Genomic DNA, 229,960 nt, shown 5'->3' with positions numbered 1-229,960 from the left:
TCCTTACTCGACTCTTTCCTGCCGTTGATCCCGAGCGAACCCGTCGTGATCCTCGCAGGAATCGCCGGCGCAACCGGGCAGACGAATATCATGCTGGTCATCGCCGCTACGACGGCCGGCGCCTTTCTCGGCGACCTCGTCCCCTACTCCATCGGCCGGTTGATGGGGGAACGCGTAGTGAAGCGCCTGCCAGTCGGCACCAAGCGCCGGAAGGCGTATGACTGGTTCGAGCGCGAACTGGAACTACGCGGCGGTTTCGTACTCGTCTCCACGCGATTCATTCCGGTCGGACGCCATCTCGTGACGGGCACGGCGGGAGTGGTGAGATATCCGATGCGGCGGTTCGTGCCGTACGTGGCGATCTCCACCTTCACCTGGAGTGCCCATACCGCACTGTCGGGATACCTCGGTGGTGTCTTCTTCCAGGAGAACACGCTCCTCGCCGTCGCCGTCGGCGTTGGCCTCGCGTTCGCGGTAACCGGTGCGGTGGAGCTCTCACGATATGTTCGACGCCGCAAGAATGCGGTCAAGCCGGATGACATCGTTGCCGGACTTCATTGAGGCACGGCCTCCCTGCCGAAAGTTCCCCGGAGAGTGGGACGTCCCGGCACAGGCCCTAGTCGAGGATCCGGGAGCCTCCCACCGGCAGGTCCCACAGGTTCTCGCGGTCCAGGCCCGCCTGCTCCCAGGCCGCCCGGACCCGGGTGAGCGGCTCAAGCACGGGCTCCGCGGACAGGACGAACGTCGCCCAGTGCATGGGGGCCATACGGCGTGCCCCGAGGTCCCGCGCGGCGCGCACCGCCTCCTCCGGGTCGCAGTGGACGTCGCTGAGCCACCAGCGGGGGTCGTAGGCGCCGATGGGCAGCAGGGCGAGGTCGATGCCGGGGTAGCGCTGCCCGATGCGGGAGAACCAGTGGCCGTATCCCGTGTCGCCCGCGAAGTAGACGCGCTGGCCGTCGGGGTCGGTGAGCACCCAGCCGCCCCACAGGGTGCGGCAGGTGTCGGTGAGGGAGCGCTTGGACCAGTGGTGGGCGGGCACGAAGTCGAGGCGGACGCCGTCCAGTTCGGCCGCCTCCCACCAGTCCAGCTCCGTGACGTTGGTGAAGCGGCGGCGGTGGAACCAGCGGGCGAGCCCGGCCGGCGCGAACACCGGTGTCTCGCGCGGGAGTCGGCGCAGGGTGGGGGCGTCCAGGTGGTCGTAGTGGTTGTGGCTGATGACGACGGCGTCGATGCGCGGCAGGTCGCTCCAGGCGATGCCGACGGGGGTGACGCGGGCGGGGGTGCCGAGGATGCGGCGGGACCAGACCGGGTCGGTGAGGACGGTCAGCCCGCCGATCCGCACGACCCAACTGGCGTGCCCCGCCCAGGAGACGGCGATCGTGCGCGCGTCGACGCGGGGCAGCGGGGCCGGTTCGAAGGGCAGGCGGGGGATGTCCGCGAGGCCTTCGCGGCCGGGGCGGATGGAACCCTCGCGGGCGAAGCGGGCCATGGACTTCAGGTCGGGCAGCGGGGAGGTCAGCCGGTCGTGGAAGGAACGCGGCCACACCCGGCGTTCGCCGAGCGGCCTCGGGGCTGTGAGGGGCGTGAAGGAGGAGGCAGGCGTGCGGGAGGACGGGGCCGCCTGAGCGTGGGTGTCGGGGCCGGGTGTGCTCGTGGTCGACTCGGACTGCTGCGTCATCGAGGAGGCTCCCATCGCTGAGCGTCGTCGCGGAGATCGTCGAAGACCGATCCCAGGAGGGTCAACGCGCGTTGCGCGTGTGGCAGTTCCAACGGCGAGGGTGAACCGAGGCATTGCGCGTTCTCCTCGTCCGTGCCGCCCAGCAGAGGGCCCGTGGACAGCCGCACGCGCAGCGCCCCGAGGTCGTCGCCGAAGCGGTGGCCGCCGGGCGCGGGCATGCCGAGCCGGGCGGTGAGGAAGTCCTCCAGTTCCTGGGCGTCGCCGACCCCGTGCCCACTGAGCGCGGTCCGCAGCGGATCGAGGTCGACGTAGAGGTGCCGGCCGGCCTGCGGGGGCGGGGCCAGGGCGCCCGCCGTGGCGACGGCCGTGTGCGCGGCGGCGGCCACGCGCGCGTGCAGGCGTACGGCGGCTTCGACGCGGGCGGTCACCGGCTCGGGTTCCGTCAGGGCGTACGTGGCGGCGGCGGCGACCGGGGCGGCGACACGGGCGCCGAGCGCGGTGAGCACGTCGAGGACGCGGGCGCGGAGGGCGTCGCCGGCCTCGCCCCCGGGGAAGCGGGCGACGGCGGCCGGCCAGCCGGTGGGCAGCAGGGCGCCGGCCAGGTCGGTGACGACGGTGACCTTCCCGGGAAGCATCTCGGCCGGGCTGACCAGGACGGTGTCGTGCGGGACGTGCAGGGTGTCGCGCCAGGTCTCGTCGCTGACCAGGTGCAGCCCCTCCCCCACGGCGGCCTCCAGCGCCTCGTGCAGCAGTTCGGGCGGGGCCACGGTGGCGGTCGGGTCGTCGGCGACGGACAGCACGAGCAGCCGTGGGTCCCCGCCCTCCTCACGGACCCGGCGGACGGTCTCCAGGAGGGCGTACGAGTCCGGGATCCCGCCGCACTCCGCCGGTGTCGCGACATGGAAGGCGGGTCTTCCCAGCAGGCGTGCGTACGGCGCCCACCAGGCGGCGCAGGGCCGCGGCACGAGGACGTCGCCGCCGAGGGCGGCGGTCAGCGCGAGGAGCAGGGACGGGGAGCCGGGGGCGGCGACCACGCGGTCGGGCTCGGTGGGCAGACCGCGCCGGTCCCAGTAGCCGCACGCCGCCTCCAGGAGGGCCCTTCCGCCGCCTACCGGTTCGCTGCCGGCGCGGCCCGCGGCCGCGGCCAGTACGGCGGACAGCTCGGGCAGCACGGGCAGCCCGTCCTCGGGAAGCGGCGGCCCGAAACGGACGGGGCCGTGGCCTTCCGGGTCCGTCCGCTCCATGCGTACCTCCGGGGTGGTGGCTTCTCTCTTCTGCAGTGGTCGTCGCCCGGGTGTGCCGGGTGGCTCGTGCGATGCGGGTGGTGCCCTCGGCCTCTGCCTACCCCGACAGGCGCCGTGCCATGGGCGCCGATCCGGGTTGCGCCGGTCACAGGGCGGCTACGGCGGCTACGGCGGTGTCAGTCCTCGGTGGCGGGCCCCTTCCGGCGCAGCCGGTACACGGCGCCGCCGAACGCCCCCGCGATCAGCAGGCCGCCGGCGACCAGGGCGGGCACCGAGTCGGTGAAGGTGCCGCCCTCGCCGGCCCGCACCCCGCGCGGGACGACCGCGCCGCCGCAGGCGTCGGTGTGCGGCTCGACGCAGGCGGGGGTCGGGGCGCAGGGGCCGGTGTGCGAGTCGGCGCAGGGTGTGGTGGGGGCGCAGGTGCCACCGTGGGATCCGGTGCCGCACGGCGTGCCGCTCCCGTGGGACACCGTGAACGTGACGCTCCACTGGGCGCCCTTCCCGCCGGGCGCCGTGGGGCAGGTGCCGTCGACGGTCCACGCGGTGTCCTGGCCGGCCCCGTCGGCGCCGCCCTCGAGGCTTTCCGCGGGGGCGATCCTGGCGGTGGCGCTGTAGGCGAGGCCGGAGAGTTCGTCCTCGTCGCCGGCGACCAGCCGCAGCGGGACGGTGCCCTCCTCGAAGGCCTCGGAGGTGGCGTCGATCGTGTCGGGCGGTGAGCCGCCGGTCGGGTCGCAGGTGACGGAGACGGTGACGCTGCCGCCCGGGGAGACACTGCTCGGTGCGACCTCGGCGGCCGGCTCCGCGAGAGCGGCCGGTACGGCGATGCCGAGGACGGCACCGGCCAGGGCGGCGGCGGACAGGGCGCGGGCGCTGCGGCGCATGGGGAGGGCTCCTTCGGCCGACGGCTGCGGGGGCACGACCGCCGTGCCCCCGCCCCCATCACAGCCCGCCCTCGGCGGGGCCGCGCGCGGCCGGACACCATTCGCGGGACGGGAACCGCCGAGCGGGTGACACCGCGAGGCCCCCTCGCCCTCGCAGTGTCAGGCGGCGCTGTCCCGCATGATCTGTTCCCTCATCCGCCCGCAGCAGCGGCTGATCAGCCGGGACACGTGCATCTGCGAGATGCCCAGCTGTTCCGCGATCCGGCTCTGTGTCATGTCCCCGAAGAACCGCATGTACAGGATCGCCCGTTCGCGCTCGGGCAGGGCGGCGAGCCGGGGCTTGACCGCCTCGCGGTCCACGACCGTGTCCAGGGCGGGGTCGGCCGAGCCCAGCGCGTCGCTGAGCGAGTAGCCGTCCTCGCTGCCGGGCAGCTCCGCGTCCAGGGACAGCGCGGTGAAGCTCTCCAGGGCCTCCAGGCCGGCCCGGACGTCCTCCTCGCTGAGGTCGGCGTACTCGGCGATCTCCGCGACGGTGGGCCGGCGGCCCGGGATGGTCTGGGACAGGTCCTGGCTGGCGAAGCGGACCCGGTTGCGCAGGTCCTGAACGCGGCGCGGCACGTGCAGGGTCCACATGTGGTCGCGGAAGTGCCGCTTGATCTCGCCGGTGATGGTGGGCACGGCGTAGCTCTCGAAGGCGTTGCCGCGCTCGGGGTCGTACCGGTCGACGGCCTTGACCAGTCCGAGGGCCGCGACCTGGCGCAGGTCGTCGAGGCTTTCGCCGCGGCTGCGGAAGCGGCTGGCGAGCCGGTCGGCCATGGGCAGCCAGGCCTCGACGATCTGTCCGCGGAGAGTGTCGCGCCGCGGGCCGGGGGCAAGCCCGGCGAGCGTGCGGAACGCCTCCGCCGTGTCGGGTGCGTCGTCGTGCGGGTGCTTCGTGCTCACTTTGGTCGCCATGGTGCGTCGCAACTCCCTGGGAGGGGTGCTCTGGGATGGACGGTCACCGTGGGGAGGGGGCGTCTGCGGTGCGGACAGACGCGGCCGTGGCGGCGCCTGGCCGCTCCCACGGACGTGCCTCCGGTCCGAAGCACTGGAAGTGCGCCTGCCCCCGGCCCCCGGACGCAAACCCGGGCAGGTTTTCCGCAGGCGCGCGGGGTGACTCGTAGGGCTGCTGCCTGCGTCGCCTATGCCGGGAGGTCCGTACATGAGCACCAAGGTCTCCGACCACGTCCTGGAGCGCTTGCGGGAGTGGGGGGTGAAGCACGTCTTCGGCTATCCCGGCGACGGCATCAACGGCCTGCTCGCCGCCTGGGGGCGGGCCGACAACCAGCCACGTTTCATCCAGTCCCGGCACGAGGAGATGTCCGCGTTCCAGGCGGTCGGCTACGCCAAGTTCAGCGGTCGCGTCGGGGTGTGCGCGGCGACTTCGGGGCCCGGCGCGATCCACCTGCTGAACGGTCTGTACGACGCCAAGCTCGACCACGTGCCGGTGCTGGCGATCGTGGGCCAGACGCACCGCACCGCGATGGGCGGCTCCTACCAGCAGGAGGTGGACCTGCACTCCCTGTTCAAGGACGTCGCCTCCGAGTTCGTGGAGACGGTGACGGTCCCCGAGCAGCTGCCCAACGTGCTGGACCGGGCGATCCGTACCGCGTACGCCCGCCGCTGTCCGACGGCGGTCATCATCCCGGGCGATGTGCAGGAGCTGGACTACTCGCCGCCCACGCACGAGTTCAAGATGGTGCCCTCCAGCCTGGACCTCAGTTCCTGGACGTCGGTTCCGTCCGACGAGTCCCTGCGGCGGGCGGCGGACATCCTCAACGCCGGTGACAAGCCGGCGATCCTGGTCGGTCAGGGCGCGGCCGGTGCGCGGGCCGAGGTGGAGCGGATCGCGGAACTGCTCGGCGCGGGCGTCGCGAAGGCGCTGCTCGGCAAGGACGCGTTGAGCGACGAACTGCCGTACGTCACCGGCTCGATCGGGCTGCTCGGGACGCGTCCCTCCTATGAGCTGATGCGGGACTGCGACACCCTGCTGACCATCGGGTCGTCCTTCCCGTACACGCAGTTCCTGCCGGACTTCGGCAAGGCGCGGGGCGTGCAGATCGACATCGACCCGCACATGGTCGGGATGCGGTATCCGTACGAGGTGAATCTCGTCGGCGACGCGAAGTCCACGCTTCAGCGGCTGATCCCGATGCTGGACGCGGACCGTGGCGGGCGCGAGTGGTCCGACACGGTGCGTGACAACGTGGCGCGATGGCGCGAGGTGATGGAGCGGCGGGCCCAGCTGTCGGCCGACCCGATCAACCCCGAGTACGTGGCCCGCACCCTGGATCCGCTGCTGCCGTCCGACGCGATCGTCACCTCCGACTCCGGGTCGACCGCGAACTGGTACGCGCGGCACCTGACGATGCGGTCCGGGATGCGCGGCTCGCTGTCCGGGACGCTCGCGACGATGGGCTGCGGTGTGCCGTACGCGATCGGCGCGAAGTTCGCGCACCCTGACCGGCCGGTGATCGCACTGGTCGGGGACGGGGCGATGCAGATGAACGGCCTGGCCGAGATGATCACCGCGGCGAAGTACCGCGACCTGTGGGAGGACCCGCGGCTGGTCGTCGCCGTCTGGAACAACCACGACCTCAATCAGGTCACGTGGGAGATGCGGGCCATGGAGGGCGCCCCGTCCTTCCTGCCCTCGCAGCAGCTGCCGGACGTGCAGTACGCGTCGTTCGCCCGCTCGCTCGGCCTGACCGGGATCCGCGTGGAGAAGCCGGAGGACGTCGAGGCGGGCTGGCGGGCCGGCCTGGACGCGGACGGCCCCGCGGTGATCGAGTTCCTGACCGACCCGGCCGTGCCGCCGATCCCGCCGCACGCCACGTGGGAGCAGATGGAGGCCACGGCCGCGTCGATCCTCAAGGGGGACGCGGACCGCGGGTCCGTGGTCAAGCGGGGGTTCAAGGCAAAGATGCAGGAGTTCCTGCCGGGCCGCGAGAAGAAGTAGCGGCAGCAACGGCCGGGGAGGGGGCGCCGACGGGTTCGTACCGGTCGGCGCCCTCCTCGGGCAGCAGCAGTTCCTCGTAGCGGCCCAGCGCCAGCACCACGCCGAGCATGAGGAACGGGATGATCACAGCGAGCAGCGCCATGGCCTGTCCTTTTCCAGGAATGTGCGCGGGGGGTGCGGGACCGGGTCTCCCGCCATCGGCGGGGCAAACCCTGTGTCGGTGTCCGGTCCTCGGGTACGCGGGTGCCCACCCCGAAGTTCTTGGAGGGAGACATGCAACGAGGCAGCGACCGGCTGAGCCGTCACCGCGATGACGAGATGAAGCACGAACTGCAGGGTCTGCTCAGGTCCGGCCACCCCACGCGCAGCGAGGAGTGGCACGACCCGGAGCCGACCGCCGACGACGATCCGGCGGTCTGGGGCGGGCCCGTGGCACCGGGCCGGGCCGGGGCTTCGCTGGAGACGGTCCGGCTGGAACTGGCCAGGATCCTGGGCCGCAGTTCCTTCCCGGCCACTTCCCTGGAACTGGCAGGCACCCTGCGCCGCAAGAACGCTCCCGACGTCCTCGTCGAGGCCGTGGAGCGACTGCCCCGCAACGAGTCCTACGCCACCGTGCAGGAACTGGCGCGGACGCTGACCAGGAGGGAGGGCGCCTAGTGGCGGCCGACTTCGTGAAGGACGTCATGACCCCGGGCGTGGTCGCCGTACGCCCGGACGCCTCGCTGGTCGAGGCGGCGCAGCTGATGCGCACGCAGGACATCGGCGACGTCCTGGTGGCCGACGGACAGCACGTCGTCGGCATGCTCACCGACCGGGACATCACCGTGCGTGCCGTGGCCGACGGCACCGACCCGATGACGGTGAGCGCCCAAACGGTGTGCACGCCGGACCCCGTGGTCGTCGCCCCGGGCGACACGGTGTCGACGGCGGCCGCGCTCATGCGTGAGCACGCCGTACGCCGTCTGCCGGTCATCGAGGACGGGCTGCCGGTGGGCATGGTGACCCTCGGGGACCTCGCCGAGGCCGAGGACCCGGAGTCGGCGCTCGCCGACATCAGCCGGGCCCTGCCGGACGACGCACGGAACGCCGGCGGCCTCGGCACCCTGTGAGTCCGGGCCGCCAACGGGCCGCGCCGACCGCGCCGCGGGACGTGCGGACGGCCGCCGTCGCCGCGATCGGCGCCCGCGTGCTCCTGCCGTCCGGCGAAGAGCCGCTGAACGGCCGGCGCGGCCGGAGCCCGGAGCAAGGAAGAAGCGCGCGGGGAGCGGCGAGGCCCACGGGCCCCGCCCTCACCGCGTGCCAGGAAGCTTTCCAGGAAAGGTCGTTGAACCATCATGCGCATCGCGTTTCTGACCGCGCCCGAGGGCGTGGAGCAGGTCGAACTCACCGACCCGTGGCAGGCGACGAAGGACGCCGGGCACGAACCCGTCCTCGTGTCGACGAAGTCCGGGCAGATCCAGGCGTTCAACCACCTCGACAAGGCGGACACGTTCCCCGTGGACGAGGTCGTGGGCGAGACGTCGGCCGACTCCTTCGGCGGGCTGGTCCTGCCGGGCGGCGTGGCCAACCCGGACTTCCTGCGCATGGACGAGAAGGCCGTGGCGTTCGTACGGGACTTCTTCGATCAGGGCCGTCCGGTCGCCGCGATCTGCCACGCCCCGTGGACGCTCGTCGAGGCGGACGTCGTACGCGGCCGGGTGCTGACCTCCTGGCCGAGCCTGCGGAGCGACATCCGCAACGCGGGCGGCACCTGGGTGGACGAGCAGGTGAAGGTCTGCGACCACGGAAACAACAAGCTGGTCACCAGCCGCAAGCCGGACGACCTGAAGGCGTTCAGCGAGACGTACCTCGACGTGTTCGCCCAGGAGGCCGCGTGACGGCCGTGGTGACGGACACCTCGCCGGGCGCCGCGAGCGAGGGGTTCACCCGGGCGCCGGGGGAGACGGTCGGCGCGCACCGGCACCGGGACCGGCCGTCTGCGCGCCACTGACGGCCGGAGCGTTCAGGAGCGGGGAGTCGCCGACTCCCCGCTTCCGCGTTCCCGTGCTCCCTCGCGCGTGCGGCCGGCGGCGACCGGACGGTTCGGGTTGCGGCGCAGGAACTCGCCCTCGAGCTGAGCCATGCGGTCGTTGTGGGCCCGCAGCGCGTCGTTCGAGGCGTACAGCAGTGTGTCGTGGCGCGTGCGGTGGATGGTCTCCAGCTCTTTCATGAGCTGCTGGTCGTCCAGCCGGTCGGCGTCGACTCCAGTCATGGTCATGTCCCGCTCGTCGTGTTCGTTCATGCCCTTCGGGTACCCGCCCGGAGAGCACTACCCCCAAGCGGCACCCGGGAGGGAGCCATGGATCTCGCCTTTCTGCATCCACTCTACGAACAATCGGGCCCCTGGGCCTCCGTCTACGTCGACACCTCCCGCCACACGGAGGACACGCCTCACGAGCGGCATCTGACCGCGATAGCGCTGTCCCGGGAACTGGCCGGGCAGGGCGCCGACGAGGAGACGTGCCGGGCCGTGCTGGACGCGGTGGAGGAGCTGCGGCACTCCTCCGAGCCCCACGGGCGGGCCCTGTTCGCGCGGGCCGGCGAGGTGGTCCTGGATCCGCCGCTGGCCAGGGCGCCGGCCGGCAACAGCGCGCACTGGGCGCCGCTGCCGCACGCCGCGCCGCTGCTGGAGCTGGCCGGTGAGGACCCCGTGTGCATCGTGGCGTACGTCGACCGCAAGGGCGCCGACTTCGAACTGCGCAGCGGTCTCGGCCGACGGGACGCGGGTACGGTCACCGGTCGGCAGTATCCGATACACCGTACGCGGACGACCGACTGGTCGGAGCGGCACTTCCAGCTCAGGGTGGAGAACACCTGGGAGCACAACGCGGCCGAGATCGCGGACGCGCTCGCGGTCTGCCAGGAGGAGACCCAGGCCGATCTGCTGATCCTCGTCGGTGACGACCGGGAGCGGCGGACCGTGCGCGAGCGGCTGCCGAAGCGGCTGCACGAGCTGGCGGTGGAGGCTCCGCACGGCACCGGCAGCAGGCTGCTCGACGAGGACGTGGAGCAGGCGCGTGCCGCGCATGTGCGGCAGCGGGCCGAGCGGGAGCTGGAACGGTTCCTCGCGGCCCGCAGTCCGGGCGACGACGGGCGTGCCGGGGCGGTCGAGGGCGTGCCGGCGCTGGTCGAGGCGGCGCGCGAGCACCGTATCGACGAGCTGCTGATCCGTCCGGACGGTCCCGACGCGCACCGTGAGGTGTGGATCGGTGAGGATCCCGACCAGCTGGCGGTACGCCGTACGGACCTCAAGATCCTCGGCGAGCAGAACTCCTGGTCTGCCCGCGCGGACGACGCGCTGATCCGCTCGGCGGTCGCGACGGGCGCCCCGGCGATCTCGGTGACACCGGTGACGGGGCAGACCGTCCAGGCCGGTCCCGGCCAGGCCGAGGAGGCCGAGCGGGAGGTCCCGGTGGGCGGCCTGGGGGCGCTGTTGCGCTGGACGTGAGCGGGCCGGGCGGCCGAGAGCCGCCGTGTGACTGAGCCGTGTGAAATGCGGGCCCGGTGACCCTGTGGGTCACCGGGCCCTTTCACGCCGTCCGGGTGCCTGCAAGAGCTGGCCCCGGGCCGTCTCAGCGGGCGCGCTCCACCCTCCGCTCGTCCCACACCGGCTCCGTCGTCTCCCGCACCCGGCCGTCGCTGCCGAAGACGAGGTAGCGGTCGAAGGAGCGGGCGAACCAGCGGTCGTGGGTGACCGCGAGGACCGTGCCGTCGAAGGCCTCCAGCCCCTCCTGAAGGGCTTCGGCGGACTCCAGGTCGAGGTTGTCGGTCGGCTCGTCCAGGAGCAGGGCCGTGACGCCCTGGAGCTCCAGCAGGAGGATCTGGAAGCGGGCCTGCTGGCCGCCGGAGAGCCGTTCGAAGCGCTGTTCGGCCTGGCCGGTGAGCTCGTAGCGGCGCAGCCGGGACATGGCGGCGCCCCGGTCCTGGGCGTGCTCCTTCCACAGGATGTCCAGGAGCGTGCGGCCCTCCAGTTCGGGGTGGGCGTGCGTCTGGGCGAAGTGCCCGGGCACCACGCGGGCCCCGAGCTTCCACTCGCCCGAGTGCGCCACCTCCTCACCGGCCAGCAGCCGCAGGAAGTGCGACTTGCCGGAGCCGTTGGAGCCGAGGACGGCGACCCGTTGGCCGTAGAAGACCTCCAGGTCGAAGGGCTTCATCAGGCCGGTGAGTTCAAGTCCCTTGCAGGTGACGGCCCTGACGCCGGTACGACCGCCCTTGAGCCGCATCCTGATGTCCTGCTCGCGCGGCGGCTCCGGCGGCGGTCCCGCCTCCTCGAACTTGCGCAGCCGGGTCTGGGCGGCCTGGTAGCGGGAGGCCAGCTCGTGGCTGATGGACGCCGCCTGACGGAGGTTCAGGACCAGCTTCTTCAGCTGGGCGTGCTTCTCGTCCCAGCGCCTGCGCAGTTCCTCGAAGCGGGCGAAGCGCTCGCGCCGGGCCTCGTGGTAGGTGGCGAAGCCGCCGCCGTGCACCCAGGCGTCCGCGCCCGCGGGCGAGGGCTCGACGGAGACGATCTTCTGCGCGGCGCGGGCCAGCAGCTCGCGGTCGTGGGAGACGAACAGGACCGTCTTGCGGGTCTCCTTCAGGCGCTCCTCGAGCCAGCGCTTGCCGGGCACGTCGAGGTAGTTGTCGGGCTCGTCGAGCAGCAGCACCTCGTCGGTGCCGCGCAGCAGCGCCTCCAGAACCAGCCGCTTCTGCTCGCCGCCGGAGAGCGTGCGTACCTCCCGGAACTGCGCCTTCTCGTAGGGCACGCCGAGCGCGGCCATGGTGCACATGTCCCACAGCGTCTCGGACTCGTAGCCGCGCGCCTCCGCCCAGTCGGACAGGGCCTGCGCGTACTGGAGCTGGGCGGCCTCGTCGTCGACGGTCATCATGGCGTGCTCGGCCTTGTCGACGGCCTGGGCGGCCTCCCGGATACGAGGCGGTGCCACCGACGCGAGCAGGTCCCGTACGGTCGTCTCGTCCCGTACCGAGCCGACGAACTGGCGCATCACCCCCAGGCCGCCGCTGACGGTGACGGTCCCGCCGTGTGGTTTGAGCTCGCCGGAGATCAGCCGGAGCAGGGTGGTCTTGCCGGCGCCGTTGGGCCCGACGAGGGCCACGACGGCCCCTTCGCCCACCCGGAAGGACACGTCGCCGAGCAGGGCCCTCCCGTCGGGGAGGTAGTACTCGAGGTGTGCTGCTTCCAGATGTCCCATGAGGCCGCATTGTGCGGGCCACCGGTCAGGACGGGCAAACCGATAAACGCTCAGACCGGGTCGACCGGCCGGCCCGCGGGACCGCCCTCGCCCGCGGGAGTGACGACCGCGCCCGCCCACGACAGGGCCTTCCAGCCGTCGGACGGCGATCCCTCCAGGATCACCACGCCGGTGTTGTCCAGCGGGCGGGCGGCCGCGAAGGCCACGTCGACGTTGTCCGCGCGGGCCGCGGTCCACATCCTGATCGCCGCACCGTGACTGACCATGGCGACCGCCGAGGCCCCGCTCGCGGCGGCCTCGGCGACCACGGCGTCGTACCGCGCCAGTGCCTCGGCTCCGCTCTCCCCGCCCGGCATCCGCAGCTCCGTGTCACCGGCCGCCCAGGCGAACACGGTCTCCATGTACTTCCGGCCGTGCTCCGAGTGTCCCGGCAGCATCTCCAGGTCTCCCGCGGACAGCTCCCGGATGCCGTCCCGTACCCGCACGTCGAGGCCGCGGGCGGCGGCCAGGGGGGCGGCGGTGAGCTGCGTGCGGACGAGGGTGGAGGCGTACAGGGCCTCGATGTCCTCGTCGGCGAGGGCCTGAGGCAGTGCGGCGGCCTGGCGCTCGCCGAGTTCGGTCAGGCCGGGGCCCGGGACGGCGGTGTCCATCAGGAAGCGCACATTGGTGGGGGTCTGGCTGTGACGGATGAGCAGCAGACGCATGCGGGGTCCCTCCAGGTACACGGCCCGCCGGACAAGAAACGGCCCCCTCAGGGTATCCGGGAGTGCATGAGCCCAGACGTCGACCTCACCGTCCCGAAGCCCGGCCCCCATGCCCTGCGTGACCGGCTGCTGTCCTTGGACTGCCGGTTGTTCGAGTTCGCCGCCGGGCGGGACTGGCCCGCCGCCGAACCGGTCCTGCCGCGGCTGAGCCGAAGCGCGAACCACGGAGTGCTGTGGTTCGCGACGGCGGCCGCGATGGCCGCGAGCCGCACCCCCCGCGCCCGCCGGGCGGCCGTGCGGGGTCTCGCCTCGCTCAGCCTGGCCTCCCTGACCATCAACACCCTCGGCAAGCGCTCGGTGCGCCGCCCGCGGCCCGTCCTGGACCCGGTTCCGCTGGTGCGGCAGCTGAAGCGGCAGCCGATCACCACGTCCTTCCCGTCCGGCCACTCGGCATCGGCGGCGGCGTTCGCGGCCGGGGTGGCCCTGGAGTCGCCGTCCTGGGGCGCGGTCGTGGCGCCGGTCGCCTTCTCGGTGGCCATGTCCCGCGTCTACACCGGCGTGCACTTCCCGAGCGACGTGCTGGCGGGCGCGGCGCTGGGCGCGGGCGCCGCGTTCGTCGTACGGAGCCTGGTGCCGACCCGCGCCCAGGGCGTGCCGCCGGCCCGGACCCGCGCGGACGTTCCCGCGTTGCCGGACGGCGAGGGCCTGGTCGTGGTCGCCAACACCGCCTCGGGCACCGCCGACCGGGTGCGCGCCCTGCGGGACGCGCTGCCCGCGGCCGAGGTCGTCGAGTGCGAACCGGCCGATGTCCCGGCCGAGCTGGAGAAGGCGGCGGCCCGCGCCCGGGTGCTCGGTGTGTGCGGCGGCGACGGCACGGTCAACACCGCCGCCGGGATCGCCCTGCGGCACGGCCTGCCGCTCGCGGTGCTGCCCGGCGGCACACTGAACCACTTCGCGTACGACCTGGGCGTGGAGGGGGTCCGCGACCTGAGCCGGGCCGTCCAGCAGGGCGAGGGTGTACTGGCGGACGTGGGCAGCTTCAGCTGCGGCGAGCGGCAGGGCATCTTCGTCAACACGTGCAGCCTGGGCGTGTATCCGGAGCTGGTGCGCGAGCGGGAGCGCTGGTCGCCCCGGATCGGCGGCTGGCCGGCCGGAGTCCTCGCGGCGCTGCGCGTGGCGCGGGCGGGCGGGCACCCGCTGGAGGCCGGGTTCCGCGGCGAGGCACGGCCGCTGTGGCTGCTGTTCGCCGGCAACGGCACCTACCACCGGATGGGTCTCACGCCCGGTCGGCGCCGCGACCTCGCGGACGGGCGGCTCGACGTACGGGTGGTGCACGGCGGGCGCCGGCCCGCGCTGCGCCTGCTGGCGGCCGCCGTCGCCGGGCCGCTGACCCGCTCCCCCGCACACGCGGCGGTCCAGGTGGGCCGGCTGCACCTGTCCGGAGTCGCCCCGGGCACGCTCCTCGCCTACGACGGTGAGGTCACCGAGGTGGAGGGCGAGGTGACGCTGGAGAAGCTGCCCAGGGCGCTCACGGTGTACCGCCCACTGCCCGCCGCCTGACCTTCCGTCAGTCCATATGGCAAAACGCATATCTCATTATTCGACATGCGCGCGTACCGTGAGGCGTACCGAGGAGACGCCGAACAGGGAGCCGTCCATGTCGAAGTCGCAGGAGACCGCCGTCTACACGCACGGACACCACGAGTCGGTGCTGCGTTCGCACACCTGGCGCACCGCCGCCAACTCGGCGGCCTACCTCCTCGGTTCACTGAAGCCGCACATGAAGGTTTTGGACATCGGCTGCGGGCCCGGCACGATCACCGCCGACCTGGCCTCGCTGGTCCCCGTCGGACACGTCACCGGCGTCGACCACGCGCCGGGCATCCTGGACCAGGCCCGGGCCACCGCCGCCGGACGGGGCCTCACCAACGTCGACTTCGCGGTCGCGGACGTGCACGCCCTGGACTTCCCGGACGACACGTTCTGCGTGGTCCACGCCCACCAGGTGCTGCAGCACGTCGGCGATCCGGTGCAGGCGCTCCGCGAGATGAGGCGGGTCACCGCCCCGGGCGGGTTGATCGCCGTCCGGGACTCGGACTACGCGGCGATGACCTGGTACCCAGAGACGCCCGGCATGGACGCCTGGCTGGACCTGTACCGGCGGGTCGCCCGCGCCAACGGCGGCGAGCCGGATGCCGGGCGCCGGCTGAAGTCCTGGGCGCTGCGCGCGGGCCTGACGGACATCACGGCGACCTCCGGCACCTGGACCTTCGCCACCGCCGAGGAGCGGGCGTGGTGGAGCGGCCTGTGGGCCGACCGCACCCTGGCCTCGGCGTATGCCGACCGGGCCGTGGAGGGCGGGCACGCGAGTCACGAGCAGCTGCGGGCGGTCGCCGCGGCCTGGCGGGAGTGGGGACAGCAGGAGGACGGCTGGTTCGGTGTGCTGCACGCAGAGATTCTGTGCCGAAAGGAAGTCTGAATCCCCATTTCCGGGAAACACGGAATGCAGGAGGTTCACACTATGGTTCCCATCCTGCTGGTACTGCTTCTGGTACTGATCCTTTTCGGTGCCGGATTCGCAGTAAAGATTCTCTGGTGGATTGCGCTGGCTGTTCTGGTGCTATGGCTTCTGGGCTTCCTGATGCGGAGCACAACCGCGGGTGGAGGCAGGGGCCGCTGGTACAGGTGGTGAGCTGACCCCGGGATTCGTTCCCGGGGAAAAACCCGGGATTCACTCCCGGGGCAGAAGAGGTCCGAGCGGCCCGAGGTCCAGATTGAGGTCCTCGGGCCGCAGTCCGTACCGCTCGCGCAGTTCGGTCATGCGGTCGTCGAGCAGCATCAGGGTGAGCCCGATGCGCTCCTCCTGCTCCTCGCTCAGGCCGCCTTCGTCGAAGCGGCGCAGCGCCTGGCGTTCCATGAGCTGCCGCAGCAGTTCCACCACGGTCAGGACGAGCTTCACCAGGTCCTTCTCGACCGTGTCGGGGTCGAGGTCCATCCGGTTGTGCCGCTCGGTCCGGTTGGGCGGCCGGCTCCCGCTGCGCGGCTCGCTCCCGGCGTGCGGCTCGCTCCCGTTGTGCCGCTCGGTCACGACAACTCCCCCCAGGGTGACGGCACCTTCTCGTTCACCGAGCTGATCAGCGCGTTCAGGTCGATGCGGACCAGGTCGACGTCCGCGATGCGCAGGGTGATGTCGCCCGTGATGACGACCCCGCCGGCGAGCAGCCGGTCGAGGAGGTCCACCAACGCGACCTCACGGCGCTCGATCACCGTCACCGGCCCTCCTCCCCCGGGGACTCACCCGCGAAGGAATAGGCGGCCCAGGGGCCGGTGAGTTCCACGCGCATTCCCGGTACCTCGCCTTTCGTACGGTCCACGAGTTCCACGAATTCCTCGGATGCGGTGCGCGACACGAGATAGGCCGCATTGAGCACGTTCTGTCCGGAGACACCGGAAAGGGCGGGATTCTGCGGGGCGTGCAGCCGAGAATCCTCGGCATGCGCGGAAAGCGTTTCGTGCAGCCGGTTCGCGAAAGCCTCCGCCTGCTGCCAGCGGGTCTCGTTCGTGCGCACCGCCGTGCGCCGCTGACGCAGATAGTCCCGTCCCGATACGGGCTTTTCCGGCGGAGTCCCATGGTCCCCGCTTTCCGCCTTGTCCGCGGTGTCCGCCTCGACGTACACCTTGACGCCCCACTCCACCCGCCCCTGCAGCCGGTCGAGGGTGCGCCGGAACCCGTCCTCGCGCTCCTCCATCATCACGCGGACGCCGCTGTCGTCCCGGAAGACGGTGCCCAGGCGCAGCGGCAGCGGGGTGGTGACGACGGTGAGCGCGTCGATCACGCCCTGGTGGGCGCGGGCGGTCGCGGTCAGCCAGTCCAGGTCCTCGAGATGCCGGTGGAGCGGTCCTTCGGCGAAGTCCCGCTCCGGCACATGGCTGACCACGGCGACCAGACCGTGGTGATGCAGCAGTCTGGGCGGATCTCCGGCCACGCCCGTCAGCTGGGCCTGCAGCGGCGTACCGAAGGGACGGCAGACGGCGTAGACGTACCGCAGTCCGGTCATGGTGCCTCCCGGCCGTCGGCGGACTCGAGTTCGGCCAGTCGCTCGCGCAACTCGGCGTTCTCCCGGGCGAGTTCCTTGCGACGGGCGCCGGAGGACAACGCGGGGTCGTCCTCCCACCAGTCGATGCCCATCTCCTTGGCCTTGTCGACGGAGGCGACGATGAGGCGCAGCTTGATGGTGAGGAGTTCGATGTCGAGCAGGTTGATGCGGATGTCACCCGCGATGACGATGCCCTTGTCGAGGACGCGTTCCAGGATGTCCGCGAGATTGGCGCCGCTGCCCTGGCCGTAGGGTTCGGGCAGCCGGCTGGGCGTCGTCATCGTCGCTTCCCACCGTCCGCGTCCGCGTACTCGTCGTCGTCCTCTTCCTCGACCTCGCCATCCGCCTCGGCAGCCGGCTCCTCATCCTCCTCCGGCTCCTCCTCCTCGTCGTACTCGCCCTTCTCCTCTTCTTCGCCTTCCTCGGGCTCGTCCTCGGTCTCCTCCTCGGCGTACGGGCCTTCTTCCTCGTCCTCGTACGCCTCCTCGCCCTCTTCCTCGGGGGCGTCCTTGGCCGACTCCTCCTCGGAGGCTTCCTCGGCCGACTCTTCCTCCTCCTCGGCCACGGCGTCCTCGTGGCTCTTCACGACCTCGCCGTCGCGTATCTCGCCGCGCCAGCTGTCCTCCGCCTCGCCCTTGAGGGTGATGTGGCGGGCGAAGTTCTTCAGGTCGAGCCGGGCCCGTCGGCCCTGGGCGCGCCAGATGTTGCCGGTCTTCTCGAAGAGACCCGAGGGGTAGTACTCGATGACCAGCAGGACACGGGTGAGGTTGTCGGCGAGGCGGTGGAAGGAGACGACGCCCCTGGTGGTGCCCTTGGCGCCCTCCGAGTTCCAGGAGATCCGGTCGTCGGGCAGCTGCTCGGTGGTGTGGGCCTTCCAGCTGCGGTTGGACCAGAAGACCTTCAGCTGCCAGTCGGAGTGCGTGTCGTCCGCGCGGTTCGCGCTCTTGACGCCCTTGGCGAAGGTGCTGAAGTCCTTGTACTGGGTCCACTGGTCGTAGGCGGTGCGCAGCGGGACACCGACGTCGATGAACTCGATGATGACGATCGGCTTCTGGCCGCCCCCGCCCTTCTTCTTGCCCTTGCCCTTGCCGCCGAGGTTCTTGAAGGCGCTGACCACGCTGTCCTTGGCGCGCGAGGCGCCGAGCTCCAGCGCGGACCGCATCGGCCCCTTGCCCTCGGCGAGCTTGCGGCCCCCGTCGAGGGCGAGCTTGGCGAAGCCGGGGCTGTTGCCCTCGGCGATGTCGTTCAGCTTGCCGGTGGTCTCGCCGAGTTTGCGGCCGGCGCCGACCAGCAGGCGCTGAGCCTGGGCGGCGAGGTACTCCTGCACCTCGGCCTTGAGCCGGTCCACGGCCTCGCTCTTGGCCACGTCGGTGAGCGGGTTGCCCGTCGCCTGGTCCTTCGCCTTGTCGGTGACGCCCCGCGCCGTTCCCAGAGTGTCGGTCATCGCTCAGCACCGCCCTTCGGCACGCGGGTCCGGGCGCCGCGGGCGGCATCCCTGGTCGCGGCCGTCTTCTTCGCACCCGTCTTCTTGGCGGGAGCCTTCTTCGCGGGCGCCTTCTCAGCCGCCTTCTTCGCCGGGGCCTTCTTCGCGGGCGCCTTCTTGGCGGCCTTCTTCGCCGCCGGGCGGCGGCGCGGCTCGGATTCCTCGTCGGAATCGTCAGCCTCCTCGGAGTCGTCGGCCGCTTCGGCTTCAGGCTCCTCGTCCGCCTCTTCGGTCTCGTCGTCTTCCGGCTCCTCGTACTCGTCCTCGGGCTCCTCGTCCTGCGAGTCGCCCTGGGAGCCGAGGTCCGAGGGATCCGGTACCACGCCCGCGAGCTGGTCGCGGACCTGGGAGGTACGGCCGTGCAGGCGGTCGGCGATCGAGTCGATCTGCCGTTCCACCATGGCCCCGGAGGCCGCCTTGCCGACGCCACGCAGATCCTCGCGCAGCTGGTCCCCGATCTCCTTGAACTGCGGGTTGTTCTTCAGCTGTTGGGACGCCAGGTCGGCGAGTGCCTTCGGGTTCAGATGCATGCGCTTGCCGGCCACGAGGGTGCCGACCGCGAACGCCATTTTCGCCTTCTTGGTACGTCCGAGGACGTAGCCGGCCCCTACCGCGAGGCCCAGTCCTACTCGGTTCATGGTGCCGTTCCATCCCCGGTCCCCGCGCCACCGCGCAGGCCGATCTCCAGTCGGTCGAGGAGTTCGTCCTCCCGACGGTCGAACTCCTCCTCGTCGATCTCGCCCGCCTCGAGTTGTCCTTCGAGTTGGCCGAGTTCGGCCCGGACCGTGGCCGGGTCGTAGTAGAGGCGTTCGGCTTCGTTCAACACCTGTCTCATGACCCAGGCGCTGCCGCGCACCGGTGCGAACGGCAGCAGCAGCACCTCTCCGATCAGTCCCACGGCCGCCTCACTCCTCCGCGTGTTCCGCGTGGTCCGCGCCCAGGGTGGTGCCCGCGGGCTCGGCGGGGCCGGGCTCGACGAAGCTGTACGGCGGCAGCGGGCCGTTGACGCGCAGTTCGAGGTGCGGGTGGCCCTTGCGGACCTGGTCCACCGCGGCCAGGAAGGACGCGGCCTCGTCGCGGGCCACCAGGAACGAGAGGTTGGCGAGCCAGCCGCTGGACTCGGGGCCCACGCTCACCGCCTCGGCGACCGGTTCCAGGGTGTGCCGTACGTCGGTCGCGTCCTCGCCCTCCCGGGCCTTGACCGCGGCCACCACCATCTCGCCGAGATGGAGCCGCTGCTCGTAGCTGCCGCCGCCCGCCTGCCGGTTGGCCTCGGTCAGGGCGCGCACCTCCGGGTTCTCGGACATCACCCGGTGCAGCACGGCCTCCTCGTTGTGGACGGCCTTCACGTTGTACTCGACCTTGCCGTCCAGGGCGCGCAGCCGTTCCAGGTAGTGGTCGGCGCGCTCGCTGAGCACTCCGGTGACGGAGTCGTCGTCGGGGGCGAGACTGCCGAACCGCATGGGCAGGACGCAGCCCTCCGCGCCGGACTCGCTCAGGACGGTCTGGTGGGCGAGCAGGTCCCTGCGCTTGGGGCGCAGTCCCTCGGGTGCGTCACTGACGACCGCCGCCAGCTCGCCCGCCTTCAGGATGCGCACGGGACGCGGCGGCTCGCCGACACCCCCCATGCCCTCGGGCAGCGAAGGATGAGACGCGGCCGTGATGCCGTAGACGTACGTGCTCACTCCTCTTCCTCCTTCCTGCGCGATGCCGTCGACTTGCGCGGACGCGGCCTGGACTCGGTCTGGCCTTCCTCACGGGCCTGCTTGAAGGCGCCGGAGACGGTCTCTGCCGCGCCGGACAGCGCTCCCTTTGACTTGCCGCGCGCGCCGGACTCGGTGATCTCGCCGACCATGTCGGGCAGGCCGGGGCTCTTGCGCGGGCCCGCCTCCAGGTCGAGGCGGTTGCACGCCTCGGCGAAGCGCAGGTAGGTGTCGACGCTGGCCACGACGACACGTATGTCGATCTTCAGGATCTCGATGCCGACCAGGGAGACCCGTACGAACGCGTCGATGACGAGACCCCTGTCGAGGACGAGCTCCAGAACGTCGTAGAGGCCGCTGCTGCCGCCTCCGCCGCCGCTCTGCTGGGCCGGGACAACGGTCATGTCGACCGCGCCTCCTTGTCTGTGACTGGTGAACGGGTACTGGGGTGGGTGGTCGCCTAGCGACCGCCCTGCCTGTGTGCGTCGGCCCGCCCGCGCTCGTAACGGCGCACGCGCCGGTAGCCGGTGAGCTGCCCCTGTGGGTCGAGTTCGACCTGGTAGCTCGCCATCAGGCTCATCGTGTCGGGCACGCGGGAGAGTTCGAGAACCTCGATCTCCAGCGACCAGCCCTCCTCCGTCTGCTCGAAGGACGAGACGTTCTCGGCGGCCATGCCGGTGAGCTCCGCCAGCTGGGTACGCGCCTGGCGCAGCACCTCCATGGGGTTCGGCCGGTCTTCCGCCATGTTGCGCTCCGTGTCCTTTTCTTCCGTTTTGCGGGAATCTTGTGAATTCTGTGATTCTGAAGTGCTCTTTGTGTTCGCCATGGCCACCTCTAACTCCGGGTGGCCGCTCGGCCGTTGGCCAAACCTGCGAGCGGGCATGCGTCCGAGAGCTGGGGCGTCATGCCTGCTCAGAGGTGGTACGTGCGTCAGCCACGCAATGCGTTCAGCCGACGTCTCGCAGGGCCGAGCGCCCTCCCCCGGGTCATCACACCGGCCCACGGGTTCGTGCGGGCCTGGTCGACGGCGTCGTCGATGGTCCAACGGCGGGCGTCGAGACCCGGGTCGTCCAGCTGGCTCCAGGAGAGGGGCGTCGCCACGGGCGCGCCCGGCTTGGCGCGGACTGTGTAGGGCGCGACCGCGGTCTGCGCGTAGGCGTTGCGCTGCACGTCGAGGTAGAGCCGCTCACCGCGCTCCTTCTTGCGGGCCGCGGTCGTCAGCCGGTCGGGGTGGCCGGCGACGAGGGTGTCGGCGACGTCCCGGGCGAAGGCCCGCACCCCGTCGAAGTCGTGCTGTCCGTCGACCGGCACGATCACGTGCAGTCCTCGCGAGCCGGTGGTCATCAGCGCCGAGGGCAGTTTCAGCTCGTCGAGGAGCTCCCCCAGCAGCACGGCCGCCTCGCGCACCGCCGCGAACGGGCCTCCGGCGTTCCCGGCACCCCCGGAATCTCCCGCGTCCCCGTACGGGTCCAGGTCGAAGACCATCCGGTCGGGCCGGTCGACACGCCCGACGCGGGACAGCCAGCGGTGCACGGTGAGGGCGGCCTGGTCGGCGAGGTAGAGCAGGGTGGCGGTGTCGTCGCACACGGTGTGGCAGACGGTGCCGCCCTCCTTGGCCAGCTCGGCCCGGGTGATCCACTCCGGGTAGTTCTCCGGGGTGTTCTTCTGCATGAACCGGGGTCCGTCGATGCCGTCCGGGTGCCGCTCCAGCATCAGCGGACGGCCACGCAGGTGCGGCAGCATGAAGGGGGCGACCGACCGGTAGTAGTCGACGAGATCGCTCTTGGTGTACTCCTTCGCGCCGCCGTCCCCGGGGAAGAGCACCTTGTCCGGGCGGTGCACCTCCACCGTGCGCCGCCCCGCCCGGACCGTGCGTGATCCGTCGCCGCTCACCGCACGACCGCCTCCTCCACCAGCAGCTTCCCGGCCGCCGCGATCGACTCGGCGTCGATGCCCGCCGCGTGCAGCTGCTCGTCGGGAGAGCCCGAGCCGGGCATCGTACGGACGGCGAGGCGCACCAGCCGCGGTACGGGCCGCCCGTCGAGGAAGGCGTCGAGCACGGCGTCGCCGAGACCGCCCTCCTCCCGGTGGTCCTCCACGGTCACCAGGCAGCCGGTCTCCTCGGCGGCCTGGCGCAGGGTGCGCCGGTCGACGGGCTTGACCGAGTACAGGTCGATCACCCGGACCCGGATGCCCTCCGCCTCCAGCGCGTCGGCGGCGGCCAGCGCCTCGGACACGGTGACGCCCGCCGCGACGATCGTCATCCGGTCCTGGCCGGAGGAGCGCAGCACCTTGCTGCCGCCGATCGGGAACTCCTCGTCGGGGCCGTAGATCACCGGGCTCTCACCGCGCGAGGTCCGCAGATAGCGGACGCCCTCCAGGTTCGCCATCTGGGCGACCAGGTGCGCTGTCTGGTTGGCGTCGCACGGGTACAACACGGTCGAGCCGTGGATCGCCCGCATCATCGCCAGGTCCTCCAGACCCATCTGGCTGGGCCCGTCCTGGCCGATCGCGACGCCCGCGTGCGAGCCGACCAGGTTGATGCCGGAGCCGCTGATGGACGCCATGCGGATGAAGTCGTACGCCCGGGTCAGGAAGGCGGCGAAGGTCGAGGCGTACGGCACCCAGCCACGCGCGGCGAGTCCGACGGCGGCGGCGACCATCTGCTGTTCGGCGATGTAGCACTCGAAGTAGCGGTCGGGATGCTCCTTGGCGAAGAACTCCGCGCGCGTGGAGTCGCCGACCTCACCGTCGAGGGCGACGACGTCACCGCGTCCCGTGCCGAGCGCCGCGAGGGCCTGCCCGAAGGCGTTGCGGGTGGCCACGTCGTCGCCGCCCCTGTCCCACCTCGGCAGTTCCAGGTGCCCGGCGTGTACGGCGTGCAGCATGCGGGCGGCCGGCGGCTCGTGCACCTCGACGCGGATGTCCCGCACCCCGCCGAGCTCGTCGACGGCCTCGTCGGCATTCTTCAGCGGCTTGCCGTGCAGACCCTCCCGGTCCTCGACGTCGGCGACACCCTTGCCCTTGAGGGTGCGGGCGAGGATCGCGGTCGGCTGCCCCGTGGTGGAGACCGCCTCGCCGTACGCCCGGTCCACCGCGTCGACGTCGTGGCCGTCCACCTCGACGGTGTGCCAGCCGAACGCCTGGAAGCGGCGCGCGTACGCGTCGAGGTCGTGTCCGTGCCGGGTCGGGCCGCGCTGGCCGAGCCGGTTGACGTCGACGATCGCGGTGAGGCTGTCGAGGTGCTCGTGCCCGGCGTGCTCGGCGGCCTCCCACACCGAGCCCTCGGCCATCTCGCTGTCCCCGCACAGCACCCACACCCGGTATCCGGTGCGGTCGAGGCGCTTGCCGGACAGCGCGATCCCCACGCCGACGGGCAGCCCCTGCCCGAGCGAGCCGGTGGCCGTCTCGACCCACGGCAGCTGCCGGGGCGTCGGATGCCCTTCGAGCCGGCTGCCGAGCTTGCGGAAGGTCAGCAGTTCCTCGTCGTCGACGACACCGGCCGCCTTGTAGGCGGAGTACAGCAGGGGCGAGGCGTGCCCCTTGGACAGGACGAAGCGGTCGTTGCCCGGGTGGGCGGGGCGGTCGAAGTCGTAGCGGAAGTGGTTGGCGAGGAGTACGGCCATCAGGTCCGCGGCGGACATCGACGAGGTCGGGTGCCCGGAGCCCGCGGCGGCCGAGGCACGCACGCTGTCGACGCGCAACTGCTGGGCCAGGTCGACGAGTTCACGGGTGTTCATGAGTCTCCTTCAGCGGGGGTTTCGTCGGTACGCCGGACGGGCCCGGGGGCGTCGCGGAGCTCATCGGCGGGGTGCTCCCCGGCGGGCGCGGGGCCGGGCTGGTTCTTCGCGGGCTCGGGACCCGGCTGATTCCTCGCGGGCTCCGGGCCCGGCTGATTCCTCGCGGGCTCCGGGCCCGGCCGATTCCTCGCCGGCTCCGGGCCCGGCCGATTCCTCGCCGGCTCCGGGCCCGGCTGATTCCTCGCGGGCTCCGGGCCCGGCTGATTCCTCGCGGGCTCCGGGCCCGGCTGATTCCTCGCCGGCTCCGGGCCCGGCCGATTCCTCGCGGGCTCCGGGCCCGGCTGATTCCTCGCGGGCTCGGGACCCGGCTGATACCTCGCCGGCTCCGGGCCCGGCCTGGTCTTCGCCGGATCGTCGCCGGGTCGGCTGCCCTCGGGCTCGGAGAGCGGTCCGGACGGGGCCTGGGTCGGCGTCGTGTCCTCCGCCGTCGCCGCGCCGGGCCCTGACCGGGCCTCCGCTTCCTGCCTGACCTGCCGGTCCTGCCGGTCCTGCCGCCGCTCCGGCCCGCCCGGCATCCGTGGCAGCTCCGGCGACGCCGTGTCCAGGGGCACCGACCAGGACCGTACGAGCCCCAACTGGACGGCCTGACGCGGCAGTACGGAGTCCAGCAGCCAGTCCGCGGCGACCCGGACCCGGTTGCCCGGCATCGCCGCGAGGTGGTAGCCACGGGTGACCGCACCGGCGGCCGGCCCGGACAGCGGGATGCCGAGCGGATTGGCGGCCGCCTTCGCGCCGCCCAGGTCCACCACGAACCCCAGGTCCTTGTGCCGGTAGGGCCGCTTCTCCCCGACGCCGAGCGAGGCGGCGACGTTGCGGGCCACCGTCCTGCCATGCCGCCAGGCGTGCTGCGCGGTCATCGGCGTGTACTTCCCGGGGTCGTTCAGATCCGGTACGGCGGCGGCGTCCCCGCACGCGAACACCTCGGGCCGACCGGGGAGTTGGAGGTACGGGTCGACGATGATCCGGCCACGCTCCAGGGGCTGCCCGGTGCTCTCGACGAGCGGATCCGGCCGTACGCCCACGCACCACACCAGCGTCCGCGTCTCGACGAACTCGCCGTCCGTCAGCAGCACTCCGTTCGGCGTGGCCTCCTTCACGGAGGTCCCCATGCGCACCTCCACGCCCCGCTCCCGCAGGGTGCGGTCGGCGGTGCGGGACAGGTGCTCGTCCAGCTCGGGCAGGACGCGCGGCGCGACGTCGAGGAGCAGCCAGCGGGGCCGTATGCCCTGGCGCAGGGGGTGCTTGCGCACCTGCGCGTCGGTGTACAGCTGCCCGTGCGCGGCGACCTCGGTGCCGGTGTAGCCGGCGCCGACCACCACGAAGGTGCAGCGTGCGGCGCAGCTCTCCGGGTCGTCGGCCGCGGCGGCGAGCTCCACCTGCCGGGTGACGTGGTCGCGCAGGTACAGCGCCTCGGGCAGACCGCGGAAACCGTGCGCGTGCTCGGCGACCCCGGGGATCGGAAGCAGCTTGTTGACACTGCCGACGGCGAGCACGAGCCGGTCGTACGGCAGAGTGCCCTCGCCGCCCTCGGGGCCGGTGTAGTGCACGGTCTGCCCGTCGAGGTCGATCCCGTCGGCCTCGCCGAGCACCAGGCGCACCCGCGGCAGGGTGCCCGACAGGGAGACGGTGACCCGGCGAGGCTCCAGGACCCCGGCGGCGACCTGGGGCAGAAGGGGCAGGTAAAGGAAGTAGTCGGTCGGGTTCAGCAGGGTGATGTCGGCCTTGCCACGGGACATCCGGGACAGTTCTCGGGCCGTCCGGTATCCCGCGAAGCCGGCGCCGACGATCACGATGCGGGGTCGACTCACGGTTCGCCTCCGGGGCTGGTCGCGTACCTCGGGAGCCTTCCGCGTCCCCCTGGCCGGGGCACCCAAACGTGCGCCGCCGGCCGCGCGGGCCCGGTTTCCGCCCGGACGGCCGGGTACTCGGGACGGCGAACCATCCGCCCACCTCGTGGAGGCACACCCCCCATGCCCGAGTACGGCTACTTCCTCTCGTGCGAGCAGTACGGTCCCGCGGAGCTCATCGAGCAGGCGCGGATGGCCGAACAGGCCGGGTTCCAGTCGCTGTGGATCTCCGACCACTACCACCCGTGGAACGACGCGCAGGGCCAGAGCCCCTTCGTCTGGTCGGTGATCGGCGCGCTGTCCGAGGCCGTGTCCCTGCCCATCGAGACGGCCGTGACCTGCCCGACCGTGCGCATCCACCCGGCGGTGGTGGCCCAGGCCGCGGCGACCAGCGCGGTGATGACCGAGGGCCGCTTCCGGCTGGGCGTCGGCAGCGGTGAGGCGCTCAACGAGCACGTCCTCGGCGACGCCTGGCCGCCCGCCCACGTACGCCTGGAGATGCTGGAGGAGTCCATCCAGATCATGCGCCGGCTGTTCACCGGCGAGGAGGTCAACCACCACGGCCCGCACTACACGGTGGAGAACGCCCGCCTGTACACCGTCCCGGACGAGCCCGTCCCGATCGACATCTCCGGCTTCGGCCCGGCGGCGACCAAACTGGCGGCCCGGGTCGGCGACGGCTACATCACGATGATGCCGGACGCGTCGATGGTGGAGCAGTACCGCAAGGGCGGCGGCGGCGGAAAGCGGGTCAGCGGCGGCACCAAGGTCTGCTACGACACCGACAAGGACGAGGCCGTACGCACCGTGCACCGGCTGTGGGCCAACGAGCAGCTGCCCGGTGAGCTGAGCCAGGTGCTGCCCTCGCCGAAGCACTTCGAGCAGGCGCAGACGCTGGTCACCGAGGACATGGTCCGGGAGAACCGGGTGTGCGGCGACGACGTGGACGAACACGTGGCGGAACTGGCGCAGTTCGCCGACGCCGGCTTCGACGCGGTCTACGTCAACCAGATCGGCCCGGACACGCGCGGCTTCTTCGACTTCTACCGCACCAAGGTGCTGCCGCAGCTCCAGCAGGCTTCCTGACCGAGGATCCGGCCCGGCGACAGGACTGCGGCGGCCCGTCCGTCGTGATCGCCCCGGGCCGGCCCACCTTCCTCAACGGCGCCCGGCGCCCCGGCGCAGCCCCGCGGTCACCACGGCCCCCAGCCCTCCGGCGACCAGCAGCCCCGCCCCCATCCGCCCACGGTTCCGGGACGCCCAGTCCTGGGGGCTGATGGACGCCGACTCCTCGTCGAAGCGGCCGTGCGCGCCGAAGTCGTGCCCGTGCGGCCCGTCCGCCGGCGCCCACAGGTTCCCGGGGCCACTGCCGTACTCCCCTTCGGCCCGCTCGTCCTGCTGCGCGTCGAACCCGGTCCGCGCCAGATAGCGGTCCAGCGCCCCGGGCACGACCGCGTTGGCGATCAGCGCGGCCACGGTCGGCCCGCCGACCCAGTACTCGCGCCGCCGCCCGTGCGAGGCCGCGTGCACGATCGCCCGTGCGGCGACCTCCGGCTGGAACACCGGCGCGACCGGCCGTGCCCGGCCCGGCATCCGGCTCAACACCCAGTCGAACTGCGGGGTGTTGACGGCGGGCAGCTGCACCATCGTGGTGCGGACCCCGCTGCCGGTGTGCAGCAGCTCGCAGCGCAGCGACTCGTTGAAGCCCTGGATGGCGTGCTTGGCACCGCAGTACGCGGACTGCAGCGGAACCCCGCGGTAGGCGAGGGTCGAGCCGACCTGCACGATCGTGCCCCGGTCGCGCGGCAGCATGTGGTGAAGCGCGGCCCGGGTGCCGGACACATAGCCCAGGTATGTCACCTCGGTCACCCGCCGGAACTCGTCCGCGGTGATCTCGGTGAACGGGGCGAACACCCCGGCGAAGGCGTTGTTGACCCAGACGTCGATGTGCCCGTAGGCGTCGACGACCTTCTGGGCGGCGTCGTCGACCGCCTTGGCGTCGGCCATGTCCACGGTGACGACGAGCGCCTCACCGCCGGCCCGCTGCACGTCGTCGGCCGCCGCGGCGAGGCCCTCGCGGCCGCGGGCCAGCAGGGCGACCCTGTCCCCTCGGGCGGCGAAGGCCTGGGCGGTCGCCCGGCCCACGCCGCCGCTGGCGCCGGTCACCACGACGACCTTGCCGTGCCTCGGCAGTGAGCCCTTGCCAAAGCCGCGCACGCTGCATCACACCCGGTGGTGCGGCTGCTCGGGGTCGACGTCGTCGCGGCGCGGCGCCTCGGTTCCGGTGCCGCCGGCCGCCGGGGTGCCCACGCCGGGCGCGGTGGGCGGCATCGGCGGGTACGGCATGCCGAGCCCGCTCGGCGGAACGCCCGGTGCGCTGCCGCCGGCGACCCGCTGCCCGCCGCCCTCGGGCAGATCCGCGTCGTGCCGGGGCGCGGGCCGTGACGTGTGGGGCCGGGCCGCGCCGCGCAGTACGTACGCCACGACGCCCAGGATCGCCGCGGTGACCAGGGCGGCGGCCCAGTCCGGCAGACCGATGGCGAGGGCCAGTCCCACGGCGAGCGCGAGGGCCGCGCCCGCGTACAGGGCGACGGCGCCCGACGCGCCGTACAGCATGGCCTTGCGGCGTTGCTTGCGGGTCTGCTCGCGCAGCTCGTCGCGCACGGTCTCGCGCGCCACCTGCGCCAGCTCGTCGACCAGGTGCCTGTCCAGATGCTCCAGATGCTCCAAGCGGTCCATGACCGCCGGGTACCCGCAGCCATCGGCGGGTAACGCTCCGGGCAGGGTCGCCCGCCGCCGCTCGCGCGCCTGGTCCCTCAGGGTGCGGCGACGACGGGCCGGGACGAGGGGATCATGTGAAACGATCTCGCTCTTCCCGCCGCCCCAACTAGGCTCTTCCCATGGACATTCTGGGAGCCACGCTGCGCGTATGCGTCGACGACCTGGAGACCGCGGTCCCCTTCTACGAGCGACTGGCGGGCGGCAGAGCCCTCCGTTTCGAACGCGGCGGCGTGCAGGTCGCCGCGGTGGGCTGCTTCCTGCTGATGAGCGGGCCGGAGGCCGAGCTGGAGGTGCTGCGCAAGGTCACCGCGACGATCGCCGTCAAGGACGTCGACGAGGCGAACCGGGTGCTGACGGAGCTGGGCGCCCGCGTCATCGCGGGCCCGGTTCCCACCCCGGCGGGCCGCAACCTGATCGCCATGCATCCGGACGGAGCGGTGTACGAGTACGTGGACCGCGGCGGCGTGTAGCCGTCCACGGCCGGCTGTCGGCCGGTGGCTCCCCCCGCTGCGCCTCACACGGCGTGGGTCATCCGCGTCGGCGCACAGGTCGCCCGGAAGCCCGCATCTCCGCGGTGACGGCCCACCGTTCGTGATCCCGCCAGGCCCCGTCGATGAAGATCATGTCCGGCGAGAAGCCCTCCAGCCGGAATCCGCAGCTGCGGGCCAGCGCGATCGACGCGGCGTTGCCGGGCTGCGCGTTGATCTCCAGCCGGTGCAGCCGCATCGGCCCGAAGGCGTACCCCACCACGAGGTCCAGCCCCTCCCGCATCAGCCCGCGCCCGGCGGCGTGCGCGAAGGCCCCGTATCCGAGCGCCCCGCACTGGAAGCCGCCCTCGACGATGTTGTTGACGTTGATGAACCCCGCGACGGCACCCCCCTGCTGTTTCTCACAGACCAGGAACCCCGCCTTGGTGGGATCCTCGATCAGCCGCCCGGCGTAGGCCGCGTAGGTACTCGCACTGTCCGGCGGGAAGAGCCACGGATGATGCAGCTCCTTGCTCTCGCGGACCCGGGCGGTGAACTCGGCACCGTCCTCGTAGGTGAAGTGCCGTATGCCCACGCGGGGGCCTTCGGTGAGATAGGGGGAGGCGTTGTGCGGCATCCCGCCACCCTACGACCCGCCGGGACTGGTGTTCCTGAGGAGTGCTGTTTCCTGAGGAGTGCCGGTGAGGGGGATCAGCGCAGTGCCGGTTCGTCGAGCGTCAACGTGCCCGCTTCGGCGTCGAGTGCGGCGGCCACCCCGAAGGGGATGGTCAGTGCTCCGCCGCAGTGCCCGAAGCCGAACTCCTCCAGCACGGGCACGCCGAGGGCGGAGAGCCGGTCGGCGAACATCGGACGCAGTTCCTCGTACGGGCCGCAGCGGTCCCACGAGCCGAGGGCGATGCCCCGCACTCCGTCGAGCCAGCCGGTGCGCAGGAGTTGCGTGAGGCTTCGGTCGAGGCTGTACGCGCGCTCTCCGACGTCCTCGATCAGCAGCAGACCGCCACCGGCGCCGGCCCGGGTGTGGGGCGTGCCGTAACCGGTCGCGAGCAGCCTCAGGCAGCCGCCCATCGTGACGCCCCGGGCCCGCCCCGGCACCAGGGGGACACCGAAGGAGGTGATCGCGCCGACGGTCTCGGGGGTGAAGAGCGTGGCCCTCAGATGTTCCTGCGCTCGGGAGTTCTTCACGAAGTCGACGCCGGCGGCAGCGGGCCCGTACAGCGTGACCAGGCCCAGGCGCACGGCGAACGCCTCGTGCAGCGCGGTGCTGTCGCTGAAGCCCACGAACACCTTCGGTCCCGCCGCCCGCATCGCCTCCCAGTCGAGGAGGTCGACCATCCGCTGGCCTCCGTATCCCCCGCGAGCGCACAGCACCGCGTCCACGGACGGGTCGCACCAGGCCTGCTGCAGGTCGGCGGCGCGGTCGGTGTCGGAGCCCGCCAGGTACCCCAGCTCGTCGTGCACGTCCAGCACGTGAGGGGCGACCACCGGATCCAGATCCCAGCCGCGCAGGATGTCGAGCCCCGCCTGCAACCGGTCCTCCGCCACCGGCCCGCTGGGCGCGACGACGGCCACCCGCGCACCGGGGGCGAGCCTGGACGGCCGTACGAGTTCCTTCACGTGCTGAGCTCCAGTGTCGGGATGCCGGGCGGATGCAGCCCGAAGACCTGTGCGTACAGGGAGAGTTCGGACTCCAGGGCCCGGACCGTCGTCTCGGCCCGCCGGAAGCCGTGCCCCTCCCCCTCGAACGCGATGTAGGCGTGCGGCACCCGGCGCCCCGCCATGCGGGCCAGGAAGCGCTCGCACTGTGCGGGCGGACAGATCACGTCGTCGAGCCCCTGGAGCAGCAGGAAGGGCACGCCGATCCGGTCGGCGTGCTCGGTGGGCGAGCGCTCCGCGTACCGGGCGGGCACCTCGGCGTACGGCCCGACCAGGCTCTCCAGGTACTGCGACTCGAAGTCGTGGGTCTCCCCCGTCGCCCAGCCGGCCAGATCGAGGATGGGGTAGAGGATCGTGCCGCAGGCGTAGACGTCGGTGGTGGCGAGCGAGACCGCCGCGGTCCAGCCGCCGGCGCTGCCGCCGCGCACGGCGAGCCGGTCGCGGTCGGCGGTGCCCTCGTCGGCGAGGGCGAGCGCGACGGCCGCGCAGTCCTCGACGTCGACCACGCCCCACTGCTCGCGCAGCCGGCCCCGGTACTCGCGGCCGTACCCGGACGAGCCGCCGTAGTCGACCTCGGCGACGCCGATGCCCCGCGAGGTGAAGTAGGCGATCTCCAGGTCGAGCACGAGCGGAGCCCGGCCGGTGGGTCCGCCGTGCGCCCGGACGACGTACGGCGGCGGCTGTTCGCCCGGTGCCACGCAGCCCGGGTGGTGGGGCGGGTAGATGTGGGCGTGGATGTCGCGCCCGGCGGGTCCGGTGAAGGTGCGGATCTGTGGCTCGGGGTAGTAGGCGGGGTCCACGGCGTCGTCGTGGGCGGCGCCGACCACCCGGGCCCGTCCGGTCCGGGCGTCCAGTTCCACCACCTCGTACGCGCTGCGCGGGCTGGCACCGACCGCGACGACCCGCTCGCCGTGCACCGCGAGGGTGGGCGCGAACTCGGTCCAGGGGCCCGCCGCGTCCACGACCTCGCCGGTCTCCGGGTCGAGGATCCCGAGGGTGGTGGCGCCACGGCCGTGCACGACGGCGATCAGGCCGCCCTCCAGCGGGACGAACCAGCGGTTTCCCAGCTTCCACAGGGGGCCGCCGAACTCCTCGTCGCGGGGGCACAGCGGTACACCGGCTCCCGCATGCGGTCCACCGTGTTGCGTGTGCGGTCCACCGTCGCCCGTATCCGGCACACCGTCCACCGCATACAGGTTCCACCAGCCCGTACGGTCGGCCGCATACAGCAGACGGCCTTCCGTCGACCACTCGACCTGGGCGACGGACTCCTCCGGCCCGCCGACCACCGTCCGTGCCCCGTGGAAGACGCCGTCCTCGCCGACCTCGGCGAGGACCAGTTCCGTCCCGTCCCACGGCATGCGCGGATGGTCCCAGGCGAGCCAGGCCACGTGCCGTCCGTCGGGCGAGAGGCGGGGCCCGGTGACGAACCGGTGCCGGTCGTCGGTGAGTTCGCGTACGCCGTCCCGGTCCTGGGCCGCCGAACCGTCCAGCGGGACGGCGGCGAGCACCCGGCGCACGTCGACGGGCCCGTCGCCGGTGAACTCCTCCAGCACGCACCACACTTCGCCGCGATCGGCCAGCACCTGCGGATCGGCCCATCGCAGCCCGCCGCCGACCGGGGACACCGGCGTCAGCGGGCTCGGAGTGCCGCCCGGCCGGTACCGGTACAGCCGCTGGTCGGCGAAGTGCACGAACACGACGAGCGGTTCGCCGTCGACGACAGCCCCGGCCCAGGGCTGTCCGCCGTACTCGATCACCCGGCTGCGCACGTTCCACGGCGCGGGGAGCACGGACTCCTCGGTACCGTCGGCGCCGCGCCGCACCAGCGCGCGCCGGCCGCCCTCGGCGGGGCGCGGCTCGGTCCACCACGCCTCGTCGCCGACGAAACCGACGTACTCGGGATGCCCGTCGTGCGCGGCGGCGAGTGCCGCGTCGATGGGCGAGGGCCAGGAACCGTAGGCCAGCGTCCGCACTTCGTCCCCCATGTGTGCCTAGGCCGTGCGCAGGAAGCGGTCGAGTACCCGGACGCCGAAGTGGAGCGCCTCGACGGGCACGCGTTCGTCGACCCCGTGGAAGAGGGCCTGGTAGTCGAAGCCCTCCGGGAGTTTGAGCGGCGTGAAGCCGTAGCCCGTGATCCCGAGGCGCGAGAACTGCTTGGCGTCCGTGCCTCCGGACATGCAGTACGGCACCACGTGCCCCTCCGGCGCGAACTCCTCGACGGCGGCCCTCATTCCGGCGTACGTCGCCGAGTTGACCGGCGCCTGCAGAGCCACTTCCCGGTGCTGGAACTCCCACTCCACGTCAGGTCCGGTGAGCCGGTCAAGAGTCGTGCGGAACTCGCCCTCGGCACCGGCGAGAAAGCGCCCGTCGACGTACGCCACGGCCTCCCCGGGGATCACGTTGATCTTGTAACCGGCGTCGAGCATGGTCGGGTTGACGCTGTTGCGCACGGTGGCCTCGACCAGCGCGGCCGCCGGGCCGAGCTTGTCGAGGAGCGCGTCCGCGTCGGCGAGGCCGGTCTCGATGCCGTACAGCGCGGCGAGTTCGGTGAGCGCGGCGCGCACGGTCGGGGTCAGCCGCAGCGGCCATTCGTGCTCGCCGATCCGGGTGATGGCGGCGGCGAGACGCGTGACGGCGTTCTCCCGGTTCACCTTGGAGCCGTGCCCGGCACGGCCGCGCGCGGTGAGCTTCAGCCAGGCCGTGCCCCGTTCACCGGCCGCGATCGGGTAGAGCTCCCGCCCGCTCCCGTCGTGGAAGGTGAACGCTCCCGACTCGCTGATGCCCTCCGTGCAGCCCTCGAACAGCGCGGGGTGCTCGTCGGCGAGGAATCCGGAGCCGTCCTCGGCACTGGCCTCCTCGTCGGCGGTGAACGCGATGACCAGGTCCCGCCGGGGCCGCACGCCCTGCCGGGCCCAGTCCCGCACCACGGCGAGGATCATCGCGTCCATGTTCTTCATGTCGACCGCGCCCCGCCCCCAGACGACCCCGTCGCGGATCTCCCCGGAGAAGGGGTGCACGCTCCAGTCCCGTGCCTCGGCGGGCACCACGTCGAGGTGACCGTGGACGAGCAGCGCGTCGGCGGACGGGTCGGTGCCCTCGATCCGCGCGACGACGTTGGTACGGCCCTTGGTGCGCTCGAGGAGGTTGGGCTCCAGGCCTGCCTCGGCGAGCCGCGCGGCGGCGTACTCGCCGGCGGGCCGCTCCTGGCAGTCGCCGCCGCCCCGGTTGGTGGTGTCGATGCGGATGAGGTCGGAGGTGAACTCGACGACCTCGTCCAGTGCCTGCCGCTCGGGCTGGTCAGCCATACTGCTCCTCCACCGCGGCCGAGACGATCGTGGTGACCGCCTTGAAGGCGCGGATCCCGTCGTACATGGTGCCGCTGGTGTACGCCACCTTCCGCTCCCCCACACGCGCCACGCCCGGCACGACGGTGGCGGCCATCGCCAGATGCTCCGCGTCGAATTCGAGGGCGACTGTATACGGTCCACCGTCGACCGGATTCTGTCGCACGGCCAGCCCGGCCGCCTCCTTCGCCGCGGCCCGGATGTCGGCGGCGGTCCTGGCCGGTGCACGGCACACGGCCGCGTACCGCGAGACGTGGTCCTTGACGGCGACCTTCAGCGCCTCGGGGGCGTAACCGAGGGCGTCCTCGCAGGCCACGTCGTCGCCGGTGACCAGGACGACGGGCACGCCGTACTCGGCGACGACGTGGGCGTTGAGGAGTCCCTCGCTCGCCCGTACGTCGTTCAGCCACACGCCGGTGATGGAGTTGGCGAGGTAGGTGTGGGCGAGGACGCCCTCCATGCCGGCGCCCGCGTGGTAGCCGACGAAGGCGATGCCGTCCACGTCGCCGTGCTGCACACCCTCGACCATGGACAGGGACTTGTGCCGCCCGGTGAGCATCTCCACCCGCTCGTCGAGCTGTTCGAGGAGGAGGTTGCGCATCGTCGAGTGGGCCTCGTTGACGAGGACCTCGTCCGCGCCGCCGTCGAAGAACCCCAGGACGGCGGCGTTGACGTCCGAGGTGAACATCGAGCGGCACCGTTCCCACTGCGGTGTGCCGGGCAGTACGTCGGCCGGCCAGGTCACCCCGGTGGCGCCCTCCATGTCGGCGCTGATCAGGATCTTCATGCCCCGTCACGTTACGCGCCGGGAGGGGAACCGGCCAGGAAGCCGGCGCTCCCGGGGCCGGTCGTGGCCGCAGCGACGTACCACGGGTCTCCCGGTGGGGCAGTCGGTCCGGACGACCGGCGCGTTCGCGCGTTCGTCCGGCTCGACGTCGTCACTTCGCGTGGATCCGGTCGACGAGGATGTCGATCACCAGGGGCGTCCGCGGCCCGAAGCTCAGCAGGACCCCGTCCTCCAGCGTGACGATCCGGCGGTTCGCGCCGGCCGGCGTCTCGCGGATGCCCGGGATGTCGACGAGTCCGTCCACGCCGCCGACCGACTCGAGGCCCTTGTCCATCATCAGGATCACCTCGGGTTGTGCGGAGACCAGGGCCTCGCTGGTGAGGGGCGTGAACGGCTTGTCCAGGCCGGCCTCGACGCCCGCGTCCACCGCGCCGGCCGCGTCGATCAGCGCGTCGGCGCCTGAGCCCTTGCCGCCCATGAGGTAGACGGCCGCGCTGCCGCGCATGTACAGGAAGGCCACTTTGGGCCTGCTGCCCTCGGGAACGGCCGCCTTCGCCGCCGCGAGTTCGGTCTCGATGCGGGCGTTGAGGGCCTTGCCCGCCGCGGGGACGCCGAGGGCCTCGGCGATGCGGGTGGTGCGGGTGGACACGTCGGCCGGCTCGGTGGCCGGGTCGAGGACGACGACCGGGACGCCGGCGTCCCGGATCTGGTCGACGGCCTCCCGGGGCCCGGTGTCGGTGTCGGCCAGCACCACGGTGGGCCGTAGCGACAGCACGCTCTCCGCGCTCACGTCGTGCGCCTTGGTGACCTGCGGAAGCCTCTCGGCCTCCGCGAAGGTGGCGGTGATGTCACGGCCGACGACCCGGTCGCCGAGTCCCAGCGTGAACACGATCTCCGCCACACCGCCGTTGAGCGGCAGGATGCGCGAGGCGTCCCGCACGGTGACCTCGCGTCCGTCGGACGAGTCGACGGTCACCGGCAGCTCGGGGGTGGGCACCTTGCCTTCGAGGGGCACGAGGGTGTTCTTCGCGAGCTGCTTCTCGGCCGCCGCGGCGCGCTCACTCGCGGACGCCGGGGACGCGTCCGCGCCCGGGGAGGACGCGCCGGACGCGCCGCCGCCGCAGGCGGCCGTCAGCAGTGCGAGGGCCAGGACGGCAGGGGCGAAACCCCGTCGCCGCCGGGATGGTTGGGGTCTTCCGGACATACGCATCGCTCGGCCTTTCGGTTCTCCTGTGCCCATGCAGTTGATCGGTAGCTTAGGTTAGGTTTACCTTAATAACTCTTGGTGGGGGTGTGACGTGAATGGGTCAAGTAGCCTGCGCGGCAGGCGAGTTGCGGGAGCGGCCGTCCTCGCGGCGATCGCTCTGACGCTTTCCACGGCTTCGCCCGCGATGGCCGCGGGCACGTCGGCGACCGGACCCGAGGGACAGAAACTCACCGTCTCCCAGGCCGTCGGCCTCGACCCGGCGGGCGAGACGGTGACGGTCTCCGGCACCGGCTACAACACCGAGAAGGGCATCTACGTCGCCTTCTGCGTGGACAACGGCGCCGGCAAAACGCCCACGCCGTGCGTCGGCGGCGTCGACATGTCCGGCGAGTCCGGGGCGTCCGCGTGGATCTCCTCCAACCCGCCGTCGTACGGCGAGGGCCTGGCCGAGCCGTACGGAGGCAGTGGACACCAGGGCACCTTCAGCGTGCGGCTCAAGGTGCGCGCGAAGGACGCGAACACCGACTGCACCAAGACCGGCGTGAGCTGCGCGGTGATCACCCGCAACGACCACACCCGCGGCGGCGACCAGACCCAGACGGTCCGCATCCCGGTGGCGTTCGGCGGCAGCGGCGGGAGCGCGTCCAGCGACCACACGGCCGCTTCGGCAACGCCCGGCGCGACGGCCGGTGCGGGCACGCCCGGCGGCGGCACGACCGGCGGCATCGGCGACAGCGGCGACACCGGCGACACGACATCAGGCAGGCCGCTGGCCAGTACCGGCTCCGCCGCCCTGACGACCGGGCTCACCGCGGCCGGACTGGTCGCGGCCGGCACCGGCACCTGGTTCTGGGCGCGCAGGCGCCGTGCCGGACAGGCGGGCGGTGCGAGCGCCGGCTGACGGCGGGCGTCCAGGGGCTCGCCGACAGCGACTCCACCTCACATCACCTCACTTCCCAGAGGGAGAACCGAAGATGGTGAAGAGACCCGGCGCCGCCGCTCTGGCGGGCGGCGCCCTGCTCGCGCTGCTCTGCTCCGGCCCGGCGGCCGCACAGGACGGCCAGGCGTTCCCCCGCGAGGTGTCCGGAGGATTCGTGAGCTGGTCCACGGCCGATGCGGAACTGGCCGACCGGGGCGTGTCGTTCCACGGCGCCGGGCCCGCCGTACGAGGATCCGCGGACCGCACGTGGTTCCCGGCCACCGGCGGCGGCGCGCATCCCGGAACCGGTGACGCCGAGGTCGAGTTGTCCGGTACGGCCCAGCTCGCGCAGTCGGCCGGAACCGTGCCGCCCCTCACGCTCGGCGGACTGCGGCTGGAACTGGGGAGCGACGCCGGCGCGCTCTACTCACGGACCGCCGCCGACGGCGGAACCGCCCGTGAACTCGCCCTGGCGAAGGTGGCGTTGGGCGAGGCCGCACCTGCCGTACGCACCGGCGGTGTGACATGGACGGGGCTGCGGGCCTCGCTCACCCCGGAGGGCGCGCGCCTGCTGTCGGAGTGGAGCGGACGGCAGTTCGCGGCGGGGGACGGCCTCGGCCTGCTCGACGTGACCGTGGGAACCGGGGCCGGCGGGACTCCCGAGGTGCCGGCGCGGCCGGACCCGACCCGGCAGCCGTCGCCGAGCGCCGCGCCGGAGAAACAGCAGCGGGCAACACCCTCGGCGGCACTGACCCGGCCCGGCGTGACGGCCGGGGCCGAACAGGAGGTCACCGGCGCGGGCTTCGAGCCGGGCGAGGTGGTGCTCGTAGCGATCGACGCGGACACCCGGTACCAGGCGGTCGCCGACCAGGAGGGCCGCGTCTCCCGCGTCTTCCCGGTGTACGCGACGGCCGCCGAGGGCGCGCACGGCGTCGAGCTGTACAGCGTCCTGGGGGAGCGCAGGGCCGCCGCCCGGTTCGAGGTCCTGGCCTCGGACTGATCCGGCGGTGGGCAGGAGCGCATCCGTAACGAGGAGCGGGCCGCTCGGTCCGCTCCTCGGCATGCCCAATTCCCTTGAGGACGGCGGGAGTTCGCAGCGTCTTCCCTCTGTTGACAAGCTCCGGGACGTCATACTTAGGTTTGCCTTACCTAACCCCCAGCGGGTTCCGAAGCACCGAGAAAGGTGGCTCGCCATGAGAGCCGTTCCCTCCCCCCGCACCGCCGCCCGGGCCGCCCTCGCCGTCGCCGCCTCCGCCGCCCTCACCCTGGGCCTGGCGACCTCGGCCTCCGCGGCCACCTCGACGCGCACGATCGTCGACGGAAGCACCACCTACAACCTGTCGGTGACCGCCTCGGACACAGCCGCGGCGGGAGGCCAGGTCATCACCGTCACCGGCTCCGGCTTCAACACCGGCCAGGGCGTCTACGTCGGCCTGTGCGTGGTCGACGGCGCACCGGGCGTGAACAAGCCCACCCCGTGCCTGGGCGGCCAGGACGAGGACGGCTCCACCGGCGCCTCCCACTGGATCAACAACACCTTCGGCGGCCTGTTCGCGAACAGCTCCCGGTTCGGCTCCGGCGGCACCTTCAGCGTGCAGATCTACGTCAAGGCCACCCTCGACAACGGCCAGGTCTGCGGCGACGACGTCACCTGCGCCGTCGTCACGCGTGCCGACCACTTCGACACCGACGACCGCAGGTACGACGTCCACGTCCCGATCAGCTTCCCGTAGGCGCCCGTCGGACCGGGCCCCTCACGCGGGGCCCGGCTCTCGCGCGACCGGAGTGCCGGGCGCACCGACAAGTGAGGAACTCCCCATGACAGACGACACGACGGCCCGGAGCGGGCCGGGCCGGGCGGCACGCCCCCGGCCCAGACGCCCGGCGGCGCTCCTCGGCGCCGCCGCCCTGGTGGCCGCCGCGGTGACGGCCGTCACCGTCGGCTCGGCGGCCCAGGCCGCCGACACCCCGAAAACGGCCCTCGGCAAGGACGGCCAGAAGCTCACCGTCTCCGCCTCGGCCGACCTGAACCCGGCCGGCGAGACCCTCCGTGTCAGCGGTGAGGGCTACGACGACACCAAGGGCATCTACGTCGCCGTGTGCAAGGACAACGGCGACAACCGCATCCCCACCCCCTGCCTCGGCGGCGCCGACCAGGAGGGAGACAGCGGCGCCTCGAAGTGGATCATCCCGGAGGGCGCCCCGGACGAAGGCGCCGGCACGGTCGCCATCCCGTGGGGCGAGGGCGGCACCTTCGACGTCGAGCTCGAGGTCAAGGCCGCGGACGGCGGCCTCGACTGCCTCCAGGTCGCCTGCTCGGTCGTCACCCGCGTCGACCACAACGGCACCGGCGACCGCTCCCAGGACGTCCGCATCCCCCTCACCTTCCAGGGCCAGGACCCCGGCGACGGAGACGACGGCGGGGACGGGGTGGACGTGCCGGCGGGCACGGTCGGCTACGTGAAGTCGGCCGAGTTCACCGCCGCGGGCCGACCGCTGGACCTCCTGCTGCACCCCGACTCCGGAAAGCTGTACGTCGGTTCGGACAACATCGTCGACACCGCGGACGTGGCCGAGCAGGGTCTGTACGCCCTCGACCCGAAGGACGGCAGGGTCCTCGGCCACATCGCCCAGGCTCCCGGCTCCACCGGCGCCCTGGCCGCCCGGGTGGTCCGCCAGGTCGTCGCCCCGCTGTCCGGCGACGGAGTCGTGTTCCACTACCCCCTGCGAGGCGTGGGCACCGCCAAGGACGGCGACACGGCGGCGAAGGGCGTGTGGCTGACCGGCGCCACGATCACCGGCACGGGTGAGGGCAGTGACGCCTCGACCGTCCTGGTCGCGCAGGGGCCCGCCCTCTCCGAGCTGGACATCGCCACCGGCACCGTCAAGCGCACCCTCACCCTCGACGGCGGCGCCCTGCTCGGCGTCGACACCGCCCACCGGGCCGCCTGGTCGGCCGGCGGCACGGGCGGGCAGCTGCGCCGCGTGGACACCGGCTCCTTCACGGTCACGGACACGGCCGAACTCCCGGCCGCGTCCGTGTTCTTCGTCGAACCGGACCCGGCGACCGGCAACGTCTGGGTGGGCAGCGGGGACGACGTGCTCGTCTTCGACCAGGACGCCAAGCTGCTCACCACCCTGAAGGGCAACGGCAACGACAGGCCCACGGCGGCCGGCTTCGACCGGGCCACCGGCGAGGCCTTCGTCCTGCGGGAGGACTACGGCAACGCCGACAACGGCGCGGACAACGTCGGCTTGCTGCAGGTGTTCGACGGCGCCACTTTCCAGCAGTCCGCCGAACCGGTCTCCCTGCCGGGCAGCCGGGCCGGCACCTTCGCGGGCCTCGCGGTCGCCCCGGGCGCCACGTCCGTCTACCTCACCCACCAGGCGGAGAGCAAGGTCGTCAAACTCGACCGCCGGGTCTCCCCCGAGGTCACCCAGTCCCCCACCGACCAGTCCGTCACCCCGGGCGACGAGGTGACGTTCGTCGCCGCCGCCGCGGGCACCCCGGAGCCGACCGTGCGCTGGCAGGTCAGCCACGACGGCGGCCAGACCTGGTCGGCGGTCGAAGGCGCGACGAAGAACGCGTACTCCTTCACGGCGAAGGCGACGCAGGACGGCTACCGCTACCGCGCCGAGTTCACCAACTCCGTCGGCACGACCCGCACGTCGCCGCTCACCCTCACCGTCACCGAGGCCGGCAACGGCGACACCGGCGGCGGTGACGACGGCGGCGACGAGGACTCCGTGCCGTCCGGCACGAAGACGGTCACCGGCCCCGAGGGCCAGAAGCTCACCGTCACCCCGGTCAACCACCTCGCCACCGAGAACCAGACCCTGAAGATCACCGGCTCCGGCTACGACGAGGAGAAGGGGATCTACGTCGCTCTGTGCGTCGACAACGGAGAAGGCGAGCTGCCCACACCCTGCATCGGCGGCGTCGACATGTCCGGCGAGTCCCACTCCTCGGCGTGGATCTCCTCCAACCCGCCCGACTACGGCGAGGAGTTGGCGGTCCCCTACGAGGAGGGCGGGTCCTTCGAGGTCGAGCTCACCGTGGACGCCAAGGACGAGTTCACCGACTGCTTCAAGGCCACCTGCGTGCTCGCCACCCGTGCCGACCACACCCTGTCCGGCGACCGCTCCCAGGACGTGAAGGTCCCGGTCTCCTTCGTCGGGCGGGACCCGGTGGACACCGATCCCGGCACCGGTGACACCGGCGGCACGGGCGGCTCCGGCTCCTCGGGTACGACCGGCGGCGCGACCGGAGGCACCTCGGGCTCGGCGACCGGCGGCACCGGCACGACGGGGACCTCGGCCGCGGGCGGCAGCCTCGCCTCCACCGGCGTCACCGTGCTCTCCGTGGCCGCGATCGCGGCCGCACTGCTGGCGGCGGGCTGGGTGGCGTACCGCCGCGGCCGCGCGGTGAGCTGACCGGGGCGGTTCGTCCTCCGGCGCCAAGCACCGGAGGACGGACCGCTTTCCGTACAGGCTCAGACGGAGACCGCGACGGCGTTGTACGTCGTCTCGGGCGTCGGCGTGGTCGTGAAGCGCGCGTTGACCAGATAGAGGCGGTCACCGAAGCGGGCGGCCGTGGTGGGCACGTCGAAGCGCGGGTCGGTGATCGTCTTCCGCAGGGTGGCGGTGGTGGCCTCGGCGTCGAGGTCCCAGACGCTGATCAGGTTCAGACGGTTCTGTACGACGTACAGCGTGCGCCCTGTGCGCCACAGGCCGTCGCCGTTGACGACGTCCGCCTGTCCGACCAGCGTGATCCTGGTGGCGGCACCCGTCTTCACGTTCACGTTGTACAGCTCGCCCGGCGTGCTCTTGACCACGATCAGGCCACGGCCGTCGGGGGTGCCGACGATGCCGTTGGCGTTGTTGACTGCTGGTAGCTGCGTCCAGTCGCCGGTGAGCGGCAGGGTACGGATGTCGCCCTTCCGGCCGCCGCGCGGGACCCCGTACAGGGCCGCGTCGCGAGAGTCGGTGAACCAGGCGCGGTCGCCGAGCAGCGTGACGTCGTTGATGAAGTGACCGGTGGCCTCGGTGAGCTGGTGCGTCGCGAGGAGCTCACCGGTGCGCGAGTCGTGGACCCGGGCGACGCCCGTGTTCCCGGCGACGTACAGCAGCCCGTCGTGGTCGACCTTGAGACCGACGGAGATCAGGCCGGTGCCGCCGGCGAAGAGGATCTTGCCCTCTCCGGTGCGCAGGTCGGTGCGGTGGATCGCGCCGTTGGCGCGGGAACCCATGTACGCGTACGGCTTGCTTCCGATGGCGATGCCCTCGGGAAGCCAGCCGTTCGGAAGGGGGAACTCCGTCGGCCAGGCGGCGTTCGGGGTGGCGCTCGCCGTGCCGGCGCCGGCCGTCACGGCCAGGGCCGCCAGGGCGGCGCCGCCGAGTACGGCACGCCGGGTCGGGCGGGGGTGGGTCGGGGTCATCGTGGGCGCCTCCATGATGTGGGTTTCGTTGACAACTGCCGCGACAACTACGTTGACAATCCCGCGAGTTGACAACGATTCCGCGCCGGTGGGAGTTCCCTGTGGCCCCGACCGCCGCGGGCGTCACACCGTGCGGCTCGCCACCAGCCACCTCGACGGAAGGGCGATCCGGGTGCCGTCGGGCCGGTACTCGGTGGTGGTGAGGGGCAGTTCACCGCTCGCCAGGACGCTCAGCCCGGCCACGTTCAGATAGACGGGGATCGCGTCGTCGGCGACCTGGCCGGGCGCGATGCCGTGCCGGAAGACGGGCGCCAGCTTGGGCGGCGGGCCCTCGGGGCGCTGCGCCAGGCCCATGAGGACGGGCTTGGCGGCCTCGGAGAGTTCCACCAGGAAGGCCCGGCCGCGCTCCCCGAGCAGCGCGGCGATCCCGTCCACGAGCGCCTGCCGGTCGTCGGGGTCGGCCTGGTGGAGGACGCCCCGCATGTAGACGTTGGCGTCGCCGAGTTCCGCGTGCAGCGTCTCCGCCTCGCCCTTGCCGGCCGCGTCCAGCACCCGGTACGACGCCTGGCCCGCCGGGTCGCCGCGCCGGGCGTGGTCGAGGGCGGCGGCGGACAGGTCGGCGCCGAGGACGTGCGGGAAACGGTCGGCGAGGAACCGGGTCTGGGTGCCGTTGCCGCAGCCGAGGTCCACCAGGGGCAGACCGGGGTCGACCAGATGGGGTTCGAAGAGGGCGAGATGGGCGCCGGCCGTGAGGATCGGCTCCGCGTCCCAGAACACGGCCCCGGGTTCACCGGAAGCCTCACGCCAGAAGCCCTCCCAGGCCTCCCGGTACCGACTCGTCACGCTCATGAGCAACTCCCCAGGGTGCGAAGGCCGCCCGCCCCCAAGTGACGGGTCAGTACGGTGTATCGCGCCCAGGTCAAGCCCACAAGCGCGCGGCGCATTCCTCCACGGGTCGTTCGTGACGAGTACGCCGTCGCGCGCCCCCTCACCCTTGGGACGGTCAGCGGCGCGGCAGCGTCAGCTCGAACCACACGGTCTTGCCGGCCTTCGTCCGGCTGGTTCCCCACTCGCGCGCGAGGGTGCTCACCACCCGCAGACCGCGCCCGGCCTCGTCGCCCGGCCCCGCGCTCAGCAGGGTCGGCAGCTCGTGGTCGTCGTCGTCCACTTCGCACAGCAGGGTGTCGCCGCGTACCAGCCGCAGGTCGACGGGGCGGCTGTGGGAGTGCCGGACGGCGTTGGTGACGAGCTCGCTGACCATGAGCTCGGCGGGACCGGCGAGCCCCGTGAGCCCCCAGGCGTGGAGCTGTTCGCGGACCACCGCGCGGGCCCGGCCCACCTCGGCCGGGTCGAGAGGGAGCCGCCACTCGGCGACGTCGTCGGGCTCGATGCCGTTCAGGCGGGCCATCAGCAGGGCCACGTCGTCCTTGCGGCCGCCGCGGGTGTTGAGGGCCCGGATGATCGTGTCGCAGGCGTCGTCCATGGAGGCGGCGGGGTGCGCGGCGGACTCGCACAGCGTGGCGAGGCCGACGCCGATGTCCTCGCCGCGCACCTCCACCAGGCCGTCGGTGCACATCACGAGCCGGTCGCCGGGCTGCACGCGCACGCGTACCGCCTCGAACGGCACCCCGCCGACGCCGATCGGCGCCCCCGTCGGCAGGTCGAGCAGCTCGCTGGCGCCGTCCCGGGCACGGACCACGACGGGCGGGATGTGACCGGCGTTGGCGAGGTGCAGTTCGCTCGCGATCGGGTCGTAGACGGCGTACAGGCAGGTCGCGAGGTAGGTGTCGCCGAGGCGCTGGGCGAGGTCGTCGAGGTTGCGCAGCAGCTGGGCGGGCGGCAGGTCGAGGGCGGCCATGGTCTGTACGGCCGTCCGCAACTGGCCCATCATGGCGGCCGAGTTGAGGCCGTGGCCCATGACGTCGCCGACGACCAGGGCGGTGCGGGCACCGGGCAGTTTCACGGAGTCGAACCAGTCGCCGCCGACGCGCCCGAGGAGGGTGCCGGGCAGATAGCGGGTGGCGATGTCGCAGCCCGCCATGCGCGGCGGGATGTGCGGCAGCATGCTGTCCTGGAGGGTCTCGGCGACGCTCTCCTGGTAGGTGTACATGCGCGCGTTGTCCAGTACGAGGCCCGCGCGGGCGGCGAGTTCGGCGCCGGTGACCCGGTCCATGTCGTTGAACTCGACGCGCTCGGGGTGCCGCAGCAGGATCATGAAGCCGAGGACCACGTTGCGTGCCTTGAGCGGCACGACCAGCATGGAGCGGCCCGTGATGAGGGGCCGGATGTCCCGTTTTTCGAACTGGGAGGCGATGGCGTGGCCCATCGGCTCGCTGATGCGCGGCACGAGGACGGGTTCGCCGCTGGTCATGCACTGGAAGAACGGGGTGTGCGCGGGGAACGGCATGGCCTCGCCGACCGGCACGACGTCGTCCCAGCGGCCGGGTTCGTCGGTGTGCTCCAGGGCGACCCGGTGCCACATGGTGGTGGTGTCCGGGACCCCCTCGGAGAACTCCTCGCCGGCGACGACCTGTTCACGCAGATAGGTGCCGGCGACGTCGGTGAAGCGCGGCACGACGGCCTTGCTGACCTCGATGATGGTCTTCGCCAGGTCCAGGGAGGTACCGATCCGGCCGCTGACCTCGTTCAGGAACTCCAGACGCTCACGTACGGCGGTGTACTCGAGGTCTTCCGCCTCGTCGGCCACGCCCTGCGGCAGGGGGCGCCCCTCGGCCAGGGCACGGGCCGCGCGTTCACGGCGGGCCTTGCGCTCGGTGCGCCGGGGCACGCCCCAGTCGGGGGTCACGGGCACCCGGTCGTTCTGACTGAACTCCAGGACGGGATAACCCAGTTCGAGGACCTGTCCGGCGATGCGCGCGCCCTCGTCGACGCTCATGCTGGGCAGGATCTCGGGGAGCCGGCGGGCCAGTTCGTCGGCGCCCGGGAAGTCGGTGTGCAGCGCGAAGCCGGGCGCGATCCGCTCGAAGGCCAGGTCCTGGGTGTCCTCGTCGGCGTGGTCGGGCCGCAGTCCGGCCGCGTCTGCGGCGAGGACCAGCAGGCGCTCCCGCCCGGGGCCGACCAGCGGGTAGGCCCACCACAGGACGTCGATGCGGTCGAGGTCCCCCACGGCGAGGCGGGCGCGGCCTGCGGCCGGGTAGGACAGCCTGCCGTCAAGGGACGTCTCCAGGTCGGGTCCGAGGCCGTCGTAGGCCGCGTACGCCCCGTAGGGCGCGACCTCGTCCTCCTCGGGCAGCGCTCCGGAGACGGGCAGCAGATCGACCGCGAACCGGCCGATCGCCTCCTCCTTGGTGGCGCCGAACAGGCGGCGCGCCCCCGTGCTCCAGTGCGAGACCAGGCCGCCGTGGTCCACCACGACCACGGCCAGCGGGATACGGCCGGACGGTGCTCGCTCCGCCGCACCGCTCCCAGCTCCGGGGCTGGGAGGTGCGTCCCTCTCGGTGCCACGGTTCATGGCCCAGGCCCTCTCTCCCCACGGCTCCGCGAGATCTGTGCCGCCTCGACCACCGTACGGCGCCGGTCGGTCACGATGTGCGGCAACGCGGGAATCGCTTCGCGGGATCACACCGGCGCACGCCCGCTCGTCCCTGCTCTGAGCAGGGACGGAATGCCCGGCAGCGCCAGGTTACTGACAGGTTTTCAGTCCTCGTGCCCCAGCTGCAGATCCCGTTCCGTGCGGCCTCCTCCGGCCACGCGGAGCGCGGTGGCGACCGGCGGGTAACCGGTGGCGATGACGGTGTACTCGCCGGAGGCCATGTCGACGAACGTGAACGTTCCGTCCGGGCCGGTGGTGAGGGTGTCCACGACGTTGCCCGCCGCGTCCAGCAGCGTCACGCGCGCGTCCTCCACGAGCCGTCCGCCGCCGGCCCGCACGGTGCCGCGCAGCACGGCCCCGCCGGCGAGTTCGACGTCCTGGCGGGTCTCCCGGGAGGCCCGGACGGTGACGGGGAGCGCCGCCGGCCGGTACGCGGGGGCGCCGACGGCGAGGGTGTACTCGCCGGCCACCAGCTCGGTGATGACATAACCTCCCTCGCGCCCGCTGCGGGTGGTGGCGACGACCTCGCCCCGCACGTCGGTGAGCGTGACGATGGCGTCCGGGACGGGACTGCCGTCCGCGGTGACCACGGTCCCGGCGAGGCGTCCCGCACCGCCGAGGACGACGTCCAGCTCGACGGGGCGGTCCCCGACGGTCACGGAGACGGCCTGCGGCTGATGGCCGTCCGCGGCGGCGATCAGGACGTACGCCCCCGAGCCCGGCGCCGACAGCGCGTACCGCCCGTCCTCGCCGCTCGCGCCCCGCCCGATCTGCTGCCCGGCGCTGTCGATCAGGGTGAGGGCCGCACGCGGCACGACCGTCCCGTCGGGACGCTGCACGGTGCCGCCCACGGGGATCTCGGCGGTGCCCGGCGAGCGAAGCGAGACGGGGGCACCCGCGCCCGGAGGGTGGGGGAGCACCTGCGGGACCGGGGCGTCGGCGCGGGCGGTCTCCGGCTCCTCGGCCGGGGCGTCGCAGGACACCAGGGGTTTCTCCTTGAGGAAGAAGGCGATGAGCAGGCCGAGCACGAGCACCGGCACGAGGTAGAGGAAGATCCGCGGCATGGCGTCGGCATAGGCCCGGACGTAGCCGTCGCGCAGCGCCGGGGGCAGCGTGTGGACGAGCTGCGGGGTGATGGACTCGGGGTCGGGGAGCGGGGCACCCGCGCGCGCGGGCAGGCGTTCCTCCAGTGAGCCGGCGAGCCGGCCGGCGAAGAGGGTCCCGAACACCGCGGCGCCGACGCTGCCGCCGATCTGCCGGAAGTAGTTGCCGGCGCTGGTGGCGGTGCCGAGGTCGGCGGGTCGTACGGAGTTCTGCACGGCGAGGATCAGGACCGGCATCACCATGCCGATGCCGGCACCGAGCACGGCCATCCAGATGCTGTAGTGCAGCCGGGGCGTGTCGGCTTCGAGGCGGGAGAGCAGCCACATGCCGGTCACGGAGAGCGCCCCGCCGATGATCGGGTGGATCTTGTAGCGCCCCGTGCGGCTGATGAGCTGCCCGGACATGATCGAGGCGCCGACGATGCCGGCCGTCATCGGCAGCATCAGCAGGCCCGACTCGGTGGCGGAGGCCCCGTCGACCATCTGCAGGAAGGTCGGCAGATAGCTGGCCGCGCCGAACAGGGCGACGCCGGTCACGACGCCCATCAGGCCGGTGACGTTGAAGACGGAGTCCCTGAACAGCCGTAGCGGGATGAGGGGTTCGACAGCGAAGTGCTCGGCGAGGAGGAACAGGAGGCTGGCGGCCACCGCGCCGGCGCCGAGTCCGAGGATGACCCGCGAGTCCCACGCGTACTCGGAGCCGCCCCAACTGGTCAGCAGCACCAGGCAGGTGGAGGCGGTGGCGAGCAGCAGCGCGCCGAGGACGTCGAGCCGGGGCCTGGCCGTCGGCTTGGGGAGCTTCAGGACGACGGCGACCACGGCCAGGGTGACGAGGCCGAAGGGGACGTTGATGTAGAAGCACCAGCGCCAGGAGAGATGGTCGGTGAAGTAACCGCCCAGCAACGGTCCGGCGACGGAGGCGAGACCGAACGCGGCGCCGATGAGGCCCATGAACCGGCCGCGCTCCCGGGCCGGCACGATGTCCGCGATGATCGCCTGCACACCGATCAGGAGGCCGCCGGCGCCGACGCCCTGGACCGCCCGGAAGGCGATCAGCTGGTCCATGGTCTGCGCGCGGCCGGCGAGTGCGGATCCGACGACGAAGACGACGATCGCGAACTGGAAGACGCCCTTGCGGCCGAGGAGGTCGCCGAGCTTGCCGTAGACCGGGAGTCCGATCGTGGCGGTGAGGAGGTAGGCGGTGATCGCCCAGGACATCCTGTCCAGGCCGTGCAGTTCGCCGACGATCTTCGGCAGCGCGGTGGCGACGATCATCTGCTCCAGCGCCGCCAGCAGCAGCGCGAGCATGAGTCCGAAGAAGACCCACCGCACCTGGCGTGGGCTCAGTCGGGCGCCGGTGGCCGACTCCGGAGGCGGGCCCTGCGACGGGGGTGCCGGGGCCGGTTCGTCCTGTACCAGAGTGACCCCGCCCACGTATCGCTCCCCTCGTCGCGCTTTCGCACAATTCCCGCGTAAGGCGACAACTGCGAGCAAGCGCGACGAGTTACGGCGCATGGCCGGGGCGCACGGAGATCCACTCGAACCGGTGGGGGGCAACGGCCGCTCACCGGTGTCCCGTTGGGGACTACTTCTCGACCTCGGCGGCGAGCTTGTCGAGCATGGCGTCGTAGATCCGGCCGAGACCCTTGGGGGCGAAGGTCTTCTCGAAGAAGCCGCCGATACCGCCGGCACCCTGCCAGACGGTGGTGACGACGACCCGGGACTTGCCCTCGCCGGCCGGGGTGACCCGCCAGGTGGTGACCATCGAGGAGTTGCGGTCCTTCTCGACGAGCTCGCCGTCGGTGGGCTCACTGACCTCCAGGAGGCAGTCGCGGACGCGCTTGCTGGTGGCCTGGAGCTTCCAGTGGACGAGGGTGCCCTCGCCGTCGCCGCCCTCGCGCACCTCGTACTCGCTGAAGTGCGCGGGCAGCACCTTCGCGCGCGTGCCGCTGTAGTCGGCGAGGGCGTCGAACACCTTCTCCGCGTCCGCCGCGACGATCCGCTCCGTAGTGGCCTCGACCTGCGCCATTGACTTCCTCCAGGACCTTGGTTCTCGGGGTTTGGGCAAGCCAACCACCCCGGGTCCCGGGCGCCCAAATCGGGGGTCGCACGATCAAGGGAACATATGTTCTATTCTTGGGTTCAGTGCTACCGAGGAGGCCTCATGCGCTGGGAGAACCTCACGGAGTCCGGCGATCACAGCCGGGCCGACGCCGGTCTGTTCGACGCGGACGCCGTGATCAGCCGTACGTTCGACACGCCCGAGTTCGCCGGGATCACCTTCCACGAGATCCGGGCCCGGTCGATCATCAACCGCGTGCCGGGCGCCTCCCGCATGCCGTTCGAATGGACGGTCAATCCCTATCGAGGCTGCTCGCACGCGTGCGTGTACTGCTTCGCCCGCAAGACGCACAGCTACCTGGACCTGGACACGGGCGTCGACTTCGACTCCCAGATCGTGGTCAAGACGAACGCGCCGGAGCTGCTGCGCCGCCAGCTGGGCTCACGCCGCTGGCAGGGCGAGCACATCGCGATGGGCACCAACGTCGACTGCTACCAGCGCGCCGAGGGCCGCTACCGCCTGATGCCGGGCATCATCACGGCCCTGACCGACCACGCCAACCCCTTCTCGATCCTGACGAAGGGCACGCTGATCCTGCGCGATCTCGACCTGCTGAAGCGGGCGGCGGAGGTGACGGACGTCGGCATCTCGGTCTCGGTCGGCTTCACCGAACCCGAGCTGTGGCGCACCGTCGAGCCGGGCACACCCGCGCCGGAGCGGCGCCTGGACGCCGTACGGACCCTCGGCGAGCACGGCATCGGGTGCGGTGTCCTGATGGCGCCGGTCATCCCGTTCCTGAGCGACCATCCGGCCCAACTGCGGGACACCGTACGGGCGATCGCGGAGTCCGGGGCCACTTCGGTCACCCCGCTGGTGCTGCATCTGCGCCCCGGCGCCCGGGAGTGGTTCATGGCCTGGCTGACCCGCCACCATCCGCATCTGGTGGGCCGTTACGAGCGGCTGTACGCGGACGGCGCCTACGCCCCGAAGTGGTACCAGCGCCGGATCACCCGTCAGGTCCACGAGCTGGCACAGGAGTACGGGATCGGCCCCACGCGCGCGGGGATGCCGCGGCGCGTCCGTGAGCCGGAGCCCGACCGGCCCGATCTGTCCGAACCGACTCAACTCACACTGATCTGAGCGCATACGAGCGCATACCGCGATCCAATTGGGTCAAGTATTGCCAGAATCCGTTCTTCCGGGGGTTCTTTCCGGGACGATGCGGCGGGGACCGTGACCTTCGCGGTCCGAAACCCTCCGTCCTGGGAGGACTCCATGAGAAAACGCGCAGCCGCGCTGTGCGGTGCCGCTGTCGTCGTGGCCGGGAGCTTCACGGCCGTCCCCGCCGGCGCGAGCACCTTACTGACCGCCCAGACCGCACAGACCTCCGGGGCCGCGAAACCCGCCTGGAAGAAGTGCGGCACCGCCGACTATCCGACGCTCCAGTGCGCGTCGCTCAAGGTGCCGCTGGACCACGCGAAGCCGAACGGCCGGCAGATCACCCTCGCACTGTCCCGCGTCCCGCACACCGCGAAGAAGTACCAGGGCCCGCTGCTGGTCAACCCCGGCGGCCCCGGCGGCAGCGGTCTGACGCTCGCCGGATTCGTGGCCTCCACGCTGCCCAAGGCGGTCGCGGCCCAGTACGATGTCATCGGCTTCGACCCGCGCGGAGTGGGCGCGAGCAAGCCCGCCCTCGACTGCAGGCCGGGCCACTTCGACCCGGTGCGCCCGGACTCCGTGCCGAGCACACCCGCGATCGAGAGGGCCAACCTCTCCCGCGCCAAGTCCTTCGCCGCCGCCTGCGGCAAGAAGTACGCGAGCGTGCTGCCGTACATCAACACGGTCAGCGCCGTGCGGGACATGGACGCGATCCGCAAGGCGCTGGGCGCCAAGAAGATCAACTACTTCGGCTACTCGTACGGCACCTACCTCGGCGCGGTCTACGGCAAGCTCTACCCGGAGCGGGTGCGGCGCCTGGTCCTGGACTCGATCGTCGACCCCACCGGTGTGTGGTACGACGCCAACCTCGCCCAGGACTACGCCTTCAACGACCGCCACCGGGCGCTGATGGCCTGGATCGCCAAGTACGACGCCACGTACAAGCTCGGCACCGATCCGGAGAAGATCGAGGCCAAGTGGTACGCGATGCGGGCGGCCCTCGCCAAGAAGCCGGCCGACGGGAAGGTGGGCGCCTCCGAACTGGAGGACACCTTCATCCCGGGCGGCTACTACAACGGCTACTGGCCCTATCTCGCCGAGGCGTTCGCGGCGTACGTGAACGACAAGAACGCCGACCCGCTGGTCGAGGCGTACGAGAACTTCGCCGCCGTGGACGCCTCCGGTGACAACGGCTACAGCATCTACACCTCGGTGCAGTGCCGTGACGCGTCCTGGCCGCGCGACTGGAAGCAGTGGCGCAAGGACAACTGGGCGGTGCACGAGAAGGCGCCGTTCATGGCATGGAACAACGCCTGGTACAATGCGCCGTGCGCGTTCTGGCCGACGGACTCGCTGCAGCCGAAGAACGTCGCCAACGGCAAGCTGCCGCCGGCGCTGCTCTTCCAGGCGACGGACGACGCGGCCACCCCGTACCAGGGCGGCGTGACGGTCCACCGGCTGCTCGCCCACTCCAGTCTGGTGGTCGAGGAAGGCGGCGGGAACCACGGCATCTCGCTGAGCGGCAACGCCTGCCTGGACGAGTACCTGGCGGCGTACCTGACCGACGGCACGGTGCCGCGCGGTCACGGCGAGGCCGACGCGGTGTGCAAGGCACTGCCCGACCCCGAGCCGCTCAGCTCGAAGGCGGCGTCGACGTCGTCCCGCGGCTCGACCCTGCACGGTCTGCTCGGCTTCCGCGGCTGAGCACGGCCTGACGGCCCGTCGGGGGCGTTGTCGGACCCATGGTCCACCATGGACGCATGAGTGAGCTGACGAGGATTCCCGCCCCCGACGGTGTCGCCCCCGCCGCCGCGTACACCCACGTCGTGACGGGCACCGGCCGTTTCGTCGCGGTCTCCGGCCAGCTCGCCCTGGACGAGGCCGGCGATCTCGTCGGTGCGGGCGACCCCGCGGCGCAGGCCCGACAGGTCTTCGAGAACCTCCGCCGCTGCCTCGCCGCCGCGGGCGCGACCTTCGACGACGTCGTCAAACTCACCTTCTTCGTCACGGACATGGCCCACATGCCCGCGATCCGCGCGGCCCGCGCCTCCCACCTACCCGACGACCGCCTGCCGGCCGCCTCCGCCGTGCAGGTCGCCGCGCTGGTCCGGCCCGAGTTCCTGATGGAGATCGAGGCGTTCGCGGTGGTCGGCGAGTGACTCACGTGCGAGTGCGGGACATGAGGCTCGCCGACTGCTACCGCGTCTCCGAGATCCGCGTGCGCGGATGGCAGAGCGCCTACCGGGGCCTGATGCCACAGTCCTTCCTCGACGCGCTCAGCGTGACGAAGGACGCCGAACGGCGGCGCTCCCTCTTCTCCGCCCGCGCCAGCGACGGTGTGGTGAACCTGGTCGCCGAGCGGGGCGGCGAGATCGTCGGCTGGGCGGCGCACGGCCCGTACCGAGACGGCGACACCCGCACCGCGGACGCCGAGCTGTACGCGGTCTACGTCGACTCCGCGCATCTGGGAAGCGGAGTCGGAAGGGCGCTGCTGACGGCGTCGCTGGAGCAGTGCGGCGCCCAGGCGCGCCTGTTCCTGTGGGTGCTGAAGGGGAACACGCGCGCCCGTCGCTTCTACGAGCGGGCGGGCTTTCGCCCGGACGGCGCCGAGGAACCGTTCGAGGTCGACGCAGTCCTGGTGCCGGAGGTCCGGTACGTACGGGAGCCGGCGCCCTCGGCCTGAGGGGTCACCGCCGCTGCCCGGGGATCCGCGCCAGCGCCTGCACCGCCGCCTCCGCGAGCGCCGGGTGTGCGAGTGCCTCGTTCAGGACCGGTCTCGCCCGGGTGTCGCCGAGTGTGCCGAGCCCTTCCACGCAGGCGAGGGCCACGCGCCGGTACGGATCGTGCGGGCGCAGCCGCCGCCCCAGGGTGGTGATCAGCGCCGGTACGGCTTCGGGGGCACGCAACTGCACCAGGAGCCGGACGGGATGCAGGGCGTAGGCGACGCGGAGTTCGTTGGTGGCCAGGGCGGCGGCCGCGCGGGCGGTGCGCGGGTCGCCGAGCCGGCCCAGGGCGTGGGCGGCGGAGGCGCAGCGCTGCGGGTCGCGGTGGTTGAGCAGCAGGACGAGGGATTCGAAGGCACGACGGTCGCCCGCGAGCCCGAGCCGGAACGCGGCCAGTTCCCTGGCCCACAGCGGCCGGCCCGGCTCGGTGAGCACTGCCGCCAGGTCGTCGACGTCCTTCGTCCTCGTGAGGCGCTCGTACAGGGGCGGGTCCCCCGACTCCTGCCGTAAGCGTTCCGTGAGCGATCGCAACTCTTCGTCCATGAAACCGAGGTTAGGCGGGCAGCCGCGAAGCCAGGACCTACATCACCAATTCGGGGACTGGCGCGCTCGTTACTCACGGGTTAAGCTCAGACGAGCGAGTTACCCACTCGTAGATCGCTCGTGGTGGCCTGGTGACGCAGCCGCCGCGAGAGCAGTCGGTTCGGTACCTCGTGTACCCGTGTACGACCCGGCCCCGGGACAGGGCCGGTCGGTTCCGCCGTTTCCCGGGCGTGTGCACGCCCCTCATGACGGCACCGGGCGTGTGCGCCTACAGCCCGGCAACACCCGCACTCCTCTTCGCACCCCGGTGCGTCCGTGGCTCGGCCCTCTTCTGGCCGAGCCCGGCGCACCCGGGCGCGCTTCCAGTCGTCACCCTCATTCCTGGAGTCCGCGATGGCCGCTCCCCTGTCCGACACCCCTCTGTCCCCCTTCAAGACCGTTGCCGTGGTCGGCCTCGGCACGATGGGCACCGGCATCGCCGAGGTGCTCGCCAAGGCCGGCCGCGAGGTCGTCGGCATCGACATCAGCGAGGCCGCCGCCGCCCAGTCGGCCGCCGCCCTGGAGGCCGCGACCGCCCGCGCCGTGGAGCGCGGCCGGCTGACCGGGCAGGAGCGCACCGACCTGCTCGCCCGTGTCCGCACGTCCACCGACCTGCGGGCCGCGGCCGACGCCGACCTGGTCATCGAGGTGGCTCCGGAGTCGTACGAGATCAAGCACCAGATCTTCCGTGAACTCGACGGGATCGTGCGGCCGGAGACGATCCTGGCGACCGGCACCAACGCCCTCTCCGTCACCCGGCTCGCCGCCGACTCGGCCCGCCCGGAGCGAGTGCTGGGTCTGCACTTCTTCAACCCGGCGCCGGCCATGCGGCTGGTCGAGGTCGTCTCCTCGGTGCTGACCGCGCCCCAGGCGGTCGCCGCGGTCACGGACCTCGCGATCGAGCTGGGCAAGGAGCCCGTCGCGGTCGGTGACCGGCCCGGATTCGTCGCCGACGGACTGCTGTTCGGCTACCTCAACCAGGCCGCCGCGATGTACGAGGCGAAGTACGCCTCCCGCGAGGACATCGACGCCGCGATGCGGCTCGGTTGCGGGCTGCCGATGGGCCCGCTCGCCCTGCTCGACCTGATCGGCGTCGACACCGCGCGTACGGTCCTGGAGGCCATGTACGCCGAGTCCCGGGACCGGCTGCACGCCCCCGCGCCGATCCTCAAGCAGCTCAGCGAGGCGGGCCTGACCGGCCGCAAGACGGGCCGCGGCTTCTACACCTACGAGGCCCCGGGCAGCGCCACGGTCGTGCTGGACGCCCTGACACCCGGCTCCGGCGGCCTCGGCGTCCCCGGCCGCCCGGTCCGCTCAGTCGGCGTCGCGGGCTCGGGCACCATGGCGTCCGGGATCGCCGAGGTCTTCGCCAAGGCCGGGTACGAGGTCGTGCTCGCCGCCCGCAGCGAGGAGAAGGCGCAGACCGCCAAGTCCCGTATCGGCAAGTCGCTTTCACGCTCCGTCGACAAGGGACGGATGACCGCCGAGGCCGCCGCGCAGACCCTGGAGCGGATCACCCCGGCGGGCTCCTACGACGCCTTCGCCGACGTCGACCTGGCCCTGGAGGCCGTCGCCGAGGACCTGGAGGTCAAGCAGCAGCTGTTCGCGACGCTGGACAAGGTCTGCAAGCCGGGCGCGGTCCTGGCCACCACGACCTCGTCACTGCCCGTCGTCGCCTGCGCCCGCGCCACCTCGCGCCCGCAGGACGTGATCGGCATGCACTTCTTCAACCCGGCACCGGCGATGAAGCTGGTCGAGGTCGTCCGTACGGTGCTGACGGCCGACGACGTCCACTCCACGGTCCGCGAGGTCTGCGTCAAGATCAGGAAGCATGCGGTCGACTGCGGGGACCGGGCCGGCTTCATCGTGAACGCCCTGCTTTTCCCGTACCTCAACAACGCGATCAAGATGGTGCAGGAACACTACGCGTCTCTCGACGACATCGACGCGGCGATGAAGCTGGGCGGCGGTTACCCGATGGGCCCGTTCGAACTCCTGGACGTCGTCGGGCTCGATGTCTCGCTGGCCATCGAGAAGGTCCTGCACCGCGAGTTCCGTGACCCGGGCCTGGCCCCGGCGCCGCTCCTGGAGCACCTGGTGGCCGCGGGCTGCCTCGGCCGCAAGACGGGCCGCGGCTTCCGCGAATATGCCCGCCGCTGAGCGTCCCGGCGACTGGTTCACGAAGGACGCGGACTGGGGCGGACTGCTCGAGCCGGGCGAGTTGGCACCGCCCGCCCCGAACGGCTCGTCCCCGCCCGCCACTCCCCCGCCCGCACCGGTCGGGGGAAAGCGGGGACCTGCGCGGCGAGCTGCGCACATGCAGTACGTTCGGGGCATGCCCCAGCCCGCCAAGTCCTCACGTACACCAGCTACGCCCGACGCACCGGAAAGTGCCGCAGGCAGTCGCGCGGCGGCCCAGCGGCTCAAGATGCGCCGGGAACTGGCGGCCGCCGCGATGGAGCTGTTCGCGACCAAGGGGTACGAGGCGACCACGGTCGACGAGATCGCGGCCGCGGCCGGGGTCGCGCGTCGCACCTTCTTCCGGCACTTCCGGTCGAAGGAAGAGGCGATCTTCCCCGACCACGACGACACGTTGATCCGGGCGGAGGCGGTCCTCAACGCCGCCCCCGCGCACGAGCATCCGCTCGACACGGTGTGCCGGGGCATCAAGGAAGTCATGCGGATGTACGCGGCCCGGCCCGAGATCTCGGTCGCCCGCTACAAGCTCACGCGCGAGGTGCCGACCCTGCGCGAGGCGGAGATCGCGTCGGTGGCCCGCTACGAGCGGTTGTTCACCCGCTACCTGCTCGGCCACTTCGACGAGCACGCGCACGACGACGACGCCAACGACGACCCGCTGCTCGCGGAGGTCGCCGCGTCCGCCGTGGTCACCGCCCACAACCACGTCCTGCGGCGCTGGCTGCGGGCCGGCGCACAGGGGGACGTCGAGGCCCAGCTGGACCACGCCTTCGCGATCGTACGGAAGACGTTCGGGTCGGGCATCGGGGCGGGGCGCGCCACCACCCCGAGACCGGCTGCCGCGACGGTCTCCACCCACGGGGAGGTGCTGGTGACGGTGGCCCGCACGGACGCCCCGCTCGACCAGGTCATGCGGACCATCGAAGAGGCCCTCAAGGAGCGCTGAGCCCTTCTCGCCACTGTGATGACGGCCACCCCTCGGGGTGGCCGTTTTGGCATGTCAGGGCAGCTTTTCAGGCACCTTTCCGCCCCGGTTCGATCGATCATCGCTCATTTGTTACGTAAAGATTTCAGCTGAGAGGAACTTCTGGCACTCAGTGCCTTGCGAGGTGACACGCGGTGTCATACGTTGAAGGTGTCCGGGCGGCCGGCGTGCAGAGACCTTTCGTACGCCGGCTGTCCCAGCAAACCATCGGTCTGCCCGCCCGGACGCCTGCGTCACAGGCAACCTCCCGCGCCACAAAGCGCTGCCGAACAGCACAACCGCCGAACCGACGGCACCCATCACCCACCCTCAGCAGCACCGACGTAACCCTCAGCGTCTTCCCTCGAGACGCCATTCGCCGGAGGCACACCGTGACCGTGAAGGACATCCTGGACGCGATCCAGTCGCCGGACTCGACGCCGGACGACTTCGCCGCTCTGCCGCTCCCCGACTCGTACCGCGCGATCACCGTGCACAAGGACGAGACGGAGATGTTCGCGGGCATGCAGACCCGCGAGAAGGACCCGCGCAAGTCGTTGCACCTGGACGACGTGCCGCTGCCCGAACTGGGCCCGGGTGAGGCCCTGGTGGCCGTCATGGCCTCCTCGGTGAACTACAACTCCGTGTGGACCTCGATCTTCGAGCCGCTGTCGACCTTCGGTTTCCTGGAGCGCTACGGCAAGGTCTCGGAGCTCACCAGGCGCCACGACCTGCCGTACCACATCATCGGCTCCGACCTCGCGGGCGTCGTCCTGCGCACCGGCCCCGGCGTCAACGCCTGGAAGCCCGGCGACGAGGTCGTCGCACACTGCCTGTCCGTCGAGCTGGAGTCGTCCGACGGCCACAACGACACGATGCTCGACCCCGAGCAGCGCATCTGGGGCTTCGAGACCAACTTCGGCGGCCTCGCCGAGATCGCACTGGTCAAGTCCAACCAGCTGATGCCCAAGCCGGACCACCTCAGCTGGGAGGAGGCCGCCGCGCCCGGTCTGGTCAACTCCACCGCCTACCGGCAGCTGGTCTCCCGCAACGGCGCCGGCATGAAGCAGGGCGACAACGTGCTCATCTGGGGCGCGAGCGGCGGACTGGGCTCCTACGCCACACAGTTCGCGCTGGCCGGCGGCGCCAACCCCATCTGTGTCGTCTCCAGCGAGCAGAAGGCCGACATCTGCCGGAGGATGGGCGCCGAGGCGATCATCGACCGCACCGCCGAGGACTACAAGTTCTGGAAGGACGAGCACCACCAGGACCCGAAGGAGTGGAAGCGCTTCGGCAAGCGCATCCGTGAGCTCACCGGCGGCGAGGACGTCGACATCGTCTTCGAGCACCCCGGCCGCGAGACCTTCGGTGCCTCCGTCTACGTCACGCGCAAGGGCGGCACGATCGTCACGTGCGCCTCGACCTCCGGGTACAACCACGAGTACGACAACCGCTACCTGTGGATGTCCCTGAAGCGGATCATCGGCTCGCACTTCGCGAACTACCGCGAGGCCTGGGAGGCCAACCGGCTCATCGCGAAGGGCAAGATCCACCCGACGCTGTCGAAGGTGTACTCCCTGGAGGACACCGGGCAGGCCGCCTACGACGTGCACCGCAACCTCCACCAGGGCAAGGTCGGGGTGCTGTGCCTGGCGCCCGAGGAGGGCCTGGGCGTGCGCGACGCGGAGAAGCGCGCGAAGCACGTCGACGCCATCAACCGCTTCCGGAACATCTGAGGTCACAGGATGACAGAGCGTCAGAAGGACCGGCCGTGGTTGATGCGGACCTACGCCGGTCACTCCACGGCCGAGGCGTCCAACGAGCTGTACCGGCGCAACCTCGCCAAGGGTCAGACCGGTCTGTCGGTGGCGTTCGACCTGCCCACGCAGACCGGCTACGACTCCGACCACGTCCTCGCCCGCGGCGAGGTCGGCCGGGTCGGTGTGCCGATCGCGCACCTCGGTGACATGCGCAGGCTGTTCCAGGACATCCCCCTGGAGCAGATGAACACCTCGATGACCATCAACGCCACCGCCATGTGGCTGCTGGCGCTCTACCAGGTCGTCGCGGAGGAGCAGGGTGCCGACGTCACCAAGCTCCAGGGGACGACCCAGAACGACATCGTCAAGGAGTACCTGTCGCGGGGCACGCACGTGTTCCCGCCGGTGCCCTCGCTCCGCCTGACGACGGACATGATCGCGTACACGGTCTCCCACATCCCGAAGTGGAACCCGATCAACATCTGCAGCTACCACCTGCAGGAGGCGGGCGCCACGCCGGTCCAGGAGATCGCGTACGCGATGTCCACGGCGATCGCGGTGCTGGACGCCGTGCGGGACTCCGGCCAGGTGCCGCAGGAGCGCATGGGTGACGTCGTCGGCCGGATCTCCTTCTTCGTGAACGCGGGCGTCCGCTTCGTCGAGGAGATGTGCAAGATGCGGGCCTTCGGCCGCATCTGGGACCAGGTCACCCGCGAGCGGTACGGCATCGAGGACCCCAAGCACCGCCGCTTCCGCTACGGCGTCCAGGTCAACTCCCTCGGCCTGACCGAGGCGCAGCCGGAGAACAACGTCCAGCGGATCGTCCTCGAGATGCTGGCCGTGACCCTCTCCAAGGACGCACGCGCGCGTGCCGTGCAGCTGCCCGCCTGGAACGAGGCGCTGGGGCTCCCCCGGCCCTGGGACCAGCAGTGGTCGCTGCGCATGCAGCAGGTGCTCGCCTACGAGAGCGACCTGCTGGAGTACGCCGACATCTTCGAGGGCTCGAAGGTGATCGAGGCCAAGGTGGGCGAGCTGGTCGAGGAGTCGCTCGCGGAGATGGAGCGGATCCAGGAGATGGGCGGCGCCATGGCCGCCGTCGAGTCGGGCTACCTCAAGTCGCAGCTGGTGGCCTCGCACGCCGAGCGGCGGGCTCGCATCGAGTCCGGCCAAGAGAAGATCATCGGTGTCAACATCTTCGAGACGACCGAGCCGAACCCGCTGACGGCCGACCTCGACACGGCCATCCAGACGGTCGATCCGGCCGTCGAGGCCCGGGTCGTCGCCTCGCTCCAGAACTGGCGCGACACGCGCTATCAGCCGCCTTTCAACCACCCGCGCCCCTGCAAGGCGCTGGAGAGGCTGAAGGAGGCCGCCAAGGGCACCGCCAACCTCATGGAGGCCACCTTGGAGTGCGCCCGCGCCGGGGTCACGACCGGCGAGTGGGCCGGGGCCCTGCGCGAGGTGTTCGGCGAGTTCCGGGCGCCGACGGGCGTGTCGTCCGCGCCGGTGGCCGTCGCCGCGGCGGAGGGCTCGGCCATGTCCCAGGTCCGCCGCAAGGTGGACCTGACGGCTGCCGACCTCGGTGTCGGCAAGCTCCGCTTCCTGGTCGGCAAGCCGGGCCTGGACGGGCACTCCAACGGCGCCGAGCAGATCGCCGTACGGGCCCGGGACGCCGGGTTCGAGGTGGTCTACCAGGGCATCCGGCTGACGCCCGAACAGATCGTGGACGCGGCGATCGCCGAGGACGTGCACGCAGTGGGCCTCTCGATCCTCTCCGGATCGCACGCCCAACTGGTGCCGGACGTGCTGGATCGGCTGCGTGTGGCCGGTGCCACAGATATACCGGTGATCGCTGGTGGCATCATCCCGAACAACGACGCCGAACAGCTCAGGGCCGCGGGAGTGGCCGCGGTCTTCACCCCGAAGGACTTCGACATCACGGGAATCATCGGCCGCATCGTCGACGAGATCCGGAAAGCGAACAAGCTCGACCCCCTGGAGGTCCCCGCATGACCGTCAACCGTCTGCGTCCCCGCCGCTCGTGTCTCGCGGTCCCGGGAAGCAACCCCCGCTTCCTGGAGAAGGCGCAGGGCCTCCCCGCGGACCAGGTCTTCCTCGACCTGGAGGACGCGTGCGCGCCGCTCGCCAAGCCCGAGGCGCGGCACACCATCGTCAAGTTCCTCAACGAGGGCGACTGGACGGGCAAGACCAGGGTCGTGCGGGTCAACGACTGGACGACCGAGTGGACGTACCGCGACGTCGTCACGGTCGTCGAGGGCGCCGGCCCGAACCTCGACTGCATCATGCTGCCGAAGGTCCAGACCGCCCAGCAGGTCGTCGCCCTCGACCTCCTGCTGACGCAGATCGAGAAGACCATGGGCTTCGAGGTCGGGAAGATCGGCATCGAGGCGCAGATCGAGAACGCCCAGGGCCTCAACAACGTCAACGAGATCGCGCAGGCCTCTCCGCGCGTCGAGACGATCATCTTCGGCCCGGCCGACTTCATGGCGTCGATCAACATGAAGTCGCTGGTCGTGGGTGAGCAGCCGCCCGGCTACCCGGCGGACGCCTACCACTACATCCTGATGAAGATCCTGATGGCCGCCCGCGCCAACAACCTCCAGGCGATCGACGGCCCCTACCTGCAGATCCGCAACGTCGAGGGCTACCGCGAGGTCGCCCAGCGCGCCGCGGCCCTCGGTTTCGACGGCAAGTGGGTGCTGCACCCGGGTCAGGTCGAGGCGTCCAACGAGATCTTCTCGCCCTCCCAGGAGGACTACGACCACGCCGAACTGATCCTGGACGCGTACGAGTACTACACGTCCGAGGCGGGCGGCAAGAAGGGCTCGGCGATGCTCGGCGACGAGATGATCGACGAGGCCAGCCGCAAGATGGCACTGGTCGTCTCCGGCAAGGGACGCGCCGCCGGCATGCAGCGCACCGGCAAGTTCGAGATTCCGGAGGCGTAGGCATGCAGTTCGGACGCACCTACGAGGAGTTCGAGGTCGGGGCGACGTACAAGCACTGGCCGGGAAAGACGGTCACGGAGTACGACGACCACCTGTTCTGTCTCCTCACCATGAACCACCACCCGCTCCACATGGACACGAACTATGCGGAGAAGACGACCGACTTCGGCAAGAACGTCGTCGTCGGGAACTACATCTACTCGCTGCTGCTCGGCATGTCCGTCCCGGACATCTCCGGCAAGGCGATCGCCAACCTGGAGGTCGAGTCGCTCAAGCACGTGGCGCCGACCTTCCACGGCGACACGGTGTACGGCCAGACGACCGTGCTCGACAAGTGGCCGTCCAAGTCGAAGAACGACCGCGGCATCGTCTACGTCGAGACCAAGGGCTACAAGCAGGACGGCACGCTGGTCTGCGTGTTCCGCCGCAAGGTGATGGTGCCGACCGAGACGTACATCAAGGAGCGCGGCGGCGAGCAGCCCGGCCGGCCCGAGCTCAGGGAGCAGGAGAAGTAGCCATGGCGCGACTCGCCCAGACCGCCGGTCTGACCGACATCCAGCAGGAGATCCTGTCCACGGTCCGCGACTTCGTGGACAAGGAGATCATCCCGGTCGCGACCGGGCTGGAGCACCGCGACGAGTACCCGCAAGCGATCGTCGACGGCCTCAAGGAGTTGGGCCTGTTCGGCCTGATGATCCCCGAGGAGTACGGCGGCCTCGGCGAGTCGCTCCTCACCTACGCGCTGTGCGTGGAGGAGATCGCCCGCGGCTGGATGTCGGTGTCCGGCATCATCAACACCCACTTCATCGTGGCGTACATGCTCAAGCAGCACGGCACGCAGGAGCAGAAGGACCACTTCCTGCCGCGGATGGCGGCCGGCGACATCCGGGGCGCGTTCTCGATGTCGGAGCCGGGCCTGGGTTCGGACGTGTCGGCGATCACGTCGAAGGCGGTGAAGGACGGTGACGAGTACGTCCTGACCGGCCAGAAGATGTGGCTGACCAACGGTGGGACGTCAAGTCTGGTGGCCGTCCTCGTCCGAAGTGACGAAGGACACCCTGAGGGCACCGCGCCCCACAAGTCGATGACCACCTTCCTGATCGAGAAGGAGCCCGGCTTCGGAGAGGTCCGCCCCGGCCTCACCATCCCCGGGAAGATCGACAAGATGGGCTACAAGGGTGTCGACACCACCGAGATGATCATGGATGGCCTGCGGCTTTCCGCCGATCGGGTGCTCGGGGGCGCCACCGGCCGAGGTTTTTACCACATGATGGACGGCGTGGAAGTCGGCCGCGTCAACGTGGCGGCGCGTGGCTGTGGCGTCGCTCAGCGTGCGTTCGAGCTCGGCGTCTCGTACGCCCAGCAGCGCCACACCTTCGGCAAGCCGATCGCCCAGCACCAGGCCATCCAGTTCAAGCTGGCGGAGATGGCTACCAAGGTCGAGGCCGCCCATGCGATGATGGTGAACGCGGCTCGCAAAAAGGATTCCGGAGAACGAAACGACCTTGAGGCTGGGATGGCGAAGTACCTCGCCTCCGAGTACTGCAAGGAGGTCGTGGAGGACGCATTCCGGATCCACGGCGGCTACGGCTTCTCCAAGGAGTACGAGATCGAGCGCCTCTACCGTGAGGCTCCGATGCTGCTGATCGGTGAAGGTACCGCCGAGATCCAGAAAATGATCATCGGTCGCAGGCTGCTCGAAGAGTATCGGCTCCAGGGCTAGATGTCCGGGTTCGGGGTGTTTTCCTCGAGAAGAAGATCACACCCCGTCAACACTCTTCAGATGCCGACTCAGCTTCCTGGCTTGCCCAGTTGTGGCCCGCGACCGGTACGATCCCGGTAAGCCGCCGTCCCCCTCCCGCAGCGCGGCATCATCCGCTACGAAGGTCATCCATGCCCCACAGCCAAACCTCTGCACCTCGCGACAGCCTGGCAGGCGTACGCCTCGCGCGCGGAGCATCGCCGTGGCTCCTGCCGACCGTCGCCACCGCAGCCCTCAGCCTGGTACGCGCGCGCAAGTCCGGCGCCGCCAAGGCCGTCGCCGTGCCCGCCACCGCGCTCGCGGCGGGCATGCTGTGGTTCTTCCGCGACCCCGAGCGCGAGATCGCCCAGGGCAGGGTCATCTCGCCCGCCGACGGAGTGGTGCAGAGCATCATGCCGTGGAAGGACGGTCGCACCCGCGTCGCGATCTTCATGAGCCCGCTCAACGTCCACGTCAACCGCGCGCCGCTGTCCGGCACGGTGGCGTCGGTCGAGCACATCCCGGGTGGGTTCGTTCCGGCGTTCAACAAGGAGAGCGAGAACAACGAGCGCGTAGTCTGGCATTTCGACACCGAACTCGGCGACATCGAAATGATCCAGATCGCCGGTGCGGTCGCTCGTCGCATCGTCCCCTACGTGCCCCAGGGCACCAAGGTCGAGCAGGGCGACCGGATCGGTCTGATCCGCTTCGGCTCGCGCGTCGACATCTACCTGCCCGAGGGCGTGGAGGTCGCGGTCGAGGTCGGACAGAAGACCGTGGCTGGGGTGACTCGCATTGACCGTGATTGATCCGGAAACGCAGACGGGCTGGGTGCCAGAGGCCGACGAGGTGGACGAAGAGGAGGAGATGCCCCTCTCTCTCCGCCTCTCAATAGCGGACACCCTCACCCTCGGCAACGCCACGTGCGGCTTCATGGCGGTGTACTTCACCACCACCGGCATCCTGATCCCGCACCTCACCGGCAGCCAGGAGACGGGCATGGCCCGCCACAGCGCGGCCACCGCCGTCATCCTGATGCTGTGCGCGGCGGTCTTCGACCTGTTCGACGGCCTGGTGGCGCGCAGGCTGCGCTCCTCCCCCATGGGCGCCGAGCTGGACAACCTGTCGGACCTCATCAGCTTCGGCCTGGCACCGGCGTACTTCGTCCTGGTGTACGGCATGGTCGCGAACGACGCGCACCAGCGGGTGGCGGCGGTCGGCGCGATCGTGGTGCTGCTGGCGGTGGTGCTGAGACTGGCCCGCTTCTCGTGCGTGACGGTGAAGGACGGCACCTTCCAGGGCATGCCGTCCCCGTTCGGCGCGCTCACGGTGGTCTCGATCGTGCTCCTCGAACTTCCCTTCGAGGCGACGCTCCTCGCGATCCTGGGCACGGCCTGGCTGATGGTGAGCCGGGTCGAGTACCCGAAGCCGCGGGGCCGTCTCGCGGTGGCGATGCTCTCCTGGATCGTCCTGTCGATGGGTCTCCTGGCGGCCTGGGCGTTCGATGCCCCGGGCGGCCAGCTGCTCCTCCAGATGGGCTGTGCGCTCCAGCTGGTCATGGGCGCGGTGATCCCGCTGTTCGCCACGGCCCGCCGGGTCAACAGCTTCCGGGACAACCGGCGCGAGGCACGCGCGGCACAGCTGCCGTAGCGGTCGCACGACAGACAAGGGGAAGGGCCCCGAGCCGACCGGCTCGGGGCCCTTCCGCGTTCATGGCGCCGCTCGGTCGCCGCTCAGGTCAGGAAGTCCCGGGCGATCCCCTCCGCCACGCGCTCCAGGATCGGGCCGGCCTCGGCGATGCACTTGGCCACCTCCGGCTCGGCCTCCGTCAGCGGGTAGGCGCGGCGGATGCCGGCCCGGCCCAGTGCCTGCGGCGGCAGGGCGAGCCGTCCGCAGACCGCGACGACCTCCTTGCCGGCCGCACGGGCCGCGGCCGCCACGCCCGCCGGCGCCTTGCCGTGGAGTGTCTGCTCGTCGAGGGAGCCCTCGCCGGTGATGACCAGCGTGGCCTTCTCCAGCGCGGGCGCGAAGCCCAGGACGTCGAGCATGACCTCGATGCCGGCGCGGAAGCGGGCGCCCAGGAGCAGGGCGCCGTATCCGATGCCGCCCGCAGCGCCCGCACCCGGCGAGGCGGCGTACTCGGCGGCCTTCGCCCCGACCGTCTCCTCCAGCACCTTGGCGTAGTGGGCCAGGGCCCGGTCCAGCGCCTCCACGTCGTCCGGCGAGGCGCCCTTCTGCGGGCCGTACACCGCCGGTGCGCCCTTCGGGCCGGTCAGCGGGTTGTCGACGTCGCTCGCCAGGACCAACTCGACGGACGCGAGCCGCCGGTCCAGTTCCGACAGGTCGGCCGAGGCCAGTCCGGCGAGACCGCCGCCGCCCGGAGCGATCGGCTCCCCCTCCGCGTCCAGGAACCGGGCACCCAGCGCGGACAGCATTCCGGCGCCCCCGTCCGTGGTCGCGCTGCCGCCGACCCCGAACACGATCGTCCGTGCGCCCGCGTCCAGCGCGGCCCGCAGCAGCTCTCCGGAGCCGTATGTGGACGCCGAGAGCGGTGCGAAGACGCCCGCGGGCAGCCGCTGCAGCCCGCTCGCCTCCGCCATCTCCACGACCGCCGTGCCGTCGCGCAGTGCGAACGCGGCCGTCACCTCGTGTCCGAGGGGGCCGGCGACCCGTACCTCACGCCGCTCGAACCCGGCCGCGACCGCGGCGTCCACCGTCCCGTCACCGCCGTCCGCCACGGGCAGCGACTCCACCTCGAGGTCCGGTACGACCCGGCGCAGCCCGGCCGTCACCCGCTCGGCGACCTGTACGGCCGTCAGTGAGCCCTTGAACTTGTCTGCGGCGATGAGCACCCTGTGGGTGTCCTTCCGCGCAGCGTCCGCCACGTTGTACTCCCCTTGCTCTCCGGGCCCCACGCACGTCAAGGCCAGTCGCGCCGCTGTGACCTTAACCGCAGGACGCCTGTGCCGTCATGCCCGAACCGGCCCCTCGGACGATCTCCGCGACTCCCCGGCGGACGCCTGCGGGATGGCCGGACCCCGCGCGCTCGTCGCCGGAATTGGGTAAACCGGAGCTATGACCCCTGTGGGCACCGAGCACGAGCTCGCCGACCGCATCCTCGGGGGCTGGCTGGGCCGGATCGCGGGCAACATGCTCGGCAAGCCGGTCGAGCAGGGCGACCTGTGGACGCGGGACCGGATCGACCGCTATCTGCGGCAGGCCGCCGCGCTGCCGCTCACCGACTACCTGCCCGAGCCCATCAGCGAGAGCGACGGCTTCGAGCTGCGCCCCGAGTGGCGCCAGTGCGTGCGCGGCCGGATCCACGGCAGCTGCCGCGACGACGACGTCGACTACGCCATTCTCGGCCTGGACCTCCTGGAGACCCACGGCTTCTCCTTCAGCACGGAACAGGTGGGCGACCTGTGGCTGCTGCGGCTGCCCTATCTGCAGACGTTCACGGCGGAGCGGGCCGCGTACCGCAACCTCGCCAACGGCCTGAAACCGCCGCTGACGGCGACGTACGACAATCCCTACCAGGAGTGGATCGGGGGCCTCATCCGCGCCGACATCTACGGCTGGACCCGCCCCGGCGCCCCCCGCCGCGCGGCCCTGCTCGCCCGCCGGGACGCGGCGCTGTCCCACTCCGGCAACGGGGTGTACGGCGCGATGTGGGCGGCGGCGCTCGTCTCGGCGGCGTTCACCGCCGGCACGGTGCGCCGGGCCGTGGACGAGGCGCTGGCCGTCATCCCGGCCGGCAGCCGCCTCGCCCGTACCGTACGGCGGGTCGTCTCGCTGCACGACACGCGGATGACCTGGGAGGACACGCTCGCCACGGTGGCCGAGGAGACCGCCGGGCTCGGCTGGATCCACACCGTCCCGAACGCCGCCGTCCTCACCGCCGGGCTGCTGTACGGCGACGGCGACTTCACCCGCACCATCACACTCACCGTCCGCGGCGGCCTGGACACCGACTCCAACGGCGCGACCGCGGGCTCGGTGGCCGGCGTACTGACCGGCGCGGACGCCATCCCGGCCCAGTGGAAGGACCCGCTGGAGGACACGGTGCGCAGCGCGGTGTTCGGCTTCGACGGGGTGCGGATCACCGAGCTGGCGGAGCGGACGCTGCGGCTCGCGGAGGTGGCGGAGCCTCAGCCGCCTCGTCCGTCCGTGCGGCGAGCCGGGCAGTGAGCCGGAGGCGGGGTTGCGAGGCTGGTTACCCTTCCTTGATGACCACCAGTGAAGACTTCGCCACGTACATCGCGGGTCTCCCCCGTGTCCTCGCAGGCGCCGCGGCCCTCTTCCGCGACGCCGAGGGCCGGGTGCTGCTCGTGGAACCCAACTACCGGGAGGGCTGGGCGCTTCCGGGCGGCACCATCGAGTCCGACGAGGGCGAGACACCGCGGCAGGGCGCACGCCGGGAGACGTTCGAGGAGATCGGCCTGGACCGTGACCTCGGGCGGCTGCTCGCGGTGGACTGGGTGCACGGCACCGCCCGCCCGCCGTTGGTGGCGTACCTCTACGACGGCGGGGTCCTCGGCGAGGACGACTTCAAGGCCATCCGCCTCCAGGAGGAGGAACTGCTGTCCTGGCGGATGGTCCCGCGCGAGGAACTCTCCGAGCACCTGCCCGGCTCCCTGGGCCACCGCGTCCTGACCGCGCTGGACGTCCTGCGGGACGGGTCGGGGACGGCGGAGCTGGAGAACGGGCACCGGGTGGGCTGACGCCGGCGGCTGCCCGCGCCTGGCCCGGATATCTGTTCGCCTCCGGACGTGCGGGCGTCCTACCCTCGGTGCCATGGCCAAGCCCCTCGTCGCCGTCCTCAGCGGCGCCGGCATCTCGACCGACTCCGGCATCCCGGACTACCGCGGGCCCAACGGGCTGTGGCGGCGGGATCCGGAGGCCGAGAAGCTCGTGACGTACGAGTACTACATGGGCGACCCGGAGATCCGGCGCCGGTCCTGGCGGATGCGGCGCGAGAACCGGACGCTGAAGGCCGAGCCGAACCCCGCGCACCGGGCCGTGACCGAGCTGGAGCGGTCCGGGGTGCCGGTGCGGGTGATCACGCAGAACGTGGACGGGCTGCACCAGCTCGCCGGGATGCCGGCCCGCAAGGTGCTGGAGCTGCACGGCACCGCGCGGAGCGTGGTGTGCACGAAGTGCCATGCCCGGGGGCCGATGGAGGACGCGCTGGCGCGGGTCGAGGCCGGTGAGGAGGATCCGCCGTGTCAGAAGTGCGGCGGGATCCTGAAGTCGGCGACGGTGATGTTCGGCGAGCGGCTCGACCCGGTCGTGCTGGGTGAGGCGGTGGCCGTCACCAAGGCGTGTCAGGTCTTCGTCGCGGTCGGGTCCAGCCTGCAGGTGCAGCCCGCGGCGGGGCTCGCGGGTGTCGCCGCCGACCACGGGGCGCGGCTGATCATCGTGAACGCGGAGCCGACGCCGTACGACGAGCGGGCCGACGAGGTGATCCGGGAGCCGATCGGCACGGCGCTGCCCGAGCTGCTGCGCGGGCTCGGCGAGTAGATCAGAATCGCTGTCATGACCTCCACCGTTCGCCATGTGACGATCGACTCCGCCGATGCCTACCGCCTCGCCACCTTCTGGTCCCAGGTCCTCGGCCGGCCCGTGCACGAGGACGACAGGCCGGGGGACGAGGATGCGCTGATCGAGGCCGCGGGACTGCTGTTCGTCACCGTCCCGGAGCCCAAGACGGTCAAGAACCGGGTGCATCTCGACCTCCAGCCGCAGGACCGTACCCGCGACGAGGAGGTCGAGCGCCTCCTCGCCGTCGGGGCCACGCTGGTCGACGACCGCCGGAACGCGGACGGCACGGGCTGGGTGGTCCTCGCCGACCCCGAGGGCAACGAGTTCTGCGTGGAGCGCGGCGAGGCGGAGCGTGCCGGCTGACCCGGGCGGCTAGAACAGCGCCGGCCCGTTCTCGAAGTCCAGGAGGCGCTGCTTGCGGTCCAGGCCGCCGCCGTAGCCGGTGAGGCTGCCGTTCGCGCCGACGACGCGGTGGCAGGGCACGATGATGCCGACCGGGTTCCTGCCGTTGGCGAGGCCGACCGCGCGGGAGGCGGTGGGGTTGCCGAGGATGTCGGCCAGTTCGCCGTACGAGCGGGTCTCGCCGTACGGGATCTTCCGGAGCTGGTCCCAGACGCTGCGCTGGAACGGGGTTCCGTGCAGACGCAGTTCGAGGGTGAACTGCTTCAGTTCGCCTGCGAAGTACGCCTTCAGCTGGTCTGCGGCCTCGCCGAAGGCCGGCAGGTCGTCGCGGTCGCCGAAGGTCTCCTCCGGTGGGCGGTGGCGTTGGCCGGTCATGTAGAGGCCGCAGAGGACGCCGTCGTCGGCGACCAGGGTGAGAGGGCCGTACGGGCTGTCGATCACGGTGTGCCGCTTCATGGAGGTGTCCCTTCGTCCTTTGCATCCCTTGTCACTCTTGTCAGCCTGTGCACCCTTATACGGGCAGGAAGTTGATCGGGTGGCTGTCCGTCGCCCACAGGTACTGGACCGCGTACGCCCGCCAGGGCCGCCAGACCGCCGCGCGGGACGTGAGCGCCGCCGGGGTCGAGGGCAGCCCCAACTCCTGGGCGGCGCGCCGGATTCCGAGGTCGGTGGGGAGGAAGGCGTCCGGGTCACCGAGGGCGCGCATCGCGATGACGTCGACCGTCCAGGGGCCGAAGCCGGGCAGGGCCAGGAGCCGGGCGCGGGTTTCCGTCCAGTCGGTCTCCACCCCCAGGTTCAGTGAGCCGTCGGCGAGTTGGGCCACCAGCGTGGTGAACGTGGTCCGGCGCGTCCGGGGCATGGCCAGCGCCTCGGGGTCCACGCCGGCAAGCGCCTCGGGTGCCGGGAAGAGGTGCGTGAGGCCGCCCTCCGGGTCGTCCACCGGGTCGCCGTGCGCGGTCACCAGGCGGGCCGCGTGCGTGCGGGCCGCCGCCGTGGAGACCTGCTGGCCCAGGACCGCGCGTACGGCGAACTCCGCCTCGTCGACCGTGCGCGGCACGCGCCGGCCGGGGGCCTTGTCGACCAGCGGGGCGAGCAGCGGGTCCGTGCGCAGCTGGTCGTCCACGGCGACCGGGTCGGCGTCCAGGTCGAGCAGGCGGCGGCAGCGGCTGATGGCGACGGTCAGGTCGCGCAGGTCGCTGAGGGTGAGGCGGCAGGCGATGTGGTCCGGCCGCGGGGTGAGGGCCACGATGCCGTGGCCGTAGGGCAGCCGGAGCGTGCGCCGGTAGGCGCCGTCCCGCCACTCCTCGACGCCCGGGACGGCGGTCGCGGCGAGGTGGCCGAAGAGGTTGTCCGGGTTGAGGGGCGTGCGGAAGGGGAGGCGGAGGGTGAGGGCACCGGGGGTGCCCCCGGCGTGCGCCCCGGCACCCTGGGTGGTCGTCCCGGCGTTCTTCTTCGGCAGCCGGTCGCGCAGTTCGCTGGGCGAGAGGGCGAAGACCTCACGCACGGTGTCGTTGAAGGTCCGGATGGAGGCGAAACCGGCGGCGAAGGCGATCTCCGCCATCGGGAGCGGGGTCGTCTCGATGAGGACCCTGGCCGTCTGGGCGCGCTGGGCGCGGGCGAGGGCGAGCGGGCCCGCGCCCAGTTCGGCGAAGAGCTGGCGTTCGACCTGCCGGGTGCTGTAGCCGAGCCGGGCGGCGAGCCCGGGCACGCCCTCGCGGTCCACGACGCCGTCGGCGACCAGGCGCATGGCGCGGGCCACGAGGTCGGCGCGCTGGTTCCACTCCGGGGAGCCGGGGCTGGTGTCGGGCCGGCAGCGCTTGCAGGCCCGGAAGCCCGCCTGCTGACAGGCCGCCGCACTCGGATAGAAGGTCATGTTCTCGGGCTTCGGCGGCACCACCGGGCAGCTCGGCCGGCAGTAGATCCGGGTCGTGAGGACGGCCGTGAAGAACCAGCCGTCGAAGCGGGCGTCCTTGGACCGCACGGCGCGTACGCAGCGCTCGGTGTCGGTGTGCATCCCCATCTGCATGGGTCCAGCATCGTCCAGGGGCGGGACCAGGGCTGGCGAGAATCCGACATCGACCTCGGCTGTCCTGCGCCGGGCCGGATCACCCCGGTCACAGCAACATATGAAAGTCCATTCATCTGATTTCTGTGCGGTGGGTAGGATACGGCCATGGGTCATGGAGCCGTCACCACCGCGCAGGACGCCGCCGAACGCGTACGCCTGGACGCGGGCAATGTCGCCAAGGTGGCCACCACGCTCCAGGCCCTGTCGACGCCCTCCCGGCTGCTGATCCTGGCGCGGCTGCGCGAAGGCCCGCTGCCGGCGACGGAGTTGGCGGCGGCGGTGGGCATGGAGCAGTCGGCGTGCTCGCACCAGCTGCGGCTGCTGCGCAACCTGGGCCTGGTCGTGGGCGAACGCCGCGGCCGCTCGGTGGTGTACGCGCTGCACGACCACCATGTCGCCGAGCTGCTCGACCAGGCCGTCTACCACGTGGAGCACCTGCGCCTCGGCCTCAGCGACGCCGCCGAGTGATTCTCCGGGCCGCCGGTTGTGAGTGAGTTGGACAATGCGGGGAGGCCCCGGGGTCCGGGCGACCCCGGGGCCTCACCCGTCCGACGCTATTGCGTGGCCGTCGGCCGCCGCGAGGCAGCCATCGCCTCGTCGACGTCGGTCAGGGGACGCAGCCGGTAGGTGTACGCGTAGTCGCGGTTCGCGAACAGCTTGTACTCGTCGTGCGTGTGCGCGCCCCAGCTGTTGTCGCCGCCTACGCCCATCTGCCGGTGGTTCAGACGCAGTACGACCTCGTCGCGCGGCGTGAGCTGGTAGTCGTGGCGGGCCCCGACCGACAGGTCCTCCGGGGTGAGGTGCGAGGCGTTGACCTCCAGGAGCGGTTCGCCGCAGACGAGCAGTCCGGCCCCGTCGCGGCCTGTCAGCGCGGCCCAGCGGACGTCGGTCTTGTTCCCGTTCTCCTGCGGGCGCAGGTAGGACGTCCACTGCCCGGCGACCGTGCCGGAGTACAGGCCCACGTCGGTGCCGTTGTTGCGGTCCCACTGGTTCTCCTCGGGACCGCGGCCGTAGTAGTGCAGGCGGTCCAGGCGCCTCGGCAGGAACAGCAGGGTGCCGACCTCGGGGATGTAGGGCAGGCTCGCCGCACCCGGATGCAGGGTGTTGTCGACCTTGATCTCACCGTTGCCGAAGACCGTGTACGTGGTGGTGTACGTCGATGCCGTGGTCGTCGGCAGGGTGCCGGCGACCTTGATCTCGACGGCCCGGTCCCGCAGGGCGCGCACGCTCACGTCCGTCACCTCGCGGTTCGCGCCCGCGTCACGCCAGGTCTGGTTGCGGGTGTGCTGGCCGTTGCCCCGGTCGTTGTCGGTGGGCGCCCGCCAGAAGTTCGGCACCGGTCCCGAGGTGATCAGGCGGACCCCCCGGGCCTCGTACGAGGTGATGGTGCCGCTGCTCTTGTCGACGGTGACGGAGAATCCCCTGCCCCGGACGGTGACGGCCTTCTCGCCGTCCTCGTGGCGCAGTGCCGGCACGCTCTGAAGGGGCACGGGCGTCACGGCCGGGCTGTCGGCGGCGACGGCGAGTTGCTGCTTGGCCACCTCGAAGCCGGCCTTCGCCCACTTCGTGGGCTCCTTGGTGGTGAAGGAGAGGTGCAGGAAGTACTCCGTGCCGGGCGCCGCCTTCGCCGGGACCCTCACCGGAACCGTGATGTCCTTGCTGGTCAGTGGCGGGACGTCCAGCTGGTCGCGGCTCAGCCTGCCGCGCTGGACGACCTCGCCGTCGGCGACGAGGGACCAACGGCCGTCGAACTCGCGGACGTTGGTGAACAGGTACTCGTTGGTGAGGGTGACCCGGCCCGAGGTGACGGTCTCGCCGGAGGCGGGCGTGGCGTTGATCGCCTGGTAGATCTGCTTGACCTCGACGGACTTGCCGGTGCCGGCGCGGTCGGCGGTGACGATGCCGTCGCCGGCGAAGGCCCCGTCGTTGGGGTTGTCGCCCCAGTCGCCGCCGTAGGCGTAGAACGTCTTGTCGCGGGGCCGCTTCTCGGTGAGTCCGGCGGTGGCGGCGTCGAACCAGAACCGCACGCCGTCGTCGCCGGGCCCACGGTTGTCGGAGGCCAGGTCGGCGGCGCTCAGCGCCCGGGCGTACACGCGTGCCCGCCGGATGGTGCCGCTGAACTCGCGGGTCGGGTTGTCGACGTCGGTGGCCAGGGCCAGCGGCGCGGTGTTGACGGCGGGCCGCCGGGTGGTGGTGCGGGTGGCCCGGGCCACGCCGTCGACGTACAGGGTCAGCGTGCCGGCCTCGGCGTCGAAGACACCCGCGACGTGGTGCTCGCGGCCGGTCCAGCCGTCCGGCAGCGCCCAGCTCGCGGTGACCCACTGGCCGCCGCCGTGGATGAAGAACTCCAGGGTCCTGTCGGTCTGCTTCAGGGCGTACTGGGTGTCGCCCTTGGCGAGGAGCGGCTGGTGGCCGCCGGTGAAGCGGGGGGTGACCCAGGCCTCCAGGGTCAGCGAGCCGGTCAGGTCGAGGCTGGTGTCGCGGGCGAAGACGGTGCCGCCGCTGACGCCCTGGCCGCGGGCGAAGGTGCCGCTGGGGGCGATGACCTCGCCGCTCAGCGCGGCGGGCCCGGACTCGGTGAGCAGCTTGCGTGTCGGGGTGGGCCAGCTCAGGGCCTGGTCGGCGAAGTCCCAGATCCAGCCGCCCTGCAGGACGTCGTAGCGGCGGACGATGTCCCAGTACTTCTTGAAGTTCCCGTTGGAGTTCCCCATCCCGTGGGAGTACTCGATCATCACGTACGGCCGGGTGTCGGCGGTGTCCTTCGCCCGTGCCTCGACGCGGGAGGGGCTGTCGTACATCTCGGAGCGGATGTCGCTCATGCCGGGGCGGTCGTCGCCCTCGTACTGGATGACGCGGGTGGGGTCGTAGGAGCGGATCCAGTCGTACATGGCGTTGAAGGTGGTGCCGCCGCCCGCCTCGTTGCCGAGCGACCAGATGACCACCGAGGCGTGGTTCTTGTCGCGGTGGACCATGTTCTGGGCGCGGGCCACGCACGCCTCGGTCCAGTCCGCGTGGTTGCCCGGGTACTCGCCACGGATGCCGTGGGTCTCGAGGTTGGTCTCGTCGACGAGGTACAGGCCGTACTCGTCGGCGAGTTCCAGCCACAGCGGGTTGTTGGGGTAGTGCGAGGTGCGGACGGTGTTGATGTTCAGCCGCTTGATGACGCCGATGTCCTCGACCATGTCCGCGCGGGTGAGGGCCGAGCCGTGGACCGGGTGCATCTCGTGGCGGTTGGTGCCCCGGAAGGACACCGGCTTGCCGTTGATGCGCATCAGCCCGCCCTTGAGCGCGAACTCGCGCAGACCGACCCGGTGGGAGAGGGTTTCGACCACCTTGCCGGCCGGGTCGCGCAGGCGGAGCACGGCGGTGTAGAGGTACGGGTGCTCGGCCGACCACAGGCGGGGAGCGGGCACGGCCTTCGCCGCCTGCACGGTCGTCTCGTCGCCGGAGCCGAGTGCGACGGCCTGCTTCAAGGGCCGGGGCCAGACCGGATGCCCGTCGGCGTCGTACAGCTGGGTCTCGACGGAGTACTGACCGCCGCCCTTGCCGCCGTAGTCCCGGACGCCGGCCGTCACCGACAGCTCGGCCGCCCGGTAGTCGTCGCTCAGCGGGGTGTCCAGCTTGAAGTCGCGCAGGTGCACGGCGGGCGTGGAGTACAGGTGGACCGAGCGGAAGATGCCGCTCAGCCGGATCATGTCCTGGTCCTCCAGCCAGTCGCCGTCGGAGTAGCGGTAGACCTCGACGGCGATCTGGTTGGTGCCCGGCTTCAGGTGCTCGGTGATGTCGTACTCGGCGGGGTCGTAGGAGTCCTCGTGGTAGCCGACCAGCTCCCCGTTGATCCAGACGTAGTGGGCTGACTTGACCCCTTCGAAGTGCAGGAACGTTCGCCGGCCGGCCCAGTCGCGCGGCACGGTGAAGGTGCGCCGGTACTGGCCGACGGGGTTGTGGCGGGTGGGGGCGGCAGGCGGCTGCGCCTCCTCGCCCTGGCCGTTGGGGCCCCACCACGGATAGGTGATGTTGATGTAGATCGGGCGGTCGTAGCCGTGCAGCTGCCATGCGGAGGGGACGGGGATGGTGTCCCAGTCGCTGTCGTCGAGGTCGGTGCGGTGGAAGTCGGTGCCCCGGTCGTCGGGGCGGTCGGCGTAGGCGAACTTCCAGGTGCCGTCGAGGCTCAGCCGGTACGGCGAGCGGGTGCGGTCGCCGGCCAGGGCCTGTCTGACGTCGGCGTATGGCATGAGGGTGGTGTGCGGGGGCTCGGTGCCCAGCCGGAAGACGGCGATGTTGCCGTTCCACTCGGGTAAGGCGTCCGCCGCCGCCGTGCGCCGGCCGGCGGCCGAGGCGGTGACGGTCGACGCGGACAGGGCGAGCGCGCCGAGAACGGCGGCTCCTCCCTCCAGCAGACGGCGGCGGCTGAACACGTGCGCGTTCGGGTGCGGGTGCGGGTGCGGGTGCGGCATGACCGTGGCCTTCCTCGGTGCGACTGGGGGTGCGCGGACTGAGGGTGCGTCAGGTGGGTCAGGACAGGGCTGCTGACAACGGGGGCAACTACTGAGCCAGGGGAACCCTAAAACTCGCACACAATCGAAGCAATGATCCTGTCGGACTTTGTGCGGTCCTGTTGAGCCACCGGCAGTCCGGGATGGCCGACGGGGCGGTTCAGACCCCGACGACGGGAGTCGAGGCGGACGCGGTCTCGGTGAAGCGCGGCTGGGCGGCGGCGCCCACCGCGAGCAGGGCGACGATCCTCATCCGCCCGTGCTCGACGCCGGGGAAGGCGTGCGCGACACCGTGCGGCGCCGGCCGACAGCAGGGCCTGGCCGCGGGGCATCGACGGCAGGCGCAGTACGGACTGCGGCAGCACAGTGAGTATGCCCTCATAACCACTGGGCGAGTGACCCGTACCCTGGAGCCGTGGAGGATCACGTGCAGGAGACGGGACCGGCGGCCGAACCGGACGACGAGCAGCGGTGGGCCGAACTGGCCGACCTGGTGCTGATCATCAGCCGGGAGGTGCAGTTCCGCGGATACGCCGACGAGCGGGCCGTTCCCCTGTCACCGTCGGAGGGCATGGTGATGCGCCACCTGCAGCACGACCACGCGGCCCCGCCGAGCCGGATCGCCACCGCGACCGGGCTGCAGCGCACCAACCTCTCCACCGTCCTGCGCGGCCTCGAACAGAAGGGGCTCATCGAGCGACGTGCCGACCCGGGCGACGGACGCGGCGTCACCGTCCACACCACCGACCACGGCCGCACCAACTACGCCCTGGTCCGCCGCGAATGGGCCACGGCCGTCTCCACGGCCGCCGGCCACGACGCCACCCACCTCGACGCGGCCCTCGCGCTGCTCACCTCCGTGGAGTCCGGGCTGGCCGCATCACGGCCGCGCACCCGCGCCACGCGTCCGGCGCCGGAGTCCTGACCTCGGCGCCGTCGACGGCGGCGGGGCGAAAGCGGGCCGGTGGGCAGTCGCCGATCAGCCGCTCATCGCACGTGCCGGGCGAACGCCTGGTACGCCCGCTCGTCGAAGAGGACGAACCTGACCTCCTCGACCGCTGTGGCCGTCGCGCGTACCGTCTCCACCGCGATCCGGGCGGCGTCGTCCATCGGCCAGCCGTAGACGCCCGCGGAGACGGCCGGGAACGCGAGCGTACGGGCGCCCAGCTCGTCGGCGGTCCTCAGCGACTCCCGGTAGCAGGAGGCCAGCAGCTCCGAGCGGTCCTCCTCGGGGGAGTAGCGCGGGCCCACCGTGTGGATCACCCACCGCGCGTCCAGTTCACCGGCGGTCGTGGCGACCGCCCGGCCGGTCGGCAGGCCCTTGCCGTAGTGCGAGGCCCGGAGTCTGCGGCAGTCCTCGAGGATCGCGGGGCCGCCGCGGCGGTGGATGGCACCGTCGACGCCCGAGCCGCCGAGCAGGGAGGAGTTCGCCGCGTTGACGATCGCGTCGGCGCTCTGCCGGGTGATGTCGCCCTGGACGAGCGTGATCGTGGTCATGTCCGGCGCAGCCTCCTCCACACGGCCTTGGCCGCGTTGTGCCCCGACATGCCGTGCACACCCGGGCCCGGCGGGGTGGCCGAGGAGCAGATGAAGACGGCCGGGTGCGGGGTGCCGTACGGGAACAGGGACAGCTTGGGCCGCAGCAGGATCTGGAGTCCGGTGACCGCGCCGGAGGCGATGTCACCGCCGATGTAGTTGGCGTTGCGGGCCATGAGTTCGGCCGGTCCGGCGGTCGCGCGGGCGAGGACGCGGTCGCGGAACCCGGGGGCGAACCGCTCCAGTTGGCGTTCCATGGCGTCGGTGAGGTCCCCGGTCCAGCCGCTGGGGACATGGCCGTACGCCCAGAAGACGTGCTTGCCGGCGGGGGCCCGGCCGGGGTCGACGAGAGTGGGCTGCACGGTGATCATGAACGGCCGGTCGGGTGCGCGGCCCTCCCGCGACGCCGCGCGCAGGGCGGCGCCGATCTCCGCGCTGTCCGCGCCGATCTGCACGGTGGTGGCCCGGCGCGCCTGCGGCGCGGTCCACGGCACGGGGCCGTCCAGGGCGTAGTCGATCTTGAAGACTCCGGGGCCGTATCGGTAGCCCTCGTAGAAGCGGCCGAAGCCGGCGATGCGGGCCAGCGCGGTGGGCGAGGTGTCGAAGACGTACGCCCGCGCGGGCGGCAGGTCGTCGAGGCGCTTGACCTCGAAGTCGGTGTGGATGGTGCCGCCGAGGTCCCTCAGATAGGCGGCAAGGGCGTCGGAGATGGCCTGCGAGCCACCGCGGGCCACGGGCCAGCCGCGGGCGTGCGCGGCGAGGGCGAAGACCAGGCCGACGGCGCCGGTGGCGAAGCCGCCGAGCGGGGCCATCACATGCGCGACGAGGCCGGCGAACAGGGTCTTGGCCCGCTCGTCGCGGAAGCGACGCATCAGCCAGGTCGACGGAGGCAGTCCGACCAGGCCGAAGCGGGCGAGGGTGAGCGGGTCCCGGGGCAGCGCGGTGAGCGGCAGCGACATGAAGTCGCGGGCCAGGGTGTCCCACTTGGGCAGGAAGGGCTCGACCAGCCGTCGGTACGTTCCCGCGTCCCGCGGCCCGAACGAGGCGGCCGTCTCACCGACCGACCGCGCCAGCACGGCCGCGGTGCCGTCGGGGAACGGGTTCGCCATCGGCAGGTCGGCGTGCAGCCACTCCAGGCCGTAGCGCTCCAGGGGCAGTGCGCGGAACGCGGGTGAGTTGATGCCGAGGGGGTGGGCCGCGGAGCACGGGTCGTGCCGGAAGCCGGGGAGGGTGAGCTCCTCGGTGCGCGCTCCCCCGCCGACGGTGTCCCGGGCCTCGAAGAGGGCCACGGAAAAGCCCCGGCGGGCCAACTCAACGGCGGCGGTCAGTCCGTTCGGTCCCGCACCCACCACGACCACATCGAGCATCGACGGCACCTTCGGACCCCTTCGTCAGCCGATGGCCTGTACGGATCAGGATATGACGCAGGGCCGACAGCACCGGGCCGCGGGGCACCGCACGGGCCGACCAGCGTCCTCGGGTGCTACCCCGCCGTGAGCAGCTCCACCACCCGGCGGGCCGTGGCCGCGTCCCGGGCGGCGGTGAAGGGGAGCGTGTTGTGGCCCGTGATGCGGAACGGCTCCCCCGTGAGGGTCAGGTGCGCGCCGCCCGCCTCCTCGACCAGGAGCAGGCCGGCGGCGTGGTCCCAGGCCGCCTCCCACGAGAAGGCCGTGGCGTCCAACTCCCCGCGGGCGACGGCCAGATACGTCAGACCGGCCGAGCCGCACGCGCGCGGTGCCACGCCCTCGGTCCACAGCCCGAGCAGCGCGCGCTTCTCCTCGTCGGTCGTGTAGTCCGGGTGGGAGGTGGCTATGCGCAGGTCACGGCCTGCTTGTGGGGCGCCGGGGTGCAGCCGCTCGCCGTCGAGGAACGCGCCCTGTCCGCGCACGGCCGTGGCCAGCTGGTCGCGGGTCGGCGCATACGTCCACGAGGCGCGCAGCACTCCGCCCTGCGCGAGCGCCACCAGGGTGCAGAACCCGGGGTCGCCGTGCACGAACTGCCGTGTCCCGTCGACCGGGTCGACGATCCAGACCGGGGTGTCGCCCTGGATCGCCTCGTAGGACGCCGGGTTGGCGTGCACCGCTTCCTCGCCGACCACGACCGAGCCGGGCAGCAGGGCACCGAGCGTCTCGGTGAGGTACTGCTCCGCCTTGCGGTCGGCGTCCGTCACCAGGTCGTGCGGACCGGCCTTCTGGTCGACCTCGTGCGCGGCGAGCCGGCGGAAGCGCGGCATGATCTCGGCCGCGGCCGCCTTCCGCACCGCTTCCTCCACGTCCGCCGCGTGCCGGGTGAGAAACTCGTCGATGGTTTCCGTCTCTTCGATCATGCCTCCATGAGAGCACGCGTCACTGACAATCCCCACCCGGCCGGTGCATGGCGGGTGGAATCACCGTGAACACCGGGATGTGCCGGGCGCCGGGGCGCCCGTGACCGGCCCGGCGGCCCGGCCGACCGGTTCGGCGGCCCGCGACGACCGGTTCGGCGGACGCGGGGCCGGGTTCAGCGGCCCACCGCGTATCCCTGCATGCCCCGTGGATTCGCCGCCGCCGACAGGATCCCGGTCTCCGGGTCCCGTGCGACCGCGCACAGCCGGCCCTCCGACCAGGGCTCGCCGACGGTCACGTCGTGCCCGCGGCGCCGCAGCTCCGCCACCACGTCCTCGGGCGTGCGGGACTCCACGGTGACGCTGCCCGGGCGCATGCCGCGCGGGTAGAACGAGCCGGGGAAGCTGTCGTTGTGCCAGTTCGGGGCGTCGATCGCGCCCTGGAGGTCGAGTCCGCCCCGGACCCGGGCCCGCTGCGCGACCGCGAGGAAGAAGTGCAGCTGCCACTGGTCCTGCTGGTCCCCGCCGGGCGTCCCGAACGCCATGACCGGCACCCCGTCACGCAGTGCGATCGAGGGTGTGAGCGTGGTGCGGGGGCGGCGGCCCGGGGTGAGGGAGTTGGGCAGCCCCTCCTCCAGCCAGGCCATCTGGAGCCGGGTGCCGAGCGGGAAGCCCAGCTCGGGCACGACGGGGTTGGACTGCAGCCAGCCACCGCTGGGCGTGGCGGCGACCATGTTGCCCCAGCGGTCGACGACGTCGAGGTGGCAGGTGTCGCCCCGGGTGAGCCCGTCGGCACCGACCTCGGGCTCACCGGGCACCGGGGACGTGGGGTGTTTGGCGACGGTGGGCTCACCGACGCCGAGCGCGAGGGACCCGGCCATCTCGCCGGTCACCACGCGCGCGTGAGCGCACAGCCGCGGAGTGCGCCCGCCCGGACTGCCGGGCCGCAGCTCGCGGGACGCCTTGTCACCGACGAGCTGTCGCCGCCCCGCGTTGTACTCGTCGGACAGGAGCGCGGCGAGTGGCACCCCGGCCGCGTCGCCGTACCAGGCCTCCCGGTCGGCCATGGCGAGCTTGCAGCCCTCGATCAGCAGGTGGACGTAGTCGGCGGACCCGTACCGGGGCAGCTCGGGCGGCAGCAGTGCGAGCTGCTGCAGGAGGACCGGTCCCTGGCTCCAGGGGCCGGCCTTGCACACGGTCCAGCCGTTCCAGTCGTACGTCGCCGGCGTCTCGTAGGTGGCGGACCAGCCGGCGAGATCGGCGGCCGTGAGCGTGCCGGTGTGCCGCTCGCCGCTGGTGTCCATGGTGGGCCGCTGCGCCTGCCGCACCAGTGCCTCGGCGACGAATCCGCTCCGCCACACCTCCCGCGCGGCCTCGATCCGCGCGTCCCGGTCCCCGGCGCCGTCGACCTCTTCGAGCAGCCGCTTCCACGTGGCGGCAAGGGCGGGATTGCGGAACAGCTCACCCGGCCGCGGGGCCTTCCCGCCCGGCAGGTAGACCTCCGCGGACGACGTCCATGCCGTCTCGAACAACTCCCGGACGGAATCGACGGTCGCCCCGACGTTCTCCACGGGCGCGTGCCCGTGTTCGGCGTACCCGATGGCGTACTTCAGCACGTCCGCGAGGGACTTGGTGCCGTGGTCCCGCAGCAGGAGCATCCAGGCGTCGAAGGCACCGGGGACGGCTGCGGCGAGCGGCCCGGTACCGGGGACGAGGTCCAGCCCGAGCCCCTGGTAGTGCGCGACGGACGCCCCGCCCGGCGCGACGCCCTGCCCGCACAGCACGCGCACCTCGCCGCCCGCCGGGGCGAGCAGAATCGGCACCTCGCCGGCGGGCCCGTTCAGATGCGGCTCGACGACGTGCAGCACGAACGCCCCCGCGACGGCGGCGTCATACGCGTTCCCCCCGTCCTCCAGCACCGCCATCGCCGACTGCGAGGCCAGCCAGTGGGTCGAGGACACCATGCCGAAGGCGCCCTGGAGAGTGGGACGGGTGGTGAACATACGGCCTCTCACCTCGCTGTGTGCGCATCGACCGGAGACCGATGCTCCCCCGGCAGGCTATCGACCGCCCCGTCGGCGTGGTCGGCCCGGTGCGTGGCGGCGCGCGCCCGGCGTCCCGCTCACCCGCAGGGGCGGCCCGGATAGTCGTCGGTCTCGGGTACGCCGGCCTGGCGCATCCTGCGCAGCACCTCGGGCAGGAGCGACTCGTCGCCCGTGTCGGCCGGGCAGTTGGTCTCCCGGTCGAAGACCAGGCTCTCGCCGGCGGTGTGCCAGATGACCCAGCGGTACCGGGACCCGCCGTCGTCCCAGAGGTGCGCGTAGCTCTCCACAGCCGTCGTCTTCCGGCTCACGGCGCCGCCTTTCCTGTCCAGCGGCCGTCGACGTATGTCGCCACGACCTCGATGTCTGCGATGCGTGACGGATCGACGCGCCGGGGGTCGTCGCCGAGCACGACGAGGTCGGCGAGCTTGCCTGGGGTGAGGCTGCCGAGGCGGTCGTCCCAGTGGCAGGCGAAGGCGCCGGCGACCGTGTAGGCGCGCAGGGCCTCGTCGACGGTGAGGGCCTCGTCGGGGCCGATCACCTGGCCGGACTCGGAGGCCCGCTCGACCATGAACTGGATGGCTCGCAGCGGGGATCCGTCCGTGACGGGGCGGTCGGAACTGCCGACGAGCGTGATGCCCTGGTCCAGGAACGCCCTGCCGCGGTAGAGCCACGGGGCCCGCTCCTCCCCCATGATCGCCGCGTAGTCGTCGCCGAAGTAGCGCAGGAAGTTGGGCTGGACGACCGCGCTGACACCGAGCCGTGCGAAGCGCGGGAGCTGGTCGGGGCGGATCAGGCCGGCGTGCTCGATGCGGTGCCGGGCGCCGGGGCGCGGCCGCAGGCGCTGGGCGCGTTCCAGGGCGTCCAGGGCGATGTCGGCGGCGCGGTCGCCGATGGCGTGGACGGCGAGCTGCCATCCGGCGAGGTGGCCGTCGACGATCGTGTCCGCGAGCACGTCCGGGTCGTCCTGCAACTGGCCTGCGTGGCCGAGTCCTTCGTAGGGGCTGGTGAGCGCGGCGGTCCGGGCCATCATGCCGCCGTCGGTGAAGATCTTCAGCGCGCCCACACAGAGCCGGTCGTCGCCGAACCCGGTGCGCAGGCCGAGGTCGAGGGACCGCGGAATGCCGTCGGCCTCGTGTGCGGCGACCGGGTGCAGCCGGTCGGCGGACACCATGAGCTGCACGCGCAGCGGTAACAGGTCTTCTTCGCGGGCGAGTTGGTAGGCGCCCAGCTCGACCGGGCTGTGGCCCAGGAGGGTGCCGCCGATGCCCGCCTCGGCGCAGGCGGTGACGCCCTCGGCCAGGCAGGTCCGCGCGGCGCGCCCGATCGCCGCGGCCAACTCCCGCTGGGAGTACGGCAGGCGTAGTGCGCGGGCGGCGCCCATGGCGCCCTCGGCGAGGAAGCCGCCGTCGTGCGGGAGGTCGGCGGGGAGCAGGTCGAGCACGGCGGAGTTGACGACGCAGCCGTGCCCGGAGTCGTGCAGCACGAACAGTTTGTGTCCGTGGCTGACCGTGTCGAGTTCGGCGGCGGTCAGATGACGTCCCAGGGCCCGCTGGTCGTATCCGGCGATGCTCACCCAGGCTCCGGGTGTGCCCTTGCGGAGGACGGCCTCCTCCACGACAGCGAGCACGTCGTCGATCCGCGTGCACCCCTCGATGCTGGGGGTGTTCTCCTTGAACCCGGTCCAGGCCAGGTGCACGTGGGCGTCGATGAACCCGGGCAGCACGGTGGCTCCCTGCAGGTCGATCACCTCGCGTGCGGGCAGGGAGGTGACGGCCTCGTCCAGGCCGACGATCCGGCCCTGCCAGATGCCCAGGTCGTGGGCGACGGGATGGCCGGGGTCCATGGTGAGGAAGCGGGCGTTCGTCAGTCTGGTGCAGAGCACCACGGGGTCAGGCGTCCATGGACGTCGCGAGGGACCGAGGGCGCAGGTCGGTCCAGTTCGCCTCGATGAAGTCCAGACACGCCTCTCGGGTGTTCTCGTCGAGGACGACCGTCCACCCTCCGGGCACCTCGGCGAAGGACGGCCAGAGCGAGTGCTGGCCCTCGTCGTTCACGAGGACGAGGAAACGGCCGTCGGCGTCGTCGAAGGGATTGGTGCTCATCTGCGGTGCCTCCTGGGGAATAAGGTTAGGCTCGCCTTATCAAATGTGAGCTTAGCCTTCTCGCTTTCCGCTCCACAAGGAGACGTTCATGAGGTTGGTGGGGGAAGACACCTTCGCCGCGTTCGGACTGCCCGGCGCACCCGGCACCGACGCGTTCTGGGCGACCGCGAGGACACCCGCGTCGATACCCGACGGCGAGGGCTGGGTGACCCTGTTCCTGCGGCGCGGCTGCGAACCGGCGAGCGTCGGCTTCGAGAGCTGGTCGGAGCCGGTGCCGCTGCGCCGGTGGGGCGACACGGACTGCTGGTACGCCGAGGTGCGCATGCCCCCGCGGCTGCGCGTGACCTACCAGTTCCTCGTCGGCGACGCGGCCTGCGCCGACCCGCTCAACCCGGCCGGTGCGGGCGGTGACCGGTCCATCGCCGCGACCCCGGACACCCCGGCCCAGCCGCACTGGCCCGACCTCGGCGCCGACGACGTGCTGCCCGTCCCGCGCACCCGGATCCGCTGGAACAGCGCACGGCTCGGCGGGCGGCGCACCGTGCGGGTCCACCCGGCGGGCGGCGGCGGACCGGTGGTCCTGCTGCTCGACGGGGACGACTGGCTGTACCTGCACCCGGCCATGACCGCGTTCGACGCGGCCGTCGCCGGCGGCGAGCTGCCGCCGGTCACGCTCGTCTTCCTGCCGACCACGGACAGGGGGACCGAGTTCGGGTGCGCGCCCGAGCTGTGGGAGGCGGTCCGGGACGAACTGCTGCCGCTGGTGGCGGAATCCGGCGTACCCGCGGACCGGGACCGGCTGGTGGTCGCCGGGCAGAGCCTCGGCGGGCTCAGCGCCCTGTACGCGGCTCTGGAGTTCCCGGACCTGGTGTCCCGCGTCGCCTGCCAGTCGGGCTCGTTCTGGTGGACACCCGACGCCCCGGACCTGGCCGACCCCTTGGGCGGCCCGGTCGGCGGCACCATCGCCGCGCGCCTGCGGGAGCGCCCGGACCTGTCCGGTCTGCGGGTCGCGTTCGACGTGGGAGAACACGAGACGCGGATGCTGCCCCACTGCGAACTGACCGAGACCCTGGCGGAAGGGGCCGGTGCGACCGTACGGGTCTCCCGGTCACCGTCGGGCCACGACCGGGCGGGCTGGCGTCACGCCCTGCTCAGGGATGTCGCCTGGGCTCTCGCCTAGGGGCGGAGCTGCGAGCGGGGCGCCGGGCCGGCGCTACCGCCCGCTGCCCGGCGTCCTCGTGTCCTCGTCACCCTCGCTGCTGCGGGATCAACGCCGACGCGGGGGCCAGTGCCCGGCCGCCGTCCTGGCCGTCGGGGAGTGCCGCGTCGTGCACCGGCATGTCGTCCCGTATCAGGTCCTCGCGGATGAGGACGGCCGCCGTGGCGCCGCCGCCCGCCGAGGCGCGCAGCTCGACGCGCAGGCCCTGCCGGGCGGCGATGCGGTTGACCACGAAGAGTCCGATCTGCTTGGCGTCGAGCAGGTCGACGTTCTCGGACTGGATCTTGCGGTTGGCCTCGGCCATCGCCTCCTCGTTCATGCCGAAGCCGCTGTCCTCGATCTCGAGGAGGAGGCCGTCGCGCAGCCGGCCGGCCCGCAGCTGGACAGGGGCGCTGGGCGGTGAGAAGGAGGCCGCGTTCTCGACGAGTTCGGCGAGCAGGTGGATGACGTCCGCGACGGCGCCGCCGTGGAGGGAGACGCGAGGGACGGCCCAGATCTGGACCCGGCCCGGCTGCTCGATCTCCGCGACGGCGGCCCGCAGGACGTCCACCAGCGGGATCGGGTCGCGCCAGCCGCGTCCGGGCGCGACGCCGGACAGGATGAGCAGGCTCTCGGAGTGGCGGCGCATCCGGGTGGCGAGGTAGTCGACCTGGTACAGGTCGTGCGTCTCCGCCGGGTCGCGCGGGCGCTGCTCCAGCTGGTGGAGCAGGTCGAGTTGGCGGTGCAGCAGCACCTGGCTGCGACGGGCGAGGCTGACGTACACGCCGGAGATGCCGTGGAGCAGGTCGGCGCGCTCGGAGGCGGCCTTGAGCGCGGCCCGCTGCACGGCGGTGAGTGCGCTGCCCACCTGGGCGAGTTCGTCGCCGACGAGACGGCGCATCGGGGCCTCGGCGTCGATGTCCACGCCCTGCCCGGCGTGCAGCCTGCGCATGGCCCGCGGCAGCCGGCGTCCGGCGACCTCCAGGGCGGAGTTGCGCAGGTCGAGCAGTTCGACGATGAGGCCGCGGCCGACGCCCACGGACACGAGCAGCGACAGCAGCACGCCCACCAGGCCGAGGATGACGGCGATGCCGGAGGCGCCCAGCGTGTCCCAGCCGAAGGGGTTCGCCTTGGCCGTGGCGCCCGTACCGGCTCCCGACTGGGCCTCGGCGAGGCCCTTCAGCACGGCGTCGGCGGCGTTGTCCCAGTCCCTCAGGAAGTCCGCGGAGACGACCGGGGTGCCGGGTCCGGCGCCGCGTACCCGGTCCTCGCCGGCCGCGAGACTGTCGTAGCTCCCGCTCTTCAGCACCGCGTCGTACGCCGCCCGGTGCGCCGGTTTCAGATCCGCGACCGCGGGCTTCAGGAGCTCCCGCTGGGTGGCGACGGCGCCGGCGAACTGCGCGTACTGCTCCGTGGTGAGTTTCCCGGCCCCGCTCCCCGCGGCGAGGAGGGCCTGTTCCCGGGCCACGGCCTCGCGGGCGCGGGCGAGTTCGAGGACGACCCGTGCCTCGGATGCGGCGTGGGTGCCGTTCTCGCCGGTGAGCGCGCCGGTGACGGCGAAGGCGTGCTCGATGACCGTCGAGTATCCCGTGAACGCCGTCTGGGCGGCGCCCTTCGCGTCGGTCCGCGCGCGCAGCGCTGTGAGTCCGCCCGCGTCGGTCTCCAGGCGGTCGATGCGGGCGGGCAGTCCGGCGTCGAGGAGCTCGGCGTCCGCGGTGGCGGCGTCGGCGCCGTTGCGGAAGGCGGTGGCGGCCTTGTCGGTGGCCTTCCGGGCCTGCTCGACCGCGTCGAGGCCGGCCGGGTCCGGCGCGGCGGCACGGCGTGCGCCGGCGGTCCGCTCGGCCTGCAGCGCGGTGACGAACTCGTCGACCGGGGCGAGGAGTTCGGCGTTGACGTCCTTGACCCGCTCGGTGTCGCCGATGCTGGAGGCCGTGGTCACCGCGGCGAAGCCCCACAGCGCCATGAGGGACACGATGGGCAGCATGAGCAGGGCGACGATCTTGGCCCGGACCGATCTGGGACGCAGCCGTTCCGTTGCACGGGCGACAGACATGGGATACCTCTTCGAAAGTGTGCGGTGCGGCTGTGCGGACGTACGGCTCAGGCGGTCGCGCTGGTGGCGGCGGGCGTGGCGGCGGTCGCGGTGGAGAGCTCGACCTCGCGCAGCAGTTCGGCGGCGACGGACTCGGCGCGCTTGCCGGTCGGGGAGAGCGCGACGTACGCGGAGGTCAGGAAGAGGAACGAGCCGAGCACGACGGCGAGCGGGAAGAGGAACTCGGTGGCCGTGGCCCCGGGCAGCTCGGCGCTGCTGGGCGCGAGGCTGACGTCGACGGCGTACATGGCGGTGTAGTGCATGCTGCTGACCGCGAGCCCCATGACGAGCGCGGCGGCGGTCGCGAGGACGGGACCGCGCACGATGAGGGTGAGAGTGAGCGCGGCGGTCGCGGCGACGACGGCGATCACGACGGAGGTGACGACGAGGAACGGGTCGTACACGACGGTGCCGTGCAGGTTGAGCGCGGCCATGCCGGTGTAGTGCATGGCGGCGACGCCCAGTCCGGTGCCGAGCCCGCCGAGCGCCACCGACGTGACGCGCGAGCGCCCGTACCCGGCGGTGAAGACGCCGGCACTGACGACGGCGATGGCGATGACGAGGCTGAGGACGGTGAGCGGGACGTCGTAGCGGATCGGGGTACCCTCGACGCCGAAGCCCATCATCGCGACGAAGTGCATGGTCCAGATGCCGGAGCCGATCGCGAACGAGGCCAGCAGCAGCCAGTTCCGTTTCGAGGCACCGTCGGCCTCCAGGGCCCTGACCGTGCACCGCAGGCCGAGCGCCGAGCCGACGCAGGCCATGACGTAGGAGAGGACGGGGGTGACCCATCCGGCGCTGAAATGGTCCATGTGTCCCACGGGGAAACCCCTCTCGTCCGCCGGGCGGAGAGCTCAGCGCGCACGTCGGTACCGCCGGTAACAGAGACCCGGGGGAACGAGATCGCGCCACTGCTTGCCGGAGGTCGGTGAGGGTTAAAGTACTGCGGTGTGGGTTACGGACCCGTTTGCACGCAAGTGCTTCACATACCCCTTACGGGGCCTGTACTTCCGCCGCGGAAGCGGCTCATCCGCGCCACACGCCGCCCGGGCCGTCGCCGATCCGGGCAGCGGAACGTCCGAGACGGCGGCGCTCCGCGCACCCCCGGCATGGCCGAAAAGTGTGCAAGAAGCGTTCATCGAGACGCGCTTGACCGCGACCACCGTCCGCTGCGGCGGGTCACCGGGCCACCGCCAGGCAGTAGTCCTCGTCCGTGGCCAGGAGGGTGCGATGGGTGCCCTCGGCGGTGATGACACCGTCCTCCAGGACGAGGACACGGTCGGCGGCGTCCAGGAGGGCCGGGCTGCTGGTGATCACGATGGTGGTGCGCCCCCGGCGCAGCTTCGCGACGTTGCGCGCGATGAGCTGTTCGGTGACCGCGTCGACGGCTGTGGTCGGGTTGTGCAGGACGAGGACGTCGGTGTCGGCGGCGAGGGCGCGGGCCAGGGAGAGCCGTTGGCGCTGGCCGCCGGAGAGGTTCGCGCCGCGGTCGCGGACGGCGTGGTCGAGGCCTTCGCGGTGAAGGGCCACGACGTCGGTCAGCATGGACGCCTCGACGGCTTCGGGGATCATCCGGCTGGTGCCCGACGGGTCGATGTTCGTCCGGAGGGTACCGGCGAAGATCTCCCCGTCGTACGGGTTCACCAGCATGTGCTCGCGGACCGCCTCGACCGACAGGTCCGCGATCTCCTGCCCGCTGACCCGCACCACTCCCTCGTACGCGTGCGGCGGCACGCTCACGGCCAGGATCGACGCGAGGTCGGCCGCCGCCCTCGGCTGGTAGGCGGCGATCGCCACGAACTCGCCGGCGGTCACCTGCAACTTCAGCTTGCGCAGCAGCCCGTACCGGACGCAGTCGACTTCGAGGTCCCCGCCCGCGGCCGGACGCTGCGGTCCAGGGGTCGTCACCGGCGGCGCGGTCAGCACCAGCGCCATCCGTTCGGCCGAGGCGCGGGCCATCATCACGTACTTCGGCATCTCCGAGAACAGTTTGAGCGGTTCCATGATGAACTGCGCCAGCCCCACGGCCATGACGAGTTCCCCGATGGTGATCCGGCCCTCGAACGCCAGCCAGCCCGCCGTCAGGGTCACGGCGGCGGCGAGGACCGCGTTGAGGGCCAGCGCGGTGCCCGCGTACACGCTGTTCACCCGGGCGACGGTGATCGCCTGGTGTTTCGCCTCCGTGCTGACCTTCCGGTAGGACCGGAACGCCGCGTGGTTGCCGCCGAAGCCGTGCAGCGGGCGCAGGCCGATGATCAGGTCGGCGACCTTGGCGCCCGCCCGCGCCACCCGGGCCTGCTGTTCGCGGGTACTGGCGCCGATCCGCTTGGACATCACGCTCAGGATCGACAGGATCGCGACGGTTCCCACGATCACCAGCAGGCCGAGCCGGACGTCGGCCAGGCCCAGCGCGACAGCCGCGATCACGACCGCGACCAGCGAGCTGATCAGCAGCGGCACCACCTCGATGATGTCGGCGGTCTGGTCGGCGTCCTCGGTGGCGATGGTCAGCACCTCACCGGACTTGAGGTCGACGTCCCTGGCCACCGGCTGGAGTCCGCAGGACGCGACCCGCACCCGCCAGCGGTGCGCCTCGGTGGTGTTGGCCTTCTGCAGGATGCGCATCCCGAACCGCCACGACAGCGACACGGTCGTGATGATCACGGCGAGCGCACCGATGGACAGGGCGAGCGAGCCGAGGTTCCGGTCCCCCTTCATCGTGTGTTCGACGATCAGGCCGAGCGCGATGGGGAAGGCGGTCTCCCCCGCCTGGTACAGGCCCATGAGGACGGTGCCCCAGACCATGGCGCCCACGTTGCGGCGCAGTGCGGTCCGGAGGATGTCGGACCCCGGGTGGGGCCGCTGCGTGTCAGGAGTTGTCATCGTGGTGGTCATCGAGGTGGCGGGCAATCGCTTCCGGGGTTCGCAGGGTGAACAGGTCACGGATCGTGACCACGGGGCCGTACTCCCGGCGGAGCAGCCCGATCAGCCGCACCGCCAACATGGAGTGTCCTCCGAGGGACACGAAGTCGCTCACCGCGCTCACCTCGTCGTCGTCCAGGTCCAGTGCCTCGGCGAAGAACTCGCACACCGTGGTCTCGGTCTCGGTCTCGGGGCCGCGCTCCGCCGCCGTGGTCAGCGCGCCCAGCGGCTTGGCCTCCGGCAGCGCCTTGGTGTCAGCCTTCCCGTTCACGGTGAGCGGGATGCTGTCGACCTGGGCGTAGTGGGTGGGGCGCAGGAAGTCCGGCAGCCCGGCGCCCACTTCGGCGGCGACCGCCGCCAGATCGGCGGCGCCGTCGAGCACGAGGTAGGCGGCCAGCCGGTACGCCCCGTCGACCTGCGGGTCGGGCTGGGCGACCGCGGCGACGAACCGCACCGCCGGGTGCGCCGCGAACGAGGCCTCCACCTCGCCGAGTTCGACCCGGTGGCCGCGGATCTTGACCTGCTGGTCGGTGCGGCCCAGGTACATCAGGTTCCCGTCGGGCCGCCGGATCACCAGGTCCCCGGTGCGGTACATGCGTTCGCCGGGTGCGCCGAAGGGGCAGGCGACGAAGCGGTGCGCGGTCTGGGCGGGCTGCCCGAGATAGCCGCGCGCGATGCCGATGCCCGACACGTACAGCTCGCCTGGGACCCTGTCCGGCAGGGGACGCAGCCACGGATCCAGCACGTACACGTCGGTGTTGTCGATCGCGACGCCCACCACCGGGTCCTGGCATTCGAAGGTGCCGACGCCGAGGGTGTTGATGGTGTACTCGGTGGGTCCGTACAGGTTGTAGCCGACCGTCCCCTCGGTCTCCGCGAGCCGCTGCCACAGCGTCGGGGTGACGGCCTCCCCGCCCAGCAGCACCAGTGCCGGCCGCCGTGCCGGGTTGTCCAACAGGCCCTCGGCGACGAGCTGTTGTGCGTAGGTCGGGGTCACGTTGATGACGTCGATGCCGTGTTCGAGGCAGTACTCGACCAACCGGGGTGCGTCGCGGCGCAGTTCCTCGTCACAGATGTGCACCTCGTGGCCGTCGGCGAGCCACAGCAGCTCCTCCCACGACATGTCGAACGCGAACGACACGGTGTGCGCGATCCGGAAGACCCGGTGGCCGTGCTGCGCCAGCACCGGCTCGAAGATGCGGCGCTGGTGGTTGATCAGCATGTTGGTGAGCCCGGCGTACTCGGTCACCACGCCCTTGGGCTTCCCGGTCGATCCGGAGGTGTAGATGGTGTACGCGGGGTGCCGCAGGCGGTCCGGGTCGTCCGGCGCGAACGTGAGATACGGCTCGGCCTCGGGCAGCGGGCGGTCCAGCTCGATCAGGTCCGCCCGATCGCCGGTCAGCCGGGGCGATACGGCACTCACCGTGAGGATGACCTCCGGGCGTGCGTCCGCGACGATAGCGGCGATCCGCTCGTCCGGGTGGTCCAGCTCCAGCGGCACGTACGCGGCGCCGACGCGCAGTACGGCGAACAGCGCCACGATCGAGTCGAGCGAGCGCGGGATCGCGAGGCCCACGGTCGTCTCGGGGCCGATGCCGCGCCGGGCGAGCACACCCGCCACCGCACGGCTGCGGTCCCGGAGCCCCGCGAAGGTCATGGTCTCGCCGTGGGCGACGAGCGCGACCCGCTGCGGGTCGCGGTCCGCCGCCCGGTCGAACCGGTCGACGACGGTGTCCGTGCCGACGTCCGTACGCGCTTCCCGCGAGGGCTCGGGCCCCAGCCCCCGCAAGGCGCCGACCGGACCGGTCGTCCGGGCCAGGTCCTCGAGTACGCGCAGGTAGTCGTCGAGGAGACGACGAGCGCTCCCGGTGTCGCCGTCGCGGTGCTCAAGCTTGACCGTGAGCCGTTCGCCGGGCGTGACGACCCACGTGAACGGATAGTGGGTGGAGTCGTCGGCCTTCACCGAGGTGATGCCGTGCCGGGCGTTCATCTCGGCGAACGCGTCCAGGTCCAGGAAGTTCTGGAGCACGAACAGGTTGTCGAACAGGGTGTCGTGCCCGCTGGCCCGCTGGATCTCGCCGAGGCCCAGGTGCTCATGCTCCATCGCCTCGACCCTGGCCGCCTGTACGGCCGTCAGGTACTCCCGGACGGTGTCGTCCGGCCGTGCTCGCGTCCACAGGGGCACGGTGTTGAGCAGCACGCCGACGACCTCGTCCAGGCCCTCGCCCTCCCGGCCGGAGACGGTCACGCCGAACACGGCGTCACCGCGGCCCGTGTGCGCGCCGAGCAGCAGGCCGAACGCGCCGGTCAGCACCGAGTTCAGGGTGACGCCGTGTGCCCTGGCCGCTTCCCGCAGCAGGTCCGACTGTTCGGCGGACAGGGTGTGCACGAGTGCGCGCGGCAGCTCGTCCGGAAGGGACGGCGCCGGTCCGGCGAGCAGCGTCGGGCCGGGGAGGCCGGCCAGGTGCTCCGCCCAGAAGCGTTCCGATACGGCGGGGTCCTTGGCGTCGAGCGCCCGGGCGTAGTCCTCGAAGCTCGGCGTGGCCGGGGCCGCGTCCAGCGGCTCGCCCGCGACGACGGCCTGGTAGGCGTCGAAGAGGTCCCGCAGCACGATCTCGCGGGACCAGCCGTCCCACAGCAGCAGGTGGTAGCTCAGCAGCAGGCCGTCGCGGCCCTCGGGCAGGCGCACCACGGTCACCCGGATCAGCGGCGGCTCCCCCGGGTCGAAGCCGGTGTCACGGTCCCGGGCACGCAGGGCCTCGACCTCCGCCTCCGTCGCCAACTCGACCGTGCGGACGGTGACTTGTCTCCCGGCGCTGAGGACCTGGACCGGGTTCCCGTCGTCGTCGGTGGTGAAGCCGGCGCCCACGACGGGATGACGGGCGATCACGTACGCCATCGCCTCGGCCAGCGCGTCGGTGTCCAGGCGCCGGTCGAAGGTGAACCAGCTCTGGGCGACATAGTGTCCGGCCGTGCCGGCCATCTGGGCCTGGAAGAACAGACCGCGCTGGAGCGGGGTGACCGGTGCCGTGCGCTCGGCCGTCACGGAGGCGTCCGCGAGGTGTTCCAGTGCGCTCAGCCAGTGTTCGGTGATCTCGTCGGGGATGCCCTCGGCGAGAGTGAACGCCGCGTGCAGGCTTCCGGTGGCCGCGTCGGTCCACGCGTTGACCTCGACGGCGTAGGGGCTGCCCTGGTCGCCGCCGGTGATGTGCAGCGCCTGGGACTCGCTGCCCCGGCCGAGGTAGTTGAACAGCACCTGCGGGCGGGCTGTCAGCAGCGAGGCCGTCTGCGGGTTGAGGTACCGGAGTTGGCCGTAGGCGACGTGCGCGCACTCGTCCGGCTGGCGTTCGGCCACCTCGCGTGCCGCCGCGACGGGGTCGCTGTGCGCGGTGAGCCGTACGGGGGCGATGGAGGTGAACCACCCGACCGTACGGGTGTAGTCGTGGTGCTCCAGCGCCGGCACCCGGCCGTGCCGTTCCAGCTCGATCGCGAGATCGGTGGGCGACGGCTGGACACGGGTCAGCGCGGTGCGCAGGGCACCGCACAGCAACTCGGTGAGACCGACACCGAATGCGGCGGGGGCGGTGCGGGTCAGGCGGTCGCTCGCTTCGGGGGCGAGCACGACCGTGCTCTCGCGCAGGCCCTCGACCTCGGGCAGCAGCGCGGGGGCCCGGAGCGTGGTCGCCCAGTGGCCGAGGTCGTCGATGACCTCGGTGGACCGGGAGTTCAGTGCTTCGGCGTATTCGGCGTAGGAGGTGGTCGGCGGTGCCAGGGGCTCACCGCGCAGGGCGGTGGCCAGGTCGTCCAGCAGGACCAGCCAGGACACCGAGTCGACGGCCAGGTGGTGCACGGTGACCACCAGGGTCCGGCTCGTCTCCAGCCACGAGAACGCGATGACGTCCCCGGACTCCGGGTCGAGCCGTCCGGCGGCCTCGTTCGCCGCCGTCGCCGCGTCGGTCGTGTCCGGTCGTACGACGGTGACCTCGCGGGCGGGTTCGGTGCGCAGCGCCCACACCCCGTGCTCGACGCGCAGCCGCAGCCGGAGGGCCGGGTGCGCGGCCACGACGGCGTTCGCGGCGCGCCCGGCGTCCGCGAACCCGGTGCCCTCGGGCGCCGTCAGCGCCCTGGCCTGGGCGAACCGGGCGAGCGATCCGCCGAGTTCCCGCTGGCGCAGAATGATCGGCGTGGGCGGCAGTGGGCCGTCCGCGCGGCGGGCGGGCGCGGTCGCGGCGGCCTGCGGTGTGCGCGGTGCGTGTGTCGCCAGGTGTTCGGCGAGAGCGCGCGGGGTCTTGTACAGGAACACGTCCCGTGGCGCGATCGGCAGGCCGAGCGCCCTGGCCCGGTTGATCACGGTGATGGCGACGATGCTGTCGCCTCCGGCGCGGAAGAAGTCGGTGTCGGCGTCCACGACGGTGCCGGGCAGGGTGTCGGCGAAGACGTCGACCAGGGCAGCGAGTGCGGAGTCCGGTGACGAATCCGCGGGCCGGTGGGGGCTGGTCGCGCCCCGCGGCGGAGCCGCATATGGATTCAGCCCCGCGCCCCCAAGGGGCGCGGCCGCGCGCTCGATCAAAGCCTTCCGGTCCAGCTTGCCGTTGACCGTCAGCGGCAGCGCGTCGACCGGCAGCACCCGGCCCGGCACCATGTGCACGGGCAGCTTCGCGGACAGCGAATCGACGAGGTCACCGGGCACCCGGCCCACGACGTGCGCGACCAGGTGGTCGCCGCTGTCCGCCACGGTGACGGCCACGTCGACCACGCCGTCGAGTTCCCTGACCGCGGCCTCCACCTCGCCCAACTCGATCCGGAAGCCCTTGAGCTGGACCTGGTCGTCGGCGCGGCCGGCGAACTCCAGCTCGCCGTCGAGGGTGCGGCGGGCGAGGTCGCCCGTGTGGTACATCCGGGAGCCGTCGCCGGCGAACGGGTTCGCCACGAACCGGCCCGCGGTGAGCCCCGGCCTGCCCAGGTAGCCGAGCGACACCTGGTCGCCGGCGACGTAGATGGCTCCCACCCGGCCCGGCGGCACCGGCCGGAGCCGGTCGTCGAGCAGGTAGGTGACCAGGCCGGGGATCGGACCGCCGATCGGACTGACGTCGTCCCCGTCGAAGTCCTCGTCCGTCAGCACCCGGTGGGTGACGTGGACGGTGGTCTCGGTGATGCCGTACATGTTGACCAGCTCGGGCGCACCGGTGCCGTGCCGCTCGACCCAGCCGCGCAGCCGCCCGAGATCCAGCGCCTCGCCTCCGAAGATGATCCGGCGCAGGGCGGTGACCGGCTCGTCGGCATGCCGGTCGGCCTCGATGAACTGGTAGAACGCCGAGGGCGTCTGGTTGAGCACGGTCACCGAACGCTCGCGGACCAGCCGGTGGAAGTCGACCGGGGAGCGGGTCAGCGCGTAGTCCGGCACCAGCAGCTCACCGCCGTGCGCCAGCGCGCCCCACAGCTCCCAGACCGCGAAGTCGAAGGAGAAGGAGTGGAACTGGACCCACACGTCGTGCGGACCGAACTCCATGCCGGGCCGGGTGTTCGCGAGCAGGGTCACGACGCTGGAGTGCGGGACGACGACGCCCTTGGGACGGCCGGTCGATCCGGAGGTGTAGATCACGTACGCGGGGTCGTGCCAACCGGCCTCGGCCGCGGCGGTGTCCCCCACCGGCAGCTCGTCCCCCTGTACGAGCACGCGGGCCGGCACGCCCGCCCGGGCCAGCAGTTGCGTGAAGCGGTCCCGCTGCTCACGCTCCACGAGGACGACCTGCGGGGCGGCGTCGGCGAGGATGTACTCCAGCCGGTCGTCCGGGTAGGCCAGGTCCAGCGGTACGTACGCGCCGCCCGCGGCGACGATCGCGACCAGGGCGACGACCTGCTCGACGGAGCGCGGGACGGCGACGGCGACCCGCTGGCCCGGCCCGACACCGGCCCCGCGCAGGACGGCCGCCAACTCGTTCTTCGCGTCCGCCAGTTCGCCGTAGGTCAGCGACCGGGTGCCGCCGTCGAGACCGCACTGGGTGACGGCGGTGGCGGCCGGGTCGCGGCGCGCGGCGGCGTCGAACAGCCCGCCCAGGGTCGTCGGAGTGATCGGCGCGGGACGCCGGTCGCTCTCGGCCGCCAGGCCGTCGACGAGGGCGTCCGGCCGGGTGAGCAGGCCGGTGAGGGTCGAGGTGAACGTGCGCAGGATCGTCCGAGCGCTCGCCTCCCGCAGCAGCTCACCGTCGTAGATCAGCTGGAAGCGCGGACGGCCGTCGAGCGTGCGCTCCACCACCAGCGTCAACGGGTAGTGCGGGGCTCCCTCGTTCGCGATGTCGGTGATGACCAGCGTGTCGTCGGGTCCCCGCAGGGCGTTCGCATCGGTCGCCACGTCGAACACCACGAGGGTGTCGAACAGTGAGCCGGCGCCGGCCTGGCGGCCGATCCTCGCCAGCGAGACGTGCTGGTGCGGCAGCACCGCCCCCTGGTGTGCCCGCACGGAGGCGAGCAGCTCGCGGGAGGTGGTCGTGCCGGTCCACCGGGCGCGTACGGGGATCGTGTTGATGAACAGACCCACCATGTCCTCGATGCCGCTCACGTCGGCGTCGCGTCCGGACACCGTGGAGCCGAACACCACGTCCGTGCCGTGCAGGAGGCCGCCCAGCGTCACCGCCCAGGCGCTGTGCACGGCCACGCTCAGCGGGACGCCGGCCGTCCGGACGGCCGCGTCGATGTCGTCCCCCGGCTCCACGGCGGTGTCGGCGAACCGGTCGGAGGGGGTGTGCCCCTCGGCGACCAGCGACGGGCCGGGCAGCTCGGCGAGCTCCTCGCGCCATACGCGGTCGCTCTCGTCCTCGTCGCGCCCGGCGAGCCAGTGCACGTAGTCGGGGAAGCCGCCGAGCGGGTAACGGGTGCCCGGCGCGTGGTACTCGGCCAGCAGCGCGCGGAGCATCGGCGGCACCGACCAGCCGTCGGCGATGATGTGGTGCACGGTCTGCACCAGCACGTGCCGGCCGGAGCCCGCGCGGATGAGCGTGTACCGCATGAGCGGGCCGGTGGCCAGGTCGAACCCGGCGCGGCGGTCCCGCTCGGCCAGGTCGCGTATCTCGTCGTCGGTGATGCCGGGACGGTCCAGCGTGGTGAAGGGCGCCTCCACGCCGCTCTCCAGCACGGAGACCACACGGCCGTCGGCGAGGGCCACGAACCGGGCGGCCAGGTTCGGGTACAGGGTGAGCAGCCGGGTGGCCGCCGCCGCGAGCCGGCCGGCGTCCACCTCACCGTCCAGGGTGAGCAGTTGCTGCTCGACGTAGGCACCCGCCGAGTCGTCGTCGAAGACCGAGTGGAAGTACAGGCCCTCCTGCAACGGGGTCAGCGGCAGGATGTCCCGCAGCGCCGGTCCGTCCAGGGCGTCGACGTCGGCCTGCGTCAGCTGCACCAGGGCGAAGTCACTGGGAGAGTGGCCGCCCTGGTCGAGCGCGGCCAGTCCGGCGAGGGCCGTCCGGAAGTAGGCGCCGAGGGTCGTGATGTCCTGGTCGGTGAACATCCCGTCGGGCCAGGAGAGGGTGGTGACCAGCTCGTAGTCGCCGCCGTCCGGGGCGGGTTCGGCGATCGCGTTGAACTCCAGGGCACGTGGCAGGCGCATCCTCGGGTCGCGCTTCTCGCCCAACTGTCCGGTGGTCTTGGCGAGTTGCCAGTCGCCCAGGGCGCCCGCGTCGAAGCGGCCCAGGTAGTTGAACAGCACCTGCGGTGCGGGCGCGTCGAACTCGGTGTGGGTCAGGTAACGCAGGGCGCCGTAGGAGACACCGTTGTCCGGCACCCGGGCGAGGTCTTCCTTGACCGCCTTGAGCGCGGCGGCCAGGTACTCGGGTGCGGTGAGGTCGGCCGCCGCGCCGGGGTCCACGGTCACCGGGAACAGGGTGGTGAACCAGCCCACGGTCCGCGACAGTTCCGGCTCGAAGCCGGCGGTGCTCGCCACGAACTGCCCTTCACGCCCGTGGCCTTCGAGTTCGATGTGCGCGAACGTCTGGTCCTGGCCGAGGTCGCGGCGCCACCGGGCGAGGGTGACGGCGAGCGCGGTCAGCAGGACGTCGTTGACGCCGGCGTGGAACTTCGCGGGAATCTCGCCCAGCAGGGCGGCCGTGACCTCGGGTCCGACCGAGACGGTCCGCACCCGCTCCCCCGCGACGGTGTCGGCTTCGGACAGCGGGCGCCTGCCCACCGGTCGGTCCTCTCCCGGCAGGGGACGCCAGTAGAAGGAACCGTCCGCGTCGAAGGCCGCGCGCTCCATCAACTGCGTCCAGCGCCGGAACGACGTGCCCACCGGGGGCAGTTCGATCGGAGCGCCCGAGGCGAACTGCCGCCACGCCGTGGCCAGGTCCTCCATCAGGACCCGCCAGGACACGCCGTCGATCACCACGTGATGGGCGACCACGACCAGCTGCCGCGCCTCGCGGCGCCAGACGGCACGCAGCATCACGCCGCCCGCCGGGTCCAGTTCTCCGGTGGCGAGCGCGACGCACTCGTCGAGCGGCCGGTCGCTCTCCTTCCACCCGGCTGCGGCCCGGTCCGCCTCCGGGATGTCGAAGCTCCAGCGGTCGCCGCGCACCAGCTTGGCGCGCAGCATGTCGTGCCGGCCGACCACGGCGGCGAGGATCCGGTCGAGGGCGTCGGCGGTCAGGTCGGCGGGGGTGTTCAGCACCACGGACTGGACGAAGCCGTCGATCGCGTCCGTGGTCTCGCCGAGCCACTGCACGATGGGCGATCCGACGACGGACCCGGTCGCGACGTCGGCGTGGTCCACGGTGGAGACGTCCTCACGGCCGGCCACCGCCGCCAGCGCTCCCGTCGTGCTGTGGGTGAAGATCTGCCGTGCCGTGACGTAGAGACCCGCCTCGCGCAGCGCGCTCAGCAGCGAGATCGCCAGAATGCTGTCTCCGCCGAGCTGGAAGAAGTCCTGGTCGACACCGACCTCCTCCAGCCGCAGCACGGACGCGACCGCCGCGCACACCGCGCGCTCGTTCTCGGTGCTGGGCGGTATGAGGGAGCCCGTCCCGATCGTGGGCTCCGGCAACGCGTTCCGGTCGAGCTTGCCGTTCGCGGTGAGCGGGAACTCCCGCATCACGACGATGTGGGCGGGCACCATGTACTCCACCATGTGCTCGGTGGCCCACGCCTTGACCTCGTCCGCCCGCAGGTCCTCGCTCCCGGCGGCCGGGATCACGTATCCCACCAGATAGGTGCCGCCGGCCGTGTTCTTCTTCGCGACGACGCAGGTGTGCCGTACCCCGGGGTGCTCGGCGAGACCGACCTCGACGTCCTCGATCTCCAGCCGCATACCGCGGATCTTGATCTGGTTGTCGGCCCGGCCGAGGAAGTCCAGCGACCCGTCCGGGGCGAAGCGCGCGAGGTCACCGGTGCGGTACAGCCGGGACCCGTCGTCGGCAAAGGGGTTGGCCACGAACCGGGAGGCCGTCAGGCCGGGCGCGCCCACGTACCCGCGTCCCAGGAGGAAGCCGCCCACGTACAGCTCGCCGCCGACCCCGACGGGGACCGGGCGCAACTCGTCGTCCAGGACGTACAACTGGGTGTTGGGGTTGGCCTTGCCGATCGACGTCGACAGGCGTTCCGCCGCGCCCCGGTAGATGACGTGCGAGACGCCGATCGTCGTCTCGGCCGGGCCGTAGCCGTGGTACATGGGAATGTCGAGCCGGGTGCGGAACCGCTCGTACAGCTCCGGGGTCAGCACCTCGCCGCCGCACCACACGTGCCGCAGGCTGTCCAGCTGCCCGGAGTCGCCCGCGATCTCCAGCAGCACGTCCAGCATGGAGGAGACCAGGTAGGTGAAGGTGACGCGGTGTCCGGCGATCACGCTCAGCAGGTGGTGCGGGTCGCGTTCACCGCCGGGCCGCAGGACCACCAGCCTGCCGCCGGACACCAGCGGCAGGAAGATCTCGTTGATGGAGATGTCGAAGGACAGCGGCGCCTTGAACAGCGACGCGTCGTCATGGCCGAAGCCCAGGATCTCGTCGACCTGCCACAGCAGGCGCTCACTGATCGCTTCGTGCCGGATCATCGCGCCCTTGGGCCGCCCGGTCGAACCGGACGTGAAGATGACGTAGGCCAGGGCGTTGCCGGGGACGGCGACCTCGGTGCCCTCGGTGGGACAGGCACCGAACTTCCAGTCGCCGAGGTCGACGGCCACGGCTTCCGGTTCACCCGGATCGTGCTCGCCCAGGGCGTTGAGCTGCAGCACGACCCGGGCGTCCTCGATGACGACGGCCCGGCGCGCGGCGGGCCACTGCGGATCGAGCGGCACGAACGCGCATCCGGCCTGGAGCACGCCGAGCAGCCCGATCACCATGTCGGCGGAGCGGCCCAGGGAGATGCCGACGACCTGTTCGGCGGTGAGTCCGCGTTCCATCAGATGGTGGGCCAACTGGGCCGACATGTCGGCTGCCTGACGGTAGGTCAGCGACCGGTGCTCGTCGACCACGGCGACGGCGTCCGGCCTGGTCCGCGCCTGCTCGCGGAACATCTCCACGATGGTCGGGCGGACCCGGTCGGCCCGGGTGTCGTTCCACTCGGTCAGGGCCTCGAGCCTGGCCGCCGGTCCGGACGGGCCGATGGTGCCGATGGGCCGGTCCGGGAAGTCGGCCAGGTCGTCCAGCGCGAGCTGCGCCTCGGCCGGCACCACGTCTTCCGGGACGGCGATGCTCCAGCCGCTCCCGCCGTCCGTGCCGACCGCCCAGCCGCCGGGCCCGTCCCCGCCGTTGTCGACCCACCCGAGGACGTCGGCGAAGAGCGTGCCGGGGGTGAGGTCGATGCCTGCGGGGCTCCGGCCGGTCGCCCAGTACGACAGCCCGATCGCGCACGCTTCGGCGATGGTCCGGTCGGAGAAGTCGCCGGTTCGCCGGCGCACGTCGGCCAGTCGCGCGGGAGAAAGCAGTACGAGACGAGCGCTCGGTTCCACCATCGAAGACTCAGCGCCCCTTCCAAGGCATGAAAGTTGGCCCAACCTGCTCAGGGATGTACTCGGGGTGACTAACTACCTTCTCGCCAGGCCCGCCACAGCCGCGCATAGCGGCCGCCCAGCGCCACCAACTCCTCGTGCGTTCCTTGCTCCACGACGCGTCCCGCGTCCAGCACGGCGATCCGGTCCGCCGCCATCGCCTGGGTCAGCCGGTGCGCCACGAACAACGTGGTCCGGCCCGCGCACGCGGCCACCACGGCCCGCTCCAGTGCGGCGGCGCCCTCGCTGCCGGCCTCCGCGGTCGACTCGTCGAGCACGACCACCGGCGCCCGGCCCAGCACCAGCCGGGCCAGGGCGATCTGGGCGACCTTGGTGACGTCCAGGCGCTCGCCGCCCTCGCCGACCAGCGTGCTGAGCCCGTCGGGCAGCGCGTCGACCCAGGCGTCGGCGCCGACCGTGCGCAGCGCGTCCATCAGCTCGGCGTCGGTCGCCTCCGGCGCGGCCAGCCGCAGGTCGTCGGCGAGCGGACCGGAGAACACGTGCGTCTCCTGCGTCAGGATGCTCACCAGGGCCCGCGCCCCGGCCTCGTCCAGACCGGCGAGGTCGGTCGGCCCGACGCGCACCGACCCGGCCTGCGGAGTTCCGATGCCCGCGATCAGCGCGGCCAGGGTCGTCTTGCCCGCGCCCGTCGCCCCCACCAGCGCGAGCGAACCGCCGGCCGGGATCGTCAGGTCGACGTCCCGCAGGACCGGTTCCTCGCTGCCGGGATAGCTGAACGTCAGCCCCTGCACGGTCACCGGGTACGGCACGGCGTCCGCCGCCGTGACGGTGGCGTCGCCCACCAGCCGGTCCTCCGCCGCCTCCCCCAGCACCCCGACCAGCCGGGTCAGGCTCGCCCCCGACTTCTGCGCCTCGTCGAAGGTGAACATGATGGAGCCCAGCGGGGTGAACAGCCGGTGGAACATCAACGGCGCCGCCGACACCTCGCCCAGGCTGGCGGCATCGGCCTCCAGCAGGGCGTACCCCACCACGATGATCAGGACCAGTCCGATGAACTCGGCGCGGTTCTCCCTGCCGACGAACCGGCCGAAGAACCGGAAGACCTCGATACCGAGTTCGCGCACCCGCCACGACTCACTGGTGACCTTCTCGCGGAAGGCGCCCTCAAGACGGTAGGCCCGGACCGTGTCGATGCCGTTCAGACCGCTCATCAACGCCTGCGCGCGGTCGGCCTGGGCCACCCGCTGCTTCCGGTAGAGCGGGGCGGACCGGGGGAGATACCAGCGCAGGGCCAGCGCGTACGCGGGCAGCGCGCCGGCGCCCGCCAGGCCGAGCCGCCAGTCGAGGCCGAACATGCCGGCCGTGGCGATGACGACCAGCACGCCCGCCGAGAACACCGTGGGCACGGCCGTCCGGATGCCCTTGGAGATCACGGCCACGTCGTCGCCGACCCTGGACAGCACGTCCCCGCGGCCGACCTGCTCGATGCGTGCGCTCGGCATCCCGAGCACCGCCCGTACGGCGCCTTCCCGCAGCCGCGCGAGCAGATCCGCGCCCAGCCTCCCGATCAGGTAGGTCGACACCGCGGTGGCCGCCGCGCCGAGCAGCGCCGCGGCCACCATCCACACGCCGACCGTGACCAGGACGGAGCGCGACTCGCCCTCGACTACCCCGTCGACCACCCGGCCGAGCAGGAGCACCGGGAGCACCTGGAGCGCCGCCCCGGCCACCGTGGTGAGCACGGTGGCCGCGGTCAGCCACGGCACCTCGCGGCAGTGCGCCGCGACCCATCGGCCGGCCTCGCGTCCGGTCGCCGTGCGCAGGGTGGCCGGGGCGACGCGCGTGTCGGTGGTGCTCACACCTACTCGGCCGACTTGACGAGTTCGTCGATCGCGTACGGCATGGAGAGCAGGGTGCCCTGGGAGATGGCCGCGCCGACCGCCGGGCCCTCGCTGTCCAGCAGGTACGACACGTTGCCCTTCTTCACGGCGTCCAGGTTGGTGAACAGCTTGAACTTCTTCAGGGCGTCCGTGTCCGCCTTGTCGTTGATGACGAAGATGTGGTCGACGTCGATCAGGTCGATGCGCTCAGGAGAGAGCTTGGTGTAGAAGCTGCCGTCCGCGACCTTGTCGATCTCGGTCTGGTACTTGAAGCCGATGCCCGACACCAGACGTCCGCGCACGTCGGTGGAGGTGAACGGCGCCACGGAGTCCTCGTACCAGGACAGCGCGACGGCGGTCTGGTCCGCGAACGCGGGGTGCGCCTCCTTGGCGGCGTCGAGCTGGCCCTGGATGCCCTCCACCATCTTCTCGCCCTCCTCGGCCTTGCCGAGTGCCTTGGCGATGTGCAGCGCGTTGTCCTGCCAGGGCGCGCTGAACGGCTCCTTCTCGGCCTTGGTACGGCCCACCGTCGGAGCGATCTTGGACAGCTTGTCGTAGGCCGCCTGGTCGACCTCCGAGTACACGGCGATGATCAGGTCCGGCCGCAGGGCGGCGATCTTCTCGTAGTTGGGGCCGGAGTCACCGTTCTTCATGATGACCTCGGGCTTGGTGTCGCCCCACTTGTCCTTCACCCAGGGCCACTGGGTGTTGATGTCGGGGGTCTTGCCCGGCGGGTTCGGGTACTGGTCGACCATGCCGACGGGCTTGATGCCGAACGCCAGGATGGTCTGGTCGTCCGTGTAGCCGACGGAGACGACCCGCTTCGGAGCTTCGGTGACCTTCGTGGTGCCGAACGCGTGCTCCACGGTGACCGGGAACGCGCCGGCGGGGGCGGTCGTGGTGCTGTCGCTCGCCTTGTCCGAGTCGGACGAGTCGGAACCGCATCCCGCGAGGAGGCCGACGCCGAGGGCCGAGGCGGACAAGACCGCCGCCAGCCGCCGCCGGGATCTCTTGAGCGTCGTTCGATGGAGGAGCATTCGAAGTCCCTTGCTTTCGCGCTGTCCGCTGCGCCCCCGTCTAAGGGCAGGCAAACCTTATCGTGCGCAGGTGAGGTTAGCCTAGCCTAACTTTTGTAACTTTATGAGAACTCAGTCGAGTTGGACATGCGTGCGACCGATCGGCACGATGAGCGGCCGGTCGCCCACCGGATCGTCGATCACCTTGGCGCGCAGTCCGAACGCCTCGTGCAGCAACTCCGCGGTGATCACGTCACGCGGGTGCCCCTGGGCAAGGATCGCCCCCTCCCGCATCACGACGAGGTTGTCGCTGTAGCGCGTGGCCAGGTTGAGGTCGTGCAGCACCATGACCACGGTGCACCCCGACTCGTGCAGGTCGTCCACCAGGTCGAGCACGTCGATCGCGTGGGCCAGGTCCAGGTAGGTGGTCGGCTCGTCGAGGAGCAGCAGGTCGGTTCCCTGGGCCAGGGTCATCGAGATCCACACGCGCTGACGCTGGCCGCCGGACAGCGAGTCGACCGGACGGTCGGCCAGGTCGGACACCCCGGTCATGGCCAGCGCCCGCTCCACGACGGCGGCGTCGTCCGACGACCACTGCCGCAGCCAACTCTGGTGCGGATGGCGGCCCCTGGCCACCAGGTCCGACACCGTCAGCCCCTCCGGCGCCACCGGTGCCTGCGGCAGCAGGCCGAGCTTCTTCGCCACGTCCCTTGTCCTGAGCTTGACGATGTCGTCGCCGTCCAGCACGACCGTCCCCCTGGTCGGCTTGAGCAGCCGTGACAGGGTCCGCAACAGGGTCGACTTCCCGCAGCCGTTGGGTCCGATGATCGTGGTGATCACCCCGGGCGGTATCGCCACGTCAAGACCGTCGATGACCATCCGGCCGCCGTACCCGACCGTGACGCCCCTGGCCGCCAGGCGGGAGGCGTCATCGACCGCGGACTCGACCCCGGACTCGATCCCGGTGATGGGCTGAGCGACCACAAGGCCCCCTTGTTTAGGCTTGCCTTACTTTGTATCAGCTATCTGAGGTTCGCCCGCACCAGCAGATAGACGAGGAAGGGGCCGCCGATCGCGGCCGTGACCACGCCGACCGGGAGACTGATCGGCAGCGCCGTGCGCGCGACCAGGTCCGCGCCGATCAGCAGCAGCGCTCCCACCAGGCCCGAGGCCACCATGGGCGGTGTCGGGCACCGCGCCAGACGCATCGCCACCTGCGGCGCCACCAGCGCGACGAACGGGACCGGGCCCGCCGCGCTCACCGCCACGGCGGCCAGCAGGACCGCGCACAGCAGCAGCACGGCCCGCACCATCGAGTACCGCACGCCGAGGCCCGCGGCGACCTCGTCGCCGAAGTGCATCGGCTTGAACTGGAACGCGGCACACGACACGACGACCAGGAGGGCGAGCGAGCACCACAGTGCCACCCACACCTCGTCCCACGACCGGTTGTCCAGCGAGCCGACCAGCCACGCCTGGGCCCGGGCCACGTCCCTGATGTCGGCCGTGACCAGCAGCCAGGTCGTGATCGCCTCCATCACGGCGCTCACCGAGATGCCGATGAGGATGAGCCGGAAGCCGTCGACGCCGCGCCGCCACGCCAGGAAGTACACCAGCAGTCCGGTGCCGAGACCGCCCGCGAGCGCCGCCGAGGACAGGCCCACGGCGTTGACGATCGCCGCGGAGGTGCCGCCCGACACCGTCACCAGGAACACCGAGACCGCACTGGCACCCCCGGTGATCCCCAGAATGTCCGGGCTGGCCAGCGGATTGCGCGCGATGGACTGCGTGATAGCCCCGGACACCCCCAGTGCGATGCCCACGACGAGCCCTGCCAGGGCACGCGGCATCCGCAGGTCCATGATCACGAACTCGTCGACCCGCTCACCGCCACCGAAGATCGTGGGGATCACCCGGGACAGGCCGATGGGGAAGTCCCCGACGCCGATGGACAGGCAGAACACCAGGAAGGTCGCCGCCGCCAGCAGCAGCGTGACGAGCACGAGCCAGGGTCGCCACACGAACGACACCTGGCCGAGCCGCACGCCCGGCGCCACCGATGGCTTCACGTCTGTCCCGTCCGGCTTCACTTCTGTCCCGTCCGGCCTCAACTCTGTCCCGCTCATGCGTTCTTGAACTTTCCGCGCCACACCAGAACCGCGAAGAACGGGGCGCCGAGGAGGGCCACGACGACACCGGCGTCCAGCTCGCCCGGCCGCACCACCAAGCGCCCCACGATGTCGCAGACCAGCAGGACGATGGCGCCGAGCAGGCCCGCGTACGGCACGAGCCAGCGATAGTCCGGCCCGGTCAGATACCGGGCCACGTGGGCCACCATGAGCCCGATGAACGCGATGGGACCGCACGCGGCCGTCGCCGCGCCCGCCAGCAGGGTGATGGCGACGATGCCGACGGTCCGGCTCAGCGCGATGTTCGCTCCGAGCCCCCGCGCCACGTCGTCGCCCAGGTTGAGCAGGTTGATGGTGGGCAGCGTGGTCAGTGCCAGCACCAGCCCCACCGCGATGAACGCGGTCACCGGCCAGATGACGTCGAATCCGACACCGGCCACCGAGCCCGCGTTCCAGAACCGCAGCGCGTTCAGCGACGCCTGGTTGGACAGCGCGACCGCCGTGGTCATCGCCATGAGGAACACCGTGATCCCCTGCCCGGCCAGTGCGAGGGTCAACGGGTTGCCGGCCCCCCGGCCGATGCTCGCCAGACCGAACACGACGACACCGGCGACCGCCGCCCCCAGGAAGGCGAACCAGACGTACTGGAACGGGTTGGAGAACCCGAACACGGCGATCACCGACACCACGGCGAACGAGGCGCCGGTGTTCACCCCCAGCAGGCCGGTGTCGGCGATCGGGTTGCGCGTGTACCCCTGGATCAACGCCCCGGCGGCCCCCAGGGCGACGCCGGCCACGATCGCCAGCACCGTCCGGGGCACCCGTACGGTCTGCACGATGAGCCTGATCTCGGTGAGCCGCTGGTCGGCGTCCGGCGCCGCGAACAGTCCGTGCCACACCTCGGCCGGACTGAGCGCGCGCGCACCGACGGCCAACGACACCGCCCCAGCGGTCACGAGGATCACCGCCAGTATGCCCAGACCCACAACCCGCCGCCGACGGGCCTGTGTCGTACTCGTGGGCGCGGGGCGCTCCACTGCAGTCGTGCCCATGTGGATGTACGTTATCCCTTTGCTTTCACGGGGGTTGCACAGTGCCGCGCCTGCCGGGTGCGGTGCCACCAGGCGGGGCGCGGCTGGGGCGCGGGACCGGTGGCGGGCTAGCGGGCGGTGCTGCCGATTTCGTCGGCGACCGGCCGGGCCTGGCCGGATGCGGACTCGAGGCCCTGGCCGAGGACCGAGTCCAGGATCTCGCCGACCCTGATCGCGGTGTTGGACAGCAGCGGCGACGTGATGCCGTGCGTGTGCTCCGTGCCGCCCTGGAGGTAGATGCCGCAGCGCAGGTCGGGTTCCGTCGCGATGCGGTAGTCGCGCTCGACGCGGACGCGGCCCTCGTCGTCGCGCAGGCAGCCGTCCGCGACCTCGCCGAGGAGGCCGATGGGGTCGGCGGGGCTGTAGCCGGTGGCGAAGACCACGACGTCCGCGTCCAGGGCGGTCTCCTCGCCGGTGACGAGGGAGGTCACGGTGGCCCGGACCTTGTCGGGCGTCTCCTTGACGTCGGTGAGCCGGGACACGTTGAGGAAGCGCAGCCGCTCGGTGCCGAGGACCTTCTCCCGGTACATCTGCCCGTACAGGTCGTCGATCAGGTCGATGTCCACCACGGAGTAGTTGGTGTTGCCGTGATAGTCCATCAGCCGGCGCTTGACGTCCTCGGGTGCGGCGAAGTACTGGTCGACCGCCTCGGGGTCGAAGATCCGGTTGGCGAAGCTGCTGTCGTCGGCCGGGCTGTAGCCGTAGCGGGAGAAGACCGCGCAGACCTCGGCCTCGGGGAAGCGGCGGTGCAGGTAGGCGACGTTCTCGGCGGCGCTCTGCCCGGCACCCACGACGACGAACCGGGAGGGCGAGGTGCCCTCCAAGGCGTCGACCTTCGCCAGCAGTTCGGAGTTGTGCCAGACGCGGTCGCCGCGCTCCACGCCCTCGGGCATGAGGGGACGCAGGCCGGTGCCGATGACGAGGTTGCGGGCCCGGTGCACCGCGAGCCCCTCCCCCGACCGGACCGTCACGTCCAGGTACTCCACGGCTCCGTCACGGACGACGGGCGCGACGCCGACTACCTCGTGGCCGTAGGAGACCATGTCGTCGACCTTGGCGGCGGCCCACTCCAGGTAGTCGTGGAACTCCACCCGCAGGGGGAAGAGGTTCTTGTGGTTGATGAAGTCGATCAGCCGTCCCTTGCTCTGCAGGTAGCACAGGAAGCTGAACTCGCTGGCCGGGTTCCGGAGCGTCACCAGGTCCTTGAGGAAGGACACCTGCATGGTCGCGTCGTCGATCAGCATGCCTCGGTGCCAGCCGAAGCGGGGCTGCTGCTCGAAGAAGTGAGCGGTGATCGCCTCCTGCCCGCCGACGCGTGCGTTGTGCTCGCTGAGCGCGATCGCCATGGCCACATTGGACGGTCCGAAGCCGATACCAAGGAGGTCGTGGACGGGTGGTACGTCACCAGGAAGAACCTGCGACATGTCACTCCCATCGTGCGGGGCAGTCACCTGCCGGGCGTGGGGAAAGCACGAAAAGTGGCACGCCGACGGAGCGACTTGCCGAGAACTTAGGTGAGCCTAAGCTAAACCTGCGGAGGTGTCGATAGGGCGAAACGGACAACGCCGCAGCCGATCGCCTCGCCAACTTGGCTGCCACGAACGACTATTGCAGACTAAGGTAAGCCTTGCTTTACTGCTCAGGTCAATCCCTGCTCTGAGGAGGAACCCCCATGCGGGTCGCCATGCTCGGTTACCAGACGTGGGGGCACCGCACCCTGCAAGCCCTCCTGGACTCCGACCACGACGTGGTACTCGTCGTGACGCATCCCAAGAGCGAGCACGCGTACGAGAAGATCTGGAGCGACTCCGTCGCCGACCTCGCCGAAGAGCACGGCGTCCCGGTGCTGATCCGCAACCGCCCTGACGACGACGAGCTGTTCGAGCGTCTCAAGGAGGCCGACCCGGACATCATCGTGGCGAACAACTGGCGGACGTGGATCCCCCCGCGCATCTTCGACCTGCCCCGCCACGGCACCCTGAACGTGCACGACTCGCTGCTGCCGAAGTACGCCGGCTTCTCCCCGCTGATCTGGGCCCTGATCAACGGCGAGCCCGAAGTGGGCGTCACCGCGCACATGATGAACGACGAACTCGACGCCGGCGACATCGTCCGGCAGGAGGCGGTGCCCGTCGGACCGACCGACACCGCCACCGACCTCTTCCACAAGACCGTCGACCTCATCGCCCCGGTCACCATCGGCGCACTCGACCTCATCGCCGCCGGGCAGACCGAGTTCACCAAGCAGGACCGGTCCCAGGCGAGCTTCTTCCACAAGCGGTCCATCGAGGACAGCCGCATCGACTGGACCTGGCCGGCCGCCGACCTCGAACGCCTGGTCCGCGCCCAGTCCGAGCCGTACCCCAGCACCTACACCTTCCACAAGGGCAAGCGGCTCGAGGTCCTTGCCGCGGTGGTCTCCCAGGGCCACTACGGCGGTACGCCCGGCCGGATCTTCTATCGCGAGGGCGACGGCGTGGTGATCGTCGCCGGAGCCGATGCCCGCACGGGCCGCAACAAGGGCCTGGCCATCACCCGCGTACGCACCGAGGACGGCCGGGAGTTGCCCGCGGCGGAGTACTTCACCTCCATGGGCGGCTACCTGACCAGCCGCCCCTGACCGACCGGCCCCCAGGCACCGGAACCCCGGCCGGCGGCCCGGCCTCGACGGATCGCTCACGGCTGACCGGGCCGCCGGCCCGCCGTGAGCAGATGCCCGCTGGCTCCGAGCAGCGTCGGCTCGGACTCGATGCGCCGGGTCGCCGCCAGGACGGCCTCGCGGCGTTCCGGGTCGTCCAGCCAGTCCTCGACGCCACCCATGAGCCAGGCCACGCCCTCGACGCCGTACTGGCGCCCGACGGTGAACCCGGCCTCGGTGAACTCGGCCGGCGCCTCTTCGGGGCGGGCGAAGTAGGCGACGGTGAACAGACCGTCCTCGGCGTGGTGATGGTGCCGGCCGTCCACCGTGACGGCGTCGGTGCGTTCGCGGTGCAGGGGGGTGAAGTAGCGCTCCTCGCGCAGCACGTCGTGCAGACCGGCGAACCGGTTGATGGTGGCCGCGACCACCAGTCCGCCCGGCCGGACCACCCGGTACGCCTCGGCCAACGCCCGTACGCGGTCGCTCCGTTCGGGAAGGTGGTACAGCGGCCCGAGGAGCAGTACCACGTCGTAACCCGCGTCGGCGGCGGGCAGGGCACGGGCGTCTCCGGGGCGGGCGGTGACGCCGGGCAGCCGTGCGGCCTGCTCCACGTGGAGCGGTACGGGGTCCACGAGGTCGACCTCGTACCCGTCGCGAGCGAGCCACTCCGCGTGGACCCCGCTGCCGCCGCCGACGTCGAGGATCCGCGCGGGCGCCGCCGGCATCAAGCGCCGCAGCACGTCCTGCGTACGCCAGAACTCCAGCCGCCCGGCGGGCGCTCCGCCCTCTCTGAGGCGGGCGTCCTCCCCGCCCCGGGCGTAGTAGTCGAGGATCTCCTCACGGAGGGAGGGCTGTTGCTCGTGTGTCGTCTCGGTCATCGCCTCAGATTGCTCAGCACCGCCCACCGCGTGCAACGGATTTGTCGCGCGGGTCAGGTGGCGCGGGCCGTCACCAGTCCCGACTCGTAGGCGAACACGACCAGTTGTGCCCGGTCCCGTGCCCCCAGCTTCGTCATCGCCCGGCTCACGTGCGTCTTCGCCGTGAACGGGCTGATGACCATGTGTGCGGCGATCTCCTCGTTGGTGAGGCCGCGGGCGGCCAGGGCGGTGACCTCGCGTTCGCGGCGCGTCAGACACTCCAGGCCGGGGGCCGTGGACCGGTCGGGAGGACGGGAGACGAACTCGCCGATGAGGGTGCGGGTGACCGACGGGGACAGCAGGGCCTCGCCACGGGCCACCACCTCGATGGCCTGGAGGAGGTCGGCCGGTTCGGTGTCCTTCAGCAGGAAGCCGCTCGCACCCGCCCGCAGCGCCTCGAAGACGTACTCGTCGAAGCCGTAGTTGGTGAGGATGACGACGCGTACGGCGGCCAGGGACGGGTCGGCGGCGATGTGACGGGTCGCCTCAATGCCCGTCATCACCGGCATCTGTACGTCGATCAGCGCGATGTCGGGGGCTTCGGCACGGACCAGGGCCAGGCCCTGCTTCCCGTCGGCCGCCTCCCCCACGACCTCGATGCCGTCCTCGGCGTCCAGCAGCGCACGGAAACCGGCGCGCATCAGCGCCTGGTCGTCGACGAGTGCCACCCTGATCATCCGGCAGCCTCCCAGGGCAGCTCCGCCCGCACCGAGAAGCCGCCCTCCGCACGCGGGCCGGCGTGAAGTGCGCCGCCGAGGGCCGTGACACGTTCGCGCATGCCGGTGAGGCCGATGCCCGGTGTCGGGGGCCGGGTGGCCTCGGCTGTTCCGTCGTCGTCCACCCTTATCACCAACTCATCGCCGCCGTACTCCAGTCGCACCTGCACCTTGGCCGGGCCCGCGTGCCGTGCCGCGTTCGTCAGGGCCTCCTGGACGATGCGGTACACCGCCCGGTCGAGGGCCGCCGGCAGGGGCCGCTCCTCGCCGCTCACCGACAGCTGGACGCTGAGGCCCGCCGCCCGTGCGCGCTCCACGAGCACCGCGGGTGTGCCGGCCGGTTCGTCGGTGCGCAGGATCTCCAGGGTGGCCCGGAGCTCGCGCATGGCCTCGCCGCCCGCCTCCTGGATGGCGAGCAACGCGGGCGGCACCTCCTCGCCGCGCTTGCGGGCCAGGTGGACCGCCACGCCTGCCTGGAGCTTGACGATCGAGATGCTGTGGGTGAGGGAGTCGTGCAACTCCCGCGCGATCCGCAGACGTTCCTCGCCCGCTCGGCGCAGCGCGGCCTCCTCCCGGGTGCGCTCGGCCTCCAGGGCGCGCTGTTCGGTCTGGCGCAGATACGCCTGCCAGTTGCGGTCGGCGAGGCCCGTCACGACCGCGCACAGGAACCAGCCCGTGAGCAGCGCGGCCTTCTCCACGACCTCCCCCGTCGTCGGGCCCGTCGTCACGTACGCCGCCAGGTACACCCCGCTCGCCGCGGCGGCCCAGCCCCGGTGTCCCACCCGGGCCGCGGTGTGCACGGCGGCGAGAACGGGGAGGGCGGCGAGCAGACCGGGGTGGGCGTGCAGGACGTACGCCGCGCCGGTCGCGGTGGCCGCGGCCAGCACCGCCAGCGGGGCCGGCCGGTAGAACGCCAGGGCGGCCGAACCGAGCACGATCAACGCGTAGTCGACGGCCGTCGTGTCCCCGTCGAAGGCGGCCGTGGTCACGACGAGGGCGCCGACCACGACCGCGAGGGCCGCGTCGGCGAGAACCCTGGGTGTGACCAAGTGCCCGCTCATGCCCGCACAGTAGCCTCCGGCGCCGACACCGGCGTCAGCCCTGTGGACAACTCCCCGACTACTCCCGGCGCAGTAGAAAGCGGCCTCGCCCCGGCCCCTCGGCGCAGCGCCGACTGTCTTCGGCCGTACGACGACCGCACCCGTCCCCGCGGCGCACGCTGCTGCCCATGCCCACACCTTTCCGCTACACCGAGCCCCTGCCGCCCAAGGCGGCCACCGGCCGAGTCGCCGAGGTCTACGCCCAGCTCTCCCGCGACTTCGGCATCGACGAGCCCGTCACCTTCGTGGTCCTGTCCTCCGCACCCGAGATCCTCGCGGCCGTCTGGGCGTTGATGCGCGAGTCGCTGATCGCGGGACCCGGCAGCCGTACCGGCAAGGAGTTGGCGGCGCTCGGGGTGTCGCTCGCCAACAGGTGCCCGTTCTGCGTGGACGCGCACACCGTGCTGCTGCACGCCACCGGGGACCACGCGCTCGCCGAACGCCTGGCCCGAGGAGAGCGGCCGGAGAACGAGCAGCACGCGCGCGTGCTGGAGTGGGGCAAGCTGACCCGCGTACCGGGCGGCCTCGGCCCCGAGCCGTACCCCTTCCCGCGCGAGCACGCCCCCGGCTACCTCGGCACCGCGCTCGCGTTCCACTTCATCAACCGGATCGTGTCCGCCCTGCTGACCGAGAACCTGCTGCCGGGCAACGCCCAGCGGTTCCGGGTGGTCCGCTCTCTCGCGGGCCGCACGCTCTCCCGGACCGTACGCCGCCCCGCCGTGCCCGGCGAGGCCCTTGCCCTCCTCGACCTCCCCGACCCCGGCGAAGCCCCCAGGTGGGCGGACGGCACGCCCGTCGGCCTCGCGTACGCGGCGCTGATCAGGGCGGCCATGGCGGGCTCCGGCCTCCTCGACGCCGAAGAGCAGGCCCTCGTCGAGGAAACCCTGTGGGACTGGGACGGATCACATCCGCCACTCGATCCGAGCGGGTTCCCGGACCGGCGGGAGCACCCCGGCGCACGCCTGGCGCTGCTGGCCGCCCTCGCCCCGTACCGCATCACGGACGAGGACGTCGCGGCCTGGCGTCGGCCGGAGCACACCGACCACTGTCTGGTGCACCTCGTCTCCTACGGGGCGTTCGCGGCCGTGGACCGGATCGAGACGGCGTTCAACCGGCCCACCGCGAGGACATAACAGGGCACACGGCCCATCAGTGGCGGGGTGCTGTGACCGCACAGGTACGGAGCGAGTTGGCACTTCCGTCCCACAGTCAGTCGTGTGAAACTGGCGCCCCGTCCGCAGTGCGGACTCCTTCCGCACCGTCCCCCACGAAAAGTGCGCCGTGCGTTCCAGCTCTCTTCCCCTGCCGCTCGCCCTCACCGCACGCCTGTCGCCCGTCGTCGTACTCGCCGCGGCGGGCTGGGCGCTGACGTCCGGTCCGTTCGCCGCGACACCGGCCGCCGAGCACAAGGAGGAGCAGAAGACCGGCACGCAGTCCGCCTCCGCTCCGTCGACGGCCGCCGCGTCGAAGACGTACGCCGCCGCGCCCGCGCCGTGCGACAGCCTCGCCGACAAGACGATCACCTCGCTCGTGCCGGGCGTCAAGGCGGCCGGCAAGGAGATCCCGTCGACGGACACGAAACTGCGCCGCACCTGCTCGTGGAACGCCCTGAAGGGGTACGACTACCGCTGGCTCGACGTCTCCTTCGAGGTCATGGACACGGACGAGGCGGCGAAGAAGTCCTACCAGGGCACCGTCACGGAGAAGAGCGGTGGCGGGGACGTGCCCGGTCTCGGCGACTCGGCGTACTCCGTCGTGAACCTCACCACGGAGGACAAGCAGCAGACCCGCGAGGGCGTGGTCGTGGTGCGCGCGTCCAACGCGCTGGTGACCATCACGTACAACGGCAGTGACTTCGAGTCGAAGAAGGCGCCGAGCACGGACGAGATCAACAAGGGCGCCATCAAGGCCGCCAAGGAGGCGGTCACGGCGCTGGAGGACGGCCGGCAGGGCTGACCGCCCTCGACCGCCCTCCAGTCCGTCCTCCGGCAACCGGGCCGCCTTACGCCTCCAGGCGGTCCCTTCCGCGCAGCAGCATCAGCACCACGTACAGGACCATCGACGTCCCCAGGCCCACCGCCCAGCCGTAGTCGGCCAGCGGCTCCAGGGCCGGGATGGGCCGCCCGTCGATCAGCGGCTTGAAGCTCGCGCCGCCGATGGCCAGGACACCACCGGTGACGAACGCGACCACGGCCCGCCAGTTCCATCCGCCGTCGTACCAGTAGCGGCCGCCGGCGCGGTACAGGTCGGTCAGGTCGAGCTTGCCGCGGCGCAGGATCCAGTAGTCGGCGATGAGGATGCCGGCGACCGTGCCGAGCAGACCGCCGACCAGGCCGAGCCAGGTGAAGATGTAGCCCTGCGGGTCGGAGTACAGCTTCCAGGGGAAGATCAGTACGCCGAGGACGCAGGTGGCGAGCGCGCCGGCCCGGAAGGTGATCTTGCGGGGCACGATGTTGGAGAAGTCGAAGGCCGGCGAGACAAGGTTGGCCGCGATGTTCACCGACAGGGTCGCCACCAGTACGGTGACCAGCGCGAACAGCAGGCCCACGACGTTGTCCGTCTTGGCGGCGAGCTCCACCGGGTTCCAGATCGTCTCGCCGTACACGGCCTGCGAACCGGAGGTGACCATCACCGACAGCAGCGCGAAGAGCGTCATGGTGGTCGGCAGACCGAGCGCCTGGCCCCACATCTGCGACTTCTGGCTCTTGCCGTAGCGGGTGAAGTCCGGGATGTTCAGGGACAGGGTGGACCAGAAGCCGATCATGCCCATGAGGGACGGCCAGAACAGCTTCCAGAAGTCGCCGCCCCAGCCCAGCTTGGAGGGCTGGTCGAGCAGCGGGCCGAAGCCGCCCGCCTTGTTGCTCATCCAGATCAGCATCACGAAGGCGCCGACGAGGACGAAGGGCGCCGCCCAGTTCTCGAAGCGGCGGATCGTCTCCATGCCCCGGTAGATGATCGCGACCTGGATCGCCCAGAAGATCGCGAACGACAGCCACATGGTCCAGGGATAGCCGCCGAACTGTCCGGCGTCGCTCCAGCCGTTGCCGATCAGCTTCCCGGCGAGGAAGTAGATCGCCTCGCCGCCGATCCAGGTCTGGATGCCGAACCAGCCGCACGCCACCAACGCCCGTACGACAGCGGGGAGGTTGGCGCCGCGGATGCCGAAGGAGGCGCGGGCGAAGACCGGGAAGGGGATGCCGTACTTCGGCCCCGCGTGCCCGGTGAGCAGCATCGGGACCAGCACGATCACGTTGGCCAGGGCGATGGTGAACACCGCCTGCTTCCAGTCCATGCCCACGGCGATCAGACCGGAGGCCAGGGTCCAGGAAGCCGTGTTGTGGGCCATGCCGACCCACAGCGCCGAGAAGTTGTACGTGGTCCAGGTGCGCTTCTCCACCGGGACCGGCAGCAGGTCCTCGTTGGCGTAGCGGCCGCTCGGGGCGGGGCTGCCCGGGGCGAGCTCCACCCGGCCGTCGGCGAGGGTGACTTGAGGGGACGGCGGTATGGCCGTGGGAGCGGTGTCGGTCATGGGCAGGCCAATCAAACGAGGGGCGGATCCGGAAAGGCCGTGCGGGCCGGCGGGGCCGGGGAAGGGAGGGTGCGTTCCCGCGTCGTTCGGTGCGTGCTCTCGGCGTGCCGGACGTAGGCCCTCGTAGCGGAGCTACTTGGGCCTACGTCCGGTGCGGCGAGAGTGCGTGCCGGGCGGCGTGGGGGCGTGTCCTCCCTTCCCCGGCCCCGCCACCCCCTCCCCGGGGAGGCGGGGAGGGGAGAACTGGAGTGGGGGGATGGGGAGGTGAGCGGGGATGCGGGTCAGCCGTTGAGGGCCGGGATCACCGTCGACCCGTACGCGTCGATGGTGGCTTCCTGGGCGTCGTGCATGTCGTAGACCGCGAACTGGTCGACGCCCAGCTCACGCAGCGCGTTCAGCTTCTCGACGTGCTTGTCGGCCGGGCCGATCAGGCAGAACCGCTCGACGATCTCGTCCGGCACGAACTGGGTGTCGGGGTTGTCGGCGCGCCCGTGGTGGGAGTAGTCGTAGCCTTCGCGCGCCTTGATGTAGTCGGTGAGTTCCTCCGGTACGGCGGCGGAGTGCTCACCGTACTTGGAGACCAGGTCGGCGACGTGGTTGCCGACCATCCCGCCGAACCAGCGGCACTGGTCGCGCGCGTGGGCCAGCGCCTCGGGCGAGTCGTCCTCGGTGACGTAGGCGGGGGCGGCGACGCAGATCTTCACCTCGGACGGATCGCGTCCGGCGGCGACGGCCGCGTCCTTCACGGCCTTGACCATGTACTCGGTCAGGTAGAGGTCGGCGAGCTGGAGGATGAACCCGTCGGCCTCCTCGCCGGTCATCTTCAGGGCCTTGGGGCCGTACGCGGCCATCCACACGGGCAGTTCGGCGCCCGGCTTGATCCACGGGAACCTGACGACCGTGCCGCCGAGGTCGGCCTCGTCGCCGCGGCCCAGTGCCCGGATGACCTTCATGGCCTCGCTGATGCGGGCCAGGGTGTTGGGCTTGCGGCCGGCGACACGCATCGCGGAGTCGCCGCGGCCGATGCCGCAGACCGTGCGGTTGCCGAACATGTCGTTGAGCGTGGCGAAGGTGGAGGCGGTGACCTCCCAGGTGCGGGTGCCCGGGTTGGTGACCATCGGGCCGACCTTCAGCTTGCTCGTGTTCGACAGGATCTGGCTGTAGATGACGAACGGTTCCTGCCACAGCACGGCGGAGTCGAAGGTCCAGCCGTAGGTGAAGCCGTTGCGCTCGGCCCGCTTCATCAGACTGATGACCTTCGAGGCCGGCGGGTCGGTCTGCAGGACGAGTCCGAAGTCCATGGACGCCACTCCTAGTTGAGGTACTGACAGGTGGAGCGGGGGGTGTACGTGCCGTGTCCGGCGTGCCCGGTGTACTCCCGCTCGGTGATGACGAGTTCGCCGCGCGAGAGAACGGTCTCGACGCGGCCGGTGAGGCGCTTGCCCTCGTACGCCGAGTAGTCGACGTTCATGTGGTGGGTCTCGGCGGAGACGATCTGCTCGGCCTGCGGGTCGTAGATGACGACGTCCGCGTCGGCGCCGGGGGCGATGGTGCCCTTCTTCGGGTACATGCCGAACATGCGGGCCGGGGTCGCGCAGGCGATCTCGATCCAGCGGCGGCGCGAGATGTTCCCGTCGACGACGGCCTGGTGGAGCAGGTCCATGCGGTTCTCGACGCCCGGTAGGCCGTTGGGGATCTTCGAGAAGTCGCCGCGGCCGAGCTCCTTCTGGCCCACGAAGCAGAAGGGGCAGTGGTCGGTGGAGACGACCTGGAGGTCGTTGGTGCGCAGGCCTTTCCAGAGGTGGGCCTGGTGCTCCTTGGGCCGCAGCGGCGTCGAGCACACGTACTTCGAGCCCTCGAAGTCGGGCTCGGCGAGGTTGTCCGTCGACAGGAACAGGTACTGCGGGCAGGTCTCGCCGAAGACGTTCAGGCCCTCGTCGCGTGCCCTGGCCAGCTCGGCGACCGCCTCCATCGCCGAGACGTGCACGACGTACAGGGGCGCGCCCGCGACCTGCGCGAGCTTGATGGCCCGGTGGGTGGCCTCGGCTTCGAGCAGCGCCTTGCGGACCTCCCCGTGGTAGCGCGGGTCGGTCTCACCGCGTGCCAGCGCCTGCTCCACCAGCACGTCGATCGCGATGCCGTTCTCGGCGTGCATCATGATCAGGCCGCCGTTCTCGGCGGAGCGCTGCATGGCGCGCAGGATCTGGCCGTCGTCGCTGTAGAAGACGCCGGGGTAGGCCATGAACTGCTTGAAGGAGGTCACGCCCTCCTCCACCAGCAGGTCCATCTCCTTGAGCGTGTCCTGGTTCACGTCGGAGACGATCATGTGGAAGCCGTAGTCGATCGCGCAGTTGCCCTCGGCCTTGGCGTGCCAGGCGTCCAGGCCCTCGCGCAGGGACTGGCCGACGCTCTGCACCGCGAAGTCGACGATGGTCGTCGTGCCGCCCCAGGCGGCGGCCCGGGTGCCGGTCTCGAAGGTGTCGGAGGCTGAGGTGCCGCCGAACGGCAGCTCCATGTGCGTGTGGGCGTCGACCCCGCCCGGGATGACGTACTTCCCGGTGGCGTCGATGGTGCGCTCGGCCGTCCAGGCCTCGGCGGCGGAGGTGCCGGAGGCGGCGAGGGCGGCGATGCGGCCGTCCTCGATCAGGACGTCGGCGTGGATCTCGTCGGACGCGGTGATGACGAGGCCACCACGGATGACGGTACGGCTGCTCATGATCCCTCTCCTGCCGTGTTCAACACTGGTGTGGTGCGGGTCGGTCGGTGCCGCCGGTCCGGCCCCCCGTGCGCCGGACCGGCGAACGTGCCCGGCCCGGTTACGGAGCGGTCAGGGGACCGTACGCGTCGGGACGGCGGTCGCGGTAGAACTGCCAGCGGTCGCGGACCTCGCGGAGCTTGGCCAGGTCGAGGTCGCGGACGACCAGTTCGGTCTCCTTGTCGCTCGCCACCTCGCCGACGAACTGGGCCTCCGGGTCGACGAAGTAGCTCGTCCCGTAGAAGTCGTTGTCGCCCAGCTCCTCGACGCCGACCCGGTTGATCGCGCCGACGAAGTACTCGTTGGCGGCGGCCGCGGCCGGCTGCTCCAGCTGCCACAGGTAGGCCGACAGGCCGCGCGAGGTGGCCGACGGGTTGAAGACGATCTCGGCGCCCTCCAGACCCAGTGCGCGCCAGCCCTCCGGGAAGTGGCGGTCGTAGCAGATGTAGACACCGATCCTGCCGACGGCGGTGTCGAAGATCGGCCAGCCGCTGTTGCCGGGACGGAAGTAGAACTTCTCCCAGAAGCCGGGCACCTGCGGGATGTGGTGCTTGCGGTACTTGCCGAGGTACGAGCCGTCCGCGTCGATCACGGCGGCCGTGTTGTAGAGGACGCCGGGCTGCTCCTCCTCGTACATCGGCAGGACCAGGACGAGGCCGAGTTCCTTGGCGAGCGCCTGGAAGCGCTTGACGATCGGGCCGTTCGGGATCTGTTCGGCGTACTCGTAGAACGCCTTGTCCTGGACCTGGCAGAAGTACGGTCCGTAGAACAGCTCCTGGAAGCACAGGACTTGGGCACCCTGCGCGGCGGCGTCGCGGGCCGCCTGCTCGTGCACCTGGATCATCGACTCCTTGTCGCCGGTCCAGGCGGTCTGGAAGAGGGCGGCTCGGATCACTGTGCTCATCGGGACCTCCGGTCACTCGGTGTGCGAGGAGCCTAAGAAGTCCGAAGAGCCCATTTGAGTTGCACGGTGTCACGTCTGCGGGCGTGCGGCGTGGCACGGTGTCACCCTGCTGTGGGCCCATGTTTCACCGCCGTTTTCCCTGGTCGTCGCATGTTTCAAGCCTGTTGCGCGTCGTGTGCGAGGAGCGCGATGTGTACCGAGGCGGCCTGCTCGAAGTCGTCGAGGTCGACGCCGAGCCGCCCCTGTATGGACTCCAGCCGGCGGTAGAGCGCCGGGCGGGAGACGTGGTGGAGCTGGGCGGTGCGGGACTTGTTGCGGCCGGTGGCGAGATAGGTGCGCAGTACGGCGAGCAGGTCCTCGCCGGCCCCGCACAGCAGCCCGTCCAGCTCGCGCTCCGCGAAGGACTGCACATGCGGGTCGTCGCGCAGCAGCCGTATCAGACCGCGCAGGTGGACGTCCTTCAGGCGTACGACGGCCGGGAGGTCCAGGACGGCCGAGGAGTCCGCCACGGCGTCGGCGACGTGCAGGGCCTCGCGCAGCCCGGCGGGGACGTCGTCCCAGTCGGTGCGCTCGTCGGCCGCGGCCACCACGGCCTTCGAGGACCCGGACTCGGTGCGCAGCCGGGCCGCGAAGTGCGCGGCGAGGGCCGTCGTGTCCTGGTCGCGGGCGAGGCTCAGCAGGACGGCGACAGCTCCGTCGGCGAGTTCGGCGACGAGTCCGGGCATCCCCACCATGCGCAGCACGCGGTCGAGCTGGGCCGGTTCGCCGTCGCGTACGACCAGCGGGACGAAGCTGCGCCGGTTGACGGGGAGTCCGGCCGCGCGGGCCCGCGGCAGCAGTTGCCGGGCCGGGACGATCCCGCTGACCAGGTCGGTCAGCAGACTCTGCGCGGACTGCTCCTCCCAGCTGTGCGTGGAGTTGCCGCCGAGCATGCGGTGCAGCACGAGGGCCTCGGCGGCCCGGTCGGCGAGCAGTCGCCCGCCGGCGGTGTCGCCGCGGTAGCCGCAGAGCGTGATCCGGCCCCACCGCTCTCCCCGTCCGGCCAGCTCCGCGCGGATCCAGCCGTCGACCTCGTTGCCGCCGGCCTGGCGGGCGATGCGCTCCCAGTCCCGCAGCACGTCGTCCACGGCGGGCCGCTCCCCCGCGGTGGCGAGGACGCGGTGGGCGAGGTTGGTGACGACGACGGGACAGCCGCTGTGCTGGGCGACCTCGTCGAGCAGGCGTTGCAGCGGGGCGCCCGCGGTGATGAGTCCGGTGAGCGCGGTGCGTACCGCCTCGGAGAGGCTGACGGCGGCGAACTTCCGCCGCACCAGCCGGGACTGGACCTCCTCCGTCAGCTCGGCGAAGGGAAAGGGCCGGTGCAGGACGATCATCGGCAGCCCGCACCGCTCGGCGGCGCGGCGCATCACGTCCGGCGGGGTGGGGAACGCCCGTCCCAGGCCCAGCACGACGGCCGCGGCCTCCGCGCGGTGCAGGGACTGGATGTACTCGGCCTGCGCGCCCTCGTCGCCGGCGAGCAGCACTCCGGTGGTGAGGACCATCTCGCCGCCGCTGAGCATCACGCCCACGTCGCAGGCCTCGGCGACGTGCACCCAGCGCACGGCCCGGTCGAGCTGACCGGCACCTGCCACCACCTCGGGCTCCCCGGCGAGGACCCGCTCCAGCGTCAGGACCTGGCGGACCGACAGGGTCGGCTCCACCTGCTCCCAGGTCTCCAAGGTGGTGGTCATGGCGGCGTTTCCCTTGTTCGGAGTGCTGCTACTGGATGCTCCTCAGAGCGTCTTCGAGGATCGCGGCGCCTTCCTCGGCCTCCGCGACGGTCAAGGACAGGGGCGGGGCGACGCGCAGGGCGCTGGTGTCGTGGCCGCCGCCCTTGCCGATGAGCAGCCCGCCCTCGCGGGCCGCTTCGAGTACGGCGGCCGCGGCCTGCGGGTCGGCCTGGTCGGTGCCGGGCCTGACCACCTCGATGCCGAGCATCAGCCCGCGCCCGCGCACCTCCCGCACGGCCGGAACCTGAGCGGCGGCCGCCCGCAGCCGCTCGATGAGCAGTCCGCCGACGCGTCGGGCGTTGCCCTGGAGGTCGTGCTCCAGCAGGTACGTCAGGTTCGCGAGGCCCGCCGCCATGGTGATCTGGGTGCCGCCGAACGTCGAGATGCTGTTGGCGTCCAGGCAGTTCATGATCTCGCCGCGGGCGACGACCCCGCCGATGGACATTCCGTTGCCGATGCCCTTGGCGAAGGTCATGATGTCCGGCGGACCGTTCTGTCCGTGTGCCTGCCAGCCCCAGAAGTGCTCGCCGGTGCGGCCCCAGCCGGTCTGCACCTCGTCGGCGATCCACAGGATGCCCCGCTCCTGCAGCACCTCGCGGAAGGCCGCGTACAGGCCGTCCGGCGGGGAGGTGAAGCCGCCGACGCCCTGGATGGGTTCGGCGATCAGGGCGGCGGGCGGGCGGGTGTGGCCGAGCAGGTCGGTCAGGTCGTCGACGCAGGCCGCGATGAAGTCGGCGTCGCCGAGCGAGGCGTAGGGGCCGCGCGTGCGCACGCCTCCGTGGACGTACAGCGTCTGCAGCGGGGAGAGCGACGTGGGTGACCAGCCGCGGTTGCCGGTGATGCCGACCGCGCTGAAGGAACGGCCGTGGTAGCTGTTGCGCATCGCCAGGACGGTGTTGCTGCGGCGGTACGTCGTCGCCAGCATCAGGGCGGTGTCGTTGGCCTCGGTGCCGGAGGTGGTGAAGAAGACGCGGGCGTCCGGGATGCCGCTCAACTGGGCCACCCGTTCGGCCAGTTCGACCATCGGCCGGTTGAGGTAGAGCGTGGAGGAGTGGATGATCCGCCCGGCCTGCTCGCTCACCGCCTTGGTGATCTCGGGGAGGGCGTGCGCGGTCATCGTCGTCAGGATGCCGCCGAAGAAGTCGAGGTACTTGTTGCCCTCGGCGTCCCAGACGTACCGGCCCTCGCCGTGGGTGAGCTCCAGCGGGTCCTCGTAGTAGAGGGCGAGCCAGTCGGGCAGGACGGAGCGGTGGCGGCCCAGCAGGTCCTTGGTCACGGCTGCACCAGCCCGTCGTAGGCGTCGGGACGGCGGTCGCGGTAGAACGCCCACTGCTGCCGTACCTCTTCGATGAGGTCGAAGTCGAGGTCGCGGACGACGAGTTCCTCTTCCTTGTCATTGGCGGTTTCCCCGACGAACTGACCGCGCGGGTCGACGAAGTAGCTCGTCCCGTAGAAGTCGTTGTCGCCGTACTCCTCGACGCCGACCCGGTTGATCGCGGCGACGAAGTACTCGTTCGCGACGGCTGCGGCCGGCTGTTCGAGGCGCCACAGGTGGGAGGAGAGTCCGCGGTGGGTGGCGGACGGGTTGTAGACGAGCTGGGCTCCGTTCAGGCCGAGCTGCCGCCAGCCCTCCGGGAAGTGCCGGTCGTAGCAGATGTAGACGCCGACCTTGCCGACGGCGGTGTCGAAGACCGGCCAGCCTACGTTGCCCGGCTTGAAGTAGAACTTCTCCCAGAAGCCCTTGACCTGCGGGATGTGGTGCTTGCGGTATTTGCCGAGGACGGTGCCGTCGGCGTCGATCACGGCGGCGGTGTTGTAGTAGAAGCCCGACTGCTCGACCTCGAACACCGGGACGACGATCACCATGCCGGTCTCGCGCGCGAGCTCTTGCATACGACGCGTCGTCGGCCCGTCCGGCACCGGCTCGGCCCAGCGGTAGTGCTCCGGATCCTGGACCTGACAGAAGTAGGGGGCGTTGAAGACTTCCTGGAAGCCGATGATCTTGGCACCCCGGCGGGCCGCCTCGCGGGCGTGCTCCTCGTGTTTCGCCACCATGGACTCGGTGTCGCCGGTCCAGGTGGCCTGGACGAGGGCGGCACGTACGACGTTGGCCATGAGCTGCTCCTTCGACGGTGACGTCAGAGGCGTCTACGCGCGTGTACGCCGACGGTAGAGGGCAAAGTCCCCGCCGGGAAGGATGCCCGCCCACTCGACCGGGTGAATCGCGTTCGATATCCCGCCAGCACCAGCGTGCGGGGTTCTCTTTACGTCGATGTGACCGGGCTGGTTCCAACCCGGCCGGTGTCGATCGCGTAGGACCCGATCGCTCGCCGAGCGGCCGAGCGGCGTGAGCCGGCAACCCCTGCCGCGCCATGACGGGGTCAGCCGGTCCGGCCCGGCCCGGTCAGGCGCTGAAGCCCGCCACCCGGAGCGCGTGGGCCAGGTCCCGGTGGAGCTCGGCCGAGGCGTCCCGGGCGGCCTCCAGCAGGAGCGGGACGAGGATCTGCGGGTCCGGCTCGACGCTGCGGACGGCCTCCTCGGCGGTGCGGACGCGGACGTAGGCGTCCAGGAGCGCGCGGGCGTCGCCGCGCCGCCCCTGGGCGGCCAGCTCCAGCACGGCCCGGCCGAGCTCGTCGGCGGGCCGCACGACGCCCTGCCGCAGGACCTGCTCCCCGTCGCTGCCGAGCCCCGCGGAGGCCAGGGCGTCGGCCACGGCGACGAGCCGGTCGGGGGGCAGCGAGGCCGCCTCCCACAGCAGGGTCGCCCAGTCGGCGCCCAGCCCGGCGCGCTGCATCTCGGCGGCGAGCAGCGGGTAGCGGACGGCGGGCCAGTACGCCAGCTCGGCGAGCAGTGCGTGCGCCTCACCGCTGCGGCCCTCGCCGCGCAGCCGCACCAGCCGCTCGACCGTCCCGGCGGCCTCGCGCCGGGACACCGTGTCCAGCGGCTCGCTCCGCGGCTGCGGCCGGGCGCCTGCCGCGGTCCCGGCGTACCGGGCTCCGCGCAGGCCACGGCCGGTGGCGACAGGTGCGGCGGGCACGTCCGGCACGGCGGTCGGCGGCACGACGACGGGGGCGGCCTCCTCCTCCGCCAGCCCGGCGAAGCGGGCGCTGCCACGCCGACGCTTGCGTTGCTTCGGGGTGGCGGCGGGCTGCTCCTGCGGGACGGACGGCTCCTCGAAGGCGGGGTCCTGCCGCTCAGGGCTTGAGCGGCGGTCGTACTCGGCCTGACCGGCGTGACCGGCGTGACCGGCGTCGGAATCGTCTTCCACGGCGGCCGCGAACCGCAGGTCACGCTGTTGCGGCATGCCGGGGAATCCGTCGCCGTACGAGCCGTCGTGCCCGTCCGATCGCGCACCGTACGAAGCCTCACGCCCGTCCGGTCGTGCGCCGTAGGAGACACCACGGCCGTCCGACGGCCCGGCGTGGGCCTCTCGACCGTCCGACGACCTTCCGTACGCGTCCCGCCCGCCCGACGGCGTGCCATACGCGTCACGGCCACCCGACGGGGCCCCGTACGCCTCCCGACCGCCCGACGGCGCACCGTACCCATCCCGGCCGTCCGGCCGGAGGCCGGACGCCCCGCGCCCGTCCGTGCGCGTGTCCGTCTCGCCGACGCGGAACACGGCACCGCCCTCCGCCGCCCGCGCGCGCCGGATCTCCTCGGCCTTCCCGCCCACCGACCGTCGTTCCAAGTCCTCGATGCGTGCCCGGAGTTCGGCGCAGCGGCGGGTCGCGCGTTCGTGGTCGTCGCGGGCCCAGGCGAGGTCGAGGCGGATGACGTCGGCCTCCTGCTGGGTGGTCGCGGAGGCGAGGAACCGGCCGAGTTCCGCCTGCCGTTCCGCCGCGTAGCGCTGTTCGCGGAGCATGACGTCGAAGCGGTCGCCGAGGGCGTCGCGGCCGCCGGGCCGGGCGTCGTGGGCGACGAGCGCGGCGGCGTGCAGGGCGCGGGCGCGGTCCGCCTCCGGGGCGGCGAAGGCGGAGCCGTACTCGGTGGAGAGGTCCTGGAGGAGGGCTTCGACCACGTCCCAGGGCGGTATCTCACGGCCGTCGAGGCAGGCCTGCATGCCGTCGGGGTCGCGCTGCCAGAACACGCCGCACCAGCCGGCGCTCTGGTCCAGGCGGCCCAGCAGGCCGTCGAGGTAGTTCGCGAACTCCCGGACCCTACCGGGGAGTTGATCCAGAGTCATCGCCCAACTCCCTCCAGACCGGAGCACTCCGGTCCGTAGGCAACACCAGTCGTGTTACAGGACGGCTACGGGCAGTTTTCCGGGGCAGGACAGGACCCTCATTGCGCGATCTTGACGGCTGCGCGACGACTGCCCGAGGGGCCCGTCACACCTCCGCCAACGCACAGAGCCCCGCCAGCTCGTCCATGGACAGACCGAGCGCCCGGGCCAGCGCGGCCACCGTGAAGAACGCGGGTGTCGGCGCGCGGCCGGTCTCGATCTTGCGAAGGGTCTCCGCGGAGATCCCGGCGTCGGCCGCGACCGCCGTCATGCTGCGACCACCGCGAGCCTCACGCAGCAGCCGGCCGAGCCGTTCGCCGCGTTCGCGCTCTTCGGGGGTGAGGGGGGTGCGTACCATGCCGTCATTGTAATACCGGTATAGTAATTGGCATGGTAGAGCTGAAGACGGACACATCCATCGACGCCATGTACGAGGCCGGCCAGGTCGTGGGGCAGGGCCTGACGGCCGTACGACAAGCCGCTGACGTCGGCGTTTCCCTGCTGGAGCTGGACGAAGTGGCGCACGACGTGCTGCGCGGGGCGGGCGCGGGCTCGCCCTTCCTCGGCTACCGGCCCTCGTTCGCACCCACCCCCTTCCCAGGCGTCATCTGCGCCTCGGTGAACGACGCGATCGTGCACGGCATCCCGACCCCCTACCGGCTGCGCGACGGCGACCTCGTCTCCATCGACTTCGGCGCCGAACTGGGCGGGTGGGCCGGCGACTCCGCGATCAGCTTCGTGGTCGGCGAGCCGCGTCCGGCCGACGTCACGATGATCGAGACCGCAGAGCGGGCGCTGGCGGCGGGCATCGAGGCGGCGGTCGTGGGCAACCGCATCGGCGACATCGCGCACGCGATCGGCACGGTGTGCCGCGCCGGGGGCTACGGCATCCCGGAGGGCTTCGGCGGCCACGGCATCGGCCGCCGTATGCACGAGGACCCGCCCGTTCCCAACGAGGGCCGCCCCGGGCGCGGGTTCCCGCTGCGGCACGGCATGGTCCTGGCCCTCGAGCCCATGCTCATCGGCGGCGGCAAGGACGGCTACCACGAGGCGCCGGACGGCTGGACCCTGCGGACCGACGACGGCTCGCGCGCGGCCCACGTGGAGCACACGGTGGCCATCACGGACGCGGGACCACGGATCCTGACCGCACGCTGACCGACGCCCTCGTCGCTCGGCGCCCCCAGTCGCGACGGCTCGGGGGGAGGCGGCCGGGAGGAGTGCCGGGTCCCGGGAAGGGCCCCGCGAAGTTCTCTGAAGGTGCCCCCTCCCCTCGTTCGTGCGAAGGTGTTCTACGAGCGCGCCCAGGGGTGTAACCACCTGTCACGTGGGTTACCCGACTCCGGCACGTCGATCAGCGAGGGCGTCCCCGGCCCGCGCAGGGACGCCGGATGGGAACGCCATGACCAGCGGCTTCACCGGCTCAGAAGGCTACGACCCCTTCGGAGAATTCCTCGCCCGATTCTTCGGCGGACCGCGCCCAGGTCCCCGGCAGATCGACATCGGGCGGCTGCTCAGTCAGCCCGCCCGGGAACTGGTGCGGGGCGCCGCCCAGTACGCCGCCGAACACGGCAGCCGGGACCTGGACACCCAGCACCTGCTGCGGGCCGCGCTGTCCGCCGAGCCGACCAGGAGTCTGCTCACCCGCGCCGGCGCGGATCCCGACTCCCTCGCGACGGAGATCGACGAGCGCTCGGGCCCGGTCCAGCACCCGCCGGGCGAGGTGCCGCCGCCGACCTCGCTGTCGCTCACCCCGGCCGCCAAGCGCGCCCTGCTGGACGCGCACGACCTCGCCCGGGCCCGCGGCACCGGTTACATCGGCCCGGAGCACGTGCTCAGCGCCCTCGCGGCGAACCCCGACTCGGCGGCCGGGCACATCCTGAACTCGGCCCGTTTCGCCCCGTCCGGTCTCCCCCCGGAGTCGGCCCCGGACGGCGGGCAGACCAGCATCGAACGGCCGCGCTCCGCGTCCACGCCCACCCTGGACAAGTACGGCCGCGATCTGACCGACCTGGCGCGCAAGGGCCGTATCGACCCGGTGATCGGGCGGGACGAGGAGATCGAGCAGACCATCGAGGTGCTCTCCCGGCGCGGCAAGAACAACCCGGTGCTCATCGGTGACGCGGGCGTCGGCAAGACGGCCGTCGTGGAGGGGCTCGCCCAGCGCATCGCGGACGGTGACGTGCCGGACGTGCTCGTCGGGCGGCGGGTGTTCGCCCTGGACCTGACCGGTGTGGTCGCCGGCACCCGCTACCGGGGTGACTTCGAGGAGCGGCTGAACAACATCGTCGGCGAGATCCGCGCCAACTCCGACCGGCTGATCGTCTTCATCGACGAGGTGCACACCGTGGTCGGCGCCGGGGGCGGCGGCGAGGGCGGGTCCATGGACGCCGGCAACATCCTCAAGCCGGCCCTGGCCCGGGGTGAGCTGCACATCGTGGGCGCCACCACGCTGGAGGAGTTCCGCCGGATCGAGAAGGACGCGGCGCTGGCCCGCCGCTTCCAGCCGATCCTCATCCCGGAGCCCACACCCGCGGACGCGATCGAGATCCTGCGGGGGCTGCGGGACCGTTACGAGGCCCACCACCAGGTTCGTTACGCCGACGAGGCGCTGGTCGCGGCCGTCGAACTGTCCGACCGCTACCTCTCCGACCGGCGCCTGCCGGACAAGGCCATCGACCTGATCGACCAGGCCGGCGCCCGGGTGCGGCTGGGGGCCCGGACGAAGGGCACGGACGTCCGGGCCCTGGAGCGCGAGGTCGAGCAGCTGATCACCGACAAGGACCAGGCGGTCGCGGCCGAGCAGTACGAGCAGGCCACGCAACTGCGTGACCGGATCGTCGAGTTGAAGCAGCGGATCACCGAGGCCGGCGGGGACGGCGAGGTGGACGAGGGCCAGCACCTGGAGGTCACGGCCGAGGCCATCGCCCAGGTGGTGTCGCGGCAGACCGGTATCCCGGTGAGCAGCCTCACCGAGGAGGAGAAGGACCGGCTGCTCGGTCTGGAACAGCATCTGCACGAGCGGGTCGTCGGTCAGGAGGAGGCGGTCCGTGTGGTCGCCGACGCGGTGATGCGCTCCCGCGCCGGGCTCGCCAGCCCCGACCGGCCGATCGGCAGCTTCCTCTTCCTCGGCCCGACCGGGGTCGGCAAGACCGAGCTGGCAAGGGCGCTCGCGGAGGCCCTGTTCGGCAGCGAGGAGCGGATGGTCCGCCTGGACATGAGCGAGTACCAGGAGCGGCACACCGTCAGCCGCCTGGTCGGCGCCCCGCCCGGGTACGTGGGGCACGAGGAGGCCGGCCAGCTCACCGAGGTCGTGCGCCGGCACCCGTACTCGCTGCTCCTGCTCGACGAGGTGGAGAAGGCGCACCCGGACGTCTTCAACATCCTTCTCCAGGTCCTCGACGACGGGCGGCTGACCGACTCCCAGGGCCGCACGGTCGACTTCACCAACACCGTCATCGTCATGACCAGCAACCTCGGCTCCGAGGCCATCACCCGGCGCGGTGCCGGCATCGGGTTCGGGGCGGGCGGCGCCGACGCGGACGAGGAGGCGCGGCGCGAGCAGATCCTGCGCCCGCTGCGGGAGCACTTCCGGCCCGAGTTCCTGAACCGGATCGACGAGATCGTCGTCTTCCGCCAGCTCACCGCCGAGCAGCTGCGGCAGATCACCCACCTGCTGCTGGAGCGGACCCGCCGGCTGCTGGACGCGCAGAGCGTCACGGTCGACTTCACCGACGCGGCCGTCGACTGGCTCGCCGAGCGGGGCTACCAGCCGGAGTACGGTGCCCGGCCGCTGCGCCGCACCATCCAGCGCGAGGTCGACAACCAGCTGTCCCGGCTGCTCCTGGACGGCCGTGTCACGAACGGCGGCCGGGTGACGGTGGACGCCGAGGGCGGACGGCTCGCGTTCCGTACGGGGGACGTGCCGCCCGCCCCTGAGCTGTGACCCCTACGGCACCGGGTGCACGACCATCGCCGAGCCGCCGCCGCGGCGTACCTTCTCGGCGGCGGCCAGCCACTTCCCGCCCGGCAGCCGCTGCACGGCCGTCGCCGCGCCGATCTCCGGATTCAGCCTGAAGGAGTGCCCGATGGCCTCCAACTGCTTCGCCGTCTCACTGCCGTAGAGCCCGGGTTCGAGTTCGGTCTGGGCGGCGTTGCGCTGGCTGGCGCGCGGCGCGGCGATCGCGTCGACCAGCGGCAGCCCCCGGTCGAGGAACCGGGTGAGGGTCTGCAGCACGGTGGTGATGATGGTCGCGCCGCCGGGCGAACCCAGCGCCACCACCGGCTTGTCGTGCTGGTCCAGCACGATGGTCGGCGAGATCGACGACCGCGGCCGCTTGCCCGGACCGGGCAGGTTCGGGTCGTGGACGGCCGGGTTCGCCGGGGCGAAGGAGAAGTCCGTCAGCTCGTTGTTGAGGATGAATCCGCGGCCGGGGACCGTGATGCCGCTGCCGCCGGTCTGCTCGATGGTGAGCGTGTAGGCGACGACGTTCCCCCACTTGTCGGCCGCCGTCAGATGCGTGGTGTTCTCGCCCTCGTACGTCGTCGGCGCCGCCGTCCCTCCGGTGGCGCAGGCCGCCGGGTCGCGCGGGTCGCCGGGCGCGACCGGGCTGGTGAGCACCGCGTCGTCCTTGATGAGGCATTCCCGCGAGTCGGCGTACTTCTGTGACAGCAGTTGCTGCGTCGGTACGTCCTCGAAGGCCGGGTCGCCGACCCAGCGCCCCCGGTCCGCGAACGCGATCCGGCTGGCCTCGATGTAACGGTGCAGGTACTGGACGTCGCTCGCCTTGGACAGGTCCGTGTTCTCCAGGATGTTGAGCGCTTCGCCGACCGTCGTGCCACCGGAGGAGGAGGGTGCGATGGAGTAGACGCCGAGGCCGCGGTACGCGGTCTTGGTAGGCGCCTGGAGTTTGGCGCGGTAGGCCGCGAGGTCCTTCCGGGAGAGGTCGCCCGGGCGGGCGTTCCAGCCCGAAGCGGGGTCCACGGGCGGCTTGTTCACCGTGTCGACGATGTCCTCGGCGAGGTCGCCGTGGTAGATCGCGCCGACCCCCTTCCTGCCCAACTCGGCGTAGGTGCGGGCGAGATCGGGGTTCTTGAAGGTGGAGCCGACGACGGGGAGCTGTCCGCCCGGCAGGAACAGCTCGGCGGTGTCCGGGAAGTAGCGGAACCGGGTCTCGTTGGAGGCCGTCTGCGAGCGGAAGGTGGCGTCGACGACGAATCCGTCGCGGGCGATCCGCTCGGCAGGCTTGAGGACGCTGCCGAGTCCCCTGCTGCCCCACTTGTCGAGCGCCCGCTGCCAGGTGGCGGGCGTGCCCGGGGTGCCGACGCCGAGGCCGCTGCTGACGGCGTCGGCGAACGCGAGGGGCTTGCCGTTCTCCAGGAACAGTCCGGAGTCGGCGGTCAGCGGGGCGGTCTCGCGCCCGTCGATCGTGTGCACCGTGCGGGACTTGGCGTCGTAGTAGACGAAGTAGCCGCCACCGCCGATGCCGGCGGAGTAGGGCTCGGTGACGCCGAGCGCGGCGGCCGTGGCGACGGCCGCGTCCACCGCGTTGCCGCCCTTCTTCAGCACCTCGATGCCGACTGCGGAGGCGTCCGCGTCGACGCTGGCCACGGCGCCGCCGTAGCCGACGGCGACGGGAACCTTGGCAACTGCTGGACCGTGACCGGTCGGTGGCGCCGCCCCCACCGACACCACGGCGGCCGAGACCGCGAGAACCGACAGTTTCCGAGCGACAGGGCGACGCATCCGAACCTCCAGTCAGAAGACCGTTCGCGCAGCCTATGCGATCGCCATGGCCTCGTCAGGAAGGCGCGAGGAGCCGGTCTCGAACACCGGTTTGCCTTCGCCCGCTAACATGCGCGCCCATGAATGACGACGTGCGCAACATCGTCCTGGGTGTGCTGGCCGCCGGCATCAGTGCCGCGCTCGGCTGGCTGGCCCGGACCTACCTGTGGAAGCGGAAGCTCCGCCGCAAGCAGGCCTTCTTCGGGCTGCCCGACAACTCCGAGTCGCTGCTGGTGGTCAACCGCGGCGCCGGCGGGCCCGACCTGGCGGTGATGCGCTACGACGTGTTCGCGCTCCTCGAACTGGCCGCACTGATCAAGGACTGCAACGCCCACGCCCAGGTCGTCCCGCACGACGCGGCCCGACAGGGTTTCGGTGAGCGCACCGAGTTCTGCGTCGGCGGCCCGGCGTCCAACCGCCGTATGGCCGCGCATCTGTCATCCCTGCTCCCCGGCGTGCGGGTGAACGTGGACGCCGAACCGACTCCGGACCGCGGGGCCTTCCAGATCGGCTCCGAGCGCTACCGCGTGGACGTCGGCAGGACCGAGTACACGCTCCTGGCCCGGCTCACCGTCGACGAGAGCCACGGCACCCGCCCCGTCTTCCTCTTCTGCGGTCAGACCGCGATCACCAACCAGGCCACGACCCGGTATCTCGCCCGCAACCACGAACGGCTGACGCGCAAGTACGGCAACTCGGCCTTCGTCCTGCTGCTGAAGGTGGTCAACTCACAGGCGTACGGAGCCGACGTCGTCGAACTGGTCGCGGACGTCACCCGGGAGGCACAGGCACCCCTCCCGACCCCGGCGGCTCCGCGCAATTCCCACCGGGCCTCCTAGGTTTCAGCACATTCCACCAATCGTTACTCCCACGTAACTTACCGACGGGTTACTTACGGTAAGAGGCCGACGTTACCGTCGGGTCACTTTGCACTTACACGAGTGACCGAGTGATGGAGTGAACCATGGATCCAAGGGGCGCGCAGCGCCTTCGAACAGGGTGGCGGTGGGCGACGGGTGGGCATCATCGCAAGGCCCTGCGCACCACCACCGTGGGTGCCGTCTCGGCGACGCTGATCGCCGGCAGCGCCCTCGGGTTCGCCCCGACCGCCCAGGCGGCGGCCGCCATCCGCTTCGTCGACATCGCCGGCGACGGCGGTACCGTCCTCAAGGCCAACGTCATCACGCCCGCCGGCGCCGACGGCACGCGCCGCTACCCGCTGCTCGTCATGCCCACGAGCTGGGGTCTGCCCCAGGTCGAGTACTTCGCCCAGGCCCAGAGGCTCGCGAACTCGGGCTATGTGGTGGTCAGTTACAACGTGCGCGGCTTCTGGCAGTCCGGCGGCGAGATAGAAGTCGCGGGCCCGCCCGACACGGCCGATGCGTCCAGGGTCATCGACTGGGCGCTCGCCAACACCCCGGCCGACGCCCGGAAGGTCGGCATGGCCGGCGTCTCGTACGGGGCCGGCATCAGCCTGCTCGCCGCCGCCCACGACAAGCGCGTCAAGGCGGTCGCCGCCCTCAGCGGCTGGGCCGACCTGATCGGCTCGATCTACTCCGGCCGCACCCAGCACGTCCAGGCCGCCGGGCTCCTGGACGGCGCGAGCGTGATCACCGGCCGCCAGGGCGCCGAAGTCCGGCAGGTCTTCGACGACTTCTACGCCTCCAACCTGGCCAAGGAGCCGGAGCTCGTCGCCTGGGGGAAGAAACGTTCCGCTGCGAGCTATGTCGACCAGCTGAACAGCAACGGCGCCGCGGTCATGATGGCCAACGCGTGGGGCGACACGGTCTTCCCGCCCAACCAGTACGCGGACTTCTACGAGAAGCTGACCGGCCCGAAGAGGCTGGAGCTGCGCCCCGGCGACCACGCGACCGCCGAGGTCACCGGCCTGTTCGGGCTGCCCAACGACGTGTGGACGGACACCGAGCGCTGGTTCGACCACTACCTCCAAGGCGAGGACAACGGCATCGACCGCGAGCAGCCCGTCCGGCTCAAGTCCCGTTCCACGGGAGGCTACGAGGGCTATCCGGACTGGAAGTCGGTGGGCGCGACGCGGAAGAAGATCGCCCTCGCCGGCACGGCCACGATCCGCGCGAACGTCGACTCGGGCGCCAACGGCGGGGTGGTCTTCCTGTCCAGCATCCTCGACCAGGTCGCCCAGTTGCCCCCGGTCGCCTCGATCCCGCTGCTCCCCCGCCGCTGGGCCGCGGTGTGGCAGTCGGAGAAGTACGCCAAGGCGCAACAGGTGCGCGGCACCGCGAAGTTGCACACCACCCTCACCCCGGCCAAGGAGAGCGGCACCCTCGTCGCGTACCTGTACGACGTGGGGCCGCTCGGCCTCGGCAAGCTGGTCAGCAACGCGCCGTACACCTTCCACGGGCAGACCCCCGGAAAGCCGTTCGCCGTCGACCTGGAGCTGTTCTCCACGGCCTACGACGTCCCGGCAGGGCACCGGCTGGCCATGGTGGTCGACACGGTCGACCCGCTCTACATCGAGCACAACCCGTCCGGCGCGCAGCTGACCTTCTCCTCGCCGGCCACCGACCCGTCGTACGTGTCGATTCCGCTGCGCGAGCAGTGATCTCCGGCTGCTGCCGGGCGGGTATGGGCTCTCGAGCTGCCACCCCCCTACGGTTTCCGGGCCGTGGGGGGACCCCCACCCGGCAGCAGCGTCATCGGTTCGGCCGTCACGTAGGTGGACAGGCCACCGTACACGTGGTCGTGCCGACGGGCCGTCGGCCCGGGAAAGTCGCGGAGCGCTGGGGCGGTGTTCGTCGGGATTCCCACGACCGGGGCGAAGGGCACACGGGTGGTACGGAACACGGTGCGTACTCCCCCGCTCAGTGCTTGAGGATCTTGGAGAGGAAGTCCTTGGCCCGCTCGCTCTCCGGGTTGGTGAAGAACTCCTCGGGGGAGCGGTCCTCGACGATACGGCCGTCGGACATGAACACGACGCGGTTGGCGGCCGAGCGGGCGAAGCCCATCTCGTGGGTGACGACGACCATGGTCATGCCGTCACGGGCCAGTTGCTGCATGACCTCGAGAACTTCGTTGATCATTTCCGGGTCGAGGGCCGAGGTCGGCTCGTCGAACAGGAGCGCCTTGGGCTCCATCGCGAGGGCGCGGGCGATGGCCACGCGCTGCTGCTGCCCGCCGGAGAGCTGGGCCGGGTACTTGTCCGCCTGGTCGGCGACGCCGACGCGGTCGAGGAGGTCGCGGGAGCGCTTGTCGGCCTGCTCCTTGCTGCGTTTGCGGACCTTGATCTGGGCCAGCGAGACGTTCTGCAGGACCGTCTTGTGGGCGAAGAGGTTGAAGGACTGGAAGACCATGCCGACGTCGGCCCGAAGGCGCGCGAGGGCCTTGCCCTCGTCCGGCAGCGGCTGCCCCTCCAGCGTGATGGAACCGGAGCGGATGGTCTCCAGCCGGTTGACGGCCCTGCACAGGGTCGACTTCCCGGACCCCGAGGGCCCGATGACGACGACCACCTCCCCCTTGCCGACGGTGAGGTTGATGTCCTGCAGGACATGCAGCTCCCCGTAGTACTTGTTGACGTCACGCAGTTCGATCAACGGATCGACGGCCATGCCCAGCCCTACTCACTCTCAGCTGTGTCGTAGTTGCCGCAACCTATCCGGGCAAGATCGCAGCCATGGCACGACACGCACTTTCCGGGCATTAGCCGTATTTACGTCGACCTGGGTCCGGAGATTCACGCTTCGGCGACTTCGGCGTACAGCTGCGAGAGCTCGGGCACCCCGCTGCCGGCCCACTCGTGCCCGGCGGCCACGACGTCGAACTCGCGGCCGGAGGCCAGCCGGATGACGGGCTGGCCGTCTGGCCACAGGTCCCACGCGGCGCCGGGAACCGTGCGCACGATGACCGTGCCGAGATAGAGCCCGGCGTCGTTGCCGAGCCACGGCAGCACCTCCTCGTCGTCGCGCCAGCGCGGCACCAGCTGGTCCAGTGCCTCCAACGAGGCGACCGTGTCGTCGAGTTGGACGCCCTCCCGGGACGCCTGGGAACGCAGCAGTTCGCATTCGGAGAGGAGTTCGGCGATGCCCTCGGGGTCGGGGGCGCCGGGCTTGTCACGCCGGTTGCCCAGAAAAGGGATCTTCATACGCCCAGCGTGTCATCCGCACCGCCGTGCGCACCACAGGCGCGCGGGCCGTCGATTCCGGTCGACTTCACGCCGCGTTCGCGCATGGCTCGTTGACGCGTCACCGGCGTCTCTCTAGCTTCACGATGCGTCTTCCGTCTCGTCGTGAGCGGGTCGTGATCGGGAGGAGTCGGTCGTGCGCCGATGGGTCCGGGGTTGTGCGGTCGTTCTGTCCCTGTGCGCGGCCCTGTTGCCTCAGAGCGCCGCATCAGCGGTCCCCGAAGGCCGGGCGGATCCCCTCCCCTTGGAGCGGCTCTTCGACAACACGGCGGTCAGCGACGACGCCCGGCCCGGCGAGGCGGACTTCGACGGGTCCGGCGCCTCCCTGTCGGCACGGGACCTCACGGCCGCCGGCTGGACGCCCGGCCGCACGATCACCGTGCAGGGAGCCCGGCTGACCTGGCCGAGGCGAGGGGCGGGCGAACCGGACAACGTGCGGGCCGCCGGTCAGGACGTCCGGCTGGGCGGCCGCGGTGACGCGCTCGCCTTCCTGGTCGCGGGCACGGCCGGGGACCAGGCGAGCGGCACGGGCACGGTCGCGTACGCCGACGGCACCCGCTCCCCGTACCGGCTGACCGCCCCCGACTGGCGCCGCGGCCCGCTCGCCACCAAGGCGGTGGCCCTCCCGCATCTCAACACACCCGACGGCCAACTCACCGAGCAGGCCCGGCTGTACGTCGTGACAGTGCCGCTTGCGCCGGGGCGCCGGGTCGTCTCGGTACGGCTGCCGGACACGGCCGGCCTGCACGTGTTCGCACTGTCGGTGCGGGCCGGCACGCCCGGCTGGACGGGGAGTTGGGCGGCCGCGACCTCCGGCTACCCGGCTGTGGGGCCCTGGTCCGACCGGACGCTCCGGCTCGTGGTGCACACGTCCGCGGGCGGGCCTCGGGTGCGGCTGCGGTTCGACAACACCTTCGCCGCGGCACCGGTACGCGTCGGGAGCGCGACGGTGGCGGTACAGGCGGCGGGCGCGGCCGCGCGGCACGTGCCGGTGCCGGTGTCCTTCCGGGGTGCGCCCGGCGCCGAGATCCCCGCGGGAGCCCAGCTGTTCAGCGATCCGCTCGGCTTCGCGGTGCCGGCGGACGCCAACCTGCTGATCAGCTTCCATCTGCCCGAGGCGGTGTCCGCGGCGCCCGTCCACCGGCTCGCGGCGCAGCGGTCGTACCTGAGCGAGCCGGGCGATCACTCGGCGGACGCGTCCGAGGCGGCGTACACGTCGGTGGTGACGAGCTGGCCGCTGCTGACCGGCCTCGACGTGGGCGGCGGGCCGGGGTCCGTGGTACTGCTCGGAGACTCGGTCACCGACGGGGACAGGTCCACGGTGGACGCCAACCGTCGGTGGCCCAATGCGCTGGCCACCCGTCTGCTGAACCAGAGTGTGGTCCCGCACTATGGAGTGCTGAACCAGGGGATCTCCGCGAACCGTGTGGTCGCCGACCGTTATCCCGGTGACGGCGTCTCCCCGGACACGGGCGGGGTGAGCGCCCTGAACCGGTTCGACCGGGACGTCCTCGCGCAGACGTCCGCGCGTACGGCGGTCGTGTTCGAGGGGGTCAACGACCTGCGGTGGGGGGCCGCGGCGGAGCAGGTGATCGCGGGACTTCGGGAGCTCGCCGAGCGCGGGCACGCCCGCGGGCTGCGGATGCTGGCGGCCACGATCCCGCCCTGCGAGGGCGAGGGGCGCTGCACGGCCGCCGTCGACGCCCAACGGGTCGCGGTCAACGCGTGGATCCGCGACACCGGCGCGTTCGACGGCGTGCTCGACTTCGACGGCGTACTGAGCGATCCCGCCCGTCCCGCCCGGATGCTGCCCGCGTACGACAGCGGGGACCATCTGCATCCGGGCGACGCGGGGCTCGCCGCGCTGGCCGGCTCGGTGGATCTGCGACTGCTCGTGGGAGGCGGCTACACGTCCAGGTCCACCACGACCGGCGCGTGGTCCGACGCGCCCTTGCCCTTGCGCTCCTCGCGGTCCACGTACGCGTCGGTGACGGACTTGGCGAACGGCTCGTTGCCGTACACCAGGTCGATGCGCATGCCGCGGTTCTTGGGGAAGCAGAGCTGACGGTAGTCCCAGTACGTGAACGGGTGCTCGTACTTCAGGGGCCTCGGGACCACGTCCGACAGGCCCGCCTCGCGCAAGGAGGCCAGGGCGGCACGCTCGGCCGGAGTGACGTGGGTGGAGCCCTCGAAGGCCGACCTGTCGTACACGTCGTCGTCCGTCGGGGCCACGTTGTAGTCGCCCATCACCGCGAACGGGCGGCTGCCCGCCGCGTCGCCCGCGACGGCCGCCTTCAGGGCCTCGAACCACAGCAGTTTGTAGGCGTAGTGCGGGTGGTCCACCTCGCGGCCGTTCGGCACGTACACCGACCAGACGCGGACCGGGCCGCAGGTCGCGGAGATGGCCCGGGGCTCGGGGGCGCCGTCGAAGCCGGGGTCGCCCGGCAGGCCCTTGACCACGTCCTCGACACCGACGCGGGAGAGCACCGCCACGCCGTTCCACCGGCCGGTGGCGTGCACCGCCGCCTCGTAGCCCAGCTCGCGCAGCTGGTCGAGCGGGAACTGCTCCTCGGCGACCTTGGCCTCCTGGAGGCACAGCACGTCGGTGCCGCTGCTCTCCAGCCAGGCCAGCAGCCTCGGCAGGCGGGCGGTGATCGAGTTCACGTTCCAGGTCGCGATGCGCATGCCTGACAACCTACCGGGAGGGTCTGACAACCCGGCCCGCCCGGGTGCCGGGGCCCGGGGCCGTCATACTTCGGCCGACTCCCCCGGCGTCAGCCGCAGGTGCTTCGAGCCGCCGAGGGCGCCGATCTGGTTGTCGTAGATCGGGCGGGCGAGGTCGGTGAGGAGGGCGTCGTGGATGTCGTACGCGCGTTGCGGCCCGACCTCACGGACGTAGTCGATGACCTCGGAGATCTTGCTCCACGGGGCCATCACCGGAAGCATCAGCGTCTCCACGGACCGGTCCGGGACGGTGAGGGCGTCGCCGGGGTGGAAGACCCGGCCGTCGTCCACGAGGTAGCCGACGTTGGTGATGCGCGGGATGTCCGGGTGGATCACGGCGTGCAGTTCGCCGTGGACCTGGACGTCGAAGCCGGCGGCGGTGAAGGTGTCTCCGTGGCCGACGGTGTGGACGCGGCCCGGGAAGGCGGTGGAGATCTTTTCCGCGACCGACCTGAGGGTCCAGATCTCGGCGGCCGGGTTGGCCTCCATTGCGGCCCGCAGCCGCTCCTCGTTGAAGTGGTCGGGGTGCTCGTGGGTGATCAGGATGGCGTCCGCGCCGACCGCGGCGTCCGTCTCGCTGAATCCGCCGGGGTCGAGGACGAGCGTGTGTCCGTCCTTCTCGAGGCGGACGCAGGCGTGCGACTTCTTCGTGAGCTTCATGGCTTCCATCCTGCCCCGGCCACGGCAGGGGGCTCATTCGGTCGGGGTGGTCTCCTCGCGGATGACCTGCTGGGCCACCTTGAACGCGCTGTTGGCCGCCGGTACGCCGCAGTACACGGCCGCCTGCAGCAGCACCTCCTTGATCTCGGCCGGGGTGAGGCCGTTGCGCAGCGCGGCGCGGGTGTGGAAGGCCAGCTCGTCCAGGTGACCGCCGGCGACCAGGGCGGTGAGGGTGACGCAGCTGCGGGAGCGGCGGTCGAGGCCGGGCCGGTCCCAGATCTCGCCCCAGGCGTAGCGGGTGAGGAACTCCTGGAAGTCCCCGGAGAACTCGTCGGCCTGCGCGAGGGCCCGGTCGACGTGCGCGTCGCCCAGCACCTCGCGGCGGACCTTGAGGCCGGCGTCGTAGGGGTCTGGGCGGCCCATGACCTGGGGCTGCGCCGTGGCCGCGGCGATCTCGGCGCGGGGCGCGGGCTGCGGCGGCGCGGCCGACAGCACCGGCTTGACCGGTGACGCGACGATGGCCGCCATCTGGCCGGTGGTGGAGTCGAAGGCGGGCTGCCAGGCGGTGGAGAAATGCCTCACCAGAAGGTCGGTGACGGCGGCGGGCTGTTCGACCGGCACCAGGTGGGAGGCGCCGGGGACGACGGCGAGGCGGGCGTCCGGGATGCCCGCGACCAGGGTGCGGGCCTCGGCGGGGCCGGTGACCTGGTCGTCCGAGCCGACCAGGACCAGGGTCGGCACACCGACCCGGCCGAGTTCGGGCCGCACGTCGAACGAGGCCAGCGCCTCGCAGGCCGCGATGTAGCAGCCGGGGTCGGTGGTGCGCACCATCTGCACGGCCCACTCGGTGATCGCGGGCTGCGCGGCGGCGAACCCGCCGGTGAACCAGCGGTCCGGGGAGCTGCGGGCGATCGGGTCGAGCCCGTTGGTCCGGACGATCACCCCGCGCTGCCGGAACTCGTCGGCCGTGCCGAAGCGCGGCGAGGCGGCGATCAGGGCGAGCGAGGCGACCCGCTCGGGGTGGCGCAGGGCCAGCTCGATGCCGACCGCGCCGCCGAGCGCGCAGCCCGCGTAGCCGAAGCGCTGCACGCCCAGGGCGTCGAGCGTGGCCAGCAGCCGGGTGCTCAGGTCGGCGACCGAGCCGGCCGGGTAGGCGGGGGCGCCGCCGTGTCCGGGCAGGTCGAACCGGAAGACACGCCACTGCTTGGCCAGCTCGGGAACCTGCCGGTCCCACATGTGCCATGTGGTACCCAGGGAAGGACCCAGGATCAGGACCGGGGCGTCTTCTGGCCCGTCAAAGCGGTATTGCAGGGTGTTCGGTGGTGTCTCGCTCACCCGTCTGAGCCTCTCATCTGTCACGAGATGTCACATCGCCGGGGTCGACCTAGCGGGCCTTGACCCGCTCCGGTCCTGCCAACGAGAACCCAGGTATACATTCTCCGGCATGTACTCGTGGCCGTGTCGGCAGTGGGCCCTCCGGGCGAGTGCCCTCCTTCAGTCGCTACGAGCAACGCTTTCCTCTTTGATCACGGCTTCCAGGCGGTTCAGGAAGCAGCATCGAGTGTGGTGGCACGAATGAAGCTCGGCCTGATCCACCTGGAAACCTTCCGAAATCCCGCCCAACAGCAGCTTAAACACCACACGGTGAACGCTTGGTAGACGGCGTGGCCGTAGCCGGATGCTCTCAGTTACAGCCACCGGCCCAAAACCAGCAAGCGGACTCCGAAGCCCCCTCGCCCCAATCCTGCAGGCCATACGGCGCGGAAGTCGCTCGGCTCATAGTCCACGTGGCTCACTCTTGCCCCTCCGCCGCACCCCCGTGCAGGCCATCCCAAGTGGTGGCGGCTCCGCGAAGATCTTCTACATCCGGCTTGACGTACCACCGCTTGGTCGTCTTTACGTTCGTATGTCCGGCCCATCGCGCGAGGATGTGGTCCGGGACGCCGTTGTTGGCCAGGAAGGTGAAGCACGACGAGCGTGCGTCGTAGAGCCTGACGCGACGGAGCCCGAGAAGCTCCATAAGCCGGTACGCGCGCCGGCGAAGTTGCTTGATCGTGAAGGCGTCGCCCGCCTCATGCGCCAGCACGTAGCCCGACACCGTGTACGCCTCCCCCAGAGCGAGCCTCTCCTCGGCTTGGAGAGCCCGGAATGCCTTGAGGGCTCCCAGCACCAGCGCCGGCAGCGGCAGATCCCGCTCACCCGCAAGAGACTTGGTGTCCTTCTCCACCACGTACCGGTTGCCCATCATCGTGCGCGTGTTGGCAATGACGATCGTGGCGTTCTCCAAGTCAACGTCTTCCCACCGGAGGCCGCAGACTTCAGCCGGACGAAGCCCCATCAGCGAAAGAAGAAGCGCAGCACAGAGACGCTCACCCCTAATTCCATGGATGAATTTCTGAACCTCCTGGACGTTCCAGGGCGGCACCTCCTCTTTAGTCTTCCGCTCTTCCTTGCGCGCTCTCCGGGGAATGGTCACGTGCGCAGCGACATCGACGTACACCAACCGCCGGGTAACGGCTCTCCCCAGCGCTTCCTTCAGCCGAGCGAGGCTCATATCCACACTCGTGACACTGAGTGGCGTCCCGGCCCTTTTGCCGCGCACGCGGCCATGCGCCAGCGCCCAGTCCCTCCACTCTTCCACGTGCTCTTCAGTAAGGTCCTGGAGACGGATATTGCCGAGCCTCCCCCGAACCCGATCCAGGGTAATCCCGTAGTTGTAGATAGTGGTTTCTTCGAGGTCCTCCGCTTTCATGGCCAGCCATCGGTCGAGCCACTCATTCACGGTGATCTTGTTGGGCGGAACAAGCGACCCATCATGCCGCCGGTTAATTATGTTCGCGTACTCAGCCCTAGCTTCCTTCAACGAGTCGAGGCTTTCGTCCAGCGCACCATCGCCGCCTTCCCTCCACGAATCAGTGACGAACTCGGCACGTGGGTCGGGGTCATGCGTGGCGCCAGCAGGCCCCACCACCGCGTCACCGACTACGCCACCATGCACCGCTACCTCATCTACCTGGCCACCCCACTCGCTGACCGGACCACCCGCTACACCACCTTGCGGCAGGTGACGGAAGCGGACGTCACAGCCGCTGTCACCGCGGTCAAAGGCCCACGCGCCCACGAGCGTGCCGTGGCGATCCGGTCGCTCTTTCGAGCCCTGAAACACGCCAAGCTCGTCTTCGTCGACCCCACCCGTGGACTCCGCACAACCCGTCAGGAACTGCTGCCCACAACCCTGGCCCCCGACCGCCTGGCCGGGCTCTTGGAGACCAGTCCCAACCCCGCTACCCGCCTGGTTCTCGCGCTGGTCGCCCTCCACGCAACCAGCGGCACCGACCTGCGCAATCTCGACCTCTCCGACGTGCTGCTCACCCGACGGCAACTTCTGATCCGCCGCCCCCACGGCCGTCACGTCGTCCACCTCGACGACACCACAGCAGCCCTGCTGCATGCCTGGCTCCGCTACCGCCATCAGCGTTGGCCACGCACCGTCAACTCGCACCTTCTCGTCACCCAACAGACCGCCAGCACGACCGATCCTGTCTGCGCGGACTACGTCTACAGGCGCTTCGATCCCGCCGGTCTGACTCTGCGCGCAGTTCGCGCCGACAGAATCCTGGACGAGGCCCGCGAGACCGAAGACCCCGTCCACCTCGTCCGTGTCTTCGGAATCTCCATCACCACTGCAATGAAATACATCCACACGGCCCACCCCCACCGTGGCGGCCCCATCCCTCCATGACGGCCTTGGAGTCCTGGCTCAGACACGAGCCGCAAAGTAGGTCGCGGGTAGCCGGACGAGCCCCTCGCGGTCGATAGGACTACGGCTTCTCACCGCAGCTGACGCCTGGGTGAACGTGCGATGGGGTTCTGGTTCAGTCGTGCCGACAGTGCGGCGGAGCTCGGTGCCGAAGCACAGGAACGGAGGTGAATTCCTCCCCCTCGTCCGGCGAGGCAAAGTCAGGTAGAAGTCAAGGCGCCGTCGCCTTCCTCTTGTGGTCCGAGTGGGCCGAGCCGGTGGTTGAGCGCGGCACCGACCTCGGGGCAGTTCTGGCGGATGATGTCGAGGAAGGCGTTCAGTGCCGGGGAGCGGTCCCGGGCTTGGAAGGACAGGACGAGATCGGGCAGAGGTGTGTGCGGGGTCACCTCGCAGAACCACGTGCCCCGTCGTTGGGCCGTCAGCATGCGGGAGGGTCCCAGACCGACGCCCACCCCGCAGGCGGCGAGGCCGATGATGGTGTGGATGTCCCTCGCGACGGTCGCGCCGGAGAGCGCCGGGGAGTCCTTGCCCAGCAGGGTCCGCAGGCCGGTGACGACGGCAGGCTCGTCCTCGCCCGGCGCCACGATCAGCGGCTGTCGCCGTAGTTGGTCCACGTCCACCGACGACTGCCCAGCGTACGGGTGCGTGCTGCTCACGACCGCGACCAGGTGGTCGTGTCCGATCGGGACCGATACCAACTGCTCGGCCCCGACGCCTCGCGGACGGCCGAGGCCGATCGCGACGTCAAGTTCGCCGGCGACGAGCGCGGCCGTGCTGCGGTTGGTCGCCATCTCGTGCAGTTCCAGCCGTACGTTGGGCCGTTCGCGGCCGAACCGGTCAAGGACGTGTGGCAGGGGTTCGAGCAGAGCCGAGGCGATGAACCCCAGGCGCAGCCGTCCCGTCTCGCCGCGCGCTGCCCGAGCCGCGTCGACCGAGGCCGCCGTGATCTCGTCGAGCGCCCTGCGTGCCCGGGATAGGAAAGCCTCTCCCGCAGCCGTCGCAAACACCCCCTGGCGGGTGCGATCGAACAAGCGGGTGCCCACTTCCCGTTCGAGGTCGGCGATCTGCTTGGACAGCGGAGGCTGCGCGATGCCCAGCGCACTGGCCGCCCGGCCGAAGTGTGCGTGCTCGGCGAGGGCCAGTGCGTACCGCAGGTGCCGCGCCTCCATGCCAGCCTCCCAGTCATACCTCATATGTATCGCGGGGCAGCTTGTCAGATCTTGCGCTGGATGATGAGGGCTGGGGCACGTGGAATGTGGTCATGACTGATTTTTCCTCCACAGGCACCGTCTTCGTCTTCGTGCACGGGGCCTGGCACGGCTCCGGGCAGTGGGCGGCGACGCAGCGCGCACTCGCCGCACTGGGTGCCGCGAGTATGGCCGTCGACCTGCCAGGGCACGGCTTCGACGCACCGCTGCCCAGCGGATACCTCCAGCCGGGCCAGCCGGGCTTGTTGACCGAGAAGTCCGCGCTCGCCACCGTGACGATGGACGACTGCGCCGAGACCGTGCTGGACACGCTGCGCCAAGCCCGCCACCACCGTCGTGTCGTCCTCGTCGCGCACAGCGCGGGCGGCGGCCCCGCGTCACTGGCCGCCGAGCGTGCACCCGAACTCGTCGATGAGATCGTCTATCTCTCGGCCTTCGTGCCTGCCGGACGGTCGCGGTTCTTCGACTATCTCGACTCGCCCGAGAACGTCACGGCCCGGGGCCAGAGTCTCAATCTCGGCGACCCTGGGGAGCTGGGCGCCGTGCGGATCAACCCGCTCTCACAGGATCCCGCCTACGTCGAGGAACTGCGGCAGACCCACTATCACGACACCGCTCTGGACCGCTTCGACCGCTGGCGCTCGGCACTGAGCCCCGATCTGCCGCTGGCGATCCCGACCACGCCGGTCATCGTGACTCCGCAACGCTGGGGGCGTGTACCGCGGACCTTCCTGCGCTGTGCGGACGACCGGGCGCTGCCGCCAACCGTGCAGGATTTGATGATCGCGGAGGCCGACCGGGCCATGCCCGGCAATCCGTTCACCGTGCGCACCCTCCCGGGCAGCCACAGTCCGTTCGCCGCCCGGCCCCGTGAGCTCGCTGCGGCTCTGCTGCCGTGAGCGGCCATCGCCTGGTGCTGCCGGTGGTGCTCAGCGCCACTTTCGTGCAACTGCTCAACGTCACTGTCGCCCAGGTGGCTGCGCCGGCGATACAGGCCGGCCTGGACGCTTCTTCCGGCGCCGTGCAACTGGTCCTGGCCGGATACACCCTGACGTACGCGTGCCTGCTCATCCCCGCCGCACGGCTCGGCGACCGGTACGGCTACCGCCGCCTGTTCGTGACGGGCACCGTGGTCTTCACCGCGGGCTCGGTGGCCGGCGCGTGTGCCCCCGACGCCGCATCACTGATCGCGGCCCGGCTGGTGCAGGGCGCGGGCAGCGGCCTGGTCGCCCCCCAGGTCCTGTCGCTCATCCGGGCCGCTACTCCCGCAACACGCCGACCGCGTGCGCTGGGCCTGTACGGCGCCACCATGGCCGTCGCGTCACTGGCCGGGCCCCTGATCGGTGGCCTCGTCCTCAGCGCCGATCTCTTCGGCCTCGGCTGGCGGCCGGTGATGCTCCTCACCGTGCCGGTGGCGCTCGCCTCGCTGGCCGGAGCGACCGCGCTGCCCCGCACCCGCGGGGCAGCCGGACTCCGCGTCGACAGGCTGGGTGCGTTGCTGGTCACCGTGGGAGCCGGCGCACTGGTCCTGCCCCTGGCGCTGGGGCGGGAAGCAGGCTGGCCCTGGTGGACATGGGCCGGATTCGCCGTGGCTGTTGCCGCCCTCGGCCACTTCGTCCGGAGCCTCCCGCACCGGCCCGACCCGCTGATCCATCCCGCGGTGCTGCGTGACCGGTCGGCGCGCCGGGGCACGTTGCTGGTGTTCGTGTTCAACACGGGCGTGCCCTCCTTCACCTACCTGCTCTTCCTCCACCTTCAGTCCGCCGTCGGGTACTCGGCCCTGGCGGCCGCGCTGACGTCAGCACCGTTCGCCGCCGCCGCGGTTGTCGGCAGCAGAGCCGCGCCCGCTCTCACCCGCCGGCACGGGCCGGGGGTGCTCACCGTCGCGTCCCTGGTGCTGGCCGGGATGTGTCTGGCGCTGGCCCCGCTCGTCGGCTCGGCAGCGGGACGCCAGGCGGCACTGCCCGTGCTGGCCGTCGGCGGAGCCGCGTTCGGTGCCTTCACCGCCTCGGTGTTCACGCTGGTCCTGGCCGAGGTGCACGGCCCCGCCGCCGGTTCGGTCTCCGGACTGCTGCCCACAGCACAGCAGCTCGGCGGATCCGTCGGAGTGACCGCGGCCGGACTCGCCTACTATGCCCCCGCCGCCGATGCGGACACCGCGTTCCGGCACGCCATGCTCTACCAGGTCGCCGCCTTCACCATCACCGCGCTGATCAGCCTCCGGCTTCGCGACCGGCCTGGCACCGAGCCCGTGCACGGTCATAGCAGCCACAACGGAAGGGCACGTATATAAGATAAGAGGTCGCTCTCTTTCCGAACCTCGTGTGCGGATTTCGCTGGTCAGACATGGGATTGCAGCTGTCACGGGATTCTCGGCTCGTTGCTGGCCGAGATGTTGTGGGGGTGGCGGACGCCGTCGATGCGGGCGGTTCTGGAAGCGCGGCGGAAAGCCGCGGTAGTCCCGCGCCGATCCAATAGGCGATGTTCATGGTTCCCGTTCATGGGCCACCGGTTTACAGGGCCCTGTCGGTTGCGTGTGTGCGGGGTATGGGGCGATCGTCTCGCCTTCGGCGGGACCCACCACCGATACGGCGGGGTCAGCCTGCGGTTCGCTGGTCTTGGCTTCTTCGGTCATGCTCACGAGTGCACAGCCGGGGCCCTCCCCGTGTCCAAGACCGATCCCGCAGTTGCCGATACCTCGTCGGTATCGTTGCAGCGTGGAGCTACGAACCCTGCGTTACTTCGTGGCGGTCGCCGAGGAACTCCACTTCGGCCGGGCCGCCAACCGGCTGCACATGAGTCAGCCGCCGCTGAGCCGGGCGATCAAGCAGCTGGAGGCCGACGTCGGGGCCCTGCTGTTCACCCGCTCGCCTGTCGGCGTCACGCTCACTGCGGTGGGCACGGTGCTGCTCGACGAGGCGCGGGCCCTGCTCGACCATGCCGACAGCGTCCGCGTGCGCGTAAGCGCCGCGGCCGGCGTCGCGACCATCACCGTCGGCATCCTGGGCGACGGCACCGACCCGGGAATGACCAGGCTGGCCGCCGCCTACCGCCGACGCCACCCCGGCATCGACATCCGCATCCGCGACACCGATCTGACCGACCCGACGTGCGGGCTGCGCGCCGGCCTGGTCGACGTCGCCTTGACCCGAGCTCCGTTCGACGAGACCGCCCTGACGGTCCGTGCGCTGCGGACCGATCCAGTCGGCGCGGTCCTGCGCGCCGATGATCCGCTGGCCCGCCGCGACCGGCTGCGCCTGGTCGACCTGAGCGACCGCCGCTGGTTTCAGTTCCCTGCGGGAACCGACCCCATCTGGCAGTCATACTGGAACGGCGGCAAGCCGCGAGCGGGCCCAGCAGTGCGCGCCGTCCAGGAATGCCTGCAGGCCGTGCTGTGGAGCGGAACGGTCGGCCTGGCCCCGCTCGGACACGACCTGCCCGCGGAGTTGGTCGTGGTACCGCTGATCGACATGGCACCGAGCCGAGTGGTGGCGGCGTGGAACGAAAGTGACACCAACCCCTTGATCCGATCCTTCATCGAGCTCGCGACAGCCGCGTACCGCCACTGAACACCGGCAACCGGTGCTGCTGCAGCCCGTGAACAATTCGAACGCCGCGGCCCTCGGGACTGCCTCCCGAAGGGGTGAACATCTGCTGTCCCTTCTCGGGCTCTGGTTCACTTCTTGGGCTCTGTCGCTGATTTGGGGGTGCGTGAGGATCAAGAGTAGGTGGGCATCACCTGGGTGTGGGGGATGTGGTTCGCCTCGCTGCGCATGCTTCGACATGTCGGTTTGTTGCCCCCATGGCACGCAGGATGATCTGCGTGACTCCGCGTTGTCCGCGAGCGTTGGGGTGTATCGGTGCCGCCGGGCTACTGGGGATCAATGGCTCGATCCATCGTGTGTCCTGGGCTGAGCAGACGCCGTGCTCCCGGGATTCGGTTTCGGTGTCCACGTAGGTGGCGCCGGCTGTTTGGGCCTGTTGCCGCAGCACCTTGTTGAGCTGGTCTTCCCTCTCCCGCAGGTAGGCGATATCGCCGGGAGCAAGGGGAAGGACGGGTCCGCATCCCGTGCCGCCGGGCGGCAGGATCGCGGGGTAGCCGACGATGTAGAGGTGCGCCCTGGGCGCACGCCGCCTGATCTCTTGCGTCAGGTCGGACAGTGCCGTTCCCAGCGCTGTCATCCGCTGCTGCGTCCTGTCGGTGCCGTCCTTGACGTAACGCTCTCGGCAGGGAGCGTCGACCGAGACGTCCTTGTTGCGAGTGATGAGCTTGTACGCCGTTCCCATGGTGAGGCAGCGGGTGAGCATGCTGCTGAAGCCGATGTCATTGCCTCCGATGCCGACGGTGACGAGCCGGGTCCGGCGGGACAGGGCGGAGAGCTGTGCAGGATTGTGGCCGTCGTCGGTGGACTGAGGCGAGGTGAAGTCCGCTGTCGTCGCGCCGCTGCAGCTCATGTCGCGGAACATGCCCGGTTTGAGCTTGAGCCGGGCGGCGAGCAGCGCCGGGTAGTTGTGGTCGGAGCGGTCACAGCCAGCGGGTTTGCCGCTCTGAGCTGGTATGCGTGGACCGGAAGTGTAGGAGTCGCCGAGAGCGACATAGGGGCCCTGCAGGACGCTGTCCCTAGCAGTGTCGCTGTCCTGACGGGTCTCGGCGACGGCGACGGTCAGGACTACTGCGGACAGGAGGATTCCGGTCAGAACGAAGCGTGGGTGCGTCACGATGTCTTGTGTCCCGTCTTCTGAGTGGCTTGATCGGTCAGGGACAGGGCATGCCCGATGCCTGCGAGAGCGGCAGCGTCGACAAGGGATGGCGGCCCTGTTGCGGCGTGCGGCGGGGGCTCGGGCGACTTGGAGGCGTCCCTGGGGGCCGGTGAAAGGCGCTGGTCGCCTCGTCTGTCACTGCGGCGGTTGCATCAGGCCGGACTGGTAGGCGAAGGCGACGAGCTGTGCACGATCGCGGGCGCCCGTCTTGGTTTTGGCGCGCTGTACGTGGGTGCGGACGGTCAGAGGGCTGAGGAAGAGTTCCTCGGCGATCTCGTCGTTGGATTTGCCCTCCGCGACCACGGCCAGCACCTCGCGCTCGCGCGGAGTAAGGCTGCTGAATCGCTCGGGGGCAGGGGCGACGGAGGTGGGCACGGGTAGGGCAAGGAAGCGGGTGATCAGTGAGCGGGTGGCTACGGGTGACAGCAAGGCGTCACCGGAGGCGACCGTGCGGATGCCGTCGAGGAAGGCGTCGGCAGTGGTGCTCTTGCCGAGGAAGCCACTCGCACCCAGGTGCAGGGCCTGGGCGACGTGCTCGTCGGTCTGGAACGTGGTGAGGATGAGGACGCGTGTGTCCTGCAGCTCGCTCTGGTCGCAGATGGCGGCGGTCGCGGCCAGTCCGTCGGTGCCGGGCATGCGGATGTCCATCAGAACGACGTCCGGGCGGTGGATGCCGGCCAGCGTGATGGCCTGCTGTCCGTCGGCGGCCTCGGCGACGACCTCCATGTCGTCACAGGAGTCGATCAGCACCCGGAAGGTCGCTCGCAGCAGGGCCTGGTCGTCGGCAATCAGTACGCGGATCGTCATGGAACTCACTCTCTGCTCTGGCGCTGATGGGAAGTTCGGCCGTGACGGCGAAGCCGCCTTCCGGGCGGCGCCCTGCACGGAAGCGGCCCCCGGCGGACTGAGCGCGCTCTCGCATGCCGATGAGACCGAAGCCTCCGCCGGGTGCGCGCGGGGGCGCGATCGGACTGCTGTCGTTGCTCACGGTGATCGTCAACTGCTCTCGGGCGTAGGCGAGGTGGACATGTGCCGTGTTCACCGCGGCGTGTTTGGCAACATTGGTGAGCGCTTCCTGCACAATGCGGAAGGCGCTCAGGTCTACCCCGGCCGACAGGGGCTTCACGGGGCCTTCGACAGCGATCGTGATGTGCAGTGCGGCGGCGGCGAAGGCGGCGACCAGGTCAGGAAGCCGGTCAAGTCCAGGTGCGGGATTGAGCGATTCCTCTGCGGTCTCGGACTGGCGCAACAGGCCCACGGTCGCCTCGAGTTCGCGCAGCGCTGCCGTGGTCGTGCCGGTGAGTTCGGTGAGGATGCGGCCGGTCTGCGCGGGATGAGTGGAGAACAGGTGGGCGGCTGTGGCGGCCTGAGCGTTGGCTAGAGCCATGTGGTGGGCCACCACATCGTGCAGTTCCCGGGCGATGCGGACACGTTCTTCGGTGACGCGGCGTTGTGCTTCCTCGTAGCGGGTGCGTTCGGCGTCCTCGGCACGGGTGCGGACGGTGTCCATGTACGCGCGGCGGGCTCGCACGGCCAATCCATGCAGGATGGGCAGCAGGATCCAGAAGGCAAGGCTCACCGCTTCGTTCGCCCAGGGCTCATCCTCGGCATCCCAGCGCAGGGCAGTGGGCACGAGGACGACAGCAGCCAGGAGACCGTAGAGGCGGATGGCTTGCTGAGAGACCTGGAGAGTCAGTTCGTACAGGGCGACGATGACCGGGAGCAGCAGGAGGGGGCCGAAGGTGCTGCCCTGGGCGCCTGCGACGGCGGTGCCGAGGGTGGTGAGGACGACAACGGTGCCGGGGTGTCGGCGGCGCGCCAGCAGGCTCGTACAGGTGACTGCCGCGAGGGCGAAGCCCGGCCACCACAGGGTGTCGTCGCCGACCCGGCGGTACTGGTTGCTGGTGGCCGCATAGATCAACAGGAGGAAAGCCGCTTCGACGAGGCGGGGGTGCCGATCGATGCAACGTCGCAGGCGGGTGACCATGGTTTCTCCGCAGTGCCGTGACCGAGGGCTGAAGAAGTGGACAGAGTGGAGGCCAGTCCGGGCCGCTCTGGGACGGGGTCCGAGCGGCCCGGCCGGCACGTGCGTCAGGCCGTCACGGAGGCCCGTGGATTGTCGGCAGGCAGATCATGCGGCGCGGAGACCTGTTGGGTGAGTGCTTCGCCCTCGACGTCGACGCGGGGCATCAGCCGGTCCAGCCGGCGTGGGAGCCACCATGCCCGCTTGCCGAGGAGCGCCAGGACCGCGGGCACGAATGCCATACGGACGACGAAGGCGTCGAAGAAGACGGCACTGGCCAGTCCGAAGCCGACCATCTTGACCAGGGATTCGCCGCCCGTCATGAACCCGCCGAACACCGCCATCATGATCAGCGCTGCTGCCCCTACGACCTGGGCGCTGTGCCGGAAACCGGTGACGATGGCCTGGCCGGGCCCTTCTCCGTGGATGTGCGCCTCGCGGATCCGGGAGACGAGGAAGACCTGATAGTCCATGGCGAGGCCGAAGACGATACCCACCAGGAAGATGGGCATGGTGCTCATGATCGGGCCGGTTTCGTCGACGCCGAAGATGCCGGCTCCGTGGCCCTGTTGGAAGACCGTGACGATCGCGCCGAGAGCTGCACCGACGGACAGCAGGAAGCCGAGCGCGGCCTTGAGCGGCACCAGGATCGAACGGAAGACCAGGGCCAGGAGGAGGAAGGCGAGACCGACGACGACCGCGAGGTAGGGAATGAGGGCGTCCTGCATCTTCTGGCCCACGTCGATGTTCAGGGCGGTGGTGCCGGTGACCTTGAAGTCGGCGCCGGTGGCGGACTCCACCGCGGTGCGCTCGCTGCGGATGGTGTGCACCAGGTCCTGCGTCTGCTGGCTGGTGGGTGCGGTCGAGGGGACAGCGGCGATCACCGCTGTGTCTTTCGCCTCGTTGAACCGTACCGGGGAGACGGAGACGACTCCCTTGGTCTCGGCGAGCTTGTCGGAGACCGCGGTCACGGCCGCCTGCGGGTCCTTGGCCTTCTTGACGTCGACGACCACGGTCAGCGGGCCGTTGAAGCCCGGGCCGAAGCCCTCGGCGAGCGCGTCGTAGGCGCGGCGCTCGGTGGTTGCGGTCGACTTGGCCTCATCGCCAGGCATACCCATCCGCAGGTCCAGCGACGGCACCGCGAGCGCCCCGAGGCCGATCACTGACAGGAGCAGAACCGGCAGCGGGCGGCGCACCACGAACTGCGCCCACCGAACACCCCAGGGGGCCTTCGTGGTGGTGCCGGCCGTCTTGGTCCTGCCGATAGGGCTGAGGATCTTGGTGCGGGTGCGGCGTCCGCCCTTGCGGTCACGGCGCGAGAGCACCGCATTGGGCCAGAATCCCAGGAGTGCCGGCACTGCGGTCAGGGCGATCAGGACTCCGACCATGACTGCGCCTGCCGAGCCGATACCCATCTTGCTGAGCATCGGGACGCCGATGACGGAGAGACCCAGCAAAGCGATGACGACGGTGAGGCCGGCGAAGACGACCGCGCTTCCGGCCGTGCCCACAGCGAGGGCAGCCGCCTCCTGCGGCTCGTGTCCCTTGGCCCGCTCCTCCCGGTAGCGCGAGACCACGAACAGGGAGTAGTCGATGCCGACGGCGAGGCCGAGCATCATCGCCAGTTCACCGACCGTCGAGGAGAACCCGAGGGCACTGCTCAGGGCGGTGATTGCGGCCAGGCTGATGCTGACGCCGAGGATGGCGGTGAGCAGGGGGAGGCCGGCGGCGGCGAGCGAGCCGAAGGTGATCAGCAGAACCACCGCGGCGACGAGAACGCCGAGTACCTCACCCACGCCCTGCGCGGCTTCGGTCTCCAGCGCGGAGCCGCCGACCTCGACGGTCAGGCCCGCGTCCCGGGCCTGCTCGACCGCCTTGGTCAGGTCCGTCTTGCTGGCGTCGGTGAGATCGTCGCTGGCGACCTTGTAGGTGACGGTGGCGTACGCCGTCGACTTGTCCTTGCTGACGGCGTTCGTGTCGAAGGGGCTGGTCGCGTCGGCGACCTGTGCCCCGTTGGCCACCGCGGCAACGAGTTTGCCGATGGCCGAGTGGTTGGCGGCGGCGGTGACGTGCGAACCGTGTTCCGCGACGAACACGATGCGGGCCTCGGCACCGTCCGCTTCGGCGCCCGGGAAACGCTCATTGATCAGGTCGAACGCCTGCTGGGATTCGATGCCGGGCAGGGAGGACGAGTCGTCTGGTGCCTCGGACGCGGTGGAAGCCCCGAGGAACACGGCGGCCAGCACCGCCACCCAGGCCAGCACCACTATGCGGCGCTTGCGGAAGGCCCATTGGCCCACCCGATGCAAGAAAGTCGCCATGAAGGACATCTCCATATCTGGATATCGGGAACGTCTCTCACCCTGGCGGGCAGGCCTCTCCATGTCGTCGGCCCTATCGACAATCCCCTGTACTCAAAAACAAGTAGGACTCGGCGGGTGTCTCATCTCCCGCTGGTAGTCCCCCAGCCGCGAACGGCAGAGGGGGCGCGAACAGAAAGGCGACACACCTGGGTGGAGCACGCCATCGGCGGGTCTTGGATTCGGGTATGCGTCGGCTACATCCGGCCGTTCGCATCGGCCGGCCGAGGGGTTACCGCGCTGTCCTCAGGAATTGCTGACGGAGCTGTCGGGATGCAACGGCAGCAGGACGCGGAACGTGGCGCCCTCCCCCGGCACGGAGCGGACCTCAACACGGCCGCGGTGAGCGGTCACCAGGGAGCGGACGATGGACAGTCCGAGACCGGCACCGCCAGTCTGTGTGCGGCCGCGAGCGGTGTCGGCACGGTAGAAACGGTCGAAGATGTGGCCGGTCTGCTCGGCCGCGATTCCTGGCCCCTCATCGCTCAGCTCCAGGACTGCCTGATCCTCCAGCGTGCCGACACCGATGCGTACCGGCGTGCCGGGCGGGGTGTGGGCGATGGCGTTGCCGACGAGATTGGAGGTGACCTGTCGAAGTCGGGACTCGTCGCCCAGGACGGGGGCGCCACCGGGCGGACCGCCGCCCGGGCCGGTCAGGGTGACGGGACGTTCGGGGGCCAAGGCCCGTAGGTCGTGCAGGGCGTCGGCGGCCAGGGTGCGCAGGTCCATGGGGGTGAGACGAAGGGTCGGATGCACATCACCGGTGGCATCTTCGTCGAGCCTGGCAAGCAGCAGCAGGTCCTCGACAATGCGGGCGAGGCGGGCTGCTTCGCGTTCGATACGGCTCATGGCGGCATCGACATCGGCGCGCTCGGGCATGCCACCCATCCGATACAACTCGGTGAAGCCTTTGATCCCGAACAACGGGGTGCGCAGTTCGTGGCTGGCGTCCGCGACAAAAGTGCGCATGCGCTCGTTGGTGGCGGCGCGAGCGGCGTCGCCGGCTTCGATGCGGTCCAGCATGCCGTTGAGCGCGGCGGACAGCCGGCCCAGTTCGGTGCGCGTCGTGTCCGGCTGCGGGACCCGGCTCGACAGATCTCCGCCCGCGATGGCCGCTGCCGTCGTCTCGATGCGCCGCAGCGGCCGCAGACCGGCCCGCACGGCGAACCAGGCGATGATGCCCAAGCAGACGAGCACCAGGGAATCGATCACCAGCATCCACACGCCCAGCTGCCGGATCGTCGTGTGGACCGGCGCCAGAGAACCGGCCACGACGACGCTGCCGACCTCGTCCACCTGGGTGTCGTGGTCGGCGGCCAACGGGGCAGCGATGACACGCCACTCATCGCCGTCACCCTTGCCCAGGACCTGGAAGGGGTGCTGGTCTCGGGCCGCGATCGCTGCCGTGTCCAGGACCGGAAGCCGTGGGGTGGCATGGGTGGCCGGACGCAGCGTATGCCGCAGATGCCCTTCGGCATCGAGGTAGGCGACGTAGACATCGCCCGCCAGGTCGCCCTCCACGGCATCGCGCGTCTCCGGTGCCGACTCGCCGGACGTGTCTTCCGTGTTCGACAGCCGTGCCGCAGTCGTGACAGCGGTGCGCAGCCGGTCATCCAGCTGCTGCACCAGTTGCCGTTGCAGCAGGGTGACGAGTAGGGCGTTACTGGCCAACAGGGCGGCGATGACCAGCAGCAACGTGATGGCCACGACCCGCCCGCGCAGCGACAGACGGCTGATTGGCCCGCGCGTGGCAGCCGCACTCATCCGCGGGGCCTGCGCAGGACATAGCCGGTGCCACGCACCGTATGGATCAGCTTCCGTTCGCCGGTGTCGATTTTGCGGCGCAGGTAGCTGATGTAGGAGGCGACGATGGAGTCGTCGCCGTCGAAGTCGTAGTGCCAGACCTGGTCCAGCAGCTGATCCCTGGACAAGACCTGGCCAGCGTTGTCCATCAGCACGCGCAGCAGGTTGAATTCGGTCGGAGACAGCTGCACCGGCTCGCCGCCTCGCGTCACCTGGTGGCTGTCGAGATCGAGTTCCAGGTCGTCGACGACCACGAGCCCATCGAGCCGGCGGCCGCTGGTGCGGCGCAGCACGGCCTGGATGCGCAGGATGAGTTCCTCGAGGTTGAAGGGCTTGGTCACGTAGTCGTCCCCGCCGGCCCGCAGGCCGCTGATGCGGTCCTCGGCTGCGTCCCGGGCCGTCAGGAAGAGGATCGGCGGGTGCCCGCTTCCGGAACCGGACGGATGCTCGCGCAGGCGGCGTGCGACCTCGAAGCCGTCGAAGTCGGGCAGCATCACGTCCAGGACGATCAGATCGGGGCGCTTGTCGCGGACCGCTTCCAGGGCCTGGCCGCCGGCTTCGGCCGAAATCACTTCGAAGCCGGCCAGCCGCAAGCTGGCAGACAGCAGCTCACGCAGCGTGGGCTCGTCCTCCACCAGTAGCAGTCGCTGTGTCGTCGTCATGGCACCCGTCCCCGGCTGATGATCCTCTGTCTTCACTGTCCCGCCTTGCTAGGCGTCACGCTTGCGGAACACGACGAACGCCGCCGTCATCAAGGCCGCCACGCATCCGGCCATGACGCCCACGCCTGCCCAGGGACTCAGCAACATGGGGTCCTGATAGCTGGTGATGATCTGCCCGCCGGCGATCGGCGGCCAGTACTTCGACACCCAGTCGCCGAGTCCTGCGGGCAGGGCCGGGGCGAAGGCCTGAACGATCAGCATCACGCCGAACAGCGTGGTCACTGTTGCCGTGGTGGAGCGGATCACCGTGCCCAGAGCCAGCCCGAAGAGCCCGGCCAGTGCCAGATAAAGACCACCACCTGCGATGCCACGCAGTGCCACGCCGTCGGAGAGTGTCAGGTGCGGGGCGCCCGCCCCGGACAGCGACGCCTGCCCCACGAGAAACCCGGCCAGTGACACCGCGATCCCGACCGGGAGCGCCACGCCCACCAGCACCACAGCCTTGGACACCAGCACCCGCGCCCGGTGCGGAACAGCGATCAGGGTGGGGACGATCGTGCGCGCACCGTATTCCGAGGTGATGACCAGGCCGCCCAACAGGCCGAGCGCGATCTGCGCAAGCAGGTAGCCGCGCAGGCTGGTCGCCAACGGGTCGAACGAGGCCTGGTCCGCGGGACTCAGGTCCGCGAACTCACTGCCTGCGGACGAGGCGTTCAGCGCAGCAAGACCAATGCAGAACGTCAGAGTGCCCAGGATCACGTACACCGTCGACCGCATCGTGCGGATCTTGATCCACTCAGCGTGCAGGCAGTGCCAGAAGGTCACCTTCCACTCCGCGCACGATCCGGGTCCGACTGAAGGCGGGACACGACCAAGTGCCGACGGGCTTTTGTCGACCTGGCAGGGAGTTGCGTAGGAGCGCGCGTCATCGGCTCGTCTCCTTCTCTGACTGGTACTCCACCGCATCGCGAGTCAGGTCCATGAATGCCTTTTCCAGCGACACTTGGCGCGGAGCAAGCTCGTGCAGCTCCACTCCGCCCAGCGATGCCAGGGCCCCGATCTCGGCGGCTTCCAGACCTGTCACCACCAAGGCGTCACCGCCCTCGGTCCGCACCTGAACGGCCGCGGTGAGCATGCTGCGCAGGGCCTCGGCCTGAGGGGTGCGAACAAGGACCTCACGCTCGGAGTGCGCCTCGATGAAGTCCTTCATCGTCGTGTCAGCGATCAGCTTTCCGCGACCGATGACGATGAGATGGTCGGCGGTCAACTCCATCTCACTCATCAGATGACTGGACATCAAAACCGCGCGTCCTTCGGCCGCCATCCTCCGCATCAGCGAACGGATCCACACAATGCCCTCCGGATCCAGCCCGTTGAGCGGCTCGTCGAACACCAGCACCGGAGGATCACCCAACAGGGCCGCGGCGATGCCCAGCCGCTGACGCATTCCGAGGGAGAACGTCCCCGCACGCCGGCGACTCACCTTCTCCAAGCCGACTTCCGCCAGTACCTCGTCCACCCGGCGGCGCGGAATTCCGTTGCCGGCCGCCAACGCCGACAAATGATGATAGGCGGTGCGGCTGGGCAGTACTGCGCCCGGATCCAGGAGCGCCCCGACCACCTTCAGTGGCGCGGGCTGCGCGGCGTACGGCCGACCGGCCACTGTCGCAGTCCCGGAACTGGCGGCGTCCAGACCCAGAATCATGCGCATCGTGGTCGACTTGCCGGCTCCATTGGGCCCCAGGAACCCGGTCACTTCCCCGGGGCGGACAGCAAATGTCAGATCATCCACAGCCAGGACCTCGCCATAGCGTTTCGACAGGCCGCATACTTCGATCACCGAGACTCCAGACCGGCAGTGGTGCACGCGACCGTCGCGTGCACCACTCACTGTCCGCTACCGACGTAGGCCCGATCTGGACGAACATGAACGTTTCATGGCGACGCCAAGTCTCTGACCTGGGAAGCTCCCACAGACAGCACCCGATGCCCCTGGGACTCACATGAAACTCACATGATGAGGTCCGGCCGACAGTCATCGGTGGCCATACCTCAATGGCAGGTCAAACCGTGCAGGAAGCGACCGACTGGGCCGCTCCATTCCTCCTCGGCCCATCCCTACGCGGCCCGCCCCGTTGGGACCACAGACCGTTGGACGCGTGGTGGCACCATCGCACGCACGCCCAAGAAGAACGACCGGGACTTCCACGAGGAGATCCAGGTCGCGTACAGCGTGACCGTTTCCAGCCCCGCTCTCCTGCTCGTAAGGAGAGTCGTCCGACACGAGGTACGAGGACAGTGCCGTGGCACTGCAGGCCCGATACCTAGCAGGTATCGGGCCCGCAGATCAGGTATTGGACGCTCGGTTGGCGGTAACGGACCATACCTTCATGTCACCGCTTCCCATGCCTTCCCCCTGGGCGGAGCCTCTTCCTGAGGCCGCGCCGCCATCTGAAATGACGCTGTACCAATTGCCTACTGGAACCTACGAAACCAGGGCGGCATTCGCTTTCAAGGGCGGCTCGTTCCGCGATAAGCGCCGGTTCGCCGCGACGGCGACCCTGCTGCGGCACCCGCAGGGTGATCTGTTGATCGATGCGGGTTTCGGCTCTCACGTTGCCGCGCACATTCAGTCTCTCCCGCGCATGGAGCAGGCTCCATACCAGGTGACCAGCACCGCCAGCGATCAACTTACAGCCAGCGGCTACGACCGCAGCGGGCTGCGTGGTGTGCTGCTGACCCATTCTCACTGGGATCACGTCAGCGGCCTCGACGAGCTTCAGGTGCCCATCTGGATCAATGCAGGGGAACTGCAACATGCGAGCGAACATCGCGGCGGGAAAGTATTCCGTGAAGTCTCCGCAGGTCACAAAATTCACCAGTACGAACTCAACGGACCCGCCTATCTAGGCTTCTCGTCGAGCTTCGACGTTTATGGCGATGGCTCAGTGGTCATCGTGCCCGCCAGAGGTCACACGACTGGCTCTGTGATCATCTTCGTCACTCTGCCGACCCGCAAGCGGTACGCCTTCATCGGCGACCTGACTTGGCAAATCGACGGCATCCGCCGTCGTGTCGAACGACCGCTCTTGCTGCGCAAACTCGCCGACACTGATCCCGAACTGGTGCGTGACGACTTGCTTCGCATGATCGCGCTCGCGGACGTCATGCAGATCGTGCCTGCCCACGACGTCAATGCCTACGACGGGATCCCACTGCTTGCCGACTGATCGGCGCCAGTCTCGACGCGCCCGGCCGTTGAACATCCCCAGACAATGTCAGGTCCCTGGAGGACCGAGCTTGCTGCCTCGGCCTGGGCGTCGATTGCAGGTTGTTCCCGTCGTCGGCTTCGGCGGGACACCTGTGGCCCGGGTAACGAAAAGTGTTACGACCGAAGTCACAGCTCCGCCCTGCAGCGGGCGGGCATCTGGCGACCGTTGTGGTCCACCTGGACCACAATGACGCATGGTGAGGTCATGGGGCGAAACCGAGGCTTCGACGAGACCACCGTGCTCGATGTCGTCCGCGACCGGTTCTGGACCACCGGATTCGACGGCACGTCCACCTACGACCTCATGGAAGTCGACCGGCCTGGGCAAGGGCAGCACTACAAGGCGTTCGGCAACAAGCACGCCCTGTATGCGCGCGTCTTCTCCGACTACTGCCAGGGCCTCGTCGCCCAGGCCCGAGAGGAGCTGCGGGCGGGCCCGCACGCGGTGCTCACCTCGCCGATGGCCCGCCTGGAGCGCTACGTCGTCTCACTCGCCGACGCCTTCGCGACCGAGTCGCCCCGCCGGGGATGCTTCCTCAGCAAGGTCACCGCGGACCGCGCCGGAGAGGACGACATGGTGGCGGGCACGGCCCGGCGCGCGTTCGAGGATCTCGCCGGCGCCCTCGCGTCCGCGATACGCGACGCCCAGGACGCGGGAGAAGTGGCCGAGCACGCCGACGCCACGGCCCTGCACCCCGTGATGCCGGTCTGCGCCACGAGTTCCGCCGAGCTCCGCGAGGCCATGTCCCGGCTTCTGGCCGGCGAGCCCCTGCACACCGACAGCGCTCTGAGCCAGGAGAACCTCGCCCGAGAGGCCCAGGTCACCTTTCTCCGCGGGTGGACGGCTCATTCCTGGCTGCACGGCCGCGCCGGTTGCCCGTTGATCCACATCCATTGCGGGTAGACGGGTCGGCATGGCTGAAGTCGTACAAGCTGGACTATGGGGGTTGGTGGCGGGCTCGGCGCTGCTGCTCGGTGCCGCGCTGGGGTACGGGCTGCGGGTGCCGCAGAAGGTGATTGCGACGGTGATGGCCTTCGGTGCCGGGGTGCTGATCTCGGCGGTGTCCTTCGAGCTGGTCGGGGAGGCGTACGAGCAGGCGGGGCTTGCCCCCGCGGCCATCGGCGCACTCATCGGCGCACTCGCCTACACCGGGGGCAACGTGTGGCTGGCCCGCCAGGGTGCGCGCCACCGTAAGCGCTCCGGTCACGCGCAGGCGCAGCCTTCGGAGGCCGAGCAGGGCGGGTCCGGGGCGGCGCTCGCGCTAGGCGCCCTGCTCGATGGGGTGCCGGAGTCCGCGGTCATCGGCGTCAGCCTGCTGGATGGCGGGGCGGTGAGTCTGGTGACGGTGGCTGCGGTGTTCATCAGCAACGTTCCCGAGGGGCTGTCCAGTTCGGCAGGGATGAAGAAGGCCGGCCGCACCAAGGGGTATGTCTTCGGTGTCTGGGCCGCCATCGCGGCGGCCAGCACGGTGTCGTCCGTCCTCGGTTACACGGTGGTCGGTTCCTTCTCCCCCGCCGTGATCGCCGCGGTGACCGCGGTGGCGGCCGGGGCGATCCTCGCGATGATCGCCGACACGATGATCCCCGAAGCGTTCGACGACGCCCACCTGGCCATTGGGCTGATCACCGTCAGCGGCTTCCTCGTCTCCTTCGCCCTCTCCCACGCCTGACCGCTGGGGCTGGGAGGGGGCGGACCATGCCGTGGTGCTGTGTGTGACGGGTGGCGCCCGAGTCCCGTCCGAGGCCCTGGCCGCCCGCAGGTGCCCCAGGGGAATCTGCCATGACAACACCGGCCCTGAACGGTGCCGGGGGCGTTGTAGTACCGACCTGAAGGAAACGCGGTGACGGCGATACTGCCGAGGTCGGCGAGTGAACCGCTGTTGACGGAGGTCAGGACCTCCATCGGCCCGCAGCCCACGTCTGCACCGAGACGGCATGTGAGGCGCAGTGCCGTGCGCGTCCGGTGCCGTTTGTCCTCGTCGAAGGCCGTGAGAGTGCCCACAGGGCCGCATCTGTTGTCCCTCGTGTGGCACTTGCTTTGCCATGGAGTGGACGGGGCGGGCAACAGGGACGGTTCGGCGTCATGGCTGGGCTGTTGTGCGGGCGGTGCGGCGGGCGTGGACGGAACCGGGCCGTGAACGCGATCTGATGGTGCAGGCCGACAAGGCGGCGCTGGCCGCATGTGTGGCGTGGGCGGTGGCGGGATGGTGGCTGCAGGCTCCGATGGCGTTCGTCGCTCCGTGGGTGGCGGTCGTGCTGGTGGAGTCAACGGTGTACCGGTCACTCGCGCACGGTCTGCAGCAGGTGGCGGCGATCGCGGTGGGCACGGTGGTGGCGACGGCCGTCGCGTTGGTGCTGGACAGCACGATGGTCACGATGGTTGTGGTGCTTCCGGCGGTGTTGCTGCTGGCGCAGTGGCAGCGTCTGGGCAGCCAGGGCATCTATGCCGCCACGGGTGCGCTGTTCGTCCTGACCAACGGACAGGTCTCCCTGGTGACTTCGGGCGCGCGCATCGCGGAGGCGGTCTTCGGAGCGGTGGTCGGCATCGCGGTCAACGCACTGGTCCGGCCGCCGGTGTACCTGCGTGACACTCGCGCCGCCCTCCAGGACGCCGCCCGTGAGGCGCAGGAGATCCTGGAAGCGGTGGCCGAGGGGCTGGACGACGGTGCGTGGGACACTCACGCGGCTGGGGACTGGCATGAGCGAGCGCTGCGGCTGGGACGCCTGGTCGATCAGGCCCGCTCTGCGATCGGCTGGAGCCGCGAAAGCATGCGGGGCAATCACCGCCGGCGCGGTATGGGGACCGTCTCCCCGCCCGGGAAGGCGTACGACGATGCGCTGGCCGTACTGGACCATGTCGCCGTGCATACCGCGGGCGTGACCCGCACCGTGCTGGAGATCGCGAGCCACAACGGGGAAGTAGCCCGCCCCGGCCCGCAGATCACCGGGCCCTACGCCGACTTCCTGCGCCACACCGGCCGGGCAATCGGTCTCTACGGCCAGACCCGATTCGCCGGAGCCGGCACTGAGGAGTCTGGCGACGAGACGCTGCGTGAGGCTGCCGAGGAGCTGCGCCGCAGCCTCGACGAGCTCCGCCGGCGGCTGCCCGGCACTGTGGCAGATGATCCTGATGCGCTGGCGACGCATGGCGCGCTGCTGGCCCAGGCCCGTCGTCTGGCCGATCAGCTCGTCCAGGACTGACCCCTTTGAGGGCGGCGCCGGCAGTGGTGTCGCCTCGCGTTCGTCGACCGACAGCGGTGCCTGGCGTTCATAGCCAGCCGTTGCGGCGGAAGGTCCGGTGCAGCAGGGCGGCGGCGCCGACCATCAGGGTGATGGCGAGCGGGTATCCGTACGTCCAGCTCAGTTCCGGCATGTGGGCGAAGTTCATGCCGTAGATGCCGGCGACGAGGGTCGGGGTGGCCAGGATCGCGGCCCAGGCGGAGATGCGGCGCATGTCGTCGTTCTGCCAGGTTCCCACCCGTGCGAGGTGGGCGTCGAGGGCGGAGTTGAGCAGCTCGTCCAGGGAGCGCACTTCGGTGTCGGTGCGGTGCATGTGGTCGGCGACGTCGCGGAAGTACGGCAGCATCTCCTCGGGCCACCCGGCGTGGGGGCCGACGAAGTCCTGCACGACCGGAACCAAGGGCTGGACGGCGTCGCGGAATTCCAGGACCTCCCGTTTGAGCGAGTAAATCGGCTCGGTGAAGTCCTCGCGCTCCGGGGAGAACACGCGCCGCTCCAGCGCGGTCAGGTCGGTACGGACCTGGACGGCGGCCTCGGTATAGGAGTCGACCACCGTGTCCAGGACGGCGTGCAGCACGGCGACGGGTCCGAACCGCAGCATCTGCGGAACCTCACCGAGCCGCCGGGCCGCCTCGCCGGTGGGGTCGGCCGGTCCATGACGGACGGTCAGGGCGAACCGGGGTCCGGTGAAGACCATCACCTCGCCGGTCTCCACCTCGCAGCCGTCCCTGACGTACCACAAGGTCTTCAACGCGACGACAAGCACGTCCCCGTAACGCTCCCGCTTGGGCCGCTGGTGCGCCTCGCCGGCGTCCTCGACCGCCAGCGGATGCAGCCCCAGAGGGCCCGCCAGTTCTTGCAGATCGCCTGGGCCGGGATCGTCCAGATGCACCCAGCAGAACTCGCCTTCCCCCACCCGTTTCAGACTGTCCAGCACCGCCGCACGGCCACCGTCGACCTGTCGGCAGTCCACCTGCTCCGGCTCGCCCGCTGACTCGCGGTAGATGACGCACCTCATCCTTCACGCCTGCACCGCAGCGGCGATTGCACGCCTGCCGTCTATCGTCAGCAAGCCGTCAGACATGCGTCCACACATGGCCACCACACTTCCTCCACGCGACCAGGCTTTCCGTCTGGACGGGCGGGGCTACCCGAACCCGAGGAGCCGTCCTTCACGAGGAGTTGTCGTGGTCTTCTCCGTCTTCGTGCTGCCCCCGGGGCTGCTGTGCCTGGTACTTGCGCTCGGCCGCTAAGAGGAGTGGCTGCTCAGGCGACTCGCGCCCCCACAGTCCGCGCGCCACGCCATGCCCAGGCGCCACCTGTCCCTCGTCCCGCACCTGGGCTCCCAAGCGCAGTCAGGCGGCAACGAGTCTGAGCACCGGCGGGTCGCCCGCGCCGCTTAACCAGGTGCGGCAGCCACCGCAGGTCACCGAGACGCTCGACGGCTGAGCCTCCAACATGCTGGAGAACCGCGCTTCACCCGGAAACCCGCCCGTCGGCCTGCACCGCTGCCGATCGCGCACGGTCAGCCGGTCGTTCGGACCGGGTAACTCCGCGACCTCCCGCTGAGGGCTTCATTGGCGCACGATGATCAGGGCGATGTCTACGCGGGCTCCGCCGGTCACGCCGAGGCGGGCCAGCAGGGCGGCGGCGAGGCGTTCTGGGTCCAGGCATCGTCGGTTACGTCCAGGGCGTCCTCGTCACGGCCGAGCTTCTTCTTCCACACCTGCTTGAACAGGCCGCCGGCGACCACGCCGCTGAGCGCGCCGAGCGCCATGCCGACCGGCTTGTAGGCGACTTTCGATGCCTTCACCGCTACCTCCCGCCCTGGCGGCGCAGCAGGAGCCAGGCGGCCACCGCCACGCCGCCGGCCACGATCAGCGCAGTGCGGTTGTCGCGGGCGGCCTGGGCACTCTGCTGGGCTTTGACGCGGACCGGTTCGGGTGCCTTCTCCTGCCACACCTGACCCGCCTGTCCGGCCTTGGCCTTCACCTGCTCGGCGGCTGCGGTGGCCTTGTCCTTGACCGGGTCGGGCAGCTTTTCCTGCACCAGGTGCGCGGCCTCGGCAGCCTTCACCTTGACCTGCCCGGTCAGTTCCGCGGCCTTGGCGCCCGCCTGCTCCGTCAGCACGCCCACCTGTTCCTGGACAGCAGTCGCCTTCTCCTGGGCGCGGGACTTGACGTCCGTCTTGGCGGCCAGGTCCTCGACCGTCTCCCCGAGCTCGTGGCGGGTCTGCTCGACCTGCTCCCGCAGCTCTTCGGTGCTGGAGGCGGTGGACTCGTCGTGGGGTGACTGGGTCATCGCTGTGCACTCTCCTTGATCTCGGCCACATCGGCCTTGACGCTGTCGATGGTCTGCTCGGGTGCCGACGGTGCGGCCTGGCTGACCTCCTTCTTGCCCGTCAGGGCGAGCACCGCGGTGATCACGCCGAGAACGGCGGTGACGATCAGGGCCGCGGCCCACACCGGGAGGGGAACAGCCAAGGCTGCGATGGCGGTGGCGACCAGGGCCTGCGCTGTCAGGAAGCCGACCAGACCGGCCCCGCCGAACAGGCCGCCGCCCTTGCCATACCGCTTGCCCTTCTCCTTCATTTCCGCCTGCGCCAGCCGCATCTCCCCGCGGACCAGCTCCGTCAGCTGCTGGGAGGCCCGCTGGACCAGATCACCGACCGGCTCCTGCGAGCCGCTCGGGCCGCGGTGGGAATCTTGCGTACTCATGACGGATCGCCGCCTTTCTCAGCTGCCGGTAACAGCCGTCGCCTGGATGCAGGCGACGACTTGTGCCGTTGGACGGCCCACGCCCGCCTCACCGGGTCCCGGTACCCGGATGCGGGTGCGCCAACCGGCGGACCTGCGGTTTCGGTGGCTTGTGGCTGTCATCGCAGCAAGCGCACCGCCAGGCGCGGAGCACAATGCACCGAGGCGGCTGCGGCCAGGCCGATCGCGGCGCCGACGGCGACGTCGGAGGGGTGGTGGGCGCCCGTGTGCACGCGTTCGGCGGCCGCCAGGACGGCCGGCACCACACACCGCGCCCGCCCAGGGCCACGCCGCTGCCACCGCGGCGCTGAACGCCCCGGCTGCGGCGGTGTGTCCGGAAGGGAAGGACAAGGAGTCGGGGCGGTCGTGGACCTCCTCGTGCGCGATCCACAGGCCGGCGGTCGCAGCCCGGCGGCCCCGCCACCCGGTGACGGACAGCGCCGCGGCGGCACCGCACCACAGCTTGGTGTGCTCGGCACTCTCCTCCGCCGCCGGCAGGACCCGTCGTACGCAGCCCGACCGCCACGACGCCGCCCACCGCGTCAATCGGCGATCACCCTCACGAAGATCCGCCAGCACTCTCATGACCTGCGACTTCCCGGTCTGAGCAGCGCCTAACTCGATGGCCTCGGCAGATACCTCATGCGAGGCGGCGCCGGTCCTCCTCGCTCCACGCGCGGGTGTCGCGGGGCGGGACATAGGGCTCTTCGTCCTCGGGCAGACCACCGGCGACGGCGCGCTGGCGGGCCATCTCCGCGTCGAACTCCAGGCCGAGCAGGATCGCGATGTTGCTGATCCACAGCCACACCAGGAACACGATCACACCGGCGAGGGTGCCGTAGGTCTTGTTGTAGGAGGCGAAGTTCGCCACGTAGAACGCGAACCCGGCCGACGCGATCACCCAGATCACCAGGGCCAGCAGGCTGCCGGGCGTGACCCACCGGAAGCCACGACCCTTCACGTTCGGCGTCGCCCAGAACAGAATCGCCATCATGATCGTGACCAGCACGACCAGCACCGGCCACTTCGCGATCGACCACACGGTCAGCGCCGTGTCCCCGACCCCCAGGGCGGTACCTGCGTGCTGGGCCAGGCCGCCGGTGAACACCACGATCAGTGCGCTGACCACCGCGAGCACCAGCAGCGCCACCGTCACGCCCAGACGGACGGGCAGCACCTTCCACACCGGGCGCCCCTCCGGCGTGTCGTACACAGCGTTGGCGGTACGGATGAACGCCGCGACGTAGCCGGATGCCGACCACACCGCCACCGCCAGGCCAACGATCGCCACGACCGAGCCGATACCCGCGTGGCCCTGCAGCTGGGTTACGGCATCGCGGACGACGTCGCGGGCCGATCCGGGGGTGAGTTTCTGGAGGTTGTCCAGCACCTGCTGCGTCGCCGACTGACCGGCGATCCCGAGCAGCGAGACGAGTACCAGCAGCGCGGGGAAGAGGGAGAGCACGCCATAGTAGGTCAGCGCTGCGGCCCGGTCGGCCAGCTCATCGTCCTTGAACTCCTTGACGGTGCCATTCAGCACCGCCCGCCAGGAACGCCCAGGCAGCTTTGTGGGTTCGTCCGGGGCCCGCCGCTCGACCTGCTCATCCGGTCCCGGGCGCCTCTCACGCCCGGGTTCTGCGTCCTGGCCGGCTGCGTTGTGCCGCCCCTGCCTCCGCGTGGTGACGTTCCGTGCCATGACGGGCGGGTATCCGCGCGCCCACCCGGCATGCTCCACAGCCCAGATGCGCACGAATTGATCCGGTTCGCGAGTCTCATGACGTTTACGAGGGCTAGCTGATCTGAGGGCCAGCAGAAGGAGTATCGCGATGATCACCCGAGGGGCCACCCGGTCTACGACACAGACGGCGACAAGATCGGAGACGCGAAGCACGTCCTCTCGACGACGTCACCGGCCAGCCGGAATGGGTCAGCGTCAAGACCGGCCTGTTCGGCACCAGCGAGTCGTTCGCGCCCATCCACGACGCCGGTATCGGCGAGGACCACCTGGAGGTCCACTACTCCAAAGACAAGGTCAAGGACGCTCCCACCGTCGACGTCGACGCCGGGACCACCTGTCCGAGGACGAAGAACACCGCCTGTACGAGCGCTACGGCATCGACTGGGACGCCGCATGGCAGCAGGCCAACAGCCGGAACCGGCGGCTGGGCCCGCACCGACGCCGAAACCGGCACCGCTGGCACCGGCACCGGGACGGAAGCCACCGGTGACGACGCGACGACCCGCTCCGAAGAGCAGCTGCACGTCGGCACCGAACGTCAGGAGGTCGGCCGGGCCCGGCTGCGCAAGTACGTCGTCACCGAAGAGGTCCAGCAGACCGTCCCCGTCCGCCACGAAGATCACCGACGTCAGGCGGGCACGGCTTGAACGGACGCAGCGTCGCGCCGGCTACCGACAAGGTCGCGGTCACCCGCCTTGACCGGTAAGGACGATGCCCCGCTGCCATCGGAGATCAACAGGCCATGCCACCAGTGGCTGGAGGCGCCATTCCACAGGGTGCAGGCTGGGCCGATGGTGTGATGCCGTTGACACTGCCGTTGTTTGGGCGGTGATCGCACGTTGTGCTGGATGGCGGTCTGTTCGGCGGTGGCGATCGTGGCCGCCGGCGCAGGCGGAAGGTGTCCAGGGCGGAGCGGTCGCCCGGTGGAGGTGAGTATGAGCGGTTGGGAGAGAGCGGTCTGGACCCCGGCGCCGGGATACGACGGCGGCCGGGTGCTGCGTGACCAGCTGGCTGAGGCCATTGATGCCATCTGCTGGCAGGCGGGGCTGGCGCGGTTGGCCCAAGCCCTCGACCCGGCGGGTGAGGAGCCTGGTGGACCGTGGAAATCGGCACCTTGAACGCGGCACTGTGACGCCGCTACCAGATGCGAGGACCCTGACCGGATGCAAGTCTGGGGAGAGGACCAACAGCGATGTCGGAGGTGCGGTCGTGGGCGCAGAAGGGATGAGGCAGCGGGCCAAGGACATGGCTGACAAGCTGCTACACAAAGGCCACGGTGGGCAGAGCAGCAAAGCGCGCCACAAGACCCAGGGGCGCAACAAACTCTTCGAGGAGCAGATGAAGAGGCTCCAGGAGCGGCGGCACCGGCATCGGTGACCAGTAGTCAGCCGCGAGTGCCGGCCCGACTTATTGGTCACGCGCTCGGCCGGGCGTTCCCGCTACGCGAACTTTCGTCGTACGCCCTGCACCGCTGACGGCGCGCTGGAGTTGCTGTCGAGGCTGGGACTGCGCACAACACCGTTCCACCGCAAAGCCCGCTGGCACCCTCTGGTCGTTGAGCGCCCACATCGTCAGGCCCTTCGCCGACGAGGTCGTGGACGGCCCCGACGTCCCGCACGCGGCGAGGCCCAGGGCCGCCGACGCGGTGACCGCAAACGCAACGGCGCCTCGGGTGCCACACTCCCCGCGGTGGGGGCGAGGGCGACGGGTAGGTCTCGCCAGTGCACCAGATCTTCGCTGACCGCGTGCCCCCAGCCGATGTTGTGCCAGTAGGGGCCGTGGGAGTTGTGCTGGTAGAAGAGGTGGTACTTGCCGTTGACCTGGATGGGGGTGTGGGGCTCGTTCATCCAGTGGTTGGGGGCCGAGAAGTGGTAGCCCGGGCGGTAGCGGTCGCCGTCGTAGCGTGAGCGGTCCATGGCCATACGGGCATCGGGGATGCTGCCCCCGGCGAATGTCTGCATGTCGTGCTTGTGGCCGGCCCGCACGGATTCGGAGGTGAGCGCGTCCGTGTGGACCTTCACCTCGTCGATCTGGCCGTTGAACATGTTTACGGCAAAGGTGCCGTTGATGACGGCGGGCTGGTTGTGGCGGCCGATGAGCAGGGGAACGTCGGCCTTGGCCAGGCGGGCCGTGGTGGGGATGGCTGTCCGGGCGACCTGCTCGCCGTTCAGGTAGAGGGTGATGGTGCCCTCGCTCGGAGCGAAGGCCGCCGCGATGTGCGCCCACTTGCCCGCGGCCAGAGCCGCCGCCTGGGGGACCGCAGTCTCGTACCAGGCGTCACCGGTGCCGATGCCGAACTGCCACACGCCGTGCCGTCCGACGCCGAGCGAGAATCCTCGGCGTGCTGCCTTGTCCTGCTGGTTGACGATGGCCGAGGGCTTGCCTTCGTCGCCCCATTCGAAGGCGCGTGGTGCGACCCAGGCTTCGACGGTCATGCCGTCCGTGGGGAGCTGCGTTTGCGATGCGGCGCGGGTGACCCAGGTGGAGTAGCCGTCGAAGAGGAGGGCGCCGGAGAGAACGCCGTCCTCCTGTCGCTTGGTACGCCACAGGGGGTCGCTGTTCGGCTTGTAGACCGCGTTGTTGAAGACGTAGCTGATGGGATCCGTGCTCTGGCTGATCCGCTCCGTGGTCGCGGTGCCCTGGCCCTCGGCGAAGTCCCAGTAGGCGGCGAGTCCATCGAGGCCCGGGTCCGGAGCCTTGTCCAAGCCGACTCTCACGTCGTCCAGGTTGATGTGTCCCCAGCCGCCGGTGGCCTGGTCGACCGCCGTGATGCGTAACTGCTCGCCCAGGTGCTCCCGCGCGTCCCAGGTGACGCGGCGGTACGCCTCGTCGTCGGTGCCGGTGGCCTTGTGCAGGGCGGTGCCGTCCAGTGTCGTCAAAGCCACGTACAGCTGGTCGCCGTTGCGTCCGCCGGAAACCAGGACGCTGACCATTCCCGTGCCGGTCAGGGTGAACGGCTCGGAGGTGACGGTGCCCGTGGGGGCATCGCCGCCGCCCGCGAATCCCCAGAGGTGGTAGGTGTCCTGCTGGTTGAAGCAGCAGCCCCATCCCCAGCCCGGCTGGTTGGTGACGGATCCGTGGAAGGCGGTTCCTGTGGTGCTCCAACCGCTCAGGTCGCCCCTCTCGAAGCCGGGGTTGGACAGGGTGCTGTCGCTCGCGCCGGCCTGTCCCGACATGAGGGGTGTCGTCATGCCGAGACATGCCACGAGGACGAGCAGTGTGCGTAGCAGGCTGCCCGGGGGCCCTGTCCTGGATGTCGCTGGTGAACGCGTGCGCATGCATACCTCCGGTGATGTGTTGAGGTGCGTTGAGCAGGCTGATCAGTGCGTTTCCTGGTCGCGGGCCCACGGCAGGGCCCCGGGAGCATGGAACGTGGGTGGGCAGGTGGTCAGGAGCGCTGGACAGGCACGTTGACGTCGTCGACGTTGATGTGGCCCCAGCCGCCCGTCGCCTTGTCGACGACCTCGACGTAGATCCGTTCGCCGATGTGCTCGGACAGGTCGAAGACGACACGGCGGTACTGTTCGGCACCACGCCCGGTTTCCTTGGCCAGCAGCTTGCCGTCGTCCGCACGGACGACGGCGGCGTAGAGCCGGTCGAGGTCGTTGCCGCCGGACACGAGCAGGTCGACCACGCCGTCTCCGCCGAGGACGACGGTGGCGGAGCGGAGTACGCCCGTGGCGTCGTCGCCGCCCGCGTTCGGGTTGTAGCCCCACAGGTGGTGGCCGTCCGGGTCGTCCGCCGTCTCGGCCTGGTAGAAGGGTCCGCCCCAGCCCCAGTCGGTACGGGTGGTCACGTTGGCGTCGCCGAAGGTGGTGCCGGAGACGACGGTCCATCCGGTGAGGTCGCCGGTGGCGAAGTCGTGGTTGGGAAGGGCGTCGACGTTCGTCGGGCGCGGCGGGTCGTAGGCGGCCGGCACTACGGATGTGTCGTAGGCGCCGTTCATGGTCCACACGTCCAGGGAGACGACCTGGGCGGAGCCGCCCTCGCTGGTCAGCCGCAGGCCGGTGGAGTCCTTCCGGGTCGGATAGACGCGGCTGGTGAGGCTGTTGGTGCCGTTGACGTACGCCTCCAGCATCGAACGGTCGAGCAGGACTCTCAACTTCAGCTTTTCGCCGTCGAGTTCGACCGTGCCGCCGTGGATGCCCTTGCGGACGTCCGGGTCGAGGCTGGAGCGGCCGCGGTCGATGGAGAAGCGGTGCTTGCTCGTGTCATAGGAGAGCAGAGTCCGCTCACTGCCGTCGGCGCTCGCCCGGACGGCCAGGGTGACGGTCGTGGCGTCGCGGGGCTCGATGACGGCCTCGATGTCGAGCATGTCACCGGAGACACCGGCGAGTTGGCGGTCGGCCTCCTTCACCGACGCCTGACGGATCTTGACCAGCCGTCGGCCCCGCAGTCCGGCCGCCTCTTCGATCGGCTCGACACCGAGGGTTCCGTCCTGCCGCAGCGAGACGCTGACCGGCATACCGGCGTTGTGGGCCCAGCCGGACTGGGCGTGCTGCTGTTCGCTGCGGCGGTCCTGGGTGATGCTGAAGAGCACCGAGCGGCCGTCGGGGGTGACGAAGCCGGACGGGCCGGTGAAGTGCTCGCCGAAGTCGAACTCGCGGGGCCTGTCGTGGTCGGGCACGAAGCGGAACGCGCGCTTGTCGAAGGTGCCGATCCAGTAGTAGGTGTGCTTGACGGCGTCAGGGTTGAACGCCTCCCACCAGGGGCTGACCAGCAGGATGTGCTTGCCGGTGCGCTTGCCGTTCGGGCCGGGGAGCGGCAGGAGCACCGGCAGTTCCCAGACCTCTCCGGGCTCGGGGACCTTCGCGAGGTCGTTCCAGTTCAGCGGACCCCGGTACGTCCAGGGTCCCTCGGGCCCGCGCGCGGTGTGGACGAGTGCGGTTCCGCCGTGCTTCCTGGTGACCTGGGCGCCGCTGTAGTCGACGATGCCGCTGCCGACCAGCTGATACCAGACGCCGTCCTCCTCCCAGACGAACGGGTCGCGGAAGTTCTCCGCCCACGCGGTACCGGGGCCGGCGGGGAGACCGGCCGGGGCCTCGGTGACCGGCTCGGACTTCATGGTCCAGGTGGGCAGGTCCGTGTCGCGGTCGGTCTTGTACGAGGACACGGCCATCCCGGTGCGCTGACGGTAGGGCAGCCGGTCGTCGCCTCCGGTGAAGAAGAGCACCGGCCCCCGGTCGCCGTCGACGTACGCCGAGCCCGACCAGATCCCGTCCGGCCCGACCGAGTCCCCCGCCGGGGCGAGGGCTATGGGCATGTCCCGCCAGTGCACCATGTCGGTGCTGACGGCGTGTCCCCAGTGGATCTGGCCCCAGAACGGGCCGAGCGGATCGTGCTGGTAGAAGATGTGGTACTTGCCCTTGAAGTACACGGGTGCGTGCGGCTCGTTCATCCAGTGCCAGGGCGGCAGCATGTGGAACTGGGGGCGGTGCCGGTCGCCGTCGAATCGGGACCGGTTCAACGTCAGGTCCGGGCGGGGCACGCGGTTGCCCGGCAGCGCGGCGACCCTCTCGGCGTGCTCCTGCTGGGCGGTGGTGTCGTCCAGGGTGCCGGGGCGGATGACGAGGCTGTCCATCAGGCCCATGTACATGTTGGCGTGGAACTCCCCGTTGAGCAGGGTGGGCCGGTTGTGCCGGCCGATCAACAGCGACTCGTCGGGCGCCAGTCGGGGGGCCTTGTCGGGAGTGGTGGCGGTGCCGATGAGGCCGCCGTCGCGGTAGAGGCGCAGCTGGTGTGCGGCCGGGTCGTAGCTGGCCGCGACGTGGGTCCATCGGCCCTTGGCGGCCGGCTTGTCCGCGTCTCCCTTGACCTCGATCAGGTCGGTGCCGAAGCCGAGTTGGAAGACGATCCGGCCGAAGCGGCGCAGGCCGAGCAGGAAGCCGGTCTTCGCGTCCGGGTTGTGCTGGTTGACCAGGGCCTGGGGTTTGCCGTCGATGCCGTGCTCGTAGGCGTAAGGGGCGATCCACGCGTCGACGGTCAGGCCCTGGGCGGGATCCAGCTTGCCGGGGCCCTTGGCGGTGACGACGGTGGAGTAGCCGTCGAAGTACAGCGCCCGGCCGCGCACTCCGCGCCGCCGGACGGGGTCGGTGTCCGGCTTGTAGCGGGCGTCTTCGAAGACGTAGTCGATGGGGTCTGCGGAGCCCGAGACCGCCTCCCGGGCGACCGTGCCGCCGCGCTCGTCGAAGTCCCAGCAGGCGGTGGGACTTTGGGGACCGCGTCGGCCCTCCGCGGCGGCGGAAGCGGAAGCGAGCGAGAGCGGTACGACGGCCCCGCCGATGGCGGCGGACACGACGGTGAGGGCTGTTCTTCTCCTCATGGGCGGGCTCCTGGATGGTGCGCGGCAGGTCTGACGCTCTGCCAAATCGGTTTAAGCGAGATGGCTCGGCATCGTTCGCGCCGCGCCCCTGCTAACGCAAGAGCTAATGCATACCGTTTTACCTGGGGGATGCAAGAGAGGCAGACAAATCGCCATACACCTCCCCGGTTTCTCATTCGAGATGTCTGCGGTGTTGACATCCGACCACAGGCGCATCAATCTCTTCGCAACTTGCTAATCCGATTTAACAACGGAGCTGAGCAGCGTGTCTGAACGTCGTGTGACCATGGCCGATGTCGCCCGCCATGCGGGCGTCTCGCCGACGACCGCGTCGTTCGCCCTGTCCGGTCGCACCGACATGCGCATCTCCGATGCCTCCCGCCAGAAGGTGCTGGATGCCGCGAAGGAGCTGGGTTACCGCCCGAACGTCACCGCGCGCAGCCTGCGGACGAAGTCGACGCAGACCATCGGGTTCGTTTCGGACCGGATCACCACGACGCCCTTCGCGGGCGAGGTGATCCGCGGCGCGATGGAGGCCGCCCGCGAACGGGACAACCTGCTGTTCATCACTGAGGCGGGCGGCGATCGCGACGCCGAGTCCTCGCTGGTCCACGCGCTGCTGGACCGCCAGGTCGACGCGGTGATCTACGCCTCCATGTTCACCCGGTACGTCACTCCGCCCAAGGAGCTGTTCGGGCGCCGCGTGGTCCTGCTGAACTGCCTCGCCCCCGGCTTCGACGCGCCGTCCGTCGTCCCGGACGAGCTGGAGGCCGGCCGGGACGCGGCCCGCGCCCTGCTCGTGGCCGGTCACACCGAGGGCATCTGGGCGATCGGCGGGCACCAGGCCGTCCCGGCCACGCCCGAGGGGATCATCGCGGGCAACGAGCGCATGCGCGGTCTGGAGGAGGTTCTGCGGGAGGGCGGCGCGCGCCTGGACGGCGTCATCGAGTGCGACTGGGACACGCGGGACGGCTACCGGGAGGTGGCCGCGCTGCTCGCGGCGGGTCACCGTCCCCGGGCGCTGGTGTGCCTGGCCGATCGGGTGTCCCTCGGCGCCTACCAGGCGCTCGGCGAGGCGGGTCTGTCCGTGCCCGGCGACGTGTCGGTGGTCTCCTTCGACGACCAGGACATCGCGTCCGTACTGCGCCCGGCGCTCACCACGCTGAAGCTGCCGCACTACCGATTGGGTCGACTCGCCGTGGAGCTGATTCTCCGCAGGGGGCCGCTCGAAGCAGTCGTCCACCGTGTGCCCATGCCGCTGCGGGAACGTGCCTCCATCGGCGCCCCCGCCGGGGGCTGACACCGGGCGCCCGAAGACGGTTGTCCCGCCGCCAGGAGTACTGACCCTCCGGGCGGCGGGACGACCACCAAGAACAGCGACCGTCGCAACCGGTCGCCAAGGCGGGTCCGGCAAGACCCGTCTCAGTGAGATGGAGGAACCCTCGTGGTGTTCAGAACCAGGCGCCTCGCAGTAGCGAGTGTAGCCGTGGCAGCGGCGACCGCGCTGGTCGCCGGATGCGCGACCGGCAGCGGCGGCAGCACGTCCGGAGCCGACGGCGACACACTGACCCTGTGGACGCACAACGCCGGCAACTCGACGGAACTTGACGTTGTCAAGAAGATCATCAAGGACTTCAACGGCTCCCAGAGCAAGTACAAGGTCAAGCTCCAGGCGTTCCCGCAGAGCGACTACAACAACTCCGTCGTCGCTGCCGCCTCGGCCCGCAAGCTGCCGTGCCTGCTCGACGTGGACGGGCCCAACGTGGCGAACTGGGCGTGGGGCGGCTACCTCGCCCCGATCGACGTCTCCGGCAGCGAGGTACCGCTGTCCGACCAGCTGCCCAGCACCGTCGGCCGCTACAAGGACAAGGTCTACGGCTTCGGCTTCTACGACGTGTCCCTGGCCTTCTTCGCCCGCAAGTCGGTGCTGAACGAGAACGACATCCGCATCCCCACCATGGACAAACCGTGGACGAAGACCGAGTTCGACGCGGCGCTCGCCCAGCTGAAGAAGAGCGGGAAGTTCAAGTACCCGCTGGAGATGGGCACCGGCGGCACCGGTGAGTGGTGGTCGTACGCGTACTCCCCGCAGCTGCAGAGCTTCGGCGGTGACCTGGTCAACCGCGACGGCTACAAGACCGCCTCCGGCACCCTCGACGGCAAGAAGTCCGTGGAATGGGCTACCTGGTTCCGATCGCTGGTGGCCAAGGGCTACATGTCCAAGAAGTCCGGCGCCGACCCCAACAAGGACTTCCTGGCCGGCAAGAGCGCCATCCAGTGGGACGGCAGCTGGAACGCGACCAAGAACGCCGACAAGCTCGGCGACGACCTGGCGATCATCCCGCCGGTCGACTTCGGCCGCGGTCCCAAGATCGGCGGCGCCTCCTGGCAGTGGGCGATGAGCTCCAGCTGCTCCAACAAGGACGGCGCGCAGGCGTGGCTGAAGTTCTCCCGCCAGACCAAGTACTTCGTCGACTACGCCAAGGCCACCGGCACTCTCCCGGGCACCGAGGCCGCCGCGAAGCAGATCGACGGCTACCAGCCGGGCGGGAAGTTCAACGAGCTCGTCCAGTTCGCGCGCAAGTACGCGGAGGTACGCCCGGTGACCCCCGCCTACCCCTTCATCTCCACCGAGTTCGAGAAGGCGGCCCAGGACATCCTGTCCGGCGCCGATCCCAAGAACGCTCTGGGTCAGGCGGCGAAGGACATCGACAACAACCTGAAGACGAACAACTACAACGCCGGCTGACCCCGCTCCGGCCCGGTTCGGGCCCCGACCGCGCCTCCTCGCGCGCCCGAACCGGACCGGCTCCCCCCTGGAGCTACCGTGACCACCATGATCGCAGCCCTTGAGCGGCTGCGTCCGGTCCGGCGAACCCGAAGGACCAACGCACGCCGCCGTGAGAGCCTCACCGCCGTCGGCATGGCCACCCCGGCCGTCGTGCTGCTGATCGTCTTCCTCGTCGTACCGGTCGCCCTCGCCTTCGCCCTGGCGTTCACCGACGCGAGGCTGATCTCACCCACCCCGGCCCGCTTCGTGGGCCTTCGCAACTTCACCCAGCTCTTCGAAGACCCGGTCTTCTACAAGTCCCTGCGCAACACGGCGTACTTCGCCGCCGTCGTCGTCCCGCTGCAGGCCGGGCTCGCCCTGGTGCTGGCGCTGCTGGTCAACGCGAAGGTGCGGGGCGTCAACTTCTTCCGCACCGTCTACTTCCTGCCGGTCGTCACCTCGATGGTCGTCGTGTCCCTCCTGTGGACCTTCCTCTACCGGCAGGACGGCCTGGTCAACCACGTGATCTCGGTGCTCACCCTCGGACACGTCGACGGCCCGGACTGGCTGGGCAACCCGGACACCGCCATGCCCGCCATCATCCTGATGTCGGTGTGGCAGGGCGTCGGCTTCCACATGATCATCTGGCTGGCCGGTCTCCAGACCATCCCCGCCGAGCTGTACGAGGCCGCCGACCTGGACGGGGCCACCCGCTGGCACCGCTTCCGCCACGTCACCTGGCCAGGACTGCGCGCCACCCGCACCTTCGTGCTGGTCACCATCACCATCGCGGCGTTCAGCCTCTTCACCCAGATCAGGGTGATGACGCAAGGCGGCCCGCTCGACTCCACCACCACCGTCGTCTACCAGGCCGTGCACACCGGCTACGACCAGCAGCAGACCGCGTACGCCGCGGCCACCTCGCTGATCTTCTTCGTGCTCGTGCTGGCCGTGTCCCTCGTCCAGCGATTCCTGACCCGGGAGAAGGACTGACATGACCTCCGTCCTCAAGCACCTCGGCGGTCACGTCGGCCGTGTCGTCCTGGCCCTGGTCTTCGCGCTCCCACTCGTCTTCATGCTGATCTCGTCGTTCAAACCGGACGACCAGATCTTCAGCGACCTGGGCTCCCTGCGCGCCTTCCTGCCGGTCGGCGCCCTGTCGCTGGACAACTACACGGCCGTGTTCGAGCGAGTCCCGGCGGCACAATTCCTGCTGAACTCCGTACTGATCTCCTCGATCACCGTCATGCTCGGCATCATCGTCAACAGCATGGCCGCCTTCGCCCTGTCCCGTATGCGCTGGCCCGGCCGCAAGCTCCTCCTCACTGGCATCATCGCCACCCTCATCGTGCCGTTCGAGACCTTCGCACTGCCGCTGGTGTGGTGGGTCAACCAACTGCCGCTGCTCCGCGTCAACGGCTTCCACCTGGAGTGGACCACCGGCTGGATGGACACCTACCAGGTCCAGATCGTGCCGTTCATCGCCAACGCCTTCTCGATCTTCTTCTTCCACCAGTACTTCCAGAGCATCCCCAAGGAGATCGACGAGGCGGCGATCGTGGACGGCGCCGGCTGGTTCACCATCTACCGGCGCATCGTCATGCCCCTGTCCGGCCCGGCCGTCGCCACCGTCGCCATCCTCACTTTCCTGCCCGCCTGGAACTCCTACCTGTGGCCGCTGATGGTCGTGCAGAGCGAGAACCTGCGGCCGGTGATGGTGGGCATCTCCTACTTCTTCCAACTCAACGTGGGCTGGGGCCAGATCATGGCCTACTCCTCCATGATCACCGTGCCGATTCTCGCCCTGTTCGTGGCGTTCCAGCGGTCGTTCGTGAACAGCATCGCGTCGACGGGCGTGAAGGGCTGAACCCGCGCCCGCGCAACGCACCGCGTTTCTCCACCCCTCTTCTTCCCCGTGTGCTTCACGCACCCCAAGAAAGGCCCCGTGTGTCCCCGCCGCCTGCTGACCCCCACCTTCCGGCCATGCATCTGCGCCCCCCGCTCAACTGGATCAACGACCCCAACGGGCTGGTCTTCCACGACGGCCACTACCACGTCTTCTTCCAGTACAACCCGTACGGCCCGCGGCATTCGAACGTGCACTGGGGCCACTACCGCAGCCCCGACCTGATCAACTGGGAACCTCTCCCGGTGGCCCTCGCCCCCACCCCCGGCGGCTACGACGCCGACGGCTGCTTCTCCGGAAACGCGGTCTCCGACGACGGCCGCATGGTGGCCTTCTACTCGGCCCACCGCACCGATCGCTGGTGGCAGCCGGTGACCACCGCCGAGTCGTACGACGGCGGAATCACCTGGGCCAAACGCCCGGAGCTGCTCATCCCCGAGCCGCCCGCCGACACCACCATGTATCGGGACCCCTACGTCTGGCAGCAGGACGGCCGCTGGCGGATGCTGGTCGGCTCGGCTCTCGCCGACAACCGCGCCGCGGCGCAGCTGTACGAGTCCGACGACCTGGAGCACTGGGAGTACCGCGGCCTCTTCCACGTCAGCGATGCCGCGGCCGACTCCGGCCCGGTCGGATGGGAGTGCCCCCAGTACGCGCCCCTCGGCGACAGCGGCGTCCTGATCATCAGCGACTGGACCCCGCAGGGCGGCCCCAGCCACACGACCGTCCACACCGGCCGCGAGCAGGACGGACGCTTCACGGCGACCGCGGCCCCGGTGCCGCTGGATCACGGCCCCGACTTCTACGCCCCCGCGCTGCTGAGGGCCCCGGGGGAGGACCGCTGGCTGCTGTGGGGCTGGGCGTGGGAGGCCCGCGACGACGCCTGGGCGCATGAAGCAGGCTGGGCAGGCACCCTCACCCTCCCCCGCGAGGTGACCCTCGCCGCCGACGGAACGGTCGTCCAACGCCCCGCTCGCGAACTGCTCGCGCTGCGCGGCGAACGCGTACTGCACCGCACCGGGCACGTCACACAGTCCGGGGCCGCCGAACTCGGCCAGGTCAGCCGCACCTTCGACCTCACTGCCGTCCTGACCCCGGACACCACCGGCACCAGCGGCCTGCGCCTGGTCACCGCCGCGGACGACACCGAGTACCTCGATATCAGCCTCGATCCCACCACCGGCCGGCTCACCGTGGACCGCAGCCACGCGTCACTGGACGCGAGGGCACGAGGAGGCTCATATGCCGTCCCGTGCCCAGCCGCGACGACCGGCACCCCCGTGGAGCTACGCGTGATCGTGGACCGTTCGATCGCCGAGGTCTATCTCGGCGACGGCCGGGTCCTCACCCTCAGGTTCTATCCACTCGCCGAGGGACCCTGGCGACTGCAGGCCCGCACGACAGGCACGGGCAGCAGCGATTTCACAGTCGAGGCATGGAACCTGACCCCGGGCGGAATCCGTCAGGAACCGCTGCTGGCGAGCCAAGGGCAGGACGCGTAACGCGCCGCCTGTCCTACGTGTCCTCAAAACGCCGTCCTCACCTCGAAGCAGGTGAGGACGGCACCGTCGTCGACCTACCCGTTGGCATCGGTGTACCAGCCGGACCCAGGCACAGGAGCCGCAGGCCCACGCCCTCCCCCAGAAAAGCAGAGAGTCACCATGCCCCGACACGGCTGCCCCAGCAGTGTCACCGTCCTTGGCGAGTGCGTCGCCGACACCTTCGCCGACCCTGGCCGGTCCAGCCTCAGCGAACTCGCACTGCGCGCCCTGCCCGGTGGCGGTCCCGCCAACACCGCCGTCGCCCTCGCCCGGCTCGGCACCCCCACCCGCTTCCTCGGACGATTCTCCAACGACGTCTTCGGCGCCCTCTTCCGAGACCGCCTTAGCGCCTCCGGCGTCGATCTGACCGGTAGCGTAAGCGCCCCCGAGCGCAGCACGCTCGCGGTCGCCGACCTCGACGAGACCGGCCAGGCCACCTACACCTTCTACGCCGACAACGCCGCGGACTGGCAATGGACCACCGCCGAACTCGCCGCCACCCAGCAGGACGACGCGGTCTGCCTACACACCGGATCCCTGGCCCTGGTACGCCAGCCCGGTGCCGGCCACATCGAGGACCACCTCGCCAGTGCCCGCGAGCACGTCACCGTATCCATCGACCCCAACGTCCGCCCCCTGCTCGTCCCGCCCTCGGCCTACCGAGAGCGGCTTTCTCGCTGGTGCGCCCTCGCTGACCGGGGCGTCTTCCGGGCCGTCGAATCGGTACTGGTGGGCGGGGCTCTTCGTCTCACTCACCGCTCCACGCTAACCGCCTTTTCGTACGTGCCGACCGCTGGGCCCTCAGTCCTCACACCCGCCTCCCGAACATCAGCGGGGAACTCTCACACCGCCTCCAGGGGAAGAAAGATCAACAACAGTGAGGTCTCAGAACTCGCCGCCGGAGCCGAGGCCCGTGAGGGCGCCGACCGGGTCCAGGTCGGGGGTGCCGCGGGGCCACCAGTCGTCATGGCCCGGTTCGGACTCGTAGGCGTACCACAGGCCGTCGAGGCCGAGGCGGAGCTGGACATGGCCTCGGGGGTGGGTGAGGTGGTTGTGCCAAGGGCGGAAGGCGGGAAGGTCGGCGGCGAGGAGAAGGGGGCGGGCACGGTCGAAGCGGCCGGCCGGCGGGTCCCAGGGCTCTTCGAGGACGGCGAGACCCGCCGGGCCGCCCTGACGCCAGGCGGCGACGGCACGGGCCAGTTCGGCCGGCGTACGGCCGGCGGCGGAGGCGAGTGCGGCGTACAGGGCGCGGGTGCCGGCGGTGAGGCCGGAACCGGGGCGGGCCGCGGCGAGCCGCACCGCGTCCTGCCACAGGGTCAGTTCGCCGACCGGGTCGCGGCCGGTGACGAGCAGGGCGTGGGCGCGGGCCGCCGCGTCGGTCGCCAACTGGTCCAGCGCGAAGGGGTCCGGGCCGCCCGGGGCCGCGGGGTACACCGGGGGCTGCTCGGGATGCGGGGGCGGGGGCAGGGGCGTCGGCAGGGGCGGGAGCGAGCGGGGTGCGAGGACCTCGCTCGCCCGTACGCCGGGCAGCCGGGCCGGTGCCTGGTCCTGGGCGGCGCGGGCCGCGCGGGTGGCGCTGAGCCGGGACAGGGCGTCCAGCAGGTCGCGTTCGCCACGGCCGCGCAGCAGGAGCAGGACGAAGGGGTCGGCGTCGAGCAGCCGGGCGGTCTGGTAGCACAGGGCGGCGGCGTGCTTGCAGGGGTGACCGCGGTCGGGGCAGCTGCACTGCGGTTCCAGGTCGCCTGGACCGGGGAGCAGCGGGACGCCGCCCTCCGCGAGCGCCTGGGGCATCTCCCTGTCCAGCAGTGCGGCGATGTGTCCCGGCCGCTCGGCGGCGCTGTCCAGGAACCGGTCCCAGTCGGCGTCGTCGAGCGTACGCAACCGCACCTGCACGCGGTACGGCCGCGGGCGGCTCCCCTGGACATAGGCGAGCACGAGTCCGGGAGTCACCGTGATGGCGTCCACGTTCCCATGCTCCGCGTACGTCCGCCCGCGCGCCAGCCGCTTGGCGTCCAAGGCGCCCTCCTCCAGCGCGGTCACCCACGCGTTGCCCCACCAGGTCTCGGCGAAGCCGGTGCCGTCCGACGGCCGGGGCGGGAAGGCGGGGAAGGTACGACGCAGGTCGCCGTCGCGGTCGGGGGCGGCCATGGAAGAGGGTCGGCGTGGTGGCGCGGGCGGGGTCGTGGTCGGGACGGGACTCGCCGTGCTGGGGGTGTCGGGGCCGGTGTCGGTGGCGGTGGCGGTGTCGTCCGGTGAGGTCGGGGGCGAGGGGGGTCCTGCGCTGTCGATCCCTCCTTCCCGGGCGGCGCTGTCTCCCGGCTCCTCGTCAGGCATCCGGAAGGCGTCGGCCAGCAACTCCCGTACGTCACGCGCCCGGCGGTCGGCCGACCGGCCGGACGTGGCGCCACGCGCCGGGGAGGCGATGGGCGGCCTGGGACGGCTCGCTCGACGTGCGGTCCCGGCCTCCTGGGTCACGGCGTCCGCCCGAGCCCGCCGGGCCGTGTCACGGGCCGCACGCAGCGCCTCGCGCGCGACGTCCGCGGGTCGCCCGCCCCGACGGTCCGCTTCGCCACCGGCCTGGGCCGGCGAGGCGGGCTGAGGTTCGGGGGCGGCGGAGCGGGTCCCGGCACCGGATGTGGGCCCGGCACCGGCTGATGCCTCCCGCGTCGAGCTGCCCGGAGTACCGCCGTCGGCAGCGGCGGACGCCTCCAGGGCCGGCGCATCCACGTCGCTGTCGGACGCGCGGCCGGAGGCCGCCTCCACCGCCGGCCTGTCGTCGGCGCTGCCCGCGTCATCCGTGCCCGGGTCATCGGTGTCCGCGGTCCCGCCGCGCCTGGCGGCGATCGCCCTCCGCAGCGCCTCGCGGGCCACGTCACCCGGCCGGGCCTGAGCCTCACGAGCCTTCTCGGGCTCCGGCTCCGGCTCCGTCTCGGGCGCCGGCTCCGCCCCGGAAGCCGTCTCCGCCGCGGGCACGGCCCCCGTCCCGAGCGCTCCGGTGTCCGCAGGTGCCGTGGCTTCGTGCTCTCCAACTTCCTCGTGTTCCGTCGCCGCCCCGGATGCCGTGTCGTCCTTCGGCAACCCGGCATCCCCGGCCGCCCCGCGGCCGGCGGCGCGCTCGCGGGCCTCCTGGAGTGCGCGGCGTGCCTGGTCGGCGGGGTGAGGGGTCACTGGGTCCTCCGGAGGGAGACCAGGTCGGTGAGTTCGCGGTCGGTCAGTTCCGTGAGGGCCGACTCGCCGGAGCCGAGGATCGCGTCGGCGAGTGCCCGCTTGGCCTCCAGCATCTCGGCGATCCGGTCCTCGACGGTGCCTTCGGTGATGAGGCGGTGGACCTGGACGGGCTGGGTCTGGCCGATGCGGTAGGCGCGGTCGGTGGCCTGCTCCTCGACGGCCGGGTTCCACCAGCGGTCGAAGTGGACGACGTGGCCCGCGCGGGTGAGGTTCAAGCCGGTGCCGGCCGCCTTCAACGACAGCACCAGGACGGGGGTCGCCCCGCTCTGGAAGCGGTCCACCATGCGTTCGCGCTCCGGCACCGGTGTGCCCCCGTGCAGGAGGTCCACCGGGACCGCGCGGGCAGTGAGGTGGGAGGTGATCAGGCGGGCCATGCCGACGTACTGCGTGAAGACGAGCGCCGAGCCGTCCTCGGCGAGCAGTGTGTCCAGCAGTTCGTCGAGCAGGGCCATCTTGCCGGAGCGGGCGGCGAGCCGGTCGGTGGCCGTGGCCGGGACGTCCTCCTTCAGGTAGAGCGCCGGGTGGTCGCAGATCTGCTTGAGCGCGGAGAGCAGCTTGAGCACCAGGCCGCGGCGGCCGATGCCCTGCGCGGTCTCGATGGCCAGCAGCGACTCGCGCACCACCGCCTCGTAGAGGGAGGCCTGTTCGCGGGTGAGCGGGACCGGGTGGTCGGTCTCCGTCTTGGGCGGCAGCTCGGGCACGATGCCGGGGTCGGACTTCTTGCGGCGCAGGAGGAAGGGGCGCACGAGGCGGGCGAGCCGGGCGACCGCCTCGTCGTCCTCGCCGTTCTCCACGGCGCGCGCGTGGCGGGCGCGGAAGGACTTCAAGGGGCCCAGGAGTCCCGGTGTCGTCCAGTCCAGCAGGGCCCAGAGCTCCGAGAGGTTGTTCTCCACCGGCGTGCCGGTGAGGGCCACGCGCGCGGGGGTCGGGATCGTGCGCAGGGCCTTCGCTGTCGCCGAGTACGGGTTCTTGACGTGCTGTGCCTCGTCCGCGACGACCATGCCCCAGGGCTGCTCGGCCAGTCGCGGTGCCGCCGACCGCATGGTGCCGTACGTGGTGAGGACGAAGCCGCCGTCGAGGTCGTCCAGGCTGCGGTCCGGGCCGTGGAAGCGGCGGACGGGGACGCCGGGCGCGAACCGGGTGATCTCCCGCTGCCAGTTGCCGAGCAGGGAGGCCGGGCAGATCACCAGCGTGGGTTCGGGGCGGGCTCGGCGCAGGTGCAGGGCGATGAGGGTGATCGTCTTGCCGAGTCCCATGTCGTCGGCGAGGCAGCCGCCGAGCCCGAGGGAGGTCATCAGGTCCAGCCAGGCCAGGCCGCGCAGTTGGTAGTCGCGGAGGGTGGCGTGCAGGCCGGGTGGCGGTTCCGCTGGTCGTACGCCGGCCGTCAGGCGGTCGCGCAGGGTGGCCAGGGCGCCGGCCGGGACCGCCTCGACCGTCTCGCCGTCGACCTCCGCGTGGCCGGTGAGGGCGACGGACAGCGCGTCGACCGGGTCGAGCAGGCCCAGTTCACGCTTGCGGGCCTTGCGGACGAGGGCGGGGTCGACCAGCACCCACTGGTCCCTCAGGCGGACGACCGGCCGGTGCGCCTCGGCGAGCGTGTCCATCTCGCCCTCGCTGAGCGGATCGCCGCCGAGCGCCAACTGCCAGCGGAACTGGAGCAGTTCCTCGCTCTCGAAGAAGCCCGTGCCGTCGGTCGCCGAGCCGGGCGCGGGTCGTACCACGGCCGCCGCGGTCAGGTCCTGCGCCAGGTCCCGCGGCCAGTGCACGGCCACTCCGGCCGCCGCGAGCCGGGTCGCCGCCACGCCCAGCAGGTCGCCCAACTCCTCGTCGGACAGGGCCAGTACGTCGGGCACGTCCTGCTCGGAGAGCCGGTCGAGCGGCGGCCACACACGGGCCGCGCGCCGCACCGCGAGGGCCGCGTCCACGCGCGCGCGGGGGCCGAAGGCCGCGTCCGCGTCACCCGCCCACAGGGCCGCCGCGTCGACCACGAGGGTCGGGTCGGCGAGGCTGTGCACCTGGACGATCGCCGCGCCCGCGTGGCGCGTCCCGTCGCCGCTGCCGTCGAACAGGTTGTACGCCGACAGGTCCAGGCGGAGCGAGATCCGCACGCCCGCGTCCATGCCGGCCGCGACCTCCGCGGCCCAGTCGGCGGCGCCGGGCAGGCGCTGCGGCTCGCGCGCCGCGAACGGCTTGCCGGAGGCGTACGCGGCGGCAGGGGTGCGGGGCAGGGTGTCCGCGACGGCGTCCAGGAAGGAGCGCATCAGCGCTTCCGGTTCGGGCAGCCGGATCGCGCCCGGGCCTGGCAGAGGGACCGCGTGCCCTTCGTACGGCAGGGCCGCCGCGATCGCACGCAGGTGGGCGATGTCGTCGGGGTCGAGGGGGCCGGCCCGCCAGGCGTCGTGACCGGTGGCCGTCAGGCCGGGCAGCAGCCGGCCGCGGGCGGTGAGCCGCAGCGCGTGCAGCGCGGCGGCGCCCCAGCAGGCGGTGGCGGGGTGGGCGGCGGGATCGCGCCGGGCGCGGACGAGGAGCGGCAGGGCCTCGCCGAGGGGCAGCGACAGCGCGGGGGTGGTCCTGCGGCGCACTGCGCCACCATGTCGTCGTACGACGGTGAGCTCGGTGTCGGCTGCGGCCGGCTGTCCGCCTTCCGGGTCCCAGAAGGCCATCCGCCCCTCGCGCGGAAGGGGTGCGGGCAGGAACACGGCCGCGAGTCGGACGGGGACGGACCGGTCCTCCCGCGCCGGGGAGGCGACCGCTCGGCCCGGGCTGCGGGGCGGCACCGCCACCATGTCGCTCATACGTCCTGTCACCTCCCGCCCCTGTGCCGGATCAGTCGTCTTCGACTCTACGGGCGGGGTCTGACAATCGGCTCCGGCAGCCGGCGGGGCCCGTCGTTCTAGGGAACCGTGCGCGAGACGACGTAGACCATGGGCGAGACCGGGTTGGACAGGTTCACGACGATGTCCTGGGTGGGGGCCGGGTTCTTCTGCGTGTGGACGAGGCCGAGCCACGGGCCCGGGCCCTTGAAGGACCAGCCGCTGACGCTCTGGTCGCGCGCGCTGATGGTGATGGCGCCCTCTTCGAGGTCCTCCCGGTTGACGCCCACACCGGTGAGGAAGGCGTCGAGGCCGGCGGCGCTGGTCCGGAACTGGACGTAGAGGCGGCTGGTCTTCCAGTTGTTCGTCTCGTAGTAGGCGATGTGGTCCGCCGGGTGCGGGACCGGCACCTGGTAGATGCGGCGCTGCACCTTGGACGGCCAGCCCTCGGTGAGGCCGGTGGCCGAGTACTTCGCCTCCTTGTCCTTGCCGCTGTCGCGGCTCTGGTTCGCGGAGATCACGAGGTAGCCGGCCGGGACGCCGATGAGCAGCACGATGATGAGCAGCGTGAGGGCCCGGCGCCGGTTCCGGTGCCGGCGGTCCTCCGGCTCGTCGGGGGGCATGGCCTGGCGCGGCAACGACGCCGTCACGCCGTGTCCTGGGACGTACGGCGGGCCTCCGTGTACCGCTCGTACCGCTCGTAGCGCTCCACCCGGCGGCGCTTGGCGCGCCGGAAGCGGCGGGCGACCAGGCGGGACAGGTCGGCGGCGCCGACCATGCCGGCCTCGGGGCCGAGCTGGGCGCGGACGATCCGGGCCTCGGGGCGGTAGCCGCGGCCGGTGAGCTGCCGCTTGAACGCGTCCCGTGCGGGGCCGATGAGCAGGCCGTCGGCGGCCGAGACACCGCCGCCGATCACGAAGCAGGAGGGGTCGAGGGCGGCGGCGAGGTTGGCGATGCCGACGCCGAGCCACTGGCCGATGTCCTGGAGCAGTTCGATGCACATGGCGTCGCCCTCGCGGGCCAGCTCGGTGATCATCGGGCCGGTGATGTCGCCGATGTTGCCCTTGACGTGCTCGATGATCCCGTACGCCACCGGGGAGTCCGCCGCGGCCAGTTCGCGCGCCTCCCTGACCAGCGCGTTGCCGGAGCTGTACTGCTCCCAGCAGCCGCGGTTGCCGCACGGACAGCGGTGGCCGCCGGGCACGACCTGCATGTGGCCGAACTCGCCGGCGACGCCGTACTTGCCGCGCTTGACCTGGCCGTCCTCCAGGATCGCGCCGCCGATGCCGGTACCGAGCGTGATCATGACGAGGTGGTCCTCGCCGCGGCCCGCGCCGAAGCGCCATTCCGCCCAGGCGGCGGTGTTGGCGTCGTTGTCGACGAGGACGGGCACGGACAGCCTGCTGGAGATGCGGTCCCTGAGGGGCTCGTTGCGCCAGGACAGGTGCGGCGCGAACAGGACGCGGTTGCGGTCGGCGTCGACCCAGCCGGCCGCGCCGATGCCGACCGCGTGCACGTCGTGGCGGTCGGACAGGTCCAGGACCAGCTCGACGATCGTGTCCTCCACGACCTTCGGGCTCTTGGACTTGTCCGGGGTCTCCGTGCGCAGCTTCTCCAGGATGTTGCCGTCGGCGTCGACGACGCCCGCCATCACCTTCGTGCCGCCGATGTCGATGCCGACGGTGGGCACGCGGGGTGCGGTCAGGTGCGATCGGCGCTCCCTCGTGCCGACCGTGCGGAGCGCTGGCGCGCGGCGGGAGCCGATGGGGGCGCTGAAGTTGCCGTAGGTGCTCATCGGCCCTGATTCTGCCTCACGGTTGCGGTGGGTGCCGTGCTGGGGAGCAAAGGGGCGGTTCCTGTGACGTGCCGGGCGCGGGTCGTTTGCGACTGCCCATCATCGTGCCCCGCTTCGGCATCCCGAATCCGTCTCCCACCGGGTCGGCGTGAGGCCGCGGTGATCTTGCATCCGGCGACCGGGGCGCCACCCGGCCGCTTGTCCGGACAATGCGACGAACCGGAACCCTGCCTTCAGGGGCGTACGAGCAGCTGGAACTCGAAGGAGTAGCGGGTGGGCCGGTAGGTGTGGCTGCCGAACTCGACCGCGCGGCCGGTGTCGTCGAAGGTCGTGCGCTGCATGGTGAGCAGCGGGGCGCCGGCCTCCTCGGCGAGCCGCTCGGCCTCGACGGCGGTGGCCGCGCGGGCGCCGATGGACTGCCGCGCGCTGTGCAGCGTGATCCCGGCGGACCGCATCATGCGGTACAGGCCCGTGGCCTCCAGCTGCCCGGTGTCCAGGTCGAACAGCCCGGGCGGCAGGTGGTTGCACAGATACGCCATCGGCTCGCCGTGCGCCAGCCGCAGCCGTTCCACCCTGTGCACGTCGCTGTCCTCGGCCACGCCGAGCGCGGCCGCGATCTCCGCGGTCGCCGGGACCACGGTGTTGACGAGGACTTTCGTGGCGGGGCGCTGGCCCGCCGCCTCCAGGTCGTCGTAGAGGCTGCTGAGCTCCAGGGGACGCTTGACCTGGCTGTGCACGACCTGGGTGCCGACCCCGCGGCGGCGCACCAGCAGGCCCTTGTCGACGAGCGACTGGATGGCCTGGCGGACGGTGGGCCGGGACAGGCCGAGCCGGGCCGCGAGCTCGATCTCGTTGCCCAGCAGGCTGCCCGGGGTCAGTGCTCCGTGCTCGATGGCGGCCTCCAACTGCTGGGACAGCTGGAAGTACAACGGCACCGGGCTGCTGCGGTCCACACTGAGCTCGAGCGTCACGGTCGGGTCCACTCCTGGTTTCGGCACGGGGCCGAGCGTAGCTCCGTGAGTGGTTGACGGGAAGTTGTGTAGTTCGATTGTCCGGACATGCGCATTGACAGCGTGCCGGGTCGGCACGCAGGTTGGTCACATGCGCATCGGAGTCATCGGTACGGGTCGCATAGGCACCATCCATGCGAACACCCTCAGCCGGCACCGGGAGGTCGGCTCCTTGATCCTCACGGACGTGGACCCCGCGCGGGCCCAGGATCTCGCGCACCGGCTGGGTGAGACGGCGGCGCCGGGAGTGGACGAGATCTTCACGTGGGGCGTGGACGCGGTGGTGATCACGACGGCGACGTCGGCGCACGCCGAACTGATCGGTCGGGCAGCACGCTCGGGGCTTCCCGTGTTCTGCGAGAAGCCCATCGCGCTGGATCTGGCGGGCACATTACAGGCGATCGGTGAGGTCGAGACCGCGGGAACGATCCTGCAGATGGGGTTCCAGCGTCGTTTCGACGCGGGCTACCGGGGCGCGCGGGACGCGGTGCGCTCGGGGCGGCTCGGGAGGCTGCACACCGTGCGGGCCCTGACCTCCGACCAGGCCCCGCCGCCGCCCGCGTACCTGCCGCAGTCCGGCGGGCTGTACCGGGACACCCTGATCCACGACTTCGACGTCCTGCGCTGGGTGACGGGGCACGAGATCGTCGACGTGTACGCGGCCGGGTCCGACGCGGGCCCCGCGATGTTCCGCGAGGCGGGCGACATCGACACGGGTGCGGCCCTGCTCACCCTGGACGACGGCACGCTCGCCACGGCGACGGCGACGCGGCTGAACGGGGCCGGGTACGACGTGCGCATGGAACTCGCCGGGGAGCTGGACCAGATCGTGGTGGGCCTGGACGACCGGACGCCCATCGCGTCCACCGAGCCGACCGGGCCGCCGGCCGCGGACAAGCCGTGGACGGGGTTTCTGGAGCGGTTCGGACCCGCGTACGAGGCGGAGCTGATCGAGTTCGTCGACGTCGTACGGGGCGGGCGGCCGAACCCGTGCGACGGGCGCGAGGCGCTGCAGGCCCTGCGGATCGCCGAGGCGTGTGAGGTGTCCCGGCGCGAGCGGCGGGTCGTGGCGCTCGCGGAGATCGCGGGCGCGGCCGGCGCGACGGTGCCGTGACGGGCGCTGCCCTTCGGCCCACTCCCCGCGGCTAGCGTCCGTCCTCCTCCGCCTCCTCCAGCAGCCCCGCGTCATAGGCCAACAAGGCGATCTGCACCCGGTTGTTGAGGTCGAGCTTGGCCAGGACACGGGAGACGTGGGTCTTGACCGTGGCGACGCTCATGAAGAGCGCGGCGGCGATCTCGGCGTTGGAAAGGCCCCGGCCTACGGCGACGGCGACCTCGCGTTCGCGGTCGTTGAGAGCGGCGATGCGGGCACGCGCGCGCGTGCGGCGGGTGTCGGCGGCGGTGCCGGCCGCGTGCCGCATCAGCCGGCGGGTCACGGTGGGCGACAGGACGGGGTCGCCTGCCGCGACGCGGCGCACCGCGGCGACGATCTCGGCGGGCGGGGTGTCCTTGAGGACGAAACCGGCGGCGCCCGCGCGCAGGGCCCACAGGACCTGCTCGTCGGCGTGGAAGGTGGTCAGGACCACGACCTGCGGGGCCTCGGGCCGGCCGCGCAGCCGCTCGGTGGCGGTCAGGCCGTCCACCGACGGCATCCGGATGTCCATCAGGACGACGTCCGGACGGGTGCGGTCGACGAGCTCCTCGACCTCGCCGCCGTCGGCGGCCTCGCCCACGATCTCGATGTCGTCGGCGCCGCCCATCATCAGGGACAGGCCGGCCCGGACCAGCGGGTCGTCGTCGACGAGGAGCAGTCTGATCGCAGTCATGGGGGCTACGTAATCACGGTTGCGCGGCGGGCGAATCACCGTTGTACCGGGCGAGTTGGGGGTGGCGGCACCACCCGCGGGGGTCTCGGCCACGGCAGCCACGCGCGCACCGCGAACCCTCCGCATTGCTCCGGCCCGTGCTCCAGGCGGCCCCCGGCCAGCGTCGCGCGTTCGGTCAGGCCGATCAGCCCCTGGCCGGAACCGGGGACAGGGGGGACGTCCCCGTCGGGCGCCGGGTTGCGCACCGACATGGTCAGGCCCTCCCCCGGGGCCCCGGTGACGGACACCGTGACCTCGGCGCCGGGGGCGTGCTTGCGGGCGTTGGTGAGGCCCTCCTGGGCGATGCGGTAGGCGGTGCGTCCGACCGAGGCGGAGACGGCGGCGGGGTCGGCGACACGGCTGTCGAGCGTGACCTTCATCCCGGCCTCACGGGACTCGGCGACCAGCGTGTCCAGGGCGGCCAGCGTCGGCTGGGGGCGGCCCGCGTCGTCGGAGTCGCCCGCCCGCAGGACGCCGATGATCTCCCGCAGGTCCTGCAGGGCCTCGTGCGCGCTCTCCCGGATGACACCGGCGGCCCGGGCGACCTCCTCGCGGGGTGCGTCCGGCCGGAACTCCAGGGCACCCGCGTGCACGCTCAGCAGGGTCAGCCGGTGCGCGAGCACGTCGTGCATCTCCCTCGCGATGGCCTCGCGAGCGAGTCGCTGCGCCTGCTCGGCGCGCAGCCGCGCCTCCGTCTCGGCACGCCGGGCCCGGTCGCGCAGACTCAGCATGAGCTGCCGCTTGGCCCGGGCGAGCATGCCCCAGCCGGTGATCGCCACGGTGAGGAGCAGGGTGAAGACCACCGCCCACGCGTACGACAGGTCGGGGTCGGGGCGCACCCACATCAGGAGCGGGATCAGGGCGAGTTGGACGCCGCCGACCCAGGCCGAGTACCGGAACGGCCGGTGCACGGCGAGCGTGAACAGGGCGACGATGCCGGCGCCGGCCGAGGTGGTCGAGACGAAGGCGAGGGGGATCGTCGCGACGGCGAGACCGAGGGGCCACCGGCGGCGCAGCCATACCGCGGCGCAGGCAAGGGCGCCCAGCAGTTGGTCGGTCACCACGACGGCGTGCGGGAGGCCGGGGTCGTCGGAGAGCGTGTCCGCGACCGCCAGGCCGATGACGGCGGCCAGCAGGAAGACGGAGAAGTCGACGACCCAGTCGCGCGCGGTCCGCCTGGGCGGCCGCCCGGCCCGCCCCGCCTCGGGGTCGAGCTCGTGGATCACGGCGGAGGGCAGCATCCAGCGCCGCCCGGGAAAGGCAGTCGTTTCGGAAGCCGTCTCGTCACTGCTCACGGTCGACGAATCTATGCGGGGGCGGCCCGTGGCACCTCCGGATGCACCGGTTCCGCGACCAAAGTCGCGGCACCGGAGACTTTCGGCGCGGCGGCCCGGCCGGATCGGGGACTTCCGTCGGACGGGCCTCGCCCCGCGGCCGATGTGGGTGGGGGGTCCGCGGGGCGAGGGTCTTTTCCATGAAGCAGCTGCTGGAGCTACTCGGTTTTCTTGCCCTGGTGCAGGGCGCGATGGGCCTGTTGCACGAGTTCACCGACTGGCACGTGGGGTTCGTGCAACGGATCGGTTTCCTCGACGGCTACGGCGTCTACGCGAGCGTCACCTTGGTCGTGCTGGCGTTCGCGCTGTTCGCCGTGGCCGAGAGCCGGAAGTGACGCACCGGCTCAGCAGTCGTGGTCGACCAGGTCGAACGAGGCGTAGTGGTCGGCCGTGTAGTAGTCCTCCTGGTACTCCTCACCGGTGACGATGCGGCGCGCTCCGCGCGTGGACGAGCCGGGGGTGATGACCGTGTACTCGTGGTAGTAGCCGGTCGACTGGCCGGGCAGGACGCCTTCCAGGTTCCGGAAGACCGTCCCGTCCTGCGAGTAGGGGTAGGGGCCGCCCTGCTCGATCAGGTCGAGCGTGTCGTGGGCCTGGGAGGGCAGGTCGCTGTAACAGATGCTGCCGACCGCCGTGGCGGCCGCGTTCGCCGAGGTGGCGGTGACGCTGCCGCCCACCAGAAGGGCGGACAGGAGAGCGGCGGCGGCACCGATCCGGGTGGCGCGTGGGGGGAATCTCATGACCCCATGATGACGCGCGTAGATGATGGCATGTCAATGACAACTTCGGAGATTTTCCCGTCAAGTCCGATGAGTTTTCGGAGAGTTAACCTTCGGGGAGTTCGTAGGTGCCGTACTCCGGGCGGCCGGTCACGTCGTACGACTGGATGGAGACGCCCGCGCCCGTGATCTGCCCGCCGGTGCGCCGGAAGGCGGTCGGTACGGCGCCCTCGGCGAACAGGCGGCGACCGGCGCCCAGCACGACCGGGAAGGTCAGCAGGTGGACCGTGTCGACGAGGTCGAGGGCGAGCAGCGACCGGGCGAGGGCACCGCTGCCGTGCACCTGGAGCTCGCCGTCGGTGACCTCCTTGAGAGCCGTGACCTCCTTGGCCAGGTCGCCGCCGATCACGGTGGTCCCGGACCAGCCGGGGTCCGTGAGGGTCGCGGAGGCGACGTACTTCGGCAGGGCGTTCAGCTTCGAGGCGACCGGGTCGGCCGGGTCGGTGTTCTTCGGCCAGTACGCGGCGAAGATGTCGTACGTACGACGGCCGAGGAGGAAGGCGCCGACGCGGTCGAAGACGCCGTTGACGAACCGGCCGAAGTCGTCGTCCCAGTACGGGACGGTCCAGCCGCCCTGCCGGAAGCCGTCTCGGGTGTCCTCCTTGGGGCCGCCGGGGGCCTGGTGGACGCCGTCGAGGGTGACGAAGGAAGTGAGGACGAGCTTGCCCATTGCGGGGCCTCCTGTCGCGAGTGGGGTCTGTTGCCATGAGGGCAGACCCCACCGGCACCCGCAACTCATCGGCAAGTGTGAGTGCCCTCGTCCTGGCCTGCAGGCGCTCGGTGGACGACGGGTTTCGCCCCCGCCGCCCCTTCCCTTCCCGTCCTTGGGGGCTCCGCCCCCAGACCCCGCTTTCGGCCCGAAGGGCCTCGTCCTCAAACGCCGGAGGGGCTGAAATTCAGCCCCTCCGGCGTTTGAGGAGATGAGTCTGGGGCGGAGCCCCGGAAGGACGGGAAAGGGAAGGGGCGGCGGGGGCGAAAACCCCCTGTGTCAGCCGCCCAGCCCCTGGTGACGCGTCGCCAGTGCCGCGGCGCCGTCCTCCGTCAGCGAGCCGAACAACCGCAGCCGGGAGATCCCGCCGTCGGGATAGATGTCCACGCGCGCGTGCGTGCCGACGGCCGGCTCCGGGAGGACGAATCGGTGGTTGGTGTCGGGCTGGAGGCGGGTGCGCGCAAGGATCTCCGTCCACGCGCCGTCCGCTCCGTCCCGCACGGACACCGACGCCCAGCCCGCGCTGTTGCCCTTCAGATACGCCGTGTCGATCTCGATCGCGCGGATCCGGGACCGGGCGACCAGTCGGTAGCGGATCCAGTCGTTGCCCTGGTCGCGGCGGCGGCGCGTCTCCCAGCCGTCGTCCATCTTGCGCGAGCGGCCCGGCTGGATGGTGTTGGTGGCCGGTGAGTAGAAGAGGTTGGAGGCGTCCTCGGCCTGGCCGCCGTTCTCCAGGGCGACCACGTCGAAGGTGCCGAGGACCTCCAGCCACTTCGGGTCCGGGACGACCTCGCCGTACACGCGCAGGCGCGCGATGCCGCCGTCGGGGTGCTGGTTGACGCGCAGGTGCGTGAAGCGCTGTTCGACCGACACCGCGAAGCCGTTCGCCGCGTGGCCGCCCACCGCCGTGCGGGGGACCAGCGTCGTCCACTTCACGTCTTTGGACAGCAGGTCCTCCGGCAAGGGGGACCCCTGCACCGACGTGCCCTCGACCGACACCGCCTGCGGGTAGTTGCCGCGGAAGTGGGCCGTGTCGACGACGATGCCGCGGACGACGCCGGGGGCGCCGAGGCGGACCAGCGCCCAGTCGTGGTCCTCGGCCGTGGGCCACGGGTGGCCGGCGGAGGCTCCGCGGCGGCGCCTGGTCTCCCAGCCGTCCATGATCTTGCCCTTGTGCCCGAAGTGCTCGGGGTCGAACTCGGCGGGCCCGGGAACCAGCAGGTTCTCCCGCTGGGCGAAGAACTCGTCGTTGGCGGCGATCACCGCGGCGCCGAGCTGCCGGTCGGCGAGGTCGGCGTACTGGGTGAAGGGGAAGTCGGCGGTGCGGTAGTCCGCGTACGGGTCACCGCCTCCGTAGGGGTTCGCGTCGCCGGTGAAACGAGCCGGAGGGGATGCGGGCTGCGCCGTCACGAAGTGTGCCTTTCAGGAGTCGGCCGCTGCGGGTGCGGGAGCGGAAACGAGAGAGGGGATCAGGGGGTGCGGGTGAGCAGTTCGCCCTTCGGGTCGGTGAACTCGCCGTCCGCGACGATGCGTTCGCCGCGCAGCCAGGTGGACTTCACGACGCCGTGCAGGGTCTTGCCCGCGTACGCCGTGACGCGGTTGCGGTGCTGGAGGGCGGCCGGGTCCACGGTGAACGTCTCGTCGGGCGCGAGGACCGCGAAGTCGGCGTCGCGGCCGGCCTCGATGGCGCCTTTCCGATCGAGGCCGACCAGGGCGGCCGTCCGCGTCGACATCCAGCGGACCACGTCCTCCAGGCCGTGGCCGCGCCTGCGCGCCTGAGTCCACACCGCCGCCAGGCTCAGTTGGAGTCCGGAGATGCCGCCCCACGCCGTCGCGAAGTCGTCCGTCTTCAGGTCCGCCGTCGACGGCGAGTGGTCCGTGACCACACAGTCGATGGTGCCGTCCGCCAGCGCCTGCCAGAGCAGGTCCTGGTTGGCCGACTCGCGGATCGGCGGGCAGCACTTGAACTCGCTGGCACCGTCCGGGACTTCCTCGGCGGTGAGGGTGAGGTAGTGCGGACAGGTCTCGACCGTGATGCGGACGCCCTCCGCCTTGGCCGCCGCGATCAGCGGGAGCGCGTCGGACGAGGACAGGTGGAGGACGTGGACGCGCGCGTCGAGGCGCTTCGCCTGGGCGATGAGCTGAGCGATCGCGGTGTCCTCCGCGTCCCGCGGGCGGGAGGCCAGGAAGTCGGCGTACTTGGGCCCGCCCTGCTGCGGGGCGGCGCCCAGGTGGTGCGGGTCCTCGGCGTGCACGATCAGCAGGCCGCCGAAGGAGGCGATCTCGGCGAGGGACCGGGCGAGCCGGTCCTGGTCGAGGTGCGGGAACTCGTCCACGCCGGAGGGCGACAGGAAGGCCTTGAAGCCGAAGACGCCGGCCTCGTGCAGCGGACGCAGGTCCTTGACGTTGTCGGGCAGGGCGCCGCCCCAGAAGCCGACGTCGATGTGGGCCTTGTCGGCGGCGACGGCCTTCTTCGTACGGAGGTGGTCGACGGTCGTGGTGGGCGGGAGGGAGTTGAGCGGCATGTCGACGAGGGTGGTGATGCCGCCGGCGGCCGCGGCGCGGGTGGCGGTCCAGAAGCCCTCCCACTCGGTGCGGCCGGGGTCGTTGACGTGCACGTGGGTGTCGACCAGGCCGGGCAGCAGGACGTGCTCGCCGACATCCTCCAGGCGGGCACCGGCCGGCACCTCGGCGTCGTACGGCAGGACGGCCGTGATCGTCCCGGCGGAGACCGCGACCGAGGCGGCGCGGGTCCCTTCCGGGGTGATGACGCGCGTCGAGCGCAGTACCAGTTCTCCGTCGGACACCCGGGCCCCTCTCACGCTGCGTGTGTGCCGTTTTACTTCCGGGAAACGGGATTTACTTTCACGTAACGGAATTCAACGTTCTGTTGAAGGAGTCTTCACTCCCGCCCTCACGCCGTCAAGGGCACACTTCCCCAGGGGACCACAAAGGGGCTCACTCTGGACGTTTCCACAAGGCGGAATTAGAATTCCGTCAAGCAGAACGTAGCTACGCACCATCGGGGAGTCAACCGACCCACGGGTAGGCTTCTGCCCTTCCCGCCTGTCCCGAAAGGAACGCGCCGTGCCGACGTCCAGCGCCAGCACCACCGACTCCGCGAAGTCCGCCAGCGGCGGAGTCCAGTCCCTCGAGCGCGCCTTCGACCTGCTGGAACGGATGGCGGACGCGGGCGGCGAAGTCGGTCTCAGCGAGCTCTCCGCGAGCAGCGGGCTGCCTCTGCCGACCATCCACCGCCTGATGCGCACCCTGGTGGTCTGCGGATACGTACGCCAGCAGTCCAACCGCCGCTACGCCCTCGGCCCGCGGCTGATCCGCCTCGGCGAGTCCGCCTCCCGTCTGCTCGGCACCTGGGCGCGCCCTCATCTCGCCCGGCTGGTCGAGGAGACCGGTGAGACGGCGAACATGGCGCTGCTGGACGGCGACGAGATCGTCTACGTGGCGCAGGTGCCGTCGAAGCACACGATGCGCATGTTCACCGAGGTCGGCCGGCGCGTCCTGCCGCACTCCACGGGCGTCGGCAAGGCCCTGCTCGCGAACACCCCGGACGGCGAGGTGCGCGCCCTGCTGGCCCGCACCGGCATGCCGGCCGCGACGGAGAAGACGATCACCACACCGGAGGGCTTCCTCGCGGCGCTGGCGGACGTGCGGCGCCGGGGCTACGCGGTCGACGACAACGAGCAGGAGATCGGCGTCCGCTGCCTGGCGGTGTCCGTCCCCAACTCCCCCACCCTGGCGGCCATTTCCATCTCGGGCCCGGCGGGCCGGGTCACGGAGGCGGCGACGGAGAAGATCGTGCCGGTGCTCCAGCAGGTGGCGGCGGAGCTGTCGGAGGTGCTGGCGAGTTCGGGCGGTCCGGCCGCCTGACGGTCCGCCGACGGCACCGACCGGGCAGGGCCGCCGCACCCGGAGGCCGGGCCCGCGAGGGCGTCGAGCGGCGTGGTCCTCACCGCCGCGGCGGCTGCCCGAACCCCTCCACCGCGTCGCGCACCTCGGACAACCCCCGGGACAGCGCGCTCACCGAGCCGATCGCCCCCGCGATCACCAACAGGGACCGCCGCAGCCGTGGAATCTCGGGCGCCCCCTCGATCGTCATCGCGGCCAGCGCGGCGAGTTCGTCCTCGGCGATGCCACGGTCCGGGAACTCGGCGGGGTGCGCGGCGAGTTGGCGGCGCAGCCGGGACACCGCGGCCCGCAGTTCCGCCACTCTCAGGTCCTCGTCGCCGCCGCTCACCGGTCTCTGCCCCAAGCTCCGCAACACAGCTTCCCCCCTCGCGCGCCGTTGTGCGCCCGCACCTTCTCCGCTCCCACCGCGACTCCCTGCGCGCTGGTCGGGCGCCGGGGGACGCGGGTCAGTAAACGCCACTCGGCGCCGGGTGCGCCACTGCGCGGACCGAAATCAAGCCCAGGGGAACCGGGTGCCTGCCGGGGCGTCAGGTATGCAGGACGCATGACCGACAACGCACAGCAGGTGGCCGGGCTGCTTCTCGCCGCGGGTGGCGGGCGCCGGCTCGGCGGACGCCCCAAGGCGCTGCTCGAATACCGGGGGCGGCCGCTGGTCGAATACGCGGTCGGTGTACTGCGCGCGGCCGGCTGCACCCGGGTCCACGTGGTCCTGGGGGCCGGGGCCGCCGCCGTACGGGAGCGGGCGGAGCTCGGCGACTGCGTACTCGTGGAGAACCCGGACTGGGCCGACGGCATGGGTTCGTCCCTGCGGGCGGGGCTCGACTCGCTCGCGGGTACGGGCGTGGAGGCTGCTCTGGTCTCGCTCGTCGACCAGCCCGGCATCGGGGCGGAGGCGGCCGGCCGCGTGCTCGCGGCTCACACGTCACAGCAGTCGCTGGTCTCCGCCGCCTACGACGGTGTGCGCGGCCACCCGGTCCTCTTCGGCGCCGCCCACTGGGCGGGGATCGCCAAGACTGCGACCGGCGACCGGGGGGCACGCGCCTATCTGAAGGCGCACGAGGAGGCGATCACGCTCGTCGAGTGCGGGGACGTGGCTCAGCCGTACGACATCGACACGGCCGCGGACCTGAAGCACCTTGAGTGAGCGGGGTGGCACTGAGCGCCACCCTCCCTCGACCCGAAGAATCTCGACATCAACAAACCATTGAAGTTCCACGATGAGGAAACTAGTATCCACTGTCCAGAAGCGCCCGTCTGCTCCCCGGGCGTCCCCCGCCGTACCGTGGTCGACTGGCACCCGGTGCCACGCTCGCTGAAGGAAGTGACAGCTCATGTCCGCACCAGCGCCGTCCCCGCTGGCCATCGTCGACGCCGAGCCCCTGCCCCGGCAGGAGGAGGTCCTCACCGACGCGGCCCTCGCCTTCGTGGCCGAGCTGCACCACCGGTTCACGCCCCGGCGTGACGAGCTCCTCGCCCGCCGTGCGGAGCGCCGCGCCGAGATCGCCCGTACCTCCACGCTCGACTTCCTCCCGGAGACCGCCGCGATCCGCGCGGACGACTCCTGGAGGGTGGCCCCCTCCCCCGCGGCCCTGAACGACCGCCGGGTCGAGATCACCGGCCCCACCGACCGCAAGATGACCATCAACGCCCTCAACTCGGGCGCCCGGGTCTGGCTCGCGGACTTCGAGGACGCCTCCGCGCCGACCTGGGAGAACGTCGTCCTCGGTCAGATCAACCTGGTCGACGCGTACACCCGGAACATCGACTTCACCGACCCGAGGTCCGGCAAGTCGTACGCCCTCAAGGACGACGCCGAGCTCGCCACCGTCGTCATGCGGCCCCGCGGCTGGCACCTGGGCGAGCGGCACCTCGTCGACAGCGACGGCAGCCCGGTCCCCGGCGCCCTCGTCGACTTCGGCCTGTACTTCTTCCACAACGCCCAGCGGCTGCTCGACCTCGGCAGGGGCCCGTACTTCTACCTCCCGAAGACCGAGTCGCACCTCGAAGCCCGCCTGTGGAACGACGTGTTCGTCTTCGCGCAGGACTACGTCGGCATCCCCCAGGGCACCGTCCGCGCCACCGTGCTCATCGAGACGATCACGGCCGCGTACGAGATGGAGGAGATCCTCTACGAACTGCGTGACCACGCCTCCGGGTTGAACGCCGGCCGCTGGGACTACCTGTTCTCCATCGTCAAGAACTTCCGTGACGGCGGCGCCAAGTTCGTCCTGCCGGACCGCAACGCCGTGACGATGACGGCCCCGTTCATGCGCGCGTACACCGAACTCCTCGTCCGCACCTGCCACAAGCGGGGCGCGCACGCGATCGGCGGCATGGCGGCGTTCATCCCCTCCCGGCGCGACGAGGAGGTCAACAAGGTCGCGTTCGAGAAGGTGAAGGCCGACAAGGACCGCGAGGCGAACGACGGCTTCGACGGGTCGTGGGTGGCCCACCCGGACCTGGTGCCGATCGCCATGGCCTCCTTCGACGCGGTCCTCGGCGACAGGCCGAACCAGAAGGACCGGCTGCGCGAGGACGTCGACGTCAAGGCGGCCGACCTGATCGCCGTCGACTCCCTCGACGCCAGGCCCACGTACGACGGTCTCGTCAACGCGGTCCAGGTCGGCATCCGTTACATCGAGGCCTGGCTGCGCGGTCTCGGCGCGGTCGCCATCTTCAACCTGATGGAGGACGCGGCGACCGCCGAGATCTCCCGCTCGCAGATCTGGCAGTGGATCAACGCGGGCGTGGAGTTCGAGCACGCAGGGAATGTCGTGAAGGCGACGCCGGAGCTGGCCCGCGAGGTCGCCGCCACGGAGCTGCGGAACATCAGGAGCGAGCTCGGCGAGGAGGCCTTCGCCGCCGGTCACTGGCAGCAGGCCCACGACCTGCTCCTGGAGGTCGCGCTCGACGAGGACTACGCGGACTTCCTGACGCTGCCGGCGTACGAGCAGCTGCGAGGCTAGAGAAGGGCCTCACTTGTCCGAGTGGCCCAGGGACTTTCCCGGGGCCACTCGGTCGCGTACGGCCTGCTTCACCGCGGTCGGCTCCGGGAAGCCCTGCTCACCGCGGTCCCAGACGACCTCGTCGTTGACCCTGACCACGAAGATCCCGCCCTTGCCGGGCTTCAGGGACAGCTCCGTGAGCTCGGTCTCGAAGGTCGTCAGGAGTTCCTGCGCCAGCCAGGCGGCCCGCGGCAGCCAGCGGCACTGGGTGCAGTACTCGATCTCGACGCGCTGAAGGTCACTCATTGGAGGTGCACCGACCAATCCTGTTCCGCCGCCGGTTTGCCGTGCAGGTCGGGGACCCGCTTGAGCCAGTCCGGCCGGCCTCGCTGTGTCTTCGCTGCACGGAGGGCTTCCTCGGCGGCGAGTTCCTCCCGGGTGGGAAAGTCGGTGGGGAGCCAGGACGCGGATGCCCGCACGCGCGCGTGGAGGTAGTCGACGTACGCCTTGCGGACGTCGTCCGGGGTGGCGAAGCCCGGCTCCTCGGCCAGCCAGGCGTCGGGGACCTCGGCCGCGATCTCGCGCAGCAGCGTCTCGGTGACCCGGGGCGCCAGCTCCGCGTCCGCCGCCCGCACGTCCGGCGCGTAGTGGCCGAGCGCGTGGTGCCGGAAGTCGTACGCCTTCTTGGGATCCGATCCGTCCCAGCGGTGGTGGAAGACGAGCGCGGCCCCGTGGTCGATCAGCCACAGGCGCGGCGGTACGGTCCCGAAGGTGGGCCAGATCATGAGGTTGGAGCTGTGCACCGTACGGTCCACGTTGACGGTCAGAGCGTCCAGCCAGACGACCTGGCCGGCCTCCAGCGGGTCGACGCGGAAGGTCTTGGCGACCTCGGGTGTGAAGTCCTTCGCGCCCGGCAGGTAGTCCATGCCGAGGTTCAGTCCCGTGCTGGCCCCGTGGAGTTCGCGCACCTCCTGGTGCGGCTCGTGGTCGGCGATCGCGGGGTCGAAGTGGACGAGGACCAGCTCGGGGAAACGCAGTCCGAGGGCGCGGGCCAGTTCGCCCACGATCACCTCGGCGACCAGCGCCTTGCGGCCCTGGGCGGAGCCGGTGAACTTGACGACGTACGTCCCCAGGTCGTCGGCCTCGACGACTCCGGGCACGGAGCCGCCGGACCGCAACGGGTTCACGTATCGGACAGCAGTCACATCGCGCAGCACACCGGCCAGGGTATGCCAGTGCTCACCCCGTCAGGGGGTTGGGCAGCGGCAGATAGCGGGCGTCGGCACCGTCCGCGCCGGTCCAGCGCAGCAGGAGGTTGGTCTTGCCGGGCAGGGTGGGCGAGGCGAGCAGGTCGGTGATCTCGGGGAGGTGGTGCCGGGACAGTTCGCGGCGGGCGGCGGGCCAGGGGTCGAGGCCGGGATGGTGTTCGGCCAGGGCCCCGGCGACCTCGCAGAGATGGTTGACGACCAGGCAGTACACCAGCCGCTCCCAGCCCGCGGCCCGGGACACGTCCGGCAGCAGCTTGACCCCCTCGGAGTCCCGGAAGAGCGCCTGCACCGGTGTTCCCTCGGCGTCCACGGCGACCAGCGTGTTCTGCAGGTGTGCTTCGAGTACGACGCCGTGGTCGGCGAAGGCCGCGAGGGCCGGGGGCACGACCTGGGCGAGATAGGCCTCCCACCACGCCGCCGGGTCCCCGGCGGCGGCGAGCGGGCTGCCGCCGAAGCCCTCCACCAGGCCGGCGGCCAGCAGGGGGGTCGCGCCGGGCACCACCCGGTCGCGCAGTCCGTCGCGGACCAGGACGGCGAGTTCCTCGAAGGCGAAGTCCGCGGTGCGGTAGCCGTTGTCGCCGAGCCAGGCCGCCGGGCCGGCGATCGCCGCGAACGCCTCGCGTGCCGCCGTGTCCGTGCGGCGCATGCTCAGCAGGTCGTGGCGCCACAGCCGGCGGACGTCGTTCGTGATGCGCACGTCGAGGCTGAACTTCAGGAAGAGGTCGCGTTCGGGCGCGTACAGCGTGCGGATCGCGGCCGTCGGCCAGGTCGCGCGGGCGCTCGTGCCCAGGTGGACCAGGCGGCCGTCGGCGAAGGCGGGGGCGAGGTCGCGGGCGACGAGGCCGAGCTGCCAGGGGTGGGCGGGCAGCAGTCGGTAGCCGGGCGGGGCCTCGCCGAGCGCGTCGAGGGCCGAGGTGTCGCCCTCCTCGACGACCCTGTCCGCGCGCAGCCCGAGCAGTGTCAGCGGGAAGCGGGCGTGTGCCTCGGGGGCGTACGGCAGCCAGCCGGCGGCGGGGCCGCCGCCGCGGGCCTTGGGCGCCGGGTGGTGGGGGTGGCCGGTGATGAGGCACTGCTCAGAGAGCAGGTACGGGTCCTCGGGCGGCGTCGCCCGGGCACGGGCGGTGAGCAGCGCGGCCACCGCGTCCCGGCTGTCGAGCATCTCCGCGGGCAGTTCGTGGTTGGACAGGCCGGTGTGGCGGACCAGTTCCTCGGCCACGAGTTTGACGAGTTCGGGATGGCTGACGGGCTGCCAGCCGTCCGCCGTGCACACCTCGGGTGCGGCGGGCCGCCGCTGCCCGCGCACCCGCAGCAGTCTGCCCCCCGGCAGCCGGTGCACCCGGTGTGCGCCGGGTTCGCCGGTTGGCGGGAGGGGTTCGGCCACCTCCCGCAGCAGACAGTTCAGAAGGGGCGCCGCCGCGTACGCGTCGGCGCGGTCCGCCACGTCGTCGCGTGGTGCGGCGTCGTCGGCGGCGGGCGGGGGGATGAGATCCACGCGTTCCACTCGTTCTCTACGGTCCGTTCGGGCGGAGACGATCAGTATGTCTGTCGTCACCCCCTGTCGTGACATCCCTTTCGTACCCGAGGAGCCCCCCCGTGCACCGTCCCTTCACCGCCGAGGCCGAGGTCGCCGGCGAGCTGGCCGCCGTACGTCCCGACCTCGTGCCGCGGTACACGGCCGAGCTGCCGGGTGCCCGTGCGGCCGTGCTGACCCGGCTGTGGCGTGCGCTCGCCCACGAGCCGCTGCCGTGGGTCGCGGGCCGCGCCGCCGGCCGGGACGGTCTCGCGGTGCGCCTTTCGGACGGCCGCCGGCTGGACGGCCCGCACCCGGACCCGTACGCCACCGCCGCGTACGTCACCGAGGTGCGGCTCGACCACCTGTCGTACGACGATCCGGCGCGGCTGATGAGCGACCTCGCCGTCGCGCACGGCAAGGACTTCGCGGCCGAACTCGGCCACAGTGTGGCGTCGTTGGCGCTGTCGCGAGCCGGTGCGCCGGCCCACTCGCAAGAGTGGCCGGTGTACGACTGGGAGTGGGAGCAGCGGGTGGTCGACGGGCATCCGTTTCATCCGGGCTGCCGCTCCCGGCCCGGTTTCTCGGTGGCCGAGCAGCTCGCCTACGGGCCCGAGCACGGGCCGATGGTGCGGCTGGGGCTGGTGCCGGTTCCGGCGGGCGAGTGCCTGGTGACGGGTGACTGGCCGGACGAGATGCGGGACGGGGGGCGGCTGTTGGTGCCGGTACACCCATGGCAGGCGGAGCATGTGCTCAAGCGTCCGAGCGAGGAAGGGCTCCCGGCTCACCCCCTGATGGCCCTGCGCACCCTCGCGCTGCCGGACGGGCCGCACGTCAAGACCGCGCTGAGCGCCCGGCTGACCTCCTCGGTGCGGGACATCTCCGTCTACTCGATCGCCCTGTCCGCGACCCTGTCGGCGTTCGCCCAGGCGCTGGCCGCCCGCCTGGACGGCCTGCTGCACATCACCCGCACCCTGGGCGCGGCCACCGCCAACTCCCCTGACCTGGCGGCGGTGTTGCGCCAGTCGCCGCAGGACTACGCGGCGAGGGAGCTCGGCGAACGGGTCCTGCCGGTGGCCGCCCTCGCCGCCACCGGACTGCCCGACTCCCCCGCCTGGCTGGCCGACTTCACCCGCCTCGCCCTCACGGTGGGCCTGCGCCTCCTGGAGCTGGGCGTTGCCCTGGAGGCGCACGGCCAGAACCTCCTCGTCGTCCTGTCCGCGACCGGCGCCCCGCTGCGCCTGGTCTACCGCGACCTCGCCGACATCCGGGTCAGCCCGGCCCGGCTGGCCCGGCACGGCATCCCGGTCCCGGCGCTGACCGGACGGATCGTCACGGACGACGAAACGACCCTGCGCCGCAAGCTGTTCGGCTCACTGGTGGCCGGCGCGCTGGCCGGTACGGCGGGGTCGGGGGCGGCGTTGCGGGACGCGCTGGGGACGGCCGTACGAGACCTTCCGCGTACTCCCGATCTCACCGCGCTGCTCGAAGAGCCGTTGCCCGCCAAGGCGTTGACGCTGATGCGGCTGTCGCCGGGGACTCCAGGCGACCAGTGGACACAGCTGCCCGGTCCGCTGCGCTGAAGGGCCGTTTTGGAGCCCGGCACCCCTGATCAATAGGATCCGCCGATGATCACAAGTAAACGGCTGGCGGCGGGAGTGTGCGCCCTGCTCGCCGCCCTGACGGCCGGGATCGCCTTCCCGGTCGCGGCCCTCGCCGGCGAACCGACCGGCGAGACCACCCCCCAGGTCGACCTCGTCCTCGACGTCAGCGGCTCCATGCGGACCCGGGACATCGACGGCGGGACGCGCATGGCGGCCGCGAAGCAGGCGTTCAACGAGGTGCTGGACGCCACGCCCGAGGACGTCGACCTGGGCATCCGGACCCTCGGTGCCAACTACCCCGGCGACGACCAGAAGACGGGCTGCAAGGACACCGCGCAGCTCTACCCGGTCGGCCCGCTGGACCGCACCGAGGCCAAGACGGCGGTGGCGACCCTCGCCCCCACCGGCTGGACGCCGATCGGCCCCGCCCTCCTCAAGGCGGCCGGCGACTTCGACGGCGACGGCTCCAAGCGGATCGTGCTCATCAGCGACGGCGAGGACACCTGCGCCCCGCTCGACCCGTGCGAGGTGGCCCGCGAGATCGCCGCCAAGGGCATCGGGCTGACCATCGACACTCTCGGCCTGGTCCCGAACGCCAAGATGCGGCAGCAGCTCAGCTGCATCGCCGAAGCGACCGGCGGGACGTACACCTCGGTGGAGCACACCGACGAACTCACCGACCGGGTCAACCAGTTGGTGGACCGCGCCGCCGATCCAGTGGTGGTGCCGGTGGCCGTGGAGGGCGCCGCCCGGTGCGCCGAGGCGCCGACCGTGAAGTCCGGTCTGTACACCGACCGCGAGGAGTTCGGGCAGCAGCGCTGGTACCGGGTGGACGTCGAGCCCGGCCAGGAGCTGCGCGCCTCGGTGAGCGTGGGCGCCGACCGGGCCGTGAACCCCTCCTACGGGGTGCTGTTGCGGGCGGTCACGGCGCACGGCCGCGAGATCGTGCGCGGGGAGGCCGCGGGCGACGGCCGCACCGACGTGGTCTCGACGGGGCTGCGGTACCCCGAGGCGGAGAGCGACGAGGAGGACGCGCCGGCCGAGGCCGTGTGTCTCCAGGTCACCCACTCCTTCTCCGCCGCCTCCGGTGTGAAGACCACGCCGGGTCTGCCGCTGGAACTGACCGTCGACGTGGTGGACGGGCCGTCGCCGGCGAGCGACGTGGCCTCCTTCGGCCTCGGGCGCGGCTGGTGGCTGCTCGGCGCGCTGATCCTCACCGGTTTCCTCGCCGGTCTGGTCTGGGGCTGGCTGTCACGCTGGCGGCTCGCGGTCTGGAGGACCAACTGATGCGGATCACCCGCGCGTTCAGCGCTTCCCTGCTGATGCTCGGCCTCGCGGCCGCGCCGGCCGCGGCCGACTCCTCGCCCACTCCCTCGGCTTCGACGGACGGCGGGGCGCCCACCGAGGCGGGCACCTCCTTCCGTACGGCGACCGAGATCGAGCAGGGCCGGACGGCCACCGCGAACGGCTCCGCGGGCGACTACCTGTACTGGTCGTTCCCCGCGGACGCCGGGCAGCGCCCCACCGTCAGGGCGACGGTGAAACTGCCCGAGACGCACGCCGCCGAGACCTGGCAGATCGACGTGTACGACGGTCTGCGCCGCCGCCAGGCCTGCCAGTACGGGGCGCAGACGCGCGGCGCGGCGGCGGACGCGGCCTCCGTGGAGCTGGCCTGCGTCCTGCGCACGGTCCGCGCCTGGTCGGAGCCGTGGGCGAACGACCCGCTGCCCGGGACGTACTACGTCCGCCTCACGGCCGTCGGCCTCACCACGGCCGACCTGGGCCTGCCGGTCGAGACCGAACTCCGGGTCGACTCCAAGGACATCGGTGGTTCGGCCGCGGTGGACGGCTCGCTCGGCGAACCCCTGGTGCCGGGCATCGCGGTCACCTCCGAGACCGACGAGGACGACGCGTCCGCCTCCGCCGTGCTGTCCAGCATCGAGCCGGACGACGGCTGGTCCTCCGGCTGGTGGTCCGACCGGTGGGTGTGGACCGCGCTCGGTGGCGTTCTGGCCGCGCTCGCGGGGGTCGGCGGGTACTCGCTGACGCGCGGGTCGGGGCGGCCGTCGCGGGTGCCGCCAGGTGCCTGATTGACCGTCAAGAGGCCTGCCGTGCTTCGGCACGGCGGGTCTTTTCGCGTTCAGGCCTCGCGCAGCTCCTTCGCGAGAGCACCCTCGCCCGTCACCTCGATACGGCCGGCGCGCACCGCCTCCGGCACGCTCAGCTCCCCCCGGCCGACCGCCAGGCACGTCCCGGTGTCCAGGACCAGCCGCGCGTCGGGCTCCGCGGGAGCGGGCCCGTCGCCGTACACGGGACCGTCCTCGGCGCCGACGTACAGATGGAACTCGCCCTCCTCGAGCCGTACTTCGACGAGTCCCTCGCCTTCCAGCGCCCGCAGGAGCGGCAGCGCGAACCAGTGCGCCCGTACGGCGTCCGTGGGCCGCCGCTCGCCCAGCTCGGCCTGCCCCCAGCGCCCCAGCGCCTGGAGCACCGGCAGCAACTCGCGTCCCCGTGAGGTCAGTTCGTACACGAACGCCGCACCGGGCGGCGGCAGCCTGCGCCGGGTCGTGAGGCCGTCCCGTTCCATGTCCTTCAGCCGCGAGGCGAGTACGTCCGTGCTGACGCCCGGCAGGTCGGCGTGCAGGTCGGTGTAGCGGCGCGGACCGGCGAGCAGCTCCCGGACGATCAGGAGTGTCCAGCGGTCGCCGACGACATCGAGCGCCCGGGCGGCGGAACAGTACTGGTCGTAGCTTCGGCGTGGTGACATGCGACGCAGTCTAGACATGTCGTTGGACTTTCCAAGCTCGAACTTGGTAAAACCAAGCAACACCACAACCGGAGGGGCGTAAGCGCATGGAGTTCCGGCAGTCGAGCAAGCTGAGCGAGGTCTGTTACGAGATCCGCGGTCCGGTGATCGAGCACGCCGACGCGCTGGAGGCGGCGGGCCACAGCGTGCTGCGGCTGAACACCGGCAATCCCGCGCTGTTCGGCTTCGAGGCGCCGGAGGAGATCCTCCAGGACATGATCTGGATGCTGCCCCAGGCGCACGGTTACACCGACTCGCGCGGTGTCCTGTCCGCCCGCCGGGCGGTCGCCCAGCGCTACCAGACGCTCGGCCTGGAGGTCGGCGTCGACGACGTCTTCCTCGGCAACGGCGTCTCCGAGCTGGTCTCGATGGCCGTACAGGCGCTGCTGGAGGACGGCGACGAAGTCCTCATCCCCGCCCCGGACTTCCCCCTCTGGACCGCGGTGACGACCCTCGCCGGCGGCAAGGCCGTGCACTACCTGTGCGACGAACAGGCCGACTGGTACCCCGACCTGGACGACATGGCGTCGAAGATCACGGACCGTACCAAGGCCGTGGTCATCATCAACCCGAACAACCCGACCGGTGCCGTCTACCCGAAGGAGATCGTCGAGGGCATCCTCGACCTGGCCCGCCGGCACGGCCTGCTGGTCCTCGCCGACGAGATCTACGACCAGATCCTGTACGACGACGCCGTGCACCACTCGGCCGCGGCCCTCGCCCCCGACCTGGTCGTCCTGACCTTCTGCGGCTTGTCCAAGACGTACCGGGTGGCGGGCTTCCGCTCGGGCTGGATGGTCGTCACCGGTCCTCGGCAGCACGCCCGCGACTACCTGGAGGGCCTGACGATGCTGGCCTCCATGCGGCTGTGCGCCAACGCTCCGGCCCAGTACGCCATCCAGGCCGCGCTCGGCGGCCGGCAGTCCATCCGCGAGCTGACCGAGCCGGGCGGACGTCTGCACGAGCAGCGGACCGTGGCCTGGGAGAAGCTCAACGAGATCCCCGGTGTGTCCTGCGTGAAGCCGAAGGGCGCGCTGTACGCGTTCCCGCGTCTCGACCCCAAGGTCCACAAGATCCACGACGACGAGAAGTTCGTCCTCGACCTGCTGCTGCGGGAGAAGATCCAGGTGGTGCAGGGCACCGGCTTCAACTGGCCGACCCCCGACCACTTCCGCATCCTGACCCTCCCCTACGCGGACGACCTGGAGGCGGCCATCGGGCGGATCGGGCGGTTCCTGAGCGGGTATCGGCAGTAGCGCCGCCGACGGTGGCGTCATCCGCGCCTCGCCCCTGGAGGCGCGACGCACTCCCCGCCACTTACAACGTATAGCGCACGGGGGGGCTTGCGGCAAGGCCCCGGTCATGCCGCAGAATCGCCGACCTGAGCTGGAAATCCACGGAAAACTGGGAGCCGCGAAGTGCGCGTGTTGTTGTCGACGTACGGGTCGCGCGGGGACGTCCAACCGATGGCGGGACTCGCGGTGCGGTTGCGGGAACTCGGCGCGGAGGTTCGGGTGTGCGCGCCGGCGGACGAGGAGTTCGCGAAGCTGCTGGCCGGTGTCGGCGTGCCGCTGCTGCCCGTCGGTCCGTCGGCGCGCGCGCTGACGAAGGCGGCGCCGCCGCCGTCGTCCCTGCCTCAGCGCGCCGCCGAAGTGATCGCCGCCCAGTTGGACGCGGTCACCGCGGCGGCCGAGGGATGCGACGTGCTGGTGTCGACCGGCATGATCTCGGCGGCGGCCGGAGCGCGGTCGGTGGCCGAGAAACTGGGCATCCCCTCCGTGTCCGTGACCTTCCAGCAGCTCACCCTGCCGTCGCCGCGGCGCCGGCCGCTGGCGTATCCGGGCCGGCCGCTCCCGCCGGAGGTGACCGACACCAGGGTGCTGTGGGACCTGGACGCCCAGAGCATCAACACCCTGTTCGGTGAGGCGCTCAACACCAACCGGGCGTCGATCGGCCTGCCCCCGGTGGCCGACGTCCGCGACTACGTCATCGGTGACCGGCCGTGGCTGGCGACGGACCCGGCCCTGGACCCGTGGCAGGAGACGCCCGACCTCGACGTCGTACAGACCGGCGCGTGGACCCTGCCGGACGAGCGCCCGCTCCCGGCCGACGTGACGGCGTTCCTGGACGCCGGCACACCACCGGTGTACGTGGGCTTCGGCAGCATGCCCATGGGCGCGTCACCGGACGCCGCCCGGGTGGCCATCGAGGCGGTCCGTGCGCAGGGCCGCCGCGCCCTCGTCTCCCAGGGCTGGGCCGACCTGGGTCTGATCGACGACCTCGCCGACTGCCTCCCTGTCGGCGAGGTCAACCATCAGGCACTGTTCGGCCGGGTGGCCGCGGTCGTGCACCACGGCGGCGCGGGGACGACGACGACGGCCGCCGGGGCCGGGGCGCCCCAGGTCGTGGTTCCCCAGATCGCGGACCAGCCGTACTGGGCCGGCCGGGTGGCCGAGCTGGGCATCGGTGCCGCACACGACGGTCCGGCTCCGACGTTCGAGTCCCTGTCGGCAGCCCTCGAAGCGGCCCTGGCTCCCGAGACCGGCGCACGGGCGAGGGGCCTGGCCGGCACCATCCGCACCGACGGGGCGACGGTGGCCGCCAAGCTGCTGCTCGACGCGGTCGGCCGGGAAAGGCATCCCATGTCCGGGTGAACCACGCGGGATCGTCGAGCCAGGACCCGGAACACGAGAATCTGCACACCCTGGCGACCTGAACCGACAATGGCCATGGGGTCCACGTCGCAGCGGAGCGCCGCTCGTCATGGCCACCAGGTTCGTGCCGGTCCGGACGCCTTGCCGTGCGCACTGGTCGCAAGCGACCTCATAGCGGAGTGATGACATGAACCCCCTGACCACCAGCGCGTTCGACCTTCCCGACCGACTTTCCGCCAAGGCGGACCCGGCGCTGATCGCCCGCGACGAGCAGCACTTCGCGGCCGTCGCGGAGTGCCTGGAGCAGTCGATCGCCGAAGTGTCCGACCGCCTCGACGCGGAGCGCAGGGCGCCCGGCGGCGTGGGCCGGCAGGCGATGGACCGGGACACGGAGATCCACCGGCTGACCGCGCGGCTGCGCGCCCTGCGTCGCTTCGGTCTGGACCTGTGCCTCGGGCACATGGTCGGCGCCGAGGACTCCGAGCCCGTGTACGTCGGCCGCCTCGGCCTCACCGACAGCGAGGGCCGTCGGCTGCTGCTCGACTGGCGCTCCCCCGCCGCCGAGCCGTTCTTCGGAGCCACCCACGGCAACCCGATGGGGCTGACCAGCCGCCGCAGGTACCGCTGGACCCGCGGCCGGATCAGCGACTACTGGGACGAGGTGTTCACCCCGGACGGGCTGGTCGGGCACGCCGCGCTCGACGACCAGTCCGCCTTCATCGCCAGCCTGGGCAGCAACCGGTCCTCACGGATGCGCGACGTGCTCGGCACCATCCAGGCCGACCAGGACGCCATCATCCGCGCGGGCTCCCGCGGCGCCCTCGTCGTCGACGGCGGCCCCGGTACGGGAAAGACCGTCGTCGCCCTGCACCGCTCCGCCTACCTCCTCTACGCCGACCCCCGCCTCGGTCACCGCCGGGGCGGCGTGCTGTTCGTCGGCCCGCACCGGCCCTACCTCGCCTACGTCGCCGACGTCCTCCCCAGCCTCGGCGAGGAGGGCGTGCAGACCTGCACCCTGCGGGACCTCGTCGCCGAGGGAGCCGCGGCGGCGGTCGAAGCCGACCCGGCCGTGGCCCTTCTGAAGTCGTCCGCAGACCTGGTGGAGGCGATCGAGGCGGCCGTCCGGTTCTACGAGGAACCGCCCGCCAAGGGGATGACGGTCACGACCCACTGGTCCGACATCCAGCTGAGCGCCGAGGACTGGGCCGTCGCGTTCGAGGGGGCGGAACCCGGCACTCCGCACAACGACGCGCGCGACCAGGTCCTGGAGGAACTGCTCACGATCCTGGTGGACAAGCACGAGGGCGACGACGTGCCGCCCGAGCTGCTGCGCAAGTCGCTGCGCCGGAACAGGGAGCTGCTCACGGCCTTCAACCGCGCGTGGCCGCTGCTCGAAGCGGCCGACCTCGTCGGAGACCTGTGGTCGGTCCCCGCCTACCTGCGCAAGTGCGCTCCCTGGCTCAGTCCCGACGAGGTCCGGCTGCTGCAGCGCGCGGACGCCCAGGCCTGGACGGTGTCCGACCTGCCGTTCCTGGACGCGGCACGGCAGCGGCTCGGCGACCCGGAGGCGGCACTGCGTGAGCGGCGGCGCAAGGCCTCCGTCGCCGCCGAACGCGAGCAGATGGCCAAGGTCGTCGACACCCTGCTCGCGGCCGACGACGACGGCGAAGGCGCCGTGACGATGCTGCACGGACAGGATCTGCAGGACGCCCTGGTCGACGAGACCGCACTGCCCGGACCCGACCCGGACCTGCTCGCCGGCCCGTTCGCGCACATCGTCGTCGACGAGGCCCAGGAGCTGACCGACGCCCAGTGGCAGATGCTGCTGCTGCGCTGCCCCTCCCGGAGCTTCACCATCGTCGGGGACCGGGCCCAGGCCAGGCACGGGTTCACCGAGTCGTGGCAGGAACGGCTCGAGCGGGTCGGGTTCGACCGGATCAACCTGGCCTCGCTGAGCGTCAACTACCGGACACCGGAAGAGATCATGGCGGAAGCCGAGCCGGTCATCCGGGCCGCGCTCCCGGACGCCAACGTGCCGACCTCCATCCGCAGCAGCGGCGTCCCGGTCGTCCACGGATCGGCTTCGGAGCTGAACTCGGTCCTCGACACCTGGCTCGCCGCACACGCCGACGGGATCGCCTGTGTCATCGGCGATCCCACCTTCCGGACGACCTCCCGCGTCCGGTCACTGACCCCGGAACTGTCGAAGGGGCTCGAGTTCGACCTGGTCGTCCTCATCGACCCGGAGAAGTTCGGCGACGGCATCGAGGGAACGGTCGACCACTATGTCGCGATGACCAGGGCGACCCGGCAACTCGTCGTCCTGACGAGCTCCTGAGGAGCTGGGCGAGACGTGTCGGCGGGGCCGGAGAGATGGGCTCGTAACCTGTGACGCATGGGTGATCTCTTCCTCGTCCGGCACGGCGAGACCGAGTGGTCGCGATCCGGGCGGCACACCGGCTCGACGGACGTCCCGCTGACCGAACGCGGCCGGCAGGAGGCACGGGGCCTGGTGCCGCTGATCCGCTCGCACCGGATCGGGGCCGCGTTCGTCAGCCCGCTGCAAAGGGCCCGGGAGACCGCCGAACTCATCGGACTGCACGACGTACAGGTCGACACGGACCTGCGCGAATGGGACTACGGCGGCTACGAGGGCGTCACCACCGTCGAGATCCGGCGTACCCGGCCGGACTGGTTCCTGTTCACGGACGGGGTCGTGCCCGGACCGCCCGACCACCCCGGGGAGAGTCCGGAGCAGGTGGGCGAGCGGGCCGACCGGATCCTGGCCGAGGTGGACGCGGCCCTGGCCAACACCGAGGGGGCCGTGGTGCTGGTGGCGCACGGTCACTTCCTGCGGGTGCTCACGGCCCGGCGGCTGGGGCTGCCGCCGTCGGGCGGGGCCCTGTTCCAACTGGCGACCGGGACCCTGTGCCGGCTGAGCACCGAACACGGGCGGCCGGTGATCGCCGGGTGGAATGTCAGACCCGGGTCGTAGTCTTCGAAAGGGCTGATCGTGCTGCCGGCCGCGGCGGTGCGGGAGCCCTTCGACCAGGCTGTTCGACGGGGAGGAGCACGCCGTGACAAGACCGCCCACCGCCGCGCAGCGGCGTGTCATCGACGCCGCCGATCCGGTGACCGGCCGGCTGAAGGGCACCGAGACGCAGCTCGCCGCGCTGGTGAAACGAGGTCTCGCCTTCCGGCATCCGAGGCCGCCCCACGACCACTTCCTGACACCGGCGGGGCACCGGATCCGGGAGGCACCCCCGGAAACCGCCGCCGCCTCTGCCGGGCCCTCCCTCGACCCACCCCCGTCAGCCGGCGTCTTCACCGCCCGCATCGGCGGCGACGAGGAGCCGGACACCGGCCCCGGACGCGTCCGGGAGGTCCACAGCGCCTGGCAGGGGCTGCTGGAACTGCGCCGGATGACCAACCAGGACGGTGCGACGGACCGGCCGTGCGGCTGGGAGCGCGCGCATCTGGTGCAGGCCGCCGCGCTCGCCCTGGAAGCGGCGGGGCACCGCCCGCAGGGGCGGGACGCGCGGGGCTACCGGGTGCGGGCGACCCCGCAGCCGGAGGCCGTCGCCGTGCACGCGCCGGACGTCGGACAGCTGCGGGCCTGCGCCGCCACGCTGGAAGGGGCGGGCTGGCAGGTCGGCGAGCACACCGAGCCGCGGACGAGAGACCGGTATCTGCTGGCCTCCCCCCGCCGAACCTGATGAACATGCCAAGATCGGTCGATCAGGTCGTCCACGACGAGCACAACGAGAAGGGGGAGCCGTGAGCGAACCGTTTTCCGTCCCGGTGACCGTCCGCGGGTATGAGACGGACGTGCAGGGTCACCTCAACCAGAGCGTGTACCTCAACTACGCGGAGCACGCGCGCTGGTCGCTGCTCCGGGCTGCCGGAATCAGCCAGGCCGGTCTCATCGGCAAGGGTGTGGGCCCGGTGGCCCTGGAGACCACCATCCGCTACCGGCGCGAGTTACTGGCGGGCGACGAGGTCGAGGTGACCTGCGCCTTCCACTGGGGCGAGGGCAAGACGTTCCGGATCGAGCAGACGATCCGCAAGACCGACGGCACGGTGGCGGCCGAGATCACGGCGGTCGGTGGCCTGATGGACCTCAAGAAGCGCAAGCTGGTGGCGGATCCACGCGAGCAGTTCAAGGAGCTGGCGTCCGACCCGAGCCTGTTCGGGCTCTGAGAAACAAGGCCGAGCCCGTGCGTCTCCCGCCGCCGCCTGCCCGTCAGGCCCCGGCGAAGACGCCCTTGTGGTCCTCCACCCACTGCCGGTACGACCGCGCCGGTCGCCCCAACGCCTCCCGTACGTCGTCGGTGACGCGCGCGTTGCCGCCCTCGCGGGCGAACAGGAGGCCGCCCAGGACGCTCTCCACAGCCGCCGCGTCCAGCCCCGAGGCCGCCAGCTGTTCGCGGATCCGGTCCGGCGAGAGGCCGAGCGTCGTGACCGGGCGTCCCACGACGGCGGCGACCTCGGAGGCCTGGTCGGAGACGGTGATCGCCTCGGGCCCGGTCAGCGTGTACGTCCGCCCCGAGTGCCGGGAGCCGGTCAGCGCCTCGACGGCCGCCTCGGAGACGTCACGCGGGTCTACGACCCCCTGTCGGCCGTCCCCGGTCATGTCGGGCACAGGCCGGCCCGCCCTCACCGCTTCCGCCCAGCCGAGGGTGTTCGAGGCGAAGGAGGACGGCCGCAGGATCGTCCACTCCGAGCCGCCTGCGCGCAGTGCCTGCTCACCCGGAAGATGCCAGGTGCCGAAGGGGCCGTAGTCGGGATCGCCGGTACCGATGGAGGAGAGCTTCACGATCCGGCGGACGCCCGCCGTCCGCGCTCGCTCGACCAGCCGGGCGTCCCGCCCACCGTCGGCCGGTCCGAGTACGGCCACCAGGAACACGGCCGTCGCCCCGGCCAGCGCCGCGTCCACGGACCGCGGGTCGAGAAAGTCCCCGCGCACCACCTCCACACCCGCCGGCACCTGGGCCTTCGCCGGGTCACGGGTCATGGCGCGCACCTTCTCGCCACGCGCCGCGAGCTGTCGTACGACTTCACTGCCGATGGTGCCCGTGGCACCGGTCACTAGGATCATGGGTTCAACGCTGACGGTCGGCCGCCCCCGGTCGCTAGGAAATTCCGGCACGGTTGTGAGGCCCGCGCGAGGGGGGCCTGCGCCTACCGTGGGGAGGGTGACGAATGCCCTCCCCGAGCGCGCTGTGACCGTTCCCGCCGCCCTGCGTCCCTGGATCAGCGGTATCGAGTCGGTGGGCGTCGGGGAGAAGTTGCCGCCGTCGTTCGCCCATGTGCCGGACACGGCGACGAAGTTGGTCGTACGGGTCGAGGCGGACGGCCGGCGTGACGCCCTGGTCGTCGGACCCCGCACCCGTGCCGCGTACTACGCGGACGGCGGCCGTCGCGTGGCGTCCTGCGTCCAGGTGAGCCTGGGGCCGGGCACAGTGCGCCCGTTGCTCGGCACACCGGCGGTCGACCTCGTCGGGCGAGCCGTACCGCTGGGCTCGTTGCCGTCCGGAACGGCACGGCAACTCGCTGCGGAGATCACGGGGTTGGCACCGGAGGAGATGGTGGCGTATCTGACGGAACTGCTGCCGGAGCTGCCGGTGGCCGACCGCTCGCGCACCCGCCTGCTGCGATCCGCCGTCGACGCCCTGTCGACGCGGCCGGGCCGCGCCCCCGCACAGGTCAAGGACGTGGCCCGGGAACTCGCCGTCAGTGAGCGGCAGTTGCGCAACCTCTTCACGGAGGGCGTGGGCCTGTCCCCCAAGCACTACGCCCGCATCGACCGCGTGCGTCAGGTGCTGACCGAGGCACCCGGTGCCGCCTGGGCGGAACTGGCCGCCGCCACCGGCTACTACGACCAGTCGCACATGACGTCCGACTTCCGCACCCTGATGGGGGTGCCGCCGAGGTCGTACTTCACCGGACGGCTGCCGGACCCCCAGCCCTGCCAGGCGTTCCGCCGGGGGTGAGGCCCACGATCGTGCACGGTTCGTGCGGGACCGGGACCGGGACCGGTGGCCGGGACCGGGACCGGTGGCCGGGACCGGGACCGGTGGCCGGGACCGGTGGCCGGTGGCCGGTGGCCGGTGGCCGGGACCGGTGGCCAGTGGCCGGGACCGGTGGCCAGTGGCCGGGACCGGTGGCCAGTGGCCGGGACCGGTGGCCAGTGGCCGGGACCGGTGGCCGGTGGCCGGTGGCCGTTCCGGGGCCGAGACCGGTGGCCGTTCCGGGACCGGGACCGGTGACCGTTCCGGGGCGCGCACTTCCATGCGCGCCCCGGACACGGCCGCCGTGGACCCCGCTCGGGTCCACGGCCACCGGTCGGGAGCCGTCCCTCTCGACCGGAGATCAGGTGCCGTACGCCGGTCCGGTGTCAGCGTCCGGCGATCTCCGCCAGCCGCCGCGCCTCGGTGCGCGTGGAGCGGGCGATCGCGTCCTCGTCGGCGGTGAGCAGCCGGCTGTTCTCGACGATCTGGCGGCCGTTCACGAAGGAGGCGGTGACCGGGGCCGCCGCGCCGAAGACCAGGGCGGTCACCGGGTCGGCGATGGAGGCGTGGGCCAGTGTGTCCAGGTTCCACAGCACGAGGTCGGCGAGCTTGCCGGGTTCAAGGGAGCCGATCTCGGCGCTGCGGCCCAGGACCTGGGCGCCGCCGTACGTTCCGAGGCGCAGCGCCTGCCGGGCGTTCAGGGCGGCCTCGCGGTGGGCGCCGAGGCGGTTGATGAGCAGGGCGTTGCGCAGTTCGGTGTGGAGTTCGCCGGACTCGTTGGACGCCGTGCCGTCGACGCCGAGGCCGACCGGGACGCCGGCGGCGAGCATGTCCGGGACCCTCGCGATCCCCGCCGCCAGCCGGGCGTTGGAGGACGGGCAGTGGGCGACACCGGTCTTCGTGCGGGCGAAGGCGGCGATGTCGGAGTCGTTCATGTGGACGCAGTGCGCCATCCACACGTCCGCGCCAAGCCAGCCGGTGGACTCGAAGTAGTCGGTCGGGCCCATGCCGAACAGTTCCTTGCAGAACTGCTCCTCCTCCACGGTCTCCGAGCCGTGGGTGTGCAGCCGCACCCCGAGGTGGCGAGCCAACTCGGCGCCCTGCGTGAGGAGTTCGGTGGAGACGGAGAAGGGCGAGCAGGGCGCCACGGCGACCTGGGTCATCGCGTCGAAGGAGGCGTCGTGGTGCTGCCGCACGGTCTCCTCGGTCGCGGCGAGGGCACCCTCCAGGGTCTCGACGGCGAAGTCCGGGGGCAGGCCGCCGTCCTTCTCGCTGCGGTCCATGGAGCCACGCGCGAGGGTGAAGCGGACGGCCATATCGCGGGCGGCACCGATGATCGCGCCGGACAGGTCGCCGGAGCCGTGCGGGAAGACGTAGTGGTGGTCCATGGCGGTGGTGACACCGCCGCGGGCCATCATCGCGAGCGAGCCCTGTGCTGCCGCGCGGACCATCTGCTCGTCGATGCGCGCCCAGGTCGGGTACAGCGCGACGAGCCAGTCGAAGAGGTTGTGGTCGGTGGCCAGGCCCCGGGTGATCCACTGGTAGTAGTGGTGGTGGGTGTTGACCAGGCCGGGGGTCACGAGGTGGCCGGTGGCGTCGATCCTGCGTACGACGTTCTCCAGGCCCTCGGGGGCCTTGCCGGCGCCCAGCGCCTCGATGCGATTGCCGGCGACGACCACGTGGCCGTTCGCGTACTCGGTGTCGTCGGCGTCCACCGTCGCGATCGCACAGTTCTCGATGACGATGCGCTGGGGTGCTGCCATGGTTCGTCCTTTTCGCTGGGGGGGAGTGGGCACGGCAGGACCCGGGGATTTGAGTGCCGCGGCCCGCACAGGCGGGCCGCGGGTGCCGCAGATGGCGTCGGTCAGGGGCTGGTGAGGTCCACCGGGATCTTCGCCTCGCAGCCGTCCCGCAGGACGGTCGCCTCGATCAGGCCGTACGGGCGGTCGGCCGCGAAGTACACCTCATTGTCGTTCTTCAGCCCGAAGGGTTCGAGGTCGACGAGGAAGTGGTGCTTGTTCGGCAGCGAGAAGCGGACCTCGTCGATCTCGCTGCGGCTGTCGATGATCCGCGAGCCCATCTGGTACAGGGTCTGCTGCAGCGACAGCGAGTACGTCTCGGCGAAGGCCTGGAGCATGTGCTTCCTCACCTGCTCGTAGGACGTCTCCCAGTCGGGCATGCCCTGCTCGTCGTCACACCAGTTGAAGCGCCAGCGGGCGGCGACCTGGGTGGCCAGGATGCGGTCGTACGCCTCGGGAAGCGTCGTGTACTCGTCCTTGACGTAGCCCCAGAACTCGGAGTCGGTCGAGTTCATCACGACGAGGTCCTTGAGGCCCGAGACGACCTCCCAGGACTCGCCGTCGTACGTGATCTGGGTCAGCCGGGTCTCCTGGCCCTTGCGTGCGAAGGAGTGCGCTCCCTTCCCGGAGTGCTCGATCCGCTCCCAGGCGTACTCCTCGATGCGGATGCGCGCCGTCTTGATCGGCTGCTGACTCGTGACGAAGTGCCGGGCCAGGTGGATGCCGAACTGCTCGGCGGACTCGATGCCGTGCTCCTTGGCGAAGGCGTACACGGTGTTCTTGGTGGTGTCGGTCGGCAGCACGTTGGCGTTCGAGCCGGAGTAGTGGACGTCTTCCATGTCGCCGGAGAGCGCCACGGAGACGTTCAGGTCCTTGATGTGGTGGGTGGCGCCGTCCCGCGTGATCTTCACGACTCGGTTCTCGGCCTTGCCGTACTGGTTCTGGCCCAGGAGCACAGGGCGGCCAGGGCGGGCGGGGCGGGAAACGTCTGTCATCTTCTGCTAGCTCCCTCGGTAAACGGAGTAGCCGAACGGGTTGAGCAGCAGCGGTACGTGGTAGTGCTCGCCGGGTGTGACGGCGAACGTGATCGCCACCTCCGGGAAGAACACCCCAGGGCCGCTGTCCCGATTCGCGGGGGCGTCCTGCTGCGCATCGGCTTGCTGGTTCTCGACTTGGGTCTCGAAGTACGGCTCCACGGCAAAGTCGAGCCGTACGTGTGTGGTGCCCTCCGGCAGCGCCGGCAGGTCCTTGCACCGTCCGTCCGCGTCGGTCGCGGAGCCGCCGAGCGCCTGCCAGTCCGCCTCGCGCCCCTGCCGGGCGGAGAGCTGGACGGCGACTCCCCGGGCGGGGCGGCCGATGCTGGTGTCGAGGATGTGCGTCGACACCGAGGCGGTGGTGCTGGTGCTCATGCTGCGTCAGTCCTCTTCGGGTCTTCGTCAGTCTTCTTCGACGATGCGGGCCAGTCGGATACGGTTGATCTTGCCCAGCTCGGTGCGGACGATCTCCCGCTCCTGCTCCGGCGCGTTGCCGATCCGCTCCTTGACCGCGTCGCGCATCTGCTCGCCGGTCCGGCCGGTGGCACAGATCAGGAAGACGTGGCCGAACTTCTCCTGGTACGCCAGGTTCAGCTCCAGCATCTGCGCCCTGAGTTCCTCGGAGGCGCCGGCCATGCCGCGCTGTTCCCGCGCCGAGGTGGGGTCGCCCGGCTTCGGACGGCCGATCGGCGGGTGCCCGGCCATGGCCTCGGCGAGGTCCTGGGCGCTCAGCTCGGCCATCGCGGCGTCACTGGCGGTGTAGAGGTCTTCGGCGGTGGCGTAGGGGCGGGCGGCGAGCAGCTGCTCGGCCCATGCCGTGGAGGCGCACGCCTCGTGGAGGGCGGCGAAGGCCGCGTGTTTCTCCAGGGCGTTGAACCGGGCCAGGCCCGGGGGCGTGGAAGTCGACGTCACGGGAGCCTCCGTGGCCGCGAACGGCCTTCGTACTGATCGGGCTGCCGCCAGCTAACGCCCTCCGGAAGAGCGCGTCAACACTTTGTTGAAAATTCCGGGTTACAGAGCCCGCCGAGCCGGGCGATCGGGCCCCTTGCCCCGCGAGCGCGACCTCGTCGGGGCCTCAGCTCCCCTTCTCACGGTTGAGGTAGTTGTAGACCGTGAAGCGGCTCACGCCGAGCGCGCTCGCCACGGTCTCCACGCCGTGCCGTACGGAGAAGGCGCCACGCGCCTCCAGTATGCGTACGACCTCCTGCTTGGCCTTGCGGTCCAGGTCGGCGAGGGGCTTGCCCTTCTTGCGCTCCATGGCGGCCAGGATGTGGTCGAGGGAGTCGGCGAGCTGCGGCAGGCGCACGGCGACGACGTCGGCACCCTCCCAGGCCAGCACGACGTCATCGGGGCCGGCCTCGTCCGGCGGGACCAGCTCGCCGCCCATCGCGTCGACCAGCGGCTTCACTGCCGTGATGAAGGGTTCGTCTCCGGTGCCGGTCACTTCCGACCCTTCCCGGTGACGCTCTCGCCGGCCTCGTGCTCGCCGATCACGTTGAGCTGGAGAGAGATCCGGGTGGCGCCGGACTCCAGGGTCCGGCGCAGCAGGGCGTCCACGGCGCTCAGCACGGCGTCGGCGCCGCCCTCAGCCGTGTTGCCGAACGGTCCGACGTCCACCGCGTCCAGTTCGGCCGCCTCGACGACCTCGCGGGCCACCAGGGCGTGCGCGGGCGCCTCATCGAGGTCGAAGGGCTCGGTCGTGAACTCGACTCTCAATCGCACTGTGCCCCCATAGCGGCTCTGACCTGCATGTTCTCCCACCCCTCCAAGAGAGAGGGCACCTGCGGGGCACATCCGGGACACCTTGCGCATCGCGCCGTCCCGGTCGCTCCGAGACGACCTTAACGGACGCACCCGCGGCGATCGGCGGGGCGCCGACAAGTACTCGGGCGGGGAGCCGACAAGGCTCCGACAGGGGGTGCTTTTTCGTGGACGGCTCTTGACAGCCCTCCACAGCTCCAGGCAATCTTCCATTAAGCAGAAATAAACTTCCGCAATACGAAATTACGAATGAGCAAGGGGGCGCCACCCCGATGGGCTTCGCAGACCAGCGCTTCAACGTCAACCTGTCGATCCTCTTCACGGAACTCCCGCTCCTGGAACGCCCCGCGGCCGCCGCCGCGGCCGGCTTCACCGCGGTCGAGCTGTGGTGGCCCTGGATCGACTCCCCCACCCCCGAGCGGTCCGAACTCGACGCCCTCAGGAAGGCGATCGAGGACGCGGGCGTCCAGCTCACCGGGCTGAACTTCTACGCCGGACAGCTGCCCGGCCCCGACCGGGGTGCCGCGTCGGTCCCGGGCGAGGAGTCGGAACGGTTCCGCGCCAACATCGACGTGGCGGCCGGTTTCGCCGAGTCGCTGGGCTGCAAGGCCCTCAACGCGCTGTACGGCAACCGTGTCGTGGGCGTGGACCCGGCCGAGCAGGACGCGCTCGCCCTGGAGAACCTGGTGCTCGCGGCCCGGGCGGCCGACCGCATCGGCGCGATCCTGCTGATCGAGGCCCTGAACAAGCCCGAGTCGCCGCTGTACCCGCTGGTGAGCGCACCCGCCGCCGTGGGGATCGTCGAAAAGGTCGACCAGGCGTCCGGGCTCGGCAACGCACGCTTCCTGATGGACCTGTACCACCTGTCGAGGAACGGCGAGGACCTGCCGTCGGTGATCGAGCGGTACGCCGCGGTAACCGGCCATGTGCAGATCGCCGACAACCCCGGTCGCGGTGCACCGGGTACGGGCTCGCTCCCCCTCGAAGACCTCCTCGACCAGCTCGGCAAGGCCGGCTACGAGGGCTGGGTCGGCCTGGAGTACAAGCCGGGCGACCGTCCGAGCGCGGAGGCGTTCGACTGGCTGCCGGCCGGGGCCCGAGCCGCCCGCTGAGCGGCAGTTCACAGACGCGGAAAGCAGTGAGAGAGGCATTCTCATGACCACGAACCTCGCAGATCCCTCCCACCCGACCCGCCCGGCGATTGCCTGGATCGGCCTCGGGATCATGGGCTCCCCCATGTCCGAGAACCTGATCAAGGCGGGTTACGACGTCACCGGCTTCACGCTGGAGCAGGACAAGCTCGACCGGCTGGCCGCCGCCGGCGGCACCCCGGCCGGCTCGATCGCCGAGGCCGTCAGGGACGCCGACGTCGTGATCACGATGGTGCCCGCCTCCCCGCAGGTCGAGGCCATCGCGTACGGCCCGGACGGCATCCTGGAGAACGCGCGGTCCGGGGCGCTGCTGATCGACATGTCCTCGATCACCCCGCAGACCTCCGTGGATCTCGCGAAGGCCGCCGGGAAGAAGGGCATCCGGGTCCTGGACGCACCCGTGTCCGGCGGCGAGGCGGGTGCCGTCGAGGCCGTGCTGTCGATCATGGTCGGCGGCGAGCAGGCCGACTTCGACGAGGCGGAGCCGGTCTTCGACGTGCTCGGCAGGACGATCGTGCTGTGCGGCCCGCACGGCTCGGGCCAGACCGTGAAGGCAGCGAACCAGCTGATCGTCGCCGTGAACATCCAGGCGTGCGCCGAGGCCGTGGTCTTCCTGGAGAAGTCGGGCGTGGACCTGAAGGCCGCCCTCGCCGTCCTCAACGGCGGACTGGCCGGCTCCACCGTGCTGACGCGCAAGAAGGACAACTTCCTGAACCGCGACTTCAGGCCGGGCTTCCGTATCGACCTGCACCACAAGGACATGGGCATCGTCACGGACGCCGCCCGCAACGTCGGCGCGGCACTGCCCGTCGGTGCCGTGGTCGCCCAGCTGGTCGCCAGTCTGCGTACGCAGGGCGACGGCGGCCTCGACCACTCGGCGCTGCTGCGGTCGGTGGAGCGCCTGTCCGGCGCCCAGGTCTGACGCCCCTCCTTGACACCCTCCCCCAAGCTCCGGGCGGCGTCGGCGCTGACAACTGTCCTGTCGCGCCCAGGCGTCGGCGCCGCCCGGAATCCACTCCAGCGTGCCCACAACTCCCTGCCCGCGCCCGGCCATCGGCGACCCGGATGAGGGGTGGTCGACCGGTCATACGGGCGCGGGCAGGGCCGGGATCGCGGCGGCGTGCGAGCCAGTGCGGTGGTGAAGGACCGGGGACCCTCTTCTCGACCTGAGGGAAGGGCGTCCCGGGCTCCGTCGCAACCGCCGCGGTCCCAGGATCCCCGGTGAGCGCCGGATGCGGACGGTCCCGCTTTCGGCGCTCACCGGCGTTTCCGGGACGTGCGGGGGCACTCCGGGGTGCGGATCCGTCCCGCCCGCAGGAGCCTGAAGGCATGGCACCTCCGGCACACCCCACGCAGCATCCGCACATCGTGGTCCACGCCCCCGCCCTGGACGGCTCCCGGCGTGTGACCTGGGACGACGAGAACCTCGGCGTCGCCTCGCACCTGGACGACGTGGTCGAGTTCCTGCGCCTCGCTGACCTCGACCAGGTCGAGGTCGAGGAGAGCGACATCATCGAGTGGCAGGGCGGCGGCCCCGACGACTGGCCGGGACTCTCCGAGCACCACGAGCAGTGAGCCCGCGCAGCCCTGTACCGCCCACGTACGCCACCGGTCGTAGGCGGGCTACGGAACCCTCGAATGCCCCTCTGAACCCGGCCCCGGAGGCTTCACCCGCCCCCGGGGCCGGGCACATTCTCATGAGGCGGGGCCCGCCGGCACGGGGGCGGCGGGCTCCGTGCGAGGGGGGTGTCATGGACAGCGGTACGACGGTCAGGCTGGAGCCGCACGAGGTCGCACTGCTGCGGGGCGGTCCCCGCGCCGCCGTCACGGTCGCCGTGCTCGCCCTGTATCTGCGGGGCGCCGCCGACGCCGGCCGACCGGGGACGGTACGGGTCTCGGGGGAGCTTTCGGGCGCGGGGCATGCCCTGTCCGCCCTTGACCAGGCCGTGTACGCCGCCCTGCAACAACCCGCGGGAATCCGGGAGTTGTCGGGGCGTCCGGCCGTACGTCAGGAGGTGAGCGCGGTGCGGGCCGGACTGGTCGCCGCCGGCCTGTTGCGCGCCCTTCCGCCGCGCCGGACCCGCGCCGCCCGGCACGCTCTCGCCGCCCTGCGTGCCCAGCACCCGCTCCCCGCCCGCCGGAAGGGTCTGCCGACGGCCGATGCCCTGTTCCGGGTCGCCCTGCACGGCGACCCGGCCCTCGCCGCTCTCGCTCCACGCTTCGCCATGCGGGCCGGGCTGACCGCTCGGGTCGAGGTGGCGGACACTCGGCCGCTTCGGCACTCCGCCCGCAATCCCGGCGGCGCCGGTTGGGGCTGTGGGGGCGGGGACGGCGGCCCGGGCTGAGGGCCGAGCACCGCGCCCCACGCCGCTCGCCGCGCACGCGAACGGGCGGCCCATCCCCCGGCTGGGCCGCCCCCTGAGTGACTGACGGCAGTGCTGCCGCCCGGTCGTCAGACCTTCAGTGTTCTGATCGAGGTCGGGGCGTGCCCCGGTTCGGTCGCGATCTCCTCGAACTCGACGACGTTGCTGATGTCGTTGGTGGTGGACATGGAGATGTTGGTGACGCGCTCCAGGATCGCCTCGACGACGACCGGCACCTGGAACTCGGCGGCGAGCTTCTTCGCCTGTTCGAAGGCGGCGCCGAGTTCGGCCGGGTCGGTCACCCGGATCGCCTTGCAGCCGAGGCCCTCGACGACCTTGACGTGGTCGACGCCGTAGACGCCCAGTTCCGGAGAGTTGATGTTCTCGAACTCCAGGTTGACCTGGAAGTCGATGTCGAACGCCCGCTGCGCCTGGCGGATCAGGCCCAGGTAGGAGTTGTTGACGAGGACGTGGACGTACGGGATCTTGTGCTGCGCGCCGACCGCCAGCTCCTCGATCATGAACTGGAAGTCGTAGTCGCCGGAGAGGGCGACGACCTGCGCCTCGGGGTCGGCCTTGGCGACGCCCAGCGCGGCCGGGATCGTCCAGCCGAGGGGGCCGGCCTGGCCGCAGTTGATCCAGTGGCGCGGCCGGTAGACGTGCAGCATCTGGGCGCCGGCGATCTGCGAGAGGCCGATGGTGGAGACGTACCGGGTCTGGGGGCCGAAGGCCTTGTTCATCTCCTCGTAGACGCGCTGCGGCTTGATCGGGATGTCGTCGAAGTGCGTACGGCGCTGGAGCGTGGCCTTCTTCTCCTGTGCGGCGGCCGCCCACGCGGAGCGGTCGGGCAGCCGGCCCGCGGCCTGCAACTCCTTCGCCACCTGCACGAACAGTTCCAGTGCGGCCTTCGCGTCGGAGGCGATGCCGTAGTCCGGGGCGAAGATCCTTCCGATCTGGGTGGGTTCGACGTCGACGTGGACGAACGTCCGGCCGGCCGTGTAGACGTCGAGCTTGCCGGTGTGGCGGTTGGCCCAGCGGTTGCCGATGCCGAGGACGAAGTCGGACTCCAGGAAGGTCGCGTTGCCGTAGCGGTGGGAGGTCTGCAGGCCGACCATGCCGGCGTTCAGCTCGTGGTCGTCGGGGAGCACCCCCCAGCCCATGAGCGTCGGGACGACCGGCACTCCCGTCAACTCGGCGAATTCCAGCAGCAGTTCGGCCGCGTCGGCGTTGATGACACCGCCGCCGGCGACGATCAGCGGGCGCTCGGAGGCGTTCAGCATCCCGAGCGCCTTCTCGACCTGGGCGCGGGTCGCGGCGGGCTTGTAGACCGGGAGCGGCTCATAGGCGTCCGGGTCGAACTCGATCTCCGTCAACTGGACGTCGATCGGCAGGTCGATCAGGACCGGGCCAGGGCGGCCGGAGCGCATGAGGTGGAATGCCTGCTGGAAGACGCCGGGGACCTGCGCGGCCTCCAGGGCGGTGACCGCCATCTTCGTCACCGGTGTGGCGATGGAGGCGATGTCGACGGCCTGGAAGTCCTCCTTGTGGATCACGGCGGTCGGGGCCTGGCCCGTGATGCACAAAATCGGGACGGAGTCACCGAGGGCCGAGTACAGGCCGGTGATCATGTCGGTGCCGGCCGGCCCGGAGGTACCGACGCAGACGCCGATGTTGCCCGGGCGGGTGCGGGTGTAGCCCTCGGCCATGTGCGAGGCGCCCTCCACGTGCCGGGCGAGGGTGTGGCGGATGCCGCCGGAGGCCTTGAGCGCCGCGTAGAAGGGATTGATCGCCGCGCCGGGGACACCGAACGCGTCGGTGACGCCCTCACGCCTGAGAATCTCAACTGCCGCGCGGGCAGCGGTCATTCGAGCCATCGAGTACTCCTGCTTCGGCTGTCGGATACGCACTCCCGTCGCGCCCCGCGGTGAGCACTTCCCGTTGACTTCGCTTTCCGTATTTCGATATGTTTCCGCAATGCGGAAATTTACTTCTACTATCTGGAAGTAATGTAGGTGGGTCGACGAAGGCCGTCAAGAGACGGACAAGCGGGGGCGGTCTGGAGGAGCATGAGTGCCATGTCCGAGAGCGTGCCGGTGCGCTGCCCGGCCTGCAGACGTGAGCACTTCTACGAGGCGCCCTCGTATCCGTGCGTGTGCGGGGCGCCCGTCGCCCCCGCGCTCGACGAGCACGGGACGGCCACCGCGGTCGCCCACCGTGCCTGGGACGAGGACTGGGTCGTCGTGCGGTGCGACGCCTGCGGGCGCCGGAACCAGTGGCCGTATCCGGAGCTGGGCTGCTCCTGCGGGACGATGCTGCGCGTCCCCGTGGCCGCGGCGTCCGCCGCGGCGAGTCCCCGAGCCGCGGCCCCGGCCGGGCGCCGCGCCTTCCAGCCCGTCACGATCCGTACCGCCCGCGACGCGGTCACGGCCGCGGCCCTGTATCTGCGCTGGCTCGGTTACCGGGACATCCGCCGCGCCGACCAGCGGCCCCCGGCCGGCGTCGGCCTGGCCGCGCGCGGGCTGCTGGCCCAGGTCGACCCGACCGTGCGCCCCGCTTCCCTGCGGGACGTGGAGTGCCTGTGGCTGACGGCCATGACGGAGTCCACGGCATGCGTGTACTTCTCCCTCGCCGGGTTCTCCCCCGACGCCCGCACCCGCGCCGAGGCACTGGCCGTCCCGCTGTTCGTCCTCGACCTCACCGGCACCCCGCAGGCTGTGAACAGCCACGCCGACGAGCTGGACGCGGCGGGAGCGTAGCCCTGCTTGACCAGTCGCGCCGGACACGCCCGCCGCCCGACACTCGGCGGATGCGCATCCGCCCCGCCACCGCCGCCGAACTCCCCCTCCTCCAGGACATCGAACGCGCCGCCGGCGCCCCCTTCAGGGGCCTCGGCATGGCGGCGGTCGCCGAGGACGAGCCGCCCGCTCCGGACGTCCTGGAGCGGTACCGCCGGGCGGGTCGCGCCTGGGTCGCCGTCGACGAGGTTGACCGCCCGGTCGCCTATCTCCTCTGCGAACCGGTGGACGGCGCGCTCCACGTCGAGCAGGTCTCCGTCCACCCCGACGCCGCCCGCCGGGGCGTGGGCCGGGCCCTCCTCGCGTACGCGGCCGACCGGGCCCGCGAGGAAGGCCTGGCCGGGCTCACGCTCACCACCTTCGCCGAGGTGCCGTGGAACGCGCCGTACTACTCCCGCCTCGGCTTCCGCGTGCTGGACGAGGCCGAACTCACTCCCGGCCTGCGCGCGGTCCGCGCCCATGAGAGGGAGCTGGGCCTCGACCGCTGGCCACGCGTGTGCATGCGGCTGTCGGACGGCTGCTAGGCCATGCCGATCCCGGCTCGCTCGGCGTGCAGTTCGGAGCGGACGAGTTCCAGGAGGCGGCCGCTCCAGTTGCGGCCGCGGCCGCCGTTGTCGCCCCAGTAGCCGGAGTCGCCGTCGTCGTAGAGGATCGTCGCGTCGTCCGTGCCCAGGAGGACCCGGGCCAGGTGCGGGTGCTGGGCGAACTTGGCCCGCATCAGTCGGGTCATGACGGCCGTACGGGCCTGTTCCCAGCCCTCGCGCCGGGGGGCCTCGGCGGCCAGATTCCGGGCGGCGTGAACCCGGTCCGCCACGGCGATCGCGGCCCGGGTGTCGGCGTCGGAGGTCGACAACGCCCAGTAGGCGTGCGCGACGGAGGGGTAGGTGACCCCGTCGACATCCACGGGGGCCGGGTAGTTGTTGCGCAGGGCCCGCGTGTCCGGGTCGTCGGACGACTTCAGCGGGTATCTCTCGGAGAGCTTGATCGCGTGCGCGACCGGAGTCACCGGCCCGTCCACCGGCACCCGTGAGGACCGCTTCGCGATCCACTCCGCCCGGTCCTCGAAGTAGTCGACGGCCTCGTCGTACTCCTCCTGCGTGACCGGGTCCTCGCCGCCGTACGGCCGGGACTCCACGCGCCCGCCCGGTCCGGCCACCAGGACCTGGAGCGGCCAGTCCTTGCGGTCCATGTCGCCGAGCGCGTAGTGCCGCTGCGTCTCGGGGATGGCGAGGTAGGCGGCGCGCGCCACGGCCCTGTTCTCCTCGGTGCGGTCGGCGAGGAACGCGTCGACGGCGTCCAGGCACCGGTCCCTCGAGTCCGGGCGCCCGTTCAGCTGGTCCACGGTGTCGCGCACCTCGGCGAGCAGCAGCTCGGGGGTGTACCAGCTGCACGGCTCGCTGAACTTCCATGCGGCGAGCTCGTGTCCGGACGCCCTGGCGCCCTCCGGGAGGTCGGTGGCGACCCATCCGCAGCGCAGCTTCTCCTCGAACTCCGCCAGCGTGACCAGACCCCAGCAGTCGATCAGCCCGTCCGCGTAGATGAACAGGTCTGTCAGGTAGTAGTCGCCGTTGCGGATGAAGACGTGCCGCCAGGTCCCGGGTACTCGTATGCCGTCCGCCGTGCGGAAGGTGTTGCGTCTGCCGATCATCGCGACAGTCTGACGGACCCGTCAGTTGCCCGCCGCGTGTTTTTCCCGCAGTTCGATCTTGCGCACCTTCCCGGAGACCGTCATCGGGAAGGAGTCCATGACCTGGAGCCGGCTGGGGATCTTGTAGTGCGCCAACCGCCCGTCGCAGAAGTCACGCAGCTCCTCCAGCGTCACCGGGTCGGCCGGGTCCCGCGCGATGACACAGGCCAGGACCTCCTCGCCGTAGCGCTCGTGGGGTACGCCGACGACCTGGACGTCCGCGATCTTCGGATGGGCGTGGAGGAACTCCTCGATCTCGCGGGGGTAGATGTTCTCGCCGCCCCGGATGATCATGTCCTTGATGCGGCCGACGATCTCGACGTAGCCGTCCTCGCGCATCACGGCCAGGTCGCCGGTGTGCATCCAGCGGGCGGGATCGACGGCCTCGGCGGTCTTCGCGGCCTCGTTCCAGTAGCCGAGCATCACGCTGTACCCGCGGGTGCACAACTCGCCTGCCTCTCCCCGGGGCCGGGTGACGCCGTCCGCCGGGTCGACGACCTTGACCTCGATGTGCGGCAGGACGCGCCCGACCGTGGCCGTGCGGTGTTCCAGGTCGTCGTCCGTCCGCGTCTGGAGGGACACCGGGGAGGTCTCCGTCATGCCGTAGCAGATGGACACCTCCGCCATGTGCATCTCGGCGACGACCCGTTTCATGACCTCCACCGGGCAGGGCGAGCCGGCCATGATGCCGGTGCGCAGGGAGGTCAGGTCGTACGTCGCGAAGTCGGGGAGGTTCAGCTCCGCGATGAACATGGTCGGGACGCCGTACAGGGAGGTGCAGCGCTCCTGCTGGACCGCGCGCAGGGTCGCCGCCGGGTCGAAGGACGGGGCCGGGATGACCATGCAGGCGCCGTGTGAGGTCGCGGCCAGATTGCCCATCACCATGCCGAAGCAGTGGTAGAAGGGCACCGGGATGCAGATCCGGTCCTGCTCGGTGTAGTCGAGCAACTCGCCCACAAAATAGCCGTTGTTGAGGATGTTGTGGTGGGAGAGCGTGGCCCCTTTGGGGAAGCCCGTCGTACCCGAGGTGTACTGGATGTTGATCGGATCGTCGCAGGACAGGTCCTCGTGGGGAACAGGGACTCCGCGTCCGGTCAGCGCGTCCCAGCTCGGGTCGCCGATGTACACGACGTCACGCAGCTCCCGGCAGCTGCCCCGCACTTGCTCGACCATCGCCCGGTAGTCGCTGCTCTTGTGCCCGAGGGAGGCGAAGAGCAGGGAGATCCCGGCCTGCTGGAGGACGTACTCGACCTCGTGCGTGCGGTAGGCCGGGTTGATGTTCACCATGATCGCGCCGATGCGGGCGGTGGCGTACTGGACGAGCACCCACTCGGGGCAGTTGACGGCCCAGATGCCCACCCGGTCGCCCTTGGCCACGCCGGCGGCGAGCAGTGCGTAGGCCAACTCCTCGACGTCCGCGCCGAATCGAGCGTAGGTCCAGCGCCGCCCGGAGGGCACGTCGACCAGCGCCTCGCGGTCCGGCCAGGTGGCCACCGCCCGGTCCAGGTTGGCCCCGATCGTGTCGCCGAGCAGGGCCGTCCCGCTCGTTCCGTGGGTGTACGACGGCTTGCTCACCGGAAGTCCTCCTCGCGGTACTCGGCGTCCGAGCCGGCCGCCGTGGCCTCGCGCAGCTCGATACGGCGGATCTTGCCGGAGACGGTCTTGGGCAGGGGCGCGAACTCCAGGCGGCGAATGCGCTTGTAGGGCGCGAGCGCCTGCCGGGCGTGCTCGAAGAGGACCTTCGCGGTGTCGGGGCCGGGCTCCCAGCCCTCCGCCAGCACCACGTAGGCCTTCGGAACGGCGAGCCGCAGCTCGTCCGGCGCGGGCACGACGGCCGCCTCCGCGACCGCCTCGTGCTCCAGCAGCGCGCTCTCCAGCTCGAAGGGGCTGATCTTGTAGTCGGAGGCCTTGAAGACGTCGTCGGCCCGCCCGACGTAGGTGATGTAGCCGTCGGCGTCGCGCGCGCCGATGTCCCCGGTCCGGTAGTAGCCGCCGGCCATCGCCTCCGCCGTACGGTCGGGGTCGCCGTGGTAGCCGGTCATCAGGCCGACCGGGCGGGTCGACAGATCGAGCGCGATCTCGCCCTCGGCCGCGCCCGGCGCCCCCGACACGGAGTCGAGGAGTTCGACGCGGTAGCCGGGGCCGGGGCGGCCCATGGAGCCGGTCTTGAGGGGCTGGCCGGGGCTGTTGGAGACCTGGACGGCGGTCTCGGTCTGCCCGAAGCCGTCCCGGATGGTCACGC

Annotated in this window: 194 protein-coding genes and 4 pseudogenes (1 of these 198 cut by a window edge); 79 read left to right on the top strand and 119 right to left on the bottom strand. The window is 71.2% G+C overall.

What is annotated here, in order from left to right:
- On the top strand, window positions 1–561 hold the 3' portion of the coding sequence (locus KUM49_RS24635; RefSeq protein ID WP_217239102.1) for a DedA family protein. The gene continues 72 nt to the left of window position 1, outside the view; 561 of the gene's 633 nt are visible here — the last part of the coding sequence; its start codon lies off the left edge, out of view; the stop codon is at window positions 559–561.
- Between the two features lie 55 nt (window positions 562–616).
- Here the strand turns inward: KUM49_RS24635 and KUM49_RS24630 are convergent, their stop codons facing one another.
- The 4 genes from KUM49_RS24630 to KUM49_RS24615 form a co-directional block, all read right to left on the bottom strand.
- The gene (locus tag KUM49_RS24630; RefSeq protein ID WP_217239101.1) at window positions 617–1,678 is read right to left on the bottom strand and encodes an MBL fold metallo-hydrolase; all 1,062 of its coding nucleotides are present in this window, start codon (window positions 1,676–1,678) and stop codon (window positions 617–619) included.
- Window positions 1,675–2,922 carry an aminotransferase class I/II-fold pyridoxal phosphate-dependent enzyme gene (locus KUM49_RS24625; protein ID WP_217239100.1) on the bottom strand — a complete coding sequence of 416 codons (1,248 nt, stop codon included), beginning with the start codon at window positions 2,920–2,922 and terminating at the stop codon, window positions 1,675–1,677. Before KUM49_RS24625 ends, KUM49_RS24630 begins: the two co-directional genes overlap by 4 nt.
- 176 nt (window positions 2,923–3,098) lie before the next feature.
- Complete coding sequence (locus tag KUM49_RS24620) at window positions 3,099–3,803, bottom strand: hypothetical protein (protein WP_217239099.1); 705 nt, start codon at window positions 3,801–3,803, stop codon at window positions 3,099–3,101.
- Window positions 3,804–3,962: 159 nt separating this feature from the next.
- Window positions 3,963–4,757, bottom strand: a complete 795-nt coding sequence (locus tag KUM49_RS24615) for an RNA polymerase sigma factor SigF (RefSeq protein ID WP_217239098.1) — start codon at window positions 4,755–4,757, stop codon at window positions 3,963–3,965.
- A 247-nt stretch (window positions 4,758–5,004) separates the two neighbouring features.
- On the opposite strand from KUM49_RS24615, the gene KUM49_RS24610 reads away from it, so the two are divergent.
- Window positions 5,005–6,801 carry a thiamine pyrophosphate-requiring protein gene (locus tag KUM49_RS24610; protein ID WP_217239097.1) on the top strand — a complete coding sequence of 599 codons (1,797 nt, stop codon included), beginning with the start codon at window positions 5,005–5,007 and terminating at the stop codon, window positions 6,799–6,801.
- Here KUM49_RS24610 and KUM49_RS24605 read toward each other — a convergent pair.
- Entirely contained in the window at window positions 6,755–6,943 is a 189-nt protein-coding gene (locus KUM49_RS24605) for a hypothetical protein (protein WP_217239096.1), read from the bottom strand. The two genes, KUM49_RS24610 and KUM49_RS24605, sit on opposite strands and share 47 nt — an antisense overlap.
- Window positions 6,944–7,074: 131 nt before the next feature.
- Here KUM49_RS24605 and KUM49_RS24600 point away from each other — a divergent pair, with 131 nt between their 5' ends.
- The 3 genes from KUM49_RS24600 (at window position 7,075) to KUM49_RS24590 (ending at window position 8,678) form a co-directional block, all read left to right on the top strand.
- Window positions 7,075–7,458, top strand: coding sequence for a DUF2795 domain-containing protein (locus tag KUM49_RS24600; RefSeq protein ID WP_217239095.1), 384 nt, complete (start codon window positions 7,075–7,077; stop codon window positions 7,456–7,458).
- Between the two features lie 26 nt (window positions 7,459–7,484).
- Window positions 7,485–7,910 (top strand): CBS domain-containing protein, encoded by a 426-nt coding sequence (locus KUM49_RS24595; protein ID WP_217239237.1) that lies wholly within the window; start codon window positions 7,485–7,487, stop codon window positions 7,908–7,910.
- 225 nt (window positions 7,911–8,135) lie between these two features.
- The gene (locus KUM49_RS24590) at window positions 8,136–8,678 is read left to right on the top strand and encodes a type 1 glutamine amidotransferase domain-containing protein (protein ID WP_217239094.1); all 543 of its coding nucleotides are present in this window, start codon (window positions 8,136–8,138) and stop codon (window positions 8,676–8,678) included.
- 125 nt (window positions 8,679–8,803) lie between these two features.
- Here KUM49_RS24590 and KUM49_RS24585 read toward each other — a convergent pair whose 3' ends face one another.
- Window positions 8,804–9,082 (bottom strand): DUF6158 family protein, encoded by a 279-nt coding sequence (locus KUM49_RS24585; protein WP_217239093.1) that lies wholly within the window; start codon window positions 9,080–9,082, stop codon window positions 8,804–8,806.
- A 57-nt stretch (window positions 9,083–9,139) separates the two neighbouring features.
- Between KUM49_RS24585 and KUM49_RS24580 the strand changes: the two genes are divergently transcribed.
- Window positions 9,140–10,288 (top strand): Vms1/Ankzf1 family peptidyl-tRNA hydrolase, encoded by a 1,149-nt coding sequence (locus KUM49_RS24580; protein WP_217239092.1) that lies wholly within the window; start codon window positions 9,140–9,142, stop codon window positions 10,286–10,288.
- Window positions 10,289–10,412: 124 nt separating this feature from the next.
- On the opposite strand, the gene KUM49_RS24575 is transcribed toward KUM49_RS24580, so the two are convergent.
- Together KUM49_RS24575 and KUM49_RS24570 are read right to left on the bottom strand one after the other, a co-directional pair.
- Window positions 10,413–12,032 (bottom strand): ABC-F family ATP-binding cassette domain-containing protein, encoded by a 1,620-nt coding sequence (locus tag KUM49_RS24575; RefSeq protein ID WP_217239091.1) that lies wholly within the window; start codon window positions 12,030–12,032, stop codon window positions 10,413–10,415.
- A 50-nt stretch (window positions 12,033–12,082) separates the two neighbouring features.
- On the bottom strand, window positions 12,083–12,736 hold the full coding sequence (locus KUM49_RS24570) for a histidine phosphatase family protein (protein ID WP_217239090.1): 654 nt from the start codon (window positions 12,734–12,736) through the stop codon (window positions 12,083–12,085).
- A 66-nt stretch (window positions 12,737–12,802) separates the two neighbouring features.
- Here KUM49_RS24570 and KUM49_RS24565 point away from each other — a divergent pair, with 66 nt between their 5' ends.
- The 3 genes from KUM49_RS24565 to KUM49_RS24555 all read left to right on the top strand — a co-directional run bounded on the left by KUM49_RS24565 (window position 12,803) and on the right by KUM49_RS24555 (window position 15,428).
- Entirely contained in the window at window positions 12,803–14,296 is a 1,494-nt protein-coding gene (locus KUM49_RS24565; protein WP_217239089.1) for a bifunctional phosphatase PAP2/diacylglycerol kinase family protein, read from the top strand.
- A gap of 97 nt (window positions 14,297–14,393) precedes the next feature.
- Window positions 14,394–15,215: a class I SAM-dependent methyltransferase gene (locus tag KUM49_RS24560; RefSeq protein WP_217239088.1), complete on the top strand. Its 822-nt coding sequence runs from the start codon at window positions 14,394–14,396 to the stop codon at window positions 15,213–15,215.
- A gap of 42 nt (window positions 15,216–15,257) precedes the next feature.
- Complete coding sequence (locus tag KUM49_RS24555; RefSeq protein WP_053747436.1) at window positions 15,258–15,428, top strand: hypothetical protein; 171 nt, start codon at window positions 15,258–15,260, stop codon at window positions 15,426–15,428.
- Window positions 15,429–15,467: 39 nt separating this feature from the next.
- Here KUM49_RS24555 and KUM49_RS24550 read toward each other — a convergent pair whose 3' ends face one another.
- The 13 genes from KUM49_RS24550 to KUM49_RS24490 form a co-directional block, all read right to left on the bottom strand.
- A complete protein-coding gene (locus KUM49_RS24550) occupies window positions 15,468–15,731 on the bottom strand; it encodes a gas vesicle protein K (protein ID WP_217239236.1) in 264 nt (87 codons plus the stop codon).
- Between the two features lie 89 nt (window positions 15,732–15,820).
- Complete coding sequence (locus KUM49_RS24545; RefSeq protein WP_217239087.1) at window positions 15,821–16,009, bottom strand: gas vesicle protein; 189 nt, start codon at window positions 16,007–16,009, stop codon at window positions 15,821–15,823.
- Window positions 16,006–16,794, bottom strand: coding sequence for a GvpL/GvpF family gas vesicle protein (locus KUM49_RS24540; protein WP_217239086.1), 789 nt, complete (start codon window positions 16,792–16,794; stop codon window positions 16,006–16,008). Before KUM49_RS24540 ends, KUM49_RS24545 begins: the two co-directional genes overlap by 4 nt.
- On the bottom strand, window positions 16,791–17,114 hold the full coding sequence (locus KUM49_RS24535) for a gas vesicle protein (protein ID WP_217239085.1): 324 nt from the start codon (window positions 17,112–17,114) through the stop codon (window positions 16,791–16,793). Before KUM49_RS24535 ends, KUM49_RS24540 begins: the two co-directional genes overlap by 4 nt.
- Complete coding sequence (locus KUM49_RS24530) at window positions 17,111–18,277, bottom strand: SRPBCC family protein (RefSeq protein WP_217239084.1); 1,167 nt, start codon at window positions 18,275–18,277, stop codon at window positions 17,111–17,113. The genes KUM49_RS24535 and KUM49_RS24530 overlap by 4 nt, the downstream gene beginning before the upstream one ends.
- Window positions 18,274–18,954 (bottom strand): DNA primase, encoded by a 681-nt coding sequence (locus KUM49_RS24525; protein ID WP_217239083.1) that lies wholly within the window; start codon window positions 18,952–18,954, stop codon window positions 18,274–18,276. Before KUM49_RS24525 ends, KUM49_RS24530 begins: the two co-directional genes overlap by 4 nt.
- Window positions 18,951–19,214, bottom strand: a complete 264-nt coding sequence (locus KUM49_RS24520) for a gas vesicle protein GvpG (RefSeq protein ID WP_217239082.1) — start codon at window positions 19,212–19,214, stop codon at window positions 18,951–18,953. Before KUM49_RS24520 ends, KUM49_RS24525 begins: the two co-directional genes overlap by 4 nt.
- 7 nt (window positions 19,215–19,221) lie before the next feature.
- Entirely contained in the window at window positions 19,222–20,001 is a 780-nt protein-coding gene (locus KUM49_RS24515) for a GvpL/GvpF family gas vesicle protein (RefSeq protein ID WP_217239081.1), read from the bottom strand.
- Window positions 19,998–20,423 carry a gas vesicle structural protein GvpA gene (locus KUM49_RS24510; protein WP_217239080.1) on the bottom strand — a complete coding sequence of 142 codons (426 nt, stop codon included), beginning with the start codon at window positions 20,421–20,423 and terminating at the stop codon, window positions 19,998–20,000. The genes KUM49_RS24515 and KUM49_RS24510 overlap by 4 nt, the downstream gene beginning before the upstream one ends.
- A 56-nt stretch (window positions 20,424–20,479) precedes the next feature.
- The gene (locus tag KUM49_RS24505) at window positions 20,480–20,845 is read right to left on the bottom strand and encodes a gas vesicle protein (RefSeq protein WP_217239079.1); all 366 of its coding nucleotides are present in this window, start codon (window positions 20,843–20,845) and stop codon (window positions 20,480–20,482) included.
- Between the two features lie 104 nt (window positions 20,846–20,949).
- Window positions 20,950–21,912 carry a non-homologous end-joining DNA ligase gene (gene ligD / locus KUM49_RS24500; RefSeq protein ID WP_217239078.1) on the bottom strand — a complete coding sequence of 321 codons (963 nt, stop codon included), beginning with the start codon at window positions 21,910–21,912 and terminating at the stop codon, window positions 20,950–20,952.
- Complete coding sequence (locus tag KUM49_RS24495) at window positions 21,909–23,759, bottom strand: transketolase (RefSeq protein ID WP_217239077.1); 1,851 nt, start codon at window positions 23,757–23,759, stop codon at window positions 21,909–21,911. Before KUM49_RS24495 ends, ligD begins: the two co-directional genes overlap by 4 nt.
- Window positions 23,756–25,627: an FAD-dependent oxidoreductase gene (locus tag KUM49_RS24490; protein ID WP_217239076.1), complete on the bottom strand. Its 1,872-nt coding sequence runs from the start codon at window positions 25,625–25,627 to the stop codon at window positions 23,756–23,758. The genes KUM49_RS24495 and KUM49_RS24490 overlap by 4 nt, the downstream gene beginning before the upstream one ends.
- A 162-nt stretch (window positions 25,628–25,789) precedes the next feature.
- Here KUM49_RS24490 and KUM49_RS24485 point away from each other — a divergent pair, with 162 nt between their 5' ends.
- On the top strand, window positions 25,790–26,752 hold the full coding sequence (locus tag KUM49_RS24485; protein WP_217239075.1) for an LLM class F420-dependent oxidoreductase: 963 nt from the start codon (window positions 25,790–25,792) through the stop codon (window positions 26,750–26,752).
- A 72-nt stretch (window positions 26,753–26,824) separates the two neighbouring features.
- On the opposite strand, the gene KUM49_RS24480 is transcribed toward KUM49_RS24485, so the two are convergent.
- Both KUM49_RS24480 and KUM49_RS24475 read right to left on the bottom strand, forming a co-directional pair.
- Complete coding sequence (locus tag KUM49_RS24480; RefSeq protein WP_217239074.1) at window positions 26,825–27,883, bottom strand: SDR family oxidoreductase; 1,059 nt, start codon at window positions 27,881–27,883, stop codon at window positions 26,825–26,827.
- Window positions 27,884–27,889: 6 nt separating this feature from the next.
- Window positions 27,890–28,405 carry a phage holin family protein gene (locus KUM49_RS24475; protein WP_217239073.1) on the bottom strand — a complete coding sequence of 172 codons (516 nt, stop codon included), beginning with the start codon at window positions 28,403–28,405 and terminating at the stop codon, window positions 27,890–27,892.
- A 161-nt stretch (window positions 28,406–28,566) separates the two neighbouring features.
- Between KUM49_RS24475 and KUM49_RS24470 the strand changes: the two genes are divergently transcribed.
- Window positions 28,567–28,917 (top strand): VOC family protein, encoded by a 351-nt coding sequence (locus KUM49_RS24470; RefSeq protein WP_217239072.1) that lies wholly within the window; start codon window positions 28,567–28,569, stop codon window positions 28,915–28,917.
- Between the two features lie 58 nt (window positions 28,918–28,975).
- On the opposite strand, the gene KUM49_RS24465 is transcribed toward KUM49_RS24470, so the two are convergent.
- From KUM49_RS24465 to KUM49_RS24440, 6 genes are all read right to left on the bottom strand, one after another.
- Window positions 28,976–29,551 carry a GNAT family N-acetyltransferase gene (locus KUM49_RS24465; protein WP_217239071.1) on the bottom strand — a complete coding sequence of 192 codons (576 nt, stop codon included), beginning with the start codon at window positions 29,549–29,551 and terminating at the stop codon, window positions 28,976–28,978.
- A 74-nt stretch (window positions 29,552–29,625) separates the two neighbouring features.
- On the bottom strand, window positions 29,626–30,549 hold the full coding sequence (locus tag KUM49_RS24460) for an LD-carboxypeptidase (RefSeq protein ID WP_217239070.1): 924 nt from the start codon (window positions 30,547–30,549) through the stop codon (window positions 29,626–29,628).
- Window positions 30,546–32,576, bottom strand: coding sequence for a prolyl oligopeptidase family serine peptidase (locus KUM49_RS24455; protein WP_217239069.1), 2,031 nt, complete (start codon window positions 32,574–32,576; stop codon window positions 30,546–30,548). Before KUM49_RS24455 ends, KUM49_RS24460 begins: the two co-directional genes overlap by 4 nt.
- Window positions 32,577–32,582: 6 nt before the next feature.
- Entirely contained in the window at window positions 32,583–33,896 is a 1,314-nt protein-coding gene (locus tag KUM49_RS24450; RefSeq protein WP_217239068.1) for a M20/M25/M40 family metallo-hydrolase, read from the bottom strand.
- Window positions 33,889–34,722 (bottom strand): M55 family metallopeptidase, encoded by an 834-nt coding sequence (locus KUM49_RS24445; protein ID WP_217239067.1) that lies wholly within the window; start codon window positions 34,720–34,722, stop codon window positions 33,889–33,891. Before KUM49_RS24445 ends, KUM49_RS24450 begins: the two co-directional genes overlap by 8 nt.
- A gap of 151 nt (window positions 34,723–34,873) precedes the next feature.
- The gene (locus KUM49_RS24440; protein WP_217239066.1) at window positions 34,874–35,932 is read right to left on the bottom strand and encodes a hemin ABC transporter substrate-binding protein; all 1,059 of its coding nucleotides are present in this window, start codon (window positions 35,930–35,932) and stop codon (window positions 34,874–34,876) included.
- Window positions 35,933–36,020: 88 nt separating this feature from the next.
- On the opposite strand from KUM49_RS24440, the gene KUM49_RS24435 reads away from it, so the two are divergent.
- The 4 genes from KUM49_RS24435 to KUM49_RS24420 all read left to right on the top strand — a co-directional run bounded on the left by KUM49_RS24435 (window position 36,021) and on the right by KUM49_RS24420 (window position 41,282).
- The gene (locus KUM49_RS24435; RefSeq protein ID WP_217239065.1) at window positions 36,021–36,830 is read left to right on the top strand and encodes an LPXTG cell wall anchor domain-containing protein; all 810 of its coding nucleotides are present in this window, start codon (window positions 36,021–36,023) and stop codon (window positions 36,828–36,830) included.
- A 73-nt stretch (window positions 36,831–36,903) separates the two neighbouring features.
- Window positions 36,904–37,848, top strand: coding sequence for an HtaA domain-containing protein (locus KUM49_RS24430; RefSeq protein WP_217239064.1), 945 nt, complete (start codon window positions 36,904–36,906; stop codon window positions 37,846–37,848).
- Between the two features lie 193 nt (window positions 37,849–38,041).
- A complete protein-coding gene (locus KUM49_RS24425) occupies window positions 38,042–38,581 on the top strand; it encodes a hypothetical protein (protein WP_217239063.1) in 540 nt (179 codons plus the stop codon).
- Window positions 38,582–38,666: 85 nt separating this feature from the next.
- A complete protein-coding gene (locus KUM49_RS24420; protein WP_217239062.1) occupies window positions 38,667–41,282 on the top strand; it encodes an immunoglobulin domain-containing protein in 2,616 nt (871 codons plus the stop codon).
- A 59-nt stretch (window positions 41,283–41,341) separates the two neighbouring features.
- Here the strand turns inward: KUM49_RS24420 and KUM49_RS24415 are convergent, their stop codons facing one another.
- The 5 genes from KUM49_RS24415 to KUM49_RS24395 form a co-directional block, all read right to left on the bottom strand.
- Window positions 41,342–42,286, bottom strand: a complete 945-nt coding sequence (locus KUM49_RS24415; RefSeq protein WP_217239061.1) for an SMP-30/gluconolactonase/LRE family protein — start codon at window positions 42,284–42,286, stop codon at window positions 41,342–41,344.
- Between the two features lie 123 nt (window positions 42,287–42,409).
- A complete protein-coding gene (locus tag KUM49_RS24410; RefSeq protein ID WP_217239060.1) occupies window positions 42,410–43,135 on the bottom strand; it encodes a class I SAM-dependent methyltransferase in 726 nt (241 codons plus the stop codon).
- A gap of 154 nt (window positions 43,136–43,289) precedes the next feature.
- Window positions 43,290–45,758, bottom strand: a complete 2,469-nt coding sequence (locus tag KUM49_RS24405) for a SpoIIE family protein phosphatase (protein WP_217239059.1) — start codon at window positions 45,756–45,758, stop codon at window positions 43,290–43,292.
- Between the two features lie 185 nt (window positions 45,759–45,943).
- Entirely contained in the window at window positions 45,944–48,376 is a 2,433-nt protein-coding gene (locus tag KUM49_RS24400; RefSeq protein WP_217239058.1) for an MFS transporter, read from the bottom strand.
- Window positions 48,377–48,527: 151 nt separating this feature from the next.
- Complete coding sequence (locus tag KUM49_RS24395) at window positions 48,528–48,971, bottom strand: SRPBCC family protein (protein ID WP_217239057.1); 444 nt, start codon at window positions 48,969–48,971, stop codon at window positions 48,528–48,530.
- Window positions 48,972–49,106: 135 nt separating this feature from the next.
- On the opposite strand from KUM49_RS24395, the gene KUM49_RS24390 reads away from it, so the two are divergent.
- From KUM49_RS24390 to KUM49_RS24375, 4 genes are all read left to right on the top strand, one after another.
- The gene (locus tag KUM49_RS24390; RefSeq protein WP_217239056.1) at window positions 49,107–50,144 is read left to right on the top strand and encodes an Rv2578c family radical SAM protein; all 1,038 of its coding nucleotides are present in this window, start codon (window positions 49,107–49,109) and stop codon (window positions 50,142–50,144) included.
- Between the two features lie 135 nt (window positions 50,145–50,279).
- A complete protein-coding gene (locus tag KUM49_RS24385; protein WP_217239055.1) occupies window positions 50,280–51,866 on the top strand; it encodes an alpha/beta hydrolase in 1,587 nt (528 codons plus the stop codon).
- A 56-nt stretch (window positions 51,867–51,922) separates the two neighbouring features.
- Window positions 51,923–52,321, top strand: a complete 399-nt coding sequence (locus KUM49_RS24380) for a RidA family protein (protein WP_217239054.1) — start codon at window positions 51,923–51,925, stop codon at window positions 52,319–52,321.
- Between the two features lie 20 nt (window positions 52,322–52,341).
- Window positions 52,342–52,845, top strand: a complete 504-nt coding sequence (locus tag KUM49_RS24375; protein WP_217239235.1) for a GNAT family N-acetyltransferase — start codon at window positions 52,342–52,344, stop codon at window positions 52,843–52,845.
- A gap of 4 nt (window positions 52,846–52,849) precedes the next feature.
- On the opposite strand, the gene KUM49_RS24370 is transcribed toward KUM49_RS24375, so the two are convergent.
- Window positions 52,850–53,428, bottom strand: coding sequence for an adenylosuccinate lyase (locus KUM49_RS24370; protein ID WP_217239053.1), 579 nt, complete (start codon window positions 53,426–53,428; stop codon window positions 52,850–52,852).
- Window positions 53,429–53,821: 393 nt separating this feature from the next.
- On the opposite strand from KUM49_RS24370, the gene KUM49_RS24365 reads away from it, so the two are divergent.
- The 9 genes from KUM49_RS24365 to pssA all read left to right on the top strand — a co-directional run bounded on the left by KUM49_RS24365 (window position 53,822) and on the right by pssA (window position 64,750).
- The gene (locus tag KUM49_RS24365; RefSeq protein WP_217239052.1) at window positions 53,822–55,627 is read left to right on the top strand and encodes a 3-hydroxyacyl-CoA dehydrogenase family protein; all 1,806 of its coding nucleotides are present in this window, start codon (window positions 53,822–53,824) and stop codon (window positions 55,625–55,627) included.
- Window positions 55,628–55,802: 175 nt separating this feature from the next.
- Window positions 55,803–56,612 (top strand): TetR family transcriptional regulator, encoded by an 810-nt coding sequence (locus tag KUM49_RS24360; protein ID WP_217239051.1) that lies wholly within the window; start codon window positions 55,803–55,805, stop codon window positions 56,610–56,612.
- A 416-nt stretch (window positions 56,613–57,028) separates the two neighbouring features.
- Window positions 57,029–58,366 (top strand): crotonyl-CoA carboxylase/reductase, encoded by a 1,338-nt coding sequence (gene ccrA / locus KUM49_RS24355; RefSeq protein ID WP_217239234.1) that lies wholly within the window; start codon window positions 57,029–57,031, stop codon window positions 58,364–58,366.
- Window positions 58,367–58,375: 9 nt separating this feature from the next.
- Complete coding sequence (locus KUM49_RS24350; protein ID WP_217239050.1) at window positions 58,376–60,403, top strand: protein meaA; 2,028 nt, start codon at window positions 58,376–58,378, stop codon at window positions 60,401–60,403.
- The gene (locus KUM49_RS24345) at window positions 60,400–61,359 is read left to right on the top strand and encodes a CoA ester lyase (protein ID WP_217239049.1); all 960 of its coding nucleotides are present in this window, start codon (window positions 60,400–60,402) and stop codon (window positions 61,357–61,359) included. Before KUM49_RS24350 ends, KUM49_RS24345 begins: the two co-directional genes overlap by 4 nt.
- Before the next feature lie 2 nt (window positions 61,360–61,361).
- Window positions 61,362–61,874, top strand: coding sequence for a MaoC family dehydratase (locus KUM49_RS24340; RefSeq protein WP_217239048.1), 513 nt, complete (start codon window positions 61,362–61,364; stop codon window positions 61,872–61,874).
- 2 nt (window positions 61,875–61,876) lie between these two features.
- A complete protein-coding gene (locus KUM49_RS24335; RefSeq protein WP_217239047.1) occupies window positions 61,877–63,082 on the top strand; it encodes an acyl-CoA dehydrogenase family protein in 1,206 nt (401 codons plus the stop codon).
- A gap of 170 nt (window positions 63,083–63,252) precedes the next feature.
- The gene (locus tag KUM49_RS24330) at window positions 63,253–63,909 is read left to right on the top strand and encodes a phosphatidylserine decarboxylase (RefSeq protein ID WP_217239046.1); all 657 of its coding nucleotides are present in this window, start codon (window positions 63,253–63,255) and stop codon (window positions 63,907–63,909) included.
- Between the two features lie 22 nt (window positions 63,910–63,931).
- Complete coding sequence (pssA, locus tag KUM49_RS24325; RefSeq protein WP_217239045.1) at window positions 63,932–64,750, top strand: CDP-diacylglycerol--serine O-phosphatidyltransferase; 819 nt, start codon at window positions 63,932–63,934, stop codon at window positions 64,748–64,750.
- A gap of 83 nt (window positions 64,751–64,833) precedes the next feature.
- Here pssA and KUM49_RS24320 read toward each other — a convergent pair whose 3' ends face one another.
- On the bottom strand, window positions 64,834–65,952 hold the full coding sequence (locus KUM49_RS24320; protein ID WP_217239233.1) for a glycerate kinase: 1,119 nt from the start codon (window positions 65,950–65,952) through the stop codon (window positions 64,834–64,836).
- A 223-nt stretch (window positions 65,953–66,175) separates the two neighbouring features.
- Here KUM49_RS24320 and KUM49_RS24315 point away from each other — a divergent pair, with 223 nt between their 5' ends.
- The 4 genes from KUM49_RS24315 to KUM49_RS24300 all read left to right on the top strand — a co-directional run bounded on the left by KUM49_RS24315 (window position 66,176) and on the right by KUM49_RS24300 (window position 69,004).
- On the top strand, window positions 66,176–67,288 hold the full coding sequence (locus KUM49_RS24315) for an ADP-ribosylglycohydrolase family protein (protein ID WP_217239044.1): 1,113 nt from the start codon (window positions 66,176–66,178) through the stop codon (window positions 67,286–67,288).
- 38 nt (window positions 67,289–67,326) lie between these two features.
- Window positions 67,327–67,821 (top strand): NUDIX hydrolase, encoded by a 495-nt coding sequence (locus KUM49_RS24310; protein WP_217239043.1) that lies wholly within the window; start codon window positions 67,327–67,329, stop codon window positions 67,819–67,821.
- Window positions 67,822–67,894: 73 nt separating this feature from the next.
- Window positions 67,895–68,620, top strand: coding sequence for a Sir2 family NAD-dependent protein deacetylase (locus tag KUM49_RS24305; protein WP_217239042.1), 726 nt, complete (start codon window positions 67,895–67,897; stop codon window positions 68,618–68,620).
- Window positions 68,621–68,635: 15 nt separating this feature from the next.
- A complete protein-coding gene (locus KUM49_RS24300) occupies window positions 68,636–69,004 on the top strand; it encodes a VOC family protein (protein ID WP_217239041.1) in 369 nt (122 codons plus the stop codon).
- Window positions 69,005–69,013: 9 nt separating this feature from the next.
- Here KUM49_RS24300 and KUM49_RS24295 read toward each other — a convergent pair whose 3' ends face one another.
- Both KUM49_RS24295 and KUM49_RS24290 read right to left on the bottom strand, forming a co-directional pair.
- Window positions 69,014–69,499, bottom strand: coding sequence for a methylated-DNA--[protein]-cysteine S-methyltransferase (locus KUM49_RS24295; RefSeq protein ID WP_217239040.1), 486 nt, complete (start codon window positions 69,497–69,499; stop codon window positions 69,014–69,016).
- A 55-nt stretch (window positions 69,500–69,554) separates the two neighbouring features.
- Entirely contained in the window at window positions 69,555–71,057 is a 1,503-nt protein-coding gene (locus KUM49_RS24290) for an AlkA N-terminal domain-containing protein (protein ID WP_217239232.1), read from the bottom strand.
- A 159-nt stretch (window positions 71,058–71,216) separates the two neighbouring features.
- Between KUM49_RS24290 and KUM49_RS24285 the strand changes: the two genes are divergently transcribed.
- Complete coding sequence (locus KUM49_RS24285; protein ID WP_217239039.1) at window positions 71,217–71,579, top strand: metalloregulator ArsR/SmtB family transcription factor; 363 nt, start codon at window positions 71,217–71,219, stop codon at window positions 71,577–71,579.
- A gap of 86 nt (window positions 71,580–71,665) precedes the next feature.
- Here the strand turns inward: KUM49_RS24285 and KUM49_RS24280 are convergent, their stop codons facing one another.
- Window positions 71,666–75,568 carry a glycoside hydrolase family 2 TIM barrel-domain containing protein gene (locus KUM49_RS24280; RefSeq protein ID WP_217239038.1) on the bottom strand — a complete coding sequence of 1,301 codons (3,903 nt, stop codon included), beginning with the start codon at window positions 75,566–75,568 and terminating at the stop codon, window positions 71,666–71,668.
- A 454-nt stretch (window positions 75,569–76,022) separates the two neighbouring features.
- Between KUM49_RS24280 and KUM49_RS24275 the strand changes: the two genes are divergently transcribed.
- Entirely contained in the window at window positions 76,023–76,532 is a 510-nt protein-coding gene (locus KUM49_RS24275; RefSeq protein WP_217239037.1) for a MarR family transcriptional regulator, read from the top strand.
- 62 nt (window positions 76,533–76,594) lie between these two features.
- On the opposite strand, the gene KUM49_RS24270 is transcribed toward KUM49_RS24275, so the two are convergent.
- The 7 genes from KUM49_RS24270 to KUM49_RS24240 form a co-directional block, all read right to left on the bottom strand.
- Complete coding sequence (locus tag KUM49_RS24270) at window positions 76,595–77,104, bottom strand: O-acetyl-ADP-ribose deacetylase (protein ID WP_217239036.1); 510 nt, start codon at window positions 77,102–77,104, stop codon at window positions 76,595–76,597.
- On the bottom strand, window positions 77,101–78,510 hold the full coding sequence (locus tag KUM49_RS24265) for an NAD(P)/FAD-dependent oxidoreductase (RefSeq protein ID WP_217239035.1): 1,410 nt from the start codon (window positions 78,508–78,510) through the stop codon (window positions 77,101–77,103). Before KUM49_RS24265 ends, KUM49_RS24270 begins: the two co-directional genes overlap by 4 nt.
- A 116-nt stretch (window positions 78,511–78,626) precedes the next feature.
- Window positions 78,627–79,469 (bottom strand): inositol monophosphatase family protein, encoded by an 843-nt coding sequence (locus tag KUM49_RS24260; protein WP_217239034.1) that lies wholly within the window; start codon window positions 79,467–79,469, stop codon window positions 78,627–78,629.
- Window positions 79,470–79,642: 173 nt separating this feature from the next.
- Window positions 79,643–81,469 carry a gamma-glutamyltransferase family protein gene (locus KUM49_RS24255; protein WP_217239033.1) on the bottom strand — a complete coding sequence of 609 codons (1,827 nt, stop codon included), beginning with the start codon at window positions 81,467–81,469 and terminating at the stop codon, window positions 79,643–79,645.
- A gap of 119 nt (window positions 81,470–81,588) precedes the next feature.
- Window positions 81,589–81,819, bottom strand: a complete 231-nt coding sequence (locus tag KUM49_RS24250; RefSeq protein WP_217239032.1) for a hypothetical protein — start codon at window positions 81,817–81,819, stop codon at window positions 81,589–81,591.
- Window positions 81,816–83,393: an amidohydrolase gene (locus tag KUM49_RS24245; RefSeq protein WP_217239231.1), complete on the bottom strand. Its 1,578-nt coding sequence runs from the start codon at window positions 83,391–83,393 to the stop codon at window positions 81,816–81,818. The genes KUM49_RS24250 and KUM49_RS24245 overlap by 4 nt, the downstream gene beginning before the upstream one ends.
- Window positions 83,394–83,400: 7 nt before the next feature.
- The gene (locus tag KUM49_RS24240; protein ID WP_217239031.1) at window positions 83,401–83,613 is read right to left on the bottom strand and encodes an MbtH family protein; all 213 of its coding nucleotides are present in this window, start codon (window positions 83,611–83,613) and stop codon (window positions 83,401–83,403) included.
- Window positions 83,614–83,701: 88 nt separating this feature from the next.
- Here KUM49_RS24240 and KUM49_RS24235 point away from each other — a divergent pair, with 88 nt between their 5' ends.
- Complete coding sequence (locus KUM49_RS24235) at window positions 83,702–84,793, top strand: alpha/beta hydrolase-fold protein (protein ID WP_217239030.1); 1,092 nt, start codon at window positions 83,702–83,704, stop codon at window positions 84,791–84,793.
- Between the two features lie 67 nt (window positions 84,794–84,860).
- Here KUM49_RS24235 and KUM49_RS24230 read toward each other — a convergent pair whose 3' ends face one another.
- The 10 genes from KUM49_RS24230 to KUM49_RS24185 all read right to left on the bottom strand — a co-directional run bounded on the left by KUM49_RS24230 (window position 84,861) and on the right by KUM49_RS24185 (window position 108,295).
- Window positions 84,861–86,864 carry an ATP-binding protein gene (locus tag KUM49_RS24230; RefSeq protein ID WP_217239029.1) on the bottom strand — a complete coding sequence of 668 codons (2,004 nt, stop codon included), beginning with the start codon at window positions 86,862–86,864 and terminating at the stop codon, window positions 84,861–84,863.
- Window positions 86,865–86,911: 47 nt separating this feature from the next.
- On the bottom strand, window positions 86,912–87,724 hold the full coding sequence (locus KUM49_RS24225; protein ID WP_217239028.1) for an MHYT domain-containing protein: 813 nt from the start codon (window positions 87,722–87,724) through the stop codon (window positions 86,912–86,914).
- Window positions 87,725–88,082: 358 nt separating this feature from the next.
- Window positions 88,083–89,786, bottom strand: coding sequence for an ABC transporter ATP-binding protein (locus KUM49_RS24220; protein WP_217239027.1), 1,704 nt, complete (start codon window positions 89,784–89,786; stop codon window positions 88,083–88,085).
- On the bottom strand, window positions 89,773–100,758 hold the full coding sequence (locus KUM49_RS24215; protein WP_217239026.1) for a non-ribosomal peptide synthetase: 10,986 nt from the start codon (window positions 100,756–100,758) through the stop codon (window positions 89,773–89,775). Before KUM49_RS24215 ends, KUM49_RS24220 begins: the two co-directional genes overlap by 14 nt.
- A gap of 68 nt (window positions 100,759–100,826) precedes the next feature.
- A complete protein-coding gene (locus tag KUM49_RS24210) occupies window positions 100,827–102,614 on the bottom strand; it encodes an ABC transporter ATP-binding protein (RefSeq protein WP_217239025.1) in 1,788 nt (595 codons plus the stop codon).
- A 2-nt stretch (window positions 102,615–102,616) separates the two neighbouring features.
- On the bottom strand, window positions 102,617–103,672 hold the full coding sequence (locus KUM49_RS24205; protein ID WP_217239024.1) for an iron-siderophore ABC transporter substrate-binding protein: 1,056 nt from the start codon (window positions 103,670–103,672) through the stop codon (window positions 102,617–102,619).
- A gap of 111 nt (window positions 103,673–103,783) precedes the next feature.
- Window positions 103,784–104,635: an ABC transporter ATP-binding protein gene (locus KUM49_RS24200; protein WP_217239023.1), complete on the bottom strand. Its 852-nt coding sequence runs from the start codon at window positions 104,633–104,635 to the stop codon at window positions 103,784–103,786.
- Window positions 104,636–104,673: 38 nt separating this feature from the next.
- Entirely contained in the window at window positions 104,674–105,777 is a 1,104-nt protein-coding gene (locus KUM49_RS24195) for an iron chelate uptake ABC transporter family permease subunit (protein WP_217239022.1), read from the bottom strand.
- Window positions 105,774–106,832, bottom strand: a complete 1,059-nt coding sequence (locus KUM49_RS24190) for an iron ABC transporter permease (protein WP_217239021.1) — start codon at window positions 106,830–106,832, stop codon at window positions 105,774–105,776. Before KUM49_RS24190 ends, KUM49_RS24195 begins: the two co-directional genes overlap by 4 nt.
- A 107-nt stretch (window positions 106,833–106,939) precedes the next feature.
- Window positions 106,940–108,295: a lysine N(6)-hydroxylase/L-ornithine N(5)-oxygenase family protein gene (locus KUM49_RS24185; protein ID WP_217239020.1), complete on the bottom strand. Its 1,356-nt coding sequence runs from the start codon at window positions 108,293–108,295 to the stop codon at window positions 106,940–106,942.
- A gap of 248 nt (window positions 108,296–108,543) precedes the next feature.
- On the opposite strand from KUM49_RS24185, the gene KUM49_RS24180 reads away from it, so the two are divergent.
- A complete protein-coding gene (locus KUM49_RS24180) occupies window positions 108,544–109,491 on the top strand; it encodes a methionyl-tRNA formyltransferase (RefSeq protein WP_217239019.1) in 948 nt (315 codons plus the stop codon).
- Between the two features lie 56 nt (window positions 109,492–109,547).
- Here the strand turns inward: KUM49_RS24180 and KUM49_RS24175 are convergent, their stop codons facing one another.
- From KUM49_RS24175 to KUM49_RS24165, 3 genes are read right to left on the bottom strand one after another with little or no spacing between them, the layout of a single operon-like run.
- Window positions 109,548–110,387, bottom strand: coding sequence for a bifunctional 2-polyprenyl-6-hydroxyphenol methylase/3-demethylubiquinol 3-O-methyltransferase UbiG (locus KUM49_RS24175; RefSeq protein ID WP_217239018.1), 840 nt, complete (start codon window positions 110,385–110,387; stop codon window positions 109,548–109,550).
- 53 nt (window positions 110,388–110,440) lie between these two features.
- The gene (locus tag KUM49_RS24170) at window positions 110,441–111,103 is read right to left on the bottom strand and encodes a response regulator transcription factor (protein WP_217239017.1); all 663 of its coding nucleotides are present in this window, start codon (window positions 111,101–111,103) and stop codon (window positions 110,441–110,443) included.
- Window positions 111,100–112,203 (bottom strand): sensor histidine kinase, encoded by a 1,104-nt coding sequence (locus KUM49_RS24165; protein WP_217239016.1) that lies wholly within the window; start codon window positions 112,201–112,203, stop codon window positions 111,100–111,102. Before KUM49_RS24165 ends, KUM49_RS24170 begins: the two co-directional genes overlap by 4 nt.
- A 167-nt stretch (window positions 112,204–112,370) precedes the next feature.
- On the opposite strand from KUM49_RS24165, the gene KUM49_RS24160 reads away from it, so the two are divergent.
- Window positions 112,371–113,375, top strand: a complete 1,005-nt coding sequence (locus tag KUM49_RS24160) for a carboxymuconolactone decarboxylase family protein (RefSeq protein ID WP_217239015.1) — start codon at window positions 112,371–112,373, stop codon at window positions 113,373–113,375.
- A gap of 148 nt (window positions 113,376–113,523) precedes the next feature.
- The gene (locus KUM49_RS24155) at window positions 113,524–114,198 is read left to right on the top strand and encodes a hypothetical protein (RefSeq protein WP_217239014.1); all 675 of its coding nucleotides are present in this window, start codon (window positions 113,524–113,526) and stop codon (window positions 114,196–114,198) included.
- A 46-nt stretch (window positions 114,199–114,244) separates the two neighbouring features.
- On the opposite strand, the gene KUM49_RS24150 is transcribed toward KUM49_RS24155, so the two are convergent.
- The 9 genes from KUM49_RS24150 to KUM49_RS24110 form a co-directional block, all read right to left on the bottom strand.
- Window positions 114,245–115,771 (bottom strand): NCS1 family nucleobase:cation symporter-1, encoded by a 1,527-nt coding sequence (locus KUM49_RS24150; protein WP_217239013.1) that lies wholly within the window; start codon window positions 115,769–115,771, stop codon window positions 114,245–114,247.
- A gap of 281 nt (window positions 115,772–116,052) precedes the next feature.
- Window positions 116,053–117,072, bottom strand: coding sequence for a TIGR03842 family LLM class F420-dependent oxidoreductase (locus KUM49_RS24145; RefSeq protein ID WP_217239012.1), 1,020 nt, complete (start codon window positions 117,070–117,072; stop codon window positions 116,053–116,055).
- An 11-nt stretch (window positions 117,073–117,083) separates the two neighbouring features.
- Window positions 117,084–118,487, bottom strand: a complete 1,404-nt coding sequence (hydA, locus tag KUM49_RS24140; RefSeq protein WP_217239011.1) for a dihydropyrimidinase — start codon at window positions 118,485–118,487, stop codon at window positions 117,084–117,086.
- Window positions 118,488–118,587: 100 nt separating this feature from the next.
- Window positions 118,588–119,430, bottom strand: coding sequence for a nitrilase-related carbon-nitrogen hydrolase (locus KUM49_RS24135; RefSeq protein WP_217239010.1), 843 nt, complete (start codon window positions 119,428–119,430; stop codon window positions 118,588–118,590).
- Between the two features lie 155 nt (window positions 119,431–119,585).
- Window positions 119,586–121,160 (bottom strand): PucR family transcriptional regulator ligand-binding domain-containing protein, encoded by a 1,575-nt coding sequence (locus tag KUM49_RS24130; protein ID WP_217239009.1) that lies wholly within the window; start codon window positions 121,158–121,160, stop codon window positions 119,586–119,588.
- Between the two features lie 28 nt (window positions 121,161–121,188).
- Window positions 121,189–122,475 carry an aspartate aminotransferase family protein gene (locus KUM49_RS24125; RefSeq protein WP_217239008.1) on the bottom strand — a complete coding sequence of 429 codons (1,287 nt, stop codon included), beginning with the start codon at window positions 122,473–122,475 and terminating at the stop codon, window positions 121,189–121,191.
- Window positions 122,472–123,314, bottom strand: coding sequence for a nitrilase-related carbon-nitrogen hydrolase (locus KUM49_RS24120; protein WP_217239007.1), 843 nt, complete (start codon window positions 123,312–123,314; stop codon window positions 122,472–122,474). The genes KUM49_RS24125 and KUM49_RS24120 overlap by 4 nt, the downstream gene beginning before the upstream one ends.
- A 289-nt stretch (window positions 123,315–123,603) precedes the next feature.
- The gene (locus tag KUM49_RS24115) at window positions 123,604–125,385 is read right to left on the bottom strand and encodes a hypothetical protein (protein ID WP_217239006.1); all 1,782 of its coding nucleotides are present in this window, start codon (window positions 125,383–125,385) and stop codon (window positions 123,604–123,606) included.
- A gap of 145 nt (window positions 125,386–125,530) precedes the next feature.
- Window positions 125,531–125,782 (bottom strand): helix-turn-helix domain-containing protein, encoded by a 252-nt coding sequence (locus KUM49_RS24110; RefSeq protein WP_217239005.1) that lies wholly within the window; start codon window positions 125,780–125,782, stop codon window positions 125,531–125,533.
- Between the two features lie 32 nt (window positions 125,783–125,814).
- Between KUM49_RS24110 and map the strand changes: the two genes are divergently transcribed.
- Both map and KUM49_RS24100 read left to right on the top strand, forming a co-directional pair.
- Window positions 125,815–126,582 (top strand): type I methionyl aminopeptidase, encoded by a 768-nt coding sequence (gene map / locus KUM49_RS24105; protein ID WP_217239004.1) that lies wholly within the window; start codon window positions 125,815–125,817, stop codon window positions 126,580–126,582.
- A 244-nt stretch (window positions 126,583–126,826) separates the two neighbouring features.
- The gene (locus tag KUM49_RS24100; protein WP_217239003.1) at window positions 126,827–129,370 is read left to right on the top strand and encodes an ATP-dependent Clp protease ATP-binding subunit; all 2,544 of its coding nucleotides are present in this window, start codon (window positions 126,827–126,829) and stop codon (window positions 129,368–129,370) included.
- Between the two features lie 3 nt (window positions 129,371–129,373).
- On the opposite strand, the gene ggt is transcribed toward KUM49_RS24100, so the two are convergent.
- Window positions 129,374–131,170, bottom strand: coding sequence for a gamma-glutamyltransferase (ggt, locus tag KUM49_RS24095; protein WP_217239002.1), 1,797 nt, complete (start codon window positions 131,168–131,170; stop codon window positions 129,374–129,376).
- Between the two features lie 119 nt (window positions 131,171–131,289).
- Here ggt and KUM49_RS24090 point away from each other — a divergent pair, with 119 nt between their 5' ends.
- Together KUM49_RS24090 and KUM49_RS24085 are read left to right on the top strand one after the other, a co-directional pair.
- Complete coding sequence (locus KUM49_RS24090; protein WP_217239001.1) at window positions 131,290–132,048, top strand: hypothetical protein; 759 nt, start codon at window positions 131,290–131,292, stop codon at window positions 132,046–132,048.
- Between the two features lie 125 nt (window positions 132,049–132,173).
- Window positions 132,174–133,790, top strand: a complete 1,617-nt coding sequence (locus KUM49_RS24085; RefSeq protein ID WP_217239000.1) for a CocE/NonD family hydrolase — start codon at window positions 132,174–132,176, stop codon at window positions 133,788–133,790.
- A gap of 259 nt (window positions 133,791–134,049) precedes the next feature.
- Here KUM49_RS24085 and KUM49_RS24080 read toward each other — a convergent pair whose 3' ends face one another.
- Both KUM49_RS24080 and KUM49_RS24075 read right to left on the bottom strand, forming a co-directional pair.
- Window positions 134,050–134,793, bottom strand: coding sequence for an amino acid ABC transporter ATP-binding protein (locus tag KUM49_RS24080; RefSeq protein WP_217238999.1), 744 nt, complete (start codon window positions 134,791–134,793; stop codon window positions 134,050–134,052).
- A gap of 125 nt (window positions 134,794–134,918) precedes the next feature.
- Window positions 134,919–135,326 (bottom strand): DUF6278 family protein, encoded by a 408-nt coding sequence (locus KUM49_RS24075; RefSeq protein WP_217238998.1) that lies wholly within the window; start codon window positions 135,324–135,326, stop codon window positions 134,919–134,921.
- Between the two features lie 175 nt (window positions 135,327–135,501).
- Between KUM49_RS24075 and KUM49_RS24070 the strand changes: the two are divergent.
- Window positions 135,502–137,262, top strand: a pseudogene (locus tag KUM49_RS24070) (GDSL-type esterase/lipase family protein); the annotation flags it as partial.
- Window positions 137,263–137,270: 8 nt separating this feature from the next.
- Here the strand turns inward: KUM49_RS24070 and KUM49_RS24065 are convergent.
- From KUM49_RS24065 to KUM49_RS24050, 4 genes are all read right to left on the bottom strand, one after another.
- Window positions 137,271–138,050 (bottom strand): exodeoxyribonuclease III, encoded by a 780-nt coding sequence (locus KUM49_RS24065; protein WP_217238997.1) that lies wholly within the window; start codon window positions 138,048–138,050, stop codon window positions 137,271–137,273.
- A 63-nt stretch (window positions 138,051–138,113) separates the two neighbouring features.
- Entirely contained in the window at window positions 138,114–138,749 is a 636-nt protein-coding gene (locus KUM49_RS24060; RefSeq protein WP_217238996.1) for an MBL fold metallo-hydrolase, read from the bottom strand.
- A 33-nt stretch (window positions 138,750–138,782) separates the two neighbouring features.
- Window positions 138,783–140,084, bottom strand: a complete 1,302-nt coding sequence (pcaC, locus tag KUM49_RS24055) for a 4-carboxymuconolactone decarboxylase (RefSeq protein ID WP_217238995.1) — start codon at window positions 140,082–140,084, stop codon at window positions 138,783–138,785.
- A gap of 457 nt (window positions 140,085–140,541) precedes the next feature.
- Window positions 140,542–141,720 carry a site-specific integrase gene (locus KUM49_RS24050; protein ID WP_308406715.1) on the bottom strand — a complete coding sequence of 393 codons (1,179 nt, stop codon included), beginning with the start codon at window positions 141,718–141,720 and terminating at the stop codon, window positions 140,542–140,544.
- Between KUM49_RS24050 and KUM49_RS24045 the strand changes: the two genes are divergently transcribed.
- Window positions 141,694–142,491: a hypothetical protein gene (locus KUM49_RS24045; RefSeq protein ID WP_217238994.1), complete on the top strand. Its 798-nt coding sequence runs from the start codon at window positions 141,694–141,696 to the stop codon at window positions 142,489–142,491. The two genes, KUM49_RS24050 and KUM49_RS24045, sit on opposite strands and share 27 nt — an antisense overlap.
- Before the next feature lie 218 nt (window positions 142,492–142,709).
- Here KUM49_RS24045 and KUM49_RS24040 read toward each other — a convergent pair whose 3' ends face one another.
- Window positions 142,710–143,678: a LysR family transcriptional regulator gene (locus KUM49_RS24040; protein WP_217238993.1), complete on the bottom strand. Its 969-nt coding sequence runs from the start codon at window positions 143,676–143,678 to the stop codon at window positions 142,710–142,712.
- 92 nt (window positions 143,679–143,770) lie between these two features.
- Between KUM49_RS24040 and KUM49_RS24035 the strand changes: the two genes are divergently transcribed.
- The 3 genes from KUM49_RS24035 to KUM49_RS24025 all read left to right on the top strand — a co-directional run bounded on the left by KUM49_RS24035 (window position 143,771) and on the right by KUM49_RS24025 (window position 147,286).
- Window positions 143,771–144,616, top strand: coding sequence for an alpha/beta fold hydrolase (locus KUM49_RS24035; RefSeq protein ID WP_217238992.1), 846 nt, complete (start codon window positions 143,771–143,773; stop codon window positions 144,614–144,616).
- On the top strand, window positions 144,613–146,010 hold the full coding sequence (locus tag KUM49_RS24030) for an MFS transporter (RefSeq protein ID WP_308406714.1): 1,398 nt from the start codon (window positions 144,613–144,615) through the stop codon (window positions 146,008–146,010). The genes KUM49_RS24035 and KUM49_RS24030 overlap by 4 nt, the downstream gene beginning before the upstream one ends.
- A 424-nt stretch (window positions 146,011–146,434) precedes the next feature.
- On the top strand, window positions 146,435–147,286 hold the full coding sequence (locus KUM49_RS24025) for a LysR substrate-binding domain-containing protein (protein WP_308406713.1): 852 nt from the start codon (window positions 146,435–146,437) through the stop codon (window positions 147,284–147,286).
- Window positions 147,287–147,452: 166 nt separating this feature from the next.
- Here the strand turns inward: KUM49_RS24025 and KUM49_RS24020 are convergent, their stop codons facing one another.
- The 8 genes from KUM49_RS24020 to KUM49_RS23985 form a co-directional block, all read right to left on the bottom strand.
- Window positions 147,453–148,436 carry an SGNH/GDSL hydrolase family protein gene (locus tag KUM49_RS24020; protein ID WP_217238991.1) on the bottom strand — a complete coding sequence of 328 codons (984 nt, stop codon included), beginning with the start codon at window positions 148,434–148,436 and terminating at the stop codon, window positions 147,453–147,455.
- A gap of 177 nt (window positions 148,437–148,613) precedes the next feature.
- Window positions 148,614–149,285, bottom strand: a complete 672-nt coding sequence (locus tag KUM49_RS24015) for a response regulator transcription factor (RefSeq protein WP_217238990.1) — start codon at window positions 149,283–149,285, stop codon at window positions 148,614–148,616.
- Window positions 149,209–150,465, bottom strand: coding sequence for a sensor histidine kinase (locus KUM49_RS24010; protein WP_217238989.1), 1,257 nt, complete (start codon window positions 150,463–150,465; stop codon window positions 149,209–149,211). Before KUM49_RS24010 ends, KUM49_RS24015 begins: the two co-directional genes overlap by 77 nt.
- Before the next feature lie 104 nt (window positions 150,466–150,569).
- A complete protein-coding gene (locus KUM49_RS24005; protein WP_217238988.1) occupies window positions 150,570–152,822 on the bottom strand; it encodes an MMPL family transporter in 2,253 nt (750 codons plus the stop codon).
- A 285-nt stretch (window positions 152,823–153,107) separates the two neighbouring features.
- Window positions 153,108–154,625: a HAMP domain-containing sensor histidine kinase gene (locus KUM49_RS24000; protein WP_217238987.1), complete on the bottom strand. Its 1,518-nt coding sequence runs from the start codon at window positions 154,623–154,625 to the stop codon at window positions 153,108–153,110.
- Window positions 154,622–155,326 (bottom strand): response regulator transcription factor, encoded by a 705-nt coding sequence (locus KUM49_RS23995; RefSeq protein WP_217238986.1) that lies wholly within the window; start codon window positions 155,324–155,326, stop codon window positions 154,622–154,624. The genes KUM49_RS24000 and KUM49_RS23995 overlap by 4 nt, the downstream gene beginning before the upstream one ends.
- Before the next feature lie 48 nt (window positions 155,327–155,374).
- The gene (locus KUM49_RS23990) at window positions 155,375–156,151 is read right to left on the bottom strand and encodes an ABC transporter permease (RefSeq protein ID WP_308406712.1); all 777 of its coding nucleotides are present in this window, start codon (window positions 156,149–156,151) and stop codon (window positions 155,375–155,377) included.
- A gap of 100 nt (window positions 156,152–156,251) precedes the next feature.
- Window positions 156,252–157,166: an ABC transporter ATP-binding protein gene (locus KUM49_RS23985; protein WP_217238985.1), complete on the bottom strand. Its 915-nt coding sequence runs from the start codon at window positions 157,164–157,166 to the stop codon at window positions 156,252–156,254.
- 550 nt (window positions 157,167–157,716) lie between these two features.
- Between KUM49_RS23985 and KUM49_RS23980 the strand changes: the two genes are divergently transcribed.
- From KUM49_RS23980 to KUM49_RS23965, 4 genes are all read left to right on the top strand, one after another.
- Window positions 157,717–158,556 (top strand): MBL fold metallo-hydrolase, encoded by an 840-nt coding sequence (locus KUM49_RS23980; RefSeq protein WP_217238984.1) that lies wholly within the window; start codon window positions 157,717–157,719, stop codon window positions 158,554–158,556.
- Between the two features lie 246 nt (window positions 158,557–158,802).
- Window positions 158,803–159,501, top strand: coding sequence for a TetR/AcrR family transcriptional regulator (locus KUM49_RS23975; protein ID WP_217238983.1), 699 nt, complete (start codon window positions 158,803–158,805; stop codon window positions 159,499–159,501).
- A 10-nt stretch (window positions 159,502–159,511) separates the two neighbouring features.
- Window positions 159,512–160,267 (top strand): ZIP family metal transporter, encoded by a 756-nt coding sequence (locus KUM49_RS23970; RefSeq protein ID WP_217238982.1) that lies wholly within the window; start codon window positions 159,512–159,514, stop codon window positions 160,265–160,267.
- 373 nt (window positions 160,268–160,640) lie between these two features.
- Window positions 160,641–161,798, top strand: coding sequence for an aromatic acid exporter family protein (locus tag KUM49_RS23965; protein WP_217238981.1), 1,158 nt, complete (start codon window positions 160,641–160,643; stop codon window positions 161,796–161,798).
- 67 nt (window positions 161,799–161,865) lie between these two features.
- On the opposite strand, the gene KUM49_RS23960 is transcribed toward KUM49_RS23965, so the two are convergent.
- From KUM49_RS23960 to KUM49_RS23935, 6 genes are all read right to left on the bottom strand, one after another.
- Entirely contained in the window at window positions 161,866–162,855 is a 990-nt protein-coding gene (locus KUM49_RS23960) for a magnesium and cobalt transport protein CorA (protein ID WP_217238980.1), read from the bottom strand.
- A gap of 603 nt (window positions 162,856–163,458) precedes the next feature.
- A complete protein-coding gene (locus tag KUM49_RS50765; protein WP_217238979.1) occupies window positions 163,459–163,650 on the bottom strand; it encodes a DUF4235 domain-containing protein in 192 nt (63 codons plus the stop codon).
- 2 nt (window positions 163,651–163,652) lie between these two features.
- Window positions 163,653–164,138 carry a DUF3618 domain-containing protein gene (locus KUM49_RS23950; protein WP_217238978.1) on the bottom strand — a complete coding sequence of 162 codons (486 nt, stop codon included), beginning with the start codon at window positions 164,136–164,138 and terminating at the stop codon, window positions 163,653–163,655.
- Entirely contained in the window at window positions 164,135–164,554 is a 420-nt protein-coding gene (locus KUM49_RS23945) for a phage holin family protein (protein WP_217238977.1), read from the bottom strand. The genes KUM49_RS23950 and KUM49_RS23945 overlap by 4 nt, the downstream gene beginning before the upstream one ends.
- Before the next feature lie 158 nt (window positions 164,555–164,712).
- Window positions 164,713–164,826, bottom strand: a complete 114-nt coding sequence (locus KUM49_RS48550) for a hypothetical protein (protein WP_308406734.1) — start codon at window positions 164,824–164,826, stop codon at window positions 164,713–164,715.
- A 407-nt stretch (window positions 164,827–165,233) separates the two neighbouring features.
- Complete coding sequence (locus tag KUM49_RS23935; protein ID WP_217238976.1) at window positions 165,234–166,289, bottom strand: YihY/virulence factor BrkB family protein; 1,056 nt, start codon at window positions 166,287–166,289, stop codon at window positions 165,234–165,236.
- A 147-nt stretch (window positions 166,290–166,436) separates the two neighbouring features.
- Between KUM49_RS23935 and KUM49_RS23930 the strand changes: the two are divergent.
- Window positions 166,437–166,957, top strand: a pseudogene (locus KUM49_RS23930) (PRC and DUF2382 domain-containing protein); the annotation flags it as partial.
- 945 nt (window positions 166,958–167,902) lie between these two features.
- Here KUM49_RS23930 and KUM49_RS23925 read toward each other — a convergent pair.
- Together KUM49_RS23925 and KUM49_RS23920 are read right to left on the bottom strand one after the other, a co-directional pair.
- Window positions 167,903–169,522, bottom strand: a complete 1,620-nt coding sequence (locus tag KUM49_RS23925; RefSeq protein WP_217238975.1) for a LamG domain-containing protein — start codon at window positions 169,520–169,522, stop codon at window positions 167,903–167,905.
- Between the two features lie 197 nt (window positions 169,523–169,719).
- Window positions 169,720–172,653: a GH32 C-terminal domain-containing protein gene (locus KUM49_RS23920; RefSeq protein WP_217238974.1), complete on the bottom strand. Its 2,934-nt coding sequence runs from the start codon at window positions 172,651–172,653 to the stop codon at window positions 169,720–169,722.
- Window positions 172,654–172,918: 265 nt separating this feature from the next.
- Here KUM49_RS23920 and KUM49_RS23915 point away from each other — a divergent pair, with 265 nt between their 5' ends.
- The 6 genes and pseudogenes from KUM49_RS23915 to KUM49_RS23890 form a co-directional block, all read left to right on the top strand.
- A complete protein-coding gene (locus KUM49_RS23915; protein ID WP_308406711.1) occupies window positions 172,919–173,953 on the top strand; it encodes a LacI family DNA-binding transcriptional regulator in 1,035 nt (344 codons plus the stop codon).
- A gap of 186 nt (window positions 173,954–174,139) precedes the next feature.
- Entirely contained in the window at window positions 174,140–175,402 is a 1,263-nt protein-coding gene (locus KUM49_RS23910; RefSeq protein ID WP_308406710.1) for a sugar ABC transporter substrate-binding protein, read from the top strand.
- An 87-nt stretch (window positions 175,403–175,489) separates the two neighbouring features.
- A complete protein-coding gene (locus KUM49_RS23905; RefSeq protein ID WP_254401699.1) occupies window positions 175,490–176,416 on the top strand; it encodes a carbohydrate ABC transporter permease in 927 nt (308 codons plus the stop codon).
- A 1-nt stretch (window position 176,417) separates the two neighbouring features.
- Window positions 176,418–177,290 carry a carbohydrate ABC transporter permease gene (locus KUM49_RS23900; RefSeq protein WP_217238971.1) on the top strand — a complete coding sequence of 291 codons (873 nt, stop codon included), beginning with the start codon at window positions 176,418–176,420 and terminating at the stop codon, window positions 177,288–177,290.
- Window positions 177,291–177,406: 116 nt separating this feature from the next.
- Window positions 177,407–178,831, top strand: coding sequence for a glycoside hydrolase family 32 protein (locus KUM49_RS23895; RefSeq protein ID WP_254401698.1), 1,425 nt, complete (start codon window positions 177,407–177,409; stop codon window positions 178,829–178,831).
- A 159-nt stretch (window positions 178,832–178,990) separates the two neighbouring features.
- Window positions 178,991–179,566 (top strand): annotated as a pseudogene (locus KUM49_RS23890) (PfkB family carbohydrate kinase); the annotation flags it as partial.
- A 189-nt stretch (window positions 179,567–179,755) separates the two neighbouring features.
- Here the strand turns inward: KUM49_RS23890 and KUM49_RS23885 are convergent.
- The 5 genes from KUM49_RS23885 to KUM49_RS23865 form a co-directional block, all read right to left on the bottom strand.
- Window positions 179,756–182,038 carry an SWIM zinc finger family protein gene (locus KUM49_RS23885; RefSeq protein WP_308406709.1) on the bottom strand — a complete coding sequence of 761 codons (2,283 nt, stop codon included), beginning with the start codon at window positions 182,036–182,038 and terminating at the stop codon, window positions 179,756–179,758.
- Window positions 182,035–184,893 carry an SNF2-related protein gene (locus KUM49_RS23880; protein ID WP_374200195.1) on the bottom strand — a complete coding sequence of 953 codons (2,859 nt, stop codon included), beginning with the start codon at window positions 184,891–184,893 and terminating at the stop codon, window positions 182,035–182,037. Before KUM49_RS23880 ends, KUM49_RS23885 begins: the two co-directional genes overlap by 4 nt.
- 98 nt (window positions 184,894–184,991) lie before the next feature.
- Window positions 184,992–185,561 carry a sugar kinase gene (locus KUM49_RS23875; RefSeq protein ID WP_217238969.1) on the bottom strand — a complete coding sequence of 190 codons (570 nt, stop codon included), beginning with the start codon at window positions 185,559–185,561 and terminating at the stop codon, window positions 184,992–184,994.
- Entirely contained in the window at window positions 185,558–186,706 is a 1,149-nt protein-coding gene (locus KUM49_RS23870) for an ROK family glucokinase (protein WP_217238968.1), read from the bottom strand. Before KUM49_RS23870 ends, KUM49_RS23875 begins: the two co-directional genes overlap by 4 nt.
- 233 nt (window positions 186,707–186,939) lie before the next feature.
- On the bottom strand, window positions 186,940–187,677 hold the full coding sequence (locus tag KUM49_RS23865) for a GntR family transcriptional regulator (RefSeq protein ID WP_217238967.1): 738 nt from the start codon (window positions 187,675–187,677) through the stop codon (window positions 186,940–186,942).
- A gap of 130 nt (window positions 187,678–187,807) precedes the next feature.
- On the opposite strand from KUM49_RS23865, the gene KUM49_RS23860 reads away from it, so the two are divergent.
- Window positions 187,808–188,830: a Gfo/Idh/MocA family oxidoreductase gene (locus tag KUM49_RS23860; RefSeq protein WP_217238966.1), complete on the top strand. Its 1,023-nt coding sequence runs from the start codon at window positions 187,808–187,810 to the stop codon at window positions 188,828–188,830.
- Window positions 188,831–188,861: 31 nt separating this feature from the next.
- Here the strand turns inward: KUM49_RS23860 and KUM49_RS23855 are convergent, their stop codons facing one another.
- Window positions 188,862–189,542: a response regulator transcription factor gene (locus KUM49_RS23855; RefSeq protein WP_217238965.1), complete on the bottom strand. Its 681-nt coding sequence runs from the start codon at window positions 189,540–189,542 to the stop codon at window positions 188,862–188,864.
- A gap of 35 nt (window positions 189,543–189,577) precedes the next feature.
- Window positions 189,578–190,822, bottom strand: coding sequence for a histidine kinase (locus KUM49_RS23850; RefSeq protein WP_217239224.1), 1,245 nt, complete (start codon window positions 190,820–190,822; stop codon window positions 189,578–189,580).
- A gap of 233 nt (window positions 190,823–191,055) precedes the next feature.
- On the opposite strand from KUM49_RS23850, the gene KUM49_RS23845 reads away from it, so the two are divergent.
- Window positions 191,056–191,250, top strand: a complete 195-nt coding sequence (locus KUM49_RS23845) for a hypothetical protein (RefSeq protein ID WP_217238964.1) — start codon at window positions 191,056–191,058, stop codon at window positions 191,248–191,250.
- A 9-nt stretch (window positions 191,251–191,259) separates the two neighbouring features.
- On the opposite strand, the gene KUM49_RS23840 is transcribed toward KUM49_RS23845, so the two are convergent.
- From KUM49_RS23840 to allB, 4 genes are all read right to left on the bottom strand, one after another.
- Complete coding sequence (locus KUM49_RS23840; RefSeq protein WP_217238963.1) at window positions 191,260–191,655, bottom strand: ribonuclease domain-containing protein; 396 nt, start codon at window positions 191,653–191,655, stop codon at window positions 191,260–191,262.
- 85 nt (window positions 191,656–191,740) lie between these two features.
- Window positions 191,741–192,364: a dihydrofolate reductase family protein gene (locus tag KUM49_RS23835; protein WP_217238962.1), complete on the bottom strand. Its 624-nt coding sequence runs from the start codon at window positions 192,362–192,364 to the stop codon at window positions 191,741–191,743.
- A gap of 318 nt (window positions 192,365–192,682) precedes the next feature.
- Window positions 192,683–193,813 (bottom strand): allantoicase, encoded by a 1,131-nt coding sequence (gene alc, locus KUM49_RS23830; RefSeq protein ID WP_217238961.1) that lies wholly within the window; start codon window positions 193,811–193,813, stop codon window positions 192,683–192,685.
- Window positions 193,814–193,872: 59 nt separating this feature from the next.
- Window positions 193,873–195,210, bottom strand: coding sequence for an allantoinase AllB (gene allB / locus KUM49_RS23825; protein ID WP_217238960.1), 1,338 nt, complete (start codon window positions 195,208–195,210; stop codon window positions 193,873–193,875).
- Window positions 195,211–195,490: 280 nt separating this feature from the next.
- Here allB and KUM49_RS23820 point away from each other — a divergent pair, with 280 nt between their 5' ends.
- Entirely contained in the window at window positions 195,491–196,291 is an 801-nt protein-coding gene (locus KUM49_RS23820) for an IclR family transcriptional regulator (RefSeq protein WP_217238959.1), read from the top strand.
- A gap of 79 nt (window positions 196,292–196,370) precedes the next feature.
- On the opposite strand, the gene KUM49_RS23815 is transcribed toward KUM49_RS23820, so the two are convergent.
- Complete coding sequence (locus KUM49_RS23815) at window positions 196,371–196,685, bottom strand: DUF5955 family protein (protein WP_217238958.1); 315 nt, start codon at window positions 196,683–196,685, stop codon at window positions 196,371–196,373.
- A gap of 189 nt (window positions 196,686–196,874) precedes the next feature.
- Here KUM49_RS23815 and KUM49_RS23810 point away from each other — a divergent pair, with 189 nt between their 5' ends.
- Entirely contained in the window at window positions 196,875–197,474 is a 600-nt protein-coding gene (locus KUM49_RS23810) for an NTP transferase domain-containing protein (protein WP_217238957.1), read from the top strand.
- 187 nt (window positions 197,475–197,661) lie between these two features.
- A complete protein-coding gene (gene aceB / locus KUM49_RS23805; RefSeq protein WP_217238956.1) occupies window positions 197,662–199,296 on the top strand; it encodes a malate synthase A in 1,635 nt (544 codons plus the stop codon).
- A gap of 9 nt (window positions 199,297–199,305) precedes the next feature.
- Here the strand turns inward: aceB and KUM49_RS23800 are convergent, their stop codons facing one another.
- The 3 genes from KUM49_RS23800 to KUM49_RS23790 are packed head-to-tail and all read right to left on the bottom strand — an operon-like array spanning window position 199,306 to window position 202,044.
- Window positions 199,306–199,581 carry a SelT/SelW/SelH family protein gene (locus KUM49_RS23800; RefSeq protein ID WP_217238955.1) on the bottom strand — a complete coding sequence of 92 codons (276 nt, stop codon included), beginning with the start codon at window positions 199,579–199,581 and terminating at the stop codon, window positions 199,306–199,308.
- Window positions 199,578–200,492, bottom strand: coding sequence for a HipA family kinase (locus KUM49_RS23795; RefSeq protein WP_217238954.1), 915 nt, complete (start codon window positions 200,490–200,492; stop codon window positions 199,578–199,580). Before KUM49_RS23795 ends, KUM49_RS23800 begins: the two co-directional genes overlap by 4 nt.
- A 22-nt stretch (window positions 200,493–200,514) precedes the next feature.
- Window positions 200,515–202,044: an IucA/IucC family protein gene (locus KUM49_RS23790; protein WP_308406708.1), complete on the bottom strand. Its 1,530-nt coding sequence runs from the start codon at window positions 202,042–202,044 to the stop codon at window positions 200,515–200,517.
- Window positions 202,045–202,136: 92 nt separating this feature from the next.
- Here KUM49_RS23790 and KUM49_RS23785 point away from each other — a divergent pair, with 92 nt between their 5' ends.
- Genes KUM49_RS23785 through KUM49_RS23775 form a run of 3 tightly spaced genes read left to right on the top strand, consistent with a single transcriptional unit; the run spans window position 202,137 to window position 205,747 of the window.
- Window positions 202,137–203,636, top strand: coding sequence for an IucA/IucC family protein (locus KUM49_RS23785; protein WP_217238952.1), 1,500 nt, complete (start codon window positions 202,137–202,139; stop codon window positions 203,634–203,636).
- Between the two features lie 45 nt (window positions 203,637–203,681).
- A complete protein-coding gene (locus tag KUM49_RS23780) occupies window positions 203,682–204,944 on the top strand; it encodes a VWA domain-containing protein (RefSeq protein WP_217238951.1) in 1,263 nt (420 codons plus the stop codon).
- On the top strand, window positions 204,944–205,747 hold the full coding sequence (locus tag KUM49_RS23775) for a hypothetical protein (protein ID WP_217238950.1): 804 nt from the start codon (window positions 204,944–204,946) through the stop codon (window positions 205,745–205,747). Before KUM49_RS23780 ends, KUM49_RS23775 begins: the two co-directional genes overlap by 1 nt.
- Before the next feature lie 50 nt (window positions 205,748–205,797).
- Here KUM49_RS23775 and KUM49_RS23770 read toward each other — a convergent pair whose 3' ends face one another.
- A complete protein-coding gene (locus KUM49_RS23770; RefSeq protein ID WP_217238949.1) occupies window positions 205,798–206,424 on the bottom strand; it encodes a winged helix-turn-helix transcriptional regulator in 627 nt (208 codons plus the stop codon).
- 86 nt (window positions 206,425–206,510) lie between these two features.
- On the opposite strand from KUM49_RS23770, the gene KUM49_RS23765 reads away from it, so the two are divergent.
- The 6 genes from KUM49_RS23765 (at window position 206,511) to KUM49_RS23740 (ending at window position 213,317) form a co-directional block, all read left to right on the top strand.
- The gene (locus tag KUM49_RS23765) at window positions 206,511–207,719 is read left to right on the top strand and encodes a pyridoxal phosphate-dependent aminotransferase (protein ID WP_217238948.1); all 1,209 of its coding nucleotides are present in this window, start codon (window positions 206,511–206,513) and stop codon (window positions 207,717–207,719) included.
- A gap of 210 nt (window positions 207,720–207,929) precedes the next feature.
- A complete protein-coding gene (locus tag KUM49_RS23760) occupies window positions 207,930–209,117 on the top strand; it encodes a glycosyltransferase (RefSeq protein ID WP_254401715.1) in 1,188 nt (395 codons plus the stop codon).
- A 187-nt stretch (window positions 209,118–209,304) separates the two neighbouring features.
- Complete coding sequence (gene helR, locus KUM49_RS23755) at window positions 209,305–211,455, top strand: RNA polymerase recycling motor ATPase HelR (protein ID WP_217238946.1); 2,151 nt, start codon at window positions 209,305–209,307, stop codon at window positions 211,453–211,455.
- Between the two features lie 57 nt (window positions 211,456–211,512).
- Window positions 211,513–212,112 (top strand): histidine phosphatase family protein, encoded by a 600-nt coding sequence (locus KUM49_RS23750; RefSeq protein WP_217238945.1) that lies wholly within the window; start codon window positions 211,513–211,515, stop codon window positions 212,110–212,112.
- Window positions 212,113–212,194: 82 nt separating this feature from the next.
- Window positions 212,195–212,833: a hypothetical protein gene (locus KUM49_RS23745; protein ID WP_217238944.1), complete on the top strand. Its 639-nt coding sequence runs from the start codon at window positions 212,195–212,197 to the stop codon at window positions 212,831–212,833.
- A gap of 61 nt (window positions 212,834–212,894) precedes the next feature.
- Window positions 212,895–213,317, top strand: a complete 423-nt coding sequence (locus KUM49_RS23740; RefSeq protein WP_217238943.1) for a thioesterase family protein — start codon at window positions 212,895–212,897, stop codon at window positions 213,315–213,317.
- A 43-nt stretch (window positions 213,318–213,360) separates the two neighbouring features.
- On the opposite strand, the gene KUM49_RS23735 is transcribed toward KUM49_RS23740, so the two are convergent.
- A complete protein-coding gene (locus KUM49_RS23735; protein ID WP_217238942.1) occupies window positions 213,361–214,215 on the bottom strand; it encodes an NAD(P)H-binding protein in 855 nt (284 codons plus the stop codon).
- A gap of 97 nt (window positions 214,216–214,312) precedes the next feature.
- Between KUM49_RS23735 and KUM49_RS23730 the strand changes: the two genes are divergently transcribed.
- Complete coding sequence (locus KUM49_RS23730) at window positions 214,313–215,110, top strand: helix-turn-helix domain-containing protein (protein WP_308406707.1); 798 nt, start codon at window positions 214,313–214,315, stop codon at window positions 215,108–215,110.
- Between the two features lie 404 nt (window positions 215,111–215,514).
- Here the strand turns inward: KUM49_RS23730 and KUM49_RS23725 are convergent, their stop codons facing one another.
- From KUM49_RS23725 to KUM49_RS23700, 6 genes are all read right to left on the bottom strand, one after another.
- Window positions 215,515–216,891: an 8-oxoguanine deaminase gene (locus KUM49_RS23725; protein ID WP_217238940.1), complete on the bottom strand. Its 1,377-nt coding sequence runs from the start codon at window positions 216,889–216,891 to the stop codon at window positions 215,515–215,517.
- Window positions 216,892–216,992: 101 nt separating this feature from the next.
- The gene (pucL, locus tag KUM49_RS23720; RefSeq protein WP_217238939.1) at window positions 216,993–217,922 is read right to left on the bottom strand and encodes a factor-independent urate hydroxylase; all 930 of its coding nucleotides are present in this window, start codon (window positions 217,920–217,922) and stop codon (window positions 216,993–216,995) included.
- Between the two features lie 6 nt (window positions 217,923–217,928).
- Complete coding sequence (gene uraH, locus KUM49_RS23715; protein ID WP_217238938.1) at window positions 217,929–218,336, bottom strand: hydroxyisourate hydrolase; 408 nt, start codon at window positions 218,334–218,336, stop codon at window positions 217,929–217,931.
- Between the two features lie 27 nt (window positions 218,337–218,363).
- Entirely contained in the window at window positions 218,364–218,873 is a 510-nt protein-coding gene (gene uraD, locus KUM49_RS23710; protein ID WP_217238937.1) for a 2-oxo-4-hydroxy-4-carboxy-5-ureidoimidazoline decarboxylase, read from the bottom strand.
- Window positions 218,874–219,036: 163 nt separating this feature from the next.
- Window positions 219,037–219,405, bottom strand: coding sequence for a helix-turn-helix domain-containing protein (locus tag KUM49_RS23705; protein WP_217238936.1), 369 nt, complete (start codon window positions 219,403–219,405; stop codon window positions 219,037–219,039).
- Window positions 219,402–219,683 carry a thiamine-binding protein gene (locus KUM49_RS23700; protein WP_217238935.1) on the bottom strand — a complete coding sequence of 94 codons (282 nt, stop codon included), beginning with the start codon at window positions 219,681–219,683 and terminating at the stop codon, window positions 219,402–219,404. The genes KUM49_RS23705 and KUM49_RS23700 overlap by 4 nt, the downstream gene beginning before the upstream one ends.
- A 311-nt stretch (window positions 219,684–219,994) precedes the next feature.
- Here KUM49_RS23700 and KUM49_RS23695 point away from each other — a divergent pair, with 311 nt between their 5' ends.
- The 4 genes from KUM49_RS23695 to KUM49_RS23680 all read left to right on the top strand — a co-directional run bounded on the left by KUM49_RS23695 (window position 219,995) and on the right by KUM49_RS23680 (window position 223,218).
- On the top strand, window positions 219,995–220,834 hold the full coding sequence (locus KUM49_RS23695) for a TIM barrel protein (RefSeq protein ID WP_217238934.1): 840 nt from the start codon (window positions 219,995–219,997) through the stop codon (window positions 220,832–220,834).
- Window positions 220,835–220,877: 43 nt separating this feature from the next.
- A complete protein-coding gene (locus KUM49_RS23690; RefSeq protein ID WP_217238933.1) occupies window positions 220,878–221,795 on the top strand; it encodes a 2-hydroxy-3-oxopropionate reductase in 918 nt (305 codons plus the stop codon).
- 407 nt (window positions 221,796–222,202) lie between these two features.
- Window positions 222,203–222,448 carry a hypothetical protein gene (locus KUM49_RS23685; RefSeq protein ID WP_217238932.1) on the top strand — a complete coding sequence of 82 codons (246 nt, stop codon included), beginning with the start codon at window positions 222,203–222,205 and terminating at the stop codon, window positions 222,446–222,448.
- A 176-nt stretch (window positions 222,449–222,624) separates the two neighbouring features.
- Entirely contained in the window at window positions 222,625–223,218 is a 594-nt protein-coding gene (locus KUM49_RS23680) for a TIGR04222 domain-containing membrane protein (protein WP_217238931.1), read from the top strand.
- Between the two features lie 107 nt (window positions 223,219–223,325).
- On the opposite strand, the gene gcl is transcribed toward KUM49_RS23680, so the two are convergent.
- On the bottom strand, window positions 223,326–225,110 hold the full coding sequence (gene gcl / locus KUM49_RS23675) for a glyoxylate carboligase (RefSeq protein ID WP_217238930.1): 1,785 nt from the start codon (window positions 225,108–225,110) through the stop codon (window positions 223,326–223,328).
- A gap of 192 nt (window positions 225,111–225,302) precedes the next feature.
- Here gcl and KUM49_RS23670 point away from each other — a divergent pair, with 192 nt between their 5' ends.
- Window positions 225,303–225,992, top strand: a complete 690-nt coding sequence (locus tag KUM49_RS23670) for a hypothetical protein (RefSeq protein WP_217238929.1) — start codon at window positions 225,303–225,305, stop codon at window positions 225,990–225,992.
- 50 nt (window positions 225,993–226,042) lie between these two features.
- Window positions 226,043–226,555: a GNAT family N-acetyltransferase gene (locus tag KUM49_RS23665; RefSeq protein WP_217238928.1), complete on the top strand. Its 513-nt coding sequence runs from the start codon at window positions 226,043–226,045 to the stop codon at window positions 226,553–226,555.
- On the opposite strand, the gene KUM49_RS23660 is transcribed toward KUM49_RS23665, so the two are convergent.
- The 3 genes and pseudogenes from KUM49_RS23660 to KUM49_RS23650 form a co-directional block, all read right to left on the bottom strand.
- Window positions 226,552–227,679 (bottom strand): NADAR family protein, encoded by a 1,128-nt coding sequence (locus tag KUM49_RS23660; RefSeq protein ID WP_217238927.1) that lies wholly within the window; start codon window positions 227,677–227,679, stop codon window positions 226,552–226,554. The genes KUM49_RS23665 and KUM49_RS23660 overlap by 4 nt on opposite strands.
- 21 nt (window positions 227,680–227,700) lie before the next feature.
- Window positions 227,701–229,293, bottom strand: a complete 1,593-nt coding sequence (locus KUM49_RS23655; protein ID WP_217238926.1) for an AMP-binding protein — start codon at window positions 229,291–229,293, stop codon at window positions 227,701–227,703.
- Window positions 229,290–229,960: pseudogene (locus KUM49_RS23650) on the bottom strand (AMP-binding protein); the annotation flags it as partial. The gene KUM49_RS23655 and the pseudogene KUM49_RS23650, both read right to left, overlap by 4 nt.

The sequence above is a fragment of the Streptomyces sp. AC555_RSS877 genome (assembly GCF_019049245.1).
Taxonomy (GTDB): Bacteria; Actinomycetota; Actinomycetes; order Streptomycetales; family Streptomycetaceae; genus Streptomyces.
The sequence above is the reverse complement of the archived record's forward strand: the minus strand, read 5'-3'. Positions and strand labels throughout refer to the sequence as shown.

Bases quoted from the DNA above. Each gene is read 5' to 3' on its own strand.
- KUM49_RS24630 (WP_217239101.1), bottom strand. From the start codon at position 1,678: ATGACGCAGCAGTCCGAGTCGACCACGAGCACACCCGGCCCCGACACC.
- KUM49_RS24625 (WP_217239100.1), bottom strand. From the start codon at position 2,922: ATGGAGCGGACGGACCCGGAAGGCCACGGCCCCGTCCGTTTCGGGCCG.
- KUM49_RS24620 (WP_217239099.1), bottom strand. From the start codon at position 3,803: ATGCGCCGCAGCGCCCGCGCCCTGTCCGCCGCCGCCCTGGCCGGTGCC.
- KUM49_RS24615 (WP_217239098.1), bottom strand. From the start codon at position 4,757: ATGGCGACCAAAGTGAGCACGAAGCACCCGCACGACGACGCACCCGAC.
- KUM49_RS24610 (WP_217239097.1), top strand. From the start codon at position 5,005: ATGAGCACCAAGGTCTCCGACCACGTCCTGGAGCGCTTGCGGGAGTGG.
- KUM49_RS24605 (WP_217239096.1), bottom strand. From the start codon at position 6,943: ATGGCGCTGCTCGCTGTGATCATCCCGTTCCTCATGCTCGGCGTGGTG.
- KUM49_RS24600 (WP_217239095.1), top strand. From the start codon at position 7,075: ATGCAACGAGGCAGCGACCGGCTGAGCCGTCACCGCGATGACGAGATG.
- KUM49_RS24595 (WP_217239237.1), top strand. From the start codon at position 7,485: ATGACCCCGGGCGTGGTCGCCGTACGCCCGGACGCCTCGCTGGTCGAG.
- KUM49_RS24590 (WP_217239094.1), top strand. From the start codon at position 8,136: ATGCGCATCGCGTTTCTGACCGCGCCCGAGGGCGTGGAGCAGGTCGAA.
- KUM49_RS24585 (WP_217239093.1), bottom strand. From the start codon at position 9,082: ATGAACGAACACGACGAGCGGGACATGACCATGACTGGAGTCGACGCC.
- KUM49_RS24580 (WP_217239092.1), top strand. From the start codon at position 9,140: ATGGATCTCGCCTTTCTGCATCCACTCTACGAACAATCGGGCCCCTGG.
- KUM49_RS24575 (WP_217239091.1), bottom strand. From the start codon at position 12,032: ATGGGACATCTGGAAGCAGCACACCTCGAGTACTACCTCCCCGACGGG.
- KUM49_RS24570 (WP_217239090.1), bottom strand. From the start codon at position 12,736: ATGCGTCTGCTGCTCATCCGTCACAGCCAGACCCCCACCAATGTGCGC.
- KUM49_RS24565 (WP_217239089.1), top strand. From the start codon at position 12,803: ATGAGCCCAGACGTCGACCTCACCGTCCCGAAGCCCGGCCCCCATGCC.
- KUM49_RS24560 (WP_217239088.1), top strand. From the start codon at position 14,394: ATGTCGAAGTCGCAGGAGACCGCCGTCTACACGCACGGACACCACGAG.
- KUM49_RS24555 (WP_053747436.1), top strand. From the start codon at position 15,258: ATGGTTCCCATCCTGCTGGTACTGCTTCTGGTACTGATCCTTTTCGGT.
- KUM49_RS24550 (WP_217239236.1), bottom strand. From the start codon at position 15,731: ATGGACCTCGACCCCGACACGGTCGAGAAGGACCTGGTGAAGCTCGTC.
- KUM49_RS24540 (WP_217239086.1), bottom strand. From the start codon at position 16,794: ATGACCGGACTGCGGTACGTCTACGCCGTCTGCCGTCCCTTCGGTACG.
- KUM49_RS24535 (WP_217239085.1), bottom strand. From the start codon at position 17,114: ATGACGACGCCCAGCCGGCTGCCCGAACCCTACGGCCAGGGCAGCGGC.
- KUM49_RS24530 (WP_217239084.1), bottom strand. From the start codon at position 18,277: ATGACCGACACTCTGGGAACGGCGCGGGGCGTCACCGACAAGGCGAAG.
- KUM49_RS24525 (WP_217239083.1), bottom strand. From the start codon at position 18,954: ATGAACCGAGTAGGACTGGGCCTCGCGGTAGGGGCCGGCTACGTCCTC.
- KUM49_RS24510 (WP_217239080.1), bottom strand. From the start codon at position 20,423: ATGACCGTTGTCCCGGCCCAGCAGAGCGGCGGCGGAGGCGGCAGCAGC.
- KUM49_RS24505 (WP_217239079.1), bottom strand. From the start codon at position 20,845: ATGGCGAACACAAAGAGCACTTCAGAATCACAGAATTCACAAGATTCC.
- KUM49_RS24495 (WP_217239077.1), bottom strand. From the start codon at position 23,759: ATGAACACCCGTGAACTCGTCGACCTGGCCCAGCAGTTGCGCGTCGAC.
- KUM49_RS24485 (WP_217239075.1), top strand. From the start codon at position 25,790: ATGCCCGAGTACGGCTACTTCCTCTCGTGCGAGCAGTACGGTCCCGCG.
- KUM49_RS24475 (WP_217239073.1), bottom strand. From the start codon at position 28,405: ATGGACCGCTTGGAGCATCTGGAGCATCTGGACAGGCACCTGGTCGAC.
- KUM49_RS24470 (WP_217239072.1), top strand. From the start codon at position 28,567: ATGGACATTCTGGGAGCCACGCTGCGCGTATGCGTCGACGACCTGGAG.
- KUM49_RS24465 (WP_217239071.1), bottom strand. From the start codon at position 29,551: ATGCCGCACAACGCCTCCCCCTATCTCACCGAAGGCCCCCGCGTGGGC.
- KUM49_RS24455 (WP_217239069.1), bottom strand. From the start codon at position 32,576: ATGGGGGACGAAGTGCGGACGCTGGCCTACGGTTCCTGGCCCTCGCCC.
- KUM49_RS24450 (WP_217239068.1), bottom strand. From the start codon at position 33,896: ATGGCTGACCAGCCCGAGCGGCAGGCACTGGACGAGGTCGTCGAGTTC.
- KUM49_RS24445 (WP_217239067.1), bottom strand. From the start codon at position 34,722: ATGAAGATCCTGATCAGCGCCGACATGGAGGGCGCCACCGGGGTGACC.
- KUM49_RS24440 (WP_217239066.1), bottom strand. From the start codon at position 35,932: ATGCGTATGTCCGGAAGACCCCAACCATCCCGGCGGCGACGGGGTTTC.
- KUM49_RS24430 (WP_217239064.1), top strand. From the start codon at position 36,904: ATGGTGAAGAGACCCGGCGCCGCCGCTCTGGCGGGCGGCGCCCTGCTC.
- KUM49_RS24425 (WP_217239063.1), top strand. From the start codon at position 38,042: ATGAGAGCCGTTCCCTCCCCCCGCACCGCCGCCCGGGCCGCCCTCGCC.
- KUM49_RS24420 (WP_217239062.1), top strand. From the start codon at position 38,667: ATGACAGACGACACGACGGCCCGGAGCGGGCCGGGCCGGGCGGCACGC.
- KUM49_RS24415 (WP_217239061.1), bottom strand. From the start codon at position 42,286: ATGACCCCGACCCACCCCCGCCCGACCCGGCGTGCCGTACTCGGCGGC.
- KUM49_RS24410 (WP_217239060.1), bottom strand. From the start codon at position 43,135: ATGAGCGTGACGAGTCGGTACCGGGAGGCCTGGGAGGGCTTCTGGCGT.
- KUM49_RS24405 (WP_217239059.1), bottom strand. From the start codon at position 45,758: ATGAACCGTGGCACCGAGAGGGACGCACCTCCCAGCCCCGGAGCTGGG.
- KUM49_RS24395 (WP_217239057.1), bottom strand. From the start codon at position 48,971: ATGGCGCAGGTCGAGGCCACTACGGAGCGGATCGTCGCGGCGGACGCG.
- KUM49_RS24390 (WP_217239056.1), top strand. From the start codon at position 49,107: ATGCGCTGGGAGAACCTCACGGAGTCCGGCGATCACAGCCGGGCCGAC.
- KUM49_RS24385 (WP_217239055.1), top strand. From the start codon at position 50,280: ATGAGAAAACGCGCAGCCGCGCTGTGCGGTGCCGCTGTCGTCGTGGCC.
- KUM49_RS24380 (WP_217239054.1), top strand. From the start codon at position 51,923: ATGAGTGAGCTGACGAGGATTCCCGCCCCCGACGGTGTCGCCCCCGCC.
- KUM49_RS24375 (WP_217239235.1), top strand. From the start codon at position 52,342: ATGAGGCTCGCCGACTGCTACCGCGTCTCCGAGATCCGCGTGCGCGGA.
- KUM49_RS24370 (WP_217239053.1), bottom strand. From the start codon at position 53,428: ATGGACGAAGAGTTGCGATCGCTCACGGAACGCTTACGGCAGGAGTCG.
- KUM49_RS24365 (WP_217239052.1), top strand. From the start codon at position 53,822: ATGGCCGCTCCCCTGTCCGACACCCCTCTGTCCCCCTTCAAGACCGTT.
- KUM49_RS24360 (WP_217239051.1), top strand. From the start codon at position 55,803: ATGCCCCAGCCCGCCAAGTCCTCACGTACACCAGCTACGCCCGACGCA.
- KUM49_RS24350 (WP_217239050.1), top strand. From the start codon at position 58,376: ATGACAGAGCGTCAGAAGGACCGGCCGTGGTTGATGCGGACCTACGCC.
- KUM49_RS24345 (WP_217239049.1), top strand. From the start codon at position 60,400: ATGACCGTCAACCGTCTGCGTCCCCGCCGCTCGTGTCTCGCGGTCCCG.
- KUM49_RS24340 (WP_217239048.1), top strand. From the start codon at position 61,362: ATGCAGTTCGGACGCACCTACGAGGAGTTCGAGGTCGGGGCGACGTAC.
- KUM49_RS24335 (WP_217239047.1), top strand. From the start codon at position 61,877: ATGGCGCGACTCGCCCAGACCGCCGGTCTGACCGACATCCAGCAGGAG.
- KUM49_RS24330 (WP_217239046.1), top strand. From the start codon at position 63,253: ATGCCCCACAGCCAAACCTCTGCACCTCGCGACAGCCTGGCAGGCGTA.
- KUM49_RS24315 (WP_217239044.1), top strand. From the start codon at position 66,176: ATGACCCCTGTGGGCACCGAGCACGAGCTCGCCGACCGCATCCTCGGG.
- KUM49_RS24310 (WP_217239043.1), top strand. From the start codon at position 67,327: ATGACCACCAGTGAAGACTTCGCCACGTACATCGCGGGTCTCCCCCGT.
- KUM49_RS24305 (WP_217239042.1), top strand. From the start codon at position 67,895: ATGGCCAAGCCCCTCGTCGCCGTCCTCAGCGGCGCCGGCATCTCGACC.
- KUM49_RS24300 (WP_217239041.1), top strand. From the start codon at position 68,636: ATGACCTCCACCGTTCGCCATGTGACGATCGACTCCGCCGATGCCTAC.
- KUM49_RS24295 (WP_217239040.1), bottom strand. From the start codon at position 69,499: ATGAAGCGGCACACCGTGATCGACAGCCCGTACGGCCCTCTCACCCTG.
- KUM49_RS24290 (WP_217239232.1), bottom strand. From the start codon at position 71,057: ATGCACACCGACACCGAGCGCTGCGTACGCGCCGTGCGGTCCAAGGAC.
- KUM49_RS24285 (WP_217239039.1), top strand. From the start codon at position 71,217: ATGGGTCATGGAGCCGTCACCACCGCGCAGGACGCCGCCGAACGCGTA.
- KUM49_RS24280 (WP_217239038.1), bottom strand. From the start codon at position 75,568: ATGCCGCACCCGCACCCGCACCCGCACCCGAACGCGCACGTGTTCAGC.
- KUM49_RS24270 (WP_217239036.1), bottom strand. From the start codon at position 77,104: ATGACCACGATCACGCTCGTCCAGGGCGACATCACCCGGCAGAGCGCC.
- KUM49_RS24265 (WP_217239035.1), bottom strand. From the start codon at position 78,510: ATGCTCGATGTGGTCGTGGTGGGTGCGGGACCGAACGGACTGACCGCC.
- KUM49_RS24260 (WP_217239034.1), bottom strand. From the start codon at position 79,469: ATGATCGAAGAGACGGAAACCATCGACGAGTTTCTCACCCGGCACGCG.
- KUM49_RS24255 (WP_217239033.1), bottom strand. From the start codon at position 81,469: ATGTTCACCACCCGTCCCACTCTCCAGGGCGCCTTCGGCATGGTGTCC.
- KUM49_RS24240 (WP_217239031.1), bottom strand. From the start codon at position 83,613: ATGAGCACCAATCCCTTCGACGACGCCGACGGCCGTTTCCTCGTCCTC.
- KUM49_RS24235 (WP_217239030.1), top strand. From the start codon at position 83,702: ATGAGGTTGGTGGGGGAAGACACCTTCGCCGCGTTCGGACTGCCCGGC.
- KUM49_RS24230 (WP_217239029.1), bottom strand. From the start codon at position 86,864: ATGTCTGTCGCCCGTGCAACGGAACGGCTGCGTCCCAGATCGGTCCGG.
- KUM49_RS24220 (WP_217239027.1), bottom strand. From the start codon at position 89,786: ATGACAACTCCTGACACGCAGCGGCCCCACCCGGGGTCCGACATCCTC.
- KUM49_RS24215 (WP_217239026.1), bottom strand. From the start codon at position 100,758: ATGGTGGAACCGAGCGCTCGTCTCGTACTGCTTTCTCCCGCGCGACTG.
- KUM49_RS24205 (WP_217239024.1), bottom strand. From the start codon at position 103,672: ATGCTCCTCCATCGAACGACGCTCAAGAGATCCCGGCGGCGGCTGGCG.
- KUM49_RS24195 (WP_217239022.1), bottom strand. From the start codon at position 105,777: ATGAGCGGGACAGAGTTGAGGCCGGACGGGACAGAAGTGAAGCCGGAC.
- KUM49_RS24190 (WP_217239021.1), bottom strand. From the start codon at position 106,832: ATGGGCACGACTGCAGTGGAGCGCCCCGCGCCCACGAGTACGACACAG.
- KUM49_RS24185 (WP_217239020.1), bottom strand. From the start codon at position 108,295: ATGTCGCAGGTTCTTCCTGGTGACGTACCACCCGTCCACGACCTCCTT.
- KUM49_RS24180 (WP_217239019.1), top strand. From the start codon at position 108,544: ATGCGGGTCGCCATGCTCGGTTACCAGACGTGGGGGCACCGCACCCTG.
- KUM49_RS24175 (WP_217239018.1), bottom strand. From the start codon at position 110,387: ATGACCGAGACGACACACGAGCAACAGCCCTCCCTCCGTGAGGAGATC.
- KUM49_RS24170 (WP_217239017.1), bottom strand. From the start codon at position 111,103: ATGATCAGGGTGGCACTCGTCGACGACCAGGCGCTGATGCGCGCCGGT.
- KUM49_RS24165 (WP_217239016.1), bottom strand. From the start codon at position 112,203: ATGAGCGGGCACTTGGTCACACCCAGGGTTCTCGCCGACGCGGCCCTC.
- KUM49_RS24160 (WP_217239015.1), top strand. From the start codon at position 112,371: ATGCCCACACCTTTCCGCTACACCGAGCCCCTGCCGCCCAAGGCGGCC.
- KUM49_RS24150 (WP_217239013.1), bottom strand. From the start codon at position 115,771: ATGACCGACACCGCTCCCACGGCCATACCGCCGTCCCCTCAAGTCACC.
- KUM49_RS24145 (WP_217239012.1), bottom strand. From the start codon at position 117,072: ATGGACTTCGGACTCGTCCTGCAGACCGACCCGCCGGCCTCGAAGGTC.
- hydA (WP_217239011.1), bottom strand. From the start codon at position 118,487: ATGAGCAGCCGTACCGTCATCCGTGGTGGCCTCGTCATCACCGCGTCC.
- KUM49_RS24135 (WP_217239010.1), bottom strand. From the start codon at position 119,430: ATGAGCACAGTGATCCGAGCCGCCCTCTTCCAGACCGCCTGGACCGGC.
- KUM49_RS24130 (WP_217239009.1), bottom strand. From the start codon at position 121,160: ATGACCACCACCTTGGAGACCTGGGAGCAGGTGGAGCCGACCCTGTCG.
- KUM49_RS24120 (WP_217239007.1), bottom strand. From the start codon at position 123,314: ATGGCCAACGTCGTACGTGCCGCCCTCGTCCAGGCCACCTGGACCGGC.
- KUM49_RS24115 (WP_217239006.1), bottom strand. From the start codon at position 125,385: ATGACTCTGGATCAACTCCCCGGTAGGGTCCGGGAGTTCGCGAACTAC.
- KUM49_RS24110 (WP_217239005.1), bottom strand. From the start codon at position 125,782: ATGGTACGCACCCCCCTCACCCCCGAAGAGCGCGAACGCGGCGAACGG.
- map (WP_217239004.1), top strand. From the start codon at position 125,815: ATGGTAGAGCTGAAGACGGACACATCCATCGACGCCATGTACGAGGCC.
- KUM49_RS24100 (WP_217239003.1), top strand. From the start codon at position 126,827: ATGACCAGCGGCTTCACCGGCTCAGAAGGCTACGACCCCTTCGGAGAA.
- ggt (WP_217239002.1), bottom strand. From the start codon at position 131,170: ATGCGTCGCCCTGTCGCTCGGAAACTGTCGGTTCTCGCGGTCTCGGCC.
- KUM49_RS24090 (WP_217239001.1), top strand. From the start codon at position 131,290: ATGAATGACGACGTGCGCAACATCGTCCTGGGTGTGCTGGCCGCCGGC.
- KUM49_RS24085 (WP_217239000.1), top strand. From the start codon at position 132,174: ATGGATCCAAGGGGCGCGCAGCGCCTTCGAACAGGGTGGCGGTGGGCG.
- KUM49_RS24080 (WP_217238999.1), bottom strand. From the start codon at position 134,793: ATGGCCGTCGATCCGTTGATCGAACTGCGTGACGTCAACAAGTACTAC.
- KUM49_RS24075 (WP_217238998.1), bottom strand. From the start codon at position 135,326: ATGAAGATCCCTTTTCTGGGCAACCGGCGTGACAAGCCCGGCGCCCCC.
- KUM49_RS24065 (WP_217238997.1), bottom strand. From the start codon at position 138,050: ATGCGCATCGCGACCTGGAACGTGAACTCGATCACCGCCCGCCTGCCG.
- KUM49_RS24060 (WP_217238996.1), bottom strand. From the start codon at position 138,749: ATGAAGCTCACGAAGAAGTCGCACGCCTGCGTCCGCCTCGAGAAGGAC.
- KUM49_RS24045 (WP_217238994.1), top strand. From the start codon at position 141,694: ATGCGTGGCGCCAGCAGGCCCCACCACCGCGTCACCGACTACGCCACC.
- KUM49_RS24040 (WP_217238993.1), bottom strand. From the start codon at position 143,678: ATGGAGGCGCGGCACCTGCGGTACGCACTGGCCCTCGCCGAGCACGCA.
- KUM49_RS24035 (WP_217238992.1), top strand. From the start codon at position 143,771: ATGACTGATTTTTCCTCCACAGGCACCGTCTTCGTCTTCGTGCACGGG.
- KUM49_RS24015 (WP_217238990.1), bottom strand. From the start codon at position 149,285: ATGACGATCCGCGTACTGATTGCCGACGACCAGGCCCTGCTGCGAGCG.
- KUM49_RS24010 (WP_217238989.1), bottom strand. From the start codon at position 150,465: ATGGTCACCCGCCTGCGACGTTGCATCGATCGGCACCCCCGCCTCGTC.
- KUM49_RS24005 (WP_217238988.1), bottom strand. From the start codon at position 152,822: ATGGCGACTTTCTTGCATCGGGTGGGCCAATGGGCCTTCCGCAAGCGC.
- KUM49_RS24000 (WP_217238987.1), bottom strand. From the start codon at position 154,625: ATGAGTGCGGCTGCCACGCGCGGGCCAATCAGCCGTCTGTCGCTGCGC.
- KUM49_RS23995 (WP_217238986.1), bottom strand. From the start codon at position 155,326: ATGACGACGACACAGCGACTGCTACTGGTGGAGGACGAGCCCACGCTG.
- KUM49_RS23980 (WP_217238984.1), top strand. From the start codon at position 157,717: ATGTCACCGCTTCCCATGCCTTCCCCCTGGGCGGAGCCTCTTCCTGAG.
- KUM49_RS23975 (WP_217238983.1), top strand. From the start codon at position 158,803: ATGGGGCGAAACCGAGGCTTCGACGAGACCACCGTGCTCGATGTCGTC.
- KUM49_RS23970 (WP_217238982.1), top strand. From the start codon at position 159,512: ATGGCTGAAGTCGTACAAGCTGGACTATGGGGGTTGGTGGCGGGCTCG.
- KUM49_RS23965 (WP_217238981.1), top strand. From the start codon at position 160,641: ATGGAGTGGACGGGGCGGGCAACAGGGACGGTTCGGCGTCATGGCTGG.
- KUM49_RS23960 (WP_217238980.1), bottom strand. From the start codon at position 162,855: ATGAGGTGCGTCATCTACCGCGAGTCAGCGGGCGAGCCGGAGCAGGTG.
- KUM49_RS23950 (WP_217238978.1), bottom strand. From the start codon at position 164,138: ATGACCCAGTCACCCCACGACGAGTCCACCGCCTCCAGCACCGAAGAG.
- KUM49_RS23945 (WP_217238977.1), bottom strand. From the start codon at position 164,554: ATGAGTACGCAAGATTCCCACCGCGGCCCGAGCGGCTCGCAGGAGCCG.
- KUM49_RS23935 (WP_217238976.1), bottom strand. From the start codon at position 166,289: ATGGCACGGAACGTCACCACGCGGAGGCAGGGGCGGCACAACGCAGCC.
- KUM49_RS23925 (WP_217238975.1), bottom strand. From the start codon at position 169,522: ATGACGACACCCCTCATGTCGGGACAGGCCGGCGCGAGCGACAGCACC.
- KUM49_RS23920 (WP_217238974.1), bottom strand. From the start codon at position 172,653: ATGAGGAGAAGAACAGCCCTCACCGTCGTGTCCGCCGCCATCGGCGGG.
- KUM49_RS23905 (WP_254401699.1), top strand. From the start codon at position 175,490: ATGATCGCAGCCCTTGAGCGGCTGCGTCCGGTCCGGCGAACCCGAAGG.
- KUM49_RS23900 (WP_217238971.1), top strand. From the start codon at position 176,418: ATGACCTCCGTCCTCAAGCACCTCGGCGGTCACGTCGGCCGTGTCGTC.
- KUM49_RS23895 (WP_254401698.1), top strand. From the start codon at position 177,407: ATGCATCTGCGCCCCCCGCTCAACTGGATCAACGACCCCAACGGGCTG.
- KUM49_RS23880 (WP_374200195.1), bottom strand. From the start codon at position 184,893: ATGAGCGACATGGTGGCGGTGCCGCCCCGCAGCCCGGGCCGAGCGGTC.
- KUM49_RS23870 (WP_217238968.1), bottom strand. From the start codon at position 186,706: ATGAGCACCTACGGCAACTTCAGCGCCCCCATCGGCTCCCGCCGCGCG.
- KUM49_RS23860 (WP_217238966.1), top strand. From the start codon at position 187,808: ATGCGCATCGGAGTCATCGGTACGGGTCGCATAGGCACCATCCATGCG.
- KUM49_RS23855 (WP_217238965.1), bottom strand. From the start codon at position 189,542: ATGACTGCGATCAGACTGCTCCTCGTCGACGACGACCCGCTGGTCCGG.
- KUM49_RS23850 (WP_217239224.1), bottom strand. From the start codon at position 190,822: ATGCTGCCCTCCGCCGTGATCCACGAGCTCGACCCCGAGGCGGGGCGG.
- KUM49_RS23845 (WP_217238964.1), top strand. From the start codon at position 191,056: ATGAAGCAGCTGCTGGAGCTACTCGGTTTTCTTGCCCTGGTGCAGGGC.
- KUM49_RS23840 (WP_217238963.1), bottom strand. From the start codon at position 191,655: ATGAGATTCCCCCCACGCGCCACCCGGATCGGTGCCGCCGCCGCTCTC.
- KUM49_RS23835 (WP_217238962.1), bottom strand. From the start codon at position 192,364: ATGGGCAAGCTCGTCCTCACTTCCTTCGTCACCCTCGACGGCGTCCAC.
- KUM49_RS23810 (WP_217238957.1), top strand. From the start codon at position 196,875: ATGACCGACAACGCACAGCAGGTGGCCGGGCTGCTTCTCGCCGCGGGT.
- aceB (WP_217238956.1), top strand. From the start codon at position 197,662: ATGTCCGCACCAGCGCCGTCCCCGCTGGCCATCGTCGACGCCGAGCCC.
- KUM49_RS23800 (WP_217238955.1), bottom strand. From the start codon at position 199,581: ATGAGTGACCTTCAGCGCGTCGAGATCGAGTACTGCACCCAGTGCCGC.
- KUM49_RS23780 (WP_217238951.1), top strand. From the start codon at position 203,682: ATGATCACAAGTAAACGGCTGGCGGCGGGAGTGTGCGCCCTGCTCGCC.
- KUM49_RS23775 (WP_217238950.1), top strand. From the start codon at position 204,944: ATGCGGATCACCCGCGCGTTCAGCGCTTCCCTGCTGATGCTCGGCCTC.
- KUM49_RS23770 (WP_217238949.1), bottom strand. From the start codon at position 206,424: ATGTCACCACGCCGAAGCTACGACCAGTACTGTTCCGCCGCCCGGGCG.
- KUM49_RS23765 (WP_217238948.1), top strand. From the start codon at position 206,511: ATGGAGTTCCGGCAGTCGAGCAAGCTGAGCGAGGTCTGTTACGAGATC.
- KUM49_RS23760 (WP_254401715.1), top strand. From the start codon at position 207,930: ATGGCGGGACTCGCGGTGCGGTTGCGGGAACTCGGCGCGGAGGTTCGG.
- helR (WP_217238946.1), top strand. From the start codon at position 209,305: ATGAACCCCCTGACCACCAGCGCGTTCGACCTTCCCGACCGACTTTCC.
- KUM49_RS23750 (WP_217238945.1), top strand. From the start codon at position 211,513: ATGGGTGATCTCTTCCTCGTCCGGCACGGCGAGACCGAGTGGTCGCGA.
- KUM49_RS23735 (WP_217238942.1), bottom strand. From the start codon at position 214,215: ATGATCCTAGTGACCGGTGCCACGGGCACCATCGGCAGTGAAGTCGTA.
- KUM49_RS23725 (WP_217238940.1), bottom strand. From the start codon at position 216,891: ATGGCAGCACCCCAGCGCATCGTCATCGAGAACTGTGCGATCGCGACG.
- pucL (WP_217238939.1), bottom strand. From the start codon at position 217,922: ATGACAGACGTTTCCCGCCCCGCCCGCCCTGGCCGCCCTGTGCTCCTG.
- uraH (WP_217238938.1), bottom strand. From the start codon at position 218,336: ATGAGCACCAGCACCACCGCCTCGGTGTCGACGCACATCCTCGACACC.
- KUM49_RS23695 (WP_217238934.1), top strand. From the start codon at position 219,995: ATGGGCTTCGCAGACCAGCGCTTCAACGTCAACCTGTCGATCCTCTTC.
- KUM49_RS23690 (WP_217238933.1), top strand. From the start codon at position 220,878: ATGACCACGAACCTCGCAGATCCCTCCCACCCGACCCGCCCGGCGATT.
- KUM49_RS23685 (WP_217238932.1), top strand. From the start codon at position 222,203: ATGGCACCTCCGGCACACCCCACGCAGCATCCGCACATCGTGGTCCAC.
- KUM49_RS23680 (WP_217238931.1), top strand. From the start codon at position 222,625: ATGGACAGCGGTACGACGGTCAGGCTGGAGCCGCACGAGGTCGCACTG.
- gcl (WP_217238930.1), bottom strand. From the start codon at position 225,110: ATGGCTCGAATGACCGCTGCCCGCGCGGCAGTTGAGATTCTCAGGCGT.
- KUM49_RS23670 (WP_217238929.1), top strand. From the start codon at position 225,303: ATGAGTGCCATGTCCGAGAGCGTGCCGGTGCGCTGCCCGGCCTGCAGA.
- KUM49_RS23665 (WP_217238928.1), top strand. From the start codon at position 226,043: ATGCGCATCCGCCCCGCCACCGCCGCCGAACTCCCCCTCCTCCAGGAC.
- KUM49_RS23660 (WP_217238927.1), bottom strand. From the start codon at position 227,679: ATGATCGGCAGACGCAACACCTTCCGCACGGCGGACGGCATACGAGTA.